This is a genomic window from Kaistia terrae, from assembly GCF_026344005.1.
Classification (GTDB): Bacteria; Pseudomonadota; Alphaproteobacteria; order Rhizobiales; family Kaistiaceae; genus Kaistia; species Kaistia terrae.
This window is the reverse complement of sequence record NZ_JAPKNH010000003.1, coordinates 1-230686: the sequence shown is the minus strand read 5'-3', so window position 1 is coordinate 230686 and position 230686 is coordinate 1. Positions and strand designations below refer to the sequence as shown.

The window sequence follows — 230686 nt, the reverse complement described above, 5'->3', positions numbered from 1 at the left end:
CGATCATGTGGCCGGCGACCTCGCGCGAGAAGATGTACGGCGCGCGCAGGTTGACGGCGAGCTGCAGGTCCCAGCTCTCGGTCGTGGTCGCCTCGGCCGGGGCCAGCGTGCCGATGCCGGCATTGTTGACGAGGATGTCGATCTTGCCGAAATGTGCTGCGACCTCGGCGACGGCGCGCTCGATCGCGGAAGCGTCGGTCACGTCGCCCGTCCAGCCCTTGTGCGACGCGCCGAGCGAGGCGGCGAAATCATGCACCGCCTCGTTTTTGTCGAGTAGGGCGAGGGTAGCGCCATTGGCTGCGAACAGGGTCGCGAGCGCGCGGCCAATGCCGCCGGCCGCACCCGTGATCAGCGCGACCTTGCCGCTCATGTCGAACGGACGGGTCAGATCGGCGGTAAACGCCTGATTGGCAGACATTCTGTTTCCTCCCAAAGCCGCTCCGAACCTCATGTCCGGGAGGGGCGCATGGCTGATCGCCGCTCGTTCGTGGCGGCGCGTTTCATCAAACTAGCCCCGCTCCCCGCTTGAAAGCAAGTTTGTTTGCTGCTACTGCCAACAAATAAGCGATGATGAAATCGCAGAGCATGTCGACCCGGCCGGAAGTCGGTACGGCGATGGAACCGTGAGGAAACGCTGATGAAGAAGCTTGGCATTCATTCGTTCGTCTGGACCGGCGGCACGACGCAGGAAGACCTCGAGGGCGCGATGAAGAAGTCGCATGACCTCGGCTACGGCCTGATCGAGTTCCCGCGCCTCGACCCGAAGAAGTTCGACGTCAACTGGCTCGCCAAGCGGCTGCAGGACTACGGCCTCAAGGTCGTTGTCACCATGGGCCTGCCGCTCGATCACGACGTCTCGTCGGAAGATCCGGCCGTCGTGAAGCGCGGCGAGGCTCTGCTGGCCGAAGCCATCTCGATCACCCGCGATCTCGGCGGCTCGAAGCTCGGCGGTATCATCTTCTCCGCCCACACCAAGTATCAGAGCCTGCCGACCCAGAAGGGCTGGGACAACAGCGTCGCGGCGCTCGCCCGCGCTGCTGACATCGGCAAGGCTGCCGGCGTCTCGATGAACCTCGAAGTCGTCAACCGCTTCGAGAGCAACCTGCTCAACACCACCGCGCAGGGTCTCGCCTTCATCGAGCAGTCCGGCTCGGACAACATCTTCCTGCACCTCGACACCTTCCACATGAACATCGAGGAAGCGGATCCTGTCCAGGCGCTGCGCACCGCCGGCAAGAAGCTCGGCTACTTCCACATCGGCGAGAGCAACCGTGGCTTCCTCGGCTCCGGCGTGATCAACTTCTCGGCGATCTTCGACGCGCTGCTCGAGATCGACTACCAGGACTGGATCACCTTCGAGAGCTTCTCGACGGAAGTGGTCGACAAGGACCTGTCGATCACCTGCGCGATCTGGCGCAACACCTGGACCGACAATGTCGAGGTGGCTCGCCTGGCCAAGGCCTATATCGAGGCTCGCATCGGCGAGTCCGCCCGCAAGGCCGTGACCGCTCGTTCGCTCTGATTTAAGGGCAGGGGGCGGCTGACCCCTGGCTGCCCCGAATAGCGGTTCGTCCTATCCCTCCTCCCGGGGGCGAACCGCACCTTGATGGATGGCGCCTGTTATGGCTGCCATCCATCCTTTCCGGGTTTTTCCCGGCCGGCGAGCCGTCCGGATGTTGGCGCCGAACCCGATCCTGGCCGCGGGGAGGGAGGTCGCCATTTCGGCCAATCTTCTTGTTTTTCAGTTTATTGCGTCGCCTGGTGCAAGCGATGCGCGAGATGATTTCATCTTACTGGCCGCCTTGTGTTTCGAATTTCAAAATACCTTCATTCGCCCGCCGACATATCCTGACGGCAGGTTGACTCCGCAAAACCAGACAAATATGTTTGGTGTCGCAACGAACAAAAAGAATGGGAGCCATAGAGCTCCGATCAACCGGGAGAAACGTCGTAGTGGCCGAGCCTGCCTCCCTTGGTGAGGGCAAGCCGGAACAGGCGCATCACGTCCTTGTTCCGCCAGCCTCCATATCGCAGACCGTGTCCGAAAAGGGCGTCGTCAACGATGCGGATCTACTCCTCGCCGCCACCAGCATTTCCAAGGCATTCGCCGGCGTTCCGGCGCTGGTCGATGGGCGTATCCGACTGAAGCGCGGCAGTGTCCATGCGCTCTGCGGCGGCAATGGCGCCGGCAAGTCGACCTTTCTCAATATCCTGATGGGCCTGCACCGCGCCGATGCCGGCACGGTCATGGTCAAGGGCAAGGTCGTCCATTACAGCTCGGCCGCCGAGGCGCTGGCCGACGGCATCGCGATCATCACCCAGGAGCTGAGCCCGGTCCTCGACATGACCGTGGCCGAGAACATCTATCTCGGTCGCGAGCCGCGCCGGATGGGCTGGTTCGCCGACAAGGCGAAGATGGAAGCGGATGCGGCTGCTCTCTTCGCCCGTCTCGGCTTCGACATCGACGCCCGCGTCACCATGCGCTCGCTCTCCGTTGCAAAGATCCAGCTGGTCGAGATCGCCAAGGCGATCAGCCGCGAGAGCGACATCCTGATCATGGATGAACCGACCTCGGCGATCGGCGAGAAGGAAGCGGCTACCCTGTTCGCCGCGATCCGCTCGCTGCAGGATCAGGGCGTCGGCATCATCTATGTCTCGCACCGCCTGACCGACATTTTTTCCATTGCTGACAGCTACACGGTGTTCCGCGATGGCCGCTTCATCGAGGCGGGCGATCTTGTCGATATCGACCGCCAACGGCTGATCTCGCTGATCGTCGGCCGCGACCTGCGCGACCAGGAAGCCCGTGCCAGCACCAGCACCGGCGAGCCGATGATCTCGGTTTCCGGCTTCGCCCTCCACGGCCAGTTCGAGGATATCTCCCTCGATCTCGCCAAGGGCGAAATCCTCGGCCTGTACGGGCTGATGGGCGCCGGCCGCAGCGAGTTCGCCAACGCGCTTTACGGCAACGCGCCGAAGGATGCCGGCACGGTCAAGATCGAGGGCAAGCCGGTTGAGATCCGCTCGCCATCGGACGCGCTTTCGAACGGCATCGCCATCGTTACCGAGGATCGCAAGGAGACGGGCCTGGTCCTGACTTCCAGCGTGTCGGAGAACGTGGTTCTCGCAGCACTCGACCAGTTCTCGAAGCTGGGCTTCGTCGACGGCAAGAAGGTCGCGGCGAATGTCGACGCGCAGATCGCCCGCTTCCGGATCCGCACCGCCTCGCGTGACCTGCCGGTCCAGAGCCTTTCCGGCGGCAACCAGCAGAAGGTCGTGCTGGCGCGCTGCGTCGAGACCGAGCCGAAGATCCTGATCTGCGACGAGCCGACCCGTGGCATCGACGAGGGCGCCAAGCGGGAGGTCTATGCCTTCCTCTCCGCCTTCGCAGCTGCCGGCAATTCCGTGCTGATGATCTCTTCCGAAATTCCTGAAATTCTCGCCAACGCCGACCGGATCCTTGTGTTCCGGCGCGGGCGGATCGCGGGCGAACTCAAGGGCGCGGCTGCGACCCAAGAGGCGCTCGTCCATCTGGCAAGCTGAGCGACCGAGGCGCCTCCATGTCAACCGAACTCACCACCACCGCCGGCGCTGCCGGAGCCCGAAACCAGGCGATCGGCCGGTTTCTGTCGCGCTACGGCATCCTGCTGTCGTTCATCATCCTGTTCGTGATCCTGTCGTTCGCGCATCCGAACTTCCTGTCGAGCGGAAACCTGATGAACGTGCTGCGGCAGGTGTCGATCAACGGCATCCTCGCCATCGGCATGACCTTTGTGATCCTGACCGGCGGCATCGATCTTTCGATCGGCTCGGTGCTGGCGCTGACCGGCGTCGTCGCCGGCAGCCTTGTCACCGGCGCGGATCCGTATAATCCGGCCATCGCCTTCTTCGCCGCCGTTGGCGTCGGCGCGCTGTTCGGCGCCTTCAACGGCACGCTGATCGCCCGCTTCTCGGTGCCGGCCTTCGTCGTCACGCTCGGCATGCTGTCAATGGCGCGCGGCGCGACGCTGCTCTATTCGAACGGCAGGCCGATCCCCAATCTGAGCCCGGAATTCCGCTGGCTCGGGCAGGGCTTCATCGCCGGCATCCCGGTCCCGGTCATCATCTTCGCGATCGTCTTCATCGCCGCCTGGATCACGCTGCGCTACACGGTCTATGGCCGCTGGATCTATGCCGTCGGCGGCAATGTGAAAAGCGCCAAGACCAGCGGCATCCCGACCCGCACGGTGATCTTCTCGGCCTATCTGCTGATGGGCGCGCTGGCCGGTCTCGCCGGCATGATCCTGACGGCTCGCACCACCTCGGCGCTGCCGCAGGCGGGCCTCGGCTACGAACTCGACGCGATCGCCGCGGTCGTCATCGGCGGCACCTCGCTGACCGGCGGCGTCGGCTCGGTGGTCTACACGCTGATCGGCGCGCTGATCATCGGCGTCATCTCGAACGGTCTCGATCTGATGGGCGTGTCGTCCTACTACCAGCAGATCATCAAGGGCGCGATCATCGTCGTCGCCGTCCTGATCGACCGCTCCAGAAACATGAATCCTTGATGGGATCCGCGTGCCAGCCACGCGGGAATACAGAGCTATGACTGAGGGAGGAAACCTATAATGGCACTTACCACCTTTACCCGTCGCGGCCTGGCCATGCTGGCCGGCGTCGGTCTCGCAGCCCTGACGATCGGTCAGGCTGCGGCTGCCGATCCGGTTCGCATCGCTGCCGTCGTGCAGAGCCTCGACACGGAATTCAACGTGCTCTGGGCCAATGCCGCCAACCAGCATCCGCTGGTCAAGGACGGCACCGTCAAGCTGACCGTCCTCGACGGCCGCATGGACGCGCTGACCCAGTCGAACCAGTTCGACACCGCGATCAGCGAGAAGTATGACGCGATCGTCTTCGTGCCGGTCGACATCGACGCCGGCAACGATCCCGTGCAGCGCGCCAAGGATGCCGGTATCACCGTCATCGGCTCGAACACGCTGATCTCGAACACCGACCTCTACAACGCCTACATCGCCTCGAACGACATCGAAGCCGGTAAGCTGCTGGCCAAGTCCGTGTTCGACAAGATGGGCGGCAAGGGCAACGTCGTCATCGGCGAAGGCATGATCGGCCAGTCGGCCCAGGTGCAGCGCCTTCAGGGTATCGAAGAGACCCTTAAGGACTATCCGGACATCAAGGTTCTCGAGCAGAAGACCGCCAACTGGTCGCGCGCCGAGGCCCTGTCGCTGATGGAAAACTGGCTGACCGCCCATGCCGGCCAGATCAACGGCGTCATCGGCGAGAATGACGAGATCGCCATCGGCGCGCTCGAAGCCATCAAGGCGCACGGCCTCGACCCGAAGACGATCCCGGTCGCCGGCGTCGACGGCGTCACCGACGCTCTGCTCGCGGTCAAGCGCGGCGAGATGATGTCGACGCTTCAGGACGCCGACGCACAGGCCCAGGGCGCCATCGACCTGGCGCTTGCTGCCAAGCAGCCCGACTACAAGCCGCAGGCCAAGGTCTGGGACGTCAATGGCGGCAAGCTGGCCTGGGAAGGCGGCAAGCAGCAGCATTACTCCGTGCCGTGGATCCCGGTCACGCTCGACAACGTCGACGCCCTTCTCTCCATGCGCAAGACCCAGTAATCAAGCGCAGCGCACTGTCGCTGCGTGTACGCCAAGGGGAGGCGGTTTCGACCGCCTCCCTCTACTCCGGTCGAAAGGCCTAACGACCTTTCGCTTTGGAGCCTCCAAGTCGTTTCAGAATGAGTCCCAGATCTTGGCAACCCCTCAATCCGTCCGCTACCTCAACGAAATCCGGGCGCTCAATGCGTTGTTTCGCAGCGGGGGAATGAGCCGGGCCGATCTGGCGCGCATGCTCGGCCTCAACCGGTCGACGACCGGCCACATCATCACCAATCTGATGGCCGATGCGCTCGTCGTCGAACTGCCGAATGGCGGTCGCGGCGAGAACGCCGCCAAGACCGGGCGACCGGGCATCAACATCGAGATCGATCCGGCCGGCGCGACCTTCCTGGGCGCCGAGATCGGCGTCGACCGGCTGACGGTCGTCGCCATCGACCTCTGCGCCAACGAGATTCGGCGCGTTTCCACGCCATTCCCGACCCATCAGCAGCCGCTGGAAGCGGGCATCGACCGCATCGCCGCGATGATCGGCGAAGTGATCGACGGCCTGCCGGACCAGGCGCAGATCCGTGGCCTATGCGTGACCTTGCCGGCGCTGCTCGATGCCGACGGCAAGGTGCTGAACGCGCTGATCATCGGCTGGCGCGACGTCGACCTGAAGACGCTGATCACGCAGCGTCTCGCCGCCCGTTTTCCGCAGCTGGAGCTGGCGGTCTCGATCGAGAACGACGCCAACGCCTTTGCCATCGCCGAAACCTATCGCGACACCTCGCACAGCGCCGAGACCGTCGCCTTCTTGCTGATCGAGAACGGCGCCGGCGGCGGCATCGTCATTGGCGGGCGGCTGTTCCGCGGCTCGTCCGGTTTTGCCGGCGAATTCGGCCAGATCGTGCTTGGCAGCGAGGGCTTCTATGCCGGCCGCCACAAGCCGGGTCATCTCGAAAGCTATATCGGCAAGGACGCCGTGCTGGCGCGCTATCGCGCCAATGGCGCCGAGGCTTCCGCCGATCTCGACCAGTTGATCGCGGCGCTGGAAGCCGGCGATCCGGCCGCGATCCGCACGGCGCGCGAATGGGGCGGTGGCCTCGCCATCGGCCTGATTCAGCTTTCGAGCGTGCTCAACCCCGGCGTGATCATCCTCGGCGGCACGGTGGCGCCGCTGTTCCGTTTCGTCGCGGAGGAAGTCGAGGCCGGCATGCGGCGCGAATTCCTCGAAGGCTTTCCGATGCCGAGGATAGAGGTCTCGGCGCTTGGCCTGGAAGGGCCGGCGCTCGGTGGCGCGCTCATCATGCATCAGCGCATGTTCTCCATCGACGAGAGCGCGATCTATGCGAGCGCGCAGCCGATCACTTTGTTTCAGACGTGACGTGGGCTTTCGGCCCTGTATGGAGATCGATGGATAGGGATCTGCTTACTTACCTCTCCCTGAGGGAGAGGTCGGAGCGAAGCTCCGGGTGAGGGTTTAGGGAACTATCCGGTGAGGCCGTAAACCCTCACCCGCCGGCCTTCTGCCGTCGACCTCTCCCTCAGGGAGAGATGAAGAAATACGAGCCTGTTGGACGCAAAGCTAACCTGCTCCAGGCGGGCGAGCCCAGGGAGGGGCGAAGAGTATGATTGAAGGCAAGATCGTCACTATCGGCGAGATCCTCGTCGAGATCATGGCGACCACGCTCGGCCATGGCTTTCTCGAGGCCCAGACCCTGATCGGTCCGTTCCCGAGCGGGGCGCCGGCGATCTTCATCGACCAGGTCGGCAAGCTCGGCCATCCGGCGGCGATCGTCTCGGCCGTCGGCGACGATGATTTCGGCACCGTCAATCTCGACCGGCTCAAGCAGGACGGCGTCGACGTCTCGGCCGTCGCCATCCATCCGGGGGCGGCCACCGGCAGCGCGTTCGTCCGCTATCGCCCCGATGGCGGCCGCGATTTCGTCTTCAACATGCGCGACAGCGCCGCCGGCCGCATCGACGCGACGCCGGAGGCGCAGGCCGTGCTGGCCGAGGCGGGGCACCTGCACGTCATGGGCTCCGGCCTGCCGGTTCCGGCCGTGTTCGGCATGGTCAGCGCGTCGATCCCCGCCATCAAGGCGCGCGGCGGCACGGTATCGTTCGATCCCAACATCCGCGTCGAGATGCTGCGCGATCCCGCCGGCAAGGCGGCGTTCCAAACCGTGCTGGCGGCGACCGATCTGTTCCTGCCCTCGGGCGAGGAGCTGTCGCTGTTCTCCGGCGAGGCCGACGAGGGCCGCGCCATCGCGGCGTTGCTCGATGCCGGCGTCCAGGAAATCGTGCTGAAGCGCGGCAAGGCCGGTGCCAGCCATTTTGACCGAAACGGCCGGACCGACGTTCCCGGCTTCGTCGTCGAGGAGATCGACCCGACCGGCGCCGGCGACAGTTTTGGCGCCACCTTCCTCGTCGCCCGACGCCTCGGCAAGCCGGTCGAGGATTGCCTGCGCTATGCCAACGCCGCCGGCGCGCGCACCGTCACCGTGAAGGGACCGATGGAGGGCACCTCGTCCTTCGCCGAACTCGACGCCTTCATTGCCGCGACGCCGGTGGGAGCTGCCTGATGAGCCTTCTGACCGAACTCGCCCGCGATTATCAGGCTGGCCGCACTCAGGGCATCACCTCCGTCTGCTCGGCCCATCCCTCGGTTATCCGCGCGACTTTGCGCGAGGGTCTGCGCACCAATACCGTCGTGCTGATCGAGGCGACCTGCAATCAGGTCAATCACGAGGGCGGCTATACCGGCATGAGGCCGGCCGACTTCCGCCGCTTCGTCGAAGGCATCGCCGCTGAGGTAGGCTTCGACACGACGAAGCTGATCCTGGGCGGCGACCATCTCGGTCCCAATCCGTGGCGCAGCCTGCCGGCAGAGGAGGCGTTGGCCAAGGCCGAGATTATGGTGGCGGCCTATGTTGCCGCCGGCTTCACGAAAATCCATCTCGACGCCAGCATGGGCTGCGCCGGCGAGCCGGAAGGCCTCGACGACGAGACGACAGCGCATCGCGCGGCGCGGCTCGCGAAAGTGGCTGAGGCGACGGCGAAGGCGGACGGACTGACGCTGCCGGTCTACATCATCGGCACGGAAGTGCCGACGCCCGGCGGCGCCCTGCACGATCTCGACGATGTGCCGCCGACCCACGCCGACGCCGCGAAGAAGACCATCGCCACCCACCGTCGCGTCTTCGCCGAAGCCGGTCTGACCGAGGCCTTCGGCCGCGTCATCGGCCTCGTCGTGCAGCCCGGCGTCGAGTTCGGCCATGACAAGGTCGTGGTCTACCGGCCCGAGCGCGCGCGCGAGTTGATCGCCGTGCTCGGCGACGAGACGCAGTTCGTGTTCGAGGCGCATTCGACCGACTATCAGCCGGAAGCAGCCCTCGCGACGCTGGTCCGCGACGGCTTCCCGATCCTGAAAGTGGGCCCGGGCCTCACCTTCGCGCTGCGCCAGACGCTTTATGGTCTCGACCTGATCGCGTCGGAGTTGGATGCTTCCTATGGCGACCGGGCGCTGGCCAACGCCATGGAAGCGCTGATGCTGGCCGAGCCGAACTATTGGCAGCGCTATTATCCCGGCACGCCGGACGAGCAGCATGTGCTGCGCCATTACAGCTACAGCGACCGCATCCGCTATTACTGGCCGCATGAGCAGGCCGAGCGGGCCGTGGCAAAACTGATGGCGACGCTGAAGGGCCGGACGATCCCGGAACCGCTGGTTGCGCAGTTCTTGCCCGAGGATGCGGAAGCCGTGCGCAGCGGCGAATGCGCCGCCACAGCCGAGGCGCTGCTGGAGCGCGGCGTGACGCGGATGCTACAGCTTTATGGCCGCGCCTGCCGGCCGGGTTAGGCACGCATTGCCCTTCACCTCTCCCTCAGGGAGAGGTGAGGAAAGACGGACAGCCGATCCATACTTCACCCTGCGGTGCACGCTCCGTCGCCCCGGCGCAGGCCGGGGCCCATAAACACCGGCCATGGAAATGTGGGTCAGTTCTGCGATTTCGGCGGGCATGGATCCCGGCTTTCGCCGGGATGACGGGGAGGATGGCCGATCCAGTGCGTTACACAGAGCACAGCCGCGCTGCGTGCTTCGAGACGGCCCTGCGGGCCTCCTCAGCATGTTGAGGGTGAGGGCGGAAAGCTCTCAGGCAGAGACAATCCAACAAAACGAGGCGGCTCAGAACGCCTCGGGCAGCGGCAAAGCAATCCCTTGTGACGAAGCCCGAAAACCGCCACGCCGCGCCCAAAGAACACTCGTGCCTGCGCTAGGGCCCGCCTTAGCAGATGACGTTGGCGGTGCCGCCGGTGCCGATCGACTGGCAGCTGGTAAAGCTTCCGCTGGTCGAGGTCTGGTCCGTCTGGCAGCCGGCCAGGGACACCACGCAGAAAAGCAGAGCGAAAACGTGTCTCATGCTGTCCTCCACATGCAACCGCAGGTGCAGGATTATCGGCTTTGCCGGCAACGACTCAAGGACGGTTCCGTCAATCCATCGTGACCGGAACCGATGGCCCCGATCACGTTTCCGTCTGACAGTTTGCGGGCTGCCTCAGCCGCCCCGCTTGCGTAGCTCGTCAACCTGTTCCGGCGTCAGCGGGCGGGTTGCCTGGCCACGCAGCATGAGAAACAGCTTGGCCGTCTCCTCCAGTTCCTCGGTCGCGTACATCGCGTCTTCGAGGCTCTTGCCCGCGACGACGGGGCCGTGATTGGCGAGCAGCACGGCGTGGTGCTTGTCGGCCAGTTTTTCCACCGCCAGCGCCAGGCTCTCGTCGCCCGGCGGGTGATAGGGCACCAGCGGCAGCTTGCCGACCCGCATGATGTAATAGGCCGTCAGCGGCGGCAGGCAATCATGATGGTCGATGTGATGCAGGCAGGAGACCGCGACCGAATGGGTCGAATGCAGGTGGACCACCGCCTCGCAGGTCGGGCGTTGCTGGTACATCACCCGGTGCAGGAAGGCTTCCTTGGTCGGCTTGTCGCCGCCGACATGCTGGCCCTTGGCGTCGATCTTCGAGATTCTGGCCGGGTCGAGATCGCCGAGCGAGGCGTTGGTCGGCGTCATCAGCCAGCCGCCATCCGGCAGGGCTACCGAGATGTTGCCGGTCGAGCCGAAGGTGAGGCCGCGCTGGAACATCGAGGCGCCGCACTTGCAGATGCGCTCGCGAAGCGCGGATTCGGTTTGGGATGTCTGGCTCACGCGAGCGAACTCCATGCCTTGAGGAAGAAATCGGGCGTGCCGAAATTGCCTGATTTCAGCGCCAGCGCAACATCCGGCCCGGACCGGCTGCGCGTCCAGGGAACGCCGGGATCGATTTCCGGCCCGATCGACAGTGCCTTGACTCCGAGCGCGTTGACGACGGCGCCCGAGGTTTCGCCGCCCGCCACGAGCAGCCGGGTGAAGCCCTTTCCGGGCAATGCGGCGGCGACGCTGGCGAGGAGATCCTCGACCAGCGTGCCTGCCTTGTCGCGGCCGAGCTTTTCCTGGACGGCGCGCACGCTGTCGGGATCGTCGCTGGAATAGACCAGCGGCGTCGCGTCGGCAGGCTGCGACACCAGCCATTCGATCACGGATGCCGGCGTCAGCTTGCCCGAGGCGATCTCCAGCGGGTCGATCCGGAGCGTCGGCAGCCCGGCTTCCTGCGCTTTGGCAACCTGGCCGCGCGTCGCGGCCGAGCAGGAACCGGCCAGGATCGCGCCGCGACCTTCCGGGGCGGCGATCGAGGCGGCCGGCGGCGTCAGCCGATCGATCAGCCCGGCGTCGCGATAGGCGGTCGGCAGGCCGATGGCGATGCCCGAACCGCCGGTGATCAGCCTGACATCGACCAGCGCCTTGCCGATTTCGCGAAGGTGCGCGTCCTGCAGCGCGTCGACGATGGCGATCCGTTTGCCGGCCGCCTGCTCCCGCGCGAACGCCTCGGCGATGGCTTCGGCGCCCGCGTCGACATCGGCATAGGCGACAAGCCCGACCGGCAGTTCGGTCTGCCGCTGTAGCACGCGGCGCAGGTCGGAATCGCGCATCGGGGTCAACGGATGGTCGCGCATCGAGCTCTCGTTGAGCGGCACGCCATTGACGAAGAGATGGCCCTGATAGATCGAGCGGCCGGTCGCTGGAAAAGCGGGGCAGGCGATGGTGAAGCCGGCATCGAGCCGCTTCAGCAGCGCCTCCGCCACCGGGCCGATATTGCCCTCGTCGGTCGAATCGAAGGTCGAGCAATATTTGAAAAACAACCGCTGCGCGCCATTCGCCAGCAGCCATTCTGCCGCTGCCAGCGACTGCGCGACGGCGTCTGCCGCCGGAATGGTGCGCGATTTCAGCGCGACGACGAGAGCGTCGACTTCCGTGAGGTCAAGATCGTCGCCGGGCAGGCCGGTGCTCTGCACCGTGCGCAGGCCCTCGCGCGACAGCATCAGCGAGAGGTCCGTCGCGCCCGTCAAATCGTCGGCGATGCATCCAAGCAGCATGCGGTCATGTCCTTGCAGGAGAGGTCAGGCTTTCGCGCGGAGCGGAGCGTCGCCGGGAAGGGGATTGGATGTTGCAATGCAAGACACTTTCGCCCTCCCATGGGCTTGACGGCAGCCGCTCCGGCTCGGCAAGTAGTGCCTACTGTTAGCGCTGTCATCGAGATTCCGCAATCAATGACAGCGCTATCATATTGGACGCTTTGCGCGGCAGGGCTTCCGGCTGAAAAGGATGACGGGATGGCGACGACGGATAGTTCGGGAGCACAGCTCTCGGTCATCGGCCTGGGGTCGATGGGATATGGCATGGCGCAATCGCTGGCCAAGGGAGGCTTCGCCGTTACCGGCTTCGATACGCGGCCGGACGTGGTGGCGAAATTCGCCGCCGAGCATGGCGCCGGCGCCGTTTCGCTGGCCGAGGCTGCCGCCACGGCCGACATCCTCGTCATCGTCGTCGTCAATGCCGACCAGACCCAGCAGGTGCTGTTGGGCGAGGGCGGATTGCTCGCCTCGGCCAAGCCGGGTGCTGTCATCGTCTCCTGCGCCACGATGGCGCCTGAGCGGGCGCGGGCGCTGGCAGAAGCCGTCGAGGCGACCGGCCGCCACTATGTGGACGCGCCGATTTCCGGCGGCGCGACGCGGGCGGCGGAAGGCGCGCTGACCATGCTGGTCTCCGGCCGGCCAGAGGCGATCGCCAAGGCGCGTGGCGCGCTCGACGCCATGTCGGCCAAGCTCTATCTGCTCGGCGACGAGTCGGGCATCGGCGCTTCCTTCAAGATCGTCAATCAGTTGCTGGCAGGCGTTCACATCGCCGCCGCTTCCGAGGCGATCGTTTTCGCCAAGCGGCTCGGACTCGACATCGCCAAGGTGTATGAGGTGATCACCGCTTCGGCCGGCAATTCCTGGATGTTCGAAAACCGGATGCCGCATGTGCTGGAAGGCGATTATTCGCCGAAGAGCGCCGTCGAGATTTTCACCAAGGACCTCGGCATCATCGCCGACATCTCGCGCAGCGAAAAGTTTGCGACGCCGATCGCATCCTCGGCGCTGCAGATGTTTCTGATGACCGCCGCCGCCGGAATGGGCAAGGATGACGATGCCTCGGTCGCGCGCCTCTATGCGATGATCGCCGGCCTCGACCTGCCCGGCGCACCCGCCTCTGACAAGGACTGAGTTTCGATGCCGCGTTTCGCCGCCAATCTCTCGATGATGTTCAATGAGTGGTCGTTCCTCGATCGCTTTGCCGCCGCCGGCGATGCCGGCTTCAACGCGGTCGAGTTTCTGTTTCCCTATGATTTCTCGCCGGAGGACGTGGCCGGCAAGCTGAAGGCGGCCGGCCTCGAGCAGGCGCTGTTCAACCTGCCGCCGGGCGACTGGGCCGCTGGCGACCGCGGCATCGCGGCGCTGCCGGGTCGACAGGACGAGTTCCGCGCCTCGGTGATGAAGGCGCTCGACTATGCGCTGGCGACCGGCGTGAAGCGACTGCACATGATGGCTGGCCTGGCGCCGAGCGGCTCTGCCGAGGCGGGCGAACGCTATCGCGATGCCGTGCGCTTCGCCTGCGCGACGTTGGCGCCGCACGGCATCGACCTCCTGCTGGAGCCGATCAACCGTCGCGACATGCCGGGTTACTTCCTCAACGATTTCGGCATGGCGGCCGGGATCATCGAGGAACTGGGCCTGCCCAATCTCAAGCTCCAGTACGACATCTATCACCGCCAGATCCTGCATGGCGACGTGATCAAGAGCCTGGAAGCGCTGCTGCCGATCACCGGTCATGTCCAGATCGCCTCCGTGCCGCTGCGCAACGAGCCGGGAACTGGCGAACTGAATGATTTCCGTGTCTTCGACGAGCTTGACCGGCTCGGCTATGCCGGCTTCGTCGGCTGCGAATACCGCCCCGCCGGCGCGACGCTGGACGGCCTCGGCTGGATGAAGCAGACGACGCTGCGCTGAGGATTTCGGCGGATTGAGACGACAGGCCGGGGCAGGCGACTGCCCCGGCCTTTTTGTTTTGGCCGCCGGGCGAGGGGGGAGCGACCGTCCATTCAACTACTGCAGCGCCCCTTGCCGTCCCTGCCTCGCATGCTCCCAAACCCTCGCCGTCATCCCGGACGCAGCGGAGCGGAGATCCGGGACCCATGCGGCCGTGATTTCGGGAGGTTTTGCGCGGTCAGTGCCTCGGCTGAATGGGTCCCCGGTCAAGCCGGGGATGACGGCGAGGGTGGGGCGGGCGGGTTGTGTCGCTGGTTTGGCGCCTACCGGCCGTCCATTCGCCAGCTCTGCCGCTCTCGCGGTCCCTGCCGCCGCTCCTGTCATCCCTTGTCGTCTCGTGCGCCCTGCGCCCCACCCTCGCCATGCCGCGTCCCCCAAACGAAAACGGGGCCGGAGGTTCTCCTCCGGCCCCGTTTCTATCCTGCGATCGCCAAGGTCAGGCGGCGGCGGGCGCCTTGCCGGTGGCGCGGGCCGCCGCGCTGTCGACCATGATCTTGTGCATGCGGCGACGCTGCAATTCGCGGTCGGCGATGACGCCGAGCATGATCACCGCGCCCATGACGGTGTAGTTCAGCGAGCTCGGGATACCCAGCATGTTGACGAGGTTCTGCAGCACCTGCAGCAGCACTGTGCCGAGGAAGATGCCCAGGATCGACCCCTCGCCACCGCGCAGCGAACAGCCGCCGAGCACGGCCGCCGCGACCGCATAGAGCTCGTAGAAATTGCCATGCGCCGAGGGCGAGACCGACTGCGTGTAGAACACGAAGAAGATCGCCGACAGGCCGGTCAGGAGGCCCGCGATCGAATAGGCGGCGGTGATGACCAGCTTGGTCGGAATGCCGGAGAAGCGGGCGGCTTCCTCGTTCTTGCCGACCGCGAACAGGTAGCGGCCGAATACCGACTTGTGCAGCACGACCGACATGATCAGGCAGACGGCGACGAAGAAGATGAAAGCGTTCGGGACCACGCCGACGCGGCCCGACACCAACCATTCCAGCGTCTCATAGCCGCTGCCATAGCCGAAGCCGGCGGTGGAATCGGCGGTGTAGTAGCGCGCCAGGCCGCGGTAGATCAGCAGGCCGCAGAGGGTGACCACGAAGGGCTGCAGCCGGAGTTGCGTCACAAGCAGGCCGTGGATCGTGCCGAGGATGACGCCGCCGCCGACCGTGATCAGAAGGGCAATCGGCCAGGCGAGTTCGTGGTTGACCAGCAGGTCGAGGAAGATGATGCCGAGCAGGGCGAGCATCGAGCCGACCGACAATTCGATGCCGCCGGTGATGATGACCACGCCGACGCCGATGGCGAACAAGCCGAACAGGCCGATCTGGTTGGCGAGGTTGGTGAGGTTGATCTGCGAGATGAATTGCGGATTGAGCACCGCCGTGATCGCGCCGATGACGAGGATCAGCAGGAAGAGACCAAGTTCTTTCCTAAGCATGTTCGATGGCTTCCTGTTGGATCGTTCCACCGACGGCGAGCGTCAGCACGTTATGTTCGGAGAATTGATTGCGTTCGAGATGGCCGGAGACGTGGCCTTCATGCATGACGATCATGCGGTCGCTGACGCCCAGCACCTCTTCCATGTCGCTTGAGATCATAAGGATGGCGACGCCGGCGTCGGAGAGTTCGCGCATCAGCGCGTAGATTTCGCTCTTGGCGCCGACGTCGATGCCGCGTGTCGGCTCGTCGAAGATCACCACATTGGGCTGCATCGACATCCATTTGCCCAGCACGATCTTCTGCTGGTTGCCGCCGGACAGGGTGAGGGCGATCGTGTCGACATCGGGCGCCTTGATCTTGAGCTTGCGCCCCTGTTCCTCGGCGACCTTGTGCTCGGCGGCGGTGTCGACCAGCGTCATCCGCGCATAGCGGGGCAAGCTGGCGAGCGTGATATTTTCCGCGATGGGCAGGTCTAGGACGAGACCGGAGCGCTTCCGGTCCTCCGGTGCCAGATAGATGCCGTGGGCGATGGCGGAGCGGACGTCGCCGAGTTTCACCGACTTGCCGTCGATCGTGACGCGTCCGCCCAGCGCCGGATCCACGCCGAAAATGGCCTGTGCCACCTCGGTGCGACCGCAGCCGACCAGACCGGCCAGCCCGACGATCTCGCCGCGGCGGATCTTGAACGACACCTTGCTGTTGGAAAAGGCGGTGGTGACGAGATCCTCGACGACCAGGCCCTGGTCGCGCGGTTGCTGCTTGGGCGGAAGATAGAGCGATTTCAGCGATCGACCGATCATCAGCCGGATCATCGCATCATGGGTGATCTCCCCGCGATCGAGCGAGCCGACGCGCTGGCCGTCGCGCAGGACCACGACGCGGTCGGCGCAGGCCATGACTTCGGAAAGGCGGTGCGAGATGTAGATGACGCTGACGCCTGATTCGCGCAGTTCGCCGATCACCTTCAGCAGCCGCTCCGTCTCCGTCAGGGTGAGGGAGGAGGTCGGCTCGTCCATGATGATGACGCGGGCGTCATAGGAGAGCGCCTTGGCGATCTCGACCATCTGGCGTTGCGCGATCGAAAGGTCCTCGACCAGGGCGCGGGCGTTGAAATCGACGCCGAGCCGGTCGAGCAACGGCTGGACCCTGGCCCGCAGCGCCTTCTGGTCGATCAGCTTCATGAAGCCGCCGAACCGGGGCTCGCGTCCGATCAGGACATTGCCCGCGACGTCGAGATTTTCGAAGAGGTTGAGTTCCTGGTGGACGAAGGCGATGCCGGCGCCGGTCGAGCTGTTGACCGTAAGCGACGCGTGTTCGACGTCGTCGATCCGGATCGTTCCGCCGCTCGGGGCAACGACGCCGCCGAGGATCTTCATCAGGGTGGATTTGCCGGCGCCGTTTTCGCCAATCAGTCCGAGCACCTCGCCAGAATTGACGGTGAGGTCAACGCCGCTGAGGGCGGTCACGCCCGGATAGGTCTTGGTGATGGCCCGTAATTCGAGAATTTGTTCTGTCATCATGCCCGCGAGATGAACGTCCGGGTCTCACCCCGGCCCGCATGTCGATCCATCGCATCCCAGGCCGGCCGAAGCCGGCCTGGGATGCGTGCGCAATCGGGCGTTACTTGCCGAGCACCTTCTTCAGGTTTTCGCCGAATTCCTTGACGTTGGCCTTGTCGACGATCTGCGTCGGGACGATCTGCAGCTTGTTCTCGGGGATGACCGACTTATCGCCTTCGATGATCTTCGCCATGTTGATCATCGACTGGTAGCCGAACTCGTAGGGCTGCTGGACGACGGTGCCGTCGATCACGCCTTCAGCGATGCCCTTGAGCGTCTGCTGGTCTTCGTCGAAGCCGACGATCTTGACCGAGCCGGCCTTACCCAGCGACTTAACAGCGTTGTAGATCTGCGGGGTGTTGTAAGCCCACAGACCGACCAGCAGGTCGATATCCGGGTACTTCGTCAGCGTGTCCTCGACGTTCGCCTTGGCCTTGGCCTGGTCGCCGCCGTCGGTACGGATGTCGATGATCTCGATCTTGGTGCCGGCGATGGCTTCCTTGAGGCCCTGGGTGCGTTCGCGGGCATTGGCGGCGTCCATGGTGCCGACGAACAGCATCGCCTTGCCGCCATCCGGCAGAGCCTTCTTCATCAGCTCGCCGGCCTGGCGGCCCGCGGCGACGTTGTCGGTGCCGACATACATCAGGCGGTTCGAATTCGGCGCGTCGGCGTCATGGGTGATCAGGACGGCCTTGGAGGCGACTTCGTTGAGAATGGCGGTCGAATCGTCCGGATTGACCGGGCTGATGGCGACGCCGGCAACGCCGCGAGCGAGCAGATCCTCGAGGATCTTCTTCTGGGCGGCAGCGGACATTTCGCCGGGGATGTAGAATTCGATGTTATAGTTCGGCAGCTCAGCCTGGGCCTTGTTGGTGCCGGCGCGAGCAATCGTCCAGAAGTCGGCCGGTACGTTCACCACGAAGGCGAGCGTTTTCTTGTCGGCCGCGAAGGACGGCTGGGTGGCGGTCAGCGCCAAGGCAATAGCCGACGACGCAATGATCAGGGAACGCCTGTTGAAGATGTGCATGGTTTCCTCGCCCTTTGATAGTTTCAATTTGTTTTTTGAATGTGTGGAAATAAGCAGGCGATAAGGCCTGCAATGCATCCATTGCCGAACGCGAACGGATCCTCGGTCCTTCGTGTCGCGCGGATCGATGTTCTGCCGATCCGCATGCCGGGCTTTACTGGCTATCGAGGGCCTTTTTCCTTGCAAACCCATCGATGGATGGGCGCCTCCAGCTTGGAAAACTCTCTCTAAGCAGTACAACTCCTTCGGCGACCTCCCTTGTGGAAGCGGCCGGTCAGATGTTGCTCAATCCTGACGTAACGCCTTGTTTAAGTTCGATGATCCTATACGCGATCTCCCTTACGCTATTGTGCGATGAATAGCGTCGTCAAGCGCAAAAGTGCAGCAGAACATTATGAAAGGGACCGCGTTGACTATTTTGACAGCGCTGTCATAGTTTGGCGCTGAAGCTCGCGTTTCGACGAGCGGACAGGGAGGAATAGATGTCTGAAGACAAGCATTCCAAGTCGCGTCGTGATTTTTTCCGCACCGCTGGCGTCACCGCCGCCGGTAGCGCAGCCGCCATGCTTGGCGGTCTGGGAATCAGTCCTGCCATGGCGCAGGAAATGGTCGCGGCGACAGGCCGTTCCGAGAAGCCGCTGAAGGCGGCCTTCTCCAATGCAGGCCTGCAGGCTACCTGGTGCGCCCAGGGCAAGCAGGCTGCCGAGTTCTGGGGCAAGCTTTTCAACGTCGAGGTTACCTGGTTCGATGGCCAGCTCGACGCCGTCAAGCAGCGCGCCGCCATCGACAACATGGCATCGCAGAAGTGGGATTTTGTCGGTATCCAGGCTTTCGGCATCGGCACGCTGATCCAGCCGGTCCAGAAGATGATCGATGCCGGCATTCCGATCATCGAAATGGACACGCTGATTGCTCCGCCGGACAAGATCAGCGTCCATAGCTTCCTCGCCCCGAACAATGAGTTCATGGGTGCCTCGGTGACCCAGGCGCTCGTGCAGAAGCTCGGCGGCAAGGGCAAGATCATCATGACCCAGGGCGCGCTCGGTCATTCCGGCGCTCAGGGCCGTGCCAAGGGCTTCAAGTCGGTGATCGATGCCAATCCCGGCATGGAAGTGCTCGACGACCAGCCGGCCGATTGGGACGTCACAAAGGCCTCGCGCCTGTGGGACACCTATCTGACGAAGTACCCGCAGATCGACGCGGCTTTCTTCCATAATGACGACATGGCGCTCGCCGCCTACAATGTCATGAAGTCGCGCGGCCGTACCGACATCCTGATCGGCGGCGTCGATGCCATGCCGCCGGCAATCGCTGCGGTTGCCGATGGCCGCATGTATGCCACGGTTCGCAATCCGTCCTCCCGCATCCATGGTGGTGCGATCATCGCGGGCGTCGCTGCCGTGACGGGCGGCGAGAAGAGCGGCGAGGGCATTCCCAAGCATATCGTTACCGACGGCCCGGTCGTCACCAAGGAAAATGCCGCCGGCATGCAGTGGATGCAGAACCACTTCCTGATCTGATCGGCACGAAACGCGGCGGCTCCGGCGGGTCTGAAACCCCGGCCGGAGCGCCCGCAACGGCTCGATGCGCAGCCTGACGGTCGGAGCACTCCGGCCGTCATCGCGGCCATGCGAAGCGTTCCCAGCCGCGAACGGGTGAATTTGATGACGACTGAATCTCAAGATCCGTCCAGCGACGTGCCTCGCCTGCAGATGTTGGGCATCTCCAAATCATTCGGCGGTGTTGCCGCCCTGCGCGAAGTCGATTTCACGCTTCGCGCCGGCGAAATCCACGGCCTCGTCGGCGAGAACGGCGCCGGCAAGTCGACGATGATGAAGATCATCGCCGGCGTTCATACCGGCTATGAAGGCAAGATGCTGATCGACGGGAAGGAAGTGCATTTCCGCTCCGCCCGCGATGCGCTCGCCGCCGGCATCGGCATGGTGCACCAGGAACTGAGCATCATGCCGGACCTGACGGTGGGCGAGAACGTCTATCTCGGCAAGCAGCCGGTGACAGCGGCCGGCATCATCGACTGGCGCACCATGATGACGGGCGCGCATGACCAGTTGAAGAGCCTCGGCATCGACGTTGATCCGAAGACGCGCATGGGCGACCTGCCGATCGGATTGCAGCAGTTGATCGAATTGGCGCGGGTCATCTTCTCCGGCGCGCGCATCATCATTCTCGACGAGCCGACATCGGCCTTGTCGCCGCCTGAAGTGCAGCTGCTTTTCAATGTCTTGAAGGGCGTGCGCGCCAGCGGGCGCAGCATCGTCTTCATCTCGCATTTCCTCGACGACATCCTGTCGATCTCCGACACCGTCACGGTCTTCCGCAATGGCCGGCTGATCGTGACCCATTCGGTCGAGGGCATCGACAAGGGCTGGTTGATCGAACGGATGATCGGCGCCGGTCATCAGGATCTTGAAGAGAGCTATACCGGCACTATCACACTCGCCTCGAAGCCGGGACTGCCCGTCGTGCTTGCGGCGGAGAATCTGGGTTTTGGTCGCGCCTATGTCGACGTCAACTTCGACGTGAAGGCCGGCGAGATCCTCGGCATCTACGGCTTCATGGGCTGCGGCCAGATCGAGCTGGCACGCACCCTGTTCGGCAAGATCAAGGCGGATACGGGAACGCTGGCCATCGATGGGCGCAAGCGGCGGCTGCGCAACACGACGCAGGCGCACGATGCGGGCATCGCCTTCGTGCCGGAGAACCGGCGCTCGATGCTGTTCTACGAGCAGCCCGTCTACAAGAATGTCTCGATCAGCATCCTCGGCCGCATCTCGCGCCTCTGGCTGAAGCCGAACGTCGAGCGCTCGATCGCGCGCAAGCATGTCGAGAGCCTGAGCATCCGGCCGCCGCGCGCGGAAGTGGCGCTGGGCGCGCTGTCCGGTGGCAACCAGCAGAAGGTGGCGCTCGCCAAATGGCTGACCCACCGCCCCAAGGTGCTGGTGCTCAGCGAGCCGACGCGCGGGATGGATGTCGGCGCCAAGGACGATGTTGTGAAGATCGTCCGGGCGCTGCGCGACGAGGGCCTCGCCGTCATCGTCGTTTCGGCCGAGCCGGAAACCGTCCTGTCGCTCGCCGATCGCGTCCTCGTCATGAAGAAGGGACGCATCGTGCGCGAATTCACCAATGAGACGATCAGCAAGGATCGGCTGCTGGAAGCCGCCTGAGAAGGATTTGACATGACGTTTCAGCAAGCCAGTACGGCGCGCGCCTCCAAATCGAGCCTTTTCCTGCGCAGTCAGATGCGCAATATCGCCCCGTTTGCGACCCTGCTCCTGCTGTTGATCTTCTTCAGCATCGCCAGCCCATCCTTCGCCACCATCGACAACGCTTCGAATATCCTCACCCAGATTTCGGTGACGGGCATCATGGCGGTCGGCCTGACCTTCGTCATCCTGTGCGGCGAGATCGATCTTTCGGTGGCCTCGGTCGCCAATGCTACCGGCATCGTAGTTGCCTATTTCACGCTGCAGGAAAGCTATGTGAACATCGCCAACATTCCGGTCGCCGGCTGGCTGGCGGTCATCCTGGCGCTGGCCGCCTGCACGGGCCTCGGCCTGGTCAACGCCTTCGGCACCACGGTCATCGGAATTCCTTCCTTCATCATGACGCTTGCCATGATGCAGATCGGCGCCGGCATCTGCGCGCTGCTGGTGCGCGGCCAGATCGCCTACAATGTGCCGGAAATCGTCTCGACGCTCGGCGCCAGCAATGTCGGGGGCTTTCCAACCATCGCGCTCGTGCTGATCGCTTTCCTGGTCGCGGGCCATGTGACGCTGACCTACACCCGCTTCGGCCGCTACATCTACATGGTCGGCGGCAACCGCGAAGCGGCCGAGTATTCCGGCGTCAACGTCAAGCTGATCCTGGGCGCGGCGCTGGTGATCTGCGCCGTCTGCTCCGGCATCGCCGGCATGGTCGGCGTCGCCCATTTCGGCAGCGCCCAGCAGAATGAGTTTGACGGCTACCTGCTTGACGCGATCGCGGCGGTTGTCGTCGGTGGCACCAGCCTGTTCGGCGGTCGCGGCGGCATCGGCAACACGATTGTCGGCCTCTGCGTGCTCGGTGTTCTCAACAATGGCCTCGATCACATCCAGATCGACAGCTTCCTGAAGATCTTGATCCGCGGCTTGATCCTGCTCGCTGCCCTGATCGTCAACGTCTACGTGCAGAACATCCGCAGCGTGGAACGCGCCGAGGGCTGAGCAGATGCGGTTTGAGGAATATCCTGGAATGACAAAAGGAAAGCGACGTTGACGTCAGACTCATCCTACCAACCGCGCTATGGGGCCGCCTATCCGAGCCTGGTGGACAGCGTCGTGCTGATCACCGGCGGCGGCAGCGGCATCGGCGAGGAAATCGTCCGCCAGTTCGCCCGCCAGGGTTCGAAGGTCGGCTTCATCGATATCGTCGAGGAGCCGTCCCGCAAGCTCGTCGAGGAGCTAACGGCCGAAGGACATACGGTCCATTTCGAGAACGCCAACCTGACCGACATCGCCGCGACGCAGGCCGCGATCGGCCGGATCCGGGACGCACTCGGCCCAATCGCGATGCTGGTCAACAATGCCGCGCATGACCAGCGCGCGACGATCGACGAAGTCACGCCGGAATTCTGGGATGAGAAGCAGGCCGTCAACCTGAAGCACCAGTTCTTCTGCTCGCAGGCGGTCTACAAGGACATGGCGGCGCTGGGTGGTGGCTCGATCGTCAATGTCGGCTCCTTTGCCTACATTGCCGGTGTGGAGGGGCTCACTCCCTATCTGGCGGCGAAGTCCGGCATTATCGGTCTGACGCGCGGATTGGCGCGCGAACTTGGCCCGCACAACATCCGCGTCAATTGCGTCCTGCCGGGCTGGATCATGACCCAGCGCCAGCTGGACCTCTGGGTCACGCCCGAAATCGAGCAGGCGATTTTCACTCGGCAATGCCTGAAGCGGAAGATCTATCCGGCCGATATCGCCCGGGTGATCATGTTCTTCGCCTCGGACGAATCCGGCGCCTGCACCAACCAGAGCTATGTCGCTGACGGCGGCTGGACATGATCTGAGGCGCACACGCGCAATGCGGACGCGGCGATCCATGATAAGGAGCCGCGTCCGGCCTCGTCGGGCGTCTCAAGTCTGGATGGCGTCGTCTCTATGAACGTGAAGAACTCCTACACCCTGGCCGATGTGGCGATGCGCGCCGAAGTCAGCGAGATCACCGTCTCGCGGGTGCTTCGCAACAAGGCTTCCGTCGCCGACAAGACGCGCGAACGCGTGCTCGCCGTCGTGCGGGAGATGGGCTATGTGCCGAATCGCGTTGCCGGAACGCTGGCTTCCTCCGGCTCCAATCTGATCGGCGTCGTGCTGCCGTCGCTCTCCAACATTGTCTTTCCGGACGTTCTGCGCGGCATCCATGCGTCGCTCGCCTCGTCCGGCTACCAGCCGGTCGTCGGCGTTACCGACTACGACATGAACGCCGAGGAGGAGTTGGTCGCGTCGCTGCTCTCCTGGCAACCGGCGGCGATGATCGTTTCCGGACTGCATCATACGGACTACACCGTGGCGATGCTGAAGCGCTCGGGTGTGCGCGTCGCCGAGCTGATGGATATCGATTCCCCGCCGCTCGATATCGCCGTCGGCATGTCGCACCGGCAGGCCGGCTACGACACGGCACTGCATCTCTTCAAGCGCGGCTATCGCCGCTTCGGCTATGTCGGCCATGACCGCAAGCGCGACGAGCGCGCGGCCCGTCGCTACGAAGGTTTTCGCGAGGGGCTTCAGGCGGTCGGCTTGTCACTCGTCGGCGAGGCGACGTCGGAAGGGCCAAGCTCGACCCAGGCCGGGCGCGAATTGCTCGCCCAGTTGCTGGCCCGGCACCGCGACCTCGACGTCGTGGCTTTTTCCAACGACGACATGGCGGTCGGCGGCGTGTTCCATTGCTTCGCCGCCGGTATCAAGCCGCGCGAGGATCTGGCGCTGTTCGGCTTCAACGGCCTCGACATTGGCCAGGCCTTGCCGCAACCGCTCTCGACGATCCTTTCGCGCCGCTTTCTGATCGGCAAGACGGCTGCCGAGATGATCCTGGCTAGCCCCGATTATCCGGGCAAGCCGACGATCTGCGACACCGGCTATGACATTCTCGAGGGCGAGACGGCCTAGACCATTTCCGATCGTGGGGCCTTCCGGCCACCGTGCTGAAGTCCCTTGTCAGGGCTTGGCCTTCTCGATCGAGGCGATCTTGTTGTCGGGGCGCATGGTCAGATCGTACTGAACGTAGCGCGTGCCGTCGTCGCAGGTCACCCGAACGACGCGTCGCGACGGCAGGGATTGCTTTTCATTGACCGCCATATGGCTGACCTTGTCGCACCAATGGCCCGCTTGGCGAATGGCCCTTCCGGCCTGACGCTCCAGCATCGTGGCCTGTGCCAGGGTCGGGAACGCGATCGCTATCAGTGCCAAGGCAAGGATCGTGAATTTCATGGTTTCCTTCCGGGTCAATTGAGGGCTCGCCCTAGCGACAGCGCACGCTCGACGAGGCGGCGCCGGGCGAAGATAAGGATAGCACGAAAAGGCTTGATTCCGCTGCGGCAAGTATTGGCGATCAGTGGTGCATGAATGCCTTGAACCAGTCCACCGCGAAGTAGGGGCCAAGGCCCCACAACAACACCCAGCCGGCAGCGCCGATGGTGTTGGCCACCAGAAAGCGTGGCCATGGCATTGAGACGGCGCCCGCGATCAGTCCGTTCAACTGCCGGAGCACGGCAACGAAGCGCGCCGTCATCACGATCCAGATGCCGCGCTGCTGAAAGAGCGTCTCAAACTTGCCGAGGCGTTCCGGCGTCAGCCGGATCCAACCGCCATAGCGCAGCAGCAAGGGCCGTCCGCCGAAGTGGCCGATGGCATAACCCGTGCTGTCGCCGAGCACCGCGCCGCAAAATGCGCCGATCAGCGCATGGGCGAGGTCGACATCGCCGCGTGCGGCCAGTGCCGCGATGGCGATCAGGGCGCTTTCGCCCGGTAGCGGGGCGCCGAGTGCTTCGAAATAGATGATGACGAAGATGGCAAAGCTGCCATAGGCCGCGATGTAGGGTTCGATCAGCGTCAGACCATCCTGCAACCAATGCATCCACGCCTGCCTTCCAATGTGCCGGACTCAGGGAGCAATCTGCCCGCCCCTGGACAATCTGCCAGCCCTGCTGCCGTCATTCCAGTGGGATAGGTGTGTACTTGGCGCCCGCTCATCTTTTTGCTTGGTAGTGGAGCGCAATACCGGGCAAGTTGATCGTACGAGTCTGTAGACTTTGTGTGTGACTCGGAGGGAGAATGGCCTCTCTGGCGATGCATATGCCCAATGCGGAGATCTGGAAAGCGGGACTTCGTACCGCTGTGGCTGGCGGGCTCGCCTTTGCCATCGCCCAGATATTCAATCTCCCGCAAGGATACTTGGCCGTCCTGACGGCGATTGTCATCATGCAAACGCGCGTCGGCGCCTCGCTGAAGGCTGCCGCCGATCGTGTGCTGGGCACCCTCGTCGGCGCGGCGTTCGGTTTCGTCGTCGCCATGCTTACCCCGGTGACGCCAGCGTGGACGCTGCTTGGCCTGCTGTTTTCGATCGGCGTGCTGGGCATGCTGGCCGCCGCTCGGCCGAATTACCGTGTCTCGCCGATGACCGCCGCCATTCTGCTGATTAGTACGCCGTCGCATGAGATCGCTATGATCTCGGCGACGCATAGGGTCGTCGAGATCATGATCGGCTGCGCTGTCGGCGTTCTCGTTTCGCTGGCTGTGGCTCCGGCGCGGTCGGATACGATCCTGCGTTCCGAGACCAATCACGTGCTGACGCTTCTGGCGCAGATGATCGGTTTGGCGGTCGCGGGCCAGACGCGGCAATCGCAAGATGAGGCGATCTCGAAGATCAGCGAACAGATCTATGCCTCGTACGGCAAGATCGACACGCTCGCCAAGGAGGCTCGCGAGGAACATGCCAGCCATGTTTCGCACGGCGCGCTGGATCTCGATCGATTGCGGCTTTGCCTGCGCGACCTCCGTACCTCGACCTTCGTCCTCCGCCGGGTAACCCGGCAGCATTGGCCGGCATCGCTCGGCGACGCGATGGTCGCGCCGACCCAGGCGGTCACCGACGCGATCCGAACTTATCTGGTAGCAGTTGGCGACGCACTATCCGCTCAGGCCGTTCCGCCGCCTGCCGACAGTCTCGAGGACGCCTTCGCGACGTTTTCGGCGGCGAAGCGCAGTCTTGTCGGACACGCCAGTCCGACGGGCGCGGGGGCTGAGGGGGCGGTCGTTGCCAATGAGGACACTGGGGAAAGTGCGTCGGCTTATATAGGCAACTATTCCTTTGCCCTGGAGCAGGTCCGCTATTCGATCGAGAAGCTTGCCGAATGCGTCTCCGACGCGGCGGATACACCTGAAAAGTCTTGAAGATACCTCGCTGGGAGGCGTTACGAATGCGTCCGTTGGATGTGATGTGGGTGGGGATTGGCGGCGGCTTTGGATCGCTGTTGCGCTGGTGGATCGGGCGCGTTGTGGGGGAGCGCTATCACGGCAGCTTCCCGCTCGCGACCTTCCTGATCAACATCTCCGGCGCCTTCGTCATCGGCTATCTATCCGTGCTCTTTTCCGTCGACTGGCGCGACCGCTTCGGCAGCGTCCTGAACGCCGGCGTGCTCACGGGCATCCTCGGCGGCTATACGACCTTCAGCAGCATGCAGCTGGACGCGGCGAAGCTCGCCGGATCGGGCAGGGGACAATTGGCGCTGGGCTACATGCTGCTCTCGGTCGCGGTCGGCCTCATCGCCGCCGCGCTGGGCGCAGCTCTCGCACGGCTGCAGGGTTAGGGAGAAAAGGGATGATCAATCTCGTCATCCTCGTTTTCGTCGGCGGCGCGCTCGGCGCCATGGCCCGCGAATTCCTGATGCTCGGCGTGCCAGACCTGTCGGACGGCTTCCCCATGGCGATCCTCGTCGCCAACGTCGTCGCCGCCTTCCTGCTTGCCGTCGTCACTGGCTTGCACAAGCGGCGCGCTGTCAGCGACGACGTCAACACCCTGGTCGGCACCGGAATCATGGGCGGATTGTCGACCTTCTCCAGCTTCGTCTATGGCGCGGTTGTGCTGATGACAGCGTCCGCCTCGGGCGCCGCGGTTGCCATACTCTACGTGCTGGTCAGCCTGGTGCTTGGCTATGGTGCGGTGCTGCTCGGCCTGAAGCTTGGTGAGCGCGGCACTCCCGAACAGCGGTAGCGCGCGGGAACCCGTGTCCCGCCTCGCTGGAAGACGCTTCAGGCGATCGTCGGCGGGGCGCTGACCGGTTCGGCGTGGCGCGGATGCGGCAAGATCCAGGGTTCTTCGACCGGCATCAGCGTCGATTGGGCAAGCAGGCGAATGCTTGTCTCATATTCCGCCCGCAAGGCGATGAACGCGTTCCGGCATTCCTCCTTATCGGGCTTCGTGGGCAAGCCTATCTCGGTCAGCCGGTCGAACAGATGGTTGAAATGCTCGATCAGGTTTGGATCCACGCTCTTGTGGGTCCAGGCATCGGCCGGGATTTTGGGATTGAGTTCAATCGCCAGGCGCTTGAGGGCGGCGCAACCGATCTCGCGGCAGATGCGCGCCGATTCCGTATGCTTGGGGTCGAGGCACGCCGTCAGGAGTGAAGTGGAATCCAGCACCGCGGCGGCAGCGCCTACCCAACTGGTGCCGCGATAGATCGCCGGCACATAGACGAGGATCGGCGCGATCGAATGTGTTTCGAGCACGCCGCGGAACCATTGTTCCCAATCTTCCCAAACCTCGCTGTGGCGCTCGATCTGGCCGCTGCGCTGCAGGGATTCGAGCAGGCTGGAGGTCGTGGGGCGGCGGCCCGTCCGGGCATAGAGCCAGCCGACCTTGCGCTCGCGAATCTGGACGCTCGCCTGGTAACCAGGCACGAAGGTGAACATCAGAATGACGACGGCAAGACCGATCGCCGCCTCGAAGACGGCGAGGAGTTCGCCGAGAAGGGTCGGCGGTGTCTTGAATCCGAGCGTGCTGAGGGCCGACCCGCTGGCCGTGAACGCATAGCCCCAGTTTGGCTCGATCCGCAGTCCCCACAGGATCAGCATGAAGGATAGCTGCACGAGAAGAAACCAGAGCGCCACCGCGAAGAAGATGAACAGGGGAAGCACCCAGGCTTGAATGCGCTGTGTTTCCTCGTAGTCCTTCGTCCTCCTGGCTAGAGCATGGGCGATCGAGACCGCGCCGAGACGGGCGATCTGCTCGACGAAATCACGCTCCCGGCGGTTGATCAGAACGACCCGTACGATCGACCGGAAATAGAGGTGGAGCGCGACCAATCCGAGAAGGATGGCCAGGATATGAATCACGGTATCCATCGTCGTCTTTCCATGCGTTTCGCGACAAGTCCGGGAACCGGCAGAACTCGGAATTCAGGGTGCCGGCGGTCTGGATGGCGATGATTTGGATGCAAGCGGTGTCGAAGGTGCGTTTCCTTTGATGGCACCGCCCAGGATCTGCGGATGCCATCGTGGCCCTCCATAGGGTCGAATCGTTTCATGGAAACAATACAACGCTCTAACTCCTTGCTGAATCGCGTTTTCTTCACGCGAACCGGCATCCACTCCGCTTGAAAACGCTGTAGGCGCAGAGGAACCGGATGGATGCCTGCGGTTTTGGCTCGCTTCCATGATGCCGTCGGTCTGTTCGGACAGCGTGCGCCTCATGGGCACCGTCATCAGTCGCGGAACGGTAGCGCGACCGGGGCTGGCTCCCATGCGCAACCCCATGGCCTAAAACGAAAATTGGCGGCGGCGCTGTGAGCGCCGCCGCCAAGAATGGCGATCCAAGAGGAACGGACGCGGCCCTTCGGCCGCGACGTGCTAGCTCGTGAAGAACTTCTGCGTGCCGTGCGCCTCGATGGCGCCGGCGACGCGCGCCAAAGCGTGGACATAGGCTGCGCTACGGATCGTGATGCCGCGATCCTGAGCGAGGTTCCACACGGCGCGACCTTCGCGATCCATGGTCTCCTGCAGGCGCGAGCGAACTTCCTCGGCCGTCCAGTAGTAGCCCTGGCGGTTCTGAACCCACTCGAAGTAGGAGACGGTGACGCCGCCGGCATTCGCGAGGATGTCGGGCAGGACGACGACGTTCTTCTCGGCCAGGATGACGTCGGCTTCCGGGGTGATCGGGCCGTTGGCCAGTTCGAGAACGACGCGCGCCTTGATGTCGGCTGCGTTGTCCTTGTGGATCAGGTCCTCGAGGGCTGCCGGCACCAGGATCTCGCAATCAACGGCGGTGATCTGGTCGGCGTCGATTGCCTTGATACCATCCGTGCCGGCCAACTGAAGGACCGAGCCGGTCTTCTTGGCGGCGAGCAGCTTGGCGACATCGAGGCCGGCGTCGTTGTGGATCGCGCCCTTCGAATCCGAGACGGCGACGATCTTGTAGCCATCGGCGCCGAGCAGGCTGGCGATGTGCTGGCCGGCATTGCCGAAGCCCTGGATCGCGACGCGGGCGCCCGGCGTCAGGCCGAGTTCGGAAGCGAGGTTGCGAACGAGGTAGTAGCCGCCGCGAGCGGTGGCGTCGTCACGGCCGAGCGAGCCGCCGAGCGAGATCGGCTTGCCGGTGATGACGGCCGGCGTCGACTGGCCGACGATGGAGGCATATTCGTCCGCCATCCAGCCCATGATCATCGAGTTGGTGTAGACGTCGGGGGCGGGGATGTCGCGATCCGGGCCAACGATCTTCGAGAAAGCCTGCATGTAGGCGCGCGACAGGCGCTCCAGTTCTGCCTTCGAAAGCGAATGTGGGTCGACGCGGACCGCGCCCTTGCCGCCGCCATAGGGCAGGTTCATGACGGCGCACTTCATAGTCATCCAGAAGGCGAGCGTCTCGACTTCCTCGATGGTCGAATCCGGATGGAAGCGGATGCCGCCCTTGGTCGGGCCGCGCGTGTCGTCATAGCGGCAGCGCCAGGCCATGAAGGATTTGCGCGAGCCGTCATCCATGCGGATCATCAACCGCACCTTGGTGGTTTCGCGCGGATATTTGAGCTTTTCGAGAACGTCGCCGTCCAGGTGCAGATGGGCTGCAGCTTCGTCAAGGCGCGTCAGGGCCTGGTCGAGCATGGTGGCGTCGGTCATCCCGGCATCGCTCCGCTTATTGCTTGTCATGGTTTTCCCCGATTGGGTTATCGCCGGGGTTATGGGCCCTCGGGGAGCGGAGGGCAATATTTTGTGACGCAATTTGAGGCAATTGTGTCGTTTTTTGCGCTGCTTACTGCCTATCAGTGAATCATGTTGCTGATGATGTGGGCTGATTGGCTCAATCGGTCAAAACGCAGGGGAAGTCTGCCTGTTCCTGCGAGCCGAAAAGATGTGCATTGCCTAGAATCGCGGCAATATGTGGGGACTAGCTGGCGAGTTCCCGGGCGGCGTCATCGGCAGGCGCGAATCCAAGCCGATCGGCGGCGTTCGCCAGATTCCAGGCCATGCCGGTATTGTTCGACACCGCATTGACGAGGATCCCCGGCGTCGGCCAGACGGTCGCATCGGCGCGCAAGGCCGCTGAAAAATAGCCGAGGAGATCGCGGTTCGACAGCCACATGCCTCGGAACCAGGCGAGGTCCCGCTGTGCCGCGATATCGATCGCGTCGAGGTGGCTATGCGGCGTGCCGGAGGCGGTGATGGTCGAGGGGTGGTTTTCGCCGGGCTGGCACCAGCCGATCCGGAGCGCCACCGTCGTCATCCCGTCGCGCGCGGCGAGGGCACCGCAGAGCCGTTCGCCCATCAGCTTCGCCACCGCATAGGGCGTGCTGTCGCTGCTGCCGCCATCATGGCGCCAACGCGTGCCGGGCAGCGGAGGCAGAGCCTCCGTCAGCGCACCCGGCGTCAGGGCGATGTCGGTTTCCTTGTAGCCGCCCATGACATGGTTCGATGTGGCGAAGACGAAGCGGCGCACACCGGCGCGGCTGGCGGCGCTGGCGAGCAGGGCGGTCATGTCGAAGGAGGCCGCCGAATCCGTCCAGTCCGCCTCCGGATAGGGGTTTTGCGCGGCCAGGTGGATCACCGCATCGCTGGAAGCGATCACATCAAGCCAGCGTCGATCACCGCCATCGCGCAAGTCGGCCTCGACGCAGGCGAGGGTGGCGTGGCCCGGCGGATCGATCGGATCGAAGCGGCGATCGATCGCCACAAGGGAGCCGCACCACGCCTGTTGGCCCAGTCCGGCGATCAGCTTGCGGGCAAGGTTACCGTTGCCGCCTGTGATGGCTATGCGCATGGCCTGATTATCCAGTCCGGAAAAGGGAGGGGCTATCACATGCGCCCGCCATCATCGGCGAGATTGGCGGTGATGCGATCGCGGGTGACGAAGATGTGTGAGGACATGGCGGCTTCGGCCTTTCCCATATCGCCGGCTCGAACGGCGTCGAGAATGGCGCGATGGTCGGCCTTGATCCGGGTCGCGGCTTCCAGCTCCCGGAAATAATGCACGCGCATAATGTGCAGATGCACATGCAGGTTGCCGTAGAGCTCTTCCAGTCGTCGATTGCCGCTTGAAGTGACGATGGCTCGATGGAAGCTGCGGTCCCATTCGGTGAAGAGGTCGTAGTCGACATAGATGTCGCCGGCCGTCGCCGCTTCCATCGCCTCGCAGGCGGTCTCCAAGGTCTTGGCCAGCGCGGCATTGCGGCCGTCGCGGATCGCCATGCGCAAGCCGTGCAGCTCGATGGCCTCGCGCACCTCGAAGATCTCGCGAATATCCTCCGTGGTCAGCGCGCGCACAAAGCAGCCGCGGCGCGCCCGGATTTCGACCAGACCTTCTGCCGCAAGGCGTTTCATCGCGTCGAGGACGGGTGTCCGGCTGACGCCCAGTTCGGAGGCGACGAGGTCGATCAGGATCTGCTGGCCGGTTTCCAGTTCGCGCCGGAGGATGCGCTTGCGGATCGCCGCATAGGTCTGCTCGCCTAGATCGGTATGCCGCAACGGCTCGAAACCGGCGCGGGGCGGATGGGTTGGATCGGCGAGGGTGTTTTCAGAGGCCAAGGCTTGCCTGTGTCGGAGAGGGGAACGCTGCTTGACATGTAACATGTGAAATTTTACGGATCAATCATCACCGCTCTCCAGCCAAAGGCATTCGCATGGTGAAGAAGGCTCTTGTTACCGGCGGTGCGCGCGGCATCGGTTTTGGCGTTGCCGAAGCGCTGCTTGCCGCCGGCTATGCCGTCACCGTCACCGGTTTGAGCGACGCGGAAGTCGCCGCCGTGCCGGTGCGCGACGGCCTGACGGCGATCGTTCTCGACGTCACGGACCAAAACTCCGCCGATGCCGCCATCGCCGGCCTCGACCGCCTCGACGCGCTCGTCAATTGCGCCGGCGTGCTGTTTCGGGGGCATGAATACGACATGGCGGTGTTCCAGAAGGTCATCGACGTCAACCTGACCGGCACGATGCGGATGTGCGTCGGCGCGCGACCGTTGCTGGCCAAGCAGGGCGGGGCGATCGTCAACACCGCGTCGATGCTGGCGATCTTTGGTGGGCCATTGGTGCCCGCCTATACGGCGTCGAAGGGCGGCGTCGCCCAGTTGACCAAGGCGCTCGGCGTCGCCTGGGCCGAGGAGGGCATTCGCGTCAATGCGGTGGCTCCCGGCTGGATTGCCACCGAAGTCACGCGCGGCATCGTCGAGGATCCCGTCCGTTCGGCGGGGATCCTCGGGCGCACGCCCATGAAACGCTGGGGCGAACCCCGCGATATCGGCGACGTTGTCGCCTTCCTGTGTTCCGATGCCGCCCGCTTCATGACCGGTACCGTCGTGCCGGTCGATGGCGGCTATGCCTCGGTTTGAGACGAGAGAGTGAGATCATGAGCGACAACACCACTGTCAACCATTCCGGCCTCGAAACCGACGCGGATTCGAAGCGCATCCCCTATCGCCATCCGCAGCCAAAGGAATCCTTCCCGGAGATCGTCATCCCGAACGCCATTCCGACTGACGAGCGGCTCTGGGTGCCGCAACAGGAAAACGTCTGGTTCCGGCCGCTCTGCCTGTCGGCGAGCCGGGGCTACTGGATGAATTTGTTGCGTGTCCGAAAGTCCGGTGTGCTGTCGCGCCATCGCCATCCCCAGCCGGTGCATGGCTGGGTACTGAAGGGCAGCTGGCACTATCTGGAGCATGACTGGACGGCGGAGGAGGGTTCCTACGTCTACGAGGCACCCGGCGAGACCCATACGCTGGTTGTCGAGCCGCATGTGACGGAGATGATCACGCTGTTCCAGGTCAACGGCGCGATGATCTATGTCGATCCCGATGGCGCGGTGCAGGGCTACGAGGACGTCTTCACCAAGATCGACCTCTGCCGCAAGCACTATACGGATGTCGGACTCGGCGAGGGTTATATCGATCAACTGATCCGGTGAGGGCTGGTCTAACTGAAGGGTGACGGCTCAAGCGCCCGGGTCTGCAATCCAAGGGATCGGAGCGCTGATAGGCGGTCTTGCTGGACCCTCCTTCGAGGCTTCGCTGCGCGAAGCGCCTCAGGATGATGGTTGAGGAAGCCGCGGCAGCGTCAGACCCTCGGTCTGCTTTCTGTCGTCCCTCCGGCATCATCCTGAGGTGCCCGGCAAAGCCGGGCCTCGAAGGAGGGTCCAGCGGAGCGCCTTCGCTTTGGGAAGTTCTTCCTGCCAAACAAAAAAGGCCGGCACCTTTCGATGCCGGCCTCTTTCATTCGTTCGAAACGACCCTAGCGGATCGGCGGGGCGTACTGGATTCCGCCCAGCGACCAAAGCTGGTTCAGCCCGCGCGGGATGCCGAGCTTCGAGCCCACACCCAGATTGCGCTCGTAGCTCTCGCCATAATTGCCGACGGTCTTGACGACATTGACCGCCCAATCGTTCGAAAGGCCGAGCTTCTCGCCAAAGGCGCCTTCCGTGCCGACGAGGCGCATGACGTCGGGCTTCTTCGAGGCCTTGGCCTCGTCGATGCGTTCCGACGATACGCCCAGCTCTTCCGCGTTCAGCATCGCGTTGTGGACCCAGGCAACCAGGGCGCGCCACTTGGCGTCGTCCTGGCGGACGACCGGGCCGAGCGGCTCCTTCGAGATGACGTCAGGTAAGATGATGTGGTCGGCGGCGTCCGCCAGCGTGGCGCGCTCTGAATAGAGCTGCGATACGTCGGTGGTGAGCACCGTGCACTTGCCGGTCTTGTAGTTTTCGAGCGATTCAGCCGGCGTGCTGGCGGCGATCGCCGTGAACTTCATCGAGTTGGTGTTGAAGTAATCAGCGAAGTTCGCTTCGCTGGTGGTGTCGCTCTGGACGCAGACGGTCGCGCCGTCCAGCTCCAGCGCCGAGACCTTGCCACTGTCGCGTTTCACCATGAAGCCCTGGCCGTCATAGTAGGTGACGCCGACGAAGGCGAGCGGCAGGTCCGTCTCGCGCGACATCGTCCAGGTCGAGTTGCGGGACAGGAGGTCGACCTTGCCGTCCTTCAGCGCGTCGAAACGCTCTGTCGTCGACAGCGGCACATAGGTCACTTTTTCCGGGTCGTTGAAAATTGCGGTGGCGACGGCGCGGCAGAAATCGACGTCGAAGCCAGTCCATTTGCCGGCCGCGTCGGCATTCGAGAAGCCGAGCAGGCCCTGATTGACGCCGCAGATCAGATTGCCGCGCTGCTTGACCGTGTCGAGCGTGCCCGCCTGGGCCGCTACTGCCGAACCCAGCGTGGCGGCAAGCGCCAGCGCCGCTATGCGCGCAGAAAATACTTTCGCAGGAAACACCATGGTCGCCCCTCCAAGAGATTGTTCATGAAGCCACCCCAAGCGAGGCGACCGGATAGCCGCTATCAGAGCTTGGCCTGCTGGCGCACGATCACCTTCGTTCCGACTGGCACGCGGTCAAACAGGTCGACGACGTCGTTGTTGACCATGCGGAAGCAGCCCGACGACAGCGCGTGGCCGATCGTCTGCGGCTGGTTTGTGCCGTGGATGCGATAGATCGTGTCGCCGAGATAGAGCGCGCGGGCGCCCATCGGGTTGCCTTCGCCGCCGGCCATGAAGCGCGGCAGGTAAGGCTGGCGCTGGATCATTTCCGCCGGCGGACGCCAATCGGGCCATTCCGCCTTGCGCGAAATCTTCAGAAGGCCGGACCACTGGAAGCCGTCGCGGCCGACGCCGACACCGTAGCGGATGGCGCGGTTATCGGGCTGAACGAGATAGAGGAACCGTTCGTCCGTGTTGATGACGATGGTACCCGGCGGCTCGTTGGAGCGGAAATAGACCGGCTGCGGCCGGAATTCCGGCGGCAGCAGCGATTCCTGCTTCGTCGGCACGACGCCCGGCTGCTCGCTGATGTTGAGTATGTCACGAACGCCGGCCTCGGCGGGTGCGACGGGCGCAACAGCCATGGCAGCGGCGCAGCCGAGAAGAGCCAGCGACAGGGGGCGTTTCAGCAATTGGCGGAAAAGGCGGGCTGCTTTGTCTCGCATGGGGACCTCGAACTCTGGATAGGCGATTGGGGGAAAGCCCGGCCGCAGCCGGGCTCGAAATCAGCCGGAAGTCGTTCGCGCCGGGGTGGCGGCCGGAGCCGCCTGACCGCAGCGCGCGAAAACCATGGTGCCGTAGCGTGCCGTTACGCCGGGATCGACCCAGGGAGCGACAATGACGCCGTCCTGGAACGAGGTGATCTGGCGATCCTTGGGCATGCCCGCGGGGCCCGGCGGCCCGATATAGACGCGGCCGCTGGCCGTCTTCAGGACCAGTTCGCTCGGCTGCGACTGATCTGCCAGATACATCATGACGCCGTTGTTGGGGCCGCGGGTGATGACGTAGGGATTGTTGCAGTAGCGCCGCGCTTCGTTGATCGTGCGCGCCAGGTCTTTCTCCTCGCGGAACGAGCCGAGCCCCCAATTGCCGACCAGATCCTCGGTCGTGATGGAGATCGCGGGCGTTGCCGGCGCGACGGACGGGGAGACCCGCTCCGTGACCGATGCGCAGCCGGAAATCGCCAGAAGCGCGGCGGCGCCGGCAAGCCAGGCTCCGGTTCTACGGCTGAGGGCACCGAAAGGGGCTCCATCGACCGTAATTCGTGCGGTGTGTTCCATCCGTTTCCCCCTTAGCGCGGCCAACTCGATACCGTCCCTACGCAGCTATTGCCGCAACATTGACGCTAAGGCAGCACGTGATTCTGGGCAGTATGATGGCGGGGATGCGGCGGGGATTGCAACTGATCGATGCCGATGCGGGTCGCGTTCTATTCCGCCGGGCGCGCTGTCGGCAAGGAGACCATGGGCGCGCGCCGCAGCGGATCGACCTTCTTGATCGGTCCAGCCTTCGGTGCGCCTGGCAAGGTTCGCCAGTTGACGCCCGCAATGGTGACGATGCGGCTGCCGCGAAAATCGGCTTCGCTGCGGATGTGGCCGTGTTCGGACATATAGGTGAGTAGCCAGCGTCCGCGCGACGGCGACCGGCTGCCATAGGCATTGGCCAGCGCTTCGTCGGTAGGGCAGGGAGCCTCCTCGCGTGCGGCGCGGGCGAGCAGCAGGAACACGCCCTGCATCTCCTCCGGCAGGCTTTCCGCCACGGCGAGAACCTGCTCCCAGGCGTCGTCGCCCCTGTCCGAGCTGACGCCGGCGCGCGCCAGCGCCAGGCGCTTGCGGAAGCTCGGCATGTCCTGGCCATAGGTGCCGAGCTTCTTGATCCGGCAATGGAACAGGAAATCCTGGTAGATGGACGGCGCCGGGCGGAAGGCCGTATCCGGGTCCGACATGATCTCGGCATAGACGCTGTCGAGCAGTTCCTGCTTCTCCGCCTCGGTGCGGGTGTCGAGTTCGACTTCCGGCGTCGTGTCGAGCGGACCGGAAATCTCGATCTCGCGCAGCAACTCCGCCGTTCCTCGGGCGCGCGAAGTGCTCGGCGCCGGCATCGGTAGGAGGTCGGATTCGCCGCCAACGAAAATCAGGTCCTGCATTTCAGCCTTCGGCATGTCCGGAAGCGGCATCAGGACGGGGCGACCGCTGCGGCCGGCGGTATCGACCGCGCCGATGCGCAGCGGAATCGGCTTGCGCGAAAGGGCCGGGCCCAGCGCGACGAACTGGCCGGGATCGAGATCGCGGAACCCTTCCGCCTGGCGACGGTCCATGCCGAGCAGATCGGCGGCGCGCGCCATGTCGATATCGAGAAAGGTGCGGCCCATCAGAAAGTTGGATGCTTCGGCGGCGACGTTCTTGGCGAGCTTGGCCAGTCGCTGGGTCGCGACGATGCCTGCCAGTCCGCGCTTGCGGCCACGGCACATCAGATTGGTCATGGCGCCAAGCGACAGGCGGCGCGCTTCGTCCGACACTTCGCCGGCAACCGCTGGCGCGAAGATCTGCGCCTCGTCGACGACGATCAGCATCGGATACCAGACACTGCGGTCGGCGTCGAAAAGGCCGTTCAGGAAGGCGGCGGCGCAGCGCATCTGCTCTTCCGCGTCGAGGCCCTCGAGATTGAGCACGACGGAGGCGCGATGCTGGCGGATGCGCAGCGCGATACGCTGCAGTTCGCTCGGGCTGCGCTCGGCGTCGACGACCGTATGGCCGTAGCGTTCGGAGAAGCTGACGAAATCGCCTTCTGGGTCGATGATCGCCTGCTGCACCATGCCGGCGCTCTGTTCGAGCAGGCGGCGGAGCAGGTGGGATTTGCCGGAACCGGAATTGCCCTGCACGAGCAGGCGCGTCGAAAGCAGTTCCTCGAGGTCGAGAAGGGCCGGCTGTCCTGCCGTATTCGTCCCGAGTTCGATTCCAGCTTTCATAGTGCTCCACTTAGCCTTTGCGCGATGGCCGGACCCTAGAGCATTTCACTGTTTCTTTGAAACGGCGAATGGCTCTAATTCGTTGGCTGGTCGCGTTTTCTTCACGCGAACCGCAGCACACTTCGCTCGAAAACGCTCTAGCACGGGAGGGCAAGGTAGCGGGCCATCGGATTGTTACTCCACAGGAGATGCGCCGCGACCAATGCGCCATCCGCGCACGCAATCTCACGGGCCCGGCGATAGTCGCCCGGCATTCATCTCGGAGTTCGATCAAAGAGGATTGGTGCGCCCTAGGGGAGTCGAACCCCTCTCTCCACCGTGAAAGGGTGGCGTCCTAACCGATAGACGAAGGGCGCAGCGATGCGCTTTATAAGTAGTAACCTTGAGCGTGACAAGCTCAGGCCTTGCTCCCGGAACCCGTTCAAGAACGGGTGGTGCGCCCTAGGGGAGTCGAACCCCTCTCTCCACCGTGAAAGGGTGGCGTCCTAACCGATAGACGAAGGGCGCGGCGAGGCGGTTTATAGGGGGCAACCCCCGGAGTGACAAGACCGTTCGTCGGTCTTGTTTTCCGCCTGTGGATAGAGCGCCGCCTCATTGCTGAGACGGCGCGGAATTACTGGCTTTTACCACTTGCCCGTATTCGGCATCGAAGCCCAGGGCTCCTGCGCCGGAAGCGGATCGCCAGCCTGAATCAGCTCGACCGAAATATTATCGGGCGAACGGATGAAGGCCATGTGGCCGTCGCGCGGCGGACGGTTGATGGTGATGCCGGCCTTCTGCAGCTTGTCGCAGAGCGCATAGATGTCCTCGACCAGATAGGCGAGGTGACCGAAATTGCGGCCTTCGCCGTAAACTTCGGGATCCCAGTTGAAGGTCAGCTCGACCTGGGCTGCCTCGTCGCCGGGAGCGGCGAGGAAGTACAGCGTGTAGCGACCCTTCTCATTGTCGATCCGGCGGACTTCGTTCAGGCCAAGCTCCTTGTAGAAGGCGATCGACTTGTCGACGTCCGTCACGCGGACCATGGTGTGAAGATACTTCATAGAGGCGTTGTCCTTTCCCAGGGGTGTCTTGGTCGGGCTCTTGCGGCTGCCGCTGCTACGGCGCTCCGACAGATGGCGTCTCACCATAGCCGCCGTCCTTCGAAACAGGAACCCGCGCGCACCGCGATCGCTGCGAAAGCGAGCGTGCCGGCGGGATGGGTTTCCGAAACACTAACGATCCGTTAACGGAAATCCCTGGTTGTGGCGGGGATGTCACTGGTCACGCTCGGATCCGATGTTATTCTCATGCGGGGAATCGGTCGCAGCATTGCCGTGAAGTCGGTATTGCGCGATCGGCCATGTGAATAGACGGCCTGAATGAAGGCCTATCCGGGGGCCGACAAGATGGGTTCCAAGAACAGCGCTGAATCTTCGTCCGCCACGCGGGGCGAGGACGATGGCGGGCTGGATCTGGTAGAAGTAGCCGGCTCGATCAAGTGGTTCGATGCCTCCAAGGGCTACGGATTCATCCTTCCGGATGATGGTTCTTCCGACATTCTGCTGCATGTGACTTGCCTTCGCCGCGATGGGTTCCAGACGGCCTATGAAGGATCGCGCATCGTATGCGAGGTCACGCAGGGCCAGCGTGGACTGCAGGCGTTTCGCGTCCTCAGCATGGACGATTCGACTGCCGTGCACCCGGCACAGGTCGGCCCGCCGCGTACGCATACGGTTGTCGTTCCGACGAGCAGCCTCGAGCGCTGCGTTGTCAAATGGTTCAATCGGGTCAAGGGCTTCGGCTTTGTTACCCGCGGCGACGGTACCGAGGACATCTTCATCCACATGGAAACGCTGCGTCGCTTCGGCTTGACCGAGTTGCGCCCGGGCCAGACCGTCCTGGTTCGTTTTGGTGTTGGCGACAAGGGGCTGATGGCTGCCGAGATCCGTCCAGATGACGGCTCGGGTCCGTCGTCGCACTGACGGCTGTGGCGCTCTACGGCTTCCGTTTTGCCTTCGTGTCGGCAGTGTGCGCCATCCTCGCCTTGGGGGGGGCCTTCGGCGGGGACGCTATTGCGGCCGAAAAGCACGACACAATCCAGGTCGTCACGAAGACCGGCTCGCACGAGATAAGCATCGAATGGGCCGTAACCCCGTCCGAGCGTGAGCATGGCTTGATGGGGCGCGAAAAAATGGCGGCCAACCACGGCATGCTGTTTGATTTCGGTAGTGAGCAGCCGCTCTATTTCTGGATGAAGAATACGCCGCTTTCGCTGGATATAATCTTCATCAAGGCGGATGGCCGCACGTCGCGCATTGCGCGGGCGACAACGCCTTTCTCCGAAGACCTTATTCCGGGCGGTTCCCCGGCTCGCTATGTGCTGGAGTTGGTCGCGGGAAGCGCGGACCGTCTATCGCTGGCGCCGGGCGATCGCATTGTCATTCCGAAGCGCTAAATTCGACACTTTGAGAAAATGGCCTGTTGAGGCTCCAATTTGTCGCCGCTCAACGCCTTGAAGATATGGGATGGACCGTGTAATCCACCCCTGTCGCGAATGTCGGGGCATAGCGCAGCCTGGTAGCGCATCTGGTTTGGGACCAGAGGGTCGTAAGTTCGAATCTTACTGCCCCGACCATTCGACGACGAGATTTCATGGAGGCGAGCTGAACATGGTTGCGCGTATCTTCAGGCCGACACGCAACGCGATGCAGTCGGGCAAGGCGAAGACCGAGCGCTGGACTCTATCCTATGAGCCGGAAGTTCCTGTCTCCGTCGAGCCGTTGATGGGCTACACGTCTTCGTCCGACATGAATCGCCAGATCAAGCTCTCGTTCGACACGCAGGAAGAAGCTGTGGCCTATGCCGAGAAGAACGGCATTCCCTATCAGCTGATGGCCGCGCAGGACGATACACGCAAGAAGATCTCCTATTCCGACAATTTCAAGTTTGGCCGCCTGCAGTCCTGGACGCACTAAGCGCCGGTAGACGCCGAGCCTGTTCCCAGAGACGGGTAGGCATGAACGGCCCCGTAGCTCAGCTGGATAGAGCAGCCGCCTTCTAAGCGGCAGGTCGCTGGTTCGAGCCCAGCCGGGGTCGCCAAATTTTTCAAAGACTTAGCTCTATTTCATAATCTCGCTTTCAAGTCGCCTTAGCGGCGCAGCTTGCTGTTGGCATGTTGCCTTGGAGATCGCTGTTCCGAAGCGAGATCGGCAACGCCAGCCTAGATGCTGCGGGCCTGGCCCGGCACAGTGTCTCGATATGGCGATCCAACTCAACCGGGTCCGATATCGACTCCCTTCGTATTGGGATCGGGAAGAGAACCCGTACCAGGCGTCTTCTCATGATCGGTGAGGTCGGGTCGAGCGTGTGGCCCTTCGGGCGGCATGGGCCTCGTATTCTTGGGCACCTTTTTCCCTGTCTTTTGATCAGCGGCCATGGGCGTCTCCTCGATCTTAGGCAATGGGAATCAACGCAGCTGCGACAGGTTCGTTGCTGGGTGCTGGACCGCTCTGGGCGAACCAATTCGCTCCATTGAGGCGCCTGTGGAGCTATGGGCGAGGCAGAAACGCATGGGCAACCGATCCCATCGGCGACCCAGCGCTTCACCATCTGCTGGTGGCAACCATTCCGTCTGTTTCGCGTTTTCCTGTCCAATCAAGGAGAACGAAATGGCACATGAGGAAGAACACGGGAAGACGCTAGCCGAGATGGAGGCGCGCGCCTGGGAGCTTGTCGAAAAGATACAGTTTGCTCTGTTCTCGACCTGGAACGGCGAGAGAATGGAGCAATGGCCGCTGACTTCCACGGTCGATAAGGAGGCGAGAGCCTTCTACTTCCTCGTCGACAAGGGAGCCTCCCGCTACAATCATCTCGATACGTTTCCCGATGTGATGCTCGGCTTTGTCGATTCGCCCGGTGCCAAATATGTGGTCATCAACGGGAAGGCGGAGCTCAGCAACGATCGCGACAAGATTAGGGATCTCTGGTCGCCGTTCGCGAAAGCCTGGTGGGATTCAGCGGAGGATCCCGCCATCCGTCTGCTGACGGTGAAGCCAAATCGTGCCGAGCTTTGGGATTCGCCCAATAAACTGGTCTCCGCCGCTCTCATGCTGACTGCCGTCGTGACAGGAGCCAAGCCATCCATTGGAGAGCATGGCGCGGTTCGGCTTTAGCCGTCGTCCAGGGTTCTCGCCATTTACGCTAGGAAAAAAAACGGCGCCGGGGTAATGCCCGACGCCGTTTCAAGATCTGTGCGATTCCCCGGGGAGAATCGCGGTCGTGCTTTAGGGTCGACTTAGTCCTTGGCGCGCTCGACGTAGGAGCCGTCTTCCGTGAGGACGACGATGCGCGTGCCCGGGCCGATATGCGGCGGGACCATCGAGCGAACGCCGTTCGACAGGATCGCAGGCTTGTAGGACGAGGAAGCGGTCTGGCCCTTCGTCGTGGGCTCGGTGTCGACGACTTCGAGCGTCATGCGCTGCGGCAGGACGATGCCGACGGCCTGGTCCTCGAAAATCGACAGGCGGACGACCATGCCCTCCAGGAGGTAGGGAGCCGCGTCGCCGACGACGGCCGGCGTCACGATGATCTGCTCGTAGTTCTCGACGCTCATGAAGGTGAAGCCTTCGCCGTCCTTGAACAGGAAGGAGAAGTCACGATCTTCGACGAACGCGCGCTCGACCTGTTCGGTCGTCTTGTAGCGGTTCGAGGTCTTCACGCCGTCGGCGAGGCCGCGCATGTCGATCTGCGTGGTGGGCGTGCCCTTGCCTGGGTGGAAGCTCTCGGCAGTAAGAACGGCGTAGAGCTTGCCGTCTACCTCGAGAATGTTGCCCTTGCGGACCTGGCTGGCGATAACCTTCACGAAATAATCCTCAGATTGGCGTCGGCGCCCGTACAAAGGCGCGATTATGGCGCGCACCATAGCGATTCCGCTGGTTCGCGCCAGTCGAATCTCGCCAGTTCCGGCAGGCTGGTCCAAGGCGAATGACAGGAGAAGCTTGAGAATGACCCGCGCATCCCCTTGGTGGACGCCGCATGTCCACGCGGATCGTCGTCCGTTCCTGTTGAAGCGCGGGCACATCAAGCGAACGGTGCACAACTGGTTCCAGTCGCGCGATTTCGTCGAAGTGGAGTGCGGGATCGTCCAGGTATCGCCCGGCAACGAAACGCATTTGCATGCCTTTGCCACCGAACGGGTTTTTCCCGATGGCACGCGGCAACCGCTCTATCTCCATACGTCGCCGGAATTTGCGGCCAAGAAGCTGCTGGCCGCCGGTGAGAAACGAATTTATACGCTCGGACCTGTGTTCCGGAACCGCGAACTCGGTCCGCGCCATGCCTGCGAATTCACGATGCTGGAATGGTATCGCGTCGGCGAGCCCTATGAGGCTTTGATGAAGGATTGCGCCGATCTGCTGGCGGCTGCGGCCGAGGCAGCGGAAACGCGGCTTTTCACCCATCGGGGTTTCGAATCGGATCCGTTCGCGGAGCCGGAGCGGTTGACAGTCGCCGACGCATTTCTGCGCTATGCCGGTGTCGATCTGCTGGCGACGCTCGCGGCCGACGGTTCCGCAGATCGCGATGCGTTGGCGGCACAGGCGACCGCGACCGGCATTCGAATTGCCTTCGACGACACCTGGAGCGACATCTTCAGCCGCATTATCGCGGAAAAGGTCGAGCCCAATCTGGGGCAGGGCCGACCGACCATCCTTTGCGAATATCCCGTCGTAGAAGCGGCTTTGGCGCGGCCCAAGGCTGGAGATCCGCGTGTTGCGGAGCGCTTCGAACTCTATTGCTGCGGTGTGGAACTCGCCAACGGATTTGGTGAGTTGACGGATCCAGCCGAACAGCGCCGACGCTTCGTTGCCGAGATGGACGAGAAGGAGCGCGTCTATGGCGAGCGCTATCCGCTGGACGAGGATTTCCTGGCGGCACTCGCCATCATGCCGGAGGCGTCTGGCATCGCGCTCGGCTTCGATCGGCTCGTCATGTTAGCGACCGGCGCGCCGCGCCTCGATCTTGTGATCTGGACACCAGCCACGGAATGATCGAAAGAGTGCGGAATGTCGCGCTCACCCGTCATTCCGCTTGAAAAATCACTGACACTGCGTTCGCCCGCAGCCCTGGTCGGGGCCGGCCTTGTGCCTGCCTCCGCCCGCGAGGGGCTGGACCGCGTGGCCGAGCGCTACGCCGTGGCGGTGACGCCCGCGATGGCGAAGCTGATTGACGCAAGCGATCCGCATGACCCGATCGCGGCGCAGTTCGTGCCGACGACCGCCGAGCTGACCACTTTGCCGGAAGAACGCGCCGACCCGATCGGCGACGATGCGCATAGTCCGGTTCCGGGGCTGGTGCATCGCTATCAGGACCGCGTGCTGCTGAAGCTGGTGCATGTCTGCGCCGTCTATTGCCGCTTCTGCTTCCGCCGCGAGACAGTTGGCCCGGGTGGCCCGACCATGCTCGGGGAGGAAGAACTGGAGGCGGCCCTTTCCTATATCCGCGGGCGCCCGGAAATTTGGGAAGTCGTCTTTACGGGCGGCGATCCGCTGGTGATCGCGCCGCGCCGTCTGGCCGAATTGCTGGAACGCTTTCGCGCCATCGAGCACATCAAGATCCTGCGCTTTCACACGCGCGTGCCGATCGTCGATCCCGCGCGCATCACGGGCGAACTGGTCGCGGCGCTGCGCAATACCGGCAAGACCGTCTATATCGCCATCCACGCCAACCATCCTCGCGAACTGACAGCCGACGCCAAGGCAGCGCTGGCCCGGCTTGTCGATGCGGGCATCGCGCTTGTCAGCCAGACGGTTTTACTCAAGGGCATCAATGACGATCCCGAGACGATGGCAGCGCTGATGCGTGGGTTCGTCGAGGCGCGGGTAAAACCCTATTACCTGCACCATGGTGACCTCGCGCCCGGCACGAGCCATTTCCGCACCTCGATTGCCGAAGGGCAGGCGCTGATGCGCGCCTTGCGCGGTCGCCTGTCCGGGCTCGCACAGCCGACCTATGTGCTCGATATCCCCGGCGGCTACGGCAAGGTGCCGATCGGGCCGGATTATGTCCGCGAGGATGGCACCGTCATCGATCCGAATGGCGGCGAGCACGAATACCGGTTCAACGACGCCGTTTGAGTGCTGCGCCAGGCGTCTTCAGGACGCTGTGCCTTGCGATCGGCGGCCGGCCGATGGCAGGATCGGCCGATTGTTCCGCATGAGGGTTTATCGTGTACCAACCTCCCGCCTTTCGCGAAGACCGGCTTGACGTCATGCATGGGCTGATGCGCGCCCATCCGCTGGCCATGCTGGTGACGGCGGGCGAGGGCGGGCTGATGGCCAATCTGATCCCGTTCCTGATCGATCCGGCTGGTTCCGAGAAGGGGCTGTTGCGGGCCCATCTCGCCCGCGCCAACGAGCAATTGACGGCGCTCCGGGCCGGTGCCGAGGCGATGGTGCTATTCCAGGGGCCGAACGCCTATGTGACCCCGAACTGGTATGCGACCAAGGCCGAGACCCACAAGGTCGTGCCGACCTGGAACTATGCCACCGTGCATGCCTGGGGCACGCCGCGCATTCTCGAATCGACCGACTGGCTGCGCCAGCAGGTCGGCGAACTGACCGATGCGAGCGAGAAGTCGCAGGCGCGAGCCTGGAGCGTCGATGACGCGCCGGAGCCGTTTCTTGCCGGCCAGATGAAGGGCATTGTCGGCCTAGAGATCCCGATTGCCCGCATCGAAGGCAAGTGGAAGGTCAGCCAGAACCGGCCCGCTGCCGATCGCGAAGGCGTCATCGACGGATTGCGGCAGAGCGACCATCCGATGGCCGAACTGGTGGCCGAGCGCTACAAGCCGGCGTCCGACTAGCTCGATCCCGGGCTCTCACACCCTGCGCGACCGGAGGGCTGCCTTGGCCGTGCGGTTGCGTTCGAACCGGGCGAAGCCGGCATAGCGGCCGGGCTTGTGATAGAACGCCAGCACGATGTTGAGGCAGATCACGGCGAAGACCGAGAGCGCCACCTGGCTCGGCTGGAGCAGCAGGAACGCCGCGGCCATGACGCAGAGATCGGCCGCCATCAGCAGCTTGCCGGCCCGCCAGCCATAGCGCTCCTGCAGATAGACCGCCGCCGTGGCGAAGCCGCCGATGCCGGCCTGGTGGCGGATCAGCGACAGCATGCCCATGCCAATCAGCAGCCCACCCATTGCAGCCGCCAGTACCGGGTCGATGTGGCCGAAGGTCAGGAAGGACGGGAGCAGGGTTGTCTCGATCGAGAGCAGCGCCGTCGCTATGACCGAGCGCAGCAGATAAAGCGGACCGAAGGCGAGATAGGCGAAGATGAAGAACGGCACGTTGATCACGAAGAACACACTGCCGAAATCGAGTCCGGTCGCCTTGTTGGTCAGGAAAGCGATGCCGGCTGTGCCGCCAATGCCCAGCCCCGCCGCCTTCAGCATGGCGAGCCCGAGGGCGATGAACAGCGTGCCGATCAGGAAGGCGAGGGCATCGTCGTAGAGCGAATGGGCGAGTTGCCGTTCGTCGTCCATCTGCCATCTCCGCGGCGACCGTAAACTAGGACAGTAATACTGTCTTATCTCGGCAGCAAGGCGGATAACGCACAGCAGAGGGCGACGAGGCGTCTCTCGTCCCTTGGGTGGCATCCCGTCGCGGAATAGCGTTAGGCGGTAGTTTCGCGTGGCTGCGACGAGGCTTCATCCGTTTTCGCAGTCAAGCCGGGTTGGCGGGTCGAACGGCGAGACGACTTCTTTTCCGGCAGGAAGCGACGAAGAATGGCGATAGCAAGCACGGCGAGCACCATGCCGCCGATGATCCAGGCCGGCCTGATCCCCGCGGCGGGATTGAAATTGGTCGGCAGCACGCGACTGAAGGCGACACCGATCTTCAGATAATAGTAGAGGGCCTCGCCAAACGCCGTGGCGACCGTCACGGCCGCACCCAGCGCAATCGTTGCGGGCAGCGTGGCCAGCCGGGATTCGCCAATCCATGCAGCGAGTAAGCGCCATGCGAGCAGCCAGATGGCTACAGCCGTGATGACGATCGGTTCGGTGACGCCGAGCTTCGATTGCAGGAAAAAGTGCAGCGCTGCCAGCAGGATGATTGGATAGATCAGCTGGTGCAAGCGCCGCCAGTTCAATCCGCCCATTCGCTTCATCATGCCGTTCGTCGAGGTGATCGCCAGTGGCACCAGCAAGATCAGCACCATCAATCCGATCGTGAGATAGACGCGTGCAAAGATCTCCGAGATGACCTTCGGGATGTCCCAGGCAAGATCGCCGGCATAGGCTACGAGGTGGATGATGGCATAGGCGAAAACCGCAACGCCCAGCGTCCGTCGCACGAACACCAGCTCCGGCCAGCGCCAGACATGGCGAAGTGGGGTGACTGCCAGCGTGAGAAGCAGAAGGCGGACGGCCCAGAGGCCGGCTTGGTGGTTGATCTCGATCATCTGGCGTGGTCCGAGCGTGCCCATGGCTGCGCGGACGACCAGCCAGAGGCCGGGCAGGAATACGCCAACGAAGACAAGGGCCTTCAGGGTCGAGAAATCACCCTTCCTGTCCTGCCAGGGATAGAAGCGCGGGGCGGGGACGGCGGATCGATTCATCGGGACCTCATGCAATCGCTCATAGTCCTATTACGTGACCGGATCGCGATTGGTGTCACCAGAGCGATCAGGTTTCCGTGAGCGGCGCCATCTTGGCCAATCGTTCGATGGCCGTCGGTCGCGTGATGCCGACGCTCAGGCGCTCGCGGATCCGCGCCGCGCACTCGGTCGGGCTCATCTCAGTCGTATCGACTTCAAGATCGTAGATGCCGGGGACATGTACCTCGCGCTGCCAGCGCAGGACCGGGGCAGGAATGGGCTCCTCCGGCGTTCCGACCGCGTAACGGCCCTCACGCCCGGCCTGGCCGCGATTGCGCCGCTCCATGATGACCTCGATGGGGCAATACACGCCGACGAACAGCACCGGCAGTCCGGCGAGGCGGCGGGCGCAATCCGGCAGAGTATGCAGCGGCTTTGAATAGCTGTCGTGATGCGCGACATCGACGACGACGTCGAACCCGAGCCGGCTATGGGCGGCAATCGACTCGTAGAGCGCCGCGTAGAAGCGCGGAACCAGCGCTTCGAGATCCGGCCGCTCGCCACCGGGACGCAAGCCCATGCCGGGGCGATAGCGCGCCGGCGTGACGGCGTCGACATAGGCGTCGACGCCGAGGTTCATCCAGGGACCATCGAAGTCCTGCTGAATTGCCGCCGCGATGCTGGATTTACCGGATCGCGGCGCGCCGTTCAGGATGACGATCTGGCCCAGTCTCGCAGTTTCTGACATGCGCGGGCCTCCTCCGGCGGGGTTTACACGTCGGCCTCGACGAGTTCGTTGCGCCAGGGCGGATTGGCGCCGGCCCGCGAGCAGGTGATGGCCGCGACACGGTTGGCGAAATCGAGCGCATCCTTCAAGGAAACGGGATCGATGTTGCGCACGCCGTCGATCGTCAGATGCCCCTTTTCCGAGAGCCGCGCCAGCAAGCCGCCGGTGAAGCTATCGCCCGCGCCGACCGTGTCGGCGATGGTGACCGGAATGACGGGGCTGAACACCGAACCCGTTGGCGTATAAGCCGTGACGCCGTTGCCGCCACGCGTGACGACGACGAGGCCGGTGCCGGACGCGAGCCAGCCCTTGGCGATCGTCTCGACGTCAACGCCTGGGTGCAGCCATTCGAGATCGGCGCCGGAGATCTTCACAATGTCGGCCCCGTGGGCGAACTGTTCGACGCGTGCGCAGAAGGCGTCACGATGCTGGATCAGCGTCGGGCGCACGTTGGGGTCGTAGCAGATCACCCGCTTGCCGCGATTGGCGTCCATGACGGCGGCGAGACGGTCGACGATCGGTTCTGGAATCAGCGAGATCGAGCCAAAATGCAGCGCCTCGACTTCGTCTCCTACAGGCTCATGGGCGGCCGGGTCGTGCAGGCGACCAGCGGAGTTCTCATCGAAGAAAGCGTATTGGGGCTCGTCATGCAGCAGGCTGACGAAGGCAAGCGTCGTCGGGCGCGCCGAGAGGCCGGTATATTTCAGGCTGACCTGGCTGCGCTTCAATTCCTCGACCAGCAGCTCGCCGAAGAAGTCCGTCGAAATGCCACCGAGAAACCCGGTCGGAATGCCGAGGCGACCGGTGGTCAGAGCCACATTATACGGTGAGCCGCCGACCTTTGGCTGATAGGAATCATTCCCGCCAGTATCCTTGACCGGCAAAAAGTCGATCAGTGCCTCGCCACAACTCACGATCATTTCGGTCGTCCTCCGCGCGTCTCTTTCGCCCATGCCCATTAGCGGAAGCGCGTCTCGCCGCCAAGCGGGTATGGCTCACTGCTTCGCGGCTGCGTCGAATAGGCTGCGATCCGATGTCCCGCGTGTTTCGTCCGTCCCTTTGCCCTATAACCGCTTTGCGACGGTGGCATCCGCCGGGTCGCCGACGTTTTTGTGTGGGAACGACCGAGAAGCCATGCCGTCCGACGTAACGCTCTGGGGCGCCCTGATCGCGGGGCTGCTTTCCTTCATTTCGCCCTGCGTGCTGCCGCTGGTGCCGCCCTACCTTTGCTATGTCACGGGGCTCAGCCTCGACGAAGTGACCGGAACAAAGGCCGATGGCCGCATCCGGCGGATGGTGCTGCGCTCGTCGCTCGCCTTCGTGCTCGGATTTACCACTGTTTTTGTGCTGCTCGGCGCGACCGCCTCGGTGCTCGGTCGCATGGTGGCGCGGCAGCAGGAAATCCTGTCGATCGTCGCCGGCCTTGTGATCATCGTCATGGGCCTGCATTTCCTCGGCGTCTTCCGCATCGCCTTCCTGCAGCGCGAGGCCCGCGTTCAGGTCGCGAACCAGCCGGGCGGCCTTGTCGGTGCCTATGTTCTCGGCCTTGCCTTCGCCTTCGGCTGGACGCCCTGTATCGGCCCGGTACTGGCGGCGATCCTCGCGGTTGCTGGCTCGCAGGACACGGTCGGTCGGGGGGCCGGGCTGCTGGCGATCTATTCGCTCGGGCTCGGCATTCCCTTCATGATCGCCGCCGGCTTCGCCGAACGCTTTATCGGCGGGTTGCGCCGTTTCCGCCGCTATATGCCGATGGTGGAAAAGGCGATGGGCGTGTTCCTGATTCTCGCCGGCGTTCTGTTCCTGACGGGACAGATGACGGCGATGTCGTTCTGGCTGCTTGAAACCTTCCCGGCACTGTCGCGGATTGGTTGATCTCGAGTCCGCTGGCAAGGGCTCGCAGCCACGCCAAAAAACGCGGCAATAGCTATTTAGTGTTTTGGCGCCATAGCCATTCTCTCGGAGGAAACATGCCGGATCGCTCTTCGCTCGCCATCGTGCTCGCCGCAGGCGAAGGCACGCGCATGCGTTCAACCATGCCGAAGGTGATGCACGCCGTCGCCGGCCTGCCGATGATTGGCCATGTGCTGAAGGCTGCAACGAGCGCCGGTATCGACCGCTTCGCCGTCGTCGTCGGCAAGGGCGCCGGAGCGGTGCAGACATTCGCCGCGAAGTTGGCGCCGTCCGCTGACATCGTCGAGCAGGTCGAACGTCTTGGTACCGCGCACGCTGTTTTGGCCGCACGCGCGTCCCTGGAAACTCCGACCAATGATGTTCTGGTCCTTTATGGCGATACCCCCCTCGTTACGGCCGAGACGCTTGCGCGCATGCGGGCCGAACTCGCCAAAGGGGCGAGCGTGGTCGTGCTTGGCTTTCGTCCGGATGTACCGACGGGCTATGGCCGTCTGATCGAGCGTGACGGGCAACTTGTTGCGATCCGCGAGGAGCGCGAAGCGACCGACGAGGAACGCGCCATCGGCTTCTGTAATGCCGGCCTGATGGGCTTTCGCGGCGAGACCGTGCTGGCGCTTCTGGACGCCGTCGATAACAACAACGCCAAGGGCGAGTTCTACCTGACCGACGCCGTCGAGATTGCCAACAAGCGCGGCCTTGCCGTGGTTGCCATCGAGGCGGATGCGGCTGAAGTTGGCGGCGTCAACACGCGCGCCGAACTCGCCGATGTCGAAGGCATCTGGCAGCAGCGCGCACGTCAGGCCGCCTTGCTTGCCGGCGTGACGATGATCGCGCCGGAGACGGTGTTCCTGGCGCATGACACGGTACTGGCCCGCGATGTCCTGATCGAGCCCAATGTGTTCTTTGGGCCGGGCGTCGTGGTCGACGAGGGGGCCGTTATCCATGCCTTCTCTCACCTCACGGGGGCCCATCTGGAGACCGGAGCGGAGATTGGGCCGTTCGCAAGGCTTCGACCGGGCACGCAGCTAGGTCCAAAGAGCAAGGTCGGCAACTTTGTCGAGGTCAAGAACGCCGAGATCGGCGCAGGCGCCAAGATCAGCCATCTTACCTATATTGGCGACGCCAAAGTTGGCGCCGAGGCGAATGTCGGCGCGGGCACCGTCACCGGCAATTACGATGGATACGACAAGGCGCTGACCGTGATCGGCGAGGGCGCCTTCATCGGCTCAAACAGTGTGCTGGTCGCGCCGGTTACCATCGGCGACGGCGGCTATGTGGCCTCCGGCAGTGTCATCACGGAAGATGTCGCACCGGACGCTCTCGCGATTGCGCGTGGCCGGCAGGTGGAAAAGCCCGGCTGGGCCGCTCGTTTCCGCGAGATGAAGGCGAAGACCAAGCGGGTACGCGTTTAGTCCTTTCGGTGAAGGGGCGAAACAGGAAGTGATTTCGGGTACTTGGCCCGAAAGGCTAAGACGCATCCCAAACTGGCTTGGGTTACGATGCCTCCCCCCGGGGGTATAGCGGACGAGGAACTGCTACATGTGCGGAATTATCGGTATTCTGGGCCAGACACCCGTCGCGCCTCTCTTGGTCGATGCGCTGAAGCGGCTCGAATATCGTGGCTATGATTCTGCTGGTATCGCGACGCTCGAAGGCGGGCAACTCGATCGGCTGCGTGCCGAGGGCAAGCTGCGCAACCTCGACACCAAGCTGACGGCGGCGCCGCGCTTCGGTCTTTCGGGCATCGGTCACACGCGCTGGGCCACGCATGGGGCGCCGACCGAGCGCAACGCGCATCCGCACACCACCGAACGTCTCGCCGTCGTCCATAACGGCATCATCGAGAATTTTCGCGATCTCAGGCTGGAGATGGAGGCGGCCGGCCGCAGCTTCTCCTCCGATACCGATACGGAAGTCATCGCCCATCTCGTCACCGTCAACCTTGCCACTGGAATGACGCCGAAAGACGCCGTGCAGGCAGTCCTCGGCCGGCTGACGGGGGCATTCTCGCTCGCCTTCCTGTTCGAGGGCGAGGAAGACCTCTTGATCGGCGCACGACGCGGCAGCCCTCTGGCAATCGGCTGGGGCGAGGGTGAGATGTTCATCGGCTCCGATGCCATTGCCTTGGGTCCGTTTACGGACGAGATCACCTATCTGAACGATGGCGACTGGGTTGTGCTCACCCGCACCAGCGCCGCGATCTTTGACGAGGCCGGCAATTCCGTCGAACGGCCGCTGACGCGCCTGCAGGGCACCACTCATGTCGTAGACAAGGGCAACCATCGCCATTTCATGGTCAAGGAAGTCCATGAGCAGCCGGAAGTCGTCGGTCACACGCTGGCGCATTATCTCGACCTGGTGAATGGCACCGCCAAGGTTCCGGCCGGCATCGATTTCAGCACCATCGACCGGCTGTCGATCACCGCCTGCGGCACGGCCTTCTATGCTGGTTTTGTTGCCAAGTATTGGTTCGAGCGCTACGCCCGCTTGCCGGTCGACATCGATATCGCGTCCGAATTCCGCTATCGCGAACAGCCGCTGTCGAAGAATGGGCTTTCCATCGTCATCTCTCAGTCGGGTGAGACGGCAGATACGCTGGCCTCGCTGCGCTATGCCAAGGGCGAGGGCCAGAAGATCGCGGCAATCGTCAATGTCCGCGAATCGACCATCGCGCGCGAGGCCGATTTTGTGCTGCCGACGCTGGCGGGCCCGGAGATCGGCGTCGCCTCGACCAAGGCGTTCACCGCGCAACTTTCTGTTCTGGCTGCGACCGCTGTGGCTGCCGGCAAGGCGCGCGGCGTGCTGAGCGGCGACGAGGAGCAGGCGCTGGTGCGCGCGCTCAGCGAAGTGCCGCGCCTGATGCACGAGGCATTGAAGCTCGACACGCAGATAGAGGCGTTGGCGCGTGATCTCGCTAAGGTCAAGCACTGCCTCTATCTCGGCCGTGGCACCAGCTATCCAATCGCGCTCGAGGGCGCGCTGAAGCTGAAGGAAATCTCCTATATCCACGCCGAGGGCTATGCCGCCGGCGAGTTGAAGCACGGCCCGATCGCGCTGATCGACGAGGACATGCCCGTCGTCGTCATCGCCCCCTATGACCACATCTTCGAGAAGACCGTCTCGAATATGCAGGAGGTCGCGGCGCGTGGCGGCAGGATAATCCTGATTACCGACAAGAAGGGCGCTGAGGCGGCGGCCATGGACACCATGGCGACCATCATCCTGCCGGAGATGCCGGCCAGCGTGACGGCGCTCGTCTACACCATACCCGTGCAACTGCTCGCCTATCATACGGCCGTCTTCATGGGCACCGACGTCGACCAACCGCGCAATCTCGCCAAATCGGTGACTGTCGAATAGCACTCGGATGGTGCGGGCCTGGCGTGCACCGGAACGAATTGTCCGAGGCGGCCGTTGGCTCGGAGTATCTTCTGGCCAAGCTTTTGCCAGCCGTCATAATGGCGATCGGCAGGCATGAATCAGGCGCATGGGCGGTGGCATGAGTTTTCAGGATCCTCAACTCCCTCCGGTCGGCGAGACGGGTGGGAGTCGACTGATCAAGCGGTTGCGGAACTATTTCCTGACCGGGCTCGTCATTGCTGCGCCGATTTCCATAACGATCTATCTGACTTGGTCCTTGATCAAATGGATCGATGGCTGGGTGAAGCCGGTCATTCCAAGTGGCTATAGCCCCGATACCTATCTGCCGTTTTCCGTTCCGGGGTTCGGCGTCTTCGTGGCTGTCGTCGGACTGACCTTGCTCGGATTCCTGACGGCGAATTTCGTGGGTCGCTCGCTGGTTCGTCTTGGCGAGCAGTTGCTCAACCACACGCCGCTGGTTCGCAATCTTTACAGCGCGTTGAAGCAGCTTTTCGAGACGGTGCTGTCTGGCAAGGGCAAGTCGTTCCAGAAGGCGGCGCTGATTGAATTCCCGCGCAAGGGAGTTTGGGCGATCGTCTTCGTCGCTACGGAGACCAAAGGCGAGATCCGCCAGCGGATCAGCGAGGACGGCGAAGAATGGGTGACCGTCTTCCTGCCACCGACACCAGCGCCAACGGCAGGCTTCATGATGTTCGTCCGCCGCAGCGAACTCATCGAACTCGACATGACGGTGGAGGAGGCGGCCAAGCTCGTCATTTCCGCCGGTCTCGTGGCGCCGGAATATGATGCCGCCGCGCATCCTTCGCCGCTTGATCCGCCGGCCCCGGTGCTGACCCGGCGATCGGGCGTCTGATCCTTCTAGTCCAAACGAAAAGGCCCGGTCGTTGACCGGGCCTCTCCCATTCGGGATCGCGGTGCGATCAGAAGCGGTAGTTGAGGCCGGCGCGCACGATGCTGGCCGAGACGTCGCCACGGCTGGAAGCCTTGTCGCCGGCGCCGAAATCGAAGTCGAAGGTTTTCGAGCCGAAGTCGGTGTAAAGGTACTCGGCCTTGACCGACCAGTTGCTGTGGGCGATCGCCCATTCCGCGCCGGCGCCGATCGCGTAGCCGACCATCGTCTTGCTGTTCGACTGCGCGTATTCCGGTCCGGTGAAGGCGCCAGGGACTCCGCCCTGGACGCTTAGGCCAGCCTTGGCCTGGCCAACGGCGAGACCGCCCGTGCCATAGATCAGGACATTGTCGATGGCATAGCCGACGCGAGCGCGCACCGTGCCGAAGGACTGCAGCTCGGCCGAGGTCTGGTAGTACGGACCCTGGACAGATCCGAGGAAGCTGGACGAGGTCTTCAGGTCGGCTGCCTGATAATCGGCCTCCGCGCCGAGCACCCAGTTGTCGATCTGATAATTGTAGCCGATCTGCGCGCCGCCGAGGATGCCATCGACGCTGGACGAACTGTCGGCTCCCGGGAAGGTGATGAACTGGCCGAGATTGCCTTGGCCGATGCCGACGAGACGACCATTCGTGGTCATCGAGTTCTCGGTGGTGTCGATGTCGCCCCAGCCATAACCGGCGTTTAGGCCGATATAGAAGCCGGTCCAGGAAAACGGTGCAGCGGCAGCGACCGGAGCCGCGGCGGGCTCATAGGTGAGGTCGGCGGCGAGGGCCGGGGATGCGACCAGCAGGGTCGTGGCGAGCAAGGCGAACTTGGATGCGGTCATGGTGATCCCCCGGGGAGTTGGTGAATGCACCCTAACGAAAATCGCTCAAAATGCTGTTGCGATAAGGCAACAATATTATCATCTATATAGTATGGTTTACTAAATATTAATGTGGAAGCACGTTCTTACCCTTCGCCGGATAGGCTGCGACGGGCCTTGTCCAGCTCCTCGGCGTAGCGGCGGAAAAGGTGCGTCTCGGTCAACAGGCCGATGACATGCCGGCTCGAGGCGTCGTCGACGACGACAAGCTCTTCGCTTTCGGCCTCATCGAATACCTTTGCCGCCGTCTGAGCGCTCATGGTGGGGAATAGCATCTTGTCGGCATTCCGGCAGAAGGACTGGATTGTTTCGCCTTCTTCCGACGCGGGATTTGAATGGATATCCGCCACTTGAATGATGCCGGCATAGCGCCCCGTCGTATCGGTCACGACGACGCGCTGGGTCGAGCCCAGCGGAAATAGGCTGCGGAAGGCGTCGACAGGCATGGTGGAGAGCACGCTGCGCACATCGGTTCGCATCATCCGCCCGACAGTGAGCCCCCGCAGCCAGCCGACGTCGATGGCACTGCGGATCGTCTCGCCGCGAAGATGCAGCCGCCATGTCGAGAACGAGTAGCCAAAGAACTCGCGAACCGTGATGGCCGAAAGGATCGAAGCGGCTAGCACGATGCCGGTGATGGCGAGGTCGCCGGTCGCTTCCAGCGCCAGAAAGGTCATGGTGAGCGGACCGCCGACGATCCCGACGCCCAGCGCGCTCATGCCGACGATCGCCGCCGCAGCCGGGTCGATCCCCGCTGTAGGGGCCAGATAGATGACACCCATGGCGAACAGCTTGCCGACGATGACGCCGAGAAAGAGGGAGGCGAAGAACATGCCTCCGCGAAAGCCGGAGCCGAGCGAAATCGACACGCCAGCGATCTTGAGCGCCAGAATCGCCGCGAGCAGGCCCATCGGCACGGCTTCTGTCAGGTTCAGATGCAGTGCGCCATGGCCCGCGCCGAGAACCTGGGGACTGTAGAGTGCCAGTGCGCCGACAATGGCACCCCCGATAGCGGGTCGGATCGCTCGCGGTAGACGGCTCTTCTGGAAGGCGATTTCGACCAGGGTGACGAGCCGCATGATGGCGATGGCGGCGAAGCCGGCGATAACGCCGAGGATCAGGTAGGGTGGATAGTCTGCTGCGTGCAGGTTGAGCGCGCTCGGTACTTCGATGGTGTAGGCGGCAGCGCCGAGTCCTTGTGCGACGAGGAATCCCGCGATCGAAGCGGTCATCACCGGCGCAATGTTGGCGACGGTGTAGACGCCGATGATCAGCTCGAAACCATAGAATGCCCCCGTCAGCGGTGCGCTGAAGGCAGCGGCGATCGCGCCCGCGGCGCCACAGCCGACGACAGTCCGTAGATCGCCCCGGCGTAGATGCAGCCGCTGGCCGATGCGCGAGGCCACGGCGCTACCGACTTGGGTATAGCCCGCCTCAAGCCCGACAGAGGCGCCTGAGCCATTCGAGATGATCGCCTCGAGTGCCACGCGCAGACTATCGCGCAGTGACATCCGCCCACCATGCAGGGCATTGGCCTCGATCGGATCGACAATCTGGCGGGCGCGACGGAAGAACAGGAGGTAGAGGACACCGAGCAGCAGGCCACCGCCAGCGACGGCCGCAGCCCGCCAAGGTGGCGATATGACTGCCGTCGCGCTGAGGAAAGCATCGGGCTCTATCCCGAACAGGATGACATGCAGCCACTGCGCCAGCCGGCTCATCACGGTCACGGCAATGCCGGCGAGGCAGCCGATCACCGCCGCGACAATCAACAGGGATAGTTCCCGCGTTCGGATCAGGGCGCGGGCGCGGCTCATGGCGCGGTCGGGGAAGGTGGAGAGTCCCATGTCGGTCGAGTGCCTTGGCGATTCTGGCCGTTGAATAGGCGTCCTTGTCGTCAAAAGCGCGGCGGGTCTTGTCTCAACCAGCCCGCAGCAGCTTGATCGCCTCATCCCGGCCGAACAGATAGAGCAACAGCTGTAGCGCCTTGCCGCGAGGCGAGTTCAGCGCCGGATCCTTCTCCACGATCAGGCGCGCGTCGTCACGGGCGATTTCCAGTAGATGGGCGTGATGCTCGAAACGGGCGATCTTGAAACCCGGCGCACCGGATTGGCGCGTGCCGAGCAATTCGCCCTCGCCGCGCAACCGCAGATCTTCCTCGGCGATCCGGAACCCGTCCTCTGTATCGCGCATGATGGCGAGGCGATCATGCGCGACCTCGCCGAGCGGTCCCTTGTAGAGCAGCAGGCAGGTTGAAGCCTTGGAGCCACGCCCGACACGGCCGCGAAGCTGGTGCAACTGGGCGAGGCCGAAGCGCTCGGCGTGCTCGATCACCATAATCGTCGCATCGGGCACGTCGACGCCGACTTCGATCACCGTCGTAGCGACCAGGATACGCGTCTCGCCGCGCTGGAAGCGCTGCATTGCCTCGTCTTTCTCAGCCGCCTTCATCCGGCCGTGGACGAGGCCGACGACCGGGCCAAGCGCTCGCTGCAGGTCGACGAAGCGATCCTCCGCGGCAGCCGCGTCGACTTCTTCCGATTCTTCGACCAGCGGGCAGACCCAATAAGCCTTGGCGCCTTCGGCGATGGCGGCGCGGATACGCTCCACCACCTGGTCTAGCCGTTCGAGCGGTACGGTGCGGGTTTCGATCGGCTGGCGGCCGGCCGGCTTGTCCGGCAGCTTGGAGACGTCCATGTCGCCAAACGCGGTGAGGACGAGCGTGCGCGGGATCGGCGTCGCTGTCATGACAAGGATGTCGGTGGCGGCGCCCTTGGCCGACAGTGCAAGGCGTTGATGCACGCCGAAGCGATGCTGCTCGTCGACGATGGCCAGCGCCAGGTCGCGAAACTCGACGCCGGCCTGGAACACGGCATGGGTGCCGACCACGAGATCGATGCTGCCATCATCCAGCCCAGCAAGGATGTCGACCCGTTCGCGGCCCTTTTCGCGGCCAGTCAGGATCGCCATCCGGATGCCGGCGGCATCGGCGAGCGGCTGCAATGTCTTGGCGTGCTGCCGGGCCAGCAATTCGGTAGGCGCCATCAATACTGCCTGGCTGCCTGCCTCGATGACCGTCGCTGCTGCCATCAACCCGACCATTGTCTTGCCGGAGCCGACATCGCCCTGCAGCAGGCGCAGCATGCGCTCATCCGACGCGAGATCCCTCTCGATATCGGCGATGGCGGCCTGTTGGCTGCCGGTGAGCGTGAAGGGCAGGGCGGCGATGATGGCGCGGCGCATCCGCCCGTCGCCGATCCGCGCCCGGCCGGTGGCGCGGCGCAGATTGGCGCGCGTCAGCATCAAGGCTAGCTGGTTGGCGAGGAATTCGTCATAGGCGAGGCGGCTGATCGCTGGCCCTTCCGGCGCAAGCTCTGCCGGTGTTGCAGGCGCATGCACGGTCTCCAGCGTCGGCTTGAAGCCGGTCCAGCGCTCGCGCGACATCAGGGTCGGATCTTGCCACTCGGGCAAATCCGGCAGGCTATCGAGTGCGCCGCGCATGGCCCGGCCCAGCGTCTTGCGCGCCAAACCAGCCGTCATCGGATAGACCGGCTCGACCATCGGCAATTGCTCGAACGCCTCGCGGTCGACGATGTGGTCGGGATGGACCATTTGCGGCCGACCATTGAACCACTCGACCTTGCCGCTGACGAAACGGGTCTCGCCGACCGGCATGGTGCGTTCAAGGAAGTTCTGCTCGGCCCGGAAGAACACCAGCGCGATCTCGCCTGTGTCGTCATGTGCCATGACGCGATAGGGCACGCGCTTGTTGCCGCGCGGCGCCGGCATATGGCGATCGATACGCACTTCGAGCGTCACGATCGCGCCTTCCGGCGAGAGAGCAATGCCCGGCTGGTTACGGCGATCAATCAGGCCGACGGGAATATGCAGGAGGAGATCGGCCACGCGAGGCGGCTCCGGCGCATCACCGCCGACAAGCAGCCGACCCATGGCTTCGCCGATCTTGGGGCCGACGCCGGCAAGACTCGTTACGGGGCGGAACAGCGGATTCAGGATTTCGGGGCGCATCGGGGCATGATTCTCCTGGCGGGGAGATTAGAACGTCCCGCCAGCCTTTCGCCATGGCGTAGGGCAGGGTAGGAACAGCACAAAATGTGCGTGAGAGATCGATGTGACCCAAGAAGCAAGAACCGGCGTCTATGGCAACCCTCCGGCGGAGCTCGCCGATGTGCCGCGTGACGCGACACAGTTTTCGCCGCTGATGCCGGGGAGCCCGGCGCTGGAACGCTGCGCGGAAGCCTCGCTCGCCGCCATGGTGATGCTGGCGCCGCCGGGCACCATCGAGCGCCGGCACGACGTCGCGCAGGCGCTGCGCGCTCTCCAGCCCGGCGGCCAACTGACCGTGATGGCGCCGAAGGACCGGGGCGGTTCGCGGCTCGCCAAGGAACTGAAGGCCTTCGGCTGTGAGTTTGGCGAGACGGCGCTGCGCCATCACCGCATCTGCGTTTCGACACGCCCGAACGATCTGTCCGCACTTCAAGATGCGATCGCCGATGGCGCCCCCCGTCTGGTCGAGGACACCGGGCTCTGGTCGCAGCCGGGCGTGTTCTCGTGGAACCGGGTCGATCCGGGTAGCGCTCTGCTTCTGAAGCATCTGCCGCAACTCTCGGGGCGCGGTGCCGATCTCGGCTGCGGCGTCGGCTATCTGGCGCGTGCCGTGCTCGCCATGCCGACCGTCGAAGCGCTCGCGATGGTCGATATCGATCGTCGGGCCGTCGAAGCGGCGGCGAAGAACATCACGGACACACGCGCCACCATCCTGTGGGCCGATGTTCGCAAGGCCGGAACAATTCCGGAAGGGCTCGATTTCGTCGTCATGAACCCGCCCTTCCATGATGGCGGCGCGGAAGATCGCTCGCTCGGCCAGGCCTTTGTCCGTCGCGCGGCCGAGAGCCTGCGCAAGGGTGGTAAGCTTTGGCTGACCGCCAACCGGCATTTGCCCTATGAAGATCACCTGAAGGCGCTGTTCGCTCGCGCGGTGTTGATCGTCGAGGCTGACGGCTTCAAGGTCTATGAGGCGCGTAAATGAACAAGACGTTCCCGTCCGCCCGGCTCGACCGGCTGCTCGCCAATCTTGGCTATGGAACACGCCGTGAGGTTCAGGGCCTGATCCAGAGTGGTCGCGTCATTCTCGATGGCGAGGCGGAGACGAATGCGGCCCAGCACGTCTATGTGAAGCCCGACCTCGCCACCCGCATGACGGTGTCAGGCGAGCCGCTCGACCCGGCTCCGGGCATGGCGCTGATGCTTCACAAGCCGCTCGGTGTCACCTGTTCGCACAAGGAGATCGGGCCTCTCGTTTATTCGTTGCTGCCCGAACGCTGGCGTCGCCGTGATCCCGTCATCTCGACGGTTGGCCGGCTCGACAAGGAAACGTCGGGGCTGCTGCTGATGACCGATGACGGTGCGCTGCTCCACCGCATCATCTCGCCGCGCCACCATGTTCCCAAACGCTATCAGGTGACGTTGGACCGGCCGCTGAACGGCGACGAGATCGAGACCTTCGCCGCTGGCGGACTGTTTCTCGAAGGCGATGACAAGCCGTTGCTTCCGGCCGAAATGGAATCCTCAAGCCCGAAGCAAGCGACGCTGACGCTGCATGAAGGTCGCTATCATCAGGTCCGCCGTATGTTTGCCGCCGTCGGCAATCACGTCACGGCGCTGCATCGCGACCGGATCGGCCTGCTCGACCTGCCGGCAGGTCTGGAGCCCGGTGCGTACCGCCTCATGACGGCTGCCGATATCGAAGCGGTGTTCGGAGCGTCGACGTGACCCTTCCTGGTTCCAAATTCTACGACGTCGTTGTGCTCGGCGCCGGTGCTGCCGGCATGATGTGCGCCATCGAGGCCGGCAAGCGCGGGCGCTCGGTCGCCATCGTCGACCATTCGCCCTCGGCTGGCGACAAGATCCGTATCTCCGGCGGCGGTCGCTGCAACTTCACCAACGCCAATACGTCGGCCAAGAATTTCCTGTCGCAGAATCCGCGATTTTGCATTTCGGCGCTGTCACGCTACACGCAGCGCGATTTCATCGCCCTCGTCGAGCGCTATGGCGTCGCCTATCACGAGAAGACGCTGGGACAGCTTTTCTGCGATGGCTCGGCCAAGCAGATCATCGAGTTGCTCGTCTCCGAAATGATGCGCAACGGCGTCGAGTTGCGGCTCGGCACCACGATCAAGCGGATCGAACATCGGGTTGATGGGGGCTACCGGGTTGCGCTTTCGACAGGCGATGTCGTCTGCAAGTCGCTCGTAATCGCCACAGGTGGAAAGTCGATCCCCAAGATGGGCGCGACCGGCTTCGGCTATGAGGTCGCCAGCCAGTTCGGCCTGAAGGTCGTCGAGACGCGGCCTGGCCTCGTGCCCCTGACTTTCGATCCTTCGACGCTGGAGCGGCTGGAGCCGCTGTCCGGCATCGCGGTCGACGCCGTCGCCCAGCATGGCAAGACGCGCTTCGCCGAAGCAATGCTATTCACCCATCGCGGCCTTTCCGGCCCCGCGATCCTGCAAATCTCGTCCTTCTGGCGCGAGGGTGATGAGATCACGCTCTCCATGCTGCCGGAAATCGACGTGTTCGCGACGCTGAAGGCCGCCAAGGCCGAGCGGGGCAAGCAGGCACTGCACACTGTACTCGCCACGTTGCTGCCGAAGCGACTGGCGCAGATGATTGCCGACGAGCAGAAGACCACGGGCAATCTGGCCGACCTATCCGACAAGGCGCTGCGCCAGGTCGAGGCGGCGATCAATGCATGGCGCGTCAAGCCGGCAGGCTCGGAAGGCTATCGCACGGCCGAGGTGACGCTTGGCGGACTGGATACCAACGAACTCGATCCGAAGACGATGGAAGCCAAGGAGGTCCCCGGCCTCTATTTCATCGGCGAGGTCGTCGATGTCACCGGCTGGCTCGGCGGCTACAACTTTCAGTGGGCGTGGTCGTCCGGCTGGGTGGCCGGGCAGGCGGTTTAGAGCGTTTTCAAGCGAAGTGGGTACCGGTTCGCGTGAGAAAACGCGACAATGCAAAGATGCTGGGCATTTCATCGATAGAATGAAATGCCCAGCCTGCCCCTTCGATCATTCGACCAGTACGCCTGACTTCTTGGCTGCGAATGTGGACTGCATGTCCATCAGTGTCGGCGACAGACAGTCATAGGGCTCGATGCCGAGTTCGCGGATGCGGGCGCGGACAGCGCCCATTCGGTCCGGCTTGACGCCGCCTTCGATGACTGAGGATACGAAGGCCGCGAATTGCGGCGCCTGCCAGCCTTCCTCGCGTGATAATTCGGTATGCAGGAAGGTCAGTCCCCTAAAGCCGTGATCCTTCTCGACCGGTCCGTGCATATGCACGCCGCAAACCTTGCAGGCATGGCGCAGGATGGTGGCGGCGGGATTAAGAACCGCGAGCTTGTCGCCGTTCGCGACCACGCTCACATGATCGGTCGGCGCGACAGCGACGATCGCGACGATCGCGCCTTCCGGCTTCCAGCATTGGGTGCAGCCGCAGGCGTGGTTGTGCGTGACCTGTCCCTTGATCTCGACTTTCACAGGTTTGTCGAGGCAGTGGCAGACCAGCGTTCCGCCGACGAAATCATCCGCGCCCTTGCGGATGCCGTGGTCGATCAGGGGATGAAGAAGGACCGTGGCAGGCATTTTCAGGCTCCCTCGTTCGTTCTGGCCGGAAGATCCGGATCGACGGAAGGTAGCGCTGCCGTTGCGTCAAGGAAACGGTCGGGACACGTCAGACGCGAAGATTTGCACGCGATGTTGGCCCGCACACGCAAACGGCCGTGTCTTCCTGGCTGGAGCCCGACGACACGGCCGTTATGATGCGTGGAATAGGATGGCGGTCTAGTTGAGGCCGCTCGCCTCGTCGAGGCCGAGAACCAGGTTCAGGTTCTGCACGGCCGCACCCGACGCTCCCTTGCCGAGATTATCGAGCAGGGCGACGAGGCGGGCCTGGCCGGCGCCTTCCGTGCCGAAGGTGAAGAGCTTCATCCGGTTGGTGCTGTTCAGCCCTTCGGGGTCGAGGCCGGTCATCGCGCCCGACTCTTCCAGCCCCGCGACGGTGACAAAGCGCTCGCCGGCATAGTGAGCGGTGAGGGCTTCGTTCAACGCAGCAAGCGACGGCTTGCCCGGGATCAGGTCCAGATGCAGCGGGATCTCGACAATCATGCCCTGCGCATAGCGGCCGACCGACGGTGCGAAGATCGGGCGCTGGCCAAGCTGACCGTGCTTCTGGATCTCCGGCACATGCTTGTGCTGCAGCGGCAGCGCATAGATGCGGAAGTTCTCGTGCGTGTAGTGGGCGGAGGCCGGATCCTCGAACTCGGCGATCATCGACTTGCCGCCACCGGAATAACCGGAGACGGCGTTGATCGTGACCGGCCAGGAGGCGGGCAGAAGTCCCGCCGACACCAATGGACGCAGCAGCGCGATCGCGCCGGTCGCATAGCAGCCGGGATTGGAAATCCGCGTCGAGGCGGCGATCTTCGCCCGCTGTGCCTTGTCCAGTTCGGCGAAGCCATAGGTCCAGTCGGCCGCAGTCCGGTAGGCGGTCGAGGCATCGATCACCTTGACCTTCGGATTGTCGATCAGGCTGACGGCTTCCTTGGCGGCTGCATCCGGCAGGCAGAGGATGACGGCGTCGGCGCTGTTCAGCAGTTCGGCCCTGGCCGCAGTCTCCTTGCGACGCTCCGGCGCGATCGACAGCAACTGGATGTCGCTGCGGCCTTCCAGCCGCTGGCGGATCTGCAGACCCGTCGTGCCGGCTTCGCCGTCGATGAAGACCGTGGATACCATGGGCTCGCCTCCGTTCAGGCATCAGAAGATGGGGGCGCTGGCGCCACCCGCAAGGATCTCGCGCGGTGATGACACCGCTATGAAACAGGCAGACATAGAAAAAGGGCGCTGCGGTTGCCCGAAGCGCCCCTTCGAAAACGTCGTATAGACGCCGATTAGCGCTTCGAGAACTGGAAGCTGCGGCGGGCCTTGGCGTGGCCGTACTTCTTGCGCTCGACGACGCGGCTGTCGCGGGTCAGGAAGCCACCCTTCTTGAGGACAGCGCGCAGCTCGGGCTCGTAATAGGTGAGAGCCTTCGAGATGCCGTGACGCAGCGCGCCGGCCTGACCGGAGAGACCACCGCCAGCAACCGTGGCGTTGATGTCATACTGGTCGGTACGCGAAGCAACGCCGATCGGCTGCTGGACGAGCATCTGCAGAACCGGGCGAGCGAAGTAGCCGCGGTATTCCTTGCCGTTCACGACGATCTTGCCGGTGCCCGGCTTGATCCAGACGCGAGCGATGGCGTTCTTGCGCTTGCCGGTCGCGTAGGCGCGGCCCTGGGCGTCAAGCTTCTGCACATGGACAGGTGCCGCGTTCTCGGTCGAGATTACAGCGAGGTCCTGGAGGGACTGGAGATCAGCCATGTTCAGGCAATCCTCTTGTTCTTGGCATTCAGGGCGCCGACGTCGAGCGTCTCGGGCTGCTGTGCTTCGTGCGGATGCTCGGAACCGCCATAGACGCGCAGGTTCTTCAGCTGGCGACGGCCAAGCGGACCCTCGGGGATCATGCGCTCGATAGCCTTCTCCAGAACACGCTCGGGGAACTTACCCTCGATGATCTGGCGCGGGCTGCGCTCCTTGATGCCGCCGACATAGCCGGTGTGCCAGTAGTACCGCTTGTCGGTATACTTGGCGCCGGTGAAGACGCACTTTTCAGCGTTGATGATGATGATGTTGTCGCCATCATCGACGTGCGGCGTGAAGCTGGCCTTGTGCTTGCCGCGAAGGCGGTTCGCGACGATGCTTGCAAGGCGGCCAACGACCAGCCCTTCAGCGTCGATCAGGACCCACTTCTTCACGACGTCCGCCGGCTTGGTGGAAATTGTGCTCATTGTTGAACTCGTTTTCTCGTGCCCCGTTCGGGCAGGATTAGCGGCAACGGGACACACGGTCCCATCGATCGTGCCGGTGTGTAGCCTGAGCCAAAGATTCCGTCAAGCACGGAGCGCGAGGTCGCGCGCAAATTAAAATAGCAAAATCAATATCTTACGTATACGGTATTATTATACCATATCGATATGAGCGTTTTGTTGGTGCTGTAGGCCGTTGTTACGCTCGCGCTGACTGCCGCCGGGACAAAGGAATGGCAGCTAAGGAACCATCGCGGGGGATTGCGGTTCGGATGCGCCGTCCCTGCACGGATGCATGTTAAGAGGAATGCGGTGAATCGGAGTGTGCCGGTTCGGGCTGAAATGGGGGACGTCAGAATGTGGACTGTATGGAAGCACCCGTTGGTGCGATGGGGTCTCGTGGTGGTGCTGCTTTTCGCCACGGGCGCCTTCATCCTCGCGACGACATAGGGCGGGGCCTGCTGCCTGAGCTCCCTGGTGGAGTTCAGGCGCGGCGCACCCTTTTCTCAACCATAGGCTTGGGAACCGGCGGCAATCGAGGGGCAGGATCGACTACCATTTTCGAGGTGTGGCGCAGGATTGGATCGGCGCCATTCCTCTGACCGCAGGGGGCGGTGCGCAGTGATTGACGGCGAACTGCCCCTGTACCGCGCCGGACGATCCGCTATGCTGCCGGCCGGATCGTGACGGGGAAGATAATATGACGAATGTAGGCCTCGCACCCAGGCTCAGCATTGTGACGCTCGGCGTCGCCAACGTGCCGAAGGCGCGAGCATTCTATGAGTCGCTTGGCTGGCAGGCTTCCGCTGCGAGCCAGGACGCCATCGCTTTTTTTCAGCTTTCCGGCGTCGTGCTGGGACTATTCGAGCGCAATGCTCTTGCCGACGATGCCCATGTGGCGCCGGCCGGAGACGGATTTCGCAGCGTCACCCTGGCCCACAATGTCGAGAGCGAAGCCGAGGTCGATGCGGCGCTGGCGCATGCCGAGGCTTGTGGCGCGCGCCTGGTCAAGCCGGCGACCAAGGTGTTCTGGGGTGGCTATTCGGGCTATTTTTCCGACCCGGACGGACACCTCTGGGAGGTGGCCTACAATCCGTTCTTCCCGTTTGACGAGGCCGGTCGCCTCGCACTGCCAGGTCCCCAGTCATGAAGAACCTTCTTTGCAGCACTGCCGCTGGCGCGATTCTCGCCCTTCTGGGCTCGATGGCCTTTGCCGCCGAAGATCCGGCCACCCAGACCAAGCCCTACGAGGCTCTCACCGTCACCTATGACACGACGGGAGCGGACGATGCCGAACTGAAAGCGCTCGTCGAAACGCTGAAGACGGCGATCGCAACGGGCGACGTCGCCACGCTCAAGGCCAACGCGGCGCCAGAGGTGAAAATCTATTCGCCGATGATCGGCTTTCCGGATGCAACGCCACCCGCGGCGCTGCCGGATCCCGACAAGCGTCCGGGCGACGAGCGGCTGGACCAGGCGGCGACGCTGACCGCTACGGGCGATGTCGATTACAGCCGCGAGGATCTCGACGGTCTGGTTGTCGATCTGTTCGGAAACGCGCTGGATCGTGGAACGCTTGGCCACTCCAAGACGGCGGGGGGCGCCATCTGTTCGCCGGCCGAGCCGATCTTTGATCGCGACAAGGCGCTCGCCATTGCCGATGCCGCCGGAATGCCGTCCAGCAATCTCTGGATCCTGTCGGAAGAGACGGAGTTCCGCGAGAAGGCGAACGAGACTTCCGCTGTTCTGGCCAAGCTGCCGGCCGGCACCATTGTGCCCTTCATAGAGGGCTCAGTTGATGGTGAGGACGGCGAGGCGGATTGGTATTCGGTCGCGCTGCCGTCCGGCAAGGTCGGCTATGCGACCAATGACATCTCGCTCGGATTTCAGGCGACAAGCGTTTGCTATGGCAAGGTCGACGGCAAATGGGCGGTTACGGCTGTCGTCGTGCCGGGGATCTGAGCTTCATGAACCACGATCGCTATGACGATGCTTATATCCGCGAGATCCTGACCAACACGCGGACTATCGCGCTCATTGGCGCCAGTCCCAATCCGGCGCGGCCGAGCCATGGTGTACTGGGCTATCTGACGGCGTCGGGCTACGAGACCTATCCGATCAACCCAGGCATTGCCGGGCGGGAACTGTTCGGGCGTAAGGTCTATCCGCGGCTAGCCGATGTGCCTGTGGCGATCGACATGGTCGACGTGTTCCGCAATTCGGCCGCGATCGGCGGCGTGGTCGACGAAATTCTGGCGCTGCCAGTCTTGCCCAAGGTGATGTGGCTGCAACTCGACATCCGCAACGATGCCGAGGCGGCCCGGCTTGAGGAAAAGGGCATTCAGGTCGTCATGAATCGCTGCCCGGCCATCGAGCGTCCGCGCCTGATTGGCTGAAGCGATTGAGCGGCTTCGGCCGTCCGGGAGGATGAATATTCGCCAGACGGTCCGTTCTGGCGAAATGCATGGCTGCGATTTGCAACTCTGCCGGGTTATCGGTGTAGTTCGACGATCGTTCCAGCAGACAAATCAAAAAATGATGGTGGAGGAGAACAAGAATGTCCGAAGACAGGCTTCCCGGTTTCGCAACGCTGGCCGTCCATGCTGGCGCCCAGCCCGACCCGACCACAGGCGCGCGCATCACGCCGATCTATCAGACGACCGCATTCGTCTTTGACAATGTCGACCATGCCGCGTCGCTGTTCGGCCTGCAGGCCTTCGGCAACATCTATACGCGCATCACCAACCCGACGACGGCCGTGCTCGAAGAGCGAGTCGCGGCGCTGGAAGGCGGCACCGCCGCGCTCGCCGTCGCCTCCGGCCACGCCGCGCAGCTCCTCGTTTTCCACACGCTGTTGCAGCCGGGTGACGAATTCATCGCCTCGACCAAGCTCTATGGCGGCTCGATCAACCAGTTCAATCACTCATTCAAGAGCTTCGGCTGGAACGTGGTCTGGGCCGATCCCGACGATATCGCCTCGTTCGAGCGGGCTATCACGCCGAAGACCAAGGCGATCTTCATCGAATCCATTGCAAATCCTGGTGGCATCGTCGTCGACATCGCGGCGATCGCCGCGGTTGCCAAGCGCGCCGGCGTTCCGCTGATCGTCGATAACACGCTGGCGACGCCCTATCTCTGCAAGCCGTTCGAGCATGGCGCCGACATCGTCGTGCATTCGCTGACCAAGTTCCTGGGGGGGCACGGCAATTCCATGGGCGGCGTGATCGTCGACGGCGGTCGGTTCAACTGGACCCGCGAGGCGCGCTATCCGAAGCTGTCGCAGCCGCTCGCCGAGTATAACAACGTCGTGCTGGCCGAGACCTTCGGCAATTTCGCCTTCGCCATCGCCTGCCGCGTGCTCGGCCTGCGCGATCTCGGCCCGGCGATCTCGCCCCAGAACTCGTTCCTGATCCTGACCGGCATCGAGACGCTGCCGCTGCGGATGCAGAAGCACTCGGACAACGCCCGCGCGGTCGCCGAGTACCTGATCGATCATCCGGCCGTCGCCTGGGTCAGCTATGCCGGCCTGCCGGGCGATCGCTACCATAACCTTGCTCGTCGCTACGTGCCGAAGGGCGCGGGCGCCGTGCTGACCTTCGGCCTCAAGGGCGGCTACGACGCCGGCGTCAAGGTCGTGTCGACGGTGAAGCTGTTCTCGCATCTCGCCAATATCGGCGACACGCGTTCGTTGATCATCCACCCAGCCTCGACCACGCATCGCCAGTTGAGCGACGCGCAGAAGACCAACGCCGGTGCCGGTCCGGACGTCGTCCGCCTGTCCGTCGGCATCGAGGACAAGGAAGACATCATTGCCGATCTCGAGCAGGCGCTCGCCGGCACCTGAGGCTAGGTCAGCCGGCAGAGCTCGCTCTGCTGCTCGTGGATCAAAACAGAACGGCGCCGGACTGGATCAGTCCGGCGCCGTTCTTGTATGGCGTCCCACCGCTATGGCTGCGGATCGGACAGATCGTCAGGCCATCACCTTCACATAGCTGCCTGGTGCGTCCTCGATCGCCTTGACCTTGCGGCCGCCGGGCGTGCGCGCCTTGACGCGCTGGCTATCCTGCGCCTCGATCCAGCTCTGCCAGTGCGGCCACCAGGAGCCGGGATGTTCCTTGGCGCGGCCAAGCCAGCTATCGAGCCCGTCGCCATGCGGCGCTGGGCCCGTCCAATACTGATATTTGCCGCGCGAAGGCGGGTTGATGACGCCGGCGATGTGGCCGGAGCCAGCCAGAACGAAGGTCACCGGCCCGCCGAAGAAGGACGAGCCGAAGAACACCGAGCGCGGGGGCGCAATGTGGTCATCGCGGGTGGCGAGGTTGTAGATCGGGATGGTCACGTCGCCGAGCGAAAGCGGCTTGCCCTCAATCGAAAGCTCGCCTTCGGCCAGCTTGTTGTCGAGATAGCAATTGCGCAGATAGAAGGAATGGTTCGCCGCCGGCATCCGTGTGGCGTCGGAATTCCAGTAGAGCAGGTCGAACGGGATCGGTTCCTTGCCGCGGAAATAATTGTTCACGACATAAGACCAGATCAGGTCATTCGAGCGCAGCATATTGAAGGAGGAGGTCATGTTCTTCCCCTCCAGATAGCCGCGCACGCTCATCTTCTTTTCGACTGCCTCGATCTGCTCTTCGTCGATGAAGACCTTGAGGTCGCCGGCGTGGGTGAAGTCGACCTGGGTGGCGAACAGCGTCGCCGAGGCGATCCGCGTGTCGCCGACGCCCGCCATATAGGCGAGCGTGTAGGAGAGCAGGGTGCCGCCGACGCAATAGCCAATGGCATTGATCTCGTTCTCGCCGGTGATCTTCTGGATCGTATCGAGCGATTCGAGGATGCCCTCGCGCATATAATGCTCGAAGCTCTTCTCGGCCTGCCGCTCGTCCGGATTGATCCAGGAGACGACGAAGACGGTATGTCCCTGCTCGACCGCCCATTTGACGAAGGATTTTTCCGGATTCAGGTCGAGGATATAGAACTTGTTGATCCAGGGCGGCACGATCAGAAGCGGCCGCTTCAGGACGTCCTTCGTTGCCGGCTTGTACTGGATCAGTTGGCAGACCTCGGTCTGCAGGATGACCTTGCCAGGCGAAAGCGCCAGGTTCTTGCCGATCGCGAAGTGTGAATTGTTGGACTGGCGGATGACCAGCTCGCCATTTCCGGCCGCGATGTCTTCCGCCAGCATGTCCATGCCGCGTACGAGGTTGTCCGCGCTCGAATCGAGCGTGTCGCGCAGGATCTCCGGATTGGTGAACAGGAAATTAGACGGCGAAATCGCGTTGGCGATCTGGCGGACATAGAAGCCGGCCTTGAGGCGAACATGTGGGTCCAGATCGGTCGCGCTCTCCACCATCTGCTCCGCCCAGCGCGTCGTGATCAGGTAGAATTGCTTCACGAAGTCGAAGAACTGGTTCTCCGACCATTGCGGGTCCTTAAAGCGGCGATCCCGCGCATCGGGCTCGGCAACGGGCGGCATCGGAACGCCGGACATCCGTTGCATCATGCTTGTCCAAAGCATGAAATATTGCCCATAAAGCTTTGATTGCGCTTGGATGCTGCGACCAGGTTCGGCGGTCCAATATTCGACAACCTTCGCCAGCGTGCGGACGATCTCGGCGATCTCGTCGGTGACGTCCTCCGAAAGCTTGCCGTCCTCACGCGGCTTCAGGAAGGCGTTCGCGGCCCGGGTCATGCCCTCGATCATCTTGGCGATGTTCTGGGCGAATTTCTCGGGATCCTTGATGATGAGGCTGATCGGAGCGCTGTCGGTGGTCGTGCCGTCGCTTCCGGATTTGTCTTTCGCCATCGCTTCCCCGAATGCCATTGTGTTGTCGGAGAGGTTGCGCTGCTTTCCCCGACGCACGGAGTGTAATAGCTTCGCGCTCACAGGGATATGATGCGCATGCTATCGACCCGCTTACCACAATGAGTTCAAGATGAATCCGTTCGGAATCAAGCGGTCTCGTTCCGCGTCACTCCTTCTTATGCTGGCGCTGTCCGTCTCTCTGGCGGCCTGTTCGCAGCAGCTTTCGAAGACGCTGGGCAACGCCCCGGATCCCGAGCTCGATCGTCCCGGCGTGTTCCCCAACATCAACGTCGCCGGCGGAACTCCGCCTGGAAAGCTGATGACGACGGACGAATTGAAGAGCGCGACTGCCGGCCTCAAGGCCAAGGGCGCCCGCAATGATCCCGGGATTGCCGAGGCGGCGCGAAAAGAGAGCGAAACGACCAACGCTGCGATGGAAAAAACGGCCGCCACGCATGCCAAGAAGACGTTGTCAGAAATTCAGGACCGGTGCGGAGAGACCGGTGCCGATGCCACGAAATGCCCGCAATAAGGGTGCTTCCTTAGCCTACGGTTCGGTGTAGAACCGTCCCGCGCCCGGTGAGGCGCTTAACGACTATCCAAGAAAGATGGATTCGGAGTCATGAGCGAGTTCCACAGCGTGCGGCGTCTGCCGCAATACGTCTTTGAGCAGGTCAACCGGCTTAAGGCGAGCGCTCGAGCCGCGGGCGCCGATATCATTGATCTCGGCATGGGCAACCCAGACCTCCCGACCCCTGCGCATATCGTTCAGAAGCTTGCGGAAACGGCCGCACGTCCCGACGTGCATGGCTATTCGGCATCGCGCGGCATCAATGGCCTGCGCAAGGCTCAGGCCGGCTACTACGAGCGCCGTTTTGGCGTGAAGCTCGATCCGAACACGCAGATCGTCGCGACGATCGGCTCGAAGGAAGGCTTCGCCAACATGGCGCAGGCCATCACCGCGCCGGGTGACGTGATTCTGGTGCCGAATCCGAGTTATCCGATTCACGCTTTCGGCTTCCTGATGGCTGGTGGCGTCATCCGCTCCGTGCCGGTCGAGCCGGGGCCTGAGTTCTTCCACGCGATGGAACGTGCCGTCATGCACTCCATCCCGAAGCCGCTTGCCGTCGTGCTCTGCTACCCGTCCAACCCGACGGCGCATGTGGCCGATCTCGATTTCTATCGCGACGTTGTTGCCTTCGCCCGCAAGCACGAGCTCTTCGTGCTGTCGGATCTCGCTTATGCCGAGATTTATTTTGACGATGTGCCGCCGCCGTCCATCTTGCAGGTGCCGGGCGCGATGGATGTCGCCGTCGAGTTCACCTCGATGTCGAAGACCTATTCCATGGCCGGCTGGCGCATGGGCTTCGCGGTCGGCAATGAGCGCCTGATCGCCGCCCTGTCGCGGGTGAAGTCCTATCTGGATTACGGCGCGTATACGCCGATCCAGGTGGCTGCCACCACGGCGCTGAACGGCCCGCAGGATTGCATCGAGGAGATGCGCCAGATCTACAAGCATCGCCGCGACGTGCTGGTCGACAGCTTTGGCCGCGCCGGCTGGCAGATCCCTGCGCCGCGCGCCAGCATGTTCGCCTGGGTGCCGATTCCGGACGCCTTCAAGGAAATGGGCAGCCTCGAATTTTCGAAGCTCCTGATCGAGAAGGCCGACGTCGCCGTCGCGCCGGGCGTCGGCTTCGGCGAACATGGCGATGAATATGTCCGCATCGCTCTCGTGGAGAACGAACAGCGGATTCGTCAGGCCGCCCGCAATATCCGCCGCTTCCTTGAAACGGCGGAGAAAACGTTGCACAACGTCGTCCCTATCAGCAGCGCCCGGCGATAAGCCGGGCCCCTCTGGGGCGTTTAAATGAATCAAGTACTTCGGCTGGGCGTCGCCGGTCTCGGCACCGTCGGCGCGTCCCTGCTGCGTCTGACGCAGCGCCATGCCAATGAACTGGCGCTGCGCTGCGGCCGGCCGGTCGTCGTCACCGCTGTAACGGCCCGCGATCGCTTCCGCGATCGCGGTGTCGATCTATCGACCGTGACCTGGCACGAAGATCCGATGTCGCTGGCGCAGTCGCCTGACATCGACGTGTTCGTTGAGCTTATGGGCGGTTCTGACGGCCCGGCTGCCGACTCGGTGCGCGCCGCGCTCGATGCCAAGAAGCACGTCGTCACCGCCAACAAGGCGCTGCTGGCGAAGCATGGCGGCGAGTTGGCGCGTCGCGCCGAGAGCAACGGCGTATCGCTGAACTTCGAAGCGGCCGCCGCCGGTGGCATTCCGATCATCAAGACGCTGCGCGAATCGCTCGCTGGAAACCGGGTCGGGCGCGTCTACGGAATCTTGAACGGCACCTGCAATTACATCCTCACCCGGATGGAACGCGAAGGCATCGCTTTCGACGCATGCCTCGCGGAAGCGCAGCGGCTCGGCTATGCCGAGGCTGACCCGACCTTCGACGTCGACGGCTTCGACACAGCGCACAAGCTGGCGCTGCTGACGGCGATCGCCTTCGGTACGGAGATCGATGCCGACTCGATCTATGTCGAGGGTATCCGCTCGATCACGACGGCCGATATCGAGGCCGCCGACGAGTTGGGCTATCGAATCAAGCTTCTTGGCGTCGCGACTCGCACCGAGAGCGGCATCGAGCAGCGTGTTCACCCGACCATGGTGCCGAAATCGTCGCCGATCGCACGCGTCGATGGCGTCACCAACGCCGTGGCCGTCGAGGCTGATTTCGTTGGTCGGCTGGTGCTCTCCGGTCCGGGCGCTGGCGGAGATGCCACGGCTTCGGCCGTCATGAGCGATATTGCCGATCTGGCACGCGGCGACGTGGTCGGTACCTTTGGCCGTCCCGCTCACACGCTGCAGCCTTATCAGCAGGCCGTGATGCGGGCGCATGCCGGCGGATATTATATCCGACTGGCCGTCTACGACCGCCCGGGCGCTTTCGCATCCATCGCCAAGCGTATGGCGGAAAACAATATTTCGCTCGAATCCATTGTTCAACGGCGCCGCGCGCCGAAGGCGGATGCCCCCGAGCACCCGCGTCCGATGGAGCCGCAACCGGTTGTGCTCATCACCTATGAGACGACCGAATCGCAGGTCAAGGAAGCGCTCGATCTGATTACGGCGGATGGACATATTGCCGAGCGTCCGCAGATGATACGCATTGAACAACTGGCCTGAGGCGGAGCAGCATCATGGCGATAACGGGAAATGCAGAGACAGCCGGCCTTGACCGCATTCTGACCCTTGAGCTCGTGCGAGTGACCGAGCGCGCGGCCGTCGCGGCGGCGCGTTGGCGGGGGCGGGGCGACGAGATGGCGGCCGATCAGGCCGCCGTTGACGCCATGCGTCGCGAACTCAACCGCCTGCCGATCGACGGCACTGTCGTCATTGGCGAGGGCGAGCGCGACGAAGCGCCGATGCTCTACATCGGCGAGAAGGTTGGTCGCGGCTCCGGTCCGCGCGTCGATATCGCGCTCGATCCGCTTGAAGGCACCACGATCTGCGCCAAGAACCAGCCGAACTCGCTGGCGGTCATCGCCATCGCCGAGGGCGGCAGTCTGCTCTACGCGCCAGACGTGTACATGCAGAAGATCGCCATCGGTCCGGGATATGCCAAAGGCACCGTGGATCTCGACGCCTCGGTCATGGAAAACATCCAGGCGCTGGCCGCCGCCAAGGGCGTGCCGATCAACGAGATCACCGCCTGCATTCTCGACCGTCCGCGCCATGCCAAGCTGATCGAGGACGTGCGCGCCACCGGCGCGGCGCTTCGCCTGATCGGCGATGGCGACGTTGCTGGCGTCATCCACACCACCAATCCCGACGAGACCGGCATCGACATCTATCTCGGCATTGGCGGCGCGCCTGAAGGCGTGCTGGCTGCGGCGGCGCTGCGCTGCATCGGCGGCCAGATGCAGGGACGCCTGGTGACGCAGTCGGACGCTCAACGCGAACGCGCAGCCAGGATGGGCGTCAAGGACTTCGACAAGAAGTTCACGCATGACGAGATGGCCAAGGGCGACGTGCTCTTCGCGGCCACCGGCGTCACGGACGGCAATCTGCTCTCCGGTGTGCGCTTCGCCCGGAATGGCGAGATCACGACGGATACGGTCGTCATGCGTTCGTCTTCCGGCACGGTTCGCTGGATAAAGGCAACACACCGCGATCTCGATAAGTTCGACAACGAGGTCTGATCCGGTTTCCATGTCCATGACATCCAGCGACGCACGGCGCGCCTTTCTCGGCGTGGAGGGGTCCGTGACGGGGCGCCGCTGGACCGAACGGGTCGACGCAACCTCGAGTTTGGTCGCGACGGCCATGGCGCAGCGCCATGAAATCCCGGAACTGGTCGCACGTGTTCTGGCCGGTCGCGGTGTTGCCCTCGATGATGCCGCGCATTTCCTCGATCCGAGCCTTCGCCGGCTGATGCCAGATCCGTCGGTCCTGACCGACATGGACGCCGCGGCGGCCCGTATTGCCGATGCTGTTGTCGCCGGCGAACATGTTGCGATCTTCGGCGATTACGACGTGGATGGCGCTACGTCCTCGGCGTTGTTGGCGCGGTTCCTGCGCTATCAAGGTGTCGAGACGCGGATCTATATTCCCGATCGCATTTTTGAGGGCTATGGCCCCAATCCGGACGCCATCCGCACCCTCGTCGAAGAGGGCGCGGACCTGATCGTCACGGTCGATTGCGGCTCGACAAGCCATGAGGCGCTGGGCGTCGCCCGCGATCTGGGTCGGCTCGCTGTTGTGCTCGACCACCACCAGATGGGTGCGGAGCTGCCGCCGGCTCTAGCCGTGGTTAATCCAAACCGACAGGACGATCTCTCCGGTCTCGGCCATCTCGCGGCTGTGGGCGTGACGTTCCTCGCCGTTGTTGCCACCAATCGCGAACTGCGCAGGCGCGGCTGGTATGGCGAGACGCGACCCGAGCCGGATCTGATGCAATGGCTTGACCTGGTCGCGCTCGGCACGGTCTGCGATGTCGTGCCGTTGATCGGCTTGAACCGCGCCTTTGTCACCAAGGGCCTTCTGGCGGTGCGCCGCCGCGCCAATCCGGGGCTTGCCGCGCTCTCGCAGGCCGCCCGCATCGATGCGCCCGTTGCGCCCTACCATCTCGGCTTCCTGATCGGCCCTCGGATCAATGCCGGCGGGCGGATCGGCGATGCGGCTCTGGGGGCTCGGCTTCTGTCGCTCGACGATCCGGCCGAGGCCGAGCGGATCGCGATCGAACTGGACGATTTGAATAAACAGCGACAAGCCATTGAAACCTCGATGCTTGAGGAGGCTGTCGCTGAGGCTGACGCGGAGATCGGATCGGGCGAGGGGCCTGCCGTCATCGTCACGGCGAATGAGCGTTGGCACCCCGGCATCGTCGGGTTGATCGCCGCGCGGCTAAAGGAACGCTTCCGCCGGCCGGCCTTTGCCATCGCCCTGATGCCGAACGGGTTGGGCACGGGTTCGGGCCGGTCCGTTGCCGGCGTCGATCTCGGCGGGCTGGTTCGCGCGGCTGTCGAGAAGGGCTTGCTCGTCAAGGGCGGCGGTCACGCGATGGCGGCCGGCCTCACCATCGAACCGGCTAAATTCGCGGAATTCCGCGCCTTTTTGGAGGCCGGCGCTGCCGAGGCGTCGCGTCGCGCCCGCCAGGCAGACCAACTTCTGATCGATGGCGCGCTCACGGCGAGAGCCGCAAGTCCCGACTTCATCGACATGGTGGAGAAGGCCGGGCCGTTCGGATCCGGCCATGCCGAACCCGTCTTCGCGTTGCCGGCGCATATCGTCGGTTATGCCGATACGGTCGGCAACGGCCATGTGAAGGTTACACTTTCGGGCGGCGACCAGAACCTGAAGGCGATCGCCTTCCGCGCCGCCGACAACGATCTCGGCCGCCTCCTGCTTGGCTCGCGCGGCCGGCCGCTGCATGTTGCCGGCACGTTGTCGATCGATCATTGGCAGGGCCGGCGACAGTCGAGCTTCCGTATTCTCGATGCCGCGCAGCCCCAGCCACTGCGTTAACACAGGCCTCCCGCGTTAGCCTTCCGTTAGCCCCGCGGCGCCTTTCCGGTAACCGAGCGTGCGAAAGCGCAGATCCTCTGGGACGCACCGCCGCCCGGACGGCTGTTGGCGATTGCAATTCTTTCGTCGGACTGTTGAAATCGGCCTGTAGCGACCGAATGCCACCCGGTTGCTTTCTTGATGGTGCCTGACGTTACGGTATGGTGCTTTTGGTTCCAGCCAACAATGCCGATCCAGAGGCCGTAAGGCCGTGCCGGCGAGTCAGGGTCCGCAGGACCTCGCATGCGAGCTTGCCGAATCCAAAGACGACAAAATTCATGTTGCGGCGGGCTATCAACGAACGACGCGAGGCGGCTACCGGAACGGTTCGACGAATTTTCTTGCCTTGAAATTTTAGTCATAGTGAAATAACTGGAGCGCCGCCGCGAGCGGTGGAGAGAGGGCGGAATGACTATCGATCCCTTGAAGGTCGGCACGAAGATCAGGGACGCGCGCAAGCAGCGCCGCTTGACGTTGCAGCGGGTGTCCGAGGCGACCGGCCTTTCCATTGGGTTCCTCAGCCAGGTGGAGCGCGATATCACAACTCCCTCGCTGTCTTCGATGGTCACGATCGCCAAGGCTCTCGATCTTCCCGTCAGCGCCTTCCTGCACCAGCCGGACATTCCCAACGCCGTATCGCGGCGCGAGGGCAGGGTGACGTACGGGATCAATCCCGCCTGGATTTCCTACGAGCGGCTGTCGACGACGTTTCCGGGGCAAATGCTCAACGCCGTCAAGATGAACGTGCCGCCGCGCTATCTTTCCGAGACCTCGTCGCATGAGGGGGAAGAGATCGTTTATGTGCTCAGCGGATCTATTCGCTACGTGATCGACGAGACGATCTACGAATTGCACGTCGGCGATACATTGCATTTCTCGGCTCATCGTCCGCACCGGGTGCACAACGCCACGGACCATGCCGCCGAAGTTCTTACTGTCGGAACACAGCAGCTCTTTGGCGATCTGCCTCGCCATCGCAGCCCGTCTCATGCGGGCGCGGGCGATCTTCGCAAGGCGCATGACAAGGTTGCCGTGACCGACACAGCCGAGGGTGAAAAGAGGTGACACGATGACGAACTTGCGCGCAGCGCTGCTTCTGGCGGCGCTTTCGACCACCGCCCTGATGACGACGCCCGCTCTCGCGGAGACCGTGCTGCGCCTCGACGAGGTGCCGGTCGGTGAGCTCGACCCGGGCAAGGCGTCCGATTACGCCGACTCGATCCTGATGTTCAACGTCTACGACACGCTGGTCGCGCCGTCCGCCGGCAAGCCCGGCATGCAGCCGTTGCTGGCATCGAGCTGGACCGTTGATGGCAATGTCTACACCTTCACGTTGCGCGACGACGTCAAGTTCCATTCCGGCAATCCGCTGACGGCGGAGGATGTCGTCTATTCCTATGACCGTATGATCGCGCTGGGGCAGGGCTTCTCGCATCTGTTCGCCGAGAGCGTTGCCAAGGTCGAGGCCGTTGATCCGAAGACGGTCAAGTTCACGCTGAAGGGGCCGTTCTCGCCCTTCCTCGCTTCGCTCGTCCGCCTGCCGGTCGTGGATTCCAAGCTCGCCCGGTCGCACCAGGCCGAGGGCAAGTTCGGTGCGTTTGGCGATTATTCGGAAGCGTGGCTGTCGGCGAATGACGCCGGCTCCGGCGCCTATGTCGTCGTGTCTCAGAACCCGCAGTCCGAGACGGTGATGGCCAAGTTCCCGGGCTATTTCCTCGGCGCAACGCCGAAGTCGCCCGACAAGGTCCGCTTCCGCTATGGCCTGGAGGCCTCGACCGTCCGCGCGCTGCTGTCGAAGGGCGAGCATGACATCGGCTCGCAGTGGCTGCCGCCGGAAGTCGCCAAGGCGCTTGCCGCCGACGACAAGATGCAGTTGCTGACCGAGACGGGCACCAACGTATTCTACATCAAGCTGAACACCGCCAAGGCGCCGCTCGACGACGTCCATTGTCGTCGCGCCCTGACCTATGCCTTCGATTATGCGACAGCCGCCAAGATGATTGCAGTCACGGGCGATGTTTCGCTTGGCAATCCGGCCAATGGCCCGATCCCGCATGGCATGCTCGGTTCTTCGACCGATGTCCCGAACTATGCGCAGGACATGGAGAAGGCCAAGGCCGAACTGGCCCAGTGCAAGTACAAGCCGGGCGACACGCCGCTGGAAATCTCCTGGATTGCCGAAGTACCGCTGGAAGAACGCTTCGCCCTGCTGATGCAGGCCAACTTCTCGCAGCTTGGCTTCAAGCCGACCGTGAAGCGGGTTCCCTGGGCTCTGTTCACCGACATGGTGACGAAGCCGGAGACGACGCCGAATATCTCGCAGATATCCAACAGCGCGACGACGCCCGATCCGGATTCGCTGCTGTTCAACACCTACCATTCCTCCGCCAAGGGGACCTGGCAGTCGCCGGAGTATCTGGAGGACGCCGAGGTCGACAAGCTGCTGGAAGCCGGCCGCGCCGAAGTGGATCCGGCCAAGCGCCAGAAGATCTATGAGGATCTGAGCCAGCGCCTGCGCGACCTCGCGCCGACGATTTACGCCTATGATCAGGTCGCCGTGTTCCCGGCCCGCAAGACGGTGACGGTGCCGGCGCTCTCGGACGACGCGCATCGTTATGCGCTGTCGGGCTACAGCTTCTCGTTCCGCGAGATGGAGATGGCGCAGTAACGCGCCTCCTTCATCCGATCGGCTCGTGGACGCTTCCCTTCAGTCGCGCCCACGAGCCCTTTCTTTGGGGCAGGGCTTGGCGCGCTTCTTCACCTCTCCCTCACGGGAGAGGTCGACGCACGCAGTGCGGCGGGTGAGGGCTTACGGCCTCACCGGATAGTTCCCTAAACCCTCACCCGGAGCTGCGCTCCGACCTCTCCCGTGAGGCGAGAGGTGAAGAAGAGGCCCAGCGAGCGGGTAGACCATGTCGAACATCCTCAGATCCCTTCTGCACCGACTCGGCGCCGCCCTGATCGTCATGATCGGCATCTCGATGCTGATCTTCGCGATTGCCCGCGTCATGCCCGGCGACCCCGCTCGCATCGCGCTCGGCCCCAACGCCACGGCCGAACAGGTCGCGGCGCTTCGGCTGGAGCGGCACCTCGATGCCTCGCTGCCGGTGCAATATTGGGAATTCGTCAAGTCGCTGGCGACCGGCGATCTCGGCAAGTCGCTCTACACCAATCGCCCCGTCACGACCGACATCGCCCAGTTCCTGCCGGCGACGCTGGAGCTGGTGTTCGTGTCGGGTATCCTGATGGTGCTGATCGGCCTGCCGCTCGGCATCCTGTCGGCGCATTTTCGCGGCCGGTTCCCGGATCATGTCGGCCGGCTGATTTCGCTGCTCGGCGTCTGCACGCCCGCCTTCGTCTGGGGCGTCATCCTGCAGCTGGTATTCGGCTATTTCTGGGGCTGGTTTCCGATCGAAGGACGGCTGCTGGAGGGAACGCCGATCCCGCCAGGGCCGACCGGCTTCTATCTCATCGACATGGCCATGGCCGGTAACGGCGCCGGATTCCTCGACGCGCTGCATCACCTGATCCTGCCGGCGCTGGCGCTGGCCATGTCCGGCCTCGGCCAGACGGCGCGACTGACTCGCTCGAATATGAACGAGGTCTATGATCGCCCCTATGTCGAGATGGCGCGGGCCTATGGCTTTCCGGCGCGGCGGATTGCTACCCGATATGCCTTCCGTCCGGCGCTGATCCCGACGCTGACCATCCTCGGCCTCGAATTCGCGGCGATGCTCGGCAACGCCTTCCTGGTCGAAAAGGTGTTCGGCTGGCCCGGCCTGTCGCGCTACGGCGTCGAGGTGATCCTGCGCAAGGATCTCGATGCCATTGTCGGCACGGTTCTGGTCATCGCCGCCGCCTTCCTGATCGTCAACATCATCGTCGACATCCTGGTGAACGTCATCAACCCGCGCATTCGCCTCGCAGCGGGGAGGGCATAACATGTCGGAACCCGGCTCCCCGGTCCTCGCTTCGCGGACGCGCTCCAAGGCATGGGCGGCTTACACCGCAGACCCACTCTCGGTCATTGGTCTGGTCATCGTCGTCGCGATCGTGGCGCTTGCGATCTTCGCGCCCTTCGTCACGCCCTATCCCGACCATGTCGGCCCCACGGGTGATTTCGCGGCGATGAACGCGGCGCCGAGTGCCGACTTCTGGTTCGGCACCGATGTGATCGGCCGCGACCTGTTCACCCGCATCATCTACGGCTACCGGCTGTCGCTGATCATGGCGATCGTCGTGCTCGCCATCGCGACGCCGATCGGCGTCATTGTCGGGCTGGTCGCCGGCTACAAGGGTGGCTGGACCGACTATGTCCTGATGCGGATCACCGACGTGTTCCTCGCCGTGCCGCCTCTGGTGCTGGCCATGGCGATCATGGGCTTCCTCGAGCCGACGCTGATGAACGGCATGCTCGCCATCACCGCCATGTGGTGGCCGTGGTATGCGCGGCTGATCTACAACGTCACCCGCGCCGAGGCGCAGGAGGGCTATGTGCTCGCCGCCGAGACGGTTGGTGCTTCAACGGCACACATCCTGTTCCGCGAAATCCTGCCGAATTGCTGGCCTTCGATCCTGACCAAGATGACGCTCGATATCGGCTTCGTCATCCTGATGGCCTCGTCGCTTTCCTTCCTCGGCCTCGGCGTTCAGCCGCCGACCCCGGATCTCGGCTCCATGGTCGCCGATGGCGCGAAATACATGCCAGACGCGTGGTGGCTGACGATCTACCCGGCGCTGGCCATCCTGCTCATCGTGCTTGGCTTCAACCTCGTCGGCGATGGCCTGCGTGAAGCCTTTGAAGCGGAGAGCTGAAATGAACAACGCTCTCCAGAAGCCGGTCCTCACCATCCGCGACCTGCGCCTCGCCTTTGGCGACCGCCGCCATCAAACGCCTGTGCTGCACGGCATTTCGTTGCACATCCAGCCGGGTGAGAAAGTCGCGCTTGTCGGCGAATCCGGTTCCGGCAAGTCGGTGACGGCGCGCCTCGCCATGGGGCTTTTGCAGGATTCGAAGCGGACGCACGTCTCCGGCTCGATCTGGTTCGATGGCATCGACGCCGCCAAGGGCGGTCCGGAAATCGCCAGGCGGCGGGGCAACCGCGTCGCCATGATCTTCCAGGATCCAACGTCGGCGTTGAATCCGACCTTCAAGATCCGTGGCCAGTTTCGCGACGTGCTGCGTTCGGGTGATCGCTCGATCTCGAAGGACGAGGCCGACCGCCGGGCCGAGGCGGCGCTTGCCGAGGTTTCGATCCCCGATCCGAAGCGGGCGCTTGATTCCTACGCCTTCCAGCTTTCCGGCGGCATGAACCAGCGTGTCATGATCGCGATGTCGCTGGCCAACCGGCCGCAGCTTCTCATCGCAGACGAGCCCGGCACGGCGCTCGACGTCACGGTGCAGGCGCAGACGCTGAATCTGATGCACGAACTGACCGAGAAGACCGGCACGTCCGTGCTGCTGATCTCGCACAATCTCGGCGTCGTGCGTGAATTCGCCGACCGGGTCTATGTCATCTATCGGGGTCGCATCGTCGAGCATGGCACGACGGCACAACTCTTCAACGATCCGCGCCACCCCTATACGCGGGCGCTGCTCGCCGCGATCCCGAAGATCTCGGGCGGCGGCCTGCCGGACCTGCCGGAGCGCAGCCCCGAATTCGAGAACCCGCTGATCACGCATGAAGGCTGCGGCGAGCCGGCGGAGGCCTTGTCATGACCAGCGCCCCGATCCTCGAACTCGACCGCCTCGGCAAGGTTTTTGCCGCGGATGGCCATAGCGTCACCGCGCTGGACGATGTCTCGCTTTCGTTCGAGCGCGGCGAGTGCCACGCCATCGTCGGCGAGTCCGGTTCCGGCAAGACGACGATTGCCAATCTCGTGCTGGGGCTGCTCGGCGCGACGTCGGGCGCGATCCGCTTCAATGGCGCAACGCTCGGACGCAGCCGGACGCGCGACCAGAAGCGGGCGATCCAATTGGTGCAGCAGAACCCGCTCTCGGCGCTCAATCCGCGTCGCAGCGTCGGCGCCAGCATTCGCCTGCCGCTCGACGTGCATGGGCTAGGCAAGGGCTCCGAGCGCAACAGCCGCGTCGCCGCGCTGCTGCAGGAAGTCGGGCTGGAGCCGGAACACGCCAAGCGTTCGCCGCGCGGCCTTTCCGGCGGCCAGCGCCAGCGCATCGCGATTGCCCGGGCGCTTGCTTGCGAGCCTGAATTGCTGGTGCTGGACGAGCCGACCTCGGCGCTCGACGTGCTGGTGCAGGCGAGGGTGCTTGAGCTTTTGCAGCGCCTGCGCCGGGAGCGCGGCCTGACCTACCTCTTCATCACGCATGACCTTGCCGTCGTGCGCGCCATCGCCGACCGGGTGAGCGTGTTCCAGAAGGGGCGCCTCGTCGAGACCGGGCCGGTCGAAACCATCTTCTCCGATCCGAAGAGCGCCTACACGCGCGAGCTGATCGGAGCCATTCCCGTCGTGACGGAGGCCGAGGCCGCGCTACGCGCAGCCATCCGCGCAGGGACGCCAATCCCTGCCGGGGCCGAATAGGAAGGATCTATGATGAGCACTACCGCAGAGCTGAAGCAGGTCGATCCCGTATCGGATTCGAAGGCATGGGACGCGCTGATCGCGGCCCTTGGCGAAGAGAACCAGCCGACCGCGACGCTCGCCAGGGTCGAGGCGCTCTATCAGCGTGAAGTTGGCGCGATCATCTTCACGGTGATGAGCGCGGATTTCGACACCGGCATGTCGCGCCGACTCTATTCCAATCATCCGGAAGAATACCCGACCTCGGGCTACAAGCAGTCAGCCGCCGGCAAGTGGAACGATCTCGTCTTCGGCGAGAAGAAGCCCTACGTCGCCAACACTATCGAAGAGATCGCCACCGTCTTCCACGACCATGAGCTGATTGAATCGCTCGGCTGCGGCTCGTGCATCAATGTGCCGGTCGTGTTCGAAGGCAACGTGCTCGGGACGATCAACATCCTCGACAAGACCGGCGCCTATACGCCCGAAAAGGTCGAGCGCGCCATGGCGCTGCGCCCGTTCGCGGCGATCGGCATCCTCGCCGCCACCGTCACCGAACAGGCATCCGCGATCCGCGCCGGGAAGGTCTGAGATGAACGACAAGACGATCCGCGTCGCCACCGACGTCGGGGGCACCTTCACTGACCTCGTCTATTTCGAGACGGATACCGCGACCGGCCGCCAGACGGTGCGGACCGCGAAGTCCGATACGACGCCGCCGAATTTTGAGCAGGGCGTGCTGAACGTGCTCGCCAAGGCCGATGTTGACCCCGCCGACATCGCCTTCTTCGCGCACGGAACCACCGTCGTCATCAACGCGCTGACCGAGCGCAAGGGCGCCCGCACGGCGCTGATCACGACCGAGGGGTTTCGCGATGTGCTGGAGATCGCGCGCGGCAATCGGCCGGACTTCTTCAACCTGCAATATGTGAAGCCCGAACCCTTCGTGCCGCGCTATCTTTGCCGCGAAGTGCCGGGCCGTATCGCCTATACCGGCGCGGAGCGCAGCCCCCTCGACCTCTCGGGCCTGCCAGCGATCCTTGAGGACTTCCGCGCCGAGGGCGTCGAGGCGATTGCCATCTGCCTTCTGCATTCCTATGCCGATCCGCGCCATGAGGAAGCTGTGGCGGCTGAGATCCGCCGGCTCTGGCCGGAAGTCTCCGTCGTCGCCTCGCACCAGATCACCCGCGAATGGCGCGAATATGAGCGCGCCTCGACCGCCGTGCTCTCCGCCTATGTGCAGCCGGTCGCCAGCCGATATCTCGGCCGGCTCGAAGACGGTCTCGCCTCGAAGAATTTCGGTGGCCAGCTTTACGTCATGCAGTCGAACTGCGGCGTCGACTCGCTGGCGGCGACGCGCGAGATCCCGATCACCATGGTCGAGAGCGGTCCGGCGTCCGGCTTCTGGGGCGCGGCCGAGCTTGGCCGCATCCTCGACGAGCCCAACGTGCTGGCGCTCGACATCGGTGGCACAACGGCGAAGTGCTCGCTGATTGAGAACGGCCACGTCAAGATCATGACGGACTACTGGATCGAGCGTGACCGCACCTCTTCCGGTTATCCGATCATGGTGCCGGTGGTCGATCTCGTCGAGATCGGCAATGGCGGCGGCTCGATCGCCTGGGTCGACGATTTCGGCAAGCTGCATGTCGGCCCGCAATCGGCCGGTGCCAAGCCGGGGCCTGCCGCCTATGCCCGCGGCGGCACGCAGGCGACGACGACCGACGCCAATCTGGCGCTCGGCCGCATCGACAAGGACTATTTCTGCGGCGGCACCATCACCGCCGACATGAAGGCGGTCGATGGTGCGCTGAACGGGTTGGCGGAAAAGCTTGGCCTGTCGCCGATCGAGGCGGCGCGCGGCATCGTCCGCATCGCCAACAACAACATGATCAACGCGCTGAAGCTGGTGTCGCTCAATCGCGGCCACGACCCGCGCGACTTCACGCTGGTCGCCTTCGGCGGCGGCGGCGCGATGCATGCGGTGGCGCTCGCTACCGAACTCGGCATGAAGAAGGTCGTCATCCCGCGCGGCGCTTCGGTGTTCTCGGCCTGGGGCATGATGATGTCCGACCTGCGCCGCGACTTCTTCGTGTCGCGCCTGATCGAGCAGGGCGAGGGCCGCCCCGCCGCGCTGGAGGCGCTGCTGCACGAGACGAAGCTGCGCGCCGCCGCGCAGTTCGCCAAGGAGGGCGTCGCCGGCGACAAGGTGAAGCTCGTCCCCTTCATCAAGTGCCGCTACCAGAACCAGGAGCACGCGGTCGAGGTCGAGTTCGAGGGCGATGCCGTCAACGCCGCGTCGATCGACGAGATGATCGCGCAGTTCCACACGGCCTATGAGCGCGAATACACCTATCGCCTCGATGCGCCGGTCGAGATCGTCGGCCTGCATCTGGTGGCTTCCGCCGAAGTCGGCAAGCTCGAGATGATCGCGCTGCCGACGACGGGTGCTGCGCTCGACCAGGCGGTGAAGAGCCGCCGCGACGTCGACTATGCGCTCGAAGGCGTGCACGAGGCGACGATCTACGACCTTGCGAAGCTGGAGCCGGGAATGCGCTTCAGCGGCCCTGCCATCCTCGAGGATTCCGGCACGACCGTGGTGATCCATCCCGGTAACCGCGTTTCCATCGACGCCTATGGCAACACCCATATCGAACTGGGGGCCTGACCTATGACCAGTGCAGCAACAACCAGCCCGACCTACGATCCCGTCACCTTCGACATCATCCAGAATTCGCTGCAGGCGATTTCGGACGAGATGTTCGCGGCGATGCGCAAGACGGCGATGAGCGCCATCATCTATGAGGTGCTCGACATGGGCACCGGCATCTGCGCCGCCGATGGCGAGATCGCGTCCTCCGGCGCCGGCATTCCTTCCTTCATCGGCGTGCTCGACAAGGCGGCGAAGGCGATCCTGCGCAAGCACCCCGTCACCTCGATCTATCCGGGCGACGTCTTCGTGACCAATGACCCGTTCTATGGCGGCGTCACCCATCTGAACGATGTGGTGCTGGTCATGCCGGTCTTCGCAGAGGGCGAGATCGTCGCCTGGACCGCGAACATCGCGCATTGGAACGATGTCGGCGGCATGGTGCCGGGCTCGATGTCGACCGACGCCAAGGAGATCTTCCAGGAAGGCCTCCGCATTCCCGCGATCAAGATCATCGACAAGGGTGTGTCGAACCAGTCCGTCATGGACCTGATGACGGTCAATTCGCGCCTGCCCGAATTCCTGAAGGGCGACATGTGGGCGGCGATCGCCGCCGTCCGCATCGGCGAGAAGCGTATCCTCGATCTCGTCGCCAAATACGGCAAGGGAACCTTCATCGCCGCCATGAAGCACTTCATGGACTATGGCGAGCAGGTCACGTTGAAGGCTCTCAAGGAACTGCCCAAGGGCAAGTTCTCCTTCGCCGAAGAGCAGGATAGCGGCCAGATCTACAAGGTGACGGTCGAGATCACCGACGATGAATTCATCGTCGATTTGACCGCCAATCCCGACCAGACGCTGACGCCGAGCAATGCCAGCCGCGATGGCGTCATCGTCTCGTGCCAGATGGCGATCAAGGCGATCACCGATGTCAGCGCGCCGGCAAATGGCGGCTCATTCCGTCCGCTCGTCGTCAAGACCCGTCCGGGATCGATCTTCGACGCGCAGGAGCCGGCGGCGCACGGCTTCTACTACGAGGTCGAGATCCGCGTGTTCGACCTGATCCTGCGCTGCCTGGCGCAGCACCTGCCCGAAAAACTCTCCGCCGGCAGCTTTGCCTCGATCTGCGGCACCGTGCTCGGTGGTCCGCATCCCGACACCGGCCGGCACTTCACCATCGTCGAGCCGGAACTCGGCGGCTGGGGCGCCATGCCCGGCCGCGACGGCAACAACGCCATCTTCTCCGGTTTCCACGGCGAGACGTTCAACTGCCCGGCCGAGATCGCCGAGGCCCGCTATGGGCTGTTCGTCGACCAGCTGGCGCTGAACCCGGAAGAGGGCGGCGAGGGCCAGTGGCGTGGTGGCAAGGGTATCCGCATGGACTATCGTGTCCGCGCCGATGGCAACTTCCTGACCTGCGGCTACACGCGTTCGCGCATCCTGCCCTGGGGCATGGAAGGCGGTCATGTTGGCACCGGCAACCATGTCGACGTCATCAAGTCCGACGGCAGCCGCAGGCGCTATTCCTTCGCCACGGGCATCGAACTGAACAAGGGCGATGTCGTGCGCGTTGTTACTGGCAATGGCGGTGGCTACGGCGACCCGAAGAAGCGCGACCGCGCTGCCGTACTTGAAGACATCAAGAACGGCTATCTGAGCGCCGAGCGGGCCAAGACGGTCTACGGCGTCGAGGTGTGACGTCCGACGATCCGGGCACCGCGCGTGCGTTGCTGCGCGGCGCCCGGTTCGCGTAAGGTTTGGCTGTCGTGGCCGACCCACGCTCGGCCGTCATCCCTGCGAAAGCAGGGATCCATGGTGCGGCCGGGCCCGGCGTCGAGCGCCTGGCTCAGAATTCGGTTGTCGGCGCGACTCGCGACTGCCTCCGTTCCGTGGCTCAGATCCCTAGGCTTCGGCGGCAATGGATCCCTGCTTTCGCAAGGATGACAGCGAGGGTGAGGAGAGGTAGGCGCTCAATCGGCCGGGGCCTCGCGCATTGAGTCAGCTTCCCGGGGTCTTGGAGACGCCACGCTCCCAATTCGGGACCTTTGATTGCCAGCGAAACTTACTTGTCTCGAGCGGCAAGTATTTGTCGGGGAAAATTCGGTGTCTACCTGGCGTGACCTCACAGAGTCGCCGGGTAAACATCGTGTGACGATCGCGTTTGTCATCGGATCGTGAGCGCCAATTGCACTATTTTTGCCGCCGACGGGGGCCATTGGAAAGGATACCCTGACCATGACACGTCATTTGCTAAGTGCATTTGCCTCTCTGTGTATTGTCTTGGCCGTCCCAGCCATGGCCAGAGAAATCGACGTTTCGAAATTGACCTGCAAAGAGGTGGGCGCCATGGCGCCTGCCAGGATTGCTGGCGTGGCCATGTGGATGAGCGGCTACGTCCATGGCAAGGCTGGCAACACCATGGTGGATACCGAGAAGTCGCATGCCAATGCTGAGAAGATCGCTGCCTATTGCAAGAGCAACGCCGACGCTACGCTGGCGAGCGCGGTAGGGGCGGTGTTCAAATAGTGGCGCAAGGGGCGGTCTTCGGGCCGCCCTTCTTCATCTCGTTCGTTACTGGGGCGCCGATTGGGCTTCCCTGTGATGTTGCTTATACATCCCCCACTGTGATCGCTGCGAAAGCAGGTACCCATGAAGCGGCCGGACCCGGAATCGAACGCTTGGGCTCTGCTGCCTCGATCCCCGGACGCCGGTACACGCTCCGTCGTCCTCCCGTCCTTCTACGGCTGACAAGTGCATCCCTTGGGGCTATACCTCGCCGCATCGAACTGGATCGGCGGAGTTGAGAGATGAGCGGCACGACATTGTCGAGCGACGGGCTGGACGTTCGTCGCCGGCGTACCCATTTTCGCTGCTGGCATCGCGGCATGCGCGAGATGGATCTGATCCTCGGGCGTTTCGCCGATGCCCATATCGCGACCCTCACTCTGGATGAGCTCGACGTTCTCGAAGCGCTGATGGAGGAACAGGATCGCGATCTGCTGATCTGGCTGACGGGCGAAGCTCCGACGCCGGATGACGTCAAAACCGAATTCTTCCAGAAGCTTGCCGCCTTCACCGGCGCCACCCCCCGTTAGGCGCAATGGTCACATTCCCTTACATTCTCGTTCGCCCGTCTACGGTGCTTTCGGGCGTTCCCGACGGCTTTGACGGCAAGGTCGTCGCTGATATCGCAGTGCTGGCGGCGCGCGAGAACCTGCCCTACGTCCTCGTCGTCGCGCGCGACGGCAACCGCATGGCCGATCTCGAACAGGCGATGCGCTTCTTCTCGCCGGGGACCGAAGTGGTCGCGGTGCCGGCCTGGGACTGCATGCCCTATGACCGGGTGTCGCCGAACACCGCCGTCGTCGCCCGGCGCATGGCGGCTCTGTCCTACCTGGCCAATCATCAGCCGGTGAAGGGGCGGGCGCTTGTCGTCCTCACCACCGTCAATGCCGCCGTCCAGCGCCTGCCGCGCCGCGAACAGATCGCGCGCCAGAGCCTTTCCATTGCCGGCGGCAACCAGCTTTCCATGGACAAGCTGATCGGCTGGCTGGAGGACAACGGCTTCCTGCGTACCTCGACCGTGCGCGAGGCGGGCGAATACGCCGTGCGCGGCGGCATCATCGATCTGTTCGCGGCGGGTCAGGGCGAGCCGGTTCGTGTTGATTTCTTCGGCGACACGGTCGATTCCATCCGCACCTTCGACGTCGAAAGCCAGCGCACGCTGGCTCAGAAGAAGCGCCTCGATCTCGTGCCGATGAGCGAGCTTGTGCTGTCGCCCGAGGCGATTGCCCGCTTCCGGGCGCGCTATGTGGCGATGTTCGGCGCGACCGACCGCGAAGACATGCTCTATCAATCGGTCAGCGAGGGCCGTCGCTATACCGGCGTCGAGCATTGGCTGCCGCTGTTCGTTGAAGGCCTTGATACGATTTTCGACTACGTTCCCGGCGCACCGGTCGTACTCGATCATCTGGTCGAGGAAGCGATTGCCGAGCGCTTTGACGACATCAAAGACCATTACGACGCACGCAAGAGCGGCATGGGGCAGGCGCAGGGTGGCGTACCCTATCGGCCCGTTCCGCCCGACCAGCTCTATCTCACGCGTGACGAGTGGAAGAGCCGCGAGAAGCAGGCGCCGCTGCTGCGCTTGACGCCGTTTGCCGAAGCGGACGACACCATGGTCGCAGACCTCGGCGGTCGGCATGGCCGCACCTTTGCAGCGGAGCGCACCGCCGGCGACGTCAACGTCTTCGACGCCGTCATCGACCATATTTCGAACTTGCGCGAGAAGAAGCGCGTTGTCGTCGCTTCGTGGAGCGATGGCGCACGTGACCGCCTCGCCCAGGTGCTCGACGATCACGGCCTGAAGCGGGTCGAGCGGATCGAGGATTGGTCTGAGGTCGAGAAGCTTGGCAAGGGCGTTGTCGCGCTTGGCGTGCTCGGGCTCGAATCCGGTTTCGAGACGCCGGACATGGCGTTTATCGGCGAGCAGGACATTCTGGGCGACCGCCTTGTCCGTCCGCGCAAGCGCGCGAAACGTGCCTCCGACTTCCTCTCCGAAGTGACGGGCCTTTCGGACGGCGACATCGTCGTCCATGTCGATCACGGCATTGGTCGCTTCACCGGGCTGAAGACGATCACGGCGGCCGGCGCGCCGCATGATTGTCTCGAACTGGTCTATCAGGGTGGTGACCGGCTCTATCTGCCGGTCGAGAACATCGAGTTGCTGTCGCGCTATGGCTCGGAAGATGCCGAGGCCACGCTCGACAAGCTCGGCGGCGTCGCCTGGCAGGCGCGCAAGGCCAAGCTGAAGCAGCGCATCCGCGACATGGCGGGGCAGCTGATCAAGGTCGCTGCGGCACGCGCCATGCGCCATGCCGAAGTGCTGTCGCCGCCGGAAGGCATCTATGACGAGTTCGCCGCCCGCTTCCCCTATGAGGAAACGGAAGACCAGCTTTCCGCCATTGAGGCTGTCATCGCGGATCTCGGCGCCGGCACGCCGATGGATCGCCTGATCTGCGGCGACGTCGGTTTCGGCAAGACGGAGGTGGCGCTGCGCGCCGCCTTCGTCGCGGTGATGAGCGGCAAGCAGGTCGCGGTCGTCGTGCCGACGACGCTGCTGTCACGCCAGCATTTCCGCACCTTTCAGGCCCGTTTCGCCGGTTTCCCGATCCGCGTCGAACAGGCTTCGCGCCTCGTCTCGACCAAGGATCTGGCCGAGACCAAGAAGGGCCTCAAGGAAGGCCAGGTCGATATCGTCGTCGGCACCCACGCCCTGCTCGGCAAGGGCATCGAATTCCGCGACATCGGCCTCTTGATCATCGACGAGGAGCAGCACTTTGGCGTCAAGCATAAGGAGCGGCTCAAGGAGATCCGCGCCGACGTGCATGTGCTGACGCTCTCCGCGACACCGATCCCGCGCACGCTGCAACTGGCGCTGACGGGCGTTCGCGAATTGTCGCTGATCACCACACCGCCGGTTGATCGCATGGCCGTGCGCACCTTCATCTCGCCGTTTGACGCGCTCGTCGTGCGTGAGGCGCTTTTGCGCGAACGCTATCGCGGCGGCCAGAGTTTCTATGTCTGCCCGCGGCTTTCGGATCTCGCCGAGCGCAAGGAGTTTCTGGACAAGTTCGTGCCGGAGGTGAAGGTCGCCATCGCACATGGCCAGATGCCGCCGACCGAGCTGGAAGACATCATGACGGCGTTCTACGAGGGCGCCTATGACGTGCTGCTCTCGACGACGATCGTCGAATCCGGCCTTGATATTCCGACCGCCAATACGCTGATCGTTCACCGTGCCGACATGTTCGGCCTGGCGCAGCTCTATCAGTTACGTGGTCGCGTTGGCCGCTCGAAGACGCGCGCCTATGCACTGTTCACCGTGCCGGCCGAAAAGCGGCTGACCGCGATGGCGGATCGCCGTCTCAAGGTGTTGCAGTCGCTCGATACGCTGGGCGCGGGCTTCCAGTTGGCGAGCCACGATCTCGACATTCGCGGCGCCGGCAATCTGCTGGGCGAGGAACAGTCGGGTCACATCAAGGAGGTCGGCTACGAGCTCTACCAGCAGATGCTGGAAGAGGCTGTGGCGACGCTGCGCGATGGCGGCGCCGACGAGCAGGAGGCGGACGGCCGCTGGTCGCCGCAGATCACGGTCGGTACGCCGGTCATGCTGCCGGAAACCTATGTGCCGGACCTGCAGCTGCGCCTGTCGCTTTATCGCCGTCTCGGCGATCTGGAGGAGGCGGATCAGATCGACGGCTTCGCGGCCGAGTTGATCGACCGCTTCGGCCCGCTGCCGGACGAGGTCGAGCACCTGCTCAAGATCGTCTACATCAAGGCGCTCTGCCGCAAGGCGAATGTCGAGAAGGTCGATGCCGGCCCGAAGGGCATTGTCATCGCCTTCCGCAACTCGACCTTCGCCAACCCGGCCGGCCTGATCCGCTACATCGGTGAACAGGGCAGCCTGGCCAAGGTTCGGCCGGACCAGAAGATCGTGCTGATCCGCGATTGGGAGAAGCCGGAGCAGCGCCTGAAGGGCACGGCGGTGATCCTGACCCAGCTGGCGCGCATGGCCGAGGAAGGCCGCAAGAAGGCGGCGTGATCGGGCTGCACTTTCTTCACCTCTCCCTTGGGGAGGGGTGAAGAATAGTACGGAGGCATGCTCTGCCGTCATCCCTGCGAAAGCAGGGATCCACGCATCGGCGCGCACGAAGCGACCGTCCATGGCCAGGAGTCAATTCCGCGTCCGCTGCTGCTCAATCCCGCGCCTGGCTGGCGGCCGCCTCAGGCAGCGGCCGGATGGATCCCGGATCTCCGCTTCGCTGCGTCCGGGATGACGGCGAGGGTGTGGAGATGCCCCGACCCGACTTCACGCCCGGCCGGCGGCTACTTCGCCGCCGTCGGATACCAGGTCGGGTAGGTGTAGCCGCTGATCGACTGCTTTTCCGGGTGGCCGACGCGCGACCAGCGGGCAACCCACTGGGCCGGCAGGTAATAGAGCGGCACGACATAGTGCTGCGAGATCAGCACGCGATCGAACGCCCGCACCGTCTCGATGAAGTCCTCGCGCTTGGTGGCGAAGAGGATGTCCTTCAACAGAGCGTCGATCGCCGGGTTGTTGGCGCCGACATAGTTGTAGGAGCCAGGGACATTGGCGTTCGTGCTTGACCAACGGAAATTCTGCTCGTTGCCGGGCGAAAGCGACGCCGGCCACGAGGTCATGATCATGTCGAAGTCGAACTCCTGCACGCGGCGCTCATACTGGGCCGAATCGACTGTGCGGATGGTCGCCTTGATGCCGACGCGGGCCAGCGTGCGCGCATAGGCGAGGCCGACACGCTCCTGTTCGCGATCCTTGAGCAGCAGCTCGAAGGTCAATGGCTGACCGCTGGCCGTGTTGACCAGCGAATTGCCCTTGAGCTCGTAGCCTGCTGATTTCAGCAGTTCCAGTGCCGAGCGCAGCAACTTGCGGTCGCTGCCGGTGCCGTCGCTCTTGGCCGGGCGATAGGTTCCGTCGAGCACGTCGGGCTCCACCGCGTCCGGGAATTTCGCCAGCAGCGCCTTTTCCTTGTCGGAAGCCGGGATGCCGATCGACGACAGCTCGGAGCCTTCGAAATAGCTGGCGTTGCGCTGGTAGACGCCGAAGAAGAGATTCTTGTCGAGCCACTCGAAATCCAGCAGCGAGGCGAGCGACTTGCGGACGCGGACATCCTCGAAGATCGGACGCCGCGTGTTCATGGCGAAGCCGAGCATCCCCTTCGGAACGCCGGTCTCGAACTCTTCCTTTTGCACGCGGCCATCGGCGACGGCCGGGAAATTGTAACCGCTGCGCCAGGTGGCGGGATCGGCTTCCGCGTTCACGTCGTAAAGGCCCTTCTTGAAGGCCTCGAACATCGAGCTGCGGTTGCGGTAATAGTCGATCCGGATCTCATCGAAATTGTCGAAGCCGCGCTTGATCGGCAGGTCCTTGCCCCAGTAATTCGGGTCGAGCTTCAGCGTGAAGCGTTCGCCGGGCTTCACTTCGCCCATCAGATAGGGGCCGCTACCGATCATCGGCTTCAGCGTCGAGCGGTCGAAATTCTCCACGTCGGTGGCGTGTTTTGGCAGGATCGGCATCAGGCCGATCAGGAGCGGCAATTCGCGGTCGGCGCCGTCGCCAAACGTCATGTGCACGCCGTGCTCGCCGACCTTCTCGATCGTCTTCACCTTGGAATACCAGGAGCGGTAATTCGGCCGGCCCTTGTCGCGCAGGATCTCGACCGTGAAAATCACGTCCTCAGGCGTCACCGGCTTGCCGTCGGAGAATCGCGCCTTCGGATTGAGGTTGAAGGTGATCGAGCTGCGATCGTCGGGAACGTCGACGCTCTCCGCCAACAGGCCATAGAGCGTGAACGCCTCGTCGCGATTGCGCGCCAGCAGGGCTTCGAAGACGTTGTTGCCGAGCGAGACGTCCCAGATGCCGCGCGCCGTCGTCTCGGCGCCCTTCACGATGAAGGGGTTGAGGCTGTCATAGCTGCCGACGAAGGCGTAGGTGATTCTGCCGCCCTTCGGCGCATCGGGGTCGGCATAGGGCAAATGGCTGAAATCGGCCGGCAAGGCCGGGTCGCCATGCATCGCCAGGCCGTGGCGCGGCTCGGCCCCGGCCAATCCCGCCAGCGGGAATGTCGCGAAGACGGAGAGGGCGAGGGCGGCCGCCTTGGGCCAATGGGTGCCGAACGGCATGGCAAACTCCTCCCGAATCCGGGTCGGGCAACGAATCGAATAAAAAAATCGTAGCACGGCCACTGGGGCAATCTTGTGCCGGCTAGAATTCCCAACGCTGTCCGGCTATTGATGCGCCGGAGCTTCTCCGTCACCGTGTCGCCTCAATTGCTGGTCATCCAGCCCCGGCGCGTGGGCAGCCTGCTTTCGCAGGTGGACCGTCGGTCGCCGAAGCGCAGTGTTTTGAGATAAACGCAAGGACACGCTCGATGTCGCATCTTAGGAATTCTGGCCTGGTTCGGGTGCCGCATCTGGCTGCTGCCGCGCTTCTCGTGGCGCTGTCCGCACCGCTGGCCTTCGCACAGGACGCCGCTCCGGCCGAGGCGCCCGCCGCCAAGCCGGCCGCCGCCGCCGCTGCAGCGCCGCCGGCTTCGCCCTGGGTCAAGGAATGCGGTCAGGATCCGCAGTCCAAGAAGAAGCTCTGCATCACCTCGCAGGAACTTCGCGCAGAAACCAACCAGTTCATCGCTTCGCTGCAGATCCGCCAGCTTGAAGGCGAGCCCAAGATGGCGCTGACCGCCGTCGTGCTCACCGGGCAGCTGATCCAGCCGGGTCTGCGCGTTCAGGTTGACCAGAACAAGCCGGCCGAGCTGAAGTACGTCGTCTGCGAGCCGAGCGTCTGCTACGCCCAGGCCGAAATTGACACGGCCTTCGTCGCTGCGATGAAGAAGGGTGGCAAGATCACTGCGATCTCGCTCAACCCGCAGGGCAAGCCGATGGTGTTCCCGTTCTCGCTCGCCGGCTTCACCAAGGTCGTTGATGGCGCCGGTCTCGACCGCGCTGCCGGCAAGGCTCGCCGCGATGCGCTGCAGGACCAGCTGCAGAAGAACGCCGAAGAGAATCGCAAGAAGCTCATCGAGCAGCAGAACAAGGAGCGCGGCTCGGAAAATTGAGCCGCTGATCCAGCGAATTCCAAAAGGGCGCGTCCGCAAGGACGCGCCCTTTTTCATTTTGGGCGGGTTCGAGGGCGGGCAAAATTTCACCACAGCGATCGATCGGTTGATTGCGCTTCGGATAAGCGGCACCTTGCGACGATTCTAGTGTGAAAGTGATCGTCGTGAATTCCTACGAGCCATGGAGCGCCGCGCGCGCCGCCGAGATCATCGCCGCCCATACCGGTGGCGAGGGGCCGGCCCTGCCGATCCTCCATGCCATCCAGGCGGCGTTCGGCTACGTGCCGGAAGCGGTGGAGCCGATGATCGCCGAGGCGCTCAATCTTTCCCGCGCGGAAGTGCATGGCGTCGTGACCTTCTATCATGACTTCCGTCGCAAGCCGGCGGGCCGGCATGTGTTGAAGCTCTGCCGCGCCGAGGCGTGCCAGTCGATGGGCGCGAATACGCTCGTGGCGCGTGCCGAGGCAGCCCTCGGTATTGCGCTCGGCGGCACGACGGCGGACGGGCTCGTCACGCTGGAACCGACCTATTGCCTCGGGCTTTGCGCCACGGCGCCATCCGCCATGCTCGACGGCCGCGTGGTCGGCCGATTGAACGAGAGCCGGCTGGATCGGCTCGTCGCGGAGGCGCAGCGATGAGCGCCCGCATTTTCATTCCCGGCGATGCCGCAGCGCTGGCCGTCGGTGCCGATGACGTGGCTGCCACCTTCTCGGCTGCGGCACAGGCGAAGGGCGTGAGCCTCGATATTGTCCGCAATGGATCGCGCGGGCTCTACTGGCTGGAGCCGATGGTCGAGGTCGAGACGGCGCAGGGCCGCATCGCCTATGGCCCGGTCGAGGCCGAGGATGTTTCCGCGCTGCTCGATGCCATGCTGGCAGGCGAGCCACACCCGCTGTTGCTCGGGCCGACGGAGGATATTCCGTGGCTGAAGCGCCAGACGCGGCTGACCTTCGCGCGTTGCGGTATCGTCGATCCGCGCTCGCTGGACGACTACCGCGCCCATGGCGGCTATAAGGGGCTGGAGCGGGCACTGGCGCTTGGGGCCGAGGCGACGGTGGAAGAGGTCGTGCAATCCGGCCTGCGCGGGCGCGGCGGCGCGGGATTCCCGACCGGAATCAAGTGGCGCACGGTCGCCGGCACCAGCGCGGACCAGAAATACATCGTCTGCAATGCCGACGAGGGCGACAGCGGCACCTTTGCCGACCGGATGATCATCGAGGGCGACCCGTTCGTCCTGATCGAGGGCATGACGATATCAGGCATCGCCGTCGGCGCGACGCGCGGCTATCTCTATATCCGCTCCGAATATCCGCATGCCGTGGCGATGATGGAAGCAGCGATCCGCACGGCTCGCGAAGCGGGCTATCTCGGCCACGCTGTCGCCGGCTCCGCGTTCGATTTCGACATGGAAGTTCGCGTCGGCGCCGGCGCCTATGTCTGCGGCGAGGAAACGGCGCTGCTCGAAAGCCTGGAAGGGCGTCGCGGCGTCGTGCGCGCGAAACCGCCGCTGCCGGCTCACAAGGGCCTGTTCGGCAAGCCCACCGTCATTAACAACGTCATTTCGCTCGCCACCGTGCCGATCATCCTGGCCGAGGGCGCGGATGCCTATCGCGATTTCGGCATGGGTCGGTCGCGCGGCACGATGCCGATCCAGATCGCCGGCAATGTGAAGCATGGCGGTCTGTTCGAGATCGCCTTCGGCGTCACGCTGGGCGAACTGGTCGACGAGATCGGCGGCGGCACGGCATCCGGCAAGCCGGTGCGCGCCGTGCAGGTCGGCGGCCCGCTCGGGGCTTATTTCCCGCGCGCGCTGTTCGATACGCCGTTCGACTATGAGGCGTTTGCCGGCAAGGACGGCCTGATCGGCCATGGCGGCATCGTCGTCTTCGACGACACGGTCGACATGGCGAAACAGGCGCGTTTCGCGATGGAATTCTGCGCGATCGAATCCTGCGGCAAGTGCACGCCCTGCCGGATCGGCTCGACGCGCGGCGTCGAGACCGTCGACAAGATCATCCGGGGCGACGAGCGCGAAAAGAACCTCGTGGTGCTCGAAGACCTCTGCCACACGATGAAATTCGGATCGCTCTGTGCACTTGGCGGCTTTACGCCCTATCCTGTCATGAGTGCGCTTACCCATTTTCCCGAGGATTTTGGCGCGCAGGCGCCGGTCCTCGCGGCCGTTCGCTAGGAGATCGCCATGTCGCTCATCCATGAGATCGATTACGGCACGCCGCGTTCGAAGGCGGAAACGATGGTGACGCTCACCATCGACGGCGAGACGATGACGGTGCCGGAAGGCACCTCGATCATGCGCGCAGCCAAGGAGATGGGAACCGCCATCCCAAAACTCTGCGCCACCGACATGGTCGAGGCGTTCGGCTCCTGTCGGCTCTGTCTGGTCGAGATCGAGGGCAGGGCGGGAACGCCGGCCTCCTGCACCACGCCGGTGCTGCCGGGCATGGTGGTCAAGACCCAGACCGACCGGCTGAAGCGCCTGCGCAAGGGCGTGATGGAGCTCTATATCTCCGATCACCCGCTCGATTGCCTGACCTGCGCCGCGAATGGCGATTGCGAATTACAGGACATGGCCGGCGCGGTCGGCCTGCGCGATGTCCGCTATGGCCATGAGGGGCACAACCACCCCAATCCCGGCCTCGACGAATCCAACCCCTATTTCACCTACGACCCGTCAAAGTGCATCGTCTGCTCGCGCTGCGTGCGCGCCTGCGAGGAAGTGCAGGGCACCTTCGCGCTGACAATCGCCGGGCGCGGTTTTGACAGCGTCGTCTCGCCCGGCATGGAGGAGAGCTTCCTCGGCTCGGAGTGCGTCTCCTGCGGCGCCTGCGTGCAGGCCTGCCCTACCGCAACCCTGACCGAGAAGTCGGTGATCGAGATCGGCCAGCCCGAGCATTCCGTCATCACCACCTGCGCCTATTGCGGCGTCGGCTGCACCTTCAAGGCCGAGATGCGCGGCAACGAGGTCGTGCGCATGGTGCCCTGGAAGGACGGCAAGGCGAACCGGGGCCACTCCTGCGTCAAGGGACGCTTCGCCTGGGGCTATGCCAGCCACAAGGAACGCATCCTCAACCCGATGATCCGCGAAAGCATCACCGACCCGTGGCGGGAAGTGTCCTGGGAAGAGGCGATCGCCCATACGGCGTCCGAGTTCAAGCGCATCCAGGCGAAATATGGCCGGCTCTCGATCGGCGGCATCACCTCGTCGCGCTGCACCAATGAGGAAACCTTCCTCGTCCAGAAGCTGATCCGCGGCGGCTTCGGCAACAACAATGTCGATACCTGCGCCCGCGTCTGCCATTCGCCGACCGGCTATGGCTTGAGCCAGACCTATGGCACCTCGGCCGGCACGCAGGATTTTGACTCGGTCGAGCAGTCCGACGTCATCCTGCTGATCGGCGCCAACCCGACCGACGCGCACCCTGTCTTCGGCTCGCGCATGAAGAAGCGGCTGCGCGAGGGCGCGAAGCTGATCGTGCTCGATCCGCGCCGCATCGACCTCGTGCGCATGCCGCATGTCGAGGCGTCCCATCATCTGCCGCTCCGGCCAGGCACCAATGTCGCCGTGCTGACGGCGCTCGCCCATGTCGTCGTCACCGAAGGACTGGCCGACGAGCATTTCGTGCGCGAGCGCTGCGACTGGGACGAGTTCCAGGATTGGGCCGCCTTCGTCGCCGACCCGCGCCACAGCCCGGAGGCAATCTCCGAGCTTTGCGGCGTCCCGGCCGAGGACATTCGCGCCGCCGCCCGGCTCTACGCCGGCGGAGAGAATGGCGCGATCTACTATGGTCTCGGCGTCACCGAGCACAGCCAGGGCTCGACCACGGTGATGGCGATCGCCAACCTCGCCATGGCAACCGGCAATATCGGCCGCCCGGGCGTCGGCGTGAACCCGCTGCGCGGCCAGAACAACGTGCAGGGCGCCTGCGACATGGGCTCGTTCCCGCACGAGTTCTCTGGCTATCGCCATGTCTCGGGCGACGAGACACGGCAATTGTTCGAATCGCTCTGGGGCGTGCCGCTCGATAGCGAGCCGGGCCTGCGCATCCCCAACATGCTCGACGCCGCCGTCGATGGGGTGTTCAAGGGCCTCTATGTCCAGGGCGAGGATATCCTGCAGTCCGATCCCGACACGCGGCATGTCGCGGCTGGCCTCGCCGCCATGGAATGCGTCGTCGTGCAGGATTTGTTCCTGAACGAGACGGCCAACTACGCGCATGTCTTCCTGCCGGGCTCGACCTTCCTGGAGAAGGACGGCACCTTCACCAATGCCGAGCGCCGCATCCAGCGCGTGCGCAAGGTGATGCCGTCGAAATCCGGCAAGGCCGACTGGGAGATCACGCTCGATCTCGCCCACGCCATGGGCTTCGACATGAACTACGCCCATCCGTCCGAGATCATGGACGAGATCGCCCGGCTGACGCCGAGTTTCGCAGGCGTTTCCTATGCCAAGCTCGAGGCCGAGGGTTCGGTGCAGTGGCCCTGCAACGAGAAGGCGCCGCTGGGCACGCCGGTCATGCATATCGACGGCTTCGTGCGCGGCAGGGGCCGCTTCATGGTCACCGAATATGTCGCGACTGACGAGCGCACCGGCCCGCGCTTCCCGCTGCTGCTCACCACTGGCCGCATCCTGTCGCAATACAATGTCGGCGCGCAGACGCGGCGCACCGAGAACGTCGTCTGGCATGGCGAGGACCGGCTGGAGATCCATCCGCACGACGCCGAGCAGCGCGGCGTGCATGACGGCCAGTGGGTCAAGCTCGCCAGCCGATCCGGCGAGACGAGCCTGCGGGCGCTGATCACCGAGCGCGTCGCGCCGGGCGTCGTCTACACGACCTTCCACCATCCCGGCACCCAGGCGAACGTCGTCACCACCGATTTCTCCGACTGGGCCACCAATTGCCCGGAATACAAGGTGACGGCCGTGCAGGTCATGCCCTCGAACGGTCCTACGGCCTGGCAGGAGGGCTATGACGAGCAGTCGCGCAACAGCCGCCGGATCGCGCCGCTGGTCGAGGCGGCGGAGTAGGGGATGCAACCGCCCTTCCTTCGCGTGCCAAGAACGCTCTGGCGCGCCGATGGCGCGGCGGGTGGCGAGCGTGCTGTCCCCGAGGAGGTCGCGGTTGCGCTGACCTATGACGGCAGCACGCAGGCCGTGATGATGGCGACGCCGGCCGATCTCGAGGATTTTGCCATAGGCTTCAGCCTGTCGGAGGGCATCGTCGCCGACGCATCCGAGATCGAGCGTTTCGAGATCGTCGAACAGGAAATCGGCGTTGAGTTGCGTATGTGGCTCGCGGCATCGCGCGGGGAGGCGCTGGCGCAGAGGCGGCGCTACATGGCGGGGCCGACGGGCTGCGGCCTCTGCGGCATCGACAGCCTTGGCGAGGCGATGCGCATCATTCCGCCGGTTGGCGAGAGCGTGCGCTTCAGCGCATCCGAAATCCGCGCCGCGCTGGAGGCGCTGGCGCCGCTGCAGGTCCTGAACCGCGAGACCCATTCGATGCACGCCGCGGCCTTTGCCGTGCCGGGTGAGGGCGTTGTCGCGCTGCGCGAGGATGTCGGCCGCCACAACGCGCTGGACAAGCTTTGCGGCGCATTGGCCCGGGGCAGCGTCGATGCGTCGTCCGGCATGATCCTGCTGACCAGCCGCGTCTCGGTCGAGATGGTGCAGAAATCGGCCATGATCGGCGCGCCGCTGATCGTCGCCGTCTCGGCGCCGACCGCGCTGGCCGTCCGCACGGCCGAGGCGGCCGGCATCACGCTGGTTGCCATCGCGCGCGGCGACAGCTTTGAAGTTTTCACGCATCCCCACCGCATCGCCGAGAAAGCCGCCGTCCATGTCTGAGCGCTCATCCGACAAGCTCGTCCACATGGCGAACCAGATCGGCAAATTCTTCGCCAGCCAGGGTGCGGAAACGGCTCCGGCAGCGATCGCCGAACATCTGCGCAAGTTCTGGGACCCGAGAATGCGCGTCGGCATCCTCGCTCATCTGGAAGCGGGCGGCGCTGGCCTCGATCCGCTGGTGCGGGACGCTATCGAGAAGCTGCGCGAGATGATGGCGGTCCGGTGATCATCGCTGCCGGGTAGGGCGCAACGGCGTCCCCGATTGTGAACGGGGTGCGCAGAATCCTCGTCTGGTCCATGCCAAGGACACGGCGGGGCTCATGAACCACTCGAATGAAATTTATGCGGCTGCGGATCCGGTCGCTGTCTCCGGAGTTATCCCCACGCCAAACCGGCAGGAACGCTACGTTTTCCTGTCCTCATGCGCATCCTTGCCGAAAACTCTCGTTTTAGGACTTTGCAAGCCGACGCAGGCTTTGCTATAGCCTCGCTCACAGCAGCGGCGACGCTGTTCCGCGATAGCTCAGTTGGTAGAGCAGGTGACTGTTAATCACCGGGTCGTTGGTTCGAGTCCAACTCGCGGAGCCAAATTTGATCAAGGGGTTAGATGGATTGCCATCTGGCCCCTTGATTGTTTCAAAGCCTCGGCGACGAGGCTTCGGGCAGACGCCGCAAACGCTGTTCCGCGATAGCTCAGTTGGTAGAGCAGGTGACTGTTAATCACCGGGTCGTTGGTTCGAGTCCAACTCGCGGAGCCAGATTTGATCAAGGGGCTGGATGGATTGCCATCTGGCCCCTTGATTGTTTCAGGGCCCTTTTTGCCTCGTGCAGCCGTCTATCCTGACGGCACATGCATAGCGCCCAAGCCGAATCCTGATGCCGCGGCGATGCTCCGATGCGATTTGCCGGGATCCGATGCATCGCAATCAGGCTTGGTCGTCGCTGTCTGCCCAGCCCTCACCCATATTGCACCACAGCATAGCGTTTGCAGCGCACAGACTAACAAGTGACTGCCGATTCATTGTGCAGCATATCGCTACGTAATCAACAGCTTGCCCTCGTCATTCCGTTCTGCATTACGATGTTTGCGTTGACAGACTATCCGCCGGTCTGAATAGTTTACAGACTAATCCCAAGCAGGGATCGGATTTGCCAGCGGCTCGGGCGGGGAGGCTCGGTCGCGATAGTGCGATATTGTCAATATTCTGGGAGGAATTCATGCTGCGACGTACGCTTCTTTGCACCGCGCTGGCCTTTGCATCGGCCGCGGTTGCCGTCCCCGCCATGGCCCAATCGGCTTATCCCGACCGGCCTATCCAGTTGATCGTTCCCTGGGGTGCAGGCGGCGGCACCGACGCGGTGGCGCGCATCCTCGGCACCCTTTTGCAGCAGGAACTCGGCGTCCCGGTCAATGTCGTCAATCGCACGGGCGGTTCCGGCGTGGTCGGCCATAGCGCCATCGCAACCGCCAAGCCGGACGGCTACACCATCGGCGTCGTGACGATCGAGATCGACATGATGCACTGGCAGGGCTTGACGGCCCTGACCTACAAGGACTTCGACTTCCTCGCCATGGTCAATGCCGATCCGGGCGGCGTGATGGTCTCGGTCGATTCGCCGTACAAGACGCTCCCCGACCTCCTGGCCGCCATCAAGGAAAAGCCATCCGGCACCTTCAAGGCATCCGGTACCGGGCAGGGCGGCATCTGGCATCTCGGCCTCGCCGGCTGGATGTTGTCGCATGGCCTGAAGCCGGACCAGGTCACCTGGGTGCCGAGCCAGGGTGCTGCCCCCGGCATCACCGACATGGTCGCCGGCGGCGTCGATATCGTCCCGACGTCGCTCGCCGAGGGGCGCTCCATGATCGACGCCAAACGCGTCATCGCGCTCGGTTCCATGTCGCCGGAACGGCAGGAGCTCTTCCCGGATGCGCCCACGCTGAAGGAGTCGGTCCAGTCCGACTGGACGCTGGCCGTCTGGCGCACCATTGCCGCCCCGAAGGGCCTGCCGGAGGATGTCGCGACCAAGCTCGGCGTCGCGCTGGAGAAGGCCTACAACAGCCCCGAATACAAGAAATTCATGACCGAACGCGGCTTCGGCATGCGTTGGGCCGATGGCAAGGAAGCGACGCGCATCGTCTCCGAGGATGACGCGACGCTCGGCAAGATCATGAAGGAGGCCGGTTTCGCGAAGTAGCGGCCGGCCAACATCCGATCACCTGCATGCGGCGCGGCCGGGACAAGCTTCCCGGCCGTGTCGGTTCCCCGGTCTTGCACGGAGCGGCCATGATCAAACTTTCCGAACTTCATTTGGGTATCCTGGCCGCGCTCGGTGGGATCGTCCTTCTCTTTGCATCCGCGAACTTTGCCCCGCTTCCGGGCCAGGCCTATGGCGCGGGAACCATGCCGCGACTGATCGGCTGGTGCGCCATCCTGCTCGGCTGCTTCATGGTGGCGACCAGCCTCAAGCACCTGCCGGAGATGGCGAAGCCGCATCTCGCCGACTGGGTGCGCAAGCCGCGCCTGGCCTTCGCCGCGCTGGCCTGCCTGGCGGTGATCGTCTTCTACATCCTGTTCGCCGAAACGCTCGGCTTCCTGCCCACGAGCTTCCTCGGCCTTCTCGCCCTGATGCTGGTGCTGCGGACGAAATGGCCGACGGCGATCCTGGCGAGCCTGGCGACGACTTTGGCGGTCTACTACGCCTTTTCGCGCCTTCTCATGGTGCCGCTGCCGCGCACCGAATTTCTCTCGTTTCTCGGGTGACGCATGCTGATCTTTGAACAGGCTGCGGCCCTCGTCTTCGACCCCTATGTGCTCGGCGTCATTCTGGCGTCGGCCATCTTCGGCATGCTGGTCGGCGCCATTCCGGGCCTGACCGCCACCATGGCAACGGCGCTGCTGGTGCCGATGACCTTCTTCATGGATCCGGTTCCGGCCATCGCCGCGATCGTGACCGCCACCGCCATGGCGATCTTCGCGGGCGACATTCCGGCGGCGTTGCTGCGCATGCCAGGCACGCCATCGAGTGCGGCCTATGTCGATGACGCCTACAAGATGACGCAATCCGGGCGGGGTGACGAAGCCCTGGGGGCTGCGCTCGTCTTCTCGGCCATTGGCGGCCTGTTCGGCTCGATCGTGCTTATGACGCTGGCGCCGGCTCTCGCCGAAGTGGCGTTGCGCTTCAGCTCGGAAGAGTATTTCTGGCTGGTGCTGCTCGGCCTCTCCTGCGCCGTCTTCGTCACCCCGAGCTCGCCGACGCGCGGCCTGATCTCGCTGCTGTTCGGGTTGTTCGTCGCGACGATCGGCATGGAGAACCCCTCGGGCGAGCCGCGCTTTTCCTTCGGCAATCTCGAGCTGATGGCCGGTATCCAGTTCATCCCGGCGATGATCGGCCTGTTTGCCATCTCCGAGATCCTGCGCACGGTGACAGCCACGATCCCGCGTCAAAAAATTCCGCGCTCGGACGGGCATGGCATCTTCAAGACGCAGTGGAAGAATTTGAAGAAATATCCGGTCCAGACCGTGCGCGGCAACATCACGGGCACCGCGCTCGGCATCCTGCCGGGGGCGGGCGCCGACATCGCCGCCTGGATCTCCTACGCCATCTCGAAGCGCTTTTCGAAAACTCCGGAAAAGTTCGGCACCGGCCATGTCGAAGGACTGGTCGAAGCGGGCGCTTCGAACAACTCCGCCGTCAGCGGCGCCTGGATTCCGGCGCTCGTCTTCGGCATTCCCGGCGATTCGATCACGGCAATCGTCATTGGCGTGCTCTACATCAAGGGCATCAATCCCGGTCCGACCATCTTCATCAACGACCCGCAGACCGTCTACGCGATCTTCATGGTCTTCATCCTTGCCAATCTGATCATGCTGCCGTTGGGCTGGCTCGCCATTCGCGGCGCACGGCCGATGCTCTCGATTCCGCCCTCGACGCTGATGCCGATGATTCTGATCTTCTGCATTGTCGGCGCCTTTGCCATCGCCAATTCGACGGCCGGCATCGTCATGATGCTGATCTTCGGTATCATCGGCTTCTTCATGGAAGAGAACGATATCCCGATCGCGCCGGCCATTCTCGGCATGGTGCTGGGGCCGATGCTGGAGCAGAACTTCATCACTTCGATGATCAAGGCGGATGGCGATATCTTCCGCTTCTTCGAGCGGCCGATCGCCGGCGGGCTGGGCGTGTTCACGATCCTGATCTGGACACTGCCGCTGGTAATGCTGCTGCTTCGCCGGCGCAAACAGGCCCGTCTCGCAACCTGATCGCGTGGTTGCTTCGACAGAATCGAGAATGCCCCGGCGCGGTGAAAACCGTGCCGGGGCATTGTTTTTGAGCGGAGGAATTCCGTCGGCGCGGCCGGCAACCGTTGCAATCCCGCATCGTTCTTCCACATAAGAAAGCAGTTCCGACACGCCCGGCACCGAGTTGGGCGTAGCGCTTACAGCGTCAGCATGGAGAAAACAGGCCGCATGGCTTCGATCCGTTTCGGCAAGAAAGCGATCCCACTCCCCAATAGCCGGACGGCGCGTACCGCGATCGGCGGAGGCTTTCTTCTGGGCGGTGTGCTTGGTTTCTTGCCCATTCTCGGCTTCTGGATGGTGCCGGTCGGCCTGGTGGTGCTGTCGCATGACTCGCCTCGCGTCCGCCGTATCCGCCGCAAGTCCGAAGTCGCCTTGCTGCGTCGCTGGGCCAAGTTTCGCAGCAAGGGCGTCGCTGCCGCCAAATGAGGCGCAGCTTGCGCCGCAGGCGCAATCAATCTAGCGTGAATGCGCGACGGTTCCCCTGAAAGGCCTCAGGCTTTGGGGGATGAAATGGGAATTCGGTACGGAAGGACCCTTGCGGGATTCCAAATCCGAAGCTGCCCCCGCAACTGTAAGCGGCGAGCGACCTCGCGATGGCCACTGGGAAACCGGGAAGGCGTCGAGGAAGCAGCGACCCGCGAGCCAGGAGACCAGCCAGCGCCTCATACCAGCCAGCCGTCGGTGGGACGGTGAAGGAGACGCTATGACCCAGTTTTCAAAGACCGCGACCAGCGCGACCGTGATTGCAGCCGGACAGGCGCAAACGGGCGCACGCATGATTCCGGCGCTCGTCGCCGTTGCTTTCGGCATATTCCTGTTTGTCGGCACCGGCTTTGCCGCGCCGAGCATGGTCCATAACGCGACGCACGACACGCGTCACGCTCTCGGCTTGCCCTGCCACTAGGCCCCACAGGATAAGACATGTTCAAGACCATCATTCTCAGCGCCTTCGGCGCTGGACTTGTCGTTGCCGTGGCGCTTTCCGCCGTGCAGGCCGTGACGACCGAGCCGCTGCTTTTCCACGCCGAGACCTTCGAGAACGCGGAACCGGCGGTTGCAGCCGCCGCGCCGCATGAACACGCGACCGGTGAAGCGCACACCCATGACGCGGCACCGGCTGCCGCCGAAGCGGCTGCTCCGGCGCACGAGCATGACGCGGACGAGTGGGGACCGAGCGACGGTTTCGAGCGCTCCGCCTATACCTTCCTTGCCAATCTTCTGATGGGTGTCGGCGTCTCGGCCATTCTGCTCGGGCTGATGTCGATCCGTGGCGGCTCGATCAATGCGCGCACCGGCGTGCTTTGGGGCGTCGCCGGCTTCTTCGCCGCCGGCCTGCTGCCCTCGCTCGGCCTGACGCCGGAACTGCCCGGCACGCCCGCCGCTGCCCTCGAGGCGCGCCAGATCTGGTGGCTGTCGACCGTTGCCGCATCCGCTATCGGCATTGCGCTCATCGTCTTCGCCGAATCGGTGCTGCTGAAGATCGCCGGCCTCGTCATCGGTGTCCTGCCGCATGTCATCGGCGCACCGGTTCCGCCGTCGCTGGAGGCCGCCTATCCGGCTGTCATGGCGGCCGAATTCACCTCGGCTTCGCTGGTGGTGACGGCGTTGCTCTGGGCGCTTTCCGGCATCTGCGCCGGCTGGCTCTATCAGCGACTGTCGCGGTCGGCCTGAGATCGTGTCATCCCCCGCGCCGCGCACGGCGCTCATCCTCGGCGGCGCCCGCTCCGGCAAGAGCCGCTTCGCCGAGGATATCGTGGCCCGCACCGGGCTGCCCGCCACCTATCTGGCGACGGCCGAGATCCGCGATGCTGAGATGCAGGCGCGGATTTCGGCGCATCGCGACCGGCGCGGCGTCGACTGGACCACGGTCGAAGAGCCGCTCGACCTGACGGGCCGACTGGCGACTTTGACCGATCCCGGTCGCGTCCTCCTCGTCGATTGTCTGACGCTCTGGCTCTCCAACCTGATGGAAGCGGAGCGGGACGTCGCCGGCGAAGGCGATGCGCTCGCCGCCCTGCTTGCCGAGGCGACGGGGCCGGTCGTGCTGGTTTCCAACGAGGTCGGCTCCGGCATCGTGCCGATGAACGCGCTCGCCCGTCGCTTCGCCGACGAGCAGGGCCGCCTCAACCAGAAGATCGCAGCAGCGGTCCAAACCGTCTTTCTCGTGGCCGCCGGCCTGCCGGTGCGCCTGAAACCCAATCCCAATCCGGAGTTCGTCCTTTGACCGCCCGTATCCCCGCCACCATCGTCACCGGATTTCTGGGTGCCGGAAAGACCACGCTGATCCGCAACCTGATCGCCGGCGCCGAAGGTCGCCGCATCGCGCTGATCGTCAACGAATTCGGCGACATGGGCTTCGATGGCTCGCTGCTGTCGGATTGCGGCGTCGACGATTGCAAGCCGGATACGGTGATCGAACTCACCAATGGCTGCATCTGCTGCACCGTTGCGGACGATTTCCTGCCGACCATTGAGCAGCTGCTGGCGCGTGACAACCCGCCCGATCACATCGTCATCGAGACCTCCGGCCTGGCGCTGCCGCAGCCGCTGGTGCGCGCCTTCACCTGGCCGACCGTGCGCCACCGCGTCACCATCGACGGCGTCATCACCGTCGTCGACGCGGAAGCGGTGGCCGCCGGCCGCTTCGCCCATGACGAGGAGGCCGTCGTCGCCCAGCGCGCCGCCGACGAGTCGCTCGATCACGACGACCCGATTGAGGAACTGTTCGAGGACCAGCTTTCCTGCGCGGATCTGATCGTCTTTTCGAAGACCGATCTCGTCGACGCAAAGCAGCTCGAGGAAGTGGCCAAGATTGTTGCGCGCGACGCCCGCAAGGAAGCGCGCGTCGTGCATGCGACGGCATCCGGCCTGCCGGCTTCGGTGCTGCTCGGCGTCGGTGCTGCAGCGGAAAACGACGCCTTCGAGCGCAAGAGCCATCACGATCTCGAAGGCGAAGAGCACGATCACGACGATTTCGACACCTTCATCGTCGACGTCGCCGAACTCGCTTCCATCGAGGCGCTGGCGAGCCGCGTGCGAGCTGCCATGGCGGAGACGGGTGTCCTGCGGATCAAGGGCCGCGCGGCGATCACAGGCAAGGCAGCGCCCGCCATCGTCCAGGCCGTCGGCCCCCGCGTCGACACCTATTTCGCGCCCGGCGGCACCGCCGGCCGTCTTGTGGTGATCGGCGAGCGCGGCCTCGACGTCGCGGCCATCTCCGCGCATTTCAGGGCCTGAGCCATGCATCTTGTTGCCGGAGAGATGGAGCGGATCGACGATGGCGGTAGCGCCGTCGATCTCGACCAGTCGCCCGGCGACATCATCATCCTGTCGGCGGCCGATACGGAGCTCGCGGCCTTCGCCTCGGCCTTCGCGTCCCGGCCAGAGGGGCCGTCGCTGCGCCTCGCCAATCTGATGCAGCTGACGCATCCCTATTCGGTCGATCTCTATCTGGAGAAGACCGTCGCGAAGGCGAAGTTCGTCTTCATCCGGATGATGGGCGGCGTCGGCTATTGGCCCTATGGGCTGGAGGCGCTGCGGGCGCTTTCGCGCGCCGGCGGGCCGCAGATCGCCGTCGTGCCGGGCGAGGATCGCTGGGATCAGGCGCTGGAGGCGTATACAACCGTCGAGCCGGAGATAGCGCAAAAACTCTGGCGCTATTGCGCCGAGGGCGGCGCGGTCAATATCGGCCGGTCGCTCGCCTATCTCCGCCATGCAATCGGCGCGAACGAGGCGCCGGCGGAGCCGCAGGTGCTCCCCGAGGTCGGCTTCTACCGCCCGGGCGAGGGCGTGGTCGCCGAGGCCTTGCGCTCTGGCGATGCCGGACGCCCGGTGGCGCTGCTGACCTTCTATCGCTCGGTCATTCCCGGTGGCTCGACCGAGCCGGTCGATGCGCTGATCGAGGCTCTCGACCGCGAGGGGATTTCGACCGTCGCGATCTTCGCCTCCAGCCTGAAGAACGAGGCCGCCGCGGCCTTCGTCGACAAGGCCTTCGACGACTGGAAGCCGGCGATTGTCCTCAACGCAACCGCCTTCGCGATTTCGCGGCCCGGCCGGGCGCATGAACCGACCGTCCTCGACCGCGCCGGCCGTCCAGTGCTGCAGATCGTCTTCGCCGGCACCAGCCGCGAGGCATGGCTGGAATCGAGCCGGGGCCTCGGCCCGCGCGACCTGATCATGAATGTCGTGCTGCCGGAGGTCGATGGTCGCATCCTGACCCGCGCCGTCTCCTTCAAGGAGGAAGTGACCGGCAACGAACTGACCGACAGCCGCATCGTCGTCTACCGCGCGGACCGCGAGCGCATCGCCTTCGTCGCGGCGCAGGCCAAGCGTTGGATCCGGCTCGGAGAGGCTGCACCGGCGGATCGTAAGATTGCGCTCGTGCTTTCCAATTATCCCGACCGTGACGGCCGCCTCGCCAATGGCGTCGGCCTCGACACGCCGGAAAGTGCGGCGCGGATTGCTGACGCCATGAAGGCGGCCGGCTATGCGCTGGATGGTTTCCCGGAGACGGGCAGGGCGCTGATGGAGCTTCTGCTCTCCGGCCCGACCAACGCGCTGGCGAAGCGGGCAGAAAGACCCTCACCCCACCCTCTCCCGCAAGCGGGCGAGGGCTTTGCGTCCGATCATGTCACGGAGGCCGGCCCCCTTCCTTCACCTCTCCCTGAGGGAGAGGTCGGCCCGCAGGGCCGGGTGAGGGTTTACGGCTTATCCGAGGATTACACGATCGCGGTGCAGTGGGCGGGTGACGGTCTAGAGCCGTTTCCGGATCATTCCCTAAACCCTCACCCGCCGGCTTCGCCGTCGACCTCTCCCTCAGGGAGAGGTGAAGGGATTTGCCTCGCCCTCTCCGACTACCGCGACTTCCATGACGCGCTGCCGGCGCGCGTGCGGGACGGCCTCGCCGAGCGCTGGGGCGAGCCGGAGGCCGATCCGTTCTTCGCGGATGGCGCGTTCCGCCTGGCGATCCATCGCTTCGGCAATGTCGTGGTCGGCATCCAGCCGGCGCGGGGCTATGGCATCGATCCGAAATCGACCTATCACGATCCCGATCTCGTGCCGCCGCATCACTATCTCGCCTTCCATGCCTGGCTGCGGCAAAGCTTTGATGTCGACGCCATCGTGCATGTCGGCAAGCACGGCAATCTCGAATGGCTGCCCGGCAAGGCGCTGGGCCTCTCGAGTGAATGCTGGCCGGAAGTCGTGCTGGGGCCGACGCCGCTGATCTATCCCTTCATCGTCAACGATCCCGGCGAGGGCGCGCAGGCGAAGCGCCGCGCCTCGGCCGTCGTCGTCGACCATCTGATGCCGGCCTTGACGCGGGCCGAGGCGCATGGCGTCTTTGCCGAAATCGAGACGCTGATCGACGAATATCATCTGGCTCTCGGCGCCGATCCGCGCCGCCGCGATCATCTCGAACGCGAGATCCTGGATCAGGCCGTGCGCCACGGCATCGACCGCGATCTCGGCATCCTGCGCGATGGCGACCAGGGCAGCGCGCTACGCGCCATCGACGCGCATCTCTGCGAGATCAAGGAACTGCAAATCCGCGACGGGCTGCACATCTTTGGTAGCAGCCCGGTCGAAGAACATCGCCTCGATACGCTGATCGCGATTGCCCGCATCCCGCGCTCCGGCGGCAGGCCGGAAGACGGCTCGCTGCATCGGGCGATATCAGCCGATCTCGGCATCGCCGACTTCGACCCGCTCGCCTGCGACCTCGCGGCTGATTGGGATGGCGCCCGGCCTGAAGCGCTTTTGCGCGCGACCGACGCGCCCTGGCGAACGCATGGCGACACGGTCGAGCGCATCGAGATCGTGGCCAAGGCGACCGTGCGGACGTTCCTGACCAAGGACAGTTCCTTGCCGCCGCCCGGTCCCGGCACGACGGCGGTCCTTGACTGGATCGCAGAGGCGCTTGCACCGTCGCTGGACCGCTGCGGCGCGGACGAAATCGCGGCCGTGCTGACCGCGCTCGACGGTCGCTTCGTACCGCCCGGGCCCTCAGGCGCGCCGTCGCGCGGGCGGCCGGACGTACTGCCAACGGGCAAGAACTTCTACTCGGTCGATACCCGCGCGGTGCCGACCGCCGCCGCCTGGCGCATCGGCAAGGCGGCGGCCGAGGCGCTCGTGCTGCGCTACATGCAGGACGAGGGCGAGTGGCCCCGTTCGGTCGCGATTTCTGCCTGGGGCACGGCCAACATGCGTACCGGCGGCGACGACATCGCGCAGGTGCTGGCGCTGATCGGCGCCGAGCCGTGCTGGGAGACCGGCACCGGCCGCGTCACCGGCTTTCGCGTGCTGACGCTCTCGGAACTGAAGCGGCCGCGCGTCGACGTCACGCTGCGCATCTCGGGCATGTTCCGCGATGCGTTTCCCGAGCAGATCGACCTGATCGATTCCGCCATCCGCGCCATTGCCGCGCGCGAGGAGCCGGCCGACGCCAATCCGATCGCGGCGGCGCATGGAGCAGGGCAGGATCTCGCCCGCATCTTCGGCGCCAAGCCGGGCGCCTATGGCGCCGGCCTGCAGGCGATGATCGACGAAAAGATCTGGGACAGCCGTGCCGATCTCGGCGAGGCGTTCCTGGCCTGGTCGAGCTTTGCCTATGGCGGTGGCGCCGAGGGCGAAGCGGCCGGCGACCGGCTGCGCGCGCGGCTGGCCGGGACGGATGCCGTCCTGCACAACCAGGATAATCGCGAGCACGATATCCTCGACAGCGACGACTATTACCAGTTCCAGGGCGGTCTCTCGGCCTCGATCGAAACGCTGAAGGGAGCCGCGCCCCGGCTCTATCACGGCGATCATTCGCGGCCCGAAAATCCGGTCGTGCGTCCCTTGGCCGAAGAGATCGGCCGTGTCGTGCGCGGGCGGGCGATCAATCCGAAGTGGATCGCCGGCTGCATGCGCCACGGCTACAAGGGCGCCTTTGAGATGGCGGCGACGCTGGATTACCTCTTCGCCTTCGCTGCCACGACCCACGCCGTTGGCGATCATCATTTCGATGCGCTGTACGACGCCTATATCGCCGATGAGGCGGTTCGCGACTTCATCGCCGACGCCAATGAACCCGCACTTACCGAGATGGCCGATCGCTTTCTCGAAGCCATGGATCGCGGCCTCTGGTCGCCCCGCGCCAACAGCGCGTATGAACGGCTGGCAGCGCTCGCTTCCAGTCGTCCCGCACGAAAGGAAATCGCATGACCGTAGAAATGACCGAAGATGAACTGAATGCGCGGCATGCCGAGAAGATGCGCAAGAAGAAGGTCGTCCGCGACAAGATCCTCGCCTCGAAGAATGTCGAGAAGGGGCTTCTGATCGTCCACACTGGCAAGGGCAAGGGCAAGTCGACGGCCGCCTTCGGCATGGCGTTCCGCTCGCTAGGCCATGGTCTGCCGGTCGCCGTCGTGCAGTTTGTGAAGGGCGCGATGGATACGGGCGAGCGCATGGCGCTGGAGCGTTTCGGCGATCTCGTCTCGATCAACCGTCTCGGCGAGGGCTTCACCTGGGAGACGCAGGACCGCCAGCGCGACATCGCCGCCGCCCAGCATGCCTGGGAAACGGCGAAGGAACTGATCAGGAGCGGCGAATATCACCTCGTCGTGCTCGATGAGCTCAACATCGTGCTGCGCTACGATTACCTGCCGCTTGCCGAGGTCATCGCCTTCCTCACCGACGAGAAGCCGGCCGACGTGCATGTCGTCATCACCGGCCGCAACGCGCCGGACGCGCTGATCGAGATCGCAGATCTGGTCACCGAGATGGAACTGATCAAGCATCCGTTCCGCTCCGGCGTGAAGGCGCAGAAGGGCATCGAGTTTTGAGAAAGCCCGGCGACCTCCCTGTGAGGCCCGTTCGGCATTGCACCGATCACGCTCACCCATCATCCTGAGGTGCTTCGCGTGGCGAAGCCTCGAAGGAGGGGCCAGCAGGACATACCGGCGTGCGGACAAGGTCCGGCGAATCTGCCCCTGATCCGGTCCGGCGTTCCCTCGACCCTCCTTCGAGGCCCGGCCTTGCCGGGCACCTCAGGATGATGGTCGAGTCATGCAAAAAACTCCCTCAGGGAGAGGGGAAGAAATGACCGCCGCGATCATGTTCCAGGGCACCGGCTCGAATGTCGGCAAGTCGGTGCTCGTTGCCGGGCTGGCGCGGCTCTATGCGCGAAAAGGTATTCGTGTCGCGCCGTTCAAGCCGCAGAACATGTCGAACAATGCCGCTGTCACGGTGGATGGCGGCGAGATCGGCCGGGCGCAGGCTTTGCAGGCGCGGGCCGCCGGCCTCGAGCCGACCGTTCACATGAACCCGGTTCTGCTGAAGCCCGAAAGCGACACCGGCTCGCAGATCATCCTGCAGGGCCGGCGCTTCGGCACCATGCGGGCGCGCGAATACGGGAAGCGCAAGGCAGAACTGCTGCCCAGCATCCTCGAAAGCTTCGAACTCCTGAAGCAGAGCGCCGACCTGATCCTGGTCGAAGGCGCCGGCAGTCCTGCCGAAATCAATCTGCGTTCCGGCGATATCGCCAATATGGGTTTTGCCGAAGCCGCCGACCTGCCGGTGATCCTGATCGGCGACATCGATCGCGGCGGCGTCATCGCCAGCCTTGTCGGCACGCGCGCCGTGCTGCCGCAGGCCGACCGCGACCGGATCAAGGCGTTCCTCGTCAACAAGATGCGCGGCGACGCGAGGCTGTTCGATGATGGCGTCGCCGCCATCCGCGCCGCCACCGGCTGGCCGTCGCTCGGCGTCGTGCCATGGTTCGCCGAGGCGCACCGCCTGCCGGCGGAGGATATTCTCGATCTCTCCGGTGGCACCGTCCGGCCCGATACGCTCACCATCGCCGTGCCGGTGCTGCCGCGCATCGCCAATTTCGACGATCTCGACCCGCTGACGCTGGAACCAGGCGTGTCGGTCGTGCTGGTGCGGGCGGGCGAACCGATTCCGGTCTGCGATCTCGTCCTGATTCCCGGCTCGAAATCGACCATCGCCGACATGGCGTTCCTGCGCGCGCAGGGCTGGGACATCGATATTCTGGCGCATCGGCGGCGCGGCGGTCGCGTCATCGGCCTCTGTGGCGGCTACCAGATGCTGGGACGGGTGATTTCCGATCCCGACGGCCTCGAAGGACCGCCGCAGAGCATGCCGGGGCTTGGTCTGCTCGATGTCGAGACGATACTGGTCAGCGACAAGACAACGGCGCCGTTTTCCGGCCGCGATGCGCAATCGGGGCTCGCCGTCTCAGGCTACGAGATCCATCTCGGCCGCACCGACGGGCCGGATGCGGCGCGGCCGTGGCTGGAGCGTCGCGGCGTCGGCGAGGGGGCGGTCTCGGCCGATGGGCGGGTGCGCGGCAGCTATGTGCACGGGTTGTTCGGCGACGACGCTTTCCGACGCACATTTTTGATGAGCATCGGCGCGGAAGTGTCTGACCTCGCTTATGAAATCGAGGTCGATCGCACGCTGGATCGGCTCGCGGATCATCTGGAGGAACACGTCGATACCGACGCGATCCTCAAGTATGCAGATAGAGCCACACGATAAGCGTCAGGATCGCGCTGCCCGCCGTGGCGACCCGCAGGATCTTCAACGCCCGGCCGATATCGCCCGGTCCCGCCTCGTGCCGGCCGCCATCATTCAGGAACGGATCCTCGACCACCCGTTCGCCATAGCGGCGCGGCCCGGCGAGCGCGATGCCGAGCGCGCCGGCCATCGCGGCCTCCGGCCAGCCGGCATTGGGCGACCGATGCTTGCGCGCATCGTCGAGCATGGTGACGAAGGACTGCTTGATCGTGCCACCGACGAAGGGCGCTGCCATGGCGATGAGAAAGCCGGCGAGGCGGCTCGCGGGCAGGTTGACGAGATCATCCAGCCGCGCCGCCGCCCAGCCAAAGGCCTCGTGGCGTGTCGAGCGGTGGCCGATCATCGAATCCGCCGTGTTGATCATCTTGTAGGCGAAGAGGCCGGGCAGGCCGAAGACCGCGAACCAGAAAGCCGGGGCGACGACGCCATCGGAAAAGTTCTCGGCGGTCGATTCGATCGCGGCGCGGGTGACGCCCGCCTTGTCGAGGCTGTCGGGGTCGCGGCCGACGATCATCGAAACCGCCTTTCGCGCCTCGTCGAGACCGCCGGAATGAAACGCGTTCAGCACACGCAGGACGTGGTCGTACAGGCTGCGGCTCGCCAGCAATACCGAAGCGATGACCGGGATCAGCACGAAGCCATAGGGCAGCAGGGTGACGAGCCGCTCGATCAGCACGCCGGCAAACCAGGCGATGGCAACGAGCACGATCACGACGGCCATGCCGGCGGTGCGGCGGAGGCCCGGAGAGGCGGTCTCGCGGTTGAACGTGCGGTCGCAGATCCCGATCAACGCGCCGAACCAGGTTACCGGATGCGGCAGGCGACGCCAGATCCAGTCAGGGTCGCCGATGAGCGCGTCGAGGGCGATGGCGGCGATCAGCATCAGCAGGCGGATATCGAAGGGAAATTCGGTCATGCGTTTATGAGCCGCCCAGCCTGGCGCGCTCGGCCGACAGCATGTCTATGGCCTCGGGCAGCGAGGGCCCGGCGCAGATGGTCAAGCGGCCGGGTAGGGTGATGCGGCGCTCGGGCGGGTAGAGTTCGCGCAGGGCCGGATGTGCCAGCAGGGCGCTGCCCTGATCGGCGGCGACCACATGCGGGTCGGCGACGACGAGCAGGTCGGGTTTCTCGGTGACGATCCGTTCGAGTGGCACGAAGCCGCCCGTCTTGCCGGCAAGCTGGCCGCCCATGTCGGCAAAGCCGGCGAGGCGCAGCAATTCGCCCGTTAGCGTGTTCTGGCCCGTGACGTAGCCTCGGCGTTGATAGACGGCGACGGTCGGTTCATGCGCGCCGACCGGTACGGCGGCGGCCGCCTTGGTTCGCGCCGCCTCGATGCGGGCGATGAGATCGTCGCCTCGTTCGGGATGGCCGAGCAGCGTGGCTACATCGCGGATCTGCTTAATCGAATCATCGATCGACTTCACCGTATCGAGTTCGACCACCTTGAAGCCGAGCCGCTTCAGCATCGAGCGGGTTTCGCGCTTGGTGAAACGGCCGGCAAGCACGAGGTCCGGCTTGTGCCGGATCACGGTTTCGGCCGGCCCCGCGTCATGGCGAAACGCCTTTGCCTGCTCGGCGAGATAGGAATAGCCGGGATCGGTCGCATAGATCGACAGGGCGGCGATCTGTGCCGGATCGGCCAAGGCCAGCAGCAGTTGGTCGGCGCAGGCATTGATCGAGACGATCCGCTGAGGGGCGGCGATAGCCGGCGTTGCCAGCGCGGGGAGTGCCCATGCTGCAACAATCAGACCGAACCTGTTGACCCACGCGCGCATGACGTGCGCTCCCGCTTGCAGTGACCAGGGTCCTCGTCTACCGCTTCTGAAGCGGGTGGCAAAGCCATCCGTGGGGTCCGGTACACAAAGGTGACGGGCGCGACGACCAGATCGATCCAAACCGAGGTCTGCCTATGTGTTTCTTTGAACGGCGCCGGGGGCGCGCCGCTCTTTCCCTTTTCGCGTCTCTTCCTCTCCTGCTGGCGGTGAATGCCGCGCACGCGGACGAACTCGAAGAGATTGTCGTCACCGCCTATCGCGGGCCGACCGACATTTCCAAATCGGGCAGTGCCATCACCGTCATTGATGGCGATCAACTGGATCATGCCGGCGCGGCGACGCTGGTCGACCTGTTCCGCAAGGTGCCGGGTGTGACAGTGACGCAGACTGGCGGCCCCGGCGGCACGACGGAAGTCGGCATTCGCGGCGCCGATGCCGGCCAGACCGTCGTGATGATTGATGGCGTGCGCGTCAACGATCCGGCTACGACGCGCGGCATTTTTGACTTTTCCGTCTTCTCGCCGACCGATATCGAGCGGATCGAGATCCTTCGCGGTCCGCAGAGCGCGCTCTACGGCTCCGACGCGATGGGCGGCGTGATCAACATCATCACCAAGAAGCGCACCGGCAAGATGACGGCCCGGCTCTCGGCCGAAGGTGGCAATTACGGTACGGCGGCTACCAACGGCGCGGTCGGCGGCAGCGTCGGGCCAGTCAGCCTTTCGGTCAGCGGCACCGCCTTCACCACGGACGGCTTTTCCCGCGTCGGCAACCGCGACTATGGCGAGGCGGACGGCACGCAGAAGCTCGCCGGTACGGCGCGCGCCAGCTACAATTCCGGCGAAGGGCAGGGCGTCGATTTTGGTGTCACGGCCTATCATCAGGATTCGGAAGTCGACAGCGGTTCGAAGGCCGCGAACGACCTGCCGGGTTATGACCGCAAGCGTGATGTCGTCTCCGGTTTCGGACGCTTCAACTTTGACGGTTTTGACGGGCGCCTGAACAACCAGTTCAACTTCTTTGCCGCCGACACATCGAGCGCCTATGTCGAGCCGAAACGCCGGACCAATTCCGACGGCACGAATTTCGGCGCCGAATACCAGGGCACGCTCGATCTGCAGGCTGCCGGGACTTTGATCTGGGGCGCGCGGGCGGAGCAGGAAGCCGCCGTCCAGCACACGCTCAAGACCGCGTCCGACGTTACCAATTTCGACGAGGATCGGACGCTTCTGGCGCTGTTCGCCATGCAGCAGTTCACGCTGTTCGACCGCCTCAATCTTTCGGTCGGCGGGCGCTATGACGAGGAAGTCGACGGCGAGGGCTTCCTGACGGGCCGCGCCACGGCCGCCTACAACTTCGACACGGGTACCAAGCTGCGCGGCAGCTTCGGCAATGCCGCCAAGCGCCCGACCATGTTCCAGCTCTACGAGGCCACCTACGGCAATCCGGACCTCGCGGACGAGGAAAGCTATGGCGGCGACATCGGCATCGACCAGGATCTTTGGGATGGCCGTCTGACCTTCTCGGCCAGCGGCTTCTGGAACCGCTACACCAACCTGATCCAGTTCGCGGATTCGAGCTACTACAACATCTCGAGCGCCGAGATGAGCGGTCTTGAGCTTTCCGCCGACGCTGTCTTGATCCCTTCGATCCTGAAGGCGACGGGCTCCTACACCTACCTGAAGGCCATCAACCTCGAAACCGACCGGCAACTCGCGCGGCGTCCGGAAAACAGCGGCTCCATCGGCCTCACCTTCACCGGCATTGAAGATTTCGAAATCGGCGTCAGCGCGACTTTCGTCGGCGACCGCTTCAACAGCGACTCGACCTCGATTGTCATGGCCAGCTACACCAAGCTCGACCTCAATGCGAGCTACGGGCTGAATCCGAATACCAGCCTCTATGCCCGCGTCGAAAACCTGACCGACGTGACCTACCAGGACGCAGACGGCTACAACAATGCCGGCCTGTCGGCCTATGCCGGATTGACATGGAAGCACTGACAACCAGGGCGATCGAGCTGAAGGGGCGGGGAGCGCGACAACGCCTTCTCGTTCCTGGGCTCGCCGTGCTTGTCTGTGTGCTGTTCCTGCTGTCACTCGGTGTCGGCCCCGTTTTCCTGCCGTTCCACGCGGTGGTTGACGGCCTGCTCGGCACCGGTGACGAGGCGGCCCGGTTGATCGTCCGCGAAATCCGCCTGCCGCGCGCCATCCTGTCGGTGGCGATCGGCTTTTCGCTTGGTCTGGCCGGCGCTTCGCTGCAAGGTCTCTTGCGCAATCCGCTGGCGTCACCGTCACTGTTCGGCGCGCCGTCAGCGGCGGCGTTTGGCGCCGTGCTCGTCATCGCCTTTGGCGTCTTCGACGCGCTCTCCTTCTTCCTGCCAATGGCGGCTATGCTCGGTGCCTTGCTCTCGGTCGGCCTGTTGCTGCTGATCGCCGGCCCGCGCGCCAGCCTTCTGGTGATCATTCTGGCTGGCCTCGCCATTTCCAGCCTGGCGGGCGCGGCCACCTCGCTTGCCCTCAATCTCGCGCCAAATCCGTTCGCAGCGCTGGAGATCGCCTTCTGGCTGCTCGGTTCGCTGGAAGATCGGAGCATGCAGCATGTCTGGATCGCGCTGCCCTTCATCATTGCCGGCTCGCTCCTCCTGTTCGTCGACGGCGCTGCGTTCCGGGCGCTGACGCTCGGCGAGGATGCGGCGGCCAGCCTCGGCATAAGGCTGAACCGGGTCCGGCTGCGCGTCGTGCTGGGCGTCGCGCTGGCGGTCGGCGGCGGTGTCGCGGTCGCGGGCACGATCGGCTTTGTCGGTCTTGTCGCACCGCATCTGGTGAGGCCCATGGTGCGAAACGACCCGGCGCGGTTGATGTGGCCAGCAGCGCTTGCGGGCGCGGCGCTGCTGACGGCGGCCGATGTTCTGGTCCGCACCATCCCGGCGCAGAACGAAATCAAGGTCGGCGTGGTCACGGCGCTGATCGGTGCGCCACTGTTTATCGTGCTCGTCTTCCGCCATCGCCGTTCGCTGACCGGGGAGGTGTCGTGATGACGGCTCTCCTGCGCGCAGAAGCTGTGGGCGCGACGCTCGGCCGGCGCAAGATTTTGAGCGACGTCGATCTCGGCGTGTCCGCCGGCGAACTGGTTGTGATCATCGGCGCCAATGGGGCGGGCAAGACGACGCTCGTGCGTCGGATGGCCGGGCTGCTCGACGGTGAAGGGACGGTTTTTCTCGGCGATCAGAAGGCTGAGGCTCTTTCGCCTCGGCTACGGGCGCGAAAAATCGGCTACCTGCCGCAGGGCCATGTCTTCCATTGGCCGCTCTCTGTCGCCGACGTCGTGGCGCTGGGTCGCATCCCGCATGGTGCTGGAGCGGCGGATCTCGGAATGGGGGACCGCGCAGCCGTGCTCGCGGCTTTGGATTCAACCGGGACAATGGCTTTCGCCGACCGCTCGGTGACGACGCTTTCGGGCGGCGAGCGCGCCCGTGTGGCGCTGGCGCGCGTGCTGGCCGGAGAACCGAAAATCATCCTCGCCGATGAACCGGTGGCGGCGCTCGATGCGCGCTATCAGTTCGTCGTGCTCGACCTGCTGCGGGCGCGGGCCGATGCCGGTTGCGCGGTTGTCGCCGTGTTGCACGACCTGTCTCTGGCCGCGCGCTATGCCGACAGGCTGGTGTTGATGAAGGATGGAAGGATCGTCGCGGAGGGCCCCCCGGAGGCGGTCCTAACGCATGAAAACCTGGCCGCGACCTTCGGCATCCGCGCCACCATTGAAACGATCGAGGGCCGGTTGATCGTGACGCCACAGGCCGCGCTCTAGATAAATTTCAAATGATTGTCTGCATTTGGCGGAAAGAGTGGATCCAAAAGCTGTCGAGCCCGTTGAGGGGCGTGACTTTTTGCATCCCCTCGCATTCGGTATCTGAGCCAGCATGAATAGAAATTCGCTCTATCTCCTCGTCGGAGCCCTGATCGTTGTTGTCATCGGCCTCGGCGCTTACGTCTACAATGAGCAGACCAAGCCGAAGGGCGTCGAAATCAAGCTCGACCAGTCCGGTATATCCGTCCAGGAAAATTGATGTTTTGGGGCGGGCGCGTCCCGCCCCGTCGATTCATGTCGGGTGAAGCCCGGTCGGGTCGCGGTTCTTTACGCGATCCGCGCCAGCGCTTTCGCCAGCCGCTCGAAGCCGTCGTCCGGCGGCAAGCCGATCCGGATGCGGTCTGGCTGGTCAGCGAAGATTCGGGTCCAGATACCGTCGCGTACCAAGGACTCATGTACCGCGATGGATCGCGGCGAGCGGATAAGCACGAAAAGGTCCGTTTCTCCCACGATTTCCAACCCTGCCTTTGTCAGTAGAGCTTCAAGCAGGACGCGCGCTGTCAGCAGCCGCTTGCGGGCGGCGATTTGCCAGGCTGAATCCGCCAGCGCCTGTCGGCCGATTGTTATCGCCGGGCCGGAGACCGGCCAGTCGCCGACGAGGTCGCGCATCCGTCCGACGAGGTCATCCGGGCCGATGACAAACCCCAGGCGCAGTCCCGCCAGCCCATAGAACTTGCCGAACGAGCGCAGCACGACCATTCGTTCGCCAGCGCTATGCGGCAAGACGGTGAGGGCAGGGGCGATATCTCCGAACGCCTCGTCTACGACAAGCAATCCACCGCGTGCGGCAACGGTTCGCGCCGTTGCAATCAGCTCTTCCGGCTGGATGCTGCGGCCATCGGGGTTGTTTGGATTGACGAGAACGACGATGGGCGCTGTCCGGACGCCCTCTTCCAGCGTCGCGACGGGCCAGACCATTCGTCCCGCCGCGCGCCAGGCTTCGGCATGGCCCGAATAGGTCGGCGACAGGATTGCGACATCACCGGTGGGCGCCAGCAGCGGCAGCAGGCGCAGCGCGAAGTCCGAACCCGGCACGGCAGCGACGGTGCTTTGGGCCGGGACCCCATAGGCAGTTCGAGCCGTGCCAATCAGTGCCGCGAGTGCCGCCGGATCGGGAAGGCGATGGAAATCGGCCTGGGAGATCGCCGACAGCGGATAGGGATGCGGATTGATGCCGGTCGAGAGATCCAGCCAGTCCTTGAGTGGCACGCCATAGCGTTCCGCCACGTCTGTCAGCGCGCCGCCATGGCGCGGAGCAAGGGAGTGTCTGGGCGAAAGATCCGGCATGGGCGACTTATCGCCTCGGTCGGGCAATCTTGCAATCGGCGGACGCAAGAACGATTGCCGACGTGCTCAGCCTGCATCAAGCCTGGCGTGGGCCGGCTAGCCGGGCCTATATCGATCGGCATATTGACCCAAGTCGCTGTAAATCGTTGTCTTTTGCCATGAAAAATGCGCAGAAATCCATGATCGAGCCACTGGTCGAGCACCTTCCCGAAGGGCCGACCAACCGCAGCTTCGGTTACACGGTCGGGAGCATCTTGATCGGGCTAATGCTGCTGCGGTGGGTTCTCTCCGGCTACTTCACGCCGATTTCGGCGGGCTTGACCGCCGTGGGCGCTGTGCTGGTGCTGCTGGCGCTTGTCGCGCCGAAAGCGCTCACCGTTCCAAACCGGCTCTGGATGAAGCTCGGTCTGCTGCTCTTCATGATCGTGAACCCGGTCGTCATGTTCCTGATCTACACCACGACCTTCGTGCCGATGGGGTTTGTCATGCGGTGGCGCGGGCACGACCCGCTGGCCGCTTCCTTCGACCGCAAGACTTCGACCTACTGGATCGATTGTGCCCCGAGCGCCGATCCCTCCGCCATGCGCAATCAGTTCTGACGTTTTCGAACCGGCGGATTCTCCGCCCACCAGCTATGGGAGATCGGAAATGGAAATGGCACGTGAAGTCTGGTCCTATATGGGGACCCGCAAGAAGTTCTGGCTTCTTCCGATCTTCGTGATGGTCGGAGTCTTTGGCACGCTCATCGTCCTTACCCAGGGGACGGCTGTGGCACCCTTCATTTACACGCTTTTCTGAGCGTGGCCGCATCATGCGCATCCTGGGCATTTCCGCCTTTTATCACGATAGCGCTGCGGCGCTTGTGGAGGACGGCCGCATCGTGGCCGCCGCGCAGGAGGAGCGGTTCACGCGCAAGAAGCATGATGCGGCGTTTCCCGCCAAGGCGGTCGCCTATTGCCTGGCCGAGGCGGGCTGTGGGATGGCAGACATCGACCATGTCGTGTTCTACGAGAAGCCCTTCGTAAAGTTCGAAAGACTACTCGAGACCTACCTGGCGACCAGCCCGCGCGGCTTTCGTTCCTTCCGGACGGCAATGCCGGTCTGGATTAAGGAGAAGCTCTTCCAGAAGAGCATGCTGCGCAAGCAACTCGGCAAAATCGGCGGCACCAAGTCCTGGTCGGGCTCGCTGTTGTTCACGGAGCATCATCTGGCCCATGCGGCCAGCGCCTATTTCCCGTCGCCGTTTCCAAGCGCTGCGGTTCTCACCATGGACGGAGTGGGGGAATGGTGCACCACGTCGCTGGGGCACGGCCGGGGCAACACGCTCAAGATGCTGAAGGAGATCCATTTTCCTCATTCGCTTGGTCTCCTCTATTCGGCCTTTACCTACTACACCGGCTTCAAGGTCAATTCGGGCGAGTACAAGCTGATGGGCCTCGCGCCCTATGGCCAACCGCGTTTCGTCCAGACCATCATGGACAATCTCATTGACCTGAAAGAGGACGGATCCTTCCGGCTCGATCAGCGCTATTTCGACTATTGCACCGGGCTCACCATGACCTCGGCGGCGTTTCACCAGCTGTTCGGCGGCCCGCCGCGCAGTCCGGAATCGCCACTGACGCAGCGCGAGATGGATCTCGCCGCTTCCATCCAGGTGGTGACGGAGGAGATCGTGTCGCGGCTCGCCCGCTTCGCGCGGCAGGAGACCGGCGAAACTCGCCTCTGTCTCGCCGGTGGCGTAGCGCTGAACTGTGTCGCCAACGGCAAGTTGCTCAAGCAGGGCCTGTTCAAGGACATCTGGATACAGCCCGCGGCGGGTGACTCGGGTGGTGCGCTCGGCGCGGCGCTCGCCGTCTGGTACGAATATCTGGGCAATGCGCGCAGCGTGAATGGCGACGATGCGATGGCTGGCGCCTACCTCGGCCCAGCCTACGGCCAGAACGAGATCGAAGGCCGCCTCGCCGCGATGGGGGCTGTCTACAGCGTCGTCGGCGACGACGACCTGATCGCAAGCACCGTGGACTCGCTCATCGAGGAAAAGGCCGTCGGTTGGATGCAGGGGCGGATGGAGTTCGGGCCGCGTGCGCTCGGCGGGCGTTCGATCCTCGGCGATCCGCGCTCGCCCACCATGCAGAAGACCTTGAACCTCAAAGTGAAATACCGTGAAAGCTTCCGTCCTTTCGCCCCCTCCGTGCGACGCGAGGACGTTGCGGAGTGGTTCGACATCGACGCCGACAGCCCGTACATGCTGCTCGTTGGCGACGTCCTTGATTCACAGCGCCTCCGGCCAAACCGCGAAGACACCGACCTCTTCGGCCTTGATAGGCTCAATGTGGCGCGCTCAAAGATCCCGGCTGTCACTCATGTCGACTATTCGGCTCGTGTCCAGACGGTCCATCGCGACACCAATCCGCGCTATTGGGATTTGCTGAGCGCCTTCAAGAACCGGACCGGCTGCCCAGTTCTGGTCAATACGAGCTTCAACGTGCGCGGCGAGCCGATAGTCTGCACGCCCGAGGATGCATATCGCTGCTTCATGGGCACCGAGATCGAGCGCCTGGTGGTCGGCAATTGCGTGCTCCGGAAGGAAGAGCAGCCGGAAGCGCTCCGACACGACTACAAGGAGCGCTTCGAGCTCGACTAGCCTTACGCCTGGCCGCTAGGGCCTTTGATCTTCGGTCCGCGGCGGCCCCAGCGCGCGGACAGCGCGGATGAAGGTGCCGCTTCGGATCCAGCCGTCCTCGACAATCCTTCCCTCGCGATCGATCTGTTCCAGCGATGGATCGATTTCGTGGAGAGCGTAGGGGGTCGGCTCGAAGACCCAGTCCCAGCCTTCGAATACGTTGGGCCGTTCTCCGGCCGCGATGCGGTCCACCAAAGCGAGCGTGGCATCGATGCCGAACGCGCCGGAAAGGCCGTAGCCGCGATGGAGATCCTTGGCCTCGTAGGAGAGATGGTCGTCGCGGTCCACATAGAGCGGGCGGTTCGTTCCCAATTCATAGAAGCGCGCCCAGTCGCCTGACGGGCGCCGGCTCTTGCGAAGCCAGTCCGCGGCCTGGACCGCGCCGTCGAGATAGCGTCGCTCGCCCGTCTGGAGATAGAGTGCCAAAAGCGCCTCGATAGCGCCGGCAGTCTCGCGCGAGGCGACGGCCGGCGGCTCGAACTTGCGGCCCCAGATGGGCTCCAGATCGAGATTGTAGGTTTGCGCCCATCCCCGCTGCGGCGCCGGCAGTTGCGCGGCGAGCAGGAAATCCCCGGTCCGCCGCGCCGCCGCGATCAGAACCTCGCGCTCGAGATAATGGTTTGCGGCGAGCAGCAGGCGCATCATGTCGCGGACGAGCTGGTCGTTCAGCACGAGCGCGGAGTTGGGTGGCTTCTCCCATTCGCGCGACCATGACCGGGGCAGCCTCGCCTGCCACGCCGCGGCGAAGCGGCGATGGGAAAGGACGCGATCCAGGAAGACCGGCCAGGCTCCATTGGGATATTGCGCCTTGAGCAGCCGGTCGAGGCCGTACTGCACGGCTTCGCGCACATCGGGGTTCTGGCCTTGGGTGACTGTATCGTACCACATCAGGAAGCCGAGATTGCTCTGAGTGATGTTGTCGTCGAGCGTGGCGTTGTTGCGTACCCTGTTATCTTCGAGCTTCTTGCAGGCGTCGGCATTCGCGACGACAACGCGATAGCACCAATCCGCGCGACGGTCCGGGTCCGTTTCGGTGTAGTTGTACCATCCGCCGGACAAGAGCTGTCCCTCGATCGTCGCCTTCGCCGCCGCGCCCGCCGCCGCGAGCCAGCGAGGATCTTTGGTGATCTCGTAAAGGCGAAGGAAGGCGGCGCCGACTCCGGGCGTTCCCGGCGGCTGGTTCCAGATGACGCCTGCCTCAACCTCGCCGCCTTCGCCACGACGGACCGCGAGGTCGGCCGAGTAGGCGTAGACATAGCCGCCGGCGGTCGCCAGATGCGTGGCGAAATAGTCGGCCATCCGCTCGACGGACGCGATGTGGCCGGCAGGCGCGGGCGAGGCGTCGGCCGCCGTCCCGAAAGTGAGCGTTGCGGCCAGTCCAATCGCGAGTAGCAGGGCGTGGGTTCCCGACGCTTTGCCTCGCGATCTCGAAAAGCTACGCATGGCGTGTCCGCTCCCGAACTATTCGCTGGAAAGTGGTCTGAGCTAGCGCCTTAGCCGGCCGGCCTCGACCTCTGCCCCCAGAGCATGGTCCCTGGACGCGAGGTTCTGCGCGATCACGTTCGCGGCGACGATGGCGCCCTCTGTGCTGAAATGGCTGTCCGCGGCGTACATGCGGATCGGCTCGGCCTCGTCGCGAAAGGCTTCGTAGAGGTCGATCACCTGGATCCCTTCGGCCGCCGCCGCGTCGAGCACCAGCGCGCGGAGCTCATCGAATGCGGGATCGGTCGATCGCCGGCTCAGGAAGCGGTCGACCCGCGGTACATAGGCGATGGCGAACCTTCCGCCCCAGCTTGTCGAGATGGCCTTGGCCTGGCGCAGCGTGTCCTGGAATTCCGGTATCGTGCGGGTGATCTTGGGATAGACTAGGCCAAGCCTTGTCAGGGTCAACTGGAGGGCAAAGAAGTTGCGCAGCATCTCGGTCCGGGTCAAAAGATCGACGAAGGTGATCTGATCCCGGCTCGCCTTCTCCATCGCCGCGCGCGCCTGCTCCATCGGTTTGCTCGCCGCGGCCTGCGCGCCGTAGTCGGCGCCTGGCGCCAGCGCTTCGCGGAGCCAGGGCTTCCCTAACTCCGTTTCGAAGTTCTCCCAGTCGTTGCCTTCGAAGAATACCATCACGATGTGGCGGGGCCGAAAAGTCTCGCCGAAGCGGCCGAGTGTCGCGAGTTCGAGCAGGGGGCCATTGCCCCTTATACCCATGCCGGCGGTGACCAACCCACGCTCTCGCAAGCGGGAGGCGAGGTCCTGGCCGGGTGGCAGGCAGATACCCTCGACGAATGAGTCGCCCAGGAGCATCAACTCCATGGGGGCGTCGTAGACCATGTTGGGGTTGTTGAACCCATAGCGATCGGCTGTGTACATCACCGGCTTGTCGCTTGGCGTGCACAGGATAACCTTGGTGTTCGGGAAGCCGGACAGGAGGGCCGCCGACAGCTTGTCCGTGCCGGACATGCGGTTGAGGCGGTTCAGTGTGAAGCCGCGGACGAAGTCGCCGTCGCGCGCCATTGTCTCCTGCTTTTCGTCGCTCAGTTGCCCGAGCATCGCCAGCCGGACCGGCACAGACTGCACCGTCAGTAGCGCCTCGCAGGCAAAGAGCGCCAGCAGGGCAGTCAGCCCGGAAATGCCCGCGGCCGCGGCCCAATCAGGCTTTGCGAGAATGCCCGTTGCAAGAAAGAGAACGCCCAGCACCCCGGGTATGACGATGTAGCGGATGAATTGTCGGGGTTCCGAACCAAACGCTTCGAAGTTCAGCAGCGCATAGGCCGGGCTCAGCAGCAGATAGAGCGCCAGCAAAACGCAAGTTGTGAGGCCGACTTTCCGCGAGGTTGCCAAGGTGTGATCCGGTGGGAAGCAAACATCTCCCAGTCCTCGAATACTCGGTGAGAATTCCGACCGGGTCCATCGCGGCCGCATCAACTTCTCTTGAAGCGCCAGCGGCTGGTTCAGCGCCAGCTTCCTGCCGAACCGGCCGCTCCTATATAGGAGGCCGAATGGGCATCGGTGTCGGCCGGCGGCGCATGATAGAGCTCGGGAAATGTGCTCATGAGCTTGTCGGCGATCGACGCCGCAAAGCGGAGATTGGCGATCCGATTCGGATGTGCGTCGGTCGGGGAGACCCAGAGGCTGGCTGGCTCGAGATCCCGGATGGATGGCAACAGGTCGAGGAAGGGAACGCGGTTCGCTTCGGCCGCCGCCGCGACGCCCGCCGTCACTTCCGGGAACGGGTAGTCGCGCAATTGATGCAGTTCTGGGTAGTTGACGACCAGCAGCTTGATGTCGTTCTCGCGGCAATAGTCCGCCAGCCGCCGGATCTCTTCCTGCGCCGCCGTCCAATCCTGCGCGCCATTCCGATAGAGGTCACGATAATAGGTCTTCCAGTCGGCCTTTCCGAAATATTGTCTGGAGAGCTTGTCTATGGTCGAGGCGAAGAAGACGTAGGCGTAGGAATACTCGCGCCATAGGGCGGACCGGCGTTTTGGTGACGGTTCCGCGTCGTTGATGAAGTAGTTGAGTACGACCATGTCCGGCTTCAGTTCCCGGCCCCTGTCGAGGAAATAGGCAACCTCCATCACGGTGTTGTAGTTGCCGACGCCCGTATTGATGACCTCGTCCCGCGGCGTGGCCTCGTCTCCGTTGAGCCGGGTCTCCAGAAGCTTGGCGGGCGTGTCCTCCGCCTTCACTCCCCAGCCGAAGGTCAGCGAGTCGCCCAGCATGAGCGTGCGGATCTTGCCCGGCTGCTTCTCGACCGTGATGTCGCGGTCGCGCAGGCCGAGCGCGTTGATTTGAACGGGCACGCCCATGTAGACACCGCCGGTTCCAGGCCGGTGCTCGTGGCCGATCTCCGCATTGTCGCTGACGCGCTTGATGTCGCGCGCGTACTTCCACATCTCGACATCGAAATCCATTCCGTCGTCGAGCACCCAGCGCGCCGCGCCCTCGATCAGCAGGCCGCCGACGATGACGCTTGCCACGATGGACAAGATTGCGGCGCGGATCGGCGATCTCACGGATGGGCCCCTCGACGCATCGACACCCGGTGCGGGAGACAACTCCTGACTCTCGGGCTTTGTACTGGCGCGTTCCGGGGAGCGTAGGATGTCGCGTGCGGGATCATGGTGCATGGGCAGCCTTCACCAATTCGAGGTAGCCTTCGGCCAGCTTGCATTTCGGAATGATGGGAGTGGGGGGCCGGAAGCTCCGCGCCGGCATTGACGTGACCGCCGTCATCGGTCCGCGAGGCCATTCAGCGACCATCCAGCGCTCGAGTGCCTCCGCGACGACGAAGTGGCCATAGGGGGTCAGGTGCTTGTCGACGATGCCATAGGTCCGGTTCGGATCCTCCGCCGCGAGCACGGGTGTCATGTCGAGCAGGTAGACACCAGGCGTAGCCTCTGCGAACGCCTTCAGCATGGCGCGCTGGCGCTTCGGGTCCATGCCGTCGTCCCGCCCCGCCATCTCCGCCCATGAGGGCAGCACGAGAACGAGCAGGTCGGCCCCGTAGGATTTGGTGTCCTTTGCCAGCATCGTGAGCAGGCGGTGCGTGACCTCTATGGCGCCATCGATATTCCGCCGCGCGTCCCAATTGCCGAAATAGGGACGGACCGCGATGTTGTAGATCCAGGGATAGACCTTGCTGTGGTTCCAGAAGAACGTGTGGAGCCTTACCAGTGGCTTGACCGAGTCCTTGGGCGTTCCGACTGCTGGCTTGATGTTGATGACGACCGTGTCGCCGCTCAGCGTGGCGCGTTCGACATTGTCGTCGAGGTCGGTGCTCAGTGAATATTGCTGGATCACCAGGTCGTGGGGCAGGGTCGGCGCCTTCTCCTCGTAGAGTCGGATGGTATGCGCCTGGCCATAGCCTCCCACGCCGTAGTTGCGGAACGACCATTCCGGGTGCCAGCCATCCATCAGATCGGTGTAGGTCTCATTCTCGTTGACCAGGCTGCCGCGCGTCATGGAATCGCCGAGCACGAGTACCGGCCGGCCGTTCGTTCTGTAATTGTCTCGGAATCCCTCGGCGTTGATGCGTACATAGGACCAGGGATCGACCGTGCTGTAGCGCTCGAAATAGCTATTGCCGGGGTACTCGGTATAGCCGTACGCGGCATGCGGACGATGCCGCTCATGGATCGCGGTGCAGTAGCGATACTCGCCTTCGCCGGTCTGGACCTGTAGGCGCGGGACACTGCGCAGCACCAGTTCTGCGCCGACGAGCACGAGCATTATCGAAGCCAGCACGAGCAGCGCGTTGCCGATATTGATCCTGGATCGTGGCGGAATCGTCGTTTCAACGTCCTCATGTCCCTTGGCGCCGCGCCGCGCTGTCTCGTCGTCTCCGGCCCGCGTTTCGATGGAGGTCATGCTCTCTGGAACTCCGGAAGCCTGCCGTGCGGACGGACGTGAAGCGGCTCATGCCGTCGCAGGTTCTGGCTACCGACCGGCCACTGTCCAAGGGAGCGGAAAAGCGCCTCCTGGCCCATGCGGGTCAGTAGCGTGTGGGTCGGCCAGATCACTTCGGGATCGACGCCGAGGTCCAGGACGGCTTGGCGAAAGCGCGCCGTGGCGACGAGGATTGCATCGGCCGACAGCACGGCGTCCCGCACCCGCTCATCGTCTCCAATTGGCAGATAGGCGACGCCAGGGATGGTCAGCGGCATGCGGGCGACGACCGGATCGAGTACACGGTTCGCGGCGCCAGGCTCCACGCCGTTCATCACGAGCGCAATCAACCCCGATCGACTTGCGCGATAGGCACAGCGCAACAGTTGAACCGGCGGCCTACCTTTCACATCCAGTGAAATCTCGATTGCAGCCCAGTTTTGCATCATTTCTCTCCATGTCGGAGTGAAATACTTCTGTTGGGAAATCCGGGTTGTTCGAAAGGCATGTTTTCACGCAGCCGACATCAAGACGGATATTGGCGGTGATCTTACTCCAGGGGTCGGGAGCTCCCTATATATCGGAGGTTCTATAGGTCTACTGGGGGCGTTGTGGATGAGTGGCGCCGGGAGTAGTCTCGGTAGATCGCCTGCCGCGACCGCCGACCTGTGACGTGCCCAAACTCCCAGGCATAGAGTTGCCCGGCAAGGGAGCGTTTGGCGGGGCGGCTGCTTCGGACGGACGGAGAGTGGCTGTGTCGATGCTAACGCGCTTTCCAGGAGGCCAAACCAGCCACGCCAAGATCGCGCCGTTCGCCGCGTCCAAGCCGCGCCACGCCGGTCCGCTAGATGCGGCGCTCGGCCGGGCAACCTTGATCAACACCTTCCGCGCCCGTTCGGACCGGGTAATCGCGATCGGCAGAATTTTGCTGGCGATCGGCAGTTTCTACATCGCCTGGCTCGACACCGAGCATGCGCCGCGTTCTTCTGAACTCATCATTGTGCTCCTGCTCGGCTATCTGTCCTATGCCGTAATCGCCGCGGTTCTGGTGTGGCGGACCGAGGTGCCCCGCGTCCGTGGGACATTGGTCCGGCACGTCATCGACATGATCGCCTTCACCGTCTTCATGGCCCTGACAGATGGAGCGTCCAGCCCCTTCTTCATGTTCATGCCCTTCACTCTCCTGTCGGCCACGCTGCATTGGCGCTGGCGCGGGGCGCTGTGGACCGGGCTGATCTGTGTGTCGGTGCTTCTGGTGCTCGTCGCGACCGATACGACGGCGCTCATCGATCCGGATGCCGACGCGACGACCGATGTCTCGCGGATCCTGTTCATGTTGGTGTCCGGAATCCTGCTCGTCTGGCTCGGCGCCCACCAGGAGGAGGTGCGCACCGAACTACTGCGGCTGGTGGAGAAAACGCCGGCTGTTCCCGAGGGGCGAGAATGGCCGGCTAAGGTCGCGCTCGACTATGCGGCGCATGTGATGCGGGTGCCCCGAGCGCTCTTGATCTGGAGTGACGGCGAGGAGCCGTGGACCTATCTGGCAGTCTGGGACCAGGGCGCGTCCGAGGTCATCCGCTTGCCGCCCGGCAGCTATATGCCCTGGACGAGCGAGGCGCTTCAGCATGCGAGCCTGCTGATCGCCGACGCCCCGTCGTCGCGCCTGCTCATTCACAAGGGGGAAGGGCGGTTCGACCGGGGCACCGGCGAGCCCGGCCAGATTTCGCCGGCGCTGGTTGCCGAGTTTTCTATGGGCTCCGCGGTGTCCGTGGCATTCACCGTGGGTGATCTTGAGGCGCGGCTGTTCCTGCTCGATCCGGCACCGCTGAAGCTGGATGATGTCGCGATCGCCGAGATCGTCGCCGACAGGCTCAAGGCGCTGTTCCATCAAGCGTTCCTCGTGCGCAAGCTGAGCGACGCAGCCGCGGTCGAGGAGCGGATCCGAATCGGCCGCGACCTGCATGACGGGGTGCTGCAGTCTCTGGCCGGCACGGCGCTGCAGCTGCAGGCGTTGCGGTCGCAGGATCCGGACGCCGCCCAAACGCTCAACGAACGCCTGATGGCAATCCAGACCATGCTTGCTGACGAGCAGCGCGAGCTGAGGTTTTTCATCCGTGCACTGGAGCCCACGCAGGCGTCGAGCAATGGCGGCGACTATCGTCTCCGGGAGCAATTGGAAGCGCTCGTGCAGCGGCTCAGGCAGCAATGGCTGATCGACGCCCACCTCACGCTCGATCCTGTCGATATGCGGATGCCAGCCATGATGGTCTATGAGTTGACCCGGATGATCTCCGAGGCGACGGCCAACGCCGTGCGCCACGGCGCTGCTCGCACGGTCCGCATCGGCCTTGTCCTGGAGGGCGAGGCAGTGGCGTTGACGATTGACGACAACGGATCCGGCTTCGGTTACGGCCGATGTTTCGAGCATGCGGAACTTGAAGCCGAGAATCTCGGTCCGCGCAGCCTGCGCCAGCGCGCGGCCGCACGGTGTGGAACACTATCAATCGATCGGGTGGCTCAATGGACACGGATCATCGTCAAGCTGCCGCTGCACCGGTGACGCTGCGCCTCGTCATCGTCGACGATCACCTGATCGTACTCGACGGACTCCGCCGCATGATCGAGACGGAACCGGGCTGGAGCGTCACGGCGATCTGCCAGAGCGCCGCTCACGCGATAGAGGTCGTCGAGGCCCAGCCCGTGGACATGGTGGTGCTGGATCTGCGCATGCCCGAGATGGGCGGCCTCGATCTGATCCGCCGTCTGCGCGCCTATCGGCCTACGCTGCCGCTGGTGGTGCTGACGGCAGACATCAGCGACGAGGATTTGGCCGAAGCGACGCGGCTTGGCGTGAACGGCGTCGTCCTCAAAGAGCAGGCGCCCACTGTGCTGCTTGACTGCATCCGGACAGTGTTTGCGGGCGAGACGTATTTCGCCGACCAGAGCCTTGAGGCTGCGTTTGATCGTCTCCACCAGCGTGACGTCGAGCGGGACGGCATCTTGAAGCTTCTGACTCCCCGCGAGGTTGAGGTCTCGCGCCTTGCGGCTGCCGGCTTCAGGAGCCGGGATATCGGCTCCCGGCTTGGCATCTCCCCAGGAACGGTGAAGCTGCACCTACACAGCATTTACAGCAAGCTCGACATCACCAGCCGGGTCGAACTCGCCAACCTGTCCCAACGCATGCATTTGGATCTCGAGGGTTCGGCCTGAGAAAAGCGACGAGGACAAGGGAGGCCAGCGGCGAGCCCTGTTTTTCGAAGGATGGACGCGGCCGACACAAACCCTAGGCCCGTTAGCCTGCATCCAAACTTGAGTCCTGCCCAGCGTTGCCATGTCGCGTGGACTTGCCGTGGTCCACTGGGAATCGTTGGAAACACCAGGAATCCAGACAGAACACGCGCACGAAATGCATGCCAAGATGCGTCGGAGGAGGGGGCCTTAAGGGCTTGATATCACAAGCAAAACGAGTGGAGGCCTCGCCCGGAATCGAACCGGGATGCAAGGATTTGCAGTCCTCTGCGTAACCATTCCGCCACGAGGCCATCTCGTTGACATTCAGCCCGAAGGGCGAACATCCAGCAGATCCGTTCCTTGCATCCGAAGATGTTCGGGACCGGCAAAACGCTCAAGCCAGCATCGCTTCCTTGACCGTGTGGGGCTTCTACAAGCTACCGACCGCGACGTCTAGTCCGAACGTCGGTGATCTCCGCCAAAGCCTGTGGAGTATGTTTGACGCAGCGCATTCCGAAGCGGAGGCAGCCATTCGCCGCCCCCGCCTAGGACCGTTTAGCGAGTGACGGCCTTGCCGCTGACGACTTCGAGCACGGCGCCGGTCTCGAGATCGACGCGGTAGATCTCGCGCGTCACGTTGCCGGAAAAGGCCAGTTCGACGATCGATACCGTCTTGAAGGTCGTCGGGATGCCTTCCGGCAGGATCTGGTTGAACTGCTCGGCGAGCGCACCCATCGACTGCTGGATCTCTGGCGAGAAGGTCTTGGTGCTGTAGACCAGCGTGTTGTGCGGGTTGTGCGGACGCAGTTCTTCGCCGTTCTTCACGACGTTGACGCCGCTGACGCCGACCGTCTTGACCAGTTCCTTGCCGGCATCCGCCATCTTGGCGAAGACGGGGCCGGTGACGCGGGGCAGCGGGCCGTCGCGCAGCGGTGCGAGGGCCGCCGTCGCAACGGTGTTGTAGGCCATCATCTGCTCGAAGCCGTCGCCTTCCTTGACGATGCCGAGGTCGAGCCACCAGGGCTGGCCGGCGCCCTTGGCGGCTTCGGTCGTGTAGAACTTCTTCAGCGTGACGCTGAGCGGCTTCGGCGGCGTGGGCAGCGCTTCCAGCATCTTGGCGGGCGTCGTGGGGTCGGCGTTGTGGATGTGGACAACGGTGACATGCGGGATGTTGGTGCGGATGGCATCCGTCTCGAGGCCGAGCGTCAGCAGCCGCTCATTGAGCATGCCGCCGAGCGAACGGTGCAGGGTCTCGTTGACATCTGCGGGCAAGGTATAGACGAGGCCGAAGGTACGCTCGTGCTGACGAAATTCGGTGCTTTCAAGTGCACTATTGTCGATCTTCGACTCTGCGACAGCATATTGGACCGTGGAAAGGCTCAGAATGGCGAATGCTGCGCCATAGAGTGTCTTGCGAACCATCTTCGGTGTCCCCTTTAGGTTGATGCTCATCAAGCAGACGAGGTGCAGCCGAGTACGGCTACACCGCGTTTCACGCGGGTCCTATGGACAGCCTATGTAACAGGAGGATGATGGCGGAGCGCCACTACACCCGTTGAGGAGCGATCCGTGCAACTGTCGCGACGGGCTGCGGCGCCGCGCCAGCTCGGAATGGCTTGTCACCTTGCCGAACGATCGGTATTGGAACGTCTATTGCCACAATGACGACAAAGGGTCCCAGATCATGGTCGATTTCGCCAAGGCGCGAACCACGATGGTGGACTGCCAGATTCGCACGGTCGATGTGACCGAGTACGATGTGCTCGACGCCTTCGCCGCCGTGCCGCGCGAAATCTTCGTGCCCGATCATCTGAAGCCGCTCGCCTATATCGATGAAGACACACTGGTATCGGGCGCCGGCGCGACGCCGCGCTATGTGATGGAGCCGGGGCCCCTGGCCAAGCTGGTGCAGCTTGCCGGCATCCTGCCGACCGATCGTGTTCTCGATATCGGTTCGACGACGGGCTATTCCGCCGCGATCCTCAGCCGCCTGGCCGCCTCGGTGGTCGCGCTTGATTCGGATGAGTCGCTCGCGGCCAAGTCGCGCGAAAATCTCGCCGCGCTCGGCGTTTCGAATGTGGACGTCGTCGTCGGTGCGCTCACCGAAGGCCATGCGGCCAAGGCGCCCTATGATGTGATCCTGCTCGAGGGTGCAGTCGACGTGATCCCGCCGGCGCTGTTCGACCAGATCGGCGAGGGTGGTCGAATCATCGCTGTTGTCGGTGCGAATGGGCTCGCGGCCAAGGCCATGATCTACACCCGCTCCGGTGGGTCGGTCAGCGGGCGCCCTGCGTTCAACACGTCGGTCCGGCCGTTGCCCGGTTTTCAGAAGCCAAAAGCGTTTGTTTTCTGATTTCGATTTGATTTGAATGGGTTAGCCGCAGAATTTCGTTTTCGAATTCGGGCGGTATCTGTGGCTTTCCCGTCGCACGGCGCGCTTTAACAGCCTATTTGGCCTTTCGGCCATTTGACCCTCGCCGGGGCTCGCGTACATTAACGACGTATTGTCCGACGGTGGACGTCCGGTAGGGGGGCGTCGCCTCGCAACGCCGAGGTTTTGAACGTGGTTTTTTCCCGGGTCTATCTGGCAACCGTAGCTATGGCTGCGGTTATCGTAGCTGCCCCCTCGGTATATGCCGACACGCTGACGACTGCGCTTTCGCAGACGTATAATGCCAACCCCACGCTGAATGCGATGCGCGCCCAGTTGCGTGCGACTGACGAAAATGTGCCCCAGGCGCTGTCCGGCTACCGCCCGGTGCTGACGGGTAGTGCCTATGCAGGTCCGTCCTATACGCGTGGGCGCACTTCCCCGCTGACCCCGGTCGGTTCGCAGACGCTCTGGTCGCGTGGCGTTGCGCTTACCATCGAGCAGCCGATCTTTCGCGGATTTCGTACGCAGAACTCCGTGAAGCAGGCCGAATCGGGCGTGCTGGCCGGTCGCGAAATCCTCCGTTCGACCGAGCAGGATGTGCTGCTGGACGCCGTGGCGGCCTATACCAACGTGATTTATCAGCAGGCCATCGTCGGCCTGCGCCAGCAGAATATTGCCTTCCTGCGTGAACAGCAGCGCGCTGCTGCCGACCGCCTGAAGGTGGGTGAGGGCACGCGGACCGATCTGGCGCAGACGGACGCTGCCCTGAGCCAGGGTCAGACCGCCTATGACGTCGCCGTCGCCGACCTGAACTCGGCCAATGCGACCTATGTCCAGATCATCGGCGTTGCTCCGAAGAACTTGCAGACGCCGCCGGTCAATACGCGGCTGCTGCCGAAGTCGGCAGAGGCTGCCGTTGCGGCGGGTCAATCGCGCCATCCGGCGATTCGTGCCGCCAGCTACAACATCGACACCGCTGCCTTCAACGTGAAGGTGATCGAGGGCCAGTTGCTCCCGACCGTGTCGCTGCAGGGCCAGCTCGCGCAGAATGACGACCCGAGCCAGATCGGCGGATGGAACAGCTCGGCGACGGTGACTGCCAATCTGACCGTGCCGATTTATGAGGGCGGTGTCGTCTACTCGCAGACGCGCCAGGCCAAGGAAACGCTCGGCCAGTACCGCATCCAGCTCGATGTGTCCCGTGACCAGGTCCGGGCCGCGGCGGTCTCCGCGTTTGGTCAGCTTCAGGCCGCGCGCGCTTCCATCACGTCGGCTCAGGAACAGATCCGCGCTTCGCAGCTCGCGCTCGAAGGCGTCATCGAAGAGCAGAAGGTCGGTCAGCGCACCACGCTCGACGTGCTGAACCAGCAGCAGTCGCTGTTGCAGGCGCGCGAGACGCTGATCCTGGCGCAGCGCGCTCAGGTCGTGGCGTCCTACACGCTGCTTTCGACGACTGGCGCGCTTTCGGCCCAGAATCTCAGCCTCAAGGTTCAGACGTACCAGCCGAAGCAGCATTACGAGGCCGTCCGCGATAAGTGGATCGGCCTGCGGACTCCTGACGGCCGGTAACACCGTCTCCAGCCGGGGAAAAGCGATCGGCCCTGTTCCGGCCGATCGCCCTTTTCGATACCTTGGCCGATAGAATTGCTGGATTCTCAAGTGATTCGGCTAAGTTCTGTGGGTATGGGGTAGCGATGGCCAAGGTCAGTACGGCACAAGAGCCTTCGATGGAGGAAATCCTCGCCTCGATCCGCCGGATCATCTCCGAAGATGAGCATGGTCTGGGTGCCCCCAAGGCAGCCACGGAGTTCAAGGCTCCGGAGTTCAAGCCGTCCGAGCTGCCGGCGCTGACGCCGAAGCTCCCGAGCGTTCCCGTTTCCGCCGCCGATATCGATGCATTGTTCAGCGCGCGTGTCGCCGAGTTTGCTGGCCCGCTGTCGCCGTCTCATTCCCGGACGGATCCGGCCCCTGTCGAGGCGGCGCCTTCGCCCATGGTTGAGCCGCGCATGCTGCGTCCCGCGCCGCCGGTTGCCGAGCCTGTGCGAGCTGCCGAACCCGTCCGTGTCGCCGAACCCGCCCGCGCGCCGGCACCTGTTCACGCCGAGAAGCCCGCGCCCGCGCCGGTTCGCCCCGTATTGCCGGTCGTCAATGATGTGCCGGCAAGCGAGCCGCTGCTGTCGCCGATATCCGACGCCATCATTCATTCGGCCTTTGGCAACCTTGCCGGTGCGGTGAGCGCCGCTCATTCGCAGACGCTGGACGATCTGGTCAAGGACATGCTCCGGCCAATGCTGAAGACGTGGCTCGACAACAATTTGCCGCCGCTTGTCGAACGGCTGGTGCGTGACGAGATCGAGCGCCTTTCTCGCGGCCGCTGACGCGCCGCGCCCCCTGTCCTTATCTGTAGCGTCCCGGCTTCCTATATCAGTCGTTCGATGACGGCGGACGGATCACGTCCGGGGCTCCGCGGTTGACTCGTGGTCGACCATCCGATTTACACCAGTTCAAATTCCTCATCCGGAAACGGTCATGCTCGATAAGAATTATGACGCGGCCGCGGTCGAGCCGCGCATCTATGAAACATGGGAAGGCCAAGGCGCCTTCAAGGCAGGCGCGGGCGCAAAGCCCGGCGCCGAGCCCTTCTCCATCGTCATCCCGCCGCCGAACGTCACCGGCTCGCTGCATATGGGCCACGCGCTCAACAACACGTTGCAGGACGTTCTCGTCCGCTTCGAGCGCATGCGCGGCAAGGACGTGCTCTGGCAGGTCGGTCTCGACCACGCCGGCATCGCCACGCAGATGGTGGTCGAACGCCAGATGGCCGAACGCAAGGAGCCCGGCCGTCGCGAGATTGGCCGTGAGGCCTTTGTCGAGAAGATCTGGAAGTGGAAGGCCGAATCCGGCGGCACGATCATCGGCCAGCTGAAGCGTCTCGGCGCTTCGGCCGATTGGTCGCGCGAGCGCTTCACCATGGATGAGGGCCTGTCCAAGGCCGTGCTCAAGACCTTCGTCGAGCTCTATCGCGGCGGCCTGATCTACAAGGACAAGCGCCTCGTCAACTGGGACCCGAAGCTGGAGACGGCGATCTCCGACCTCGAGGTCATCCAGGTTGAGACCAAGGGCAAGCTGTATCATTTCCGCTATCCGATCGAAGGCAAGACCTTCAATCCCGAGGACGCGACCACCTTCATCACCGTCGCGACGACGCGGCCGGAGACGATGCTGGGCGATACCGCCGTCGCTGTGAATCCGGAAGACGAGCGCTACCAGGCGTTTGTCGCCGCTGGCGCGCACGCTATCCTGCCGCTCGTCGGCCGTCGCATCCCGATTGTCGCGGATGAATATTCCGATCCCGAAAAGGGTTCGGGCGCGGTGAAGATCACGCCGGCGCATGACTTCAACGATTTCGAAGTCGGCCGTCGCCACAACCTGCCGATGATTTCGGTGCTCGATCGCCAGGCCAATGTCGCGATCTCAGGCAATCCGGAGTTCCTCGAAGGCCTCGCGAAGACGGCGGCGCTTGCCGACACCATCGCGGCCTTCGATGGCCTCGATCGTTTCACGGTGCGCAATTCCATTGTCGCCATGCTGGAAGAGCAGGGCTATCTGGCCGAGATCGAAGATCACGCCCATACGGTCCCGCATGGAGACCGCGGCGGCGTGCCGATCGAGCCGTTCCTGACCGAGCAGTGGTATGTCGATGCGCACACGCTGGCGCAGCCGGCGATCGCCTCGGTGCGCGAAGGCCGGACCGACTTCGTTCCGAAGAATTGGGAAAAGACCTATTACGAGTGGATGGACAACATCCAGCCCTGGTGCATTTCGCGCCAGCTCTGGTGGGGACACCAGATCCCGGCCTGGTATGGCCCGGACGGCAAGGTCTTCGTTGCTTATGACGAGGCCGAGGCTTCGGCTCTCGCCACCGCTCACTACGGCGCGCCCGCCGCGCTGACGCGCGACGAGGACGTGCTCGACACCTGGTTCTCGTCGGCTCTGTGGCCGTTCTCGACGATGGGTTGGCCGGACGAGACGAATGAGCTTGCCCGCTACTTCCCGACCAGCGTCCTGATCACCGGCTTTGACATCATCTTCTTCTGGGTCGCCCGGATGATGATGATGAGTTTGCACTTCATGAAGGACGAGAACGGCACGCCGGTCGAACCCTTCAAGGACATCTACATGCACGCGCTCGTCCGGGACGAGAAGGGTGCCAAGATGTCGAAGTCGAAGGGCAACGTCATCGATCCGATCACGCTGATCGACGAGTACGGTGCCGATGCGCTCCGCTTCACCCTGACCGCCATGGCGGCGCAGGGTCGCGATATCAAGCTCGCGACCTCGCGCGTCGAGGGTTATCGCAATTTCGCGACCAAGCTTTGGAACGCCTCGCGCTTCGCCGAGATGAACGGCGCGACCCGAGAGCCGGGCTTCGATCCGTCGACGGCGAAGGAGCGGCTCAACCGTTGGATCGCGACCGAGACGACGCGCACCGCGCGCACCGTGACGGAGGCGCTGGAAGCCTATCGCTTCAACGACGCCGCCAACGCGCTCTATCGGTTCGTCTGGAACTCGTTCTGCGACTGGTATCTCGAACTGGTCAAGCCGGTGCTCAATGGCGAGGACGAGGCCGCCAAGGCCGAGACCCGCGCCACCATCGGCTGGACGCTCGACCGCATCGTCACGCTGCTGCATCCCTTCATGCCCTTCATCACCGAAGAGCTGTGGGATCGCACGATCGACGAAGGCAAAAGCCGCGACGGCCTGCTGGCGCTGACTGAGTGGCCGCAGCTCGACTTCGAGGATGAGGCGGCCGCTGCCGAGATCAACTGGCTCGTTGATCTGATCACGGCGGTTCGCTCGGTTCGTTCCGAGATCAACGTGCCGGCGGGCGCCATGGTGCCGCTGCTGATCGTCGGCGCTTCAGCCGAAACGACGGCGCGGCTTGCCACGCATGACGCGCTGATCAAGCGTCTCGCGCGCTGCTCGGACATCTCGGCCGCCGAAACGCCGCCGAAGGGCGCGGTACAGACGGTGCTTGGCGAGGCGACCATCGCCCTGCCGCTGGCTGGCGTCATCGATCTGGTGGCCGAGCGTGCGCGTCTTGGCAAGGAACTCGACAAGGCCGCCAAGGAGATCGCGAAGATCGAGGCGAAGCTCGGCAACGAGAATTTCGTGTCGCGCGCCCCGGTTGAGGTGATCGACGAACAGCGCGAGCGGATGGCCGAAGCGCAGGAGCTGACAGCCAAGATCAACGCCGCGCTTGAGCGCTTGAAGGACTGATCGAGGCGCTGCTATTGGACGCGTGAATTGAAAAGGGCCCGCGACGTCGCGGGCCCTTTTTGTTATGGGGCGGCGATCCGGCGTGCCGGCCGGAGAGGGCGCTTCCTTCGGCACTTCCTCATTAGAGCAGATTCCATCTGGGGCGAGTCCGACACTTCACCTCTCCCTGAGGGAGAGCTGAAGAAGGATTTTCAAAGCAGATGGACCTTGCTCTGGATCTCAGCGGAACCCGAAGAACGGTTGGGTAACTCTCGATCTCAACATCCTGAGGAGGCTTGCGGGAGCAAGCCGTCTCGAAGGGCGCACCGTCTGAGGGCCAGTCTGCATGCAGTCGCCGCTCTGCGTGCTTCGAGACGGCCCTCCGGGCCTCCTCAGCATGTTGAGGATGGTGTTGTGCGAAGGCCTCCTCAGGGAGCAGTGAAGAAGATTTCCCCGACAGAACGGCAACGAAAAAAGGCCCGCGACGATGTCGCGGGCCTTTTTGATTCGTCAGCTAAATAAGCCGATCAGCCGTCGGTGCGCTTCTTGGCGCCCGACTTGAAACCGGGCTTGAAGCCAGGCTTGCCACCGGCGCCACCGGGCTTGAAGCCGGCGCGACGGGTCGGCTTCTTGCCGGGGCCACGGGCGCCGGCACCACCGACGGGCGCGCCATCAGCCGGTTCGATCCGGATTTCTTCCTCGCCGCCGCGACGCAGGGCAACGGTGAAGCGTTCGGCTGCCTCGGCGATGATCTCGAAGCGCGTGTCACGCTCGAAAATCTTGATGGCGCCGATTTCGTTCTTGGTGACGTGACCGCGACGGCAGATCAGCGGCAGCAGCCACTTCGGATCCGCGTTCTTCTGGTGGCCGATGCTCATGCGGAACCAGACCATGTCCTGCTGCGGGCGCTCGACGCGACCGTTCTCGCTGCCGGGACCGCTGGTCGGCCACTGGTTGTCACCGCCTTCGCGCGGGGCGCGGGGCGGGCGCTCGCCGCGGGGGGCATCGCGGTCGGCACGATCGTTGCGATCCGAGCGCGGGCCTTCGCGACGCGGCTTGGCATCACGGGCGCCACGGTCCGGCTGCTGGCCGGGATCGAACAGATCTTCCGGCGACGGCAGGCGCGAACGGTGCAGGCGGATCAGCGCGGCGGCGATCTCTTCCGGCGTGCGCTTGGTCAGCAGTTCGGTGGCCAGTGCCAGGTCTTCCTCGGTCGCGGGCTCCGAGATCATCGCCTTCTCGAGCAGGCGCTCCTGATCCTTGGCGCGAACCTCTTCGGCGGACGGGGCTGCCGTCCAATAGGCGTCGACACCGGCGGCGCTGATCAGGCGGAGTGCCTTCGAGCGGTTGGTGTAGGGAACGAGCAAGGCCGAAATGCCCTTGCGACCGGCGCGGCCAGTACGGCCCGAACGGTGCAGAAGGATGGCCGGGCCGGTGGGCAGGTCGGCGTGGACGACGAGGCCGAGATCCGGCAGGTCCAGACCGCGAGCGGCAACGTCGGTGGCGACGCAGACGCGGGCGCGGCCATCACGCAGAGCCTGCAGCGCGTGCATGCGCTCGCCCTGGCTCAACTCGCCCGACAGCGCCACGACTTCAAAGCCGCGCTCCTGCAGGCTGGCGTGCAAGCGGCGGACGGCTTCGCGCGTCGAACAGAAGACGAGGGTCGCCGGCTGGTCGAAATAGCGCAGGACGTTGACGACGGCGTGGTCGATCTCGTTCGGCGCAACGCGCAGCGCACGATACTCGATGTCGCCATGCGGCTGGCTCTGGTCGATCGTGTCGATGCGGACGGCGTCGCGCTGATACTGCCTCGCCAGCTTGACGATCTCGCGCGGCAGCGTGGCGGAGAACAGCATCGTGCGGCGCTCCTTCGGCGACGCATCGAGAATCAGCTCCAGGTCTTCCTTGAAGCCGAGGTCGAGCATCTCGTCGGCTTCGTCGAGAACGAGAACCTTGAGCTTGGAGATGTCGAGACGGCCGCGCTCCAGATGGTCGCGCAGGCGGCCGGGGGTGCCGACAACGATATGCGCGCCCATTTCCAGAGCACGCGCTTCGCGGCGCACGTCCATGCCGCCGACGCAGGAAGCGATTCGGGCGCCCGTCGGGCCATAGAGCCAGACCAGTTCGCGCTGGACCTGAAGGGCCAGTTCGCGCGTCGGGGCAATGATGAGCGCCAGCGGCTCGGAAGCATGGCCGAAGCGCTCTTCGTTGCCGAGCAGGGTCGAGGCAAAGGCCAGACCGTAGGCGACCGTCTTGCCGGAACCGGTCTGCGCCGAAACGAGAAGATCGTTCTCGCCGACCGAATCCTGCAACACGGCGGATTGGACGGGGGTAAGTGTTTCATAGCCCTTTTCCGCGAGGGCGCGGGTGAGAGCCGGATTCTGGACGAGCGAGACCATGGTGGATGAAAGCCTGAAATTGGAGAAGCATTCCGGGTCACGACCAAACTGATCGCGAGCGGTGAGGGGTCATGCGGAATGCGAGTTGAGCCTCCCATACCCTGAGTGAGGCAATTAGCCAAGGATTCTCTGTCACAATGACGGTTCTAGGAGGGGCGCGGCGATCGCATGGCTCGCTCGCGGCGTCGGGTGTCAACCGTCCATGGCCCGAAGAAAGTGGTGGGCACTTCGGTTGTGGCCATTTTCTCACTCTTTCCGGTTGATCGATCCGTCGCCGGAAACTCCGCGTTAATCGTCTTGGCCCATCCTTCGTTCATCATGTTGCACCGCGTTCAGATCCCCCGATGACGACCAGACAGCGCAAGCATTCCAAGCTTCGGCGATTCATCCTGCCCCTCGGCTCGCTCGCCGTGATGGGTTACTTCGCCTACCATTCCTTCAATGGAGACTATGGTATCTGGTCGCGCGAGCGGATGGAGCGGGAAGCCATTGCGCTTGAACAGGAATTGACCGGGCTGAAGTCCACGCGCCTGGCGCTCGCGGCGCGTGCCCAGCTGTTGCGGCCCGAAAGTCTCGATCCCGACATGATCGACGAGCGGGCTCGCGCCAAGCTCAATGTCGTGCAAGCCGACGAACTGGTTATCAGCATTGCTGCGGCGCAGCATTCCCTGCAGCAATAAATTCCTGCGGAACCAAATTTAAGTTCATTGTACTTTTTTGTAATCAAGTCATGTAGTTGGCGCATGGCTCCGATGCTCTTGCCGCATCTTGGAATGACCATCGGCTTCGGATAACGTCCCGCAATCAGTTTGGGACACGCCCCGGAGAAACAAGGCATGGCCGTAGCCAAAGCGAAAGTCGGCAGCAAATCTGCGCCGGCCGCCGGACGGAAGACTGCAGCGGTAAAGTCGGCAAGGCCGGCAACCGTTGATAATTTCTCCAAGGAGCAGGAACTCTTCGCTTATCGCGAGATGCTCCTCATCCGCCGCTTCGAGGAAAAGGCCGGCCAGATGTATGGCATGGGCCTCATCGGCGGCTTCTGTCACCTTTATATCGGCCAGGAAGCTGTCGTCGTCGGCATGCAGATGGCGATTCGGACGGGTGAAGATCAGACCATCACCAGTTATCGCGACCACGGCCATATGCTCGTCGCGGGCATGGACCCGAATGGCGTGATGGCAGAGTTGACCGGCCGGCGTAGCGGTTATTCGCACGGCAAGGGCGGCTCGATGCACATGTTCTCCATCGAGAAGCAGTTCTTTGGTGGTAACGGCATCGTCGGCGCTCAGGTTTCGCTCGGAACCGGCCTCGCCTTCGCCAACCGCTATCGCAAGAACGACCAGGTCTGCCTGACCTATTTCGGTGACGGCGCGGCCAACCAGGGCCAAGTCTACGAGAGCTTCAACATGGCGCAGCTCTGGAAGCTGCCCGTGGTCTACGTCATCGAGAACAACCGCTATGCCATGGGCACGTCGGTGTCGCGCTCCTCGGCGCAGACCGACTTCTCCCGTCGCGGCGTCTCGTTCGGCATCCCCGGCGAGAAGGTCGATGGCATGGATGTCCGTGCCGTGAAGGCTGCCGGCGACAAGGCCGTCGCCTGGTGCCGTGCCGGCAAGGGCCCCTACATCCTCGAGATCGAAACCTACCGCTATCGCGGCCACTCGATGTCCGACCCGGCCAAGTACCGGTCGAAGGACGAAGTCCAGAAGATGCGCAACGAGCACGATCCGATCGAGCAGGTTCGCGCCCGTCTTCTGGAGAAGGGCTGGGCCACCGAGGACGATCTCAAGAAGTTCGATGCCGAAGTGCGTGAAATCGTGAACAATGCGGCGGAATTCGCCACCAATGATCCGGAGCCGGATGTGTCCGAGCTCTGGACGGACATTGTGAAGTAAGGTCGGAGATAGCCATGCCCATCGATATTCTGATGCCGGCCCTCTCGCCGACCATGGAGGAGGGTACGCTCTCCAAGTGGCTCAAGAAGGAAGGCGACAAGGTCAAGTCCGGTGACGTGATCGCCGAGATCGAGACCGACAAGGCGACGATGGAAGTCGAAGCCGTCGACGAGGGAACGATCGCCAAGCTTCTCGTGGCCGAAGGCACCGAGAACGTGAAGGTGAACACCCGTATCGCCGTGATCGCCGCCGACGGCGAGGACGTTTCCGCCGCCGCTAGTGAAAAGCCGGCAGCCCAGGCTGCTGCGGCTCCAGCCGCTGCCAAAGCGCCCGCTGCTGCCGAGGCTCCGGCTTCGACCCAGGCTCCGGTTGCCGCTGCCCCGATCGCTATCCAGGTCGCCGCCGACCCGGCCATTCCCGAAGGCACCACCTTCGTCTCGACGACCGTTCGCGAAGCGCTTCGCGACGCGATGGCCGAAGAGATGCGTCGGGATCCCGACGTCTTCGTCATGGGCGAGGAAGTGGCCGAGTACCAGGGCGCCTACAAGATCACCCAGGGCCTGCTGCAGGAGTTCGGCGAGGACCGAATCATCGACACGCCGATCACCGAGCACGGCTTTGCCGGTCTCGCGACCGGCGCCGCGCTGGCGGGCCTGCGTCCGATCGTCGAGTTCATGACCTTCAACTTTGCCATGCAGGCGATCGACCAGATCATCAACTCGGCTGCCAAGACGCTCTACATGTCCGGCGGCCAGCTTGGTGCTCCGATCGTCTTCCGCGGCCCGAACGGCGCGGCGGCCCGCGTCGGCGCGCAGCACAGCCAGGACTTCTCGTCCTGGTACAGCCACATCCCCGGCCTCAAGGTCGTCGTGCCGTATACGGCAGCCGACGCCAAGGGCCTGCTCAAGGCGGCGATCCGCGATCCCAATCCGGTGATCTTCCTCGAGAACGAGATCCTCTACGGTCACTCCTTCGACGTGCCGCAGATCGAGGATTTTGTGCTGCCGATCGGCAAGGCGCGTATCCACAAGGTCGGCAAGGACGTGACGGTGGTCTCGTTCGGCATCGGCATGACCTATGCGACGAAGGCCGTGGCCGAACTGGCCGAGCAGGGCATCGATTGCGAGCTGATCGACCTGCGCACGCTGCGTCCGCTCGACATCGACACGGTCATCGAGTCGGTCAAGAAGACCGGCCGCTGCGTGACGGTCGAAGAGGGCTGGCCGCAGAACTCGATCGGTTCGCACATCGCATCCGAGTTGATGGAAAAGGCGTTCGACTTCCTCGACGCGCCGGTTCTCAAGGTCACCGGCAAGGACGTTCCGATGCCTTACGCCGCGAACCTCGAGAAGCTCGCTTTGCCGAACGTTGGCGAAGTGGTCGCGGCCGTCAAAGCCGTAACGTATCGGTAGCGCCATGGCTGGACACAAACGCGAGCTGGAAATTCCACCGGGCGCCCTGGAATCGGAAGATGCAGCGGAAATTTTCCGCGCATGGATCGTCGACAAGGGGCTGGACGTCAGCTTCCGGACGGCGTTCGATGATCCGGCGACCTGGGGGATCCTTCTGGTCGATATTGCACGTCAGGTAGCGCGTGGATTCGAAACGGACGGCGTTTGCTCGGAAGGGCAGGCGCTCGACGCCATCAAGGCGAGTTTCGATTCCGAATGGGACCGTCCGTTAGACCTGGGCACGCCAGAATCACGCCAATAGGTGCTTTATGCCGATCAATATTCTGATGCCTGCGCTTTCGCCGACCATGGAAGAGGGCAACCTCGCCAAGTGGAACGTGAAAATTGGCGACAAGGTCAAGTCGGGCGACGTTCTCGCCGAGATCGAGACCGACAAGGCGACGATGGAAGTCGAATCCATCGATGAAGGCACGGTTGCCCAGCTCCTGGTGCCTGAGGGCGCGCAGGGCGTGAAGGTCAACGCGCTGATCGCGGTTCTTTTGGCCGATGGTGAGGATGCAAGCGCCATTGGCGCCGCTCCTGCCGCGGCTGAACCGGCACCCGCGGCCGCTGCTCCGGCAGCCGAGGCAGCGCCAGCCGCTGCTCCCGCTCCGGCAGCGCCGGCTCCGGCCACAGCACCCGCACCGGCTGCTGCGGCGGCACCTGCCGCTCAGTCGGGCGAGCGTGTGTTTGCCTCGCCCCTGGCTCGTCGTATTGCCAAGGACGCCGGTATCGACGTCGCCAAGGTTGTCGGCACCGGCCCGCGTGGCCGTGTGGTCCAGGCCGACGTCGAGGCCGCGAAGAAGGGTGGAGCCGCCAAGGCTGCACCGACAGCTGCCGCCGCCGCACCGGCTCCCGCCGCTGCAACGGCCGCTCCGGCGCATTCCGGCCCGACCGATGCGCAGACGCTCAAGCTGTTCGCCGAAGGCTCCTACGATCTCGTGCCGCATGACAACATGCGCAAGACGATCGCGCGTCGCCTGACGGAATCGAAGCAGAACGTCCCGCACTTCTACGTCACCGTCGATACGGATCTCGATGCGCTGCTGGCGCTTCGCGAGCAGATCAACGGCGCGGCGCCGAAGGATGCGGACGGCAAGCCGGTCTACAAGATCTCGGTCAACGACATGGTCATCAAGGCCATGGCGCTGGCGCTGAAGAAGGTTCCGGGCGCCAACGCTTCCTGGACCGATGGCGGCATGCTCGTCCACAAGGTTGTCGATGTCGGCGTCGCCGTCTCGATCCCCGGCGGCCTGATCACGCCGGTCGTGCGCAATGCCGATGCGAAGTCGCTGTCCAGCATCTCGAACGAGATGAAGGATCTGGCCAAGCGGGCTCGTGAGCGCAAGCTGAAGCCGGAAGAATACCAGGGTGGCACGACCTCGGTCTCCAACCTCGGGATGTTCGGCGTCAAGGATTTCGCGGCGATCATCAACCCGCCGCATGCGACGATCCTCGCGGTCGGCGCGGGAATCCAGCAGCCGGTCGTGCGTGGCGGCGAGATCAAGATCGCGACCATCATGGCGGTCACGCTCTCGACCGATCACCGCGTCGTCGACGGCGCGCTCGGCGCCGAGCTTCTCCAGGCCTTCAAGGGCTATATCGAGAAGCCCATGGCGATGCTGGTGTAGCCATCAACGTCGTTTCGGCTCCCTTCTCTCCGTGAGGAGGGGGCCGCAAGACCTTCAACGCGCAGCGAGACGAACATGGCCGCACCCTACGACGTCATCATCATCGGTTCCGGTCCGGGCGGCTATGTCGCCGCCATCCGCGCCGCCCAGCTCGGCCTCAAGGTCGCCGTGGTCGAGAAGAGCCATCTCGGCGGCATCTGCCTCAACTGGGGCTGCATCCCGACCAAGGCGCTGCTGCGCTCGGCCGAGGTCTATCACTATTTCGAGCATGCCTCCGATTACGGCCTCTCGGCCGAGAAAATCGGCTTCGACATGGCCGCCATCACCAAGCGTTCGCGCGGCGTTTCCGCCCAGCTGAACCAGGGCGTCGGCGGCCTGCTGAAGAAGAACAAGGTCGACGTGATCTGGGGTTCGGCCGAGATCACCGCGCCCGGCAAGCTGACGGTCAAGGCATCCGAGAACCCGCCGAAGGGCGCGCTCGGTGGCGGCGATTACGAAGCCAAGAACATCATCGTCGCGACGGGCGCCCGTCCGCGCGCGCTGCCCGGCATCGAGCCGGACAAGAAGCAGATCTGGACTTATTTCGAGGCCATGGTGCCCGACAGCCTGCCGAAGTCGCTGCTCGTCATGGGCTCCGGCGCCATCGGCATCGAGTTCGCCTCGTTCTACCGGACGATGGGTTCGGAAGTGACTGTTGTCGAGGTCCTGCCGCAGATCCTGCCCGTCGAGGACGAAGAGATCGCGGCGCATGCCCGCAAGCGCTTCGAGAAGCAGGGCATCAAGATCCTGACCGGCGCCAAGGTGACAAAGGTCGTCAAATCGGCCAATTCGGTCACGGCGACGATCGAGACGGCGGACGGCAAGACCCAGGAGATCTCGGCTGAGAAGCTGATCTCGGCGGTTGGCGTCGTCGGCAACATCGAAGGCCTCGGCCTGGAAAAGCTCGGCGTCAAGACGGATCGCGGTTGCGTCGTCATCGACGGCATCGGCAAGACCAACGTTCCCGGCGTTTGGGCGATCGGCGACGTCGCCGGCCCGCCGATGCTGGCGCACAAGGCCGAGCACGAGGGCGTCATCGCCGTCGAGGCGATCGCCGGCCTGCATCCGCACCTGATGGACAAGGCGAAGATCCCGGGCTGCACCTATTGCAACCCGCAGATCGCCTCGGTTGGTTTGACCGAGAAGAAGGCGAAGGAAGCCGGCTACGACGTGCGCGTCGGCAAGTTCCCCTTCATCGGCAACGGCAAGGCGATCGCGCTCGGCGAGCCGGAAGGCCTGGTCAAGACCATCTTCGACAAGAAGACCGGCCAGTTGCTCGGTGCCCATCTCGTTGGCGCGGAAGTGACCGAGCTGATCCAGGGCTTCGTCATCGCCATGAACCTCGAGACGACGGAAGAAGAGCTGATCAACGCCGTCTTCCCGCATCCGACTCTTTCCGAGACGATGCATGAGAGCGTGCTCTCGGCCTACGGCCGCGCGATCCATATCTAGGACGCCAAGACGGCGCGGGGGCATCGGAAATGTGCCCCTGCGTCTACATCATGGCGAGCTGGCAGTTTGAAACGCTCTACCTTGGCGTGACGAGCAATATGGCTGCCAGGGCATGGCAGCACCGAGAAGGATTGGTTGACGGGTTTTCCAAGCGTTATGGCACCAAGGTGCTGGTCTTCTTCGAGATGCACGAGACGATGGAATCCGCCATACGTCGGGAGAAGCAACTCAAGGAATGGCAACGGGACTGGAAGATCCGGTTGATCGAGGAACACAATCCCGATTGGACCGATCTATACGCCCTGACGATGGACTAGACACTACACCGCCGTCACCCCGGCGAAGGCCGGGGTCCATAAACGCCGGCGGCGCGGTTGAGGGATGGATCCCGGCCTTCGCCGGGATGACGAAAGAGCCTGATGGCGACCATGGGTGGGCGTCAATCGGGCGTGCAAAGATCAGGACTGGCAAGGCAATAGACGGAATGGACCCTCAACTCAAAGCCATCCTGATCTGGGTGGCCATCGGCCTGATCGCCGGCTGGCTTGCCAGTATCGTGGTCGGTGGCGGTGGCCTCATCCGCAATATCATCACCGGGCTGATCGGCGCCGTGGTGGGCGGGTTCCTGGTCCGCTACTTCAACATCCCGGTCGATCTCGGCAACGAGTTCGTCAACCAGGTGGTGATCGCGGCAGTCGGCGCGGTCATCGTCGTCGGCCTTGCCAAACTGATTGCATGACGGCCATGCGTGACACAAAGCTGGTGTTGCGCTTGGTCTTCCACCATATGTGCTGAACTAGAAACGGTCAGGGCTCATCATGAACGGTGTCGGCATTTTCGCGACGATCCTTATCGGCATTCTTGCCGGCTGGATTGCTTCCCGCGTCATGGAACGTCGGCATGGCCTGATCATCAATCTGATCGTCGGCCTCATCGGCGCCTGGATCGGTGCGGCGCTCGCTGCCGCCTTCAGCATCCATTTTGCCGGTTTCGTCGGCAGCCTGGTTGTCTCGACCGTCGGTGCGATTGTCCTCCTGTTCCTGCTCAGCCTCCTGCGCCGCGCGTAAGATCGGAGTTTCCATGGTCGTCGTTCTCAATACGCTCGCAGGCAAAGATCTTCGGCCCCGGCACCCGGAAAAGGTGAACCGGCCCGAGACGCCACTGTTGCGCAAGCCGGACTGGATCCGTGTCCGCGCGCCCGGCTCGCCCGTCTATCGCGAGACGCAGGAGATCGTGAAGAAGAACGGCCTCGTCACGGTTTGCGAAGAGGCCGGCTGCCCGAATATCGGCGAGTGCTGGTCGAAGAAGCACGCCACCTTCATGATCATGGGCGACACTTGTACGCGCGCCTGTGCCTTCTGCAACGTCCGCACCGGCATGCCGCAGCCGCTGGATCTGGCCGAGCCGGAGAAGGTGGCCGAGGCCGTTGCCAAGTTGGGCCTCCAGCACGTCGTCATCACCTCGGTCGATCGTGACGATCTCGCCGATGGCGGCGCCAAGCATTTTGCCGACGTGATCTATGCGATCCGTCGCGCCGCGCCCGGCACGACCATCGAGATCCTGACGCCTGATTTTCTTCGCAAGCCCGGCGCGCTTGAAGTCGTCGTCGAGGCGCGCCCGGATGTGTTCAACCACAATCTCGAGACCGTGCCGTCCAAGTACCTGAAGGTGCGCCCGGGCGCCCGCTATTTCCATTCGTTGCGCCTGCTGCAGCGGGTGAAGGAGCTCGATCCCAACATGTTCACCAAGTCCGGCATCATGGTCGGCCTTGGCGAAGAGCGGAACGAGATCCTGCAGCTGATGGACGATCTGCGCGTCGCCGAGGTCGATTTCATGACCATCGGCCAGTACCTGCAGCCGAGCCGCAAGCATCATCCGGTCATCCGCTTTGTGACGCCGGACGAGTTCAAGTCGTTCGAGACGATCGCCTATGCCAAGGGTTTTCTCATGGTTTCCTCCAGCCCGTTGACGCGTTCGTCGCATCACGCCGGCGAGGATTTCGACCGTCTGCGCTCGGCCCGCCAGGCCCAGCACCAGGGCTAGGGCGGGATATGCCAAGCTTTACGACCGAGCGTCGCGTCGGACACACGGCCGATGAGATGTTCACGCTCGTCGCCGATGTCGAGAAATATCCGCAGTTCGTGCCGCTCTGTGAGCGGCTGGTGATCCGTGGCCGCAAGCCCGAAGGCGACCGCGAAGTGCTGATCGCCGACATGACGGTCGCCTACAAGTTCATGCGCGAGACCTTTACCACCAAGGTCGTGCTCGATCGTGCGGCCGGCACGATCCGCGCCGAATATCTCGACGGACCGTTCAAGCATCTCGATAATATCTGGACGTTCGCGGCCGTCGATGGCGGCCACAGCACGGTCACCTTCGCGATCGACTACGAGTTTCGCTCGCGAACGCTCTCGGCCCTTATGGGCGCCGTCTTCGACAAGGCGTTCCGCAAGTTCGCCGATGCCTTCGAAAAGCGCGCCGACGCCATTTATGGCGTCGTGCCCCAGGTCAGCACCTAGTCGTCTCGCGACGCTGCGTCGTGCAGCAACTTCAGTGCTTCGACGACGGTTGCAAACCGGACGCCGGAACGATCGAGGTCTGCGAAGACGTGCACGGCATGGCGCGCCGGATTTCCCCGCCGCATGACGCCAAAATGTACCAGTCCGACCGGCTTCTCGGCCGAGCCGCCGGTGGGGCCGGCAATGCCCGTCACGGCGATTGCCAGATCGGCGCCCGACTTGGCGAGTGCGCCGACCGCCATGGCAAGGGCGACTTCCTGGCTGACGGCGCCGACCCGCTCGATCAATGTCGCCGGAACACCGAGCATCTCGTTCTTGGCCTTGTTCGAATAGGTGACATAGCCGCGATCCACCACGGCGGAAGAACCGGAGATCTCTGTCAGCACGCCGGCGATGAGACCACCGGTGCAGGATTCGGCCGTTGCGATGGTCAGCCCGCGCGCGATGCAGAGCTCGATGAGCGCCTGCGCTTGATCCTGTAGAGGCGTGAGATCGGTCATGCTTCGTCCTCGCTGAAGGGCAGGCGGATCGTGGCGGTCGCGATCGCCGCGATGCCTTCGCCGCGGCCGACAAACCCCATTTTCTCGTTCGTCGTCGCCTTGACGCCGACCCGGCCTGCGCTGATGCCTGCAATTTCGGCGATCCGCGCGCGCATGGCGTCGCGATGCGGGCCGATCCGGGGCTCCTCGGCGATGATGGCGAGGTCGAGATTGACGATGACGCCGCCGCGCGCCCGCACCCGCTCGGCGGCGAAGGCCAGGAACCGATCGGACGAAGCCCCGCGCCATTGCGGATCGGAGGGCGGGAAATGGTCGCCGATATCGCCATCCGCGATCGTGCCGAGCACGGCGTCGGTAAGCGCGTGCAGCGCCACGTCGGCGTCGGAGTGGCCGGACAGCTTGCGGTCGTGCGGGATCTCGATGCCGCCGAGCCAGACGCCGGAGCCTTCGGTGAAGGAGTGCACGTCGTAGCCGGTTCCGACACGGGTTTCGCCGAACAACTGGCGTTCTTCCATGCGCAGGCGGGTGTCGGCCATTTCGATGTCCTCCGGCAGGGTCAGCTTGATGTTGGCGCGCTCGCCCAGGACGATCTGAACCGGGATGCCGGCCCATTCGGCAATGCCGGCGTCATCCGTAAACGGCTCGGGTGCGTCGGCGGCAAGCCGGTGGGCGTCCAGAATGGTGGTGAGGCGAAAGGCCTGCGGCGTTTCGGCTGAGTAGAGATTCTCGCGCGCCACCGTGCCGCTGACAATGTGTCCGGCATCGGCGCGCTTCAGCGTGTCGGTGACGGGCGAGGCGGCGAGTATGGCATCGGAAGTGGCGAGCGCATCAATGACGCGGTCAATCAGGGCAGGGGACGCGAAGGGCCGCACCGCATCATGGATGAGCACATGCGTCACCCCGCGCGCGGAGAGCGCCTCCAGCCCGCGGCGAACCGATTCCTGGCGCGTTGCGCCGCCGGTCACGAAGGGCAGCAGGCCGGGCTGCCCGGCGGTGGCTTCCTCGTAAAGTGTCACATCATCGGCATGAATGACGACCAGAACGTCGTCGATACGAGCGTGGGACAAAAAGCGCGCCGCCGTGCGCCGCAGAATCGCCTGGCCGGCCAGTTTGCGATATTGCTTCGGCACCTCGCCGCCGGCGCGAACGCCGCGTCCGGCCGCCACGAGCAAGGCCGCGATACGTGGGGAGGGCAATGTCTCGCTCATGCACGAAGGATCCTGGCTGGTTCGGAATCTGGCGGATCCCGGCGTGTCATCGAAGGCCGTGTCATTGAAGCCATGGAATCGGAGATTCCACTTCGCAACGCAACAAGTCTCTTGCTGTCCGCGCTCGTCTGACTAATATGTGGGCACCTGATCCTATGCCTATTCGGTAATCAATTGCCTGAAGCGACCAACCCAACCACCCGTCTAGCCGAGCCTCTGCGCATCGGAAGTGTGACGATCGCCAACCGCGTTCTGCTTGCGCCGATGTCGGGTGTTTCCGATCGTCCGTTCCGGCGTGTCGCTGCTTCGTTCGGGGCTGGGCTGGTGATTTCCGAGATGGTCGCCAGCGAAGAACTGGCCAATGGCAATGCCGAGACGGCCATGCGCGCGGAAGCCACTGGCGACGGGTTGCATGTGGTGCAGCTTGCCGGACGCGAGGCGCACTGGATGGCCGAAGGCGCGCGCGCCGCGGCTGATTCCGGCGCCGACATCATCGATATCAACATGGGCTGCCCGGCCAAGCGCGTCACCACTGGTTATTCCGGCTCGGCGCTGATGCGCGATCTCGATCATGCGCTAACACTCGTAGAGGCGACGGTCGCGGCAAGCCCGGTTCCTGTCACGCTCAAAATGCGGCTTGGCTGGGACGACAAGACGATCAATGCACCTGAACTCGCGCGCCGGGCCGAAAATGCCGGTGTCGCGATGATCACCGTGCATGGCCGCACGCGTTGCCAGTTCTACAAGGGCAGCGCCGATTGGGCCGCCATCGCTGCCGTGAAGCAGGCGATTTCGATCCCGTTGATTGCCAATGGCGACTGCCTGAGCCCGGAGAGCCTGGCGCCGATGCTGGCGCTTTCGGGAGCAGATGGGGTCATGGTCGGGCGCGGTGCCTATGGCCGCCCCTGGCTGCCAGGACATCTTGCCCGTTTTGCCGCCACAGGCGTCATGCCCGAAGCCCCGCGCGGCGATGACTTCATCGACCTCGTGATTGGCCATTTTGAAGAAATGATCGCGCTCTACGGCACAATTCTGGGCGTGCGTAACGCGCGAAAACATCTGAGCTGGACGCTGGAAGCGCTCGGCGCCGATGTCATCGAGCCGACGGCTCGTCTCGCCATCATGACGGAACATCAGCCGGAACGCGTCGTCGCGCTTCTGCGCAAGCATCTCGGCGAAGCCGAACTCAGGAGAGCCGCTTGAACAAGTCCATGGCGCCGATCGACGCCGGCATTGCGAATGGCAATGCAGCGGCGTCGATGTTGCTCGACGCGCTGCCGCATCCGATCATCATGATCGATGGTGCCGGCCACGTCACCGAAGCCAATAGCGCCGCGCAGGATTTCTTCCAGGCGTCCATTGCCGTGCTGCGCCGGCAGTCTATCGAGCATTTCGTGCCGTTCGGTAGCCCGCTGCTGGCGCTGATCGAGCAGGTTCGGTCGCGAGGCGCCGCCGTCAACGAGTATCGCGTCGATGTCGGCACGCCACGCAATGGCAGCGATCGCATCGTCGACATCTATGCCTCGCCAGTTCCCGAGCGACCGAATTCCGTCGTCGTCCTGCTGCAGGAAAAGACGATGGCCGAGAAGATCGACCGCCAGCTGACCCATCGCGGTGCGGCGCGCTCGGTGACGGGCCTCGCGGCGATGCTGGCGCATGAAATCAAGAACCCCCTTTCCGGCATTCGCGGCGCGGCACAGTTGCTCGAATCCTCCGTCGATGATGACGACCGGGCGCTGACGCGTCTGATCTGCGACGAGACCGACCGGATCGTGAAGCTGGTCGACCGGATGGAGGTGTTCTCCGACGAGCGTCCCGTCGAACGCGCGCCGGTCAACATCCACGTCGTGCTGGAGCATGTGAAGCGGCTGGCGCAATCCGGCTTCGCCCGCAATATCCGCATTGTCGAGGAATATGATCCCTCGCTGCCGCCGGTCTATGCCAATCGCGACCAGCTGGTTCAGATCTTCCTCAACCTCGTCAAGAACGCAGCCGAGTCGATCGGCAATGACGACGATGGCGAGATCCTGCTCACCACCGCTTTCAAGCCCGGTATCCGGCTTTCCGTGCCGGGCTCGACCAACCGGGTGACGCTGCCGCTGGAGTTTTGCGTTCGCGACAACGGTCCCGGCGTTCCGGCGGACATGCTGCCGCATCTCTTCGACCCGTTCGTCACCACCAAGACGAACGGCACCGGCCTTGGGTTGGCGCTCGTGGCCAAGATCATCGGCGATCATGGCGGCGTGATCGAGTGCGACTCCCAGCAGAACCGCACGACTTTCCGGGTGCTGATGCCGGCTTTCCCAGGCGCAATGCCTGCAGACAAGGACGAATGAAATGGCAACCGGCACCATCCTCGTAGCCGATGACGACGCGGCCATCCGGACCGTTCTCAATCAGGCCCTGTCGCGCGCCGGCTATGAAGTCCGGTTGACGTCGAACGCGGCGACGCTTTGGCGGTGGGTCAGCCAGGGCGAGGGCGATCTCGTCATCACCGATGTCGTGATGCCGGACGAAAACGCGTTCGATCTGCTGCCGCGCATAAAACGGGCGCGGCCGGAACTGCCGGTCATCGTCATGAGCGCGCAGAACACGTTCATGACGGCGATACGCGCCTCCGAGCGCGGCGCCTACGAATATCTGCCGAAGCCCTTCGACCTGAAGGAACTGATCTCGATCGTCGGCCGCGCGCTGGCCGAGCCGAAGCAGCGGGCCAAGGACGCCCGCATCGACGACGGCAGCGAGAACATCCCGCTGGTCGGCCGTTCGCCCGCCATGCAGGACATCTACCGCGTGCTGGCGCGGCTGATGCAGACGGACCTGACCGTCATGATCGCCGGCGAATCCGGCACCGGCAAGGAGTTGGTCGCCCGCGCGCTGCATGATTACGGCAAGCGCCGCACCGGTCCGTTTGTCGCCATCAACATGGCGGCCATCCCGCGCGACTTGATCGAAAGCGAGTTGTTCGGCCACGAGAAGGGCGCGTTCACCGGTGCGCAGGCCCGCTCCGCCGGTCGCTTCGAACAGGCCGAAGGCGGCACGCTGTTTCTGGACGAAATCGGCGACATGCCGATGGAGGCGCAGACGCGGTTGCTGCGCGTGCTGCAACAGGGCGAGTACACGACGGTTGGTGGCCGTACGCCGATCAAGACCGATGTCCGGATCGTCGCCGCCACGAATAAGGATCTGCGGATCCTGATCAATCAGGGCCTGTTCCGCGAGGATCTGTTCTTCCGCTTGAACGTCGTGCCGATCCGCCTGCCGGCCCTTCGCGAGCGTTCCGAGGATATTCCGGACCTCGTCCGGCACTTCTTCACGCTGGTCGAGAAGGAAGGCCTCCCGCACAAGCAGATCGAGACGGCGGCGGTTGAGCGGTTGAAGCGCTATCGCTGGCCGGGCAACGTTCGCGAGTTGGAAAACCTTATCCGGCGTCTCGCGGCGCTCTATCCGCAGGACACGATTACCGAGAACATCATCGACGCCGAACTGGATCAGCCGGCTGCCGCGCTGGCAACCAACGGTTCGGAAATGGAAGACACGTTGATGAGCTCGGTCGAGCGGCATCTGTCGACCTATTTCCACGGTTTCGGCGATGGATTGCCGCCGCCAGGCCTCTATCATCGCATTCTGCGCGATGTCGAATATCCGCTGATCAGCACGGCGCTGGCGGCGACCCGCGGCAACCAGATCAAGGCGGCGGAGCTTCTGGGCGTGAACCGCAATACGCTGCGCAAGAAGATCCGCGACCTGGACGTTCAGGTAATCCGCAACTCGCGTTGAAAAGGCGGGCAGGGGGCGATCTGTTGCCCTCTCGCCACATTGCTGTTGCAATTCGGTCCCAGGGTTCGCGCCATGAAGGGCTCCGAATACCGCACGAGAATCAACCTGCTTTGTCTATCTGGCGGGGGCGCAACGTGATCGCGTCCGCCGGCTCGACTCCGTCCGCGAGTGCCGACGTTCAGGAACCCAGCCGCCGCCGGCGCGGTTTCTCCCTGCGCGCCGCCGGCTACATAACCGTAATTCTGGCGCTGACATGCGCCTGCTTCAGCTTCTTCCTGCTGATGGGGCTGACGCCGATCGAGCCGACCGAGCCGGTCGTGTTCTGGGCCCTGGCCGTCAATGGGGTGCTGACCAGCCTTCTGGTCATCGAACTCTGCCTCGAAGTTGCCCTGCTGATCCGCGCCAGACGGCGAGGCCGCGCTGCAGCCAGGTTGCATATCCGCATCGTGGGCTTGTTCAGCATCGTGGCGGTCGTGCCGGCGATCCTGATCGCCGTCGTGGCCTCGATCACGCTCAATCGCGGGCTCGATCACTGGTTTTCCGAGCGAACCCGCGCCATCGTCTCGACCTCGCTTTCGATCGCGCAGGCCTATGCCGAAGAGCATGCCCGCACGCTTAAAGTCGATATTCTCGGCCTAAAATCGGATTTCGAGCGCGCTCAAGTGCTGCTGGAACAGAACCCCGATCGCTTCCAGTCCTTCATGAACTCCATGGCGGCGCTGCGCGGCATCCCCGGCGTTTTCCTGGTCAAGCCGGACGGGTCGCTGATCGCACAGGCCAATTTCCAGTTCTCGACCGGCTATTTGCCGCCGCCCGCCGACGCGTTGATCCGCGCCGCCAAGGCAGGCGCAGATCCCGTCCTGATCGCGCCAGGAGCGACCAACGTCGTGGGCGCCATTGCCCGCCTCGACAGCTATACCGATGTCTTCCTCTACATCACGCGCGAGATCGACCCGAAGGTCATCCGCTATATCTCGGAAACCACCGCGAGCGTGGCCGAATACAAGAATCTCGAGGCCACGCGTTGGGGCGTGCAGGTCGCCTTCGGGCTGCTCTATCTCGGTCTGGCTCTCGTCGTCCTGCTTTCGGCGGTGTGGCTCGGTATCGGTTTTGCAAACCGCCTCGTTGCGCCGATCCGCCGGCTGATTGACGCGGCCGACGAAATCGGTCGCGGCAATCTGGAGGTGCATGTGCCCTTCCGGAGCGCGGACGGCGATCTTGGCGCGCTCGGCGCGACGTTCAACACCATGACGACCGAACTGCGCAGCCAGCGGCATGAACTGGTGGCTGCCAGCGACCAGATCGACAGCCGCCGCAGGTTTACGGAAGCTGTGCTTGCCGGTGTCAGCGCCGGCGTGGTCGGCACCGATGCGCAGGGCATGATCACCATCGCCAATCGCGGCGCCATGCGCCTGCTCGGGCTGAATGAAAGCGTGCCGATCGGCCAATCGGTGATCGAGGTCGCTCCGGAACTGAAGGAAGTCGTCGAGTTGTCGCTGTCCGAGCCGCACAGGGCCGAGCATCGCGACCAAGTTTCCGTGGTTCGCGACGGCCGCGAACGGACCATCAATGTCCGTGTCACGACCGAAGAATCCGACACGACCCGGCATGGCTATGTCATCACGCTCGACGACATCACCGACCTCGTCACGGCGCAGCGCAGCGCCGCCTGGGCCGATATCGCACGCCGCATCGCGCATGAGATCAAGAACCCGCTGACGCCGATCCAGCTTTCGGCCGAACGCCTCAAGCGGCGCTTCGGCAAGCACATCGTCGAGGGTCGCGAGATCTTCGATCAGTGCACCGACACGATCATTCGCCAGGTCGGCGATATCGGCCGCATGGTGGACGAGTTCTCGTCCTTTGCGCGGATGCCGAAGCCGACCTTCGAGGAGCGCGACATGGGAGAGGCGGCTCGCGAGGCTGTCTTCCTGATGGAAGTGACCAATCCGAACATCGCGTTCGAGATCGACCTGCCGGAAGAGCGGCTGATCGGCCGTTTCGACCCGCGACTGATCTCACAGGCCTTCACCAATCTGGTGAAGAACGCGACCGAGGCGATCGAGGCGCTGCCGCCGGAAGAGGCGGCTGGCGCCAAGATCACGGTACGCGGCCGCATTGAAGGCGATTTCAACATCGTCGAGTTCATCGACACCGGCATCGGCCTGCCGAACGAAAACCGGCATCGTCTGCTGGAGCCGTACATGACGACACGCGACAAGGGTACCGGCCTTGGCCTCGCGATCGTCTCCAAGATCATTGAGGAACATGGCGGGCAACTCGATCTGCTCGATTCGCCCGCCGTCGCGACAGGGGGGCGAGGGGCCATGGTGAGGATTACACTTCCAAGGCCTTCGCATGACGGAAGCGACAGCCCCGGTGCTGCCGCGATCGATCAAACCAATCCCGTAGACGCCTGACGAAGATAGAGATCATGCCGTCCGATATTCTTATCATCGATGATGAAGCTGACATCCGCGGGCTCGTTGCCGGAATTCTCGAAGACGAGGGCCACGGCACCCGTACCGCAGGCGATACCGACACGGCCCTGGCCGAGATCGAGAAGCGGCGTCCAACGCTGATCTTCCTCGATATCTGGCTGACAGGAAGCCGGATCGACGGTTTGACCCTGCTCGATATCATCAAGGGCCAGCACCCCGATTTGCCGGTCGTGATGATATCCGGCCATGGCAACATCGAGACCGCCGTTTCCGCCATCCGGCGCGGCGCCTACGATTACATCGAGAAGCCGTTCAAGGCTGACCGCCTGCTGATGATCGCCGAGCGCGCGCTGGAGGCTTCAAAGCTTCGCCGCGAAGTTCGGGATCTGCGAGAGCGGGCGGGCGATGCCGGCCGGCTTGTCGGCTCGTCGATCGCCATGAGCCATCTGAAGCAGACAATCGAGCGTGTCGCGCCGACCAACAGCCGGATCATGATCTCGGGCCCGTCCGGCTCGGGCAAGGAATTGGTGGCGCGCGCCATCCATGAATCGTCGCTGCGCATGGACGGTCCCTTCATCGTGCTGAACGCTGCCACGATCACGCCCGATCGCATGGAACATGAGCTGTTCGGCACCGAGAACGGCGCCGGTTCGGCGCGCAATGTCGGCGCGCTGGAAGAGGCGCATGGCGGCACGCTCTATCTCGATGAGATCGCCGACATGCCGCGCGAGACGCAGGGCAAGATCCTGCGCGTGCTGATCGACCAGAGCTTTCAACGCGTCAACGGCACCACCAAGGTCAATGTCGACGTCCGCATCATCTCGTCGACAGCCCGCGATCTCGAGCATGAGATCGCCGAGGGCAGTTTTCGCGAGGATCTGTTCCATCGTCTTTCGGTGGTTCCGCTCCGCGTGCCGGCGCTGGCAGAACGACGCGACGACGTGCCGGAACTGGTCAATCACTTCATCGACCAGATTTCGCGCTCGACCGGCCTGCCGATCCGCACGGTTGGTTCGGACGCATTGGCGGTGCTGCAGGCGCATGATTGGCCCGGCAACATTCGCCAGCTTCGCAACAACGTCGAGCGTCTGCTGATTTTGGCGCGCGGCGACGAAAGCCAGGCGATCTCCGCCGACATGCTGCCGCCAGAGGTTGGCGAGATGCTGCCGACGACGCCCAATCGCGGCGGAGAACACCTGATGTCGCTGCCGCTGCGCGATGCACGCGAGATTTTCGAACGCGAATATCTGACGGCCCAGGTCAATCGGTTCGGCGGCAATATCTCGCGGACCGCCGAGTTCGTCGGCATGGAGCGCTCGGCGTTGCATCGGAAGCTGAAATCGCTCGGCGTCGGTTGACGCTGCCGGCGTCGCATTGTCCGATGCAACGCCTTCCCGACTCATGACCCACGTCTGTCTCTAAACCTCTCGCAGGAATGCCATGTCGCGCTTCGCCTATGTGAACGGTCTCTATCTCCGCCATCCGGAGGCGGTCGTCCATGTCGAGGATCGCGGCTATCAGTTTGCCGATGGCGTTTACGAGGTTTGCGAGATTCGCGACGGACGGCTGATCGACGAAGCCCTGCACATGGCGCGGCTTGAGCGTTCGCTGAAAGAACTGCGCATTGCCCAGCCTATGAGCCTCGTGGCGCTCGGGGTCATCCTGCGCGAGGTCGTGCGACGCAACCGCGTCAGAGAAGGTCTGGTCTATCTGCAGATCACGCGCGGCGTTGCCCCGCGCAATCATGCCTTTCCCGCAGAGGGAACGCCGCCTTCCATCGTCGTTACGGCAAAGTCGGCTCCACGCAGCGCCGGAGATCTTCGGGCGGAGCAGGGCGTCAGTGTCATCACCGTGCCGGAAAATCGTTGGGACCGCGTCGACATCAAGACGGTGTCGCTGCTGCCGAACGTCCTCGCCAAGCAGGCAGCGAAAGAAGCTGGCGCCTATGAGGCTTGGTTCGTCGATGCCGATGGCAACGTGACCGAGGGTTCCTCGACCAATGCGTGGATCGTCACGATGGACGGCGTGATCGTCACTCGCCCAGCCGAGAGCGGAATTTTGCGGGGAATTACCCGCACCGTCCTCTTCCGCGTTGCCGAGGCAGCCGGTCTCAAGATCGAAGAACGCGCCTTCAGCCTCGATGAGGCGAAGGCGGCGCGCGAGGCGTTTGTCACCGCGGCGACGACCGTCGTAACGCCCGTCGTCATCATCGATGGACAGCCGGTCGGAAACGGCGCTCCTGGTACGATTGCAACGGAATTACGCCGTCGTTTCCATGAGTTCGCCGCCGAGGCCCCCGTTCGTTCGCGAGGATGAAGATCCTCACAGCTTTCCCGCGCAAGCGAATTTCTTGGGTGACGCGACGCGATTAACCGGGCAAAGTGGACGTAAGGCTGGGAGGACAATCCGGCCGTCGGGACTTCGGTCCCCAACAAGGTCAAGCGTGAGAGACAAGAATGGCAGAACGCGCACAAAATCTTCAGGACACGTTTCTCAACCATGTCCGGAAGAGCAAGATCCCACTGACGATTTTTCTGGTAAACGGCGTCAAGTTGCAGGGCATCGTTACCTGGTTTGACAATTTCTGCGTGCTTTTGCGCCGGGACGGCCATTCCCAGCTCGTCTACAAGCATGCCATCTCCACCATCATGCCGGGCGCTCCCGTCCAGCTCTTCGAGCCGGATGAAGAGAGCGAGCGGCCGGGAGCCTGATTGACCGACATTTCTGATCTGCCTGAAGGCGCCGAAGGGCCCGAGGCAACCGATTCCCATATCGAAACAAAGCGCGTGCCGGAACGCGCCTTCGTACTCGTGCCGGTTCGTCCGGCGCGGATGCGGCGGCGCGCCGAAGGCGATCCCCGAGGGGCTGCCCGCAGCACGGAAGCGCGCGTCGAAGAGGCCATCGGCCTGGCGCGAGCGATCGAACTCGACGTTGTCGAGGGCATTGCCGTGCCGCTGCCGATGTTCAAGCCGGCAACGCTATTCGGATCCGGCAAGGTGGCGGAACTGGCCGAGCGTATCGAGGCGGACCATGTTGGCCTCGTCATCGTCGATCACGCGCTGACGCCGGTTCAGCAGCAGAACCTCGAAAAAGAGTGGGGCACCAAGGTCATCGACCGCACCGGATTGATCCTCGAGATCTTCGGCGAGCGGGCGCAGACCAAGGAAGGCACGCTTCAGGTCGAGCTGGCCCATCTCAATTACCAGAAGAGCCGGCTTGTCCGTAGCTGGACCCACCTTGAACGCCAGCGCGGCGGCTTCGGCTTCCTCGGCGGTCCCGGCGAAACCCAGATCGAGGCGGATAAGCGGGCCCTTCAGGAACGCATCTCGCGCATCGAACATGAGCTCGAAACGGTCGTCCGGACGCGGCGCCTGCAGCGTGAAAACCGTCGCAAGACCCCGCACCCGATCGTGGCGCTCGTCGGCTATACCAACGCCGGCAAGTCGACGCTGTTCAACACGCTGACCCAGTCCGATATCTTCGCCAAGGACCTGCTGTTTGCGACGCTCGACCCGACCCTGCGTCGGCTCAAGCTGCCGCATGGGACCGAGGCGATCCTCTCGGACACGGTGGGCTTCATCTCCGATCTGCCGACACATCTGGTCGCCGCCTTCCGCGCGACGCTGGAAGAGGTGATCGAGGCGACGCTGATCCTGCATGTGCGCGACATCGCGCATGAGGACACCGAAGCCCAGGCGCACGATGTCATGACGGTTCTCGAGCAATTGGGCGTCGAGGTCGGCAAGACGGATCGTCTGATCGAAGTCTGGAACAAGATCGATCTGATGCCGGAGGACGCAAGGCCGTCCGGCCGCATCCAGACGGAAAAGGGCAAGCCGGCCATCGTGCCGATTTCGGCCCTGACGGGGGAGGGTGTCCAGGCGCTGCTCGAGCTCGTGGAGAAGCGACTGAACGAAGATCGGCCCGTGTTCACGCTTTCGCTCGCGGGCGACGCTTTGTCCCGACTGCATCGCCTCTACGATCTCGGCGAAGTGCTTTCGCGGGATGATCAGGAAGATGGCACCACCGTCGCGCGGATCCGCGTGCCGGAGAAATACGAGGCCACCTTCCATCGCGAGTTTCCGGGCGCGCGTCTTCAGGTGGCGGCCGAGAAAGCCAAGGACGAGACGGATCCCCAGCCTTGGGATCCGATGAAGAACACCTGACGATCCGCACCAGGTTCGGGTGCGGATTTTCTTCGGCAAGAGGTGGCTCGCGGTTTCTTCACGCGTGCCGCCCTCTGCTCGAAGATGCCTAGTCCCGCGGCCGGGATTTGGCCTCGACCCAGAGCGCTTCCATTTCATCGAGGCTGGCTTCCGCGGGGCTCCGGCCCTGGGAGGCGAGTTCTGCTTCGATGTGGCGGAAGCGGTGGCGAAATTTCTCGTTGGTGCCGCGAAGCGCCGCGTCTGGATCGACCTCGACATGGCGGGCGAGATTGGCGACGGCAAATAGCAGGTCGCCGACTTCATCCTGCACCCGGTCCTTCGAAACAGTCGGACAGTCGAGCTCGTGCTCGATTTCGGCAATCTCTTCCTTGATCTTGTCGAGTACGGCGCGGGGATCGTTCCAGTCAAACCCGACGGTGCCGGCCTTCTGTTGCAGCTTGACCGCGCGTGCGAGCGTCGTCATTCCGGCCGGGACATCATCCAGCAGGCTGACGAGCTGAGCTTCGGACTGGCCAGCGAGGCGTCGCTTCTCGGCGCGCAGGCGCTTTTCCTCCGCCTTTATCGTTTCCCAGAAGCCTTTGGCCGCGCCGGCGCTTCGTGCTTCCTCGTTTCCAAAGACATGGGGGTGGCGCCGGATCATCTTCGAGGTGATGGCCAAAACGACATCGCCAAACGAGAAGGCATCTATCTCCTCGGCCATGCGGGCGTGATAGACCACCTGCAAAAGCAGGTCGCCGAGTTCCTCCTCGAGGTCGTGCAGATCGCCTCGCTCGATTGCGTCCGCGACCTCATAGGCCTCCTCGATCGTGTAGGGGGCGATCGAATGGGAATCCTGCACCTTGTCCCAGGAGCATCCTGTCTCCGGGTCGCGGAGCGCGACCATGATCTCGATCAGGCGCTCAATGTCTCGGGATGGCTGCATGAGAAATTCCTTGTACGGCGGCTCATGAGAGTTCGAGGGACGCGCTACGTCACCCAGAGCGGCAAGATTGGGTCGCCATAGCACCAAAAAGCCTAATCGTTCCAACGTTTTGTTGGTCGCTCAAATCATGGGTTTGTTGTTTTCGCGGTTTCGATTTATATAGACCGTGTTCGATATTTAGCTCTGCCTTGATATATGCCCATGTGGCGCGTCCCAAGACATCGCTGGAACTCGGATTGGCTGACGCGGGAGTCGCGCGGCCTTAGCCAAGCAATGCACAAAGGACACGAGACATGGCTACCGGTACCGTAAAGTTTTTCAATGGCCAAAAGGGCTTCGGTTTCATCCAGCAGGACGGCGGCGGACCGGACGTTTTCGTTCACATCAGCGCCGTTGAGCGTGCCGGCATGCGCGGCCTGGTCGAAGGCCAGAAGCTGAGCTTCGACGTCGAAGCTGATCGTCGCAGCGGCAAGTCGGCTGCAACGAACCTTCAGAACGCTTGAACTAATCAGTTCGCGTTACGGGGTCCGGCGTTTCGACGCCGGACCCTTTTTGTTTTCAAGTCGGGCCTGCGGATACCCATCCCTGATACCGGCGACACACCGTTTGGAGTTGTCCCATGGCCAAAAAGCCAGCCGCCCGCAGCGAAGTTGTCCTATTCGACGTGTTCTATGAAGACGGCACGCAGCGTTCCAATCGCCGGGTCCCCGGTGAGATACTCGGTGGCCTGGACGGCGACGAGCCGGCACGTACCGAGATCGAAGCGCAGGATCGCCTGATCGCTGAGAAGTCCGGCGTTCCAGCCGCCGCAATTGAATCGCTTCGCCGCACGAAGAAGTAACGTTTTCGCAGGGTAAGGCACACCTTCCGAGCAAAACTGATAGAGTAAAGGCCCCGACGAATCCGTCGATGTCGCCGGTCAGCTTGTTCGTCTCGTTCCCGGATTGACGATCCAGTTTCTGAGAGCCGCCCTGCGGCACGAAAGGACGGCAATGTCTCCAAGCGATACGAAGGATGCCGCCAAGGCGCGCGCCGAAGAGCGCTTCAAGAAAGCTGAAAAGCTTCGCAGCGGAGAAGCCGCGGTCATGGCCGGCGAGCGGGATCGCGTCGCCGCCCAGGTCGCCAAGACTGCCAGACTGCGTGAATTGCGCATGGCCAAGGAAGTAGCGGAAGAAGCCCTTCCGAAGGTGGTCAAGAAGAAGGCCGTTGCCGCCAAGCCCAAGGCGGTCGCCAAGCCCAAGGTTGCGGCAAAGCCTGAGTCAGACTCCTAAGTTCGATCCGGCACTTCCGGCTCCCGAGAGCCTGAGCGCCATGGTTTGAGGACCATCCGGCTGCCTGGAATGACTCGTGCTCCGAAACGCCGCCGCAGGGCGCCGCCCTTTGTCTATCTCGTTCTGCTCGTGCTCGGTCTGCTGCTGATTGGCTTTGTCGATCAGCAGCGGCGCGAGATCCGGGCGGACGACGGCTCGACCGTCGTCGTGCGCGATGGCGATTCCCTCGCCATCGATCAGACCGAGTTCCGGATCTATGGCATCGACGCACCCGAACTGCGCCAGACCTGCCAGGACCAGAGCGGCAAATCATGGCGCTGTGGCGCTGCCGCCAAAACCGCCCTTCGAAACCTGGTGTCGCAGGGCGGATTGCGCTGCTCGCCGCAATCGCGCGACCGCTTCGGCCGCGTCGTCGCAAATTGCCGGGTGGAGCGAAATCCCGATATTGGAGAGGCCATGGTCCGCGACGGTTTTGCCGTCAACTACGGCGGCATTGGCTCCGGCGAATACGGTGCGGCTGAGGCCGCGGCCCGTCGGGAAAAGCGCGGCATCTGGAAGGGCGACTTCACCACGCCGTCAGACTGGCGGAGCGACCATCCGAGATCCAACTGACTGTTTGGCATCCAATGCAATCCGCGCTGAAATTTGCTTAGCTGGCGAATTTTACAACCGGATAGCGCGCAAAATCATGATATGTTCCTAACTTTAGGTTGCATGCTGCATCAGTAGGTTGTATGCATATCCCCATACCGTAGTGCCGAGAAGCAGACCTTTCCTCTGGTAATCCGAATGGAGCCGGGCATGTGGAATTGCGAATCCGTACAGGTGATTATGGACCACCCTCCGACTTCCCCCGCAGTAGTCTCCAAGGTGACAATCGTCCTGATCGACCGCCGCGCGCTGGACAGGGAGTGCCTGGCCAGGGGCTTGCTGGCCAGTCAGCCCAATCTCGAAATCCGCTCGTTCGGTTCGGTCGAGGAATGGGGGGTTGAGGGCATCAATCGCGATGAGACGTCCGCCGTCCTTCTGAGCATTGGCGGCCACAGCCCTGCTGACGTTGCGGTGGCCAACGCGATCACCAGCCTGGGAAGGAACTCTCCCGGCATTCCGGTAATCATTCTGGCGGACAGCGAGGCGGCCAGCCATGTCCTGATGGCGCTCGATCACGGGGTGCGGGGATATATCCCCTCCAGTATCGGGCTGCGCGTGGTGGTCGAGGTCGTCAACCTGGTCCGGGCGGGCGGCATCTATGTTCCCGCGAGCAGCTTGACGGGCTCGCGTCAGGAGATCATGGCGCCGGAACTCGAAGAGGATGCGGATCCTCTCGCCGCGCTGCTGACCCCGCGCCAGGCGTCCGTGGCGGAAGCGCTGCGTCAGGGCAAGGCAAACAAGATAATCGCCTACGAACTCGATCTGAGCGAGAGCACGGTGAAGGTTCACATTCGCGCCATCATGCGCAGGCTCCAGGCGCACAATCGCACCGAGGTCGCCTTCAAGCTCAACGGGTTGATGCGGGGAGGGCGCGCCACGGCACGGGTGCTCAGCCTCTCTGCGCTTCGAGACCGCTCGGCCAGCGGGCGGATTTCGCAGGTGTCGGAGCCCACGCTGACATCGCCACAGTCGGCGGCCTCCCGCTAGAGCCTTTCATTTCAGAGGGCATGATGGTGATCCAATCCCAGCCTTCGACAGGGCGCGAGCCCGTCGTGCTGCGTGATCTGGCCGACGTGCTGCGTCGGCGATCCGGCTGGTTGCTGTTGTGCACGGCGGCCGGTATCGGCGCGGGTGCGGCGGTTTATGCCAGTCAGCCCCAATCCTATCGCGCCGAGGCGGTCATGGCGCTCGATGTCCGTCGGATACAGGGCATGCCGATCGATCAGGTTGTTACGCCGCTGCCGCAGGAAAGCCCGGTTCTCCGCACCGAACTCGACATGATCGGATCGCGCGTCATGGCGCAGCGAGTGCTGGCCAAGTTGGCGGAGGCGGGTGTCGATCCGTTCGCGGTGGAGAGCGGGGAAGCCCCCTCCGGAAATCAGCCCTCCGGTGGTGGTCAACCGGCGCAGGTAGCTAGTGGACAGTCGGGATCGGCGGGAGAAGATCATGCTGCCGTGCCGCCGCCAGACCTGGCTGGCGAGGACCGGTCGGCAGAGGTCGCGGCCATGCGCGAGGATCGCCTTCGGGCTGGCCTGAAGGTCGTCAATGACGGTCGCTCCTACACGATCTACATCGCCTATTCGGCGGCAGATCCGGAAATCGCGGCGCGGGTCGCCAACGCTTATGCGCGGGCCTATCTCGCCTATCAGGACGATGTGCAGATCGATGCCACGCGCCGGGTCAGCGACTGGCTTTCGGACCGCCTCCGCATTCTGGCCGCCAGGCTGGAGCAGTCGGAGAAGGAAGCCGAGCGCTACCGGGCCTCGTCCGGGCTGTTGGAGATCGACGGCGTGACGCTGACGGCCCAACGGCTGAGCGCTCTCAATACGGAGCTGATGGCGGCCCGCGCCGCCCACGCGACGGCCGCGGCACGGCAGAAGACAGCCGCACGTCTTGCCGCCGACAAGGACGGGCTCGATAGCTTCACGGAAGTTCTCGGTTCGCCGATCATCCAGCAATTGCGCACGAGCCAGGCACAGTTCGAGCGCCGACTTCGGGTTCTGAAGGACACTGGCGCCGCCCAGAGCGCCGAAATCCCAGCGCTGGCCTCGGAGCTGGACGCCGTTCGTCAGCAGGTCACAGAGGAAGTGGGACATATCCTCGCCAGTCTCCAGAACGAGATCGACGCGGCCGCCAGACGGGTCGCCTCACTGGAGAGCGAGCTTCGCACCGCGCAGGCGAACTATGGCGCGTCGGATCTGGCGAGGGTGAAGCTGGAAGCTTTGGTGCGCGAGGCGAGGGCGGATCGGGCCGTCTATGAGAGCCTTCTCGGGCGCTCCAAGCAGATAGTCGATCAAAATGGGCTGGTCGATCCAGGCGTGCGCCTTCTTTCGGAGGCGAGGGCGCCGGGCCGGCCCTTTGGGCTGCGGCTGTGGCCGGCCTTGCTGCTGGGGATGCTTTCTGGCGCGGCAAGTGGATTGGGGCTGGTCTGGATTCTGGAACGACTGGATGACCGTGTACGCTCGCGCCGGTCACTCGAGACGGCCACGGGCGCCCCGGTACTTGCGACAATTCCCACCTTCGCCCGTCGCCGCCCGCGAAATCTGCTCGGTTTTGGCAAACCGGCCTCGGGCGAGGCCTTTGACGAGGCAATCCTGAGCCTGCAATGGATGTTGCGGCTTTCGCCGGCGACGCGGCGGGCCGCCGTACTGATGGTGACATCGGCGCTCCCACAGGAGGGCAAGACGACGATCGCGCTGGCGTTGGCGCGGTCGATGGCTATCGCCGGACGTTCCGTCGTGCTGGTCGATGCCGACCTGCATCGACAGAGCCTTGCACGGATTACGGGGCAACCGGACCCAGCTGAGAAACCGCTACTCGGACTCGGCGCCTTTCTACGCGGCGATGCGGATCTCGACGACGTCCTATCGCCGGATGCGGGTTCGCCACTGCGAATGGTTGTGGCACCGGAGCCAACCGCCGACGCGCAGGCATGGCTTGGAAGCGGGCGCATGAAGCTTTTGGTCGATGCGCTGCGAGATCGCTTCGACGTCGTCATCCTCGATGCGCCACCCGTCCTGACCACTTCGGACGCGGCCCAGATCGGGAGCCACGTCGACGCCATCCTGTTCGTCACGCGCTGGGGCGGCACGAGCCTGGAGGCCGTGCTCTCCGCCCTACAGAGCTTGAACCAGTGCGGCCTCAGCATGCCGGCCCTGGTGCTGAACGCCGTCGAGCATCGCGCTCAGCAGCGCTACGAAGACCCTCGAGCTCTTCGCGACGGCGCCAAGTCGGAACCGGAAACCACGCGATTGTACGATGCGGCGCAGCCTCAGCCCGTCCGGATGGGGGAGAGCTAGATGGGTCGTGTACTTCAAAGGATAGCGCGCCTGGCCGAATGCGTTGCGCTGGTGCTGGCGCTTTGTTGCACACTTGCCAGCGCGCGGGCTCAGGCGCAGGCCGCCTATCGGTTGGGTGTCGGCGACGTCCTGCAGGTCTCCGTCTTCGCCGCGCCGGATCTAAGCGGCAGGTTCACTATCGGTTCGGATGGCGCCATCCGCTATCCAAGGCTGGGTAGCGTCATGATGGCAGAGCTGACGCAGGAAGAAGCGGCCGAACGAATTGCCGATGGTCTGGTTGGCCGTATACCCGCCGACCAGACGGTGACGGTGGACATTGTCAGCCATGCCCCGGTCTTCGTCACAGGCGATGTGCAGACGCCGGGGCGCTATGAGTTTCGGCCGGGTATGATCGTGCTCGAACTGGTCGCCCTAGGCGGCGGGCTGCGTCGACCCGATTCACCGATGACCGGAGCGGCACTGCAAATGCTGATGCTCCAGAGGGACTATGCCGACGAGAGGCTTGTCCGCTGGTCACAGCGGGTGGAGCGCGCCCGACTGGAATCGGAAATCCGCGCCCTGGAATTTGACAGCAAAGGGCTTATCGCCTCCGGCGCACCGCGCGATATGGTCGAGGCGGAAGAGACATTGTTCCGGGTGCGCAAGGACAGCCTGGCGGCACAAGAAGCGGCGGCGGAGGCCCAACGCCGTACGCTGGACGATGAAATCCTCACGCTACAGAAAAGCTTGACGCTGCATGACCGCGATCTGGTTTTGATCGAGCAGGACGTCAACGCGACCCAAAAGCTCGCCGATCAGGGGCTGACGGCCCATTCGCGACTGCGCGACAGCCAGCGCCAGCAGTCCGGGCTCCAGCGTGACAGGCTTGAGGTGATCGGCCTTCTCGCTAGGGCACGACAGAATCGACTGGATATAGACCAACGCGCCGCCGCCGTATTGGAAGCGCGATCTACGGAAAACGCGCTTTCGCTGCGCGCGGTCGAACTCGCCAACCTGCGGACAGAGCAGAAGATCGCGTCGCTGGCGGCAAGCATCGAAGCTGCCCATGACGATTTGGAAACCGGCAGTCTCCGACAGGTGCCCGCCGCCACCTATGCCGTCGTTCGCACGGATCGGGCGGGTACGACCCAGATCTCGGTCGATGCACATGATCGGCTGCGACCCGGCGATATCCTGGAGGTGGATCGCCACCTGCCCGAACTGGACATGCCGGCGCGAGCCGCGACCCGGTAATCCCGCCACCGATGCGACCAACAGGAGGGGAGATCATGCCAGCTATCCAAGTGCCCGAGCCGGCTCTCCATCACCCCACGCCTTCGCAGCGATCCGATCCGCCGATCCGCGTCACACAGGTGATGGCGCATCTGTCCCGCCAGTCGGGCGGTGTATTCGAAGCGGTGCTCGGACTAGCCCCGGCCCTTGGCGATCGCTCCCGGATAGAGGTTCGCGTCCTCGGCCTCGATCATCCGGAACCGGCGACGGATCATCTGGTGCAACGCGGTGTGCCGACACAGGCATTTCCGGTGCAAGGCCCGTCCTCATTCGGCTACGCGCCGCGCCTTGGCAGGGTGCTGAGGGATGCTGCACCCGACATTCTGCATGTGCACGGCCTCTGGATGTATCCCTCGATCGCCGGCATGGGCTGGTCGGGGAGACCGATGCCCTATGTCGTGTCGCCGCATGGCATGCTGGATGGCTGGGCCTTGTCCAATAAGCGATGGAAAAAGAAACTGGCAGGGCTCGCTTTCGAGACGCGCCAACTTCGAGGGGCGGCGTGCCTGCACGCGCTATGCGCTTCCGAACTGACCGCTATCCGATCTGCCGGATTGACCAATCCCGTCTGCGTCATCCCGAATGGGGTTGAGCCAGAGCCAACGCCTCGGACGGCTGCACCGCCGCTGTGGCGACGAGACGTGCCGGCGCACGCCTCCATACTGCTCTTCCTTGGCCGACTGGCGCCGCAAAAGGGCTTGCCGGATCTGCTGCGTGGTTTCGCACGGGAGCGGACAGGAACGGCCGGCGCATCCGCGCCGTCCCGAAATTGGCATCTGGTGATCGCAGGATGGGGGGAGCCCGGCTATTGCGACCTGTTGCGAGATACTGCGCGCGATTTGGGGCTCGGTGACGTGGTGCATTTCGTCGGGCCGCAGTTTGGCGAGGAAAAGGCGCGGACATTCGCCGAAGCGGACGCCTTTGTGCTGCCCTCGGTAAGCGAGGGCCTGCCGATCGCCATATTGGAAGCCTGGGCTGCTCACCTGCCGGTATTGATGACGTCACGCTGCAATCTCGACATAGGTTTCGACGCAAGCGCGGCGCTTCGGATTGACCCGGAGCCGGCAAGCATTGCTGCTGGCCTGCAGCAACTCTTCTCTCTTTCTGTCGCGCAGCGGCGGCAGATGGGAGTGCGGGGCGCGCAACTCGTGGCCACGCAGTTTTCCTGGCCCAAGGCGGCGGAGAGCATGGAGGCCGTCTATCGATGGATCCTCGGTCGTGGAAGCCGTCCCGATACGGTCGACATATGATGCGCCTCGTCGAAGCTGCCAGCGTGGAGCGATCGGATCCGCCGCGTGCCGTGGTTCCGCTGCGCATTTCGGTCGTGCAGGACGGATCGCGCCTTCACTACGGGTTACCGCTCGGTCTGAAGTTGGCGGGCATTCTGGGCACAGTTCATACAGACTGGTTCGTCCGGCCGGGCTCGTTGGAAGCGATGGCGGTTGATTGGTTCGCCCGAATGGGCGGAGCGACGGGACGCAGATTGGCCGACCGGCGCTGCGCCGGTCTGGACGATAGTCGCGTTGTCGCCTCCGGCTGGGTCGGCCTTCTGGCTCGGTTCCTCGAAGGTCGCGGAGAAACTCCGGAGGCGATATTTGTCCGGAGGTCGCAGGCCATAGCCAGTCAGGTCATGGCCGATGGTTGGCGGGACGCGAATGGCTTGGCCGGGTTTGTTCGCAACATCGATCCCGCGCTTTGCGAGGCGGCGCGGTGCCAAGGGCTCGCTGTGGTGCTCGACCAGATGATCGCGCCGATCGACGTCCAGGTTCACGAAGAAGCGCGTCAGGCCGAGCTCTGGCCGAACTGGCAATCCTCCAGGGATCGCGGCGCCGACATCATGCGGCGGATCGAACGGCAAAGCTGGGACGCGGCAAGCCACATCACCTGCGCCTCCGACTACGTCCGTGATGGCCTGATTGGCACCGGCGTTGCCCGCGAGCGGATCTCCGTTATCCCCTATCCCGTCGATGTCGGCGCCTTTCCCTTCAGCGATCGTCGGGATCGAAAAGGGCCTGTTGTCGTGGGCTTTGTCGGCGCAATTTCGCTGCGCAAGGGAGCGCCCGCTTTCTTTGAAATTGCCAAGCGATTTGATCCCGCAAAGGTTCGCTTCGTCATGGTTGGCCCGATTACCGCCGCCCCCGCGCTGGTCGAGCGTCATCGCGGCGCCGTTGAGGTGATCGGATCCGTGCCGCGTACGCAGGTCCGCCAATGGCTCGAGCGCTTCGACCTGTTTCTGTTCCCCTCCGTGTGCGAGGGCTCGGCCGGTGCGGTGATGGAAGCCATGTCTACTGGTCTTCCCGTCGTCACCACGCCGAATAGCGGCACGCCGGTTCGCGACGGTGAGGAAGGCTACGTGCTTGGTTGCGAGGACCTGGCAGGCATGGCCCGCCGGGTCGATCAACTCGTGCGAGACCAGGATTTGCGGCTTCGCATGGGCGCTGCCGCTCATGACCAGGTCCAGGCTCTAACCGTCCTTCGCTATGGGCAGGCTTGGCATGATTTGCTGCGGCGCGTATGCGCGCATGGAGGCCAGGACATTTCACCGTTTCTCTGAAACGGCGCCATCCTCCAACTCCTTGCCGAGACGGGGCTTTTTCACGCGAACCGATACACATTTCGTTCGAGATTGTTGCGCAGGATGCGCCGGACCGCTGGGGTCAGCCGTCGGTGCGTTCTGTCCGGCAGAGCAGCAGCATCGCGAGCCAGCGTCCGATCCGGTCAGGCGCTCGCCGTGGCGAGGCGAGTGCTCCATCCACCGCGACACGCAACTCGCGGCCGAAGCGATCCGTAGACCATTCGGCAATCGTCACTTGCCCGGCTTTTCCCATGGCCTCCCGATCGACGTTGGCAGACGCGACCGACTGCATAACTTCGCTCAGTTCCGTGACGTTGAACGGATTGAACGGATAGCCGTTCACGCCGGCACGCACGAGATCCTCGGCGCAGCCGCATCGCGTGGATACCAGTACCGGCAGCCCCGCTGCCATCGCCTCGTTGACGACGAGCCCCCATTGCTCGGACGTGCTGGGCAGGATGAAGGCGCTCGCCAGGCCATAATAGCGCGGCAGTTCTTCGTACTGGCGGAAGCCCGGCAGATGAACGCAGGATTCCAACCCATGCCCCGAAATGGCCGCGCGAAGTTCTGCGACGAGCGGTCCGTCTCCAACAAGGACCAGATCCCAGGCCGAAGAAGCCGCCATGGCGCGATAGCGCCGATAGGCGGCGAGCAGGGCGAAGAGGTTCTTCTTGGCGACAAAGCGACAGGAGGTCAGGAAGTAGGGGCGAGGCAGCCCGAGTCCCTCACGAAGCGCCTTGGCATCCGCCCGGGCAGCGATCGCCCCCGCAGCAAAATGATCATTGTCGACGACATCCAGGCCATCACGGATCAACGCGTTGTTCATGCCGAGCGCCATGAGGTAGCGACGATGCGGCCCGCCCGCCACCAATCCTGCACCGAAGAGAGCCACGATCCTTCGCTTGATCGCCTCGCGCCAGGAGCGCCGGTTTTCGTCGATCTCGGCGCTGTCCGACATCACGATCGCAGGGATGCGCCTGCGGGCGCACCACAGCAACGCGGCCAGCGCTCCCGGATGAGACCAGCCGGCGATCGCGACCGCATCCGGAGCAGCACGGTCGAGCGCTTCCGAGACTTTACGGATCATCGTAGGCACATGTTCGGCCTCGATGTCCGGAGATACGACCCAACGGGGGAACAGGTTGGCGTCGCAACCCACATCGTTCCAGGCATAGGTCCTGTCCGCACCGCTGAACTCGATGCCGATCACAGCCATGTATCGTGTCGCGGCGTTCAACCGGCTGATGTGATAGGGGCCGAAGCGGTGGAACAGGATCGCGACACGCGGGAGGCCATCGCCAGGAACGGCATTGGTCATGATGACCACTGGGCGACTGTGAATGCACGCGGGGCGCGCGTCGAAGACCGTGTTCGCGCGAGCAACAGCAATGGCAACAAGAACAGCGCCATGTGCAGGAGTGTCGACAGTGGCCACTGCGTATGATGGGTTATCGCCAACATGGCGGGCACCAGCATCAGTGGGTAGACGATCTGGCACAGCGTACTGCCGGCCTCCGCAGCGTCGTACATGCGCCGCATCCAGAAGGCGAGCACGAAGAATTTGAGCGCACCGAGGTAGGAGAAGGAAGCAAAAGCATCCGATAGCCCGGTCTCGGTTGATCCGATCGGTGGGTCGTAGTCACGGCTGATCTGGTCCGTGAAGGAAACGGTCAGCCAATCCTTCAACTCTGCGCCGACGACTTGCGCTGGAACATAGTTGAACACCAGCGTGTTCCAGTGAAAGAGCCCGAAATCGAAGGCCTGCGTGTCCTGGACCGAATTCATGCGCTGGACGGCGTTGCGAACTTCGGGCCCGCCATTGGCGAGGACGTCTGCGAAATTGGCGATGACATCGATTTTAAGGACGTCGGTCCAACCGGCATCCTCCTGCTCCGTCGTGATCGAGCGGTACTGGCCCGTGCTGTTCAGGGCGAGAACGGCGAACAACACGAACCCTGCCGTCAAAAGCCGAGGCGCGGCGCGGCGCTTCTGGAACCACCATGCCAGCGCGATCAGAAATACGAACTCGGCTGTCTCGCTGCGACGGCCCAGCCATAAAATCCGCTCGGCGTAAAACAACGTGTCGAATGCCACAATGGAGAGGGCTGCCACGCTCACCCGTCGCGCGCAGCAAACAAGCGCGATCGCAAACCCATAGCTCAGCATTTTCGCGAAGAACTGATAGACAACGGGCATGCCGGTGTAGATCGAGTACTTGATCTCTGGCGGCAGATGCGAAAGCGCGAAGTAGAAGTAGGCGCCGGTTGCCGATAGCAGCGCCGAAGCGATGAGGAGCCTCCTCTCGTCGAAGTGCCACGGCGTCGACGCGAAGCGGGGAAGCGTGGCCTGCCACCCGAGCCCGCAGGCCGCAACACAGAGAATCGCGAACAAAGTCGTCTGGGCCGCCGCGCCTTCGGGCAGGAATCGATCCTCAAGCAAGGCCGGAAGCTGCGGTGCGATAAAGCCGAGAAACGTCGCTCCCGCCAGAAACGGGAATTCGTAGACGCATTCGGGTCGCCGCAGGCCGAAGATCACCAGAGAGGAGGAGAGAGCAATCAAGGTCCAAAACAGCGTCACGCCCATGTCAGAACTTCCGTCCATGCGATCGCGTTTCGGACCTCACAGCGGCAGCCCTCGTTCCCGCCGCCGCAGTTCCATCATCTTGGTGACGATCATCGTCTCGTAGGTCATCAGGAGCCGGCAGTAGACAAAGCCGGCCCGGCCATCGAGAAAGCCGCCGCGCAGGAGATACATGTAGAGGAACCGCAACAACGGCCGGCAGGGCAGCCGGAACGACAGCGTCTTGAGGGCGCGCCGCCGCGCCGTCGCGGATCCGAGCAGGATATCCGACCAGCCGATCCTCTCCGAGCGGAGACTCTTCAGGGACTCACGCGCCTCATGCCACGAATAGCGGTTGTGCTTGTCGTACCAGGCGCTCAAACCCTTGTTGAAGGTATAGTGCAGCAAGTGTCCGGCCAGCCGCCCTTCGGGTCCGTCCGCGACGGTCCGCAAGTTGATCTCCCGCTCGAAATGGACGCGGTTTGGTTCTACCAGTCGAACGAACCAGGTCGGATACAGCCCGCTCCAGCGCAGCCACCGGCCCATGAACATCGTCCTGGAGCGAACGTGAAAGGCCACCTCGGGGCGGTCGGAAGCGCTCGCAATGGCCAATATCTCGTCGCGAAGTGCTGGGGGCGTCACCTCGTCTGCATCGGGGAGGTAGACGAGGCGGTTCCTGTAGGGGATGTCCTTCAAGCCAAAGCTGCGCTGCGACGGTTCGCTGTCGAAGCGGCGCTGAAACACGCGGGCACCGAAGGATTCCGCAATTTCGACGGTTCGGTCCTGGCTGAAGGAATCGAGCACCACGATATCGTTGCTCCAGCCAACCGAAGCGAGACAGGCTGGCAGATTGATTTCCTCATCGAGCGTGAGGATCAACACCGATACGTTCGCGCTTACCGGGGCGCTGGCGGAATGGCGCCCAGCCTCGACCGTATCGACCGGCCCGATAGTCAAAGGCGCGATCATGCTGCGCGCTCTCGAACGGATCGCAGAAAGTTCTTAAGCGGTGTCGGCAGACGTGAGCGGAGACTGTCGCGCAGGCCGCGCGGCAAGTCCCAAGTTTCGATCGGCATTGGCGGCGCGATCGTCGGCACATGCTCGCGCAAGGCACCTAGCAGCGCGGCGTAGCCCTGCGCCATACGTGCGTTTCCGAAACGTTCGTGAACGGCAATCGGCCCCTCGCAAGCCATGGCATGCCAGTGCTTCGGGTTGCGCTGGAGATGAAGCACGGCATTGGCCGCGGCCTTGACGTCGCCGACCGGGAACAGCAGGCCGTTGACGCCGTCGTTGATCGCGGCATCCGTTCCGCCCCGTATCCTCGATACGACCGGGACGCAGCTGCAAGCCATTGCCTCGAGCAGCGTGACCATAAACCCCTCGAAACGGGATGGCGCGATGAAGACGTCATGGCTCGCCATTAGCGTCGGAACTTCGGCGGGAGCGACACTGCCAAGGAATTGGATGCGTTCGCCGAGAGACGCGGCGGCTCGACGGAGCCGCGCCAGATCCGGGCCATCGCCCGCCACTGTCAGGGTGACGTCAGGTGGCAGGCGAGCCAGAATTTCAGGGAGCCACAGAACGCCCTTGGCCTGATCCTCGATGCGGCCAAGCGACAGCAGCCGTAGTGGCTGACCCACCGCGCGGCGCGGACGCGGTGGCGGGGCAGGCAGGTCGACCGCGTTGTGGATCATGTGGGTTGCGTTGGCGGCGAACGCGTATCGAGCGACCAGATCTTCCCGGATGCGTTGCGACACGCAGACCGTCATATGGACGTGATCACGGATTGCCCGCGCGGCGGCATAGGTCGCCGGTGTGATGTTGTGGACGATCATGACGCGAAGCATCGACGCCGGCAGATAGCGCGCGAGGTTTGTCTGCACCCGGTCCGCATGGACGCTGACGAGAACTCCATCGAATTTCTGTTCGGCGAGGTGGGAAAGCATGGCGCGTGACTGCGCTGGTTCGCTGTCCTCCGCCATCCCGCAGGCGCTCCCGCACGACCATTCCGATTGCCAGTTCAAATCCCGGCCGGCGGCGTGGGCGGAGTGTCCAACGCCGAGCCACTCGAGCTCGATGTCAAAGGCGGCAAGACCGGTGCGGAGCTGCCGAAACACCGAATAGGTTCCGCCGAGATGCGGGTAGCCGAAGAAGGCGAATTTCAAGTCTTCCTCCTCGATTGGCGTGTGGTGCAGCGTAGGCAAGGTCCCAACCGTCACAGCTCCGCATTCGGGCGATGCGGCTCAGCCGTTAGGACAGGGCGGTGAGTTCCACCCTCGTGCTGGCGCGGAGCGGGAGCTGTACCGCTCGCTCATCCAATGGTCGCCTTGCGCAGGATGAACGCCTCGGCATAGTGGCCGGACGAGCGGCACTCCATGCCGCGTAGCCGCGCTAGCCCGCGAAATGTCTCGGCGTCGAACCAATCCTTTGAGCGCTGGCTGGCAAAGTGTTCGAGTAGCAACTCGGTCTTTCGCGTCAGGATGTCTTCGCCAAACGGCAGATAGAGGTTGGGCTGGCCGAGGTCTCCGTCCCATTTCGGGATTTCGTATTCGAGGATCGTGTGGTCGCGGAACGTGTTCCAGGTCAGTCGCGAAACGGTGCGATGGTCCTGATGCGCGTCGTCGCGGCGGTGCGTCATGACGATGTCGGGAACCGGACCCGTCTTCAGTTCCTCCATCCACCGCTTCAGGGTCGCTTGCTGGTTGGGAAACAGGCCGTCCTCGAAGCGGGCAAGCCTGATGTCAGACAGAACGGCGCCCTCCAGAAAGGCCTCGGCCGATCGTTCGGCCTCAGCCGCCCGAACGCCGGGTGCGCTCAGTACGCACCAGCGCACGTCGAGGCGGATCCCGGAGACCTGCCAGTGCAACAATGTGCCGCCCGCGCCGATTTCGATGTCGTCGGCATGGGCACCGAGGCATAGAACCGACAGGGATTCGCCGGGCCGGATCAGTGGAAGCGGTCTCATGATCCGGCAATCGCCAACGGCAGAGAAGAAGTGCCACCCGCGGCGGAGGCTCGCCACGGCATCGCTCCCTGTTCGACCATGTCTTCCAGCATCTGCCGGTCCTTGAGCGTATCCATGGCCCGCCAAAAGCCCTCGTGCTTGTAGGCCATCAGTGCGTCCGCCTCGATCAGCCGGGTGAATGGCTCCTGCACGAGCTCTTCGCCGGGCCTGATGAAGTCAAAGATCCCCGGCCGGAACAGGAAAAATCCGCCATTGATCCAGAGGTCGGAGCGGTCCGCGGTGCGAAACCCCTTCAGTGCCCCATCCCTTTCGATATCGGCAAAGTGGAAGCTCAGATGCGGCCGTACGGCAAGGAAACAGGCAAGTTTGCCGCTGGCGCGAAAGCACTCGATCATCGCGATCAGGTCGACGTCGCTGAGGCCATCGCTATAATTGGCGAGAAAGATCTCCTCGTCATGGACATGCTCGCGGACTGCCAGCAGTCGCTCACCGATATTGCGCCAGATACCTGTATCGATCAGCGCAACACGCCAGTCTTCCTCGGGCTTGCCGAGAAGTTCGACCTTGGTGCCAAACCCGGAAACCACGCAATCCGCATAGGCTTGCGGACGATAATTCAAGAAGAAGTCCTTGATGATATTGGCTTTGTAGCCGGTGCAGAGAATGAAATCATTGTGGCCGTGTCGGCTGTAGTAGTTCATCAGATGCCAAAGGATCGGCTGATGACCGATTGGGATCATCGGTTTGGGAATGCTCTCGGGATACTCCCGGATCCGCGTACCGAGGCCGCCACAGAAGAGAATGACCTTCATTGCAAGGGTTCCTTTGGCTCCAGGACGCGGGGTGTCGGAATCGGCACGATGAAGCGTCCGCCCCAGTCGGCGATATGCTGCATCTGTTCTGTTATTTCGGCTTGGAGATTCCACGGAAGGATCAGGACGTAGTCGGGCCGGGCGGTATCGAGGGCATGGACCGGCAGGATCGGGATGTGCATTCCGGGCGTGAACCGCCCGAGCTTGTGCGGGTTCCGATCAACGGTGAACTGCAGAAAATCGGTGCTGATGCCGCAATAATTCAGCAGCGTGTTGCCCTTGCCCGGGGCGCCGTAGCCACACACCGTTTTGCCGTCGTTCCGGATGGCGATGAGAAGCGCGAGCAGATCCCGCTTCGTGCGCTGAACCTGCGCCGAGAATTTTGAGTAGGTCTCGATCCGATCGAGACCGTATCGCCGTTCCTCAAAGAGACAGCGGGCGACGGACGGCGCCTGTGAATAGGAAGAATCTTCTCGCGCCAGGTACACCCGCAGCGAGCCGCCATGCGTTGTCAGTTCCTCGACGTCGATGATTTTCAGATCGTGTCGCGCCGCGAGTTGTTCGACAGCGAGCAGAGAAAAGTAGGAGTAGTGCTCATGATAGATCGTGTCGAATTGCCCGTCTTTCATCAGGCGCAGGAGATGCGGAAACTCGACCGACACGACACCATTCAACTTGAGTAGAATGCGCAGTCCGGCAACGAAATCGTTCAGATCCGGGACCTGGGCCAGCACGTTGTTGCCGATGATCAGATCCGCTTGCCGTCCCTCGGCCACGAGAGCCTTGGCCAGTTCCGTCCCGAAAAATTCGACACGGGTATCGATGCCTTTGCTGATGGCAACCGCCGCGACATTGGCTGCCGGCTCGATGCCGAGGGCAGGCACCCCAAGCGGCTGGAAATGCTGGAGCAAATAGCCGTCGTTGCTGGCGATCTCGACTACAGAGCTTTTTCGGCCGAGGTCCAGCCGTCGCGCGATGGCTTCACAGAAACGGCGCGCGTGGGCGACCCAACTCGGCGAGTAGGAAGAAAAATAGGCGTAGTCGCTGAATATCGCCGCGGGTTCGACGTACTCCTTCAGCTGCACCAGAAAACATGCGTCGCATACCATCACGCGGAGCGGAAAATAGGGCTCCATGGAATCGATTGCTTCTGCAGTGACAAAGCTTTCACAAAGGGGAGACATGCCGAGGTCGACAAATTCTGTGTACAGGTCAGCGCCACATAGACGACATGCGCCGTTCTTTTGCGTTTTCTGCGCCGAACCGACACCGAGTCGATCTATCAAGGTGTTCACTCCCTGAGTTATACATAGGTCGAGCGAATTAATTGATCGACATGAACTTTTTGATCTGGGATCATCGTAGTTTCTATATTTCTAGAGCAAAATAGGCACTTTCGGCGTTGTGCCCATGCAGTTTGGATGGAGACCTGAACCGAAAGGGCGCGCTCTATGCCTTTTGAAGGTTAGGACGCCACTGCGCTTAGCCAGATGCTGCAAGGATTGGCCTTTTGGATGCGTGTTGCTTGAAGCCAATGCGCGTTTCAATAGCTCCCAACGGGCGAGCGCCCGGGAGGGGGCGCCGGATATGACCAGCATCGACGTCGCCATTCCCAACTACCAGTACGGCCGCTACTTGCGGGAGTGCGTGGAGAGCGTTCTGAGCCAGGGAGTTCCGGAATTGCGCGTCCTGATCATCGACAACGCCTCCACCGATAACAGCGCCGAGGTTGCTCAACAGCTTGCCGCGGACGATGCCCGCGTGCATTTCGTGCGCCACAGGGCCAATCTCGGTCACCACGCCTCGTTCAACGAGGCGATCGACTGGGCTGCTGCGGATGGCTTCTTGTTGCTGTGTGCGGACGACAAGCTCGCGCCGGGTGCGCTCTCGCGCTACTTGCCCCTGTTCGATCAAAATCCGCAGATCAATCTTGCCTTCGGACGATCGGCAACCCTTGGCCCGACGATGTCGGTGGAGAGCGAGGCGTCTCCTGTGCGATGGACCGTGTCGCCGGCGCGCAGCTTGCTCGATCGGTTCTGTCGCATGGGTGCCTCCTGCATCTGCAGTTGCGCCGCCGTCGTGCGGACCTCAACGATGAAGCAGGTCGGCCATTTTCGCTCCACCCTGCCTTACACGGACGATTTCGAGTTCTGGATGCGGGTCGCGATGTCAGAGGGGCAGGTCGCTGAAACGCGTGCGACCCTCGCGCTATTGCGGGTTCATGGCGATGCTCGCTCCGCATCGATCCGGGCCGACCTCAGTCGCGACATCGCAAACTGCGAGGCGGCATTCGACTCCTTCTTCGCAAATGAGGGTGCCAATCTGCCGGACGCCGCGCGACTGAAGCGATGGGCCGCGCGAGCGCTGGTGGGGCGGTCCTATTGGTCTGGCATCAGTCAAGCCTGCCGGGGCGAACCGGCAAATGCTGTGGGCCTGCTCCGCTATGCGGTCCAGCGATCCTGGGGGACGGCGCTGCTACCACCATTCGACCACCTGTTGCACATGGAGCATCCGATCGAACGCATCGCAGCGGTGCTGGACGAAGCCTGGAACGGTACAGCCGCAAAGGCGGGGCGGAAGAACGCGACCGGACGGATAAGGTAGTCACAGTGCGGTTTCTACAGACCCTGTTGCATCAAGCGGTCCGGATCGAGCCCGACGCGGCGGAGGACGAACGCGGCCGGTTCGAGCGTAGCTTTTGCGCGCGAGAGTTTGCGACGGCCGGTCTGCCTGCCGCATTCGTCCAGCACAGCCAGTCTTGTTCCTTCGCAAAAGGAACGCTGCGCGGCATGCACTTCCAGAAGGCGCCGCACGGCGAAAGCAAGTTGGTGCGCTGCCTGCGCGGCTGTGTGTGGGATGTCATCATCGACCTAAGGGAAACTTCGCCGACTTACCTGCATTGGCAGGGGTTCGAGCTTGCGTCGAGCAATCGACACCAGCTGTATGTGCCTGAAGGGTTTGCCCACGGCTTCCAGACGCTCTGCGACGATGTCGAGATGGGCTACCTGATCTCGACGCCCTATGCGGCCGAGTTTTCGAGCGGTGTGCGCCACGACGATCCAGCTTTTGGGATCGTCTGGCCGCTCCCGATCGCTGCAATTTCGTCCCGCGACCTGGGCTGGCCGGACTACCTCTGAACTGGACACTTTTGGGAAGATTCAGGCTTCCAACAGCCCATGTTCCTGCAAACGTCGCGCTACCTCGAGCAGGTCGGCAAACGGCATGTTTGCCCGTTCCGCGATGTCGAGAAGCGTGTGCTGTCCATCGGCGAGGTTGAGCACCCACAGCATCGCCATGTTCGCGGCCTGAGTTGTCGGAGATCCGTCGCCACCGATATAAAGACCATGGCGGCCAAGCTGCCGCTCGCCCTTCATCATCGTGCTCTGCGGCGTGAAATTGTTCTCGATCACATCCAGGATGGCGAGGAGCATAGAGTAGGACGAAGCGAGATGTTCCGGCCGGACGAAATCCAGATTGTCGGCCGACGTGTGATATTCGGCAAAGCTTCCAAACAGACTGCGCTGGAATAGACCTACCGGCAAGTTGAATCCCGGCGATCCGTATTGGCGCTCATCATACCCGTAGGGACTAAAATCGAGGATGGCAGGCGCTGGCGTTGCGTACCGAAGCACGTGGCTAGCAGCTCGATCGATGAATGCACTGCCGCGGCGGCTTTTCTTGTAAGTCGGCCCGCCACCATCGCCAACGCACGAGACGACGAGCCCATGCCGGACTTTTCCGGTCTGCGCCTCGTTGCGGGCGAGCCAGGCGAGCGCGCCAATGGTGCCTGGCGCAAAGACGAAGCGATAGCTGTAGCGCGTCTTGTGGCCAGATAGCGCTTTCGCGAGAAGGGTGAGTAGCGCCAGGCCGGAGCAATTGTCGTTGGCAAGCGACGGATGGCAGATATGTGCCGAAAGCAGCACCTCCTCCTCGCTCGCTCCGGCGTGGTAAAACTCGCCATAAGAAAGGCTGCCTTCCCCAAGCTCCGAGTCGATCACGGCCTCGTAAAGTCCGTCCGGGAGAGCCATTAGCCGCTCATGCGCCATACAAAATCCCCAGGCTTCGTCATAGGCGGATTTCCGATAGGGAATCCGGTCCGGCTGTTCGGGCAGGGTGAAAATGTGTTGGCGCAATTCGCCCAGCGGCAGGATCGCCCGGATCGGGGCGCTGTGGTTCACGACATGCAGATTGCAGGCTTGGAAATCTACGACCCGCTCGCCAGCCTCGTTGCGAATATAGGCGTCGCGGATCGTCCACTCGCGCGGGACGGTCCAGTCGAACACCTGCGTTCCAGAGGGTACCTCATGGATCGTCAGCGCGATCTCCCGTTGCAACCGGCGCAACGTCTCTCGCACGCCTTCGCCGGCGACCGAGCGGCAGATCGGAAATATATCCGCCAGCAGGCTGTAGATGGCCTCGCCGAGTTCCATGGGCTGCACCTCGGCGAGGGCGTTGTTCCCATCCTCCGCGGCAACCGCCCTCATTTTGCAGCGGCCATGTCGGAATGGTGTGCAATCTGGCGTCGGCGCAGGTCGGCATCCAGCACGCCGGCCGCCATCAGATGACGGATCTGTCCGATCCGCTGATACCGCGGCCCTTCGAACATCTCGGTGGTGAGCGCCGCGGCGCGGTAGGCGGCATAGAGCTGTTCAGCGCCGCGCCGCGCATTCCATTTCGGCCTGAAGCCAGGCAGCATGCGACCGATCTTGTCGAACGAGACGCGATAGGAGCGATGGTCCGGGCTTGCGTCCGGCGCCACGCTCAACTCGCAGCCCGGAACTACCTCGGACACGAGCCGGGCCAGGTCGCGAATGCGATAGTTGTGATCCGTCTGGCCGATGTTGAACGCCTGGTTGCGGACCGTATCCTCCGGTGCCACGAGACCGGCTAGGAAGGCGCGGGCGATGTCTTCCACATGCACGATCGGTCGCCATGGCGTCCCGTCCGATAGCAGGTGGATAACGCCGCGCGTCGCCGCGCCGGCGACGAGGTTGTTGAGCACGACGTCGAAGCGCAGGCGCGGCGAGAGGCCATAGGCCGTCGCGGGACGGAAATAGACCGGACAGAACGTTTCGTCCGCAAGGTGCGCGATCTCGCGTTCGGCCATAACCTTGGACTTGCCATAGGCGGTGACCGGATGAAGCTCCGACGCTTCATCGACCATGGCGTCGCCGGCGCGGCCATAATTGCTGCAAGATGACGCGAACAAAAAGCGCCGGACGCCGGCGGCCTTGGCCAGCATCGCCAGACGGACGCTGGCGCGATGGTTGATCGCGTAGGTGATATCGGGATTGAGGTCGCCCAGCGGATCGTTGGACAGGGCGGCCAGGTGGATTACTGCGTCGAAACCGACAAGCGCATCCCGCGCGATGTCGCGGATATCCATCTGCATCGCGACTATGTCCGTGATCGGGCCGCCGGCCGGAAATGTGCTGTCTGCATAGAGATCGCTGTCGCAGCCGATGACCGTGTGGCCGGCGCGCAGGAGCATCGGCGTCATCACTGTGCCGATATAACCGCGATGACCGGTGACGAGAACCTTCATGCCACGCCCTCCCTGACGATCCCTCCTGCGCGTCCCGGAAATCGCGATGCGTCTCAATCAGGGCGGGTCCTGCGAGGCTAGGCTCGCGGCATGCGTCTAGCGCCCTGACCATCTGTGCAACCGGCTAAGGCTTCCAGTCAGGGTTGATTGGGCTGAAGACGCCGAACCTTCCATGCACACCGCACATGGCGTAGCGCATTCGCCCCTTGATCAAGGGGAGGACAGGAGGCGTCTCGGCTAGGCTTGTCGCCCGGGAGCCAGTCTACCTCTCCGGAGAAAGGCGCCCGCATGCAGGATCTCCGGCGAAAAACGATTCGCAGCGGACTAGCCAAGCTCCTCGGGCAGGGTGTGGGTTCGATGATGCGACTCGCCTTCATGGTCGTCCTCGCCAGGCTGCTCAACCCGCATGAATTCGGGCTTGTCGCGATGGCGACGGCCATCACGGGCCTGCTCGGCATGTTTGCCTCGGCCGGCCTTTCCTCGGCGGCCGTTCAGGCCCATTCGATCAGTAGGGCGCAGATATCGACGCTGTTCTGGGTCAACATGCTGATCGGCGTGGTTTTCGCCGTTCTGTGCTGTGCCATGGCGCCACTTCTGGTTCGGTTTTATGATGAGCCGCGGCTGTTTTGGCTGACGATCCTACTGGCGCCGGGCTTTCTGCTAAACGCCGCCAGCGTTCAGCATCTGGCGATACTCCAGCGGGATATGCGCTATGCGACGTTGACGGTGATCGAGTCTGGCGGGCAGTTGCTTGGTCTGGTTGCCGGAGTAACGCTGGCACTTGCGGGCTTCCGCTATTGGGCGCTCGTTGGCGCGGCCTCTTTCGCTCAACTCGGTACGACCTTGGGCCTTTGGGTGGTGACAGGCTGGATTCCAGGACGCCTCGGGCGCCTCGCCAGCGTCCTTCCGCTCCTTCGCGTCGGCGGTACCATCACGCTCAATACGTTCGTGACCTATGTCGGATATAATCTGGAGAAGGTCCTGCTCGGCCGTTTCTGGGGCGCCGATGCGCTCGGCAATTACGGCCGCGCCTATCAGCTCATCTCCGTACCGATCGACAATCTGAACAGCGCCTTCGGCGGCGTGGCTTTTTCCGCCCTGGCGAGGCTTCAAGAGGATCCGGCCCGACTCCGCCATTATTTCATCAAGGGCTATTCGCTGATCGTCTCGATGACGGTCCCGCTGACGCTGTTTCTCGGCTTCTTCGCGGATCCGATATTTCTGGTCTTGTTTGGCCCCAAATGGATGGAGGCTGCCGCCATATTCCGTCTGATGACCCCGACCGTCTTGATCTTCAGCCTGATCAATCCATTCGCCTGGCTGCTGTTCGCGACGGGGCGTCAGGGGCGCAGCCTGCGGACAGCGCTGGTGATTGGACCCATCGTCATCGTGGCCTGCATCATCGGACTGCCTTATGGGCCGCGCGGGGTCGCTACAGCCTATTCGACCGCCATGGCGCTTTGGTGCATCCCACATATGTTCTGGTGTGTGCATGGAACACCGGTCAGCGTCAGGGACCTTCTCCCCTCCATGGGACGCCCGATTTTGGCAGGCCTTGTCGCCGCAACGATCGGGATACTCGTCGATCGGTACGTGATGGCAGATCAACCGCCGCTGGTCGAGCTCGTCGTTGGTGGCGGCATCATGCTGTCGATTTACGGCGTCATGATCCTGCTCGTTCTCGGGCAGGGTCCCTTCTACAGGGAATTGTTCCGCGACCTGCGCAGGGCTTCATTTTCGTCCTGACCAAAAAGCCTCACGGGCCCAAAAGGACCCGCGAACAGCCGTTTTTTTGTTGAAACAGGGGGGCTAGCCGCCCGGCCGAGACTTGATCGCGTTGGCTTCGGCATATCCCGCCAGCCAAGCCTGGTAGCTGGCCTCGATGCCGTTGAGCAAATTGATCGAGGGACTCCAGCCGAGCGCCGTCAGGCGGCCACTGTCCATCAGCTTGCGTGGTGTTCCATCGGGCTTGCTCGGATCGGTCACGATGGCACCATCATAGCCAATGATGTCGGCGATCAGGATCGCGAGGTCGCGGATTGAGATCTCCTGGCCGGAGCCGACATTGATAGGCTCTACTTCGTCATAGCGCCTGAGCAGCAGGATGCACGCGTCCGCGAGATCGTCGACATGCATGAACTCCCGCATCGGCCGGCCTGTGCCCCAGATTGACACGCTGGCCGCATCGTCGGCCTTCGCGAGATGGATGCGGCGCAGTAGCGCCGCCAGCACATGGGAATTCTCCGGATCGTAGTTGTCGTTCGGCCCATACAGATTGGGCGGCACGGCCGTTATGAATCGGCAGGCATACTCGCGGTGATAGCTCTCGGCGAGCTTCAGCCCTGCGATTTTGGCAATTGCATACGGCTCATTGGTGGGCTCGAGTGGCCCTGTCAGCAGGACCGCTTCCTGCATCGGTTGGGTCGCTTCGCGCGGATACATGCAGCTGGAGCCGAGATAGAGCAGTTTTTTGACGTCGGCGCGCCGCGCGCCTTCGATGAGGTTGGTCGCGATCGCCAGATTGTCATAGATGAACGGTGCCGGATGGCTCGCGTTGGCGACGATGCCCCCCACCTTTGCCGCCGCTATGATGATGGCGTCGGGCGCGTTGGCGTTGATCCATGCCTCGGTTGCGGATTGTCGGCGAAGGTCCAGCTCTGCACTGGATACGGTCAGGATCTCGCAGGGTTCGCGTTGCAGCCTTCGCACCAGAGCCGAGCCGACCATGCCGCGATGTCCGGCAATCCAGATGCGCTTGCCGGTCAGGTCGAAGCTGTCCGTCTCATGCATAGCGGTCATTGCGGCCAACCTCCCGAAGCACAGTGCGCAGGTCCGATTGAACCATGTCGGCAATCAGCCCCTGGAACGACGTCGTATGGGTCCAGCCGAGTTGCTCGCGGGCCTTGGTGGGGTCGCCCAGCAGAAGATCGACTTCGGTCGGGCGAAAATAGCGCGGGTCGATTTCGATAAGGGTTGCGCCGCTTCGTGCGTCGCGGCCCTTTTCTGTGACACCGTTTCCACTCCAGTCGATGGCGCGACCGATCTCGCCAAACGCACGCTCGACAAACTCACGCACCGTGTGCGTCTCGCCTGTCGCCAGCACAAAATCTTCCGCCCGTTCCTGCTGCACGATGCGCCACATGCCCTCGACATAGTCGCGCGCATGTCCCCAGTCGCGCCGGGCATCGAGATTGCCGAGATGGATGGTCTGTTGCAGGCCATGCTGGATTGCGGCGACGCCGCGTGTGATCTTGCGGGTAACGAATGTTTCGCCGCGCAGGGGGCTTTCGTGATTGAACAGGATGCCGTTCGAGGCGTGAATGCTATAGGCCTCGCGATAGTTGATAGTGATCCAGTAGGCGTAGAGCTTGGCCACTGCATAAGGACTGCGCGGTGAGAACGGGGTCGTCTCGCGCTGGGGCGCCGTAAGGCTGCCGCCGAACAGTTCCGAGGTCGAGGCCTGATAAAACCGGCAATGAGCCGCAATGCCGGCGATGCGCATCGCCTCCAGCAACCGCAGCGTTCCGAGAGCATCGGCATTGGCCGTGTATTCGGGCGTCTCGAACGAGACCTGGACATGGCTCTGGGCGCCGAGATTGTAGATTTCGTCTGGTTGGACCTCGTGAATGATCCGGCACAGGTTCGTCGCGTCGGTCAGTTCTCCGTAATGGAGCTGAAAGCGGACTGCCTCGGAACCATGTGGGTCCTGATACAAGTGATCAATGCGTTGCGTGTTGAAGGATGAGGACCGGCGCTTGATGCCATGAACCTCATAGCCTTTTTCGAGCAGGAGCTCGGCCAGGTAGGCCCCGTCCTGACCGGTGACGCCGACAATCAGAGCCCTCTTCGCGCGCATTCTGTTTGCTCCGCCGTTTCCAACCGGAACTATACGAAGCATGCCAGCCGGCGCCGTCCTGTCCATCCGGCCGGGCTGACGGCCTTGCGCTCAACCGATAGTGGAGAAGCGATCAGGGCCGCTCGACCGCTCTAGTTCTTCCGGATGGTGCGGCTCGGTCAGAAGGGCTGAAACGCCTCCATCGGCTGAGTTGCCGCTCGCACGGGAACGGGAAACGCTTGAGGACCTGCTATCCTCGGAGACTGCGATCCCGATGCGCGTCGTGCTGATCAATCGCTATTTTCACCCTGATGAATCGGCGACGAGTCGGATGGTCTCCAGCCTGGCCTTCGGGCTTGCCGGCAAGGGAGTCGAGGTCGAGATCGTCACCAGCCGGTATCGCCACGACGATCCTGTCGAAGCCATGCCGCGCTTCGAGACGATCAAGGGCGTCGGGGTGCACCGGATCGCTGCTTCGTACTTTGGCCGAGCGGGCCTGGCGGGCAGGGCAGCCGACTATGCGAGCTTCCACGCCAGCGCCTCCTTCTGGTGTCTGGCGCATATCCGGCACGGCGATATCGTCATCCCCTGTACCGATCCGCCGCTCTTGTCCGTTTCCCTGGAACCGGCCATCGCCGCGCGCGGTGGGCTGCTGGTGAACTGGTTGCATGACATCTTTCCCGAGATCGCCATCGAACTTGGGATGATCGGGCGTGGGGGAACGGCAGCGCGACTAGCGCTGGCCGCGCGCGACCGGGCGCTCCAACGTGCCAGTCAAAATGTTGTCCCGACTGCCGCAATGGCGCTTGGCTTGCTGGAGCGCGGCATCACGCGGGGCACGATGGGCGTCATTCCCTACTGGTCTGAGGAGAACGAGATCCGGCCCATCGCACCCGAGCTCAATCCGCTGAGAAGCGAATGGAACCTCACCGGCAGGTTCGTCGTCGGCTACTCGGGAAATTTTGGTCGCGCGCATGAGTTTGAGACCCTGCTCGACGCGGCCGAGCATCTGCGGGATCATGAGCCGATCCGCTTTCTTTTGATCGGCGGCGGGTTTGGTCGCCAGACTATCGAGAATGAAATCGGCAGGCGCGGGTTGACCAATGTCATCCTGCGTCCGCTACAACCGCGCGAACGACTGGCCGAGAGCCTTTCTGCCGCCGACGTTCATCTCATTTCGCTACGGAGTGCGCTCGAGCCCTATGTCGTGCCGAGCAAGCTCTACGGCATCATGGCTGCCGGGCGGCCAATCCTTTTCATCGGGGCGGACGATGGCGAGGTCGCAACCACCCTGAGATCGGGGAACTTTGGCCAGACGGTCGCCATTGGCCAGGGGCGGGCGCTCGCGGCCAAGATCGTCGAGTGGCAGTTGGATCCCGCCCTATGCGAGGCGATGGGACGTCGAGCGCGCATTGCCTTCGAAAATGGCCATCTGCGGGCGCGTGGAATTACCGAATGGCTTGAGTTGCTCAAGGCGCTTAAGGCCCAGCAAGCGTTCCGTCCGTCGATCCGACGCGGGCTATTCGGCAGGCTCGGGTGACACCGCCGGTGCCTGAGCGACGGCTTTCCGACGATGCGGTCCGGCCCAGACAAAAGCGCAATGCGCCATGGCCGGGATAACCAGCCCCATCAGCATCAGCGATGGCGGCGCCTGCAACGCGATGCCCGCGATTGCGACCGCACCGAGCAGGCCGGAAACTCCGATCAGCGTTGCCGTGGCGAGCATCGGCGACATGCCTGAATCCAGCAGGAGATGATGAAGATGTGCCCGGTCCGCAGCCATCGGGCTCCGCCCGGCTAGCGGCCGGCGGATCATCAGGCTGATCGTATCGATCACCGGAATGGCAACGATCCAGAGCAGGGCAGGGAAGATTTCTGGGCCGCCCTCGCCTGCGAGGGAGCGCGAGGACAGCTCGACGATGATGCTGCCGATGGCACATCCCAGCATCATGCTGCCGGCGTCTCCCATGAAGGCGATGGCACGGGGCAAGCCGGGGCGACGCAGGTTGAAGACAAGGAAGCCGAGGACGACGGCGACCAGCAACAGGCTGTCATCGACCAACCGTGCCTGTCCCGTCAGCATGCTGGCAAGGGCAAGGCAGATGAGGGCAACTCCGGCAATTCCGCCGGCCAGCCCGTCCAGGCCGTCGATCATGTTGAAGGCATTGATGAGCCCAACGACGAAGACGATCGTCACCAGGGCCGAGATCCAGCCGCTTGCCGGCAGCGATGCCGGAATTGGCACTATGCCCGCGCCAAGATGCCCCCCATCACCGAGCCCGAGCAGGCCAAAAGCGATGAGCCCCTGAAGCACCAGTTTCGTTCCCGCGCGGATCTCCCATCGATCGTCTGCGATACCGACGGCGACCAGTGCGCCAAGCGCCAGCAACAAGGTCCATGAATTGGGCTCGGGCGCAGCGGTTGCCCACGTCTCAATGTCGCGCGGCCACAGGCCATCGCGCAAAACCATGGTGGCAAGCAGGGCGACGAACATGGCTATGCCGCCGCAGACCGGGACGGTACCCTCGTGGGCCTTTCGAACGGTTGGAATGTCGATCAGACCGATCCGGGGCGCAATCCTGCGCAGCGTCGCTACCAGCGCGACCGAGAGCAGGAAGGCGAGTGCGAGCGGGATGCTGCCGAACGACATGGGCCGGCCTCTTCATCGTGCTGCTGCGCGCGCTTGGAGCGCGAAGGCGCTCCCGGCAGGATTGCCGGCGGCTCAAACACGATAGGGCGAGGGATCCCAGCGGGCCGATTCGGCCATATTGCCGAGGAATGGCTCCAAGCGGCGTAGATTCACGGGTCGCCTACTTCGATCGAACAGGGTTTTCGCAAGAGAGATCTGGCTTCGGAAGAGGCAGGATTGCAGACTGTGGATGAGCCGGACGCAGCGAGATCAACGGCGCAGCACCATTCGGCAAAGAAGCCACCCAGGGAGGGGAACCAGAATGCCGTTCGTCAACATCCGCATCGTCAAGGAAGTCATCGCCAGCGATCCTGAAGGCAAGAAGGCCGCTATCGCCGCCAAGGTCACCGAAGCGATCCGGGAGGCTACAGGTCTGACAGATAGCGACGTCTGGGTGGTCTTCGAAGAAGTGCTGGCGCGCGACTGGTACCTGGGGCCCAAGAACGTCGAGACGCTAAGGGCTGGCTGACAACCGGCTGAGCGGGACGATTGCGGCCAATGCAGCCGCCATTCCGCAGTTAGGGCTGGGCCTTGGAGCCGTCGGGATTGCGCGTTCCGTCGGCCTTCTCGCGGGCAATTCGCTCCCGGCGTTCGGCGCGGCGGGCGGCAATTTCTTCCGGCGTGCTGATCTTGAGCGGCGGCAGGCCAGCCGCGGCCTCCGCTATCGCAGGGTCCACGCCTTCGGCGAGCAGGGCAGCCTTGAATTCGTCAGCGCGGGGCAGGGCAGGCTCCTCATGCAGCGACCCCAAACCATTGAAGCAATGGCTCGTCTGCGTCTTCTGGCGCGATCGGTCCGGCGGACGAAATCCGCCGGAACCTGCTCTGCACGTTTAGGCGCGCCCCCAAATAGGGTCAAGTCCGAGGGAAACGATACCCTTGGACGATGCCGCCGGAACCGGAGTTCCTCTCTGGCTTGGGCGTTAAAGCGCGGGGCAAATGCCGGCGAGCGATCCAGGGATGGCGCGCAATATGCCGCGCTGCCGGATGTTCTGCGCCCGCTGGTTCGTGCTAATTTCATCCAAGCGAGGGGAAGTCGCTTGAATCTGAGGTTGCGCCAGGGACTATCGGCTGAGGCGACGTTGTTCGTTGCCCTGATGCTTGTTGTCCAAATTCTGCTGAGTGGCCTTTCGCTTGGCGTTCAGGCGGCGATACTTGGTCCCGACGCTTTCAGTCATGTTCTCTGCACCGCCGATGGTGCCAGATCCGCCAATAGCCAATCGCCTGACGGCTCCCCCCTCGCGCACGAGATCGATTGCTGCACATTCGGCTGCAGCATGGTCGGGGGCGCGGTCCCGGCCGCGCCTGACGATGGCGGAGCGCTGCTCAACAACCGTGGCGTCTCCCAAACGCCGGTACTGGTCTCCGCCGGGCCGGCCGGGCTGGCTCAGAGAACGCCGCAAAATCCGAGGGCGCCTCCCGGGGGGATCTGATGCACTGCCGGGTCTTTCGAGCCGGTTCATCCGATCCTGCCACCCGTTTGTGGGTGGATCAGCCCTACTGGAGCAGGCGATGTTTGTTCGCACCCTGAATCTGAAGTCTATCCTGACCGCCACCGCGTTTCTCGCAACAGGTGCCACGGCCGTATCGGCGCATGTCACGCTGGAAAACCAGCTCGCGCCGGTGGCGTCGACCTACAAAGCCGTGTTCCGGGTCGGACATGGCTGCGAGGGCAAGCCCACCATCAAGATCCGCGTTCAGATCCCCGAAGGCGTGATCGCGGTCAAGCCGCAGCCGAAGCCGGGCTGGACCGTCGCGAAAGTGAAGGGCCCATACGACAAGGCCTATGACTACTACGGCACCCCGACGAGCGAGGGGGTGAAGGAGATCGTCTGGAGTGGTGGCAGCCTTCCCGACGACGAGTATGACGAGTTTGTCCTGCGAGCCTATCTGACCGGAGATCTCGTAGCCGGATCAACGCTCTATTTCCCGATCGTCCAGGAATGCCCGGACGGCGCCGTCGAGCGTTGGATTGAAATTCCGGCGGCAGGCAAGAGTGCCGACGACTACGAGCAGCCCGCCCCGGGCGTCAAGTTGCAGCCGAAGGAATAGGTGGATCAGGCGCGCCCGCTGCGGCGCGCCTGCTTCCTCTGTCGGGTGGCTTGGAATGGGGCGGGACGATGTCGGCAATTTCGGACGGTGTGAAACGAACGATTGTGGCGGCGCTGGTCCTCGTGGCGGTGCTGCTTGCCGCGGGTGACGCGTTTGCCCATGCCTCGCTCATACGCTCCAGCCCGGCCGACGGCGCTGTCCTCGCGACGGCTCCGTCCTCCTTCGCGCTCACCTTCAGCGAGCCGACCTCGCCGCTCTCGCTGAAGCTGGTCGGACCCGACGGCTCTGCCAGGGTTCTCGACAAATCTGTGTTGCGGGACGCGACCATCGACATCGTCGCGCCGACGGGGCTCGACAAGGGAAGCTATGTTCTCAGTTGGCGGGTTGTTTCGGAGGACGGCCATCCAGTTGGAGGCTCAGCGGTCTTCTCCATCGGCGCGCCGAGCGCGCGTCCGTCGACAACCGCGATCGAGCTGATCGACTGGCCGATTCGCAGCGGCATTTGGCTTGCCAAGATCATCACCTACGCCGCTCTTTTCATCGGCATCGGCGGCGTCTTTTTCCAAAGCTGGATCGGAGATCGGTCCGCGTCGGTTGGGCGACTCTGCACTGGATTGATAATCGCGGGCTTGGCGGCAGTGTCGCTCTCGGTTGGTTTCCAGGGGCTCGATGCGCTCGGCCTGGGTTTGGCAAACATCGCCCGGCCAACAGTCTGGTCAGTAGGTTTTTCCACCAGTCTCGGCAATCTGGCCAGTCTCGCCATCGCTGCGATGGTAACAGCGCTCGTGGCCATGCTTTCCCGTGGCAGGATTGCCAGGCCCTTATCGCTGATCGCTTTGGCCCTTGTCGGGATCGCGCTCGCCTCGAGCGGCCACGCCAGCGCCGCGCAGCCGCAATGGCTGACTCGACCGGCTGTCTTTCTGCACGGCGTCGGGATCGCATTCTGGGCCGGCGCTCTGGTCCCCCTGGCAAGCGCTCTCGCTTCGAGACCGTCGGAATCGACGAACGTGCTGCGGCGGTTTTCGAAGCTGGCGCCTTGGTTCGTCCTGCCGTTGATTGCGGCCGGCGTTCTGCTCGCCTTCGTCCAGGTGAGGGCGCTCGATGCGCTATGGACGACCGCCTACGGGAACATCCTTGTCGTCAAGCTGGCGCTGCTCGTCCCGCTGTTCGCGCTTGCCGTCGTCAATCGCCTTTGGCTGACAAAACCGGCGCAAGGCGGGGAAGCCCGCGCAACCATGCGTTTGCGCCGTTCGGTCGGTTTTGAGCTTGTTCTCATCGTCCTGATCTTCGCGATAGCTGGGCTATGGCGCTTCACGCCGCCGCCGCGCGCATTGGCCGAGGCGGCAGCCGTCCCGGCCGTACTCCACATCCATTCCGACAAGGCGATGGCCGACCTGGAAATCACGCCTGGCAAAGCGGGCCCGGTCCGTGCCTCCATCGCGATCATGACGGGCGATTTTGGACCGCTGGACGCCAAGGCTGTGACGCTCGTCCTTTCCAATCCGGACGTCGGCATCGAAGCGATCCGGCGACCTGCCCAAATCTCTGCCGATGGAGTTTGGAGCGTGGAAGGGCTGAACTTGCCGGTGCCTGGAATATGGAAGGCAAGGATCGACATCCTCATTTCGGATTTCGAGCTAGTGAAGCTGGAGGACAAGATCGAGCTACGGCCCTAAGTCGGCTCCCGTCTATTGGCTGGCCTTCCCTTGCGGGGCGTCCTGCCTACTTTCCGCGAAAGCAAGCCTGATTGCCATCTCGACCAGTTGGGGCGCGAAAAGCCGTAGGGCGAGGGCATATACAAGCATCCCCGTCGCAACCAGAACGGCGAGCCGCAACGGTGTCGAGCCAATAGTGCCAAGGTTGTCGACAGCCAAGCAACTGACGACCATGAGCGCCGTGGCAACCAGAGGGGCGCGTACGGCCTGATAGAGTATGTCGACGCCGATTCCGACCACGCGCCAGACGACAATCCAATTGAGGATCGTCGTGGTCAATGCAACGAGGACCTGGCCGAAGGCGACACCGACAATTCCCCAGCGAGTAGCGACGATCAGAATCGGCATGGCGAGGATCAGGTTTGCCACCGCGATCAGCGTCAGGATGTGAGGACGGCCGGTGGCCTTGTAGATGTCGCTGAGATTGAAGCTAAGGGCGTATATCATCGCGTAGAATGCGAGCGCCTGCATCACGGGTACCGCGGGTAGCCACTTCTCTCCAAAGAACAGAAGGACTAGCGGCTGCGCGACGACGGCTATTCCCGCGGCGGCAGGCAACGCGATGGCAGCGATGACGGCCAGGCTCTCGCGGCAGGATCGGCGCAGGGCGTCCCGATTTCGTTGCATCCGGCTATAGGCGGGGAAGAGGGCTTGGCTCGCCGCCCAGCAAACGCTCATCACGACCTGATCGATCAGCGCGAAGCCAAGCACATAGATGCCGAGACTGGACGGGTCGAACCAACGACCGATGACCAGAAAGTCGATGTTCTTTGTTGCCATCCCGAGCAGTTCGATCAATGCGACGAGACTGCCGTATCTGGATATCTGACGAAGAATGTCGCGATCCAGCGAGAGGCGAGGCCGCCACCCGGATAGCCACCACAGCAACGCCAATCCGAAGGTCTGTCCCGCTATGTGCCCCCAAACCAGACTCCAGGCGCCCAATCCACCCGCGGCGAGGCCGATGCCGACGACGCCCTTGGCGAGGGCTTTTCCGATCTCAGCAACAGCACGACGTCGAAATTCCATCCGGCGCTGGAGCAGACTGGAGAAGATCGATGCGGGGCTGGTCAGCAGGAAGCAGATGGACAGCACACGGACCATTTCGGATATCCGGCCGTCCTTGAAAAAGTCGGCAAATATCGGCGCCGCCGCGAATGTCAGCCCTCCCACCAGCAAGGAGCCGGCGAGGCCCATCGAAAGCGCAACGGCGGCAGTTTTCTCCGGTTCATCGTGCCGCCAGACGATCGCCGCGCCGCTTCCCAGGCTGGCAGCCGTTTCCATATAGGCGAGAATGACGAGGCTGATGGCAACCAGTCCGAAATCGTCCGGCAACAGCATCCTTGCCAGGATCACCGTGTTGACGAGGACGATCAGCTTCCCGGCGATCAGTGCCCCATGGGTCCACATGGCCCCGATCGCTACGCTGCGATGCAGGCCAGGATCATCGGATACGTCCAGATGGCGATTGACCGATAGCGCGGCGGGAACAGGCAGGTCGGGACGGGCATCGGCCATTCACCGTGCTCCTGGGCACCCTATGACGGGGCAAACTCGTTGCTTGGCTTGCCGAGAGGATTTAGCGGAGGAAGTGGGGCTGGGGCAGAGTCGCGGGGTCGGGCCAGAGCCGCCGCCCGATATTGGCGCAACGACATAAGATACGTCTTTGCCATCGCCTTCGTCCAAGCTGGTCCGCCAGCAAACAACGCCATCTCCAGCGCACTCGCGTCTGGTGGAGCTGGCCAACAAGCCGGCAGCCGCGCGCGCCATGTCGCCAGCGCCTTATAGATCGCTGCCGCGTCGCCACTGTCGCCAGCGTGAGTGAGCGCATGGAACGCGGCTGGCTCGGAAAGCGCCTGTTCGGCGCGACGATGGGGGGCTTGCGCCCGCCATTTCCAGACCGTGGCGAGCGCCAGGACGACCAAAATTGCGAGCGCCGCGATTGTCGCCCAGATCAGTGGCCGAACCGGGGTCGAGGCGGCAGGTGTCCCGGGCATGGTCGTCGGCGCCGGGCCAGCCTTCACAGTGGCTGTCGCCCCCTTGCCGGTGGCGGTCTCCGCCTGCTTGTCGGCTAAGTTCCACCAGGGCTGATCCACGGCCGGCAGATCGAACGTTCCCGCCTTCTCGAAGACATAGGTGACGCGGTCGATGCGCTTGCCGGTGATCGTGCCGCGATTGCTCTGGTCCTGGCTCGCCGGCGCATCGACATAGACGCGAACGCCGTCTGGGGCGGGGAATGCGAGGTCGCGCATCGCCAGCGCCGGCACGTCGGTCGCCGTGCGGGTGATGGTGCGGACCAGTGCGTCGCCGACGTGGAGCGCCGTTCCCGGCTCGGGCTTCCAACTTTGCTCCAGCGTCAGCGTGTCGGTCGCGACCACGACGTCCTTGGCGTCGATCCCCTCGGGCGCAACGATCGTCTCCTGCACCGATTGGCCGGTCTGCGTACCGGTGACATCGCCGTCTCGGTCGAGCAGGGTCACGGCGGCGGGCGGGATGGCGAGCGGGCCGCTGCGACGTGGGAACACGGCGAATTCGAAGCGCTGGCCGACATAGTCGGCGCCATCGATCGTTTCGCGCATCGTCGTTGCCTGCGTCTCGAAGCGCATTACCTGCGCGCCGGGCATGTCGGGAATGGCGACGCGCGGCGGACGCGGCATGTCGCCGGGAAACATCACGTCGACATACAGCGCAATATGCTGGCCGACGACGGCGCCTTCCTTCGGATCAAGCGTAGTACGGATGATCGGCACGGCGGCGGGAGCCGGTGGATTGGCCGGCGTCGTCTCCTGTGCCCGCGCGGTCGCGGCGAGCAGCAGAAACGTGAAGGCGAGCGCGGCGCGTCTCATGGCTTTGGCTCGTTTGGCTTGACGTCCGCCGGCGGTGGCGACACCTGCAGCTGATAGGCGAAGCGGGCGCGCAGGAAATCGGCCGGTTTCGTCTGCACGCGCTTCAGCCAGAGGGCGCGCACCTGTTCGTCGCTCATCGGCTTGTCATCGACTTCCGTGTCTTGCCCCTCTGGCGTCTTCGCATCCTTGTCGTAGACGATCTGGTCGGCGCCTTCCTCCTGGTCGCCGAGATCGCCGCCGGGCGCCTTCATCCTGTCGGCGCGCAGTTGAGCCAGCTTGCGGTTGGCTGTGGCGTCGTTCCATCCGGGCTTCAGCTCCAGCGCCCGATCAAAGCGGCCGACCGCCGCGTCGTACTGGCCGAGCATGACCAGCGCATTGCCCTGGTCATAGGCGCCCTCGGCCGTATCGCGGCTGCCGAAGACCTGCGCTGCCGTCTTGAAGTCGCCCGCACGCATCAGGGCCGCGCCGCGCCAGATCGGATCGCGGAAGCTCGTTGCGGCCTCGGCAAATTTCCCCTTTTCATAGAGGTATCGGCCCCGCTGGTCGGGCGAGGCCCAGAGGGCGTACCAGCCGATCCTGAACGCGCCCACGACCAGCGCCACCGCTGTGACGCCGAGGAACAGCAGCGCGAGCTTGCCGAAATGCGGCGGGCGGGTCGCTGTCATCATGCCAGCACCCAGCCGCGCCGGAACCAGAGCAGGGCGATCAACGCGATCAGCGGCATCAGCCAGTAGCCCGCTTCCTCCCAGCGCTGGCCCTCACCTTGGCCCAGCGTCGGCGCGGCGCCGGCGGCCAGGCGGCGGGTGATTGCGTCGATGTCGGTATCGTCGACGCTGGTCGAGATCAGCGTCGCGCCGAGTGCCTTGGCGATCTCCGCGAGGCCGCTATCGGCGGGAACGTCCGGCGGCGTCAGGCCGAGGATGGTCACCGGTACAGCCGGCTTGGTGGCGGTCCCGCTCTGTTCCGGCGTGGCGGTGTCGGCGAGCACGAGAATCGAGCCGCCGAGTTTCGCATCGGCCAGCACCGAGCCAGCAAGCGTGATGGCCTCGGCCAGCGCATCGCCCTCGCGCGGCATGATCTCGGGCGACAGCGCCTTGGCCATCGCCAGAACGACATCGCCATCGACGGTTGGCGGTAGCACGAGATGGACGGAGCCAGCATAAGCGACGAGGCCAGTCGGTGCACCTGCGCGGCTTTTCAGCAGATCGTCGAGCTTCTGGCGGGCACGGTCGAGCCGGGTCGGCGCGAGATCGGTCGTCAGCATGGACGGCGTCACCTTGAGCACGATCATCGCGGGCTTCGCGGCAGCGGCGAAGGGCGAGGGCACCTCGCGCCAGGTTGGGCCGGCGAGCGCAACGATGCCGAGGATCCAGCCGAGCAGCGCGACATCGCCGGGGCGGATGCGGCGGCGCGCCTCGCCGCCGGTGACGAGATGCTTGAGGAGTTCCGGATCGATGACCTTCTGCCAGCGGTTGGTGCTGTCGCCCGAGCGCCGTTCTGCCCACCAGAGCGCCAACGCCGGCAGGAGCAGCAACAGCCACCAGGGGCGGATGAAATGGAAGGCGGCGAGGAACGTGCTCATGCCTTGGCGGCCTCCGCCTTGGCCGGTGCCGTCCGTCTATGCGGCCAGCGGATCAGCAGCAGGGCTTGCCCCAGCATGGAGAGGATCACCAGCGCGCCGAGCGGGATCCAGTAGAGCTCGGTCTTCGGCCGGAAGGTGACGGTATCGACTTTGCGCGTCTCGATCTTGTCGAGTTCGTCATAGATCGTCGCCAGCTGCTGGCGGTCCATGGCGCGGTAATAGCCGCCGCCCGTCGTGCTGGCGACATCCTTCAGCGCTGCCTCGTCGAGCTTGTCCTCGCCGGCGGCGGCCGGATCGCCGACCGCGATGGTGTGGATGACGATGCCATTGTCTTTGGCGATGCGCGCCGCCTGGTCGGGCGGGATCTGGCTCGCCGTGTCGTTGCCATCCGTCAGCGCGATCATCGTCTTGGCCGGCACGGTCGACTTGGCGAACATATTGATGCCGAGGCCGATGGCGTCCCCGAAGGCGGTGCGCGGTCCTGCCATGCCGACCTGCATCTCGCCGACCAGCCGTTCGGACAGGCCGAGATCGGTCGTGAAGGGCACCAGCGTGAAGGGCGCGTCGCCGAACACCACGACGCCGACCCGGTCGCCCTCGCGCCGTTTCAGGAAGTCGGTCAGGACCTGCTTGACGGCGGTTAGCCGGTTGACCGTCGCGCCGCTCGCATCGGTGAAATCCTTGGTGTCCATGGAGCCGGAGAGATCGACCAGTAGCAGCAGGTCGCGCGCCGGCTTGTCGAAATGCAGCGGCGGCTCGATCCATTGCGGCCGCATCAGCGCCAGAACGGCGAGCAGCCAGCACAGCCCGAGCAGCAGGCTGCGGACGAGGCCGCGATGGCCGACGACCGCGCCGTCCTCCGGCTTCGCGCCGGTCAGCGTCACCAGCCGGGCGAAAAAGGGCACGCGCAGCGCCGGCCGCTGCTCGCGATGGCGCGGCAGCAGGTAATAGACCACGAGCGCCAGCGGCAGCAGCAGGACGAGCCAGGGATAGGCGAAGCTCGGCATGATCTACGAGCCCTCCGCGCGATGACGGCGGATCCAGTCGCGTGCCGCATGGCGGATGGCGCCGTCGTCCACCGGCACCGAAGCCCCAAGCGCGATCTGCGGCAGCGGCGCGGCCGGGCCAGTTTCGAAGGCCTGCATCCGCCCGGTCGTATCGAGGAAGCGCAGCCATTGGGCGCCGGTAAGCTGTGCGACCTCGGCGCGGGGGAAGGCGACCAGCGCCGTGCGCTTCAGGATCGCCGACAGCGCCTGCGCGCCGCGTGCGTCGAGCGGCGCGGGCAGGGCGGCAAGTTCCCTCAACGCAGCGCGCCGATAGGCGTCGTGGCGATGGCGGAGGATCTGGCGGGCTACGAGCAGCGCCAGCAGCGCGGCAACCAATGCGGCCAGCATCCACCAGCCGGGCGCCGGCGGCCAATAGGGGACGGGCGGCGGCAGTACGATGTCGCGCAGGTTGGCGAGATCGGATGGATCGCTGCTCATGACGCCGCCCGTGCCGCGCCGCTGCGCGCATGGGCCAGGCGCTGGCCGAGCAGGTCGCGCAGTTGCGCCGAGACGTCGCGTCCGGTCTCGATCGGCAACACCGGGATCGTCCGCTTGCGCGAAAAGCTTTCAAGGCTGTCGCGCCGTTCGCTGAAGCTCTGAGCGAAGCGCCCGCGCAGCGACGTCGAGGCGCTGTCCAGCTCGATCTGGTTGTCGCCCTCGCCGACGATGACACGCCCCAGCGACGGCAGGTCGGCCTCGATCGGATCGGAGATGAAAATCGTCAACACGTCGTTATGCGCTGTGATCTTGGTGACCAGCTTCACCGTCTCGGCGTCGGCGCCATAGGCGTCGGAAATGATGCAGACGAGGCAATCGTGATGGGCAAGCCGCGCGGCGCGGCGCAGCGCCTCGTTGAAGAGGCCGGGGTCGGCGGCGCGGCTGTCGGAAGCGTTCAGCGCCGCGTTCTGGCGCGCCACGGCATGCAGGATCGGCAGCACGCCCTTATCGCGCGCCTCGGGCTGGATCTCGGTGATGCCGTCCTCGGAAAAGACCAGCGCGCCGACGCGGTCGCCCAGCGAGGTGACGCGCCATGCGGACAGCGCCGCCGCCTCGGCCGCCGCGACCGATTTCATCATCAGCCGGCTGCCGAAGAACATCGACAGGCGCTGATCGACCAGGAGCAGGACGCTGCGGTCGCGCTCCTCGGTGAAGACGCGGACATGCGGCGTGCCGAGCCGGGCGGTCGCCGCCCAGTCGATCGTGCGCGTGTCGTCGCCCTCGTAGTAATGGCGCAACTCCTCGAAATCGAGGCCGCGACCGCGTAGCCGCGAGGCATGACGACCGGTCAGCAGGGAATGCACCGGCTGGCGCGGCAGGAAGCTGAAGCCCTTGGCGCTATGGCGCAGGCGCAGCAGTTCGTCGAGCGTGACATAGGCGCGGGCCGATGCGGATGTGGTCGCCATCGTCGCCTCCGATTTCACACTGCCACAGCGACCTGCTTGACGATCTCGTCGATCACGTCGTCGGCATGCAGCCCGTCGGCGCTCGCCTCATAAGACAATGACAGGCGATGGCGGAGGCAGTCATGCGCGACGGCCTGCACGTCCTCCGGCGTGACATAGTCGCGACCCTGCAGCCAGGCGTAGACGCGCGAGGACTTGTCGAGCGCCAGCGAGCCGCGCGGGCTCGCGCCGATGGCGATCCAGCCCTTCAGCTTATCGCCGAATTCGGCCGGGCGGCGGGTCGCGGCGATCAGGGCGACGATGTAGGTTTCGACGGCGTCGACCGACCTGACCGCGTCGATCTCCTTGCGCGCGTCGAAGATTGCCTGCTGAGGGATCTTCGGCGGATCCTCGGCGGACGTGCCGGCCGTCTCGGCCCGCACCAGCTGCAGCACCTTCACCTCGTCGGCATCGCTGGGATAATCGATCCGCACATGCATCAGGAAGCGGTCCATCTGCGCCTCCGGCAGCGGATAGGTGCCTTCCTGCTCGATCGGATTCTGTGTTGCCAGCACCATGAACAGGTCCGGCAGCGTGTAGCGCTTGCCGGCGACGGTTACCTGCCGCTCCTCCATCGCCTCGAGCAGCGCCGACTGCACCTTGGCGGGCGCGCGGTTGATCTCGTCGGCGAGCACGAGATTGCCGAAGATCGGCCCCTTGCGAAATTCGAACGAGCCGGCGCCGGCGGCATCGGTCCGGTAGATCTCGCCGCCGGTGACATCGGAGGGCAGCAGGTCGGGCGTGAACTGGATACGGCTGAATTCCGATTCCAGCGCTTTTGAGAGACTCTTGATCGCCCGCGTCTTGGCGAGGCCGGGCAGGCCCTCGACCAGCACGTTGCCATTGGCGAGTAGCGCGATGACGAGCCGCTCCACCACTCTTTCCTGGCCGATGACGGCCGAATTGACGCGTTTTTCAATTTCGAGGATGGCATCGCGGGCTGTCATCTGGGGCAGGATCCATTCTGATGCGGCGGAGGGAGCAAGCGGACAGGCAAGGGGAAATGTCGACTCTCAGGCTGATCGACCACCTCAACCATCATCCTGAGGTGCTTCGCGAAGCGAAGCCTCGAAGGAGGGGCCAGCGGCGTGATCCGGTTTGCGGACGATGATCGGCATTCGGTATTCGCTGGACCCCGCTTCGAGGCCCGGCTAGGCCGGGCACCTCAGGGTGATGGTTGAGATTTGGCGCTGAAGTCTGGGAACAGAAGTTCGGCACAAGGACGGTCGCGCGCCCCGGTAGAAACCGCGAAGGGGCGCGCTGGTGTTTCAAGATCGTCACGCGTTGCCCCCCCTCACTTCTCGAACGGATAGATGACCTTCCAGTCATCCTTCATGTCGACCACGGTCCAGCCGCGCTTCGGCGCCTCGTCGAGGGCCTTGTCGAGCTTGCCGATATGCGAATCCCGGTCATAGGCCCATTCGCGCTTGGCGTCGGTGTGATGGATGATCATGCCGAAGCGCGGTCCGCTATTGAGCGTCGTCCATTGCAGCATCTGAAGGTCGCCGTCGGAATTGCCGGCGGCGAAGACCGGGCGCTTGCCGATAAAGCGGTTGATGCCGACCGGCTTGCCGGGCCCATCATCGACGAACTCGATCGCCGGCAGCTTCTGGATCGAGGGCGTGTCGCCGTCGAGCTTGAATTCGGTCTTGCCGGAGGAGCCGACGACCTGCTGCGGCGGGATGCCATAGGCGCCTTCGGTCCAGGGACGCATGAACTCGACGCCGCCGCCGGAAACGATGAACGTCTGGTAGTCATTGGCGCGCAGATAGGCGAGCAGCTCCAGCATCGGCTGGAACACCAGCTCGGTGTAGGGCTTGTCGAAGCGCGGGTGCCGCGCCGTCTTCGTCCATTCCACGACCGAGGCGGAAAAATCCTCGACCGACATGCCGGAGGACGTCGCGGCGAGCAATTCCACGATGCCCTTTTCGCCGCCGGCCATCAGCGTCTTCGTATCGCCCTCGATCACGGCCTTGAAGGGCTGCGTGTCCTTCCATTCCGGATGGTCCTTGGCCATCGCCTTGACCCGGTCCAGCACGAAGGCGAGCTGGAAATAGAGCGGCTGTTCGGACCAGAGCGTGCCGTCATTGTCGAAGGTGGCGATGCGGTCGCCGACGGCGACGAAGTCGGGGCCCGGTGCCGTCGTCCGCATCACGAAATCGACGATGGCGGCCTTGGTCTTGCCCTCGTTCCAGGACGGCAACGGATCGGCCTGCGCTATTGCGGGCAGCATCACCGGGCAGGCGAGCGTCCCCACGAGAGCGATCTGAAGCAGGGTGCGACGTGTCAGGCTGGCGAATGACATGACTATCCTCCCTCTTGCATGGATGCCGCCGGCTCGGCCGAGATGCGGCGGACGCAGCGGAAGCCCACATGGCTGGTTGAGGTATCGATCGGTTCGGCGTGGCGGGCGGCCGGGCGATAGCGCCGGCAGTAGTTCGGGGCGCAGAGGTGCGAGCCGCCCTTCAGCACCTTGCGGGGAATGCGGACATTGGGCATGCGCGGATCGAAGCTGGCGTCGACCGGGCCGCCTCGCGGATTTTCGGGCACACAGCAGGCCTTCGGCGCGTCGGCGGGATGGCGCGTCGACCACCAGTCGCTCGTCCACTCCCAGACATTGCCGATCATGTCGTAGAGCCCGTAGCCATTGGCCGGAAAGGCGCCGACAGGCGAGGTGCGCAGGTAGCCGTCGGTCATCAGGTTTTCGGCGGGGAACTGGCCCTGCCAGGTGTTGGCCATCTCGCGGCCATCCGGGTTGAACTCGTCGCCCCAGGCAAACTCGGTACCCTCGAGCCCGCCGCGCGCCGCGAATTCCCATTCGGCCTCGGTCGGCAATTCCTTGCCGGCCCATCTGGCATAGGCCTCGGCGTCGGCATAGGCGACATGCACGACCGGGTGGTCGTCGAGGCCCTTGATCGAGCTGCCGGGGCCATAGGGGCGGCGCCAATTTGCTCGGAACTTGAAGGCCCACCATTGCGACCAGTCGCGCGTGTCGACTGGATGGCCCGGCGGCGTGAACACCAGCGATCCGGCTTTCAGCATGTGCGGCAGGGCGCCCGGATAGTCCTTCGGATCTGGGGCGATCTCGGCGAAGGTGACATGGCCGGTCGCCTCGACGAAGGCGCGGAACTGGGCGTTGGTCACCGGCGCGGGATCGATGAAGAAGCGATCCACCGTGACGCGGTGGCTCGGCTTCTCCTCCGGATAATGGTCGTCGGACCCCATGCGGAACGTGCCGCCGGGGATGGCGATCATCGCGTCGGCAAGCGGTCGTTCCTTAGTTTTCGCCTCGGCAGTCATGGCCAGATTCCCTCAGAATGTCGTCGCGGCCCGGCGGCTTTTGCCGTCTCGAGCCTTGTTGTTTGCCGTGGCGCTAGAGTTGCGCCACGGCGGGAAGGCGATCTGCCCCGAAGCGACGCTCTATTGCGGCGCGAGCGACTCGAGTTCCTTCAGGCGCTTTAGCGCGGCCTCCTGTCGGAGCAAGCCATAGTTGATGCCGCTCGAATTCAGGCTGCTGCCTTCCTGATAGGGGAAGTCCGTGAAGTCGGAGAAGAACTCCTTGATCTTCCCCTGCACCGGCACCAGTAGCCACATGTTGCGCGCCAGGAAGTCGATCGCGCCGCCACCTTCCTTCAAGCCGCGCTCATAGGGATCCATCCGGAGGTTGGCGATGTTCGCCCAGGAAGGCACTTCGCGGGTCGCGGTCGCGATGTTGCCCTCGCTGTTGATGGCGAAGCTGAGCTTCCAGTCATTCCAGCGGATGGCGTTCAGATTGCCGCCCTGGTCGAAGTAGTAGACGGAATCACGCGGCGGGTTCTGGGCCGTTCCTTTCAGCAGATCCGTCAGGTCAAAACCGTCGAGATGGACCTTGAAGTCCTTCGTGCCGGCGGAGAATCCCTTCTTCATCTGCGCCTTGATGTCCGGAATGCCGGCAGCGGTGGCAAAGGTCGGCAGCCAGTCCATCAGCGTCACGGGATCGTTGATCTGCGTGCCGGGCTTCACGACGCCCGGCCAGCGCACCATCATCGGAATGCGGAAGCCGCCCTCCCACGTCGTTCCCTTCTCGCCATGGAACATGGTCATCGCGCCATCCGGCCACAGCGCGATCTCGGCGCCATTGTCGGTGGTGTAGACGACGATGGTGTCCTCGGTGATGCCGAGATCGTCGAGTTGCTTCAGCAGTTCGCCCACCATGCCGTCATGCTCGACCATGCCGTCGGCGTGGATGCCCTTGCCCGTCTTGCCGAGCGACTCCTTCTTGAGATGCGTGAAGACGTGCATGCGGGTCGCGTTGAACCAGACGAAGAACGGCTTGTCGGCCTTGTGCTGGCGGTCGATGAAATCCTTGGCGGCGCCCAGGAACTCCTCGTCGACTGTCTCCATGCGCTTGGTGTTGAGCGGGCCGGTATCCTCGATCTTGCCATCGGCGGTGGAGCGGATGACGCCGCGCGGACCATACTTTTTCAGGAATGCAGGGTCCTTCGGATAGAAATATCCCTCCGGCTCTTCCTCGGCGTTCAGGTGGTAGAGGTTGCCGAAGAACTCGTCGAAGCCGTGATTGGTCGGCAAATGCTGGTCCTGGTCGCCGAGGTGGTTCTTGCCGAACTGGCCGGTCGCATAGCCCTTGGTCTTCAGCACGTCGGCGATGGTCGGCATCCAGTCCTGAATGCCATGCGGGTCGCCCGGCATGCCGATGGTCAGCAGGCCTGTGCGGAACGGCTCCTGGCCCAGAATGAAAGAAGCGCGGCCGGCGGTGCAGCTCTGCTGGCCATAGGAATCGGTGAAGATGGCGCCTTCGCTGGCGATCCGGTCGATGTTGGGCGTCCGGTACCCCATCAGGCCCATCGTGTAGGCGCTGATCTGGGGGACGCCGATATCGTCGCCGAAGATGACGAGGATGTTCGGGGGCTTGCCGGATGGCGTCTTGGCCGGCGTGGTGGCTGCGTCCTGTGCCAGGGCGAGCGACGGGTTCGCCGTGCTGGCGGCGCCGGCGACGAGCGCCGATGTCGCGATCAGCGCCGTCGTTCCCTTGAGAAGAGAGCGCCGGCTGACGCTATCGCCGGAATGGCCGGCGTCTTCTTGCCTGTCTGTCATGTCATTTCTCCACGATCACGAAAAATCCCGAAGTCATTCCACTGTCGATCAGAGAGTATGCGAGAAGAGCGGGCGGCCGCCGCTGGCAGTCGCCCGCCCGGTAGCCCTAGTTCGGCTTGGGGGCTCCATCCAGGGATTTCATCAGCGCATCGACCATCTGGTCAACGCTGAAGCTCGCCGGCCGCTGGCTCGGCGGGAAGTCCTTGAAGGTCTGGAGGAACGGCGCGACTTTCCAGACGCCATACTGGATCAGATAGGCGTTCTGGGCCAACCAGTCATAATACTGATCGGAGACGACGTCGGCGCGTTCGAACGGGTCCATGCGCAGGTTGAAGACCTTTGGCGCGCGCAGGCAGGTGAAGGGGTTGGCCCACACGACGAAGCCGCCCGGCTCGCGCTGCTCGCAGAACACTATCTTCCAGTTGTTGTAGCGATAGGCGACGAGGTTGCCGTCATCGTTGAAGTAGAAGAACTCGCCACGGCTGGATTTCGGCGACTGGCCGGTCAGGTAGGGGAGCTGGTTGTAGCCGTCGAGATGAACCTTGGCGGTCTTTCCGCCGAGTTCGGTGCCCTTCAGCAGCTTGTCCTTGATGTCGGGTTCGCCGGCGGCGGCCAGCAGGGTCGGGAACCAGTCCAGACCCGAAACCATCTCGTTGGAGACTTCGCCGGCCTTGATGTGGCCGGGCCAGCGGACCATCGCCGGAACGCGGAAAGCGCCTTCCCAGTTGGTGTCCTTCTCCGAGCGGAACGGCGTCGTCGCCGCATCCGGCCAGGACCACTGGTTGGGGCCGTTGTCGGTGGTGTAGACGACGATCGTGTTGTCGGCGATGCCGAGGTCGTCCAGCGCCTTCAGCAATTTTCCGACATCGCCGTCATGCTCGATCATGCCATCGGCATAGGCGTTGCCGGGCATGCCGCTCTGGCCCTGCATTTCGGGGCGCACATGCGTGAAGGCGTGCATGCGGGTCGTGTTCATCCAGGTGAAGAAGGGCTTCTTCGCCTTGGTCTGGCGATCCATGAAATCGATGGCCGCCGCGGTCGTCTCGTCGTCGATCGTTTCCATCCGCTTGCGGTTGAGCGGTCCGGTGTCCTCGATCTTGCCGTCAGCCGAAGCTCTCAGCACGCCGCGCGGCGAGTTCGCCTTGACGAAATCGAGATCATCCTTGGGGTAGTAAGGCCGCTCCGGCTCTTCTTCGGCGTTCAGGTGATAGAGATTGCCGAAGAACTCATCGAAGCCGTGATTGGTCGGCAGGTACTCGTCGCGGTCGCCGAGATGGTTCTTGCCGAACTGGCCCGTCGCATAGCCGAGCGGCTTCAGCGCCTGGGCAATGGTGACATCACGCTCCTGAAGGCCGACGGTGGCGCCGGGAATGCCCACCTTGCACAGGCCGGTGCGCAGGCAGACCTGGCCGGTGATGAAGGTGGAACGGCCCGCCGTGCAGCTGTTCTCGGCATAATAGTCCGTGAACTTGATGCCTTCCCTGGCGATGCGGTCGATGTTCGGCGTCCGGTAGCCGACGACACCTTCTCCATACGCACTAATGTTGGTCTGGCCGATGTCGTCGCCGAATATGACGAGGATGTTCGGTGGCGCGGTCGCCGCGTCCTGGGCGAATGCGGGCACCATCGGCGCCAGCAATCCAGCGCCAACCACAACGGCTGACGCGATCCATCGAGATACTCGCATGGCCTTCTCCTGCATTTCCAAACAGAGGCGGTCGCGTTCACGGATGGGTCGAGATTCGTGAAACCTTGGCTGCTTTCGACGCCCGCGAAGATATTCTGATTTTTTCAGGAACAGATCGCATCGCCACCCGAGTTAGCCGGTGGCGAGAAGTCATTGGAATAGTCGAGCCGTGCTTCAGTTCTGCGGTTGGGCTTCCGGGAAAGTCCACTTGCCGGCCAGGATTTCCGAATGAGGCCGGTAGAGCCGTACCATGTAATTCCATCCTGCCACCGTTGGCAGGCAGTTGACAACCTTGCCATCACAACCGCCGAACTGGATTGCAACCGAACCATCGGCGGACTTCTTGGCTGTGATATCATTGAGCGAATAGGCGTTCAGGTCGTTCTTCTCGTAATAGCCGTCGGCGTTGTAGACGCTTACCGACCAGAAGCCGTCGACCGGCACATCCCTGACGTCGAGCTTGTAGATCGTCTTGCCGTCATTGGCGGTCGGCGTGACGTTGAGATAGATAGCCTCGGTCTCCGGATTGCCTCCCCAGGCGGAGGCGGAACCGATCAGGCGACGGACGGGATCGACCTTGTCCTTCATGCCGAACATGCGGTTGGTGTCGGGCAGCGTCGAGGCGAGCACGATCAGCGCCTGGCGCACCTTGTCCTGGCTGGTCTGGTCCCAATTGGGAATATCGAAGCTGCCGGGAGCCTTCTGCTCGATCTTGAGCGCGTCCTGGATCGCGTGCGCGGCCTTCATGTCCTCGGCATCGCCCGGGTCGGCCAGCGTGCGAATGCCAACCACGACATAGCGCGTGCCGATGTCGTCCTTGTTCAGCGTGTACTGGCCGGGCTTGTAGTGGACCGCATGCGTATACTGGTCCTCGTCGATTACCTGCAGCGAGATGAAGCGCTTGCCGGTGTCGGGCAGTGTGATGGTTGCTGGACCGGCGTCGAGGTCGATGACGGCGGAAGAATAGAGCGTATCGCGGTTGAGCCGCACGACGGTCTGGTCGTCGATCGGCGCGGGCTCGCGCGTGTGATTGAACTTGCCGACGCCCCCCTTCTTCACGAGCCCGGCAAAATAGCGGTCGGATTCGGCGCGAACGAAATTGTCCGGCGTGACGAGCACGGGGGCACCCGGCGCCGATGTTTCGGCCGCCCGGGCTGCGAGGGAAGTCGTGCCGATGGCGAGAGCGGCGGCGAGGAACAGGATCGAACGGTTCGTCATGCTTGATGCCTCGTGTCTGGCTTACGCGCGGGACCCGCAATCTCCGTTGCCATGTAGGGCAGCTGATTTCGGCCGCTAGGGATGGTTGTTGTTGTCAGCAGACTCTCTCGCTCGGATCGGCTAAGCGGCGGGAAGGCCGCCCCGGATGGTTCCGGAACGGCTTGGCTCGCATCACGCGGGCGGGGCGACGACGACATAGACGATGTCGTGGCCCTGATATTGCGGGCGATACCAGGTATCGCCGCAGTGCTTGTAGGTCGTGCCGTCGATCAGGACGTTCTCGCAGGCTGGCGGCAATGTCGCGATGATTGTGCCGAGCGCCACCGCACCGGCGACATAGGCCGCGCCGTCCCAATAGCCGGGCCAGTAAGGCGCCGGATAGGGATAGGGGTGGGGGTAGGGACGCGGCGGGGGACCGGGCGGATGTGGCGGCGGACCCGGTGGGTGCGGTCCGGGGCCGGGATGTGGCCCGGGCCCGGGACCCGGATGAGGGCCTGGACCGGGGCCAGGATGCGGATGAGGACCCGGACCTGGGTGCGGACCTGGTCCCGGATGGGGGCCGGGATGGGGCGGGCCGCTGAAATGACCGGGTGCATTAAAGCCGCCGCCGCCGAAATTCATGCGCGGGGCGCCGAAATCGCCACCGCCGCCATGAAAGCCGCCGCCACCACCGTGAAAGCCGCCACCGCCCATTCGCATGCCGCCACCGCGTGCGTCGGCATGATCGATCATGACGCCGAGCGACAGGGAGGAAGTCATCAGGATGGCGAGGGTAGCGCGCGGGAGCATGTTTGACAGGGCGCGGATCATTTGGCTGCTCCTTCATTGGCGAAGGTGATCTGCGCCGCGCCGGCCGGAGGCGTGTAGGTGAACGTCCCGTCCGGGAAGGTTTTGGTTTCGGTCCAGTCCAGCTCGACCGAGAAGCGAGGCGCGGTCGGCTCGAGGCGGTCGACCAGCGACAGCTTCAGCGGCACCGGGTTGCCCTCGCTACGGATCCAGACCTCCCAGTCCTGATCGCGGCCGCGAAACGCCCAATGGTCGGTCTCCTGGCCGCCGATATAGGCCTTGCCGACGTGGAATCCTTCCTTGATCTGGTCGATCGGCGCGTCCTTGGTGCCCCAGTTGAACAGATCGGCGAGCGGGAAGGAGAGGTCGTATTTCTGCGCCGCGTCCCGAAGCGTTTCCTTGATCGTCGGCGGCGCGTCGAAGGTGGCGTAGAAATTCTCGTTGGGGGCGACATAGGTAACGGTCTTGCCGTCATAGATGAACTCACGTTTCAGCGAGTCGGTGCGGAAGTCGATCTTCAGCCGATCCGGCCGCTGCACCTCATAGGTGCCACCACCCTCGATGCTGAGCTTTTGGTCGCCATCGACGACTTCCATCGACGAGCGCGTGTCTATCTCGAAACTCTTCAGGGAGGCGAGGTGATCGCCCATCCGCGTCAGAGCAGCGATCGATTCCGGTTCGATCGCTGGCAGTTGCGACTCTTCCGCCTGCGCCGGATGATGCTTTGTCTCGGCATAGGCCGGCATGGAGGCCGCAGCCGTCAGGCCGCAGGCCGTCACGAAGGCAGTCAGCCATAAAGCATGGCGCTTTGAAAACGAGGATCGATTCCGCAACGGCATTGAGACACCTCCCGATTCAAATAATGGCGGTTGGCTTACGATCGGTACGAGCTTAGTTCCCACTTTCCGGCGATTGCACTGGCGCCCGGCCGTGGTGACCTGAGGAAGAGCGAAGGCGAGGTGGCAATGCGGATGGAACCACGATCTTCATCGAGCCACTTCGCATTGTAGAATCTCAATTTGGCAACCTGATGAAAATATGGCGAAATGCGGGCAGGCGATCTAGTCATTCGCGACAGCAGTAGAAATATCTTTGAGCCGATCCGGGATTAAACGCGCGAAGTATTCTGGTTGCGCGGGGCGCAGTTCATTCCGCACCTGAATCGGGTTTGGCCATCCGGTCGCAGACGATAATGAGCGGCTGGGCCCTCTGTGGATGTTGGTGTTGATCAACAATCGGCCGACAGACAGCCGTATTTCGCTTGTCGCAATCGGACCCTACCGTACGTTGGCGTATAGTCAGATGTTCACTGCGGAGTTGAGAGATGTCGGCGTCGAAGAGTGACCTCGAAGGAGCCCTGATAGACGGTGCAACCGAGGGCATGACCAGCGCACAGCTGTTCGATCACGTTCGGCAACTGTATCCCGAGACAACGACCGAGAAGATCGTGCGGGCAGCCTTTCACGCCTTGAGCGAGCCAACGCTTAAGGACAGAAATGTTCTCGATGTCATCTATGCGCTGGCCCTCAAGCACCGCTTGGACGAGGCGAGCCGTGACAACCCGGACGCAGACACTTCCCCGATGAAGACGTTGATAAAGAAGGCAAAGAGCAAAGCGGCGATACTGCCCCTGCCAGAGACCACCAAGAAGCGCAGGAAGAAGGAAAAATAGATCTGCGCCGACGCCCGGCGTCCAAGCAGGATTCACCTGCGGAATAATCGGCATGCGGCGCCGCACGAGGCCGAGCGACGCGCGCTCGGCCCACGTTTCGTGGTGGCAATCGTTTACCAGCAGGTATAGCCGCCATCGGCCGAGACGATCGAGCCGGTCATCAGGCTGGCGGCGTCGCTGGCGAGGAAGTGGACGACCGAGGCGATCTCGTCGGTCTCGCCCATGCGGCCCATCGGCGTGCCGCCGAGCCAGGCGTCCGCCATCTTCGGGTCATCCTCCAGGACAGAGACGGCTAGCGGCGTGTTGATGTAGGTCGGCGCCACGGCGTTGACGCGGACGCCGCGTGCGCCCCATTCGGCCGCCAGTGACTTGGTCAGATGATGCACACCGGCCTTGGATGCGTTGTAGAAGGCCTGCTCCTGCGGCTTGTTGACGATGAAACCGGACATCGAGCCGATGTTGACGATCGAGCCGCTCTTCGCCTTGAGCATGTAGTTGCCGAAGGCGCGACAGCACCAGAAGGTGCCGTTCAGATTGACGTCAATGACATTGAGCCAGTGCTCGTCGGTAACCGTCTCGGCAGGGGTCATGCTGCGGGCGATGCCGGCATTGTTGACCAGGATGTCGATCTTGCCGTGCTTGGCGACGACATCGTCGGCGACCTGGTTGACGCGAGCGGAATCGGTGACGTCCATCACGACGACTTCGACGTCATATCCCTTGGCCTTCAAACTGGCCTGGCCAGCCTTGGCGACCGCTTCGTCGCGATCGGCGATGATTACGGTCGCACCGGCTTCGGCCAACGCCTCGACCGTCGCTAGACCGATCGATTGGCCGCCGCCGGTCACCAGTGCAATCTTGCCGTCGAGACGAAGCTTTTCGAGATACATACCGTTCCTCCACAGAATTGGCCTTTTGGGGCGCAGCCAAGCTACTGAACCCTGGCCGTCTCGTCACGGTCGAAGCGGTAGATACGGGACAATTCCGGTGGGAGATAAATCTGCGTCCCGACGGGCATCGCAATATTGCCGAAGGCGAATGCGCCGGTGGCCGGTAGCGTTGGTGCACCATCGTGCCGAAGCCGATGGCACTTGAGGATGTCGCGCTCATGGACAGCCGCGACAGAGCTTCCCGCAATCAGCGCTAGAGCCCCCGGACACCAGGTCCGGGGGCTCTTCTTTTTTCGGCAGATCGAGGGCGGCCAACCAACGAGTGGCGGATGCCTAGAGCTTCACGTCGAAGTTGATCTTGAACGCATGGGCCTGGACATCGCTGGCGATTTGGCCGGAATAGGACGCGCCGAGCGTGGCGCTTTCCGTCAACGAGACGCCGAAGCCGGCTTCGAGCGCCAGCGCATCCTTGGCGATCGGCACGCCCGAGATGTCGAACGAGGCGCCGGTGCCGAAGGCGAAGCTGGAGACCGGCGTCACGTCTTGGTAGGCGTGCTGCCAGCCGAGCATGCCGTGCAGCGCGGTCTTGGTCTTGCCGAGGTCGAACGTCGTCGAAGCGCGGGCGCCGAAGGTCGAGAAGGTGTTTTCCGTCGTCGAGCTATCGGTCGAGAGCGCCGCGATCGTGCCGCCGGTCTCGGAGAAGCCGTCCGTGTCCAGATGGACATAGGCGAGGTTGACGAAGGGCTCGATCGCGCTCTTGCCCATGTCGAGGCGATAGGCCAGTTCGCCGAAGATCTGCGCCGTCGCGGCGCTGTAATCTGCCGAGAGTGACTCGCTGAAGGCCGGGAACACGACGCCGCGGCGGGTGTCGATTTCGTGCCAGCCATACATCGCGCCGGAGCGGAAGCCGAGCGCGCCCCACTGGGTGCCGGCATAGACGCCGATGTCGTAATTGTCGCTCGAGCCGGTCGAGGCGCGGTCGTCAACATCGTAGCTCGAATGGCTGTAGCCACCGAGCATACCGACGCGCCAACCGCCGATCGGAGCATCGATACCGGCGACGAAACCGGCCGAGTTGCGGTCGAAATCGGCGGCGTAGCCAGAGCCCTTGGCGTCGGCGGTCATGGCCAGGGCTTCACCCCAGATGACGATACCGTCCGTGTTCGCGGGGGCGGCGTGCAGGCCTTTCTCATCGAAGGTGGCGGTCATTGACGACGGCGTGGCGATCGCGTCGAAGGCCGAGCGGAGACGACGGTTGGCCGCGTCGCGGACATAGCGGCTGTCCTCGACAAGGCCGCCCTTGATGTCAGCGTGGATCTCGCCGGAGAGCACGTTTCCATACGGACGCAGGTACTTGTAGAAGGCGACGCCTTCCTCGCCATTGCCGGGGAAGCTTTCTTCGCGGTCGAGCACGTTCAGCGACCAGCCATCCTTGGTCCACTTGAAGGACAGGCCCTCGATCTCTTGCTCGGCGTCGAGCTTGATATTGCCGAGGATCTCGACTTCGCCGGTCTTGAGATTGGCGCGGCTCAGCGTCTTGTCGGCGTCGTCGCTGGAGAAATACATCCAACCGTCGAGGATCTTGCCGCCCTGCGCCTGGTCGACGACCTGCGACAGCGGCAGGTATTCCTTGAAGCTGAAATCCGACAGGTTGTAGACGGCGATCTGCGTGGCGTTGTCATAGGCCATGCCATAGGCGAGGCCGGCCTTCGCGTCGACGGCCACCCAGCTGGCGATGTCGACGGTTCCACCCGGCGGATTCAGCACATAGGCCTGACCGGTATATTCTAGCGTCTTCGCGTCATAGATGGCAAAGACCGGGTTGTTGTATTTGAGGTTGGTGATCGGATCCCGGTTGCTGGAATCGAGCGAGATATAGAGCAGCCCATTGGCGTAATCGATGTCGCCGATGTGGTTCAGGCCGGCATCCGAGAACTCGGACGGGATCTTCAGCGAGGCGGCAATCGCGTCGGAATTGATCGAGACGGTGTTGAAGTTGCTGTCGGCGATCTCGAGCGAATGCGTGCCCGAGAAATACCAGTAGGTACCATCCGAGGTGACGCCCTGGCCGCGGGCTGGGTCGGCATCAAGGAAGAAGTTGCGCTCGACCATGATCCAGGGCTCGACCGCGAAGGCCGGCAGCGAGGTGGCGGCAAGCGCCGAGGAGCAGAGCAGGGCGGCGGCCGCCGTGCTCTTCAGCGCGGCGAGGCGTCGCGCGCGCGGGGCCGGACGGCGACCGACTTCACCGGCTGTATCGATCATCAAGGATGGCATTTCGTGGCATTCCTGTTGGTGCATTGCGTCGTTTTCTCAGCCCGCGCGACATCGTTCCCCGACGGCGGCAGCCCTCGACGGTGGCAAGATTCAAAATCGGATGGTGGCGATCTTGCTGAATGCGTAGCAATCAGCAAAACAAGACATGAGACACGTCTATTTAAATAGATGTATCGACCGGCTTTATATTCCAGTCCGGATCATATAGATCGGTATGTAGTGGCTTATATTTAGTATTATTTATGCGTCTTCGTATCGAATACTCTGGATGCGTGGTCGATGGTGTGTTTAGTAAGGGCGGGGCATGACAGCTTTGTGAATGGTGTGAATGATATGAAGAATGGCGAAGCCCTCGCGAGGGCATCCCGGACGAGGCCGCCCATCGAGGGCTCGTCGCGTTCCGGCCTGCATGTGAGGCTGCTTAACGAGATCGGCTTGAGCATCGTGCGGGGTGAGCTCGTTCCCGGCGATCAATTGCCGAACGGAGATGACTGGAGCGCCGCCTTTGGCGCCAGTCGCACGGGCCTGCGTGAGGTCGTGAAGGTGCTGGCCGGCAAGGGCATGGTCGAGATGCGGCCGCGCACCGGCACGCGGGTGCGGCCGCGAAAGGATTGGAACTTCCTCGATCCCGACGTGCTGCTCTGGCGCTTCAGTGCGCGGACGACGGCCGAGGAAGCGCGCTCGCTGTTCGAACTGCGCCGGGCAATCGAGCCGATGGCGGGCGCTTTGGCGGCCGAGCGTGCCACAACCGAGCAGATTGCCGAATTGCGCGCGCTGCTCGACGAGATGGAAGAAGCCGGCAGCGACGGCGAGCGCTTCGCTGTGCCGGACCTCGCCTTCCATCAGGCGATCCTGCACATGACGGGCAATGAACTGATCGGCTCGCTCTCCGCCCTGATCGAGACGGCGCTGGTGATCAGCTTCCGCCTGACCGACGACAACCCGGCCGGGCAGGTCCATTCGCTTGGGCTGCACCGGACGATCGTCGAAAGGATCGAGCAACGCGATTCCGCCGGCGCGACCAAGGCGCTGATCGCGCTGCTGGATGGCGCGGAGGAGGACGTTCGTGCCTCGCTCGCCGCGCGCCTCGGCCGGTTGAAATGACACGGCCGTCGCCCCATGCTTTCCACCGCCCAAGGTCTCCCATGAACAGCAGTGAAATCGCCCGCCGACATGAGTTTGCCCAGGAAATAGCGCGTGAGGCGGGCGCCATTGCGCGGCGCTATTTTAACTCGGGCGATAGCATCCGAGCGATGGAGAAGGGCGCACATGACCTGCTCACACAGGCCGACCTCGACATTGATCGCTTCCTGATCGATCGGCTGCGACAGGCTTTTCCGGATGACGGCATTCTGACGGAAGAGTCCGGTGGCAGCGCGGCCTCAAACCTTTGGGTGATCGATCCGATCGACGGCACGACCAACTTCTCGCGCCGGATCCCGCATTTCGCCGTCTCGATCGCTTTCCATACGGAAGGGCAGACAGAGAGCGGCGTCGTCTACAATCCGATCCGCGACGAGATGTTTGTCGCCCGGCGCGGCTTTGGCGCGTCCTGCAATGGGCAGGCGATCCGAGTGCGGCAAACCCGGGACGCGACCGACGCCGTCGTTGATGCCGGCTATTCGTCGAAGCGTCCGCTCGCCGATTACGTCGCGCTGATTGCTCGGCTGCTGGAGAGCGAATTCGCCTTCGTTCAGAACGGTTCGGCAGCGCTCGGGCTCGCCCAGGTGGGCTGCGGCCGGATCGACGGCTATTGCGAGCTGTTCCTGAATAGCTGGGACGTGCTCGCCGGCTTGCTTCTGGTGGAAGAAGCCGGTGGTTGGGTGAGCGACTTCACCGCGCGCGACGGACTAATGCACGGCAATGCGGTTCTGGCCGGCACGCAGTCCATCCGGCAGCAGCTTGAGCGTATCCTGCCCTTATCCGCAGAAGGCCATCGCTAGGACGCGGTGCGCCGGTTCAGTCCAGTTCCTGCACGCCGCCGCCCGACACGGTTAGAATCTGGCCGCTGATCCAGGCAGCCGCAGGCGAGCAGAGGAACAGCGCGGCATTGGCAATGTCTTGAGGCTCGCCCAGCCGGCCGAGCGGCGTATGCTTCAGCATCGCCTTCTCGACCTCGGGCGTCAGAACCGACATTAGCGCGTCCGTCTTGGTAGCGCCGGGCGCGATGGCATTGACGCGAATACCCATCGGTCCGAGGTCGAAGGCGATGTTGCGGGTCAGGTGGTTGACCGCCGCCTTGGACGATCCATAGGAAGCCATGCGGACATTCTTGTTCTCGCCCGCCATCGACGAGATGTTCAATACCGCACCGCCGCCGGCGCTCTGCATGTGCGGCGCGGCAAGCTGTGTCAGCCGAAACAGTGAGAAGACGTTCAGGTCGAAGGCCCATTCAAAGTCGCGCATCGGCATGTCGAACGGCTTGGGGCCACCGCCACCGGCATTGTTGACCAGAACGGTTATCTTGCCAAACGCGTTGAGCGCGGCGTCGATCACCGCTTCGCGGTGTTTTTCGTCGGTGACATTGCATTCCAGCCCGATCGCCTTGCCGCCCGAGGCAACGATGCTGCGGGCAACGTCGTCGGCAGCCGCCTTTTTCAGGTCGGTGACGACGACAGAGGCGCCAGCCTTGCCAAAAGTCTCCGCAATGCCGCGGCCGATGCCGGCGGCGGCTCCAGTTACGATGGCAACGTCACCGTCGAGCCGAAAGGGATTGTCTGTGGCCATGGAAAACTCCGCTTGAACGTCGCGACAGCGAGACCAGAAGGGTATTTTGCGGCCCCTGTTTCGATAGCAGCCTTTTACCCTCTGACGAGTATCGCGATCCAGGTGGTCGCAGGCTAGCACCTTGTCCCACGAGGCGAATTGCTGTCTGTCTGGCCCGCATCCCAGAGGCAATGGAGAACGGTTCGTGCTCAAAGTCATCGCGCAGGATTTCATTCGCCCGGAGGCTGCCGAGATCGTGCTGCCGCTCTATCGCGAACTGGTCGAAAAGACCCGGCAGGAGCCGCTCTGCATCGCCTATGACCTTTTCATCGACCAGAAGGATCCGGGACACTTCGTCTTCATCGAGGCATGGCCCGACCGTGCCGCCCTCGACGTGCATTGTGCGTCGGAGCATTTCAAACGGCTTGTACCGCTGATAAACGCGCATCAACGCCAGGACGGCACTTTCATCCTGATGAACGCATTTCCCGATGGGCCGGGGAGCCTGTGAATTCGAAACCACAGGCACGCGGGGAGTTGAGTTTGACGCTCGCGACTTATGCGGGTCCGGTGCTGGTGTGGGATATCGCTATGCAGGATGGACTGCGAGCGCTCAACTTTCATGCCCGTGTGACTACAGAACTGCTCGGCCGCTACAGGCGCAGGAACTGCCGGGCGGGAATGGGTGCGAGGTATTGAGCCGGCCTTCGGCGCAGTCTCGCATACCGATTGATGCCGAAATGCAACATCGGACAGCCCTCGTGATTCATGCGCCGGTCCGAATTGACCTGGGAACGACGAGCCTGCAGGTGTTTTCCTGCATCGAGCGCCCTCACCAAAAGACATGCAGATATTGGCCGTCACGCCGTCACGGAGCGCCTGTGTCTTCGCTATTTCGTTCGCAAATTAGCAAAATTCGATTACGTGTTTTACAGCTTGTATCGTTAGCTAACTACGATACGAAAGCATATAAGTGGCACTTTGAATCCGTTCTTTGATAGATATATAGTTACAAATATTTTCAGTATTTAATTATCGTAAAACTATTAATGCATGATGCGACGTCAGCTGGCGTGACCCCGAGGTTGCGATGCCGATCTTTCGGTTTTATCAAAATGACGTCTTGAGCGGATATGTAATGGAAGCGTAGCTGCCGGACTTGTTCATGAAGCCGTCCGGTGGGGTGCTGACATGCGTTGGATCTGCTCGAAGTCGGTAGCCATCCTCGGCCTCGGTGCGACCACGGCTTTCAGCCTATCGGCGATGCTGCCGGCCCCGGCCTTCGCCGATCCCTGCGCCTATGACAGCGGCAACTCGACTGTCACCTGCACGGGCAATCCGAGCCTTCCCGTCACCTATAGCGACATCGGCGACACGATCTTCACCTCGCTGTCGGGCGCGCTCAGTCCTGCCGCTGGTACGTCAATCGCGACGATCTCGAATTCCGGATCGACGTCCGGCACGATCCACTATTCGAGCCCGTCCTATGGCTTCGCGACCGTGAACGCGTCAGGCCTGACGCTTTCCGTCACCGGCGCGAATGGCGGCACGCCGGGCGGCGCCGGTGGGCAGGCTGCGGATGCCGGCATCACCATCGTCGCGCCGAGCGTATCGATCAGCGGCGCCGGCGTCACGGCGATCAGCGCTTCGAGCGTCGGCGGCATTGGCGGGGCCGGCGACGTCCAGCCGATCGCCCCGGACCATGATGACATCACCGCCGGCGCCAGCGGGGCCGGCGGCAACAGCGGCACGGCAAGCGTTACCGCCAATATCGGCGCGCTGTCGATCAGCGGCGGCGCCACCGGCATTTCGGCCTTGAGCCAGGGTGGTGCCGGCGGCAGCGTCGGCAGCAATGTTTCGACCATCGGCATCAACAATGTCGTCGGTAGCCTCGGCGGCGCCGGTGGAGCCGCGGGTGCGGCCAATGCCGCGCTGGCCCTGGCGAATGTCACGGTCGCGAACGGCTCCGGCGTGGGCGCCGTCGCCAGTTCGGAGGGGGGCGCCGGAGGCGAGGGCGGTATCGCCGTCTCGGGCGCCGGTCTTTCGGTGCAGAAGGCGACCGGTGGCGCAGGTGGCGCGGGCGGCGCCGGTGGCGACGTCACAGTCACCGGCGGCATGGCCGTGACCGGCACGACCACGCCCGGCTTTGTCGGCCTCCTCGCGCAATCGCTCGGCGGTGCGGGCGGCGCAGGCGGCGCGGTGACCGGAAACGACGATTCCTCCGGCGGCGCCGGCGGCGCGGGCGGGGCCGGCGGCAGCGTTGCGGTCGGATCGACCACGTCGGCATTCCAGTTTTCCGCCGATCTTACGGGCGACCAGTCGCGTGCCCTGTTCGCCCGCAGCCTTGGCGGCGCCGGCGGCGATGGCGGCATCACGCAGAACCAGTTCGGCCAGAAGGGCCAGGGCGGTGCCGCGGCCGGCGGCGGCGATGCCGGCAATGTCAGCGTCTATCTTGCCGGCCATGCCGCGACGAGCGGCGCGTCGTCCGATGCGATCGTGCTGCAGTCGATCGGCGGCTTTGCCGGTTCGGGCCTGGCCTCCGGCTATGGCGCCGGCGAGCAGAGTTTTGGCGATGGCGGCATCGTCACCCTGGTCGCCACGCTTTCGGGCAGCCCGAACGGCGTCGGCATCGCCACGGCCGGTCATCTGTCGGACGCCATCGTCGCGCAATCGATCGGCGGTGGCGGCGGCAAGGCGCTGCAGGATCTCGGCCTGACCGGGCTCGGCGGCAGCAACCTCGCCGGCGGCGATGGCGGCACCGTCACGGTCTCGGTCTCCGGCCAGTCGATTCTGACCACGGGCAGCGCGTCGCGCGGCATCTATGCGGACAGCATCGGCGGCGGCGGCGGCAGCGGCGGCGCCAACACCGGTATCGCGACGATCGGCGCGGCGGGCGGCCAGGGCGGTAAGGGCGGCAATGTCTCCGTCACGTCTGCGGCCGCCATCGATACGCTTGGCGACGGTTCCGACGCGCTGTTCGCGGCGAGCCTAGGCGGTGGCGGCGGATCCGCCATGTCGGCGACCGGCAGCTTCTCGGTCGGTGGGCAGGCTGGCGGCGCCGGTGGCGATGGCGGCACGGTTTCCGTCGCCTTCTCCAACAGCATCTCGACCTCCGGCAACGATGCCGATGCGGTGACGGCGCAATCCGTCGGCGGTGGCGGTGGCGATGGCGCCAATGCAGTCGCAACGGGAGTCGTCTATGTGCAGGCGATCGGCGGCGCGGGCGGCGGCGGCGGCAATGCCGGCGCGGTGTCGGTCAGCCAGGTCAACACCGCGACCGGCGCGATCACGACCTCGGGCGACCGTTCGCGTGGCGTCGTGGCGCAATCGGCCGGCGGCGGCGGCGGCACCGGCGGTAGCGCGGTCGCGGCCAGCGGCCTTGTCGCCGGCTACAGCCATGCCGTGGGCGGCAGCGGCGGCGATGGCGGATCGGGCGATACGGTGACGGTCAATCTGGTCGTGCCGATCACGACGCTCGGCCATCTCGCGGATGGCGTCTTCGCGCAATCGGCCGGTGGCGGCGGCGGTTCGGCGACCAGCGTCATCAATGCCGACCTGATGGGCGGCATCGAGATCCAGAACAATGTCGGCGGTTCCGGCGGCGAAGGTGGCTCGGCATCGGCCGTGACCGTCACGACGGTCGGCGCGATCTCGACGGCGGGCGACCATGCCGCCGGCATTGTCGCCGAGGCAGTGGGCGGCGGCGGTGGCCATTCGGGCATCGTCATCGACAATGCGACGCTCGATGCGGCGACGATCGGCGTCAGCATCGGCGGCAAGGGCGGCAAGGGCGGTAGCGTCACCGGCACGGTCAGCGTGACCGCCGGCGGCGCGATCTCGACGACGGGCGATTCCGCGGCTGGCATCCTGGCCCATTCGGTCGGTGGCGGCGGCGGCCATGGCGGCACCGTGATCACGACGGCCGAAGCCCAGCTCGGCACGATCAGCGTCGATCTCGGCGGTTCCGGCGGCAGCGGCGGCAATGCCGGCGATGTCGAGGTGACGGCCAATGGCCCGATCTCGACCAAGGGCGCGTCGTCCTCGGCCATTTCGGCTGTCAGCACCGGTGGCGGTGGCGGCTCGGGCGCCGTCGTGCTGAATGCGACGGCCCTGACGGTCGGCAATGTCGAGGTCGGCATTGGCGGCTCGGGCGGGACAGGCGGCGACGCCGGCAAGGTGACGGTCGTCTCGACCGGCGCGATCCAGACGTCCGGCCATCATTCGGACGGCATCTATGCGTCGTCGCTGGGCGGGTTCGGCGGCGATGCCGGCATCACGCTCGCCAGCGACGCGACCGCCAATGTCGCCTCGGCCGGAAACATCGTCATCGAGCTCGGCGGCCATGGCGGCGCCGGCGGCACGGCCGGCGATGTCAGCGTCACATCGAGCGGCGATATCACGACATCCGGTGCGCTCTCGGCCGGCATCTATGCGCAGTCGCTGGGCGGCGGCGGCGGCCGGGCGCGCGGCACGATGATCGCCAATGTCGCCGATATCGGCAATGTCTCCGTCGCGGTCGGCGGCGCGGGCGGACAGGGCGGGCAGGCCGGTGATGTCATCGTCGCCACCACCGCCAGCAACACCACGATCGCCACCGATGGCGCGTTCTCGCATGGCATCATGGCGCAGAGCCTTGGCGGCGCGGGCGGATCCGGCGGCTTCGCGGCGGAGATTTCCGTCAATATCGCGACGCCACAGACAGGCGGCGTCTCGGGCCAGGTCAGCGTGGCGGTCGGCGGCGGCGGCGCGCCGGGCGGACGCTCCGGCACGGTCACGGTCGACAATGCCTCGTCGATCGTCACGGGCGATTTCGGCAGCGTCGGCATCTTCGCGCAGGCGATCGGCGGCAATGGCGGCGATGGCGGCAGCGTCTATGCCGGCAATCTGAGCATCAACACGCAGGCCTCGATCAATGTCGACGTCGATGTCGGCGGCGATGGCGGGTTCGGCGCCCAGAGCGATGCGGTCGCGGTGACGAATACCGGTGCGATCACGACCAAGAGCTTCTGGTCGCCCGGCATCTTTGCCCAGTCGATCGGCGGCGATGGCGGCAATGGCGGCTCGACCTATGTCGTGCTGACCCAGATCGGCCAGGGCACCGCCGAGAACGTCCAGGTCAGCGTCGGCGGTGGCGGGGGCGGGGGCGGGGATTCCGGCACGGTCACGGTGATCAACAAGGCCTCGATCCTGACCGAGGCCGGCGGGTCCGACGGCATCTTCGCCCAGTCCGTCGGCGGCGGCGGCGGGCGCGGCGGCAGCGCCGGCTATATCGGCGTCGACCTGACGCCGCCGGTGAAATTGCCCGAGAGTTCCGTGACGCTCAGCGTGAGCGTCAATGTCGGCAAGGGCGGTAGCGGCGGCAGCGGCGGCGATGCCGATACGGTCTCGGTGACCAACACCGGCGACATCACCACGACCGGCATCCGTTCGCGCGCCATCTTCGCGCAATCGGTCGGCGGCGGCGGCGGCGATGGCGGCACCGCTTCGGCGACCTCGTTCGCGATGAGCGACATCTGCAATCTCGGCGAGCAGGGCCAATATATATGCCCGGCTCCGGAAGAAAATGACGAGGAGAAGACCAAGAGCTTCGCGATCAATGCCACCGTCCAGATCGGCGGCGGCGGTGGCGGCGGCGGCTCGGGCGGCGCCGTCACGGTCAACAATTCCGGCGATATCACCACGTCGGGCCAGCTCGCCCACGGTATCCATGCGCAATCGGTCGGCGGCGGCGGTGGCAATGGTGGCGAAGGATCGCTCGGCATCGACGCCTGGACCACGAACCAGATGGCGACCACGATCACCGACCTGCCCAGCAATTTCCTGCCGAGCTTCTCGTCGATCGACGTCGCGGTCGGCGGCTCGGGCGCCGGCGGCGGCGATGGCGGCGCCGTGTCGGTGACCAACTCCGGCGCGATCGACATCCAGGGGCCGGACCCGTCCTATGTCGCGAAATATACCGGCCTCCAGGGCGGCGTCACGGGCGACGCCATCCTGACCTTCCTCGCCGGCGGCTCCGGCATCTTCGCCCAGTCGGTCGGCGGCGGCGGTGGCGATGGCGGCGCGGGTTCGTCGAGCCTGACGGCGGTCGTCACCCTCGGCGGCGGTGGCGGCGGTGGCGGCAACGGCGGCGATGTGACGGTCGAGAATACCGGCACGATCCGCAACACCTCCGGTTTCAGCGGTACCGGCATCTTCGCCCAGTCGGTCGGCGGCGGTGGCGGCACGGCCGGCGATATCGGCCTCGGCTTCTCGGACAGCTGGCTCGACCTCAACATCGGCGCCGGCATCTCGATCGTCGAAGACCCCGGCGCCGGTGGCGATGGCGGCACCGTCAAGGTGACCTCGAACGGCGCGATCCTGACGACCGGCGTCGCGTCCGACGGAATCGTCGCGCAATCGGTCGGCGGCTCCGGCGGCATCGCCGCGATGAAGTCCAGCAATCCGAAGGACACGATCTATGTCGGCAGCGTCGGCGCGGCGGGCAATGGCGGCGACGTGACCGTCTCGGTCGGCGCGCCGGTCACCGTCACCGGCGCCGGCTCGGTCGGTATCGTGGCGCTCAGCGCTGGCGGCATCGCCACGAACGACCAGAGCGGCACGGTCACGGTCAACGTCAATGCCAACGTCACCGCATCGGGCGAAAACGGGCGCGGCCTGCTCGTCAGCAGCGACAGTTACAAGAACCAGAGCACCGGCGACGTCATCATCAACATCGCCCAGGGCGCCACGGTCGCGACCGGCGCCAATGGCGCCGAGACGATCGGCGTTCTGGCCGGCGGCTCCAGCTCGGCCCTGACCAACAGTGGCACGATCACCAGCGGCAATGCGTCGAGCTATGCCGTTCGCATCGACAGCGCCAATACGTTCGTGATCCAGAATCTGGGAACCATCACCGGCTCGATCCTCGGCACGTCGGTCGTCGAAGGCGGGTCGGAGGGCATCTTCGACTTCTTCAACTATGGCCGCCTGAACTCCGGATCGGAAATCACGCTCGGCGGCAACGTCTCTTCCTTCGTTTCCTACGGCACCATCGCGCCGGGCGGCACGGGTGTGATCGCCAGCACCACCATCTCGGCGCCAATCAACATCTATCTCCAGTCGACCTCGACCTATGAGGCCGATTTCGATCCGAGCCAGGTGGTGAGCGGGTCGGTGGTTGCGAGCGACATGCTGTCGCTTGTCACGGACGTGCTGCCGGGCGCGCTTACCCTCGCGGGCGCAATCAGCCCGAACGTCGTGCTAGCCAATCCCGGCAATGCGCTCCGTTCCGGCTCGGCCTATATCCTCGACAGCGCGACGTCGTTCGATACTTCGATGCTGACCATCGCCAATTCGGCGACGGTGCAATACGCGCTTTCGGTCAGCCCGACCGTCAAGTCGGGCGAGGACACGCTGGTCCTCTCCTTCGACATCGACACGACGCCCTGGTCCGGCACGCGTAGCGGCCCGTTCTCGAGCCTCGATCTCCAACGGGTCAACGCCAACCACAACAGCTTCGGCAATTATCTGGACGCGCTGCTGTTCCAGAACGCGGCGCCGGGCGCGACCGGTTTCCTCAGCACGCTGGCGGGAACGGCGCTGAACGCGCCCGATCTCGCCTCGCTGCTCGACGTCTATGACGGGCTGATTGCCGACGAGGCGCTGGCAGCATCGGACGCGACCTTCATCGCGGCGCTCGCCTTCGCCGACGAATTGCGGGGTTGCGGCCGGCGCGAGAGCGACGGCATGGATGTGACGGGAGAAGACGGTACCTGCGCCTGGGCGCGCGTCTACAATCGCTATCTCGATGTCTCGCAGAACCATGCAGGGCCGTCCTATTCGGAGGATGCCTGGGGCCTGTCGATGGGCATGCAGACGCGCCTTTCGGCCGATACGCTGCTTGGCATTGCCGGCGCGTGGGAGAGCGGCAATCTCGATATCGACGGCGGCGGTGCCGACGTCACCCGCTATCTCGGCGGCGTCAGCCTCAGCAAGGATTTTGGCGCCGTGGTCGTCTCCGGTTCGGTCAGCGGCGGCTGGTACAATTCGGATCTCGTCCGGAGCCTCGCGGTCGGCGGCGACATGCTCAACGCCAGGGGCGACCAGGACGGCTATTGGGCTGCTGCCCATGTCCGACTCGAACGCCGCTTCGATTTCGGACCTGCCTTCATCGAGCCGGCCGCGGATCTCGGCATAACCTGGTTGCATCAGGGGGCCTATGACGAGACGGGTGCCGGCGATTTCGGGCTTGCGCTTTCGTCCTTCGACCAGACGACGGTGAGCTTCAATCCTTTCGTCAACTTTGGCAGCACGCTGAAGCTCGGCGACATGGAAGGACAGTTCACGCTAAGGGCCGGCGCCGTGGCGCTGTTCGGCAACGACCCATCCGTCGATGCGGCCTTCCTGGGGGCAGGGGCCGGCAGCCCGACCTTCGCGATCCAGGACAGCCAGCAGAACCTGTTTGCCGATCTTGGTGCCGGCATCGACTTGTCGCTATCGGACAAGCTGACATTGCGCGGCAACGTCGATTCCCTGCTCTCCGACGACGAGACCGTCTTCAGCGGCCGCCTGCGCCTTGACTATTCGTTCTGAGTGTCCAGCCCGTAATGTCTAGGTGGTCCTGATCCGGGTGACGATGGGAATGGGTGGTAAGAGCAGCGACCCTCTATGCGTTCTCTCCTTAGCTGATGCTTCTGGAAGTGGCTTGAGGGCGCAGGACTTTCTGCAAGGAGCCTTCGCGTAAACGCCTTGGTGCCTCCTACCAGCTTACGTTGAAGCCGATGCGTCCTCCGACAGCATGTCCCTGCTCGCCATCCACCCGCACATCATAGTCACCGGATACGAACAGGCTGACGGCGTCGGAAATCGCCATCGAGGCGTCGAGGTCGAGCTGGACCGATGTGCCGCCCAGACCTGAATAGAAGGACGCCGCGTTGGCGCCGGACGGGTCGGCGAAGGCGACCTCCGTGCCATCTCCGAAGGCGTTCCATAGGCTGGCCCGTGCGGAGCCGGTCAGCTTGGGGCCGCTCTCCAGCCGCCACGCACGGCTGACACGCGCGCCGATTCCACCGAGGACATCGTTGGCCGCGTCGTAGTGGATCGAGCCAAAACTGTCCGCGCCATCATCGAAGGACAGACGCTGATAAACAAGCTGGGCCTGCGGCTCGATCGCCCAGCCGCCGCCAAGGTCGAACCGGTAGCCCGCCTCCAGCGAAGCGTTCACGCCGAAACCGTCCGACTTCAATTCCTCGCCAAGAACCGAGCTCGCGCTTGCCTCCGTGAAGAAGGTGCCTTGAAGCACCGTATCGATGTAGAGGCCGCTCGCCTGCGAATGCGTCCAGTAGGCGCCGAGGGAGTAGGCGTCCATCGACACGCTGCCAGCCGTGCCGCCATAGACCGCATCGACACTGCCGCGCGCCTGACCGCTGCCGACATAGAAGCCGATGGCGTTCTGCACCGCTTCGCCAGGGCTCGAGATCAGAACATCGTAGCCTGCCTGGAAGCCGGCAAGGTCGATATCGTAACTTGGGCCGTTGTCCAGGAAGCGGTCCAACTGGGTCGCCGCATTGCCGCCGCTGGAGCCTTGGCTGCCCGTCTCGCCGAACAGGCGAGCCCAGGCGGCACTTGCGTGCCCGCCTGGCTGGGTGGCTCGTGCGGCCGCGCGTTCGGCGTGCGTGCCGAGGATCGCCATGCTGTACTGCGAAGCGATGGCGGGGAGTGCTGTATCGACGGCGACTTCCGGCCGCAAGTTGGGCAATGCATCGGGTCCGGTGCCGCCCGCCTGCGTCGATCGCAGAAACCAGTCGTCGGCCCCCGACGCGCCGCCGCGATAGAGACCGTACTCATAGGCGCCGCCAGCGACGCGACGACCCAACGAGAAGGCGCCCGTATCGGTCTGACCGCCATGGATGGCATGGATGAGGCCGATGCCATCGCCCGAAGTCGGTGCCACATTGCCAAGGGCGTGTACGATGATGCCGGTCTGACCCGTGGCCGTTCCGCCGTCGATGATGAGCCGGTCGCCTGCGCCTGCGCCCACAAAGGCGGCGTTCATGACGAGCGTGCCGTTGATGCCTCGATAGTTTCCAACGGTGAGACTCTGAAAGACCGGCGACGAGCCAACCGGCTGCGCGAACGCGATTGTGCTGTTGCTGTTTACCAGCTGATCGACCTGCGAGTTGACCGCCACTCCGGCGGCGGGAAGCACCCAGTTGCTCCCGTTCCGGAGCTCAAGATCGATGAAGGCATCGCTGGAGCGGGTTATTGCGCCAATCACCT

202 protein-coding genes, 7 tRNA genes, 1 pseudogene and 1 riboswitch (1 of these 211 cut by a window edge) are annotated in these 230686 nt (G+C 63.8%); of the genes and pseudogenes, 130 read left to right on the top strand and 80 right to left on the bottom strand.

The features are described from left to right. On the bottom strand, nt 1-418 hold the 5' portion of the coding sequence (locus OSH12_RS10830) for a GolD/DthD family dehydrogenase (protein ID WP_266343555.1). It extends 359 nt beyond the left edge of the window; only the first 418 of its 777 coding nucleotides appear in the window; its start codon is at nt 416-418; its stop codon lies off the left edge, out of view. 219 nt (nt 419-637) lie between these two features. Between OSH12_RS10830 and OSH12_RS10825 the strand changes: the two genes are divergently transcribed. The 8 genes from OSH12_RS10825 (at nt 638) to OSH12_RS10790 (ending at nt 9471) form a co-directional block, all read left to right on the top strand. Next, a complete protein-coding gene (locus OSH12_RS10825; RefSeq protein ID WP_266343554.1) occupies nt 638-1522 on the top strand; it encodes a sugar phosphate isomerase/epimerase family protein in 885 nt (294 codons plus the stop codon). A gap of 100 nt (nt 1523-1622) precedes the next feature. Continuing rightward, a complete protein-coding gene (locus OSH12_RS10820; RefSeq protein WP_266343553.1) occupies nt 1623-1979 on the top strand; it encodes a hypothetical protein in 357 nt (118 codons plus the stop codon). After that, nucleotides 1954-3543, top strand: a complete 1590-nt coding sequence (locus OSH12_RS10815; protein WP_323180640.1) for a sugar ABC transporter ATP-binding protein — start codon at nt 1954-1956, stop codon at nt 3541-3543. Before OSH12_RS10820 ends, OSH12_RS10815 begins: the two co-directional genes overlap by 26 nt. Nucleotides 3544-3560: 17 nt before the next feature. Beyond that, nucleotides 3561-4547, top strand: coding sequence for an ABC transporter permease (locus OSH12_RS10810; RefSeq protein ID WP_266343552.1), 987 nt, complete (start codon nt 3561-3563; stop codon nt 4545-4547). Between the two features lie 60 nt (nt 4548-4607). Then, a complete protein-coding gene (locus OSH12_RS10805; protein ID WP_266343551.1) occupies nt 4608-5627 on the top strand; it encodes a substrate-binding domain-containing protein in 1020 nt (339 codons plus the stop codon). A gap of 133 nt (nt 5628-5760) precedes the next feature. Further along, nucleotides 5761-6993, top strand: a complete 1233-nt coding sequence (locus OSH12_RS10800) for an ROK family transcriptional regulator (protein WP_266343550.1) — start codon at nt 5761-5763, stop codon at nt 6991-6993. A 244-nt stretch (nt 6994-7237) separates the two neighbouring features. After that, nucleotides 7238-8194 (top strand): tagatose kinase, encoded by a 957-nt coding sequence (locus OSH12_RS10795; protein ID WP_266343549.1) that lies wholly within the window; start codon nt 7238-7240, stop codon nt 8192-8194. Continuing rightward, on the top strand, nt 8194-9471 hold the full coding sequence (locus OSH12_RS10790) for a D-tagatose-bisphosphate aldolase, class II, non-catalytic subunit (RefSeq protein ID WP_266343548.1): 1278 nt from the start codon (nt 8194-8196) through the stop codon (nt 9469-9471). The genes OSH12_RS10795 and OSH12_RS10790 overlap by 1 nt, the downstream gene beginning before the upstream one ends. A gap of 427 nt (nt 9472-9898) precedes the next feature. Here OSH12_RS10790 and OSH12_RS10785 read toward each other — a convergent pair whose 3' ends face one another. The 3 genes from OSH12_RS10785 to otnK all read right to left on the bottom strand — a co-directional run bounded on the left by OSH12_RS10785 (nt 9899) and on the right by otnK (nt 12081). Beyond that, the gene (locus OSH12_RS10785) at nt 9899-10033 is read right to left on the bottom strand and encodes a hypothetical protein (protein WP_266343547.1); all 135 of its coding nucleotides are present in this window, start codon (nt 10031-10033) and stop codon (nt 9899-9901) included. A gap of 135 nt (nt 10034-10168) precedes the next feature. After that, entirely contained in the window at nt 10169-10831 is a 663-nt protein-coding gene (otnC, locus tag OSH12_RS10780; RefSeq protein WP_266343546.1) for a 3-oxo-tetronate 4-phosphate decarboxylase, read from the bottom strand. After that, complete coding sequence (otnK, locus tag OSH12_RS10775) at nt 10813-12081, bottom strand: 3-oxo-tetronate kinase (protein ID WP_266343545.1); 1269 nt, start codon at nt 12079-12081, stop codon at nt 10813-10815. Before otnK ends, otnC begins: the two co-directional genes overlap by 19 nt. Before the next feature lie 237 nt (nt 12082-12318). On the opposite strand from otnK, the gene ltnD reads away from it, so the two are divergent. Together ltnD and otnI are read left to right on the top strand one after the other, a co-directional pair. After that, nucleotides 12319-13251 carry an L-threonate dehydrogenase gene (gene ltnD, locus OSH12_RS10770; RefSeq protein WP_266343544.1) on the top strand — a complete coding sequence of 311 codons (933 nt, stop codon included), beginning with the start codon at nt 12319-12321 and terminating at the stop codon, nt 13249-13251. 6 nt (nt 13252-13257) lie between these two features. Beyond that, on the top strand, nt 13258-14034 hold the full coding sequence (gene otnI, locus OSH12_RS10765; RefSeq protein ID WP_266343543.1) for a 2-oxo-tetronate isomerase: 777 nt from the start codon (nt 13258-13260) through the stop codon (nt 14032-14034). 475 nt (nt 14035-14509) lie between these two features. On the opposite strand, the gene OSH12_RS10760 is transcribed toward otnI, so the two are convergent. The 3 genes from OSH12_RS10760 to OSH12_RS10750 form a co-directional block, all read right to left on the bottom strand. After that, complete coding sequence (locus OSH12_RS10760; protein ID WP_266343542.1) at nt 14510-15511, bottom strand: ABC transporter permease; 1002 nt, start codon at nt 15509-15511, stop codon at nt 14510-14512. Then, the gene (locus OSH12_RS10755) at nt 15504-17030 is read right to left on the bottom strand and encodes a sugar ABC transporter ATP-binding protein (protein ID WP_266343894.1); all 1527 of its coding nucleotides are present in this window, start codon (nt 17028-17030) and stop codon (nt 15504-15506) included. Before OSH12_RS10755 ends, OSH12_RS10760 begins: the two co-directional genes overlap by 8 nt. A 103-nt stretch (nt 17031-17133) precedes the next feature. Beyond that, nucleotides 17134-18099 carry a sugar-binding protein gene (locus tag OSH12_RS10750; RefSeq protein ID WP_266343541.1) on the bottom strand — a complete coding sequence of 322 codons (966 nt, stop codon included), beginning with the start codon at nt 18097-18099 and terminating at the stop codon, nt 17134-17136. A 482-nt stretch (nt 18100-18581) separates the two neighbouring features. On the opposite strand from OSH12_RS10750, the gene OSH12_RS10745 reads away from it, so the two are divergent. The 5 genes from OSH12_RS10745 (at nt 18582) to OSH12_RS10725 (ending at nt 24260) form a co-directional block, all read left to right on the top strand. After that, entirely contained in the window at nt 18582-19619 is a 1038-nt protein-coding gene (locus OSH12_RS10745; RefSeq protein WP_266343540.1) for a sugar ABC transporter substrate-binding protein, read from the top strand. A 144-nt stretch (nt 19620-19763) separates the two neighbouring features. Beyond that, nucleotides 19764-21284 carry a sugar ABC transporter ATP-binding protein gene (locus tag OSH12_RS10740; protein ID WP_266343539.1) on the top strand — a complete coding sequence of 507 codons (1521 nt, stop codon included), beginning with the start codon at nt 19764-19766 and terminating at the stop codon, nt 21282-21284. A gap of 12 nt (nt 21285-21296) precedes the next feature. Beyond that, the gene (locus OSH12_RS10735; protein WP_266343538.1) at nt 21297-22322 is read left to right on the top strand and encodes an ABC transporter permease; all 1026 of its coding nucleotides are present in this window, start codon (nt 21297-21299) and stop codon (nt 22320-22322) included. Nucleotides 22323-22370: 48 nt separating this feature from the next. Further along, a complete protein-coding gene (locus OSH12_RS10730; RefSeq protein ID WP_266343537.1) occupies nt 22371-23159 on the top strand; it encodes an SDR family NAD(P)-dependent oxidoreductase in 789 nt (262 codons plus the stop codon). Nucleotides 23160-23255: 96 nt separating this feature from the next. Further along, nucleotides 23256-24260: a LacI family DNA-binding transcriptional regulator gene (locus tag OSH12_RS10725; protein ID WP_266343536.1), complete on the top strand. Its 1005-nt coding sequence runs from the start codon at nt 23256-23258 to the stop codon at nt 24258-24260. 48 nt (nt 24261-24308) lie between these two features. On the opposite strand, the gene OSH12_RS10720 is transcribed toward OSH12_RS10725, so the two are convergent. Together OSH12_RS10720 and OSH12_RS10715 are read right to left on the bottom strand one after the other, a co-directional pair. Next, the gene (locus OSH12_RS10720; RefSeq protein ID WP_266343535.1) at nt 24309-24581 is read right to left on the bottom strand and encodes a hypothetical protein; all 273 of its coding nucleotides are present in this window, start codon (nt 24579-24581) and stop codon (nt 24309-24311) included. A 121-nt stretch (nt 24582-24702) separates the two neighbouring features. After that, nucleotides 24703-25206 (bottom strand): DedA family protein, encoded by a 504-nt coding sequence (locus OSH12_RS10715; protein WP_266343893.1) that lies wholly within the window; start codon nt 25204-25206, stop codon nt 24703-24705. A 218-nt stretch (nt 25207-25424) separates the two neighbouring features. Between OSH12_RS10715 and OSH12_RS10710 the strand changes: the two genes are divergently transcribed. The 3 genes and pseudogenes from OSH12_RS10710 to OSH12_RS10700 form a co-directional block, all read left to right on the top strand. After that, entirely contained in the window at nt 25425-26543 is a 1119-nt protein-coding gene (locus OSH12_RS10710) for an FUSC family protein (RefSeq protein ID WP_266343534.1), read from the top strand. 26 nt (nt 26544-26569) lie between these two features. Next, nucleotides 26570-26959 carry a fluoride efflux transporter CrcB gene (crcB, locus tag OSH12_RS10705; protein WP_266343533.1) on the top strand — a complete coding sequence of 130 codons (390 nt, stop codon included), beginning with the start codon at nt 26570-26572 and terminating at the stop codon, nt 26957-26959. 11 nt (nt 26960-26970) lie between these two features. After that, nucleotides 26971-27342: pseudogene (locus OSH12_RS10700) on the top strand (CrcB family protein); the annotation flags it as partial. Nucleotides 27343-27401: 59 nt separating this feature from the next. Here OSH12_RS10700 and OSH12_RS10695 read toward each other — a convergent pair. The 4 genes from OSH12_RS10695 to OSH12_RS10680 all read right to left on the bottom strand — a co-directional run bounded on the left by OSH12_RS10695 (nt 27402) and on the right by OSH12_RS10680 (nt 32162). After that, nucleotides 27402-28493, bottom strand: coding sequence for a hypothetical protein (locus OSH12_RS10695; RefSeq protein WP_266343531.1), 1092 nt, complete (start codon nt 28491-28493; stop codon nt 27402-27404). A 504-nt stretch (nt 28494-28997) separates the two neighbouring features. Next, nucleotides 28998-30260 (bottom strand): Glu/Leu/Phe/Val family dehydrogenase, encoded by a 1263-nt coding sequence (locus OSH12_RS10690; RefSeq protein WP_266343892.1) that lies wholly within the window; start codon nt 30258-30260, stop codon nt 28998-29000. 268 nt (nt 30261-30528) lie between these two features. After that, complete coding sequence (locus OSH12_RS10685; RefSeq protein ID WP_266343530.1) at nt 30529-31398, bottom strand: NAD-dependent epimerase/dehydratase family protein; 870 nt, start codon at nt 31396-31398, stop codon at nt 30529-30531. A gap of 35 nt (nt 31399-31433) precedes the next feature. Continuing rightward, nucleotides 31434-32162, bottom strand: coding sequence for a GntR family transcriptional regulator (locus tag OSH12_RS10680; protein WP_266343529.1), 729 nt, complete (start codon nt 32160-32162; stop codon nt 31434-31436). A gap of 95 nt (nt 32163-32257) precedes the next feature. On the opposite strand from OSH12_RS10680, the gene OSH12_RS10675 reads away from it, so the two are divergent. Together OSH12_RS10675 and OSH12_RS10670 are read left to right on the top strand one after the other, a co-directional pair. Then, nucleotides 32258-32962 carry an SDR family NAD(P)-dependent oxidoreductase gene (locus tag OSH12_RS10675; RefSeq protein WP_266343528.1) on the top strand — a complete coding sequence of 235 codons (705 nt, stop codon included), beginning with the start codon at nt 32258-32260 and terminating at the stop codon, nt 32960-32962. Nucleotides 32963-32979: 17 nt separating this feature from the next. Beyond that, on the top strand, nt 32980-33534 hold the full coding sequence (locus OSH12_RS10670; RefSeq protein WP_018181501.1) for a 2,4'-dihydroxyacetophenone dioxygenase family protein: 555 nt from the start codon (nt 32980-32982) through the stop codon (nt 33532-33534). Between the two features lie 323 nt (nt 33535-33857). Here OSH12_RS10670 and OSH12_RS10665 read toward each other — a convergent pair whose 3' ends face one another. From OSH12_RS10665 to OSH12_RS10635, 7 genes are all read right to left on the bottom strand, one after another. Further along, on the bottom strand, nt 33858-34892 hold the full coding sequence (locus tag OSH12_RS10665; RefSeq protein ID WP_266343527.1) for an amino acid ABC transporter substrate-binding protein: 1035 nt from the start codon (nt 34890-34892) through the stop codon (nt 33858-33860). 62 nt (nt 34893-34954) lie between these two features. After that, nucleotides 34955-35596 carry a L,D-transpeptidase gene (locus OSH12_RS10660; RefSeq protein ID WP_380225150.1) on the bottom strand — a complete coding sequence of 214 codons (642 nt, stop codon included), beginning with the start codon at nt 35594-35596 and terminating at the stop codon, nt 34955-34957. A 60-nt stretch (nt 35597-35656) separates the two neighbouring features. Further along, on the bottom strand, nt 35657-36211 hold the full coding sequence (locus OSH12_RS10655; protein ID WP_266343526.1) for a hypothetical protein: 555 nt from the start codon (nt 36209-36211) through the stop codon (nt 35657-35659). Nucleotides 36212-36360: 149 nt separating this feature from the next. Continuing rightward, complete coding sequence (locus tag OSH12_RS10650) at nt 36361-37899, bottom strand: ATP-binding protein (RefSeq protein WP_266343525.1); 1539 nt, start codon at nt 37897-37899, stop codon at nt 36361-36363. A 281-nt stretch (nt 37900-38180) separates the two neighbouring features. Then, a tRNA-Glu gene (locus tag OSH12_RS10645) sits at nt 38181-38255 on the bottom strand. Between the two features lie 76 nt (nt 38256-38331). Continuing rightward, nucleotides 38332-38406 (bottom strand) — tRNA-Glu (locus OSH12_RS10640). A 116-nt stretch (nt 38407-38522) separates the two neighbouring features. Continuing rightward, on the bottom strand, nt 38523-38939 hold the full coding sequence (locus OSH12_RS10635) for a VOC family protein (protein WP_266343524.1): 417 nt from the start codon (nt 38937-38939) through the stop codon (nt 38523-38525). A 345-nt stretch (nt 38940-39284) separates the two neighbouring features. Here OSH12_RS10635 and OSH12_RS10630 point away from each other — a divergent pair, with 345 nt between their 5' ends. From OSH12_RS10630 to OSH12_RS10605, 6 genes are all read left to right on the top strand, one after another. Further along, a complete protein-coding gene (locus OSH12_RS10630; protein WP_266343890.1) occupies nt 39285-39860 on the top strand; it encodes a cold-shock protein in 576 nt (191 codons plus the stop codon). Nucleotides 39861-39865: 5 nt separating this feature from the next. Next, nucleotides 39866-40333, top strand: a complete 468-nt coding sequence (locus OSH12_RS10625; protein WP_266343523.1) for a DUF192 domain-containing protein — start codon at nt 39866-39868, stop codon at nt 40331-40333. A 103-nt stretch (nt 40334-40436) separates the two neighbouring features. Continuing rightward, nucleotides 40437-40513: transfer RNA gene (locus OSH12_RS10620), tRNA-Pro, on the top strand. Between the two features lie 34 nt (nt 40514-40547). Beyond that, entirely contained in the window at nt 40548-40853 is a 306-nt protein-coding gene (locus tag OSH12_RS10615; protein ID WP_266343522.1) for an ETC complex I subunit, read from the top strand. A gap of 47 nt (nt 40854-40900) precedes the next feature. Then, nucleotides 40901-40977 (top strand) — tRNA-Arg (locus OSH12_RS10610). Between the two features lie 470 nt (nt 40978-41447). Continuing rightward, nucleotides 41448-42050: a pyridoxamine 5'-phosphate oxidase family protein gene (locus OSH12_RS10605; RefSeq protein WP_266343521.1), complete on the top strand. Its 603-nt coding sequence runs from the start codon at nt 41448-41450 to the stop codon at nt 42048-42050. Nucleotides 42051-42172: 122 nt separating this feature from the next. Here OSH12_RS10605 and efp read toward each other — a convergent pair whose 3' ends face one another. Beyond that, nucleotides 42173-42739 carry an elongation factor P gene (efp, locus tag OSH12_RS10600; protein ID WP_266343520.1) on the bottom strand — a complete coding sequence of 189 codons (567 nt, stop codon included), beginning with the start codon at nt 42737-42739 and terminating at the stop codon, nt 42173-42175. A gap of 142 nt (nt 42740-42881) precedes the next feature. Between efp and epmA the strand changes: the two genes are divergently transcribed. The 3 genes from epmA to OSH12_RS10585 all read left to right on the top strand — a co-directional run bounded on the left by epmA (nt 42882) and on the right by OSH12_RS10585 (nt 45739). After that, nucleotides 42882-43925 carry an EF-P lysine aminoacylase EpmA gene (gene epmA, locus OSH12_RS10595; RefSeq protein ID WP_266343519.1) on the top strand — a complete coding sequence of 348 codons (1044 nt, stop codon included), beginning with the start codon at nt 42882-42884 and terminating at the stop codon, nt 43923-43925. A 15-nt stretch (nt 43926-43940) separates the two neighbouring features. After that, nucleotides 43941-45011, top strand: a complete 1071-nt coding sequence (locus tag OSH12_RS10590; RefSeq protein ID WP_266343518.1) for a lysine-2,3-aminomutase-like protein — start codon at nt 43941-43943, stop codon at nt 45009-45011. Nucleotides 45012-45103: 92 nt separating this feature from the next. Then, nucleotides 45104-45739 carry an FMN-binding negative transcriptional regulator gene (locus OSH12_RS10585; RefSeq protein WP_266343517.1) on the top strand — a complete coding sequence of 212 codons (636 nt, stop codon included), beginning with the start codon at nt 45104-45106 and terminating at the stop codon, nt 45737-45739. A gap of 15 nt (nt 45740-45754) precedes the next feature. Here OSH12_RS10585 and OSH12_RS10580 read toward each other — a convergent pair whose 3' ends face one another. From OSH12_RS10580 to OSH12_RS10565, 4 genes are all read right to left on the bottom strand, one after another. After that, a complete protein-coding gene (locus OSH12_RS10580) occupies nt 45755-46417 on the bottom strand; it encodes a YitT family protein (protein ID WP_266343516.1) in 663 nt (220 codons plus the stop codon). Between the two features lie 131 nt (nt 46418-46548). Next, entirely contained in the window at nt 46549-47493 is a 945-nt protein-coding gene (locus OSH12_RS10575) for a protein-methionine-sulfoxide reductase heme-binding subunit MsrQ (protein WP_266343515.1), read from the bottom strand. Between the two features lie 67 nt (nt 47494-47560). Continuing rightward, on the bottom strand, nt 47561-48220 hold the full coding sequence (locus tag OSH12_RS10570; RefSeq protein WP_266343514.1) for a chloramphenicol phosphotransferase CPT family protein: 660 nt from the start codon (nt 48218-48220) through the stop codon (nt 47561-47563). Nucleotides 48221-48243: 23 nt separating this feature from the next. Continuing rightward, nucleotides 48244-49179 carry a carbohydrate kinase family protein gene (locus tag OSH12_RS10565; RefSeq protein ID WP_266343513.1) on the bottom strand — a complete coding sequence of 312 codons (936 nt, stop codon included), beginning with the start codon at nt 49177-49179 and terminating at the stop codon, nt 48244-48246. 214 nt (nt 49180-49393) lie between these two features. Between OSH12_RS10565 and OSH12_RS10560 the strand changes: the two genes are divergently transcribed. From OSH12_RS10560 to OSH12_RS10545, 4 genes are all read left to right on the top strand, one after another. Further along, nucleotides 49394-50131: a cytochrome c biogenesis CcdA family protein gene (locus OSH12_RS10560; protein WP_266343512.1), complete on the top strand. Its 738-nt coding sequence runs from the start codon at nt 49394-49396 to the stop codon at nt 50129-50131. A gap of 95 nt (nt 50132-50226) precedes the next feature. Continuing rightward, a complete protein-coding gene (gene glmU, locus OSH12_RS10555) occupies nt 50227-51582 on the top strand; it encodes a bifunctional UDP-N-acetylglucosamine diphosphorylase/glucosamine-1-phosphate N-acetyltransferase GlmU (RefSeq protein ID WP_266343511.1) in 1356 nt (451 codons plus the stop codon). 127 nt (nt 51583-51709) lie between these two features. Further along, nucleotides 51710-53530: a glutamine--fructose-6-phosphate transaminase (isomerizing) gene (gene glmS / locus OSH12_RS10550; protein WP_266343510.1), complete on the top strand. Its 1821-nt coding sequence runs from the start codon at nt 51710-51712 to the stop codon at nt 53528-53530. Between the two features lie 139 nt (nt 53531-53669). Beyond that, entirely contained in the window at nt 53670-54404 is a 735-nt protein-coding gene (locus OSH12_RS10545; RefSeq protein ID WP_266343509.1) for a DUF502 domain-containing protein, read from the top strand. 67 nt (nt 54405-54471) lie between these two features. Here OSH12_RS10545 and OSH12_RS10540 read toward each other — a convergent pair whose 3' ends face one another. The 3 genes from OSH12_RS10540 to recG form a co-directional block, all read right to left on the bottom strand. After that, nucleotides 54472-55269 carry an outer membrane protein gene (locus OSH12_RS10540; RefSeq protein ID WP_266343508.1) on the bottom strand — a complete coding sequence of 266 codons (798 nt, stop codon included), beginning with the start codon at nt 55267-55269 and terminating at the stop codon, nt 54472-54474. 125 nt (nt 55270-55394) lie between these two features. Continuing rightward, on the bottom strand, nt 55395-57155 hold the full coding sequence (locus OSH12_RS10535) for a chloride channel protein (RefSeq protein ID WP_266343507.1): 1761 nt from the start codon (nt 57153-57155) through the stop codon (nt 55395-55397). A gap of 73 nt (nt 57156-57228) precedes the next feature. Beyond that, nucleotides 57229-59337, bottom strand: coding sequence for an ATP-dependent DNA helicase RecG (gene recG / locus OSH12_RS10530; RefSeq protein ID WP_266343506.1), 2109 nt, complete (start codon nt 59335-59337; stop codon nt 57229-57231). A 103-nt stretch (nt 59338-59440) separates the two neighbouring features. On the opposite strand from recG, the gene OSH12_RS10525 reads away from it, so the two are divergent. From OSH12_RS10525 to OSH12_RS10515, 3 genes are read left to right on the top strand one after another with little or no spacing between them, the layout of a single operon-like run. Then, nucleotides 59441-60358, top strand: a complete 918-nt coding sequence (locus OSH12_RS10525; RefSeq protein ID WP_266343505.1) for a class I SAM-dependent methyltransferase — start codon at nt 59441-59443, stop codon at nt 60356-60358. Beyond that, nucleotides 60355-61101, top strand: coding sequence for a pseudouridine synthase (locus OSH12_RS10520; protein ID WP_266343504.1), 747 nt, complete (start codon nt 60355-60357; stop codon nt 61099-61101). Before OSH12_RS10525 ends, OSH12_RS10520 begins: the two co-directional genes overlap by 4 nt. Then, nucleotides 61098-62294, top strand: a complete 1197-nt coding sequence (locus OSH12_RS10515; RefSeq protein ID WP_266343503.1) for a BaiN/RdsA family NAD(P)/FAD-dependent oxidoreductase — start codon at nt 61098-61100, stop codon at nt 62292-62294. The genes OSH12_RS10520 and OSH12_RS10515 overlap by 4 nt, the downstream gene beginning before the upstream one ends. A gap of 105 nt (nt 62295-62399) precedes the next feature. Here OSH12_RS10515 and gfa read toward each other — a convergent pair whose 3' ends face one another. The 4 genes from gfa to rplM form a co-directional block, all read right to left on the bottom strand. Continuing rightward, complete coding sequence (gfa, locus tag OSH12_RS10510) at nt 62400-62975, bottom strand: S-(hydroxymethyl)glutathione synthase (RefSeq protein WP_266343502.1); 576 nt, start codon at nt 62973-62975, stop codon at nt 62400-62402. A 198-nt stretch (nt 62976-63173) separates the two neighbouring features. Beyond that, nucleotides 63174-64124, bottom strand: coding sequence for an N-acetyl-gamma-glutamyl-phosphate reductase (argC, locus tag OSH12_RS10505; protein ID WP_266343501.1), 951 nt, complete (start codon nt 64122-64124; stop codon nt 63174-63176). Between the two features lie 155 nt (nt 64125-64279). Continuing rightward, on the bottom strand, nt 64280-64750 hold the full coding sequence (gene rpsI, locus OSH12_RS10500; RefSeq protein WP_266343500.1) for a 30S ribosomal protein S9: 471 nt from the start codon (nt 64748-64750) through the stop codon (nt 64280-64282). Between the two features lie 2 nt (nt 64751-64752). Next, nucleotides 64753-65217 (bottom strand): 50S ribosomal protein L13, encoded by a 465-nt coding sequence (gene rplM / locus OSH12_RS10495; RefSeq protein WP_266343499.1) that lies wholly within the window; start codon nt 65215-65217, stop codon nt 64753-64755. A 718-nt stretch (nt 65218-65935) separates the two neighbouring features. On the opposite strand from rplM, the gene OSH12_RS10490 reads away from it, so the two are divergent. The 4 genes from OSH12_RS10490 (at nt 65936) to OSH12_RS10475 (ending at nt 69079) form a co-directional block, all read left to right on the top strand. Beyond that, nucleotides 65936-66385: a VOC family protein gene (locus OSH12_RS10490; RefSeq protein ID WP_266343498.1), complete on the top strand. Its 450-nt coding sequence runs from the start codon at nt 65936-65938 to the stop codon at nt 66383-66385. Continuing rightward, complete coding sequence (locus OSH12_RS10485; protein WP_266343497.1) at nt 66382-67197, top strand: SH3 domain-containing protein; 816 nt, start codon at nt 66382-66384, stop codon at nt 67195-67197. The genes OSH12_RS10490 and OSH12_RS10485 overlap by 4 nt, the downstream gene beginning before the upstream one ends. A 5-nt stretch (nt 67198-67202) precedes the next feature. After that, nucleotides 67203-67631 carry a CoA-binding protein gene (locus OSH12_RS10480; protein WP_266343496.1) on the top strand — a complete coding sequence of 143 codons (429 nt, stop codon included), beginning with the start codon at nt 67203-67205 and terminating at the stop codon, nt 67629-67631. A 161-nt stretch (nt 67632-67792) separates the two neighbouring features. Then, a complete protein-coding gene (locus tag OSH12_RS10475) occupies nt 67793-69079 on the top strand; it encodes an O-acetylhomoserine aminocarboxypropyltransferase (protein WP_266343495.1) in 1287 nt (428 codons plus the stop codon). A gap of 126 nt (nt 69080-69205) precedes the next feature. Here the strand turns inward: OSH12_RS10475 and OSH12_RS10470 are convergent, their stop codons facing one another. Further along, nucleotides 69206-71038, bottom strand: coding sequence for a PHA/PHB synthase family protein (locus tag OSH12_RS10470; RefSeq protein ID WP_266343494.1), 1833 nt, complete (start codon nt 71036-71038; stop codon nt 69206-69208). A 319-nt stretch (nt 71039-71357) separates the two neighbouring features. Between OSH12_RS10470 and OSH12_RS10465 the strand changes: the two genes are divergently transcribed. From OSH12_RS10465 to mfd, 17 genes are all read left to right on the top strand, one after another. After that, nucleotides 71358-71570 carry a hypothetical protein gene (locus tag OSH12_RS10465; protein ID WP_266343493.1) on the top strand — a complete coding sequence of 71 codons (213 nt, stop codon included), beginning with the start codon at nt 71358-71360 and terminating at the stop codon, nt 71568-71570. A gap of 90 nt (nt 71571-71660) precedes the next feature. Then, on the top strand, nt 71661-72881 hold the full coding sequence (locus OSH12_RS10460) for an LL-diaminopimelate aminotransferase (RefSeq protein ID WP_266343492.1): 1221 nt from the start codon (nt 71661-71663) through the stop codon (nt 72879-72881). Between the two features lie 24 nt (nt 72882-72905). Then, nucleotides 72906-74231, top strand: coding sequence for a homoserine dehydrogenase (locus tag OSH12_RS10455; RefSeq protein ID WP_266343491.1), 1326 nt, complete (start codon nt 72906-72908; stop codon nt 74229-74231). Nucleotides 74232-74245: 14 nt separating this feature from the next. Further along, a complete protein-coding gene (gene glpX / locus OSH12_RS10450) occupies nt 74246-75247 on the top strand; it encodes a class II fructose-bisphosphatase (protein ID WP_266343490.1) in 1002 nt (333 codons plus the stop codon). 10 nt (nt 75248-75257) lie between these two features. Then, nucleotides 75258-77072 carry a single-stranded-DNA-specific exonuclease RecJ gene (gene recJ / locus OSH12_RS10445; RefSeq protein ID WP_266343489.1) on the top strand — a complete coding sequence of 605 codons (1815 nt, stop codon included), beginning with the start codon at nt 75258-75260 and terminating at the stop codon, nt 77070-77072. 447 nt (nt 77073-77519) lie between these two features. Next, a complete protein-coding gene (locus OSH12_RS10440) occupies nt 77520-78176 on the top strand; it encodes a helix-turn-helix domain-containing protein (protein ID WP_266343488.1) in 657 nt (218 codons plus the stop codon). Between the two features lie 4 nt (nt 78177-78180). Beyond that, nucleotides 78181-79779 carry an ABC transporter substrate-binding protein gene (locus OSH12_RS10435; RefSeq protein ID WP_266343487.1) on the top strand — a complete coding sequence of 533 codons (1599 nt, stop codon included), beginning with the start codon at nt 78181-78183 and terminating at the stop codon, nt 79777-79779. Nucleotides 79780-80023: 244 nt separating this feature from the next. Continuing rightward, complete coding sequence (locus OSH12_RS10430; RefSeq protein WP_266343486.1) at nt 80024-81052, top strand: ABC transporter permease; 1029 nt, start codon at nt 80024-80026, stop codon at nt 81050-81052. 1 nt (nt 81053) lies between these two features. After that, the gene (locus OSH12_RS10425; protein WP_266343485.1) at nt 81054-81926 is read left to right on the top strand and encodes an ABC transporter permease; all 873 of its coding nucleotides are present in this window, start codon (nt 81054-81056) and stop codon (nt 81924-81926) included. 1 nt (nt 81927) lies between these two features. Beyond that, complete coding sequence (locus OSH12_RS10420; protein ID WP_266343484.1) at nt 81928-82830, top strand: ABC transporter ATP-binding protein; 903 nt, start codon at nt 81928-81930, stop codon at nt 82828-82830. After that, nucleotides 82827-83654 carry an ABC transporter ATP-binding protein gene (locus OSH12_RS10415; RefSeq protein ID WP_266343483.1) on the top strand — a complete coding sequence of 276 codons (828 nt, stop codon included), beginning with the start codon at nt 82827-82829 and terminating at the stop codon, nt 83652-83654. Before OSH12_RS10420 ends, OSH12_RS10415 begins: the two co-directional genes overlap by 4 nt. Before the next feature lie 9 nt (nt 83655-83663). After that, a complete protein-coding gene (locus OSH12_RS10410; protein WP_266343482.1) occupies nt 83664-84224 on the top strand; it encodes a GAF domain-containing protein in 561 nt (186 codons plus the stop codon). A gap of 1 nt (nt 84225) precedes the next feature. After that, on the top strand, nt 84226-86301 hold the full coding sequence (locus OSH12_RS10405; RefSeq protein WP_266343481.1) for a hydantoinase/oxoprolinase family protein: 2076 nt from the start codon (nt 84226-84228) through the stop codon (nt 86299-86301). A gap of 3 nt (nt 86302-86304) precedes the next feature. After that, a complete protein-coding gene (locus OSH12_RS10400) occupies nt 86305-87981 on the top strand; it encodes a hydantoinase B/oxoprolinase family protein (protein ID WP_266343480.1) in 1677 nt (558 codons plus the stop codon). Nucleotides 87982-88518: 537 nt separating this feature from the next. Continuing rightward, entirely contained in the window at nt 88519-88809 is a 291-nt protein-coding gene (locus OSH12_RS10395; protein WP_266343479.1) for an HdeA/HdeB family chaperone, read from the top strand. 281 nt (nt 88810-89090) lie between these two features. Then, nucleotides 89091-89378, top strand: a complete 288-nt coding sequence (locus OSH12_RS10390) for an FAD assembly factor SdhE (protein ID WP_266343478.1) — start codon at nt 89091-89093, stop codon at nt 89376-89378. A gap of 5 nt (nt 89379-89383) precedes the next feature. After that, the gene (gene mfd, locus OSH12_RS10385) at nt 89384-92887 is read left to right on the top strand and encodes a transcription-repair coupling factor (protein ID WP_266343477.1); all 3504 of its coding nucleotides are present in this window, start codon (nt 89384-89386) and stop codon (nt 92885-92887) included. Between the two features lie 284 nt (nt 92888-93171). Here the strand turns inward: mfd and OSH12_RS10380 are convergent, their stop codons facing one another. Continuing rightward, a complete protein-coding gene (locus tag OSH12_RS10380; protein ID WP_266343476.1) occupies nt 93172-95007 on the bottom strand; it encodes an extracellular solute-binding protein in 1836 nt (611 codons plus the stop codon). Nucleotides 95008-95255: 248 nt separating this feature from the next. On the opposite strand from OSH12_RS10380, the gene OSH12_RS10375 reads away from it, so the two are divergent. The 19 genes from OSH12_RS10375 (at nt 95256) to OSH12_RS10285 (ending at nt 115649) form a co-directional block, all read left to right on the top strand. Then, entirely contained in the window at nt 95256-95939 is a 684-nt protein-coding gene (locus OSH12_RS10375) for an invasion associated locus B family protein (RefSeq protein ID WP_266343475.1), read from the top strand. A gap of 149 nt (nt 95940-96088) precedes the next feature. Then, complete coding sequence (locus OSH12_RS10370; RefSeq protein ID WP_266343474.1) at nt 96089-96577, top strand: formate dehydrogenase subunit gamma; 489 nt, start codon at nt 96089-96091, stop codon at nt 96575-96577. Continuing rightward, a complete protein-coding gene (locus OSH12_RS10365; protein WP_266343473.1) occupies nt 96574-98130 on the top strand; it encodes a formate dehydrogenase beta subunit in 1557 nt (518 codons plus the stop codon). Before OSH12_RS10370 ends, OSH12_RS10365 begins: the two co-directional genes overlap by 4 nt. Before the next feature lie 9 nt (nt 98131-98139). Further along, nucleotides 98140-100986 (top strand): formate dehydrogenase subunit alpha, encoded by a 2847-nt coding sequence (gene fdhF, locus OSH12_RS10360; RefSeq protein WP_266343472.1) that lies wholly within the window; start codon nt 98140-98142, stop codon nt 100984-100986. A gap of 3 nt (nt 100987-100989) precedes the next feature. Continuing rightward, nucleotides 100990-101805 (top strand): formate dehydrogenase accessory sulfurtransferase FdhD, encoded by an 816-nt coding sequence (gene fdhD / locus OSH12_RS10355; protein WP_266343471.1) that lies wholly within the window; start codon nt 100990-100992, stop codon nt 101803-101805. Continuing rightward, nucleotides 101798-102031, top strand: coding sequence for a formate dehydrogenase subunit delta (locus tag OSH12_RS10350; RefSeq protein ID WP_266343470.1), 234 nt, complete (start codon nt 101798-101800; stop codon nt 102029-102031). Before fdhD ends, OSH12_RS10350 begins: the two co-directional genes overlap by 8 nt. A gap of 286 nt (nt 102032-102317) precedes the next feature. Continuing rightward, nucleotides 102318-102393: transfer RNA gene (locus tag OSH12_RS10345), tRNA-Asn, on the top strand. 94 nt (nt 102394-102487) lie between these two features. Next, nucleotides 102488-102563 (top strand) — tRNA-Asn (locus OSH12_RS10340). Nucleotides 102564-103023: 460 nt separating this feature from the next. Then, entirely contained in the window at nt 103024-104001 is a 978-nt protein-coding gene (locus OSH12_RS10335; protein WP_266343469.1) for a tripartite tricarboxylate transporter substrate binding protein, read from the top strand. 89 nt (nt 104002-104090) lie between these two features. Beyond that, the gene (locus OSH12_RS10330; protein WP_266343468.1) at nt 104091-104567 is read left to right on the top strand and encodes a tripartite tricarboxylate transporter TctB family protein; all 477 of its coding nucleotides are present in this window, start codon (nt 104091-104093) and stop codon (nt 104565-104567) included. Between the two features lie 3 nt (nt 104568-104570). Next, entirely contained in the window at nt 104571-106070 is a 1500-nt protein-coding gene (locus tag OSH12_RS10325) for a tripartite tricarboxylate transporter permease (protein ID WP_266343467.1), read from the top strand. Between the two features lie 207 nt (nt 106071-106277). Further along, nucleotides 106278-106535: a hypothetical protein gene (locus OSH12_RS10320; protein WP_266343466.1), complete on the top strand. Its 258-nt coding sequence runs from the start codon at nt 106278-106280 to the stop codon at nt 106533-106535. A 30-nt stretch (nt 106536-106565) separates the two neighbouring features. Next, nucleotides 106566-106782: riboswitch (cobalamin riboswitch) on the top strand. Nucleotides 106783-106812: 30 nt separating this feature from the next. After that, nucleotides 106813-107013 carry a CbtB domain-containing protein gene (locus tag OSH12_RS10315; protein ID WP_266343465.1) on the top strand — a complete coding sequence of 67 codons (201 nt, stop codon included), beginning with the start codon at nt 106813-106815 and terminating at the stop codon, nt 107011-107013. A gap of 17 nt (nt 107014-107030) precedes the next feature. Continuing rightward, complete coding sequence (locus tag OSH12_RS10310) at nt 107031-107780, top strand: CbtA family protein (protein ID WP_266343464.1); 750 nt, start codon at nt 107031-107033, stop codon at nt 107778-107780. A gap of 4 nt (nt 107781-107784) precedes the next feature. Continuing rightward, on the top strand, nt 107785-108333 hold the full coding sequence (gene cobU / locus OSH12_RS10305; RefSeq protein WP_266343463.1) for a bifunctional adenosylcobinamide kinase/adenosylcobinamide-phosphate guanylyltransferase: 549 nt from the start codon (nt 107785-107787) through the stop codon (nt 108331-108333). Then, on the top strand, nt 108330-109346 hold the full coding sequence (gene cobW, locus OSH12_RS10300) for a cobalamin biosynthesis protein CobW (RefSeq protein ID WP_266343462.1): 1017 nt from the start codon (nt 108330-108332) through the stop codon (nt 109344-109346). The genes cobU and cobW overlap by 4 nt, the downstream gene beginning before the upstream one ends. 3 nt (nt 109347-109349) lie before the next feature. Beyond that, the gene (cobN, locus tag OSH12_RS10295) at nt 109350-113312 is read left to right on the top strand and encodes a cobaltochelatase subunit CobN (RefSeq protein WP_266343461.1); all 3963 of its coding nucleotides are present in this window, start codon (nt 109350-109352) and stop codon (nt 113310-113312) included. Next, nucleotides 113309-113932 carry a cob(I)yrinic acid a,c-diamide adenosyltransferase gene (gene cobO, locus OSH12_RS10290; RefSeq protein WP_266343460.1) on the top strand — a complete coding sequence of 208 codons (624 nt, stop codon included), beginning with the start codon at nt 113309-113311 and terminating at the stop codon, nt 113930-113932. Before cobN ends, cobO begins: the two co-directional genes overlap by 4 nt. Before the next feature lie 256 nt (nt 113933-114188). Continuing rightward, on the top strand, nt 114189-115649 hold the full coding sequence (locus tag OSH12_RS10285; protein WP_266343459.1) for a cobyric acid synthase: 1461 nt from the start codon (nt 114189-114191) through the stop codon (nt 115647-115649). Here the strand turns inward: OSH12_RS10285 and cbiB are convergent. Together cbiB and OSH12_RS10275 are read right to left on the bottom strand one after the other, a co-directional pair. Continuing rightward, on the bottom strand, nt 115621-116604 hold the full coding sequence (cbiB, locus tag OSH12_RS10280) for an adenosylcobinamide-phosphate synthase CbiB (RefSeq protein ID WP_266343458.1): 984 nt from the start codon (nt 116602-116604) through the stop codon (nt 115621-115623). The two genes, OSH12_RS10285 and cbiB, sit on opposite strands and share 29 nt — an antisense overlap. Before the next feature lie 4 nt (nt 116605-116608). Beyond that, entirely contained in the window at nt 116609-117463 is an 855-nt protein-coding gene (locus tag OSH12_RS10275) for an ABC transporter substrate-binding protein (protein ID WP_266343457.1), read from the bottom strand. 134 nt (nt 117464-117597) lie between these two features. Between OSH12_RS10275 and OSH12_RS10270 the strand changes: the two genes are divergently transcribed. The 4 genes from OSH12_RS10270 to OSH12_RS10255 all read left to right on the top strand — a co-directional run bounded on the left by OSH12_RS10270 (nt 117598) and on the right by OSH12_RS10255 (nt 121532). Further along, on the top strand, nt 117598-119466 hold the full coding sequence (locus OSH12_RS10270; protein ID WP_266343456.1) for a TonB-dependent receptor plug domain-containing protein: 1869 nt from the start codon (nt 117598-117600) through the stop codon (nt 119464-119466). Continuing rightward, a complete protein-coding gene (locus tag OSH12_RS10265) occupies nt 119454-120500 on the top strand; it encodes a FecCD family ABC transporter permease (protein WP_266343455.1) in 1047 nt (348 codons plus the stop codon). The genes OSH12_RS10270 and OSH12_RS10265 overlap by 13 nt, the downstream gene beginning before the upstream one ends. After that, on the top strand, nt 120500-121273 hold the full coding sequence (locus tag OSH12_RS10260) for an ABC transporter ATP-binding protein (RefSeq protein ID WP_266343454.1): 774 nt from the start codon (nt 120500-120502) through the stop codon (nt 121271-121273). The genes OSH12_RS10265 and OSH12_RS10260 overlap by 1 nt, the downstream gene beginning before the upstream one ends. 112 nt (nt 121274-121385) lie before the next feature. Next, a complete protein-coding gene (locus OSH12_RS10255; RefSeq protein ID WP_266343453.1) occupies nt 121386-121532 on the top strand; it encodes a hypothetical protein in 147 nt (48 codons plus the stop codon). Between the two features lie 68 nt (nt 121533-121600). Here OSH12_RS10255 and cobD read toward each other — a convergent pair whose 3' ends face one another. Then, nucleotides 121601-122620 (bottom strand): threonine-phosphate decarboxylase CobD, encoded by a 1020-nt coding sequence (cobD, locus tag OSH12_RS10250; protein WP_266343452.1) that lies wholly within the window; start codon nt 122618-122620, stop codon nt 121601-121603. Nucleotides 122621-122799: 179 nt separating this feature from the next. On the opposite strand from cobD, the gene OSH12_RS10245 reads away from it, so the two are divergent. The 3 genes from OSH12_RS10245 to OSH12_RS10235 are packed head-to-tail and all read left to right on the top strand — an operon-like array spanning nt 122800 to nt 125264. Beyond that, nucleotides 122800-123219 carry an SxtJ family membrane protein gene (locus OSH12_RS10245; protein ID WP_266343451.1) on the top strand — a complete coding sequence of 140 codons (420 nt, stop codon included), beginning with the start codon at nt 122800-122802 and terminating at the stop codon, nt 123217-123219. A gap of 49 nt (nt 123220-123268) precedes the next feature. Further along, nucleotides 123269-123418: a DUF5989 family protein gene (locus OSH12_RS10240; RefSeq protein WP_266343450.1), complete on the top strand. Its 150-nt coding sequence runs from the start codon at nt 123269-123271 to the stop codon at nt 123416-123418. Between the two features lie 13 nt (nt 123419-123431). After that, nucleotides 123432-125264, top strand: coding sequence for a carbamoyltransferase family protein (locus OSH12_RS10235; RefSeq protein ID WP_266343449.1), 1833 nt, complete (start codon nt 123432-123434; stop codon nt 125262-125264). Between the two features lie 15 nt (nt 125265-125279). On the opposite strand, the gene OSH12_RS10230 is transcribed toward OSH12_RS10235, so the two are convergent. The 5 genes from OSH12_RS10230 to OSH12_RS10210 all read right to left on the bottom strand — a co-directional run bounded on the left by OSH12_RS10230 (nt 125280) and on the right by OSH12_RS10210 (nt 131131). Next, nucleotides 125280-126746, bottom strand: a complete 1467-nt coding sequence (locus OSH12_RS10230; protein ID WP_266343448.1) for a pectate lyase — start codon at nt 126744-126746, stop codon at nt 125280-125282. Between the two features lie 42 nt (nt 126747-126788). Then, complete coding sequence (locus tag OSH12_RS10225) at nt 126789-128135, bottom strand: GDSL-type esterase/lipase family protein (protein ID WP_266343447.1); 1347 nt, start codon at nt 128133-128135, stop codon at nt 126789-126791. A 110-nt stretch (nt 128136-128245) separates the two neighbouring features. Continuing rightward, complete coding sequence (locus tag OSH12_RS10220) at nt 128246-129310, bottom strand: SGNH/GDSL hydrolase family protein (protein WP_266343446.1); 1065 nt, start codon at nt 129308-129310, stop codon at nt 128246-128248. A 103-nt stretch (nt 129311-129413) separates the two neighbouring features. Beyond that, nucleotides 129414-130664: a hypothetical protein gene (locus tag OSH12_RS10215; protein ID WP_266343445.1), complete on the bottom strand. Its 1251-nt coding sequence runs from the start codon at nt 130662-130664 to the stop codon at nt 129414-129416. Continuing rightward, nucleotides 130661-131131 (bottom strand): hypothetical protein, encoded by a 471-nt coding sequence (locus tag OSH12_RS10210; protein WP_266343444.1) that lies wholly within the window; start codon nt 131129-131131, stop codon nt 130661-130663. Before OSH12_RS10210 ends, OSH12_RS10215 begins: the two co-directional genes overlap by 4 nt. Nucleotides 131132-131442: 311 nt before the next feature. Between OSH12_RS10210 and OSH12_RS10205 the strand changes: the two genes are divergently transcribed. After that, a complete protein-coding gene (locus OSH12_RS10205) occupies nt 131443-133242 on the top strand; it encodes a sensor histidine kinase (protein WP_266343889.1) in 1800 nt (599 codons plus the stop codon). After that, nucleotides 133239-133892, top strand: a complete 654-nt coding sequence (locus OSH12_RS10200) for a response regulator (RefSeq protein ID WP_266343443.1) — start codon at nt 133239-133241, stop codon at nt 133890-133892. The genes OSH12_RS10205 and OSH12_RS10200 overlap by 4 nt, the downstream gene beginning before the upstream one ends. Nucleotides 133893-134150: 258 nt before the next feature. On the opposite strand, the gene OSH12_RS10195 is transcribed toward OSH12_RS10200, so the two are convergent. Both OSH12_RS10195 and OSH12_RS10190 read right to left on the bottom strand, forming a co-directional pair. Beyond that, nucleotides 134151-134224 (bottom strand) — tRNA-Cys (locus tag OSH12_RS10195). A 244-nt stretch (nt 134225-134468) separates the two neighbouring features. After that, entirely contained in the window at nt 134469-135335 is an 867-nt protein-coding gene (locus OSH12_RS10190) for a hypothetical protein (RefSeq protein ID WP_266343442.1), read from the bottom strand. A gap of 262 nt (nt 135336-135597) precedes the next feature. On the opposite strand from OSH12_RS10190, the gene OSH12_RS10185 reads away from it, so the two are divergent. The 4 genes from OSH12_RS10185 to OSH12_RS10170 all read left to right on the top strand — a co-directional run bounded on the left by OSH12_RS10185 (nt 135598) and on the right by OSH12_RS10170 (nt 141567). Further along, nucleotides 135598-136266 (top strand): protein-L-isoaspartate O-methyltransferase family protein, encoded by a 669-nt coding sequence (locus OSH12_RS10185; protein WP_266343888.1) that lies wholly within the window; start codon nt 135598-135600, stop codon nt 136264-136266. Between the two features lie 246 nt (nt 136267-136512). Continuing rightward, the gene (locus tag OSH12_RS10180) at nt 136513-137856 is read left to right on the top strand and encodes a TolC family outer membrane protein (RefSeq protein ID WP_266343441.1); all 1344 of its coding nucleotides are present in this window, start codon (nt 136513-136515) and stop codon (nt 137854-137856) included. Between the two features lie 125 nt (nt 137857-137981). Then, the gene (locus tag OSH12_RS10175; RefSeq protein WP_266343440.1) at nt 137982-138665 is read left to right on the top strand and encodes a DUF2497 domain-containing protein; all 684 of its coding nucleotides are present in this window, start codon (nt 137982-137984) and stop codon (nt 138663-138665) included. A 151-nt stretch (nt 138666-138816) separates the two neighbouring features. Further along, nucleotides 138817-141567 (top strand): valine--tRNA ligase, encoded by a 2751-nt coding sequence (locus OSH12_RS10170; RefSeq protein ID WP_266343439.1) that lies wholly within the window; start codon nt 138817-138819, stop codon nt 141565-141567. Nucleotides 141568-142073: 506 nt separating this feature from the next. Here OSH12_RS10170 and OSH12_RS10165 read toward each other — a convergent pair. After that, the gene (locus OSH12_RS10165) at nt 142074-143945 is read right to left on the bottom strand and encodes a DEAD/DEAH box helicase (RefSeq protein ID WP_266343438.1); all 1872 of its coding nucleotides are present in this window, start codon (nt 143943-143945) and stop codon (nt 142074-142076) included. A gap of 344 nt (nt 143946-144289) precedes the next feature. Between OSH12_RS10165 and OSH12_RS10160 the strand changes: the two genes are divergently transcribed. The 11 genes from OSH12_RS10160 (at nt 144290) to OSH12_RS10110 (ending at nt 152932) form a co-directional block, all read left to right on the top strand. Next, nucleotides 144290-144625, top strand: coding sequence for an FtsB family cell division protein (locus OSH12_RS10160; RefSeq protein ID WP_266343437.1), 336 nt, complete (start codon nt 144290-144292; stop codon nt 144623-144625). A gap of 156 nt (nt 144626-144781) precedes the next feature. Beyond that, complete coding sequence (gene pdhA / locus OSH12_RS10155) at nt 144782-145840, top strand: pyruvate dehydrogenase (acetyl-transferring) E1 component subunit alpha (RefSeq protein ID WP_266343436.1); 1059 nt, start codon at nt 144782-144784, stop codon at nt 145838-145840. 14 nt (nt 145841-145854) lie between these two features. Next, nucleotides 145855-147252, top strand: a complete 1398-nt coding sequence (locus tag OSH12_RS10150) for a pyruvate dehydrogenase complex E1 component subunit beta (protein ID WP_266343435.1) — start codon at nt 145855-145857, stop codon at nt 147250-147252. Between the two features lie 4 nt (nt 147253-147256). Further along, nucleotides 147257-147553, top strand: a complete 297-nt coding sequence (locus OSH12_RS10145; RefSeq protein ID WP_266343434.1) for a DUF5076 domain-containing protein — start codon at nt 147257-147259, stop codon at nt 147551-147553. Nucleotides 147554-147560: 7 nt separating this feature from the next. Beyond that, the gene (locus OSH12_RS10140) at nt 147561-148922 is read left to right on the top strand and encodes a pyruvate dehydrogenase complex dihydrolipoamide acetyltransferase (protein ID WP_266343433.1); all 1362 of its coding nucleotides are present in this window, start codon (nt 147561-147563) and stop codon (nt 148920-148922) included. A gap of 75 nt (nt 148923-148997) precedes the next feature. Further along, nucleotides 148998-150413, top strand: a complete 1416-nt coding sequence (gene lpdA, locus OSH12_RS10135) for a dihydrolipoyl dehydrogenase (RefSeq protein ID WP_266343432.1) — start codon at nt 148998-149000, stop codon at nt 150411-150413. Nucleotides 150414-150442: 29 nt separating this feature from the next. Continuing rightward, complete coding sequence (locus OSH12_RS10130) at nt 150443-150730, top strand: GIY-YIG nuclease family protein (protein ID WP_266343431.1); 288 nt, start codon at nt 150443-150445, stop codon at nt 150728-150730. A 167-nt stretch (nt 150731-150897) separates the two neighbouring features. Continuing rightward, complete coding sequence (locus OSH12_RS10125) at nt 150898-151152, top strand: GlsB/YeaQ/YmgE family stress response membrane protein (RefSeq protein WP_266343430.1); 255 nt, start codon at nt 150898-150900, stop codon at nt 151150-151152. Between the two features lie 79 nt (nt 151153-151231). Further along, nucleotides 151232-151480, top strand: a complete 249-nt coding sequence (locus OSH12_RS10120; protein WP_266343429.1) for a GlsB/YeaQ/YmgE family stress response membrane protein — start codon at nt 151232-151234, stop codon at nt 151478-151480. A gap of 13 nt (nt 151481-151493) precedes the next feature. Further along, the gene (gene lipA, locus OSH12_RS10115) at nt 151494-152456 is read left to right on the top strand and encodes a lipoyl synthase (protein WP_266343428.1); all 963 of its coding nucleotides are present in this window, start codon (nt 151494-151496) and stop codon (nt 152454-152456) included. A gap of 8 nt (nt 152457-152464) precedes the next feature. Further along, nucleotides 152465-152932, top strand: coding sequence for a type II toxin-antitoxin system RatA family toxin (locus OSH12_RS10110; protein ID WP_266343427.1), 468 nt, complete (start codon nt 152465-152467; stop codon nt 152930-152932). On the opposite strand, the gene OSH12_RS10105 is transcribed toward OSH12_RS10110, so the two are convergent. Together OSH12_RS10105 and OSH12_RS10100 are read right to left on the bottom strand one after the other, a co-directional pair. Then, entirely contained in the window at nt 152929-153432 is a 504-nt protein-coding gene (locus OSH12_RS10105; RefSeq protein ID WP_266343426.1) for a CinA family protein, read from the bottom strand. The two genes, OSH12_RS10110 and OSH12_RS10105, sit on opposite strands and share 4 nt — an antisense overlap. Next, on the bottom strand, nt 153429-154640 hold the full coding sequence (locus OSH12_RS10100; protein WP_266343425.1) for a bifunctional 2-C-methyl-D-erythritol 4-phosphate cytidylyltransferase/2-C-methyl-D-erythritol 2,4-cyclodiphosphate synthase: 1212 nt from the start codon (nt 154638-154640) through the stop codon (nt 153429-153431). The genes OSH12_RS10105 and OSH12_RS10100 overlap by 4 nt, the downstream gene beginning before the upstream one ends. A 231-nt stretch (nt 154641-154871) precedes the next feature. On the opposite strand from OSH12_RS10100, the gene dusB reads away from it, so the two are divergent. From dusB to hflX, 8 genes are all read left to right on the top strand, one after another. Then, the gene (dusB, locus tag OSH12_RS10095; protein WP_323180637.1) at nt 154872-155843 is read left to right on the top strand and encodes a tRNA dihydrouridine synthase DusB; all 972 of its coding nucleotides are present in this window, start codon (nt 154872-154874) and stop codon (nt 155841-155843) included. Nucleotides 155844-155851: 8 nt separating this feature from the next. Then, a complete protein-coding gene (locus tag OSH12_RS10090) occupies nt 155852-156976 on the top strand; it encodes a two-component system sensor histidine kinase NtrB (RefSeq protein WP_266343886.1) in 1125 nt (374 codons plus the stop codon). A gap of 1 nt (nt 156977) precedes the next feature. After that, nucleotides 156978-158420: a nitrogen regulation protein NR(I) gene (gene ntrC / locus OSH12_RS10085; RefSeq protein ID WP_266343424.1), complete on the top strand. Its 1443-nt coding sequence runs from the start codon at nt 156978-156980 to the stop codon at nt 158418-158420. A gap of 134 nt (nt 158421-158554) precedes the next feature. Beyond that, a complete protein-coding gene (locus OSH12_RS10080; RefSeq protein ID WP_266343423.1) occupies nt 158555-160840 on the top strand; it encodes a sensor histidine kinase NtrY-like in 2286 nt (761 codons plus the stop codon). A 14-nt stretch (nt 160841-160854) separates the two neighbouring features. Continuing rightward, nucleotides 160855-162219, top strand: coding sequence for a nitrogen assimilation response regulator NtrX (gene ntrX / locus OSH12_RS10075; RefSeq protein ID WP_266343422.1), 1365 nt, complete (start codon nt 160855-160857; stop codon nt 162217-162219). A gap of 82 nt (nt 162220-162301) precedes the next feature. Continuing rightward, the gene (locus tag OSH12_RS10070; RefSeq protein ID WP_266343421.1) at nt 162302-163177 is read left to right on the top strand and encodes a D-amino-acid transaminase; all 876 of its coding nucleotides are present in this window, start codon (nt 162302-162304) and stop codon (nt 163175-163177) included. 140 nt (nt 163178-163317) lie between these two features. Beyond that, the gene (gene hfq, locus OSH12_RS10065; RefSeq protein WP_266343420.1) at nt 163318-163572 is read left to right on the top strand and encodes an RNA chaperone Hfq; all 255 of its coding nucleotides are present in this window, start codon (nt 163318-163320) and stop codon (nt 163570-163572) included. Nucleotides 163573-163692: 120 nt separating this feature from the next. Continuing rightward, nucleotides 163693-165027: a GTPase HflX gene (gene hflX / locus OSH12_RS10060; RefSeq protein ID WP_266343885.1), complete on the top strand. Its 1335-nt coding sequence runs from the start codon at nt 163693-163695 to the stop codon at nt 165025-165027. Nucleotides 165028-165115: 88 nt separating this feature from the next. Here the strand turns inward: hflX and mazG are convergent, their stop codons facing one another. Then, entirely contained in the window at nt 165116-165949 is an 834-nt protein-coding gene (gene mazG, locus OSH12_RS10055; RefSeq protein WP_266343419.1) for a nucleoside triphosphate pyrophosphohydrolase, read from the bottom strand. 293 nt (nt 165950-166242) lie between these two features. Between mazG and OSH12_RS10050 the strand changes: the two genes are divergently transcribed. The 9 genes from OSH12_RS10050 to OSH12_RS10010 all read left to right on the top strand — a co-directional run bounded on the left by OSH12_RS10050 (nt 166243) and on the right by OSH12_RS10010 (nt 174996). After that, complete coding sequence (locus OSH12_RS10050) at nt 166243-166452, top strand: cold-shock protein (protein ID WP_266343418.1); 210 nt, start codon at nt 166243-166245, stop codon at nt 166450-166452. 116 nt (nt 166453-166568) lie between these two features. After that, nucleotides 166569-166790, top strand: coding sequence for a hypothetical protein (locus OSH12_RS10045; protein ID WP_266343417.1), 222 nt, complete (start codon nt 166569-166571; stop codon nt 166788-166790). Nucleotides 166791-166941: 151 nt separating this feature from the next. Continuing rightward, a complete protein-coding gene (locus tag OSH12_RS10040) occupies nt 166942-167220 on the top strand; it encodes a hypothetical protein (protein ID WP_266343416.1) in 279 nt (92 codons plus the stop codon). Between the two features lie 69 nt (nt 167221-167289). Next, nucleotides 167290-167832: a thermonuclease family protein gene (locus OSH12_RS10035; RefSeq protein ID WP_266343415.1), complete on the top strand. Its 543-nt coding sequence runs from the start codon at nt 167290-167292 to the stop codon at nt 167830-167832. Between the two features lie 189 nt (nt 167833-168021). Then, nucleotides 168022-168858, top strand: a complete 837-nt coding sequence (locus tag OSH12_RS10030; RefSeq protein WP_266343414.1) for a response regulator transcription factor — start codon at nt 168022-168024, stop codon at nt 168856-168858. Between the two features lie 20 nt (nt 168859-168878). Next, nucleotides 168879-171170: a GumC family protein gene (locus OSH12_RS10025; RefSeq protein WP_266343413.1), complete on the top strand. Its 2292-nt coding sequence runs from the start codon at nt 168879-168881 to the stop codon at nt 171168-171170. Beyond that, nucleotides 171171-172403: a polysaccharide biosynthesis/export family protein gene (locus OSH12_RS10020; protein ID WP_266343412.1), complete on the top strand. Its 1233-nt coding sequence runs from the start codon at nt 171171-171173 to the stop codon at nt 172401-172403. It abuts the gene before it with no gap. A gap of 35 nt (nt 172404-172438) precedes the next feature. Then, on the top strand, nt 172439-173692 hold the full coding sequence (locus OSH12_RS10015) for a glycosyltransferase (RefSeq protein ID WP_266343411.1): 1254 nt from the start codon (nt 172439-172441) through the stop codon (nt 173690-173692). Continuing rightward, entirely contained in the window at nt 173689-174996 is a 1308-nt protein-coding gene (locus OSH12_RS10010; RefSeq protein WP_266343410.1) for a glycosyltransferase family 4 protein, read from the top strand. Before OSH12_RS10015 ends, OSH12_RS10010 begins: the two co-directional genes overlap by 4 nt. Nucleotides 174997-175099: 103 nt before the next feature. On the opposite strand, the gene OSH12_RS10005 is transcribed toward OSH12_RS10010, so the two are convergent. The 7 genes from OSH12_RS10005 to OSH12_RS09975 form a co-directional block, all read right to left on the bottom strand. After that, nucleotides 175100-175843 carry a glycosyltransferase gene (locus tag OSH12_RS10005; RefSeq protein WP_266343884.1) on the bottom strand — a complete coding sequence of 248 codons (744 nt, stop codon included), beginning with the start codon at nt 175841-175843 and terminating at the stop codon, nt 175100-175102. Nucleotides 175844-176331: 488 nt separating this feature from the next. Beyond that, nucleotides 176332-177600 (bottom strand): hypothetical protein, encoded by a 1269-nt coding sequence (locus tag OSH12_RS10000; protein WP_266343409.1) that lies wholly within the window; start codon nt 177598-177600, stop codon nt 176332-176334. 36 nt (nt 177601-177636) lie between these two features. Continuing rightward, on the bottom strand, nt 177637-178545 hold the full coding sequence (locus OSH12_RS09995) for a glycosyltransferase family 2 protein (protein ID WP_266343408.1): 909 nt from the start codon (nt 178543-178545) through the stop codon (nt 177637-177639). After that, complete coding sequence (locus OSH12_RS09990; RefSeq protein WP_266343407.1) at nt 178542-179741, bottom strand: glycosyltransferase family 4 protein; 1200 nt, start codon at nt 179739-179741, stop codon at nt 178542-178544. The genes OSH12_RS09995 and OSH12_RS09990 overlap by 4 nt, the downstream gene beginning before the upstream one ends. 146 nt (nt 179742-179887) lie before the next feature. After that, nucleotides 179888-180541: a PIG-L deacetylase family protein gene (locus OSH12_RS09985; RefSeq protein WP_266343406.1), complete on the bottom strand. Its 654-nt coding sequence runs from the start codon at nt 180539-180541 to the stop codon at nt 179888-179890. Then, nucleotides 180538-181353, bottom strand: coding sequence for a glucose-1-phosphate cytidylyltransferase (locus tag OSH12_RS09980; RefSeq protein ID WP_266343405.1), 816 nt, complete (start codon nt 181351-181353; stop codon nt 180538-180540). Before OSH12_RS09980 ends, OSH12_RS09985 begins: the two co-directional genes overlap by 4 nt. Beyond that, entirely contained in the window at nt 181350-182639 is a 1290-nt protein-coding gene (locus OSH12_RS09975; protein ID WP_266343404.1) for a class I SAM-dependent methyltransferase, read from the bottom strand. The genes OSH12_RS09980 and OSH12_RS09975 overlap by 4 nt, the downstream gene beginning before the upstream one ends. A gap of 301 nt (nt 182640-182940) precedes the next feature. Between OSH12_RS09975 and OSH12_RS09970 the strand changes: the two genes are divergently transcribed. Then, the gene (locus tag OSH12_RS09970; protein WP_266343403.1) at nt 182941-183957 is read left to right on the top strand and encodes a glycosyltransferase family 2 protein; all 1017 of its coding nucleotides are present in this window, start codon (nt 182941-182943) and stop codon (nt 183955-183957) included. A 5-nt stretch (nt 183958-183962) separates the two neighbouring features. Next, entirely contained in the window at nt 183963-184490 is a 528-nt protein-coding gene (locus tag OSH12_RS09965; protein ID WP_266343402.1) for a dTDP-4-dehydrorhamnose 3,5-epimerase family protein, read from the top strand. 21 nt (nt 184491-184511) lie between these two features. Here OSH12_RS09965 and OSH12_RS09960 read toward each other — a convergent pair whose 3' ends face one another. Both OSH12_RS09960 and OSH12_RS09955 read right to left on the bottom strand, forming a co-directional pair. Continuing rightward, nucleotides 184512-185783, bottom strand: a complete 1272-nt coding sequence (locus tag OSH12_RS09960; RefSeq protein ID WP_266343401.1) for a DUF4910 domain-containing protein — start codon at nt 185781-185783, stop codon at nt 184512-184514. 50 nt (nt 185784-185833) lie between these two features. Beyond that, nucleotides 185834-186898, bottom strand: coding sequence for an NAD-dependent epimerase/dehydratase family protein (locus OSH12_RS09955; RefSeq protein WP_266343400.1), 1065 nt, complete (start codon nt 186896-186898; stop codon nt 185834-185836). Between the two features lie 288 nt (nt 186899-187186). Here OSH12_RS09955 and OSH12_RS09950 point away from each other — a divergent pair, with 288 nt between their 5' ends. Beyond that, complete coding sequence (locus OSH12_RS09950) at nt 187187-188644, top strand: lipopolysaccharide biosynthesis protein (RefSeq protein ID WP_266343399.1); 1458 nt, start codon at nt 187187-187189, stop codon at nt 188642-188644. Between the two features lie 63 nt (nt 188645-188707). On the opposite strand, the gene OSH12_RS09945 is transcribed toward OSH12_RS09950, so the two are convergent. Both OSH12_RS09945 and gmd read right to left on the bottom strand, forming a co-directional pair. Continuing rightward, the gene (locus OSH12_RS09945) at nt 188708-189697 is read right to left on the bottom strand and encodes a GDP-L-fucose synthase family protein (protein ID WP_323180636.1); all 990 of its coding nucleotides are present in this window, start codon (nt 189695-189697) and stop codon (nt 188708-188710) included. Continuing rightward, a complete protein-coding gene (gene gmd, locus OSH12_RS09940) occupies nt 189681-190754 on the bottom strand; it encodes a GDP-mannose 4,6-dehydratase (protein WP_266343398.1) in 1074 nt (357 codons plus the stop codon). Before gmd ends, OSH12_RS09945 begins: the two co-directional genes overlap by 17 nt. Nucleotides 190755-191007: 253 nt before the next feature. On the opposite strand from gmd, the gene OSH12_RS09935 reads away from it, so the two are divergent. Continuing rightward, nucleotides 191008-192273 carry a glycosyltransferase family 4 protein gene (locus OSH12_RS09935; RefSeq protein WP_266343397.1) on the top strand — a complete coding sequence of 422 codons (1266 nt, stop codon included), beginning with the start codon at nt 191008-191010 and terminating at the stop codon, nt 192271-192273. Here the strand turns inward: OSH12_RS09935 and OSH12_RS09930 are convergent. Further along, entirely contained in the window at nt 192253-193383 is a 1131-nt protein-coding gene (locus OSH12_RS09930; RefSeq protein ID WP_266343396.1) for a glycosyltransferase family 4 protein, read from the bottom strand. The genes OSH12_RS09935 and OSH12_RS09930 overlap by 21 nt on opposite strands. A 301-nt stretch (nt 193384-193684) precedes the next feature. On the opposite strand from OSH12_RS09930, the gene OSH12_RS09925 reads away from it, so the two are divergent. Then, entirely contained in the window at nt 193685-193891 is a 207-nt protein-coding gene (locus tag OSH12_RS09925) for a tautomerase family protein (protein WP_266343395.1), read from the top strand. Nucleotides 193892-193940: 49 nt separating this feature from the next. On the opposite strand, the gene OSH12_RS09920 is transcribed toward OSH12_RS09925, so the two are convergent. Next, nucleotides 193941-194171, bottom strand: coding sequence for a hypothetical protein (locus OSH12_RS09920; protein WP_266343394.1), 231 nt, complete (start codon nt 194169-194171; stop codon nt 193941-193943). On the opposite strand from OSH12_RS09920, the gene OSH12_RS26245 reads away from it, so the two are divergent. The 3 genes from OSH12_RS26245 to OSH12_RS09910 all read left to right on the top strand — a co-directional run bounded on the left by OSH12_RS26245 (nt 194157) and on the right by OSH12_RS09910 (nt 197147). Beyond that, complete coding sequence (locus tag OSH12_RS26245; protein WP_407660761.1) at nt 194157-194852, top strand: DUF2946 family protein; 696 nt, start codon at nt 194157-194159, stop codon at nt 194850-194852. The two genes, OSH12_RS09920 and OSH12_RS26245, sit on opposite strands and share 15 nt — an antisense overlap. A 79-nt stretch (nt 194853-194931) precedes the next feature. After that, complete coding sequence (locus OSH12_RS09915) at nt 194932-195471, top strand: YcnI family copper-binding membrane protein (RefSeq protein WP_266343393.1); 540 nt, start codon at nt 194932-194934, stop codon at nt 195469-195471. Between the two features lie 68 nt (nt 195472-195539). Continuing rightward, nucleotides 195540-197147, top strand: coding sequence for a copper resistance CopC/CopD family protein (locus OSH12_RS09910; protein ID WP_266343392.1), 1608 nt, complete (start codon nt 195540-195542; stop codon nt 197145-197147). A gap of 12 nt (nt 197148-197159) precedes the next feature. Here OSH12_RS09910 and OSH12_RS09905 read toward each other — a convergent pair whose 3' ends face one another. The 15 genes from OSH12_RS09905 to OSH12_RS09835 all read right to left on the bottom strand — a co-directional run bounded on the left by OSH12_RS09905 (nt 197160) and on the right by OSH12_RS09835 (nt 213726). Beyond that, a complete protein-coding gene (locus OSH12_RS09905; RefSeq protein ID WP_266343391.1) occupies nt 197160-198704 on the bottom strand; it encodes a lipopolysaccharide biosynthesis protein in 1545 nt (514 codons plus the stop codon). A gap of 20 nt (nt 198705-198724) precedes the next feature. After that, on the bottom strand, nt 198725-200032 hold the full coding sequence (locus OSH12_RS09900) for a hypothetical protein (protein WP_266343390.1): 1308 nt from the start codon (nt 200030-200032) through the stop codon (nt 198725-198727). Then, complete coding sequence (locus tag OSH12_RS09895) at nt 200029-200700, bottom strand: tetratricopeptide repeat protein (protein ID WP_266343389.1); 672 nt, start codon at nt 200698-200700, stop codon at nt 200029-200031. The genes OSH12_RS09900 and OSH12_RS09895 overlap by 4 nt, the downstream gene beginning before the upstream one ends. After that, a complete protein-coding gene (locus tag OSH12_RS09890) occupies nt 200697-201614 on the bottom strand; it encodes a VWA domain-containing protein (protein ID WP_266343388.1) in 918 nt (305 codons plus the stop codon). The genes OSH12_RS09895 and OSH12_RS09890 overlap by 4 nt, the downstream gene beginning before the upstream one ends. Continuing rightward, entirely contained in the window at nt 201611-202621 is a 1011-nt protein-coding gene (locus OSH12_RS09885) for a VWA domain-containing protein (protein ID WP_266343387.1), read from the bottom strand. Before OSH12_RS09885 ends, OSH12_RS09890 begins: the two co-directional genes overlap by 4 nt. 3 nt (nt 202622-202624) lie before the next feature. Continuing rightward, nucleotides 202625-203098, bottom strand: coding sequence for a DUF4381 domain-containing protein (locus OSH12_RS09880; protein ID WP_266343386.1), 474 nt, complete (start codon nt 203096-203098; stop codon nt 202625-202627). Next, nucleotides 203095-204063, bottom strand: coding sequence for a DUF58 domain-containing protein (locus OSH12_RS09875; protein WP_266343385.1), 969 nt, complete (start codon nt 204061-204063; stop codon nt 203095-203097). The genes OSH12_RS09880 and OSH12_RS09875 overlap by 4 nt, the downstream gene beginning before the upstream one ends. Nucleotides 204064-204077: 14 nt before the next feature. Next, nucleotides 204078-205049 carry an AAA family ATPase gene (locus OSH12_RS09870; RefSeq protein ID WP_266343384.1) on the bottom strand — a complete coding sequence of 324 codons (972 nt, stop codon included), beginning with the start codon at nt 205047-205049 and terminating at the stop codon, nt 204078-204080. Between the two features lie 347 nt (nt 205050-205396). Beyond that, on the bottom strand, nt 205397-206407 hold the full coding sequence (locus OSH12_RS09865) for an HAD family hydrolase (RefSeq protein WP_266343383.1): 1011 nt from the start codon (nt 206405-206407) through the stop codon (nt 205397-205399). Nucleotides 206408-206409: 2 nt separating this feature from the next. Next, nucleotides 206410-207402, bottom strand: coding sequence for a formylglycine-generating enzyme family protein (locus OSH12_RS09860; RefSeq protein WP_266343382.1), 993 nt, complete (start codon nt 207400-207402; stop codon nt 206410-206412). A gap of 120 nt (nt 207403-207522) precedes the next feature. Beyond that, entirely contained in the window at nt 207523-209196 is a 1674-nt protein-coding gene (locus OSH12_RS09855; protein WP_266343381.1) for an arylsulfatase, read from the bottom strand. A 106-nt stretch (nt 209197-209302) separates the two neighbouring features. Next, entirely contained in the window at nt 209303-210823 is a 1521-nt protein-coding gene (locus OSH12_RS09850; protein WP_266343882.1) for an arylsulfatase, read from the bottom strand. A gap of 234 nt (nt 210824-211057) precedes the next feature. Continuing rightward, on the bottom strand, nt 211058-212101 hold the full coding sequence (locus tag OSH12_RS09845) for a DUF1254 domain-containing protein (protein WP_266343380.1): 1044 nt from the start codon (nt 212099-212101) through the stop codon (nt 211058-211060). A 171-nt stretch (nt 212102-212272) separates the two neighbouring features. Further along, on the bottom strand, nt 212273-212911 hold the full coding sequence (locus tag OSH12_RS09840; RefSeq protein ID WP_266343379.1) for a hypothetical protein: 639 nt from the start codon (nt 212909-212911) through the stop codon (nt 212273-212275). Further along, on the bottom strand, nt 212908-213726 hold the full coding sequence (locus OSH12_RS09835) for a DUF2092 domain-containing protein (RefSeq protein WP_266343378.1): 819 nt from the start codon (nt 213724-213726) through the stop codon (nt 212908-212910). The genes OSH12_RS09840 and OSH12_RS09835 overlap by 4 nt, the downstream gene beginning before the upstream one ends. 485 nt (nt 213727-214211) lie before the next feature. On the opposite strand from OSH12_RS09835, the gene OSH12_RS09830 reads away from it, so the two are divergent. Next, nucleotides 214212-214559: a hypothetical protein gene (locus OSH12_RS09830; RefSeq protein WP_266343377.1), complete on the top strand. Its 348-nt coding sequence runs from the start codon at nt 214212-214214 to the stop codon at nt 214557-214559. Nucleotides 214560-214672: 113 nt separating this feature from the next. On the opposite strand, the gene OSH12_RS09825 is transcribed toward OSH12_RS09830, so the two are convergent. After that, a complete protein-coding gene (locus OSH12_RS09825; protein WP_266343376.1) occupies nt 214673-215449 on the bottom strand; it encodes an SDR family NAD(P)-dependent oxidoreductase in 777 nt (258 codons plus the stop codon). 333 nt (nt 215450-215782) lie between these two features. After that, complete coding sequence (locus OSH12_RS09820; protein ID WP_266343375.1) at nt 215783-217711, bottom strand: autotransporter outer membrane beta-barrel domain-containing protein; 1929 nt, start codon at nt 217709-217711, stop codon at nt 215783-215785. A gap of 456 nt (nt 217712-218167) precedes the next feature. Here OSH12_RS09820 and OSH12_RS09815 point away from each other — a divergent pair, with 456 nt between their 5' ends. Both OSH12_RS09815 and OSH12_RS09810 read left to right on the top strand, forming a co-directional pair. Then, on the top strand, nt 218168-218827 hold the full coding sequence (locus tag OSH12_RS09815) for a FadR/GntR family transcriptional regulator (protein WP_266343881.1): 660 nt from the start codon (nt 218168-218170) through the stop codon (nt 218825-218827). Nucleotides 218828-218868: 41 nt separating this feature from the next. After that, on the top strand, nt 218869-219666 hold the full coding sequence (locus OSH12_RS09810) for an inositol monophosphatase family protein (RefSeq protein ID WP_266343374.1): 798 nt from the start codon (nt 218869-218871) through the stop codon (nt 219664-219666). A gap of 16 nt (nt 219667-219682) precedes the next feature. On the opposite strand, the gene hdhA is transcribed toward OSH12_RS09810, so the two are convergent. Further along, a complete protein-coding gene (gene hdhA / locus OSH12_RS09805) occupies nt 219683-220450 on the bottom strand; it encodes a 7-alpha-hydroxysteroid dehydrogenase (protein WP_266343373.1) in 768 nt (255 codons plus the stop codon). Between the two features lie 184 nt (nt 220451-220634). Here hdhA and OSH12_RS09800 point away from each other — a divergent pair, with 184 nt between their 5' ends. After that, the gene (locus OSH12_RS09800; protein ID WP_266343372.1) at nt 220635-220940 is read left to right on the top strand and encodes a putative quinol monooxygenase; all 306 of its coding nucleotides are present in this window, start codon (nt 220635-220637) and stop codon (nt 220938-220940) included. A gap of 680 nt (nt 220941-221620) precedes the next feature. Then, entirely contained in the window at nt 221621-229000 is a 7380-nt protein-coding gene (locus OSH12_RS09795) for an autotransporter outer membrane beta-barrel domain-containing protein (RefSeq protein WP_266343371.1), read from the top strand. A 166-nt stretch (nt 229001-229166) separates the two neighbouring features. Here the strand turns inward: OSH12_RS09795 and OSH12_RS09790 are convergent. After that, the coding region (locus OSH12_RS09790) for an autotransporter family protein (RefSeq protein ID WP_266343370.1) at nt 229167-230686 on the bottom strand (1520 nt) is incomplete at its 5' end.

Excerpts from the sequence above, each read along its gene's own strand:
- OSH12_RS10825 (WP_266343554.1), top strand. The coding sequence starts at position 638 with ATGAAGAAGCTTGGCATTCATTCGTTCGTCTGGACCGGCGGCACGACG.
- OSH12_RS10820 (WP_266343553.1), top strand. The coding sequence starts at position 1,623 with ATGGCTGCCATCCATCCTTTCCGGGTTTTTCCCGGCCGGCGAGCCGTC.
- OSH12_RS10810 (WP_266343552.1), top strand. The coding sequence starts at position 3,561 with ATGTCAACCGAACTCACCACCACCGCCGGCGCTGCCGGAGCCCGAAAC.
- OSH12_RS10805 (WP_266343551.1), top strand. The coding sequence starts at position 4,608 with ATGGCACTTACCACCTTTACCCGTCGCGGCCTGGCCATGCTGGCCGGC.
- OSH12_RS10795 (WP_266343549.1), top strand. The coding sequence starts at position 7,238 with ATGATTGAAGGCAAGATCGTCACTATCGGCGAGATCCTCGTCGAGATC.
- OSH12_RS10790 (WP_266343548.1), top strand. The coding sequence starts at position 8,194 with ATGAGCCTTCTGACCGAACTCGCCCGCGATTATCAGGCTGGCCGCACT.
- OSH12_RS10785 (WP_266343547.1), bottom strand. The coding sequence starts at position 10,033 with ATGAGACACGTTTTCGCTCTGCTTTTCTGCGTGGTGTCCCTGGCCGGC.
- otnC (WP_266343546.1), bottom strand. The coding sequence starts at position 10,831 with ATGGAGTTCGCTCGCGTGAGCCAGACATCCCAAACCGAATCCGCGCTT.
- otnK (WP_266343545.1), bottom strand. The coding sequence starts at position 12,081 with ATGCTGCTTGGATGCATCGCCGACGATTTGACGGGCGCGACGGACCTC.
- ltnD (WP_266343544.1), top strand. The coding sequence starts at position 12,319 with ATGGCGACGACGGATAGTTCGGGAGCACAGCTCTCGGTCATCGGCCTG.
- otnI (WP_266343543.1), top strand. The coding sequence starts at position 13,258 with ATGCCGCGTTTCGCCGCCAATCTCTCGATGATGTTCAATGAGTGGTCG.
- OSH12_RS10760 (WP_266343542.1), bottom strand. The coding sequence starts at position 15,511 with ATGCTTAGGAAAGAACTTGGTCTCTTCCTGCTGATCCTCGTCATCGGC.
- OSH12_RS10755 (WP_266343894.1), bottom strand. The coding sequence starts at position 17,030 with ATGACAGAACAAATTCTCGAATTACGGGCCATCACCAAGACCTATCCG.
- OSH12_RS10750 (WP_266343541.1), bottom strand. The coding sequence starts at position 18,099 with ATGCACATCTTCAACAGGCGTTCCCTGATCATTGCGTCGTCGGCTATT.
- OSH12_RS10745 (WP_266343540.1), top strand. The coding sequence starts at position 18,582 with ATGTCTGAAGACAAGCATTCCAAGTCGCGTCGTGATTTTTTCCGCACC.
- OSH12_RS10740 (WP_266343539.1), top strand. The coding sequence starts at position 19,764 with ATGACGACTGAATCTCAAGATCCGTCCAGCGACGTGCCTCGCCTGCAG.
- OSH12_RS10735 (WP_266343538.1), top strand. The coding sequence starts at position 21,297 with ATGACGTTTCAGCAAGCCAGTACGGCGCGCGCCTCCAAATCGAGCCTT.
- OSH12_RS10725 (WP_266343536.1), top strand. The coding sequence starts at position 23,256 with ATGAACGTGAAGAACTCCTACACCCTGGCCGATGTGGCGATGCGCGCC.
- OSH12_RS10720 (WP_266343535.1), bottom strand. The coding sequence starts at position 24,581 with ATGAAATTCACGATCCTTGCCTTGGCACTGATAGCGATCGCGTTCCCG.
- OSH12_RS10710 (WP_266343534.1), top strand. The coding sequence starts at position 25,425 with ATGGCCTCTCTGGCGATGCATATGCCCAATGCGGAGATCTGGAAAGCG.
- crcB (WP_266343533.1), top strand. The coding sequence starts at position 26,570 with ATGCGTCCGTTGGATGTGATGTGGGTGGGGATTGGCGGCGGCTTTGGA.
- OSH12_RS10695 (WP_266343531.1), bottom strand. The coding sequence starts at position 28,493 with ATGGATACCGTGATTCATATCCTGGCCATCCTTCTCGGATTGGTCGCG.
- OSH12_RS10690 (WP_266343892.1), bottom strand. The coding sequence starts at position 30,260 with ATGACCGACGCCACCATGCTCGACCAGGCCCTGACGCGCCTTGACGAA.
- OSH12_RS10685 (WP_266343530.1), bottom strand. The coding sequence starts at position 31,398 with ATGCGCATAGCCATCACAGGCGGCAACGGTAACCTTGCCCGCAAGCTG.
- OSH12_RS10675 (WP_266343528.1), top strand. The coding sequence starts at position 32,258 with ATGGTGAAGAAGGCTCTTGTTACCGGCGGTGCGCGCGGCATCGGTTTT.
- OSH12_RS10670 (WP_018181501.1), top strand. The coding sequence starts at position 32,980 with ATGAGCGACAACACCACTGTCAACCATTCCGGCCTCGAAACCGACGCG.
- OSH12_RS10665 (WP_266343527.1), bottom strand. The coding sequence starts at position 34,892 with ATGGTGTTTCCTGCGAAAGTATTTTCTGCGCGCATAGCGGCGCTGGCG.
- OSH12_RS10660 (WP_380225150.1), bottom strand. The coding sequence starts at position 35,596 with ATGCGAGACAAAGCAGCCCGCCTTTTCCGCCAATTGCTGAAACGCCCC.
- OSH12_RS10655 (WP_266343526.1), bottom strand. The coding sequence starts at position 36,211 with ATGGAACACACCGCACGAATTACGGTCGATGGAGCCCCTTTCGGTGCC.
- OSH12_RS10650 (WP_266343525.1), bottom strand. The coding sequence starts at position 37,899 with ATGAAAGCTGGAATCGAACTCGGGACGAATACGGCAGGACAGCCGGCC.
- OSH12_RS10635 (WP_266343524.1), bottom strand. The coding sequence starts at position 38,939 with ATGAAGTATCTTCACACCATGGTCCGCGTGACGGACGTCGACAAGTCG.
- OSH12_RS10630 (WP_266343890.1), top strand. The coding sequence starts at position 39,285 with ATGGGTTCCAAGAACAGCGCTGAATCTTCGTCCGCCACGCGGGGCGAG.
- OSH12_RS10615 (WP_266343522.1), top strand. The coding sequence starts at position 40,548 with ATGGTTGCGCGTATCTTCAGGCCGACACGCAACGCGATGCAGTCGGGC.
- OSH12_RS10605 (WP_266343521.1), top strand. The coding sequence starts at position 41,448 with ATGGGCAACCGATCCCATCGGCGACCCAGCGCTTCACCATCTGCTGGT.
- epmA (WP_266343519.1), top strand. The coding sequence starts at position 42,882 with ATGACCCGCGCATCCCCTTGGTGGACGCCGCATGTCCACGCGGATCGT.
- OSH12_RS10590 (WP_266343518.1), top strand. The coding sequence starts at position 43,941 with ATGTCGCGCTCACCCGTCATTCCGCTTGAAAAATCACTGACACTGCGT.
- OSH12_RS10580 (WP_266343516.1), bottom strand. The coding sequence starts at position 46,417 with ATGGACGACGAACGGCAACTCGCCCATTCGCTCTACGACGATGCCCTC.
- OSH12_RS10575 (WP_266343515.1), bottom strand. The coding sequence starts at position 47,493 with ATGAATCGATCCGCCGTCCCCGCCCCGCGCTTCTATCCCTGGCAGGAC.
- OSH12_RS10570 (WP_266343514.1), bottom strand. The coding sequence starts at position 48,220 with ATGTCAGAAACTGCGAGACTGGGCCAGATCGTCATCCTGAACGGCGCG.
- OSH12_RS10565 (WP_266343513.1), bottom strand. The coding sequence starts at position 49,179 with ATGATCGTGAGTTGTGGCGAGGCACTGATCGACTTTTTGCCGGTCAAG.
- OSH12_RS10560 (WP_266343512.1), top strand. The coding sequence starts at position 49,394 with ATGCCGTCCGACGTAACGCTCTGGGGCGCCCTGATCGCGGGGCTGCTT.
- glmU (WP_266343511.1), top strand. The coding sequence starts at position 50,227 with ATGCCGGATCGCTCTTCGCTCGCCATCGTGCTCGCCGCAGGCGAAGGC.
- glmS (WP_266343510.1), top strand. The coding sequence starts at position 51,710 with ATGTGCGGAATTATCGGTATTCTGGGCCAGACACCCGTCGCGCCTCTC.
- OSH12_RS10545 (WP_266343509.1), top strand. The coding sequence starts at position 53,670 with ATGAGTTTTCAGGATCCTCAACTCCCTCCGGTCGGCGAGACGGGTGGG.
- OSH12_RS10540 (WP_266343508.1), bottom strand. The coding sequence starts at position 55,269 with ATGACCGCATCCAAGTTCGCCTTGCTCGCCACGACCCTGCTGGTCGCA.
- OSH12_RS10535 (WP_266343507.1), bottom strand. The coding sequence starts at position 57,155 with ATGGGACTCTCCACCTTCCCCGACCGCGCCATGAGCCGCGCCCGCGCC.
- recG (WP_266343506.1), bottom strand. The coding sequence starts at position 59,337 with ATGCGCCCCGAAATCCTGAATCCGCTGTTCCGCCCCGTAACGAGTCTT.
- OSH12_RS10520 (WP_266343504.1), top strand. The coding sequence starts at position 60,355 with ATGAACAAGACGTTCCCGTCCGCCCGGCTCGACCGGCTGCTCGCCAAT.
- gfa (WP_266343502.1), bottom strand. The coding sequence starts at position 62,975 with ATGCCTGCCACGGTCCTTCTTCATCCCCTGATCGACCACGGCATCCGC.
- argC (WP_266343501.1), bottom strand. The coding sequence starts at position 64,124 with ATGGTATCCACGGTCTTCATCGACGGCGAAGCCGGCACGACGGGTCTG.
- rpsI (WP_266343500.1), bottom strand. The coding sequence starts at position 64,750 with ATGGCTGATCTCCAGTCCCTCCAGGACCTCGCTGTAATCTCGACCGAG.
- rplM (WP_266343499.1), bottom strand. The coding sequence starts at position 65,217 with ATGAGCACAATTTCCACCAAGCCGGCGGACGTCGTGAAGAAGTGGGTC.
- OSH12_RS10490 (WP_266343498.1), top strand. The coding sequence starts at position 65,936 with ATGACGAATGTAGGCCTCGCACCCAGGCTCAGCATTGTGACGCTCGGC.
- OSH12_RS10485 (WP_266343497.1), top strand. The coding sequence starts at position 66,382 with ATGAAGAACCTTCTTTGCAGCACTGCCGCTGGCGCGATTCTCGCCCTT.
- OSH12_RS10480 (WP_266343496.1), top strand. The coding sequence starts at position 67,203 with ATGAACCACGATCGCTATGACGATGCTTATATCCGCGAGATCCTGACC.
- OSH12_RS10475 (WP_266343495.1), top strand. The coding sequence starts at position 67,793 with ATGTCCGAAGACAGGCTTCCCGGTTTCGCAACGCTGGCCGTCCATGCT.
- OSH12_RS10470 (WP_266343494.1), bottom strand. The coding sequence starts at position 71,038 with ATGGCGAAAGACAAATCCGGAAGCGACGGCACGACCACCGACAGCGCT.
- OSH12_RS10465 (WP_266343493.1), top strand. The coding sequence starts at position 71,358 with ATGACGACGGACGAATTGAAGAGCGCGACTGCCGGCCTCAAGGCCAAG.
- OSH12_RS10460 (WP_266343492.1), top strand. The coding sequence starts at position 71,661 with ATGAGCGAGTTCCACAGCGTGCGGCGTCTGCCGCAATACGTCTTTGAG.
- OSH12_RS10455 (WP_266343491.1), top strand. The coding sequence starts at position 72,906 with ATGAATCAAGTACTTCGGCTGGGCGTCGCCGGTCTCGGCACCGTCGGC.
- glpX (WP_266343490.1), top strand. The coding sequence starts at position 74,246 with ATGGCGATAACGGGAAATGCAGAGACAGCCGGCCTTGACCGCATTCTG.
- recJ (WP_266343489.1), top strand. The coding sequence starts at position 75,258 with ATGTCCATGACATCCAGCGACGCACGGCGCGCCTTTCTCGGCGTGGAG.
- OSH12_RS10440 (WP_266343488.1), top strand. The coding sequence starts at position 77,520 with ATGACTATCGATCCCTTGAAGGTCGGCACGAAGATCAGGGACGCGCGC.
- OSH12_RS10435 (WP_266343487.1), top strand. The coding sequence starts at position 78,181 with ATGACGAACTTGCGCGCAGCGCTGCTTCTGGCGGCGCTTTCGACCACC.
- OSH12_RS10430 (WP_266343486.1), top strand. The coding sequence starts at position 80,024 with ATGTCGAACATCCTCAGATCCCTTCTGCACCGACTCGGCGCCGCCCTG.
- OSH12_RS10425 (WP_266343485.1), top strand. The coding sequence starts at position 81,054 with ATGTCGGAACCCGGCTCCCCGGTCCTCGCTTCGCGGACGCGCTCCAAG.
- OSH12_RS10420 (WP_266343484.1), top strand. The coding sequence starts at position 81,928 with ATGAACAACGCTCTCCAGAAGCCGGTCCTCACCATCCGCGACCTGCGC.
- OSH12_RS10415 (WP_266343483.1), top strand. The coding sequence starts at position 82,827 with ATGACCAGCGCCCCGATCCTCGAACTCGACCGCCTCGGCAAGGTTTTT.
- OSH12_RS10410 (WP_266343482.1), top strand. The coding sequence starts at position 83,664 with ATGATGAGCACTACCGCAGAGCTGAAGCAGGTCGATCCCGTATCGGAT.
- OSH12_RS10405 (WP_266343481.1), top strand. The coding sequence starts at position 84,226 with ATGAACGACAAGACGATCCGCGTCGCCACCGACGTCGGGGGCACCTTC.
- OSH12_RS10400 (WP_266343480.1), top strand. The coding sequence starts at position 86,305 with ATGACCAGTGCAGCAACAACCAGCCCGACCTACGATCCCGTCACCTTC.
- OSH12_RS10395 (WP_266343479.1), top strand. The coding sequence starts at position 88,519 with ATGACACGTCATTTGCTAAGTGCATTTGCCTCTCTGTGTATTGTCTTG.
- OSH12_RS10390 (WP_266343478.1), top strand. The coding sequence starts at position 89,091 with ATGAGCGGCACGACATTGTCGAGCGACGGGCTGGACGTTCGTCGCCGG.
- mfd (WP_266343477.1), top strand. The coding sequence starts at position 89,384 with ATGGTCACATTCCCTTACATTCTCGTTCGCCCGTCTACGGTGCTTTCG.
- OSH12_RS10380 (WP_266343476.1), bottom strand. The coding sequence starts at position 95,007 with ATGCCGTTCGGCACCCATTGGCCCAAGGCGGCCGCCCTCGCCCTCTCC.
- OSH12_RS10375 (WP_266343475.1), top strand. The coding sequence starts at position 95,256 with ATGTCGCATCTTAGGAATTCTGGCCTGGTTCGGGTGCCGCATCTGGCT.
- OSH12_RS10365 (WP_266343473.1), top strand. The coding sequence starts at position 96,574 with ATGAGCGCCCGCATTTTCATTCCCGGCGATGCCGCAGCGCTGGCCGTC.
- fdhF (WP_266343472.1), top strand. The coding sequence starts at position 98,140 with ATGTCGCTCATCCATGAGATCGATTACGGCACGCCGCGTTCGAAGGCG.
- fdhD (WP_266343471.1), top strand. The coding sequence starts at position 100,990 with ATGCAACCGCCCTTCCTTCGCGTGCCAAGAACGCTCTGGCGCGCCGAT.
- OSH12_RS10350 (WP_266343470.1), top strand. The coding sequence starts at position 101,798 with ATGTCTGAGCGCTCATCCGACAAGCTCGTCCACATGGCGAACCAGATC.
- OSH12_RS10335 (WP_266343469.1), top strand. The coding sequence starts at position 103,024 with ATGCTGCGACGTACGCTTCTTTGCACCGCGCTGGCCTTTGCATCGGCC.
- OSH12_RS10330 (WP_266343468.1), top strand. The coding sequence starts at position 104,091 with ATGATCAAACTTTCCGAACTTCATTTGGGTATCCTGGCCGCGCTCGGT.
- OSH12_RS10325 (WP_266343467.1), top strand. The coding sequence starts at position 104,571 with ATGCTGATCTTTGAACAGGCTGCGGCCCTCGTCTTCGACCCCTATGTG.
- OSH12_RS10320 (WP_266343466.1), top strand. The coding sequence starts at position 106,278 with ATGGCTTCGATCCGTTTCGGCAAGAAAGCGATCCCACTCCCCAATAGC.
- OSH12_RS10315 (WP_266343465.1), top strand. The coding sequence starts at position 106,813 with ATGACCCAGTTTTCAAAGACCGCGACCAGCGCGACCGTGATTGCAGCC.
- OSH12_RS10310 (WP_266343464.1), top strand. The coding sequence starts at position 107,031 with ATGTTCAAGACCATCATTCTCAGCGCCTTCGGCGCTGGACTTGTCGTT.
- cobN (WP_266343461.1), top strand. The coding sequence starts at position 109,350 with ATGCATCTTGTTGCCGGAGAGATGGAGCGGATCGACGATGGCGGTAGC.
- cobO (WP_266343460.1), top strand. The coding sequence starts at position 113,309 with ATGACCGTAGAAATGACCGAAGATGAACTGAATGCGCGGCATGCCGAG.
- OSH12_RS10285 (WP_266343459.1), top strand. The coding sequence starts at position 114,189 with ATGACCGCCGCGATCATGTTCCAGGGCACCGGCTCGAATGTCGGCAAG.
- cbiB (WP_266343458.1), bottom strand. The coding sequence starts at position 116,604 with ATGACCGAATTTCCCTTCGATATCCGCCTGCTGATGCTGATCGCCGCC.
- OSH12_RS10275 (WP_266343457.1), bottom strand. The coding sequence starts at position 117,463 with ATGCGCGCGTGGGTCAACAGGTTCGGTCTGATTGTTGCAGCATGGGCA.
- OSH12_RS10270 (WP_266343456.1), top strand. The coding sequence starts at position 117,598 with ATGTGTTTCTTTGAACGGCGCCGGGGGCGCGCCGCTCTTTCCCTTTTC.
- OSH12_RS10265 (WP_266343455.1), top strand. The coding sequence starts at position 119,454 with ATGGAAGCACTGACAACCAGGGCGATCGAGCTGAAGGGGCGGGGAGCG.
- OSH12_RS10260 (WP_266343454.1), top strand. The coding sequence starts at position 120,500 with ATGACGGCTCTCCTGCGCGCAGAAGCTGTGGGCGCGACGCTCGGCCGG.
- OSH12_RS10255 (WP_266343453.1), top strand. The coding sequence starts at position 121,386 with ATGAATAGAAATTCGCTCTATCTCCTCGTCGGAGCCCTGATCGTTGTT.
- cobD (WP_266343452.1), bottom strand. The coding sequence starts at position 122,620 with ATGCCGGATCTTTCGCCCAGACACTCCCTTGCTCCGCGCCATGGCGGC.
- OSH12_RS10245 (WP_266343451.1), top strand. The coding sequence starts at position 122,800 with ATGATCGAGCCACTGGTCGAGCACCTTCCCGAAGGGCCGACCAACCGC.
- OSH12_RS10240 (WP_266343450.1), top strand. The coding sequence starts at position 123,269 with ATGGAAATGGCACGTGAAGTCTGGTCCTATATGGGGACCCGCAAGAAG.
- OSH12_RS10235 (WP_266343449.1), top strand. The coding sequence starts at position 123,432 with ATGCGCATCCTGGGCATTTCCGCCTTTTATCACGATAGCGCTGCGGCG.
- OSH12_RS10230 (WP_266343448.1), bottom strand. The coding sequence starts at position 126,746 with ATGCGTAGCTTTTCGAGATCGCGAGGCAAAGCGTCGGGAACCCACGCC.
- OSH12_RS10215 (WP_266343445.1), bottom strand. The coding sequence starts at position 130,664 with ATGACCTCCATCGAAACGCGGGCCGGAGACGACGAGACAGCGCGGCGC.
- OSH12_RS10210 (WP_266343444.1), bottom strand. The coding sequence starts at position 131,131 with ATGATGCAAAACTGGGCTGCAATCGAGATTTCACTGGATGTGAAAGGT.
- OSH12_RS10205 (WP_266343889.1), top strand. The coding sequence starts at position 131,443 with ATGCTAACGCGCTTTCCAGGAGGCCAAACCAGCCACGCCAAGATCGCG.
- OSH12_RS10190 (WP_266343442.1), bottom strand. The coding sequence starts at position 135,335 with ATGGTTCGCAAGACACTCTATGGCGCAGCATTCGCCATTCTGAGCCTT.
- OSH12_RS10185 (WP_266343888.1), top strand. The coding sequence starts at position 135,598 with ATGGTCGATTTCGCCAAGGCGCGAACCACGATGGTGGACTGCCAGATT.
- OSH12_RS10180 (WP_266343441.1), top strand. The coding sequence starts at position 136,513 with ATGGCTGCGGTTATCGTAGCTGCCCCCTCGGTATATGCCGACACGCTG.
- OSH12_RS10175 (WP_266343440.1), top strand. The coding sequence starts at position 137,982 with ATGGCCAAGGTCAGTACGGCACAAGAGCCTTCGATGGAGGAAATCCTC.
- OSH12_RS10170 (WP_266343439.1), top strand. The coding sequence starts at position 138,817 with ATGCTCGATAAGAATTATGACGCGGCCGCGGTCGAGCCGCGCATCTAT.
- OSH12_RS10165 (WP_266343438.1), bottom strand. The coding sequence starts at position 143,945 with ATGGTCTCGCTCGTCCAGAATCCGGCTCTCACCCGCGCCCTCGCGGAA.
- OSH12_RS10160 (WP_266343437.1), top strand. The coding sequence starts at position 144,290 with ATGACGACCAGACAGCGCAAGCATTCCAAGCTTCGGCGATTCATCCTG.
- pdhA (WP_266343436.1), top strand. The coding sequence starts at position 144,782 with ATGGCCGTAGCCAAAGCGAAAGTCGGCAGCAAATCTGCGCCGGCCGCC.
- OSH12_RS10150 (WP_266343435.1), top strand. The coding sequence starts at position 145,855 with ATGCCCATCGATATTCTGATGCCGGCCCTCTCGCCGACCATGGAGGAG.
- OSH12_RS10145 (WP_266343434.1), top strand. The coding sequence starts at position 147,257 with ATGGCTGGACACAAACGCGAGCTGGAAATTCCACCGGGCGCCCTGGAA.
- OSH12_RS10140 (WP_266343433.1), top strand. The coding sequence starts at position 147,561 with ATGCCGATCAATATTCTGATGCCTGCGCTTTCGCCGACCATGGAAGAG.
- lpdA (WP_266343432.1), top strand. The coding sequence starts at position 148,998 with ATGGCCGCACCCTACGACGTCATCATCATCGGTTCCGGTCCGGGCGGC.
- OSH12_RS10130 (WP_266343431.1), top strand. The coding sequence starts at position 150,443 with ATGTGCCCCTGCGTCTACATCATGGCGAGCTGGCAGTTTGAAACGCTC.
- OSH12_RS10125 (WP_266343430.1), top strand. The coding sequence starts at position 150,898 with ATGGACCCTCAACTCAAAGCCATCCTGATCTGGGTGGCCATCGGCCTG.
- OSH12_RS10120 (WP_266343429.1), top strand. The coding sequence starts at position 151,232 with ATGAACGGTGTCGGCATTTTCGCGACGATCCTTATCGGCATTCTTGCC.
- lipA (WP_266343428.1), top strand. The coding sequence starts at position 151,494 with ATGGTCGTCGTTCTCAATACGCTCGCAGGCAAAGATCTTCGGCCCCGG.
- OSH12_RS10110 (WP_266343427.1), top strand. The coding sequence starts at position 152,465 with ATGCCAAGCTTTACGACCGAGCGTCGCGTCGGACACACGGCCGATGAG.
- OSH12_RS10105 (WP_266343426.1), bottom strand. The coding sequence starts at position 153,432 with ATGACCGATCTCACGCCTCTACAGGATCAAGCGCAGGCGCTCATCGAG.
- OSH12_RS10100 (WP_266343425.1), bottom strand. The coding sequence starts at position 154,640 with ATGAGCGAGACATTGCCCTCCCCACGTATCGCGGCCTTGCTCGTGGCG.
- OSH12_RS10090 (WP_266343886.1), top strand. The coding sequence starts at position 155,852 with ATGGCGCCGATCGACGCCGGCATTGCGAATGGCAATGCAGCGGCGTCG.
- ntrC (WP_266343424.1), top strand. The coding sequence starts at position 156,978 with ATGGCAACCGGCACCATCCTCGTAGCCGATGACGACGCGGCCATCCGG.
- ntrX (WP_266343422.1), top strand. The coding sequence starts at position 160,855 with ATGCCGTCCGATATTCTTATCATCGATGATGAAGCTGACATCCGCGGG.
- OSH12_RS10070 (WP_266343421.1), top strand. The coding sequence starts at position 162,302 with ATGTCGCGCTTCGCCTATGTGAACGGTCTCTATCTCCGCCATCCGGAG.
- hfq (WP_266343420.1), top strand. The coding sequence starts at position 163,318 with ATGGCAGAACGCGCACAAAATCTTCAGGACACGTTTCTCAACCATGTC.
- hflX (WP_266343885.1), top strand. The coding sequence starts at position 163,693 with ATGCGGCGGCGCGCCGAAGGCGATCCCCGAGGGGCTGCCCGCAGCACG.
- mazG (WP_266343419.1), bottom strand. The coding sequence starts at position 165,949 with ATGCAGCCATCCCGAGACATTGAGCGCCTGATCGAGATCATGGTCGCG.
- OSH12_RS10050 (WP_266343418.1), top strand. The coding sequence starts at position 166,243 with ATGGCTACCGGTACCGTAAAGTTTTTCAATGGCCAAAAGGGCTTCGGT.
- OSH12_RS10045 (WP_266343417.1), top strand. The coding sequence starts at position 166,569 with ATGGCCAAAAAGCCAGCCGCCCGCAGCGAAGTTGTCCTATTCGACGTG.
- OSH12_RS10040 (WP_266343416.1), top strand. The coding sequence starts at position 166,942 with ATGTCTCCAAGCGATACGAAGGATGCCGCCAAGGCGCGCGCCGAAGAG.
- OSH12_RS10035 (WP_266343415.1), top strand. The coding sequence starts at position 167,290 with ATGACTCGTGCTCCGAAACGCCGCCGCAGGGCGCCGCCCTTTGTCTAT.
- OSH12_RS10030 (WP_266343414.1), top strand. The coding sequence starts at position 168,022 with ATGTGGAATTGCGAATCCGTACAGGTGATTATGGACCACCCTCCGACT.
- OSH12_RS10025 (WP_266343413.1), top strand. The coding sequence starts at position 168,879 with ATGATGGTGATCCAATCCCAGCCTTCGACAGGGCGCGAGCCCGTCGTG.
- OSH12_RS10020 (WP_266343412.1), top strand. The coding sequence starts at position 171,171 with ATGGGTCGTGTACTTCAAAGGATAGCGCGCCTGGCCGAATGCGTTGCG.
- OSH12_RS10015 (WP_266343411.1), top strand. The coding sequence starts at position 172,439 with ATGCCAGCTATCCAAGTGCCCGAGCCGGCTCTCCATCACCCCACGCCT.
- OSH12_RS10010 (WP_266343410.1), top strand. The coding sequence starts at position 173,689 with ATGATGCGCCTCGTCGAAGCTGCCAGCGTGGAGCGATCGGATCCGCCG.
- OSH12_RS10005 (WP_266343884.1), bottom strand. The coding sequence starts at position 175,843 with ATGAACAACGCGTTGATCCGTGATGGCCTGGATGTCGTCGACAATGAT.
- OSH12_RS10000 (WP_266343409.1), bottom strand. The coding sequence starts at position 177,600 with ATGGGCGTGACGCTGTTTTGGACCTTGATTGCTCTCTCCTCCTCTCTG.
- OSH12_RS09995 (WP_266343408.1), bottom strand. The coding sequence starts at position 178,545 with ATGATCGCGCCTTTGACTATCGGGCCGGTCGATACGGTCGAGGCTGGG.
- OSH12_RS09985 (WP_266343406.1), bottom strand. The coding sequence starts at position 180,541 with ATGAGACCGCTTCCACTGATCCGGCCCGGCGAATCCCTGTCGGTTCTA.
- OSH12_RS09980 (WP_266343405.1), bottom strand. The coding sequence starts at position 181,353 with ATGAAGGTCATTCTCTTCTGTGGCGGCCTCGGTACGCGGATCCGGGAG.
- OSH12_RS09970 (WP_266343403.1), top strand. The coding sequence starts at position 182,941 with ATGACCAGCATCGACGTCGCCATTCCCAACTACCAGTACGGCCGCTAC.
- OSH12_RS09960 (WP_266343401.1), bottom strand. The coding sequence starts at position 185,783 with ATGGAACTCGGCGAGGCCATCTACAGCCTGCTGGCGGATATATTTCCG.
- OSH12_RS09955 (WP_266343400.1), bottom strand. The coding sequence starts at position 186,898 with ATGAAGGTTCTCGTCACCGGTCATCGCGGTTATATCGGCACAGTGATG.
- OSH12_RS09950 (WP_266343399.1), top strand. The coding sequence starts at position 187,187 with ATGCAGGATCTCCGGCGAAAAACGATTCGCAGCGGACTAGCCAAGCTC.
- OSH12_RS09945 (WP_323180636.1), bottom strand. The coding sequence starts at position 189,697 with ATGACCGCTATGCATGAGACGGACAGCTTCGACCTGACCGGCAAGCGC.
- gmd (WP_266343398.1), bottom strand. The coding sequence starts at position 190,754 with ATGCGCGCGAAGAGGGCTCTGATTGTCGGCGTCACCGGTCAGGACGGG.
- OSH12_RS09935 (WP_266343397.1), top strand. The coding sequence starts at position 191,008 with ATGCGCGTCGTGCTGATCAATCGCTATTTTCACCCTGATGAATCGGCG.
- OSH12_RS09930 (WP_266343396.1), bottom strand. The coding sequence starts at position 193,383 with ATGTCGTTCGGCAGCATCCCGCTCGCACTCGCCTTCCTGCTCTCGGTC.
- OSH12_RS09925 (WP_266343395.1), top strand. The coding sequence starts at position 193,685 with ATGCCGTTCGTCAACATCCGCATCGTCAAGGAAGTCATCGCCAGCGAT.
- OSH12_RS26245 (WP_407660761.1), top strand. The coding sequence starts at position 194,157 with ATGCAGCGACCCCAAACCATTGAAGCAATGGCTCGTCTGCGTCTTCTG.
- OSH12_RS09915 (WP_266343393.1), top strand. The coding sequence starts at position 194,932 with ATGTTTGTTCGCACCCTGAATCTGAAGTCTATCCTGACCGCCACCGCG.
- OSH12_RS09910 (WP_266343392.1), top strand. The coding sequence starts at position 195,540 with ATGTCGGCAATTTCGGACGGTGTGAAACGAACGATTGTGGCGGCGCTG.
- OSH12_RS09905 (WP_266343391.1), bottom strand. The coding sequence starts at position 198,704 with ATGGCCGATGCCCGTCCCGACCTGCCTGTTCCCGCCGCGCTATCGGTC.
- OSH12_RS09900 (WP_266343390.1), bottom strand. The coding sequence starts at position 200,032 with ATGAGACGCGCCGCGCTCGCCTTCACGTTTCTGCTGCTCGCCGCGACC.
- OSH12_RS09895 (WP_266343389.1), bottom strand. The coding sequence starts at position 200,700 with ATGATGACAGCGACCCGCCCGCCGCATTTCGGCAAGCTCGCGCTGCTG.
- OSH12_RS09890 (WP_266343388.1), bottom strand. The coding sequence starts at position 201,614 with ATGAGCACGTTCCTCGCCGCCTTCCATTTCATCCGCCCCTGGTGGCTG.
- OSH12_RS09885 (WP_266343387.1), bottom strand. The coding sequence starts at position 202,621 with ATGCCGAGCTTCGCCTATCCCTGGCTCGTCCTGCTGCTGCCGCTGGCG.
- OSH12_RS09880 (WP_266343386.1), bottom strand. The coding sequence starts at position 203,098 with ATGAGCAGCGATCCATCCGATCTCGCCAACCTGCGCGACATCGTACTG.
- OSH12_RS09875 (WP_266343385.1), bottom strand. The coding sequence starts at position 204,063 with ATGGCGACCACATCCGCATCGGCCCGCGCCTATGTCACGCTCGACGAA.
- OSH12_RS09870 (WP_266343384.1), bottom strand. The coding sequence starts at position 205,049 with ATGACAGCCCGCGATGCCATCCTCGAAATTGAAAAACGCGTCAATTCG.
- OSH12_RS09865 (WP_266343383.1), bottom strand. The coding sequence starts at position 206,407 with ATGTCATTCGCCAGCCTGACACGTCGCACCCTGCTTCAGATCGCTCTC.
- OSH12_RS09860 (WP_266343382.1), bottom strand. The coding sequence starts at position 207,402 with ATGACTGCCGAGGCGAAAACTAAGGAACGACCGCTTGCCGACGCGATG.
- OSH12_RS09855 (WP_266343381.1), bottom strand. The coding sequence starts at position 209,196 with ATGACAGACAGGCAAGAAGACGCCGGCCATTCCGGCGATAGCGTCAGC.
- OSH12_RS09850 (WP_266343882.1), bottom strand. The coding sequence starts at position 210,823 with ATGGTGCCCGCATTCGCCCAGGACGCGGCGACCGCGCCACCGAACATC.
- OSH12_RS09845 (WP_266343380.1), bottom strand. The coding sequence starts at position 212,101 with ATGACGAACCGTTCGATCCTGTTCCTCGCCGCCGCTCTCGCCATCGGC.
- OSH12_RS09840 (WP_266343379.1), bottom strand. The coding sequence starts at position 212,911 with ATGATCCGCGCCCTGTCAAACATGCTCCCGCGCGCTACCCTCGCCATC.
- OSH12_RS09835 (WP_266343378.1), bottom strand. The coding sequence starts at position 213,726 with ATGCCGTTGCGGAATCGATCCTCGTTTTCAAAGCGCCATGCTTTATGG.
- OSH12_RS09830 (WP_266343377.1), top strand. The coding sequence starts at position 214,212 with ATGTCGGCGTCGAAGAGTGACCTCGAAGGAGCCCTGATAGACGGTGCA.
- OSH12_RS09825 (WP_266343376.1), bottom strand. The coding sequence starts at position 215,449 with ATGTATCTCGAAAAGCTTCGTCTCGACGGCAAGATTGCACTGGTGACC.
- OSH12_RS09820 (WP_266343375.1), bottom strand. The coding sequence starts at position 217,711 with ATGATCGATACAGCCGGTGAAGTCGGTCGCCGTCCGGCCCCGCGCGCG.
- OSH12_RS09810 (WP_266343374.1), top strand. The coding sequence starts at position 218,869 with ATGAACAGCAGTGAAATCGCCCGCCGACATGAGTTTGCCCAGGAAATA.
- hdhA (WP_266343373.1), bottom strand. The coding sequence starts at position 220,450 with ATGGCCACAGACAATCCCTTTCGGCTCGACGGTGACGTTGCCATCGTA.
- OSH12_RS09795 (WP_266343371.1), top strand. The coding sequence starts at position 221,621 with ATGCGTTGGATCTGCTCGAAGTCGGTAGCCATCCTCGGCCTCGGTGCG.